We start from the raw sequence: 206,346 nt of genomic DNA, 5'->3' as shown, positions 1-206,346 counted from the left end.
CCGCTCGACTTGCATGTGTTAAGCACGCCGCCAGCGTTCGTCCTGAGCCAGGATCAAACTCTCCAACAAAAACTGTGTTGAACAGCAATCCCGACAACAAACAAATGTTGCCAAAGGAATCCCCACCAGACAGAAAAAAAGCCTGCCCAGTGCGGGGTATAAAACAATTGGCACTGGCTTTACAAGCACCCTGTTGAGTTCTCAAAGAACAACCACACACCAACCAGACAACCGCTTTCACGGCTACCCGACCGGGGCAACTTCCCTAAGTTACTTGGACCGAATTTCGCTGTCAAATTCGCTGTCGCGATCTGTCAGCCTCGTTCAGCCGCATCCACGTTGCGGCGATCACCGTTTCCGGTGGTCGTCGATATCGTGGGGATCGGCAGACCGGCCGGCATCCGCTTTCACGGTGCCCGCCCGGCTCCCTGCCGGCTTCAGAACTCTACCCGGTCGGCTTCGCGTTCGCAACCCCAACTTCCAGGGAGCGTCGCACCGCCCGATCCTCAGCATCGCTCGGCGTCTCTGCCACGATCCTGGTGCCCGTTCTCGGCCAGTTCGTCCGGCCTCCCGCGTGCAGAGAGAAAGTTACGCGGACGCCCCACGGAAGGCAAATCAACGATCGTCACTGCCTTGGTCGGTGGGGCGTCACCGGCCGACGCCGCGCCCTCCGGCGTCCCGCCCGGGTACCGAAACGACGCCGAGAGGGCCGATCCGTGCCAGAGTGGCTGCCATGGATGAGGCGTCCCGCTCCCCCACGGTCACCCTCGCCGACGACGCACTGCTGGGACTCCTGCTGCCCTTCTGGCAACTGGTGATCGCGGCGGTCGTGCTCGTCGTCGTCGTACTGTCGGTCGTCCGGCTGGCCCGGCGCGGACCGTCCAGGATGGGAACGGCCCTGCTGGTGACGGCGACGGCGATCATCGCGCTGGCGGTCGTGGGGGTGCTGCTGAGCTGACCGAGGCCCGGCCCCAGGGCAGGCCGCCCCCGGGGCCGTTCAGAGGCGGCGGTTTGCCAGGCTGGGCAGCTCGGCCCGGATCGTGTGCAGCCGGTCCAGGTCGAGGTCGACCACGGTGACACCAGGCCCGTCCGGCACCTGACCGAGCACCGTGCCCCACGGGTCGACCACCATGCTGCGGCCGAAGCACGTCCGGCCCGGGTCGTGGTCACCGGTCTGCCCGGCGGCGGCCACGAAACACTGGTTCTCGATCGCCCGGGCCCGCAGCAGGACCTCCCAGTGGTCCCGGCCGGTGTGCATCATGAACGCCGCCGGCACGACGAGCAGGTGGGCACCCCCGTCGGTGGCGAGCCGGCGATACAGCTCCGGGAAGCGCAGGTCGTAGCAGATGGTCAGGCCCACCCGCAGTCCCTCCACGTCGACCACCACGGGTTGCACCCCGGGGGCCACCGTGGCGGACTCGCGATAGGACACCCGGCCGGGGATCTCCACGTCGTACAGGTGGATCTTCCGGTAGCTGGCGGCGAGGGTTCCGGAACGGTCGAAGACCAGCGACGTGTTCCAGGTGTGCTCCGGATCCGGCCCGGCCTCGTGGAAGGAGCCGGCGACCAACCAGATTCCCAGCCGGCGGGCCACCTCGGCGAAGAAGGTCCCCACCGTCCCGTCCACTCCCTCGGCCGGCGGCATCCCCGCCGCCGGGCCGAGATAATCGACGTACTCCGGGAGGACCGCCAGGTCGGCACCGGCCGCCGCGGCCCGCACGAGCAGGGCCTCGGCGGCGGCCAGGTTGGCCGACCGGTCGTCGCGGGCGTTGAGCTGGCAGACGGCGACGCGCATGCCGCCAGGGTACGGGCGACCGGCCGCCCGGGGACAGCCCTCGGCGCGGCGGGGCCGGAACACGGTCGCCCGCTACCGGGGAACGGGCGCTCGGACACCCACGGTCGGCCACCAGGACACCCCGTGGACGCCCCGGAGCGCCACGAGGGCGACCGCGAGCCGGGGGTGTGGGGCGAGATGATCCCCGCGCGACGACCGGTCAGGCGACGGCAAATGGCGCTGCGCCCGTACGCGCAGAAGCACGGCCCCGGGCGGGAGCCGTGCTTCTGACGGTGGTCGGGGCGTCGGTCAGGCCGACTTCTCCTCGCGGTCGCGGCGGGCCCGGCGACCGGTGAACTCGCGCGGCACGATGGTCGGGTTGACGTTCTCCAGGACCGCCTCGCGGGTGATCAGCACCCGGGCGGCGTCCGGGTTGCTCGGCACCTCGTACATGACGGAGAGGAGGACCTCTTCCATGATGGCGCGCAGACCACGGGCACCGGTGCCCCGGAGCATCGCCTGGTCGGCGATGGCCTCCAGTGCCGGCGGCTCGAACTCCAGCTCGACGCCGTCCAGCTCGAAGAGCCGCTGGTACTGCCGGACCAGGGCGTTGCGGGGCTCGGTGAGGATGCGCACCAGGGCGGAACGGTCCAGGCTGCGCACGTTGGTGATCACCGGCAGTCGGCCGATGAACTCGGGGATCAGCCCGAACTTGAGCATGTCCTCCGGCATCACCTGGCTGAAGATGTCGTCGGTGGAACGCTCGGAGACCGACCGGAGCCGGGCACCGAAGCCGGTGCCGCCGGAGCCGGTGCGGGCCTCGATGATCTGGTCGAGACCGGCGAAGGCGCCACCGCAGATGAACAGCACGTTGGTGGTGTCGATCTGGATGAATTCCTGGTGGGGGTGTTTGCGCCCGCCCTGCGGCGGCACGTTCGACACCGTGCCCTCCAGCATCTTGAGCAGGGCCTGCTGCACCCCCTCGCCGGAGACGTCCCGGGTGATCGACGGGTTCTCCGACTTACGGGCGATCTTGTCGACCTCGTCGATGTAGATGATGCCCGTCTCGGCGCGCTTGATGTCGTAGTCGGCGGCCTGGATCAGCTTGAGGAGGATGTTCTCCACGTCCTCGCCGACGTAGCCCGCCTCGGTCAACGCGGTGGCGTCCGCGATCGCGAAGGGCACGTTGAGCATCCGGGCCAGGGTCTGCGCGAGGTGCGTCTTGCCGCACCCGGTCGGACCGAGCAGCAGGATGTTGGACTTGGCCAGCTCGACCGCGTCGCTGCCGGAGCCGGGGGCGTTGGCCGCCTCGGCCTGGATGCGCTTGTAGTGGTTGTAGACCGCCACCGCGAGCGCCTTCTTGGCCTGGTCCTGGCCGACGACGTAGTTGTCGAGGAACTGGCAGATCTCCATCGGCTTGGGAAGCTCTTCCCACTTCACCTCGCCGGACTCGGCCAGCTCCTCTTCGATGATCTCGTTGCAGAGGTCGATGCACTCGTCGCAGATGTAGACCCCTGGGCCCGCGATGAGTTTCTTGACCTGCTTCTGCGACTTGCCGCAGAACGAGCACTTCAGTAGGTCGCCGCCGTCACCGATCCGTGCCACCTACGTTCTCCCTGCACTCGTCGACCGGAGACCGGCCCTGAACCGCGGACGCCGCAGCGCCCGTCCGTGGTGAAATCCGTTCCGCCGGTCCGACCCGGCCACGCCGTACGGACCCGACGTTACCCGCTGGCGAGGGTTTCTCCGACCCCCAAAACGGGTGTGTCAGAGGCCGGCCGGGAACTGCTCACCCGACCGACCTCCGACCGGCGGTGCTCAGCGGGCCGCGTTGGCGGCCAGCAGGCCCTTCTTGCGACTGGTCAGGATCGTGTCGACCAGCCCGTACTCCTTGGACTCCTCGGCCGTCATGATCTTGTCACGGTCGATGTCCTTGCGGACCTGCTCGATCGGCCGGTTGCAGTGCCGGGAGAGCATGTCCTCCAGCTGGGTGCGCATCCGCAGGATCTCCCGGGCCTGGATCTCGATGTCCGAGCCCTGCCCGTAGCCGCCCTCGGTGGCCGGCTGGTGGATGATGATCCGCGAGTTCGGCAGCGCCATCCGCTTGCCCGGGGTGCCCGCCGCCAGCAGCACCGCCGCCGCGCTGGCCGCCTGGCCCAGGCAGACGGTGGAGATGTCCGGCCGGACGTACTGCATGGTGTCGTAGATCGCCGTCATGGCGGTGAACGAACCACCTGGCGAGTTGATGTACATGATGATGTCGCGGTCCGGGTCGGTGCCCTCGAGCGTCAGCAGCTGCGCCATCACGTCGTTGGCCGACGCGTCGTCGACCTGCACGCCGAGGAAGATGATCCGGTCCTCGAAGAGCTTGTTGTACGGGTTGGACTCCTTGACCCCGTACGAGGTGCGCTCGACGAACGACGGCAGGACGTAACGGTTGTGCACGGCCGCGAACTGGGGCGGCAGGCTCAGATCGGTCATCGTCAGCTCCTCAGCTCAGGGTCCCGGCGCCATCCGGAACCTGCGTGGCCCCGATGATCACCTTGTCGATGAAGCCGTAGTCCATGGCCTCCTGGGCGGTGAACCAGCGGTCGCGGTCCGAGTCGGCCTCGATCTGCGCCTGGCTCTGCCCGGTGTGGTGGGCCACCCGCTCCTGGAACATCCGCTTGGTGTAGAGCATCTGCTCGGCCTGGATCGCGATGTCCGACGCGGTGCCGCCGAGACCACCGGACGGCTGGTGCATCATGATCCGCGCGTGCGGCAGGGCGTACCGCTTGCCCTTGGTGCCCGCGCAGAGCAGCAGCTGGCCCATCGAGGCGGCCATGCCCATCGCCACGGTCGACACGTCGTTGTCGATGTACTGCATGGTGTCGTAGATCGCCATGCCGGAGTAGACCGAGCCACCCGGCGAGTTGATCCAGAGGAAGATGTCGCGGTCCGGGTCCTCCGCCGCGAGCAGCAGCAGCTGGGCGCAGATGCGGTTGGCGACCTGGTCGTTCACCTCGCTGCCGAGGAAGATGATGCGCTCCTTGAGCAACCGGTTGTAGACCGAGTCGTCGAGGTTGCCAATGGTGTCGCCACCTCGGGCTTCGATCGCCCGGAGCGGCTTCGCTGGGATGTGCATGTCGGTCATGGCAGCCCTTCGCTCTCCGTACCGTCGTACCCGACATTAACCGCTCCACCGGGTGATCGACTCCCGCTCGCGGCACTGTTCGCTCTCAGCGCAGCAGGCTCGGGACGTACCCGGAAAGGGGTTCGGCCGCCGTCTGCCGCAACGGGCGGACGGCGGCCTACCGGGTCGGATCAGTGCTCGTGGTCGTGCTCGTGGTCGTGCGCCTGCTCGCTCTCGGCCCGCAGCGCGTCGAGGGTGACCTCGTTGCCGGCCGAGTCCTTGATCTTGATCTTCTCCATCACGGAGGCGAGCGCCTTGCCGCGCCGCACGTCACCGAAGACGGCGCCGGCGGCACCGGAGCGGACCAACTGGTCGTAGTACTGCTGCGGGGCCATCCCGGCACGCTGCGCCCGGTGGACGATCTCGTGACCGAACTCGTCGTCGGAGACCTGGGTGTCCTCGGCGTCGGCCAGGGTGTCCAGCAGGAGCTGGATCTTGACGCCCTCGGTCGCCGCCTCGGTCAGCTCGGCGTCGATCTGCTCCTCGGTCTTCTCCTCGGCGGCGAGGTACTCCTCCATCGAGGCGCCGATCCGCTCCAGCTGGTCGACCATCGCCTGCTTACGGCTCTCGACCTCCTCGCGGACGATGCCCTCCGGGGCGGGCACCTCGGCGGCGGCGACCAGCTGCTCCAGGGCCTTGTCCCGGGCGGCGTAGATCTGCTCGACCCGCTTGCCCCGGCTGACCTTCTCCCGCAGGTCGGCGCGGAGCTCCTCGATGGTGTCGAACTCGCTGGCCATCTGGGCGAAGTCGTCGTCCAGCTCCGGCAGCTCCTTCTCCTTGACCGTGCGGACGGTCACCGCCACCTCGGCGTCCCGGCCGGCGAAGTCGCCGCCCACGAGCTGGGTGGTGAAGGTGGTGTCGTCGCCGGCGGCGAGCCCGACCAGGGCCTCGTCCAGCCCCGGCAGGAGCTGCTTGCTGCCGACCTCGTGCGAGATGTTGCTCGCCGAGCCGCCCGGCACGTCCTCGCCGTCGACGGTCGCGTTCAGGTCGATCTGCACGTAGTCACCCTCGGCGGCGGCCCGCTCGACGGTCTTGAGCGTGGCGAACCGCTCGCGCAGGTTCTTGACCTGCTCGTCGATCTCGCTCTCGTCGATCTGCAGCTCGTCGACGGTCACCTCGACGGTGGCCGGGTCCGGCAGGGTCAGCTCGGGTCGGACGTCGACCTCGGCGGTGAAGTTGAGCGAGTCACCGTCGTTGAACTCGGTGATCTCGACCTCCGGGCGGCCGAGCGTCTTGAGGTCGTGCTCACGCACCGCGGCGAGGATGTTCTGCGGGATGGCCTCCTGCACCGCCTCGTTGAGCACGGTGCCCCGGCCCACCCGCTGGTCGATCACGGCGGCCGGGATCTTGCCCCGACGGAAGCCGGGAACCTGGACCTGCTGGCCGATCTCCCGGTACGCCTTCTTGAGGCTCGGCTCGAGCTCGACGAACGGCACCTCGATGGCGAGCCGCACGCGCGTCGGGCTCAGAGTCTCGACGGTGCTCTTCACAGGCGTACTCCTTGACGGATCTCAGTGGTGGGTCTGGGTCTGGGCGTGATTGCGCGCATCGAGTGTAGGCGAGCCGGGACGCTGCTCCGGCAGCGCCCGGCATACCGCACAGAATCGGCGTCGCCCCCCGGGGGTGATCCCGGGATGCGCACGCAGTCGGGGTGGCGGGATTTGAACCCACGGCCCCTCGCTCCCAAAGCGAGTGCGCTACCAAGCTGCGCCACACCCCGTGGCCCAAGAAGTGTATGCCGTCGCGCCCCACCCGGAATGCCGGGGCATCCCCACCCCACCCACCCCGGCGCCGGCCTACCCCGGTGCCGGCCTACCCCGGTGCCCGGCCTGCCCCGGTGCCCGGCCTGCCCCCGGTGATCAAGGAGTTTGCGTCAAGTTGATCGCCGTGGATGACGCAAACCTCTTGATCACCGGGAGAAGGGAGGGGAGGGGACGCGGGAGGAGGGAAGGAGTGCCGGTGCGTCGGGGGATGGGGGGAGCGGGTAAGGTGTGGGCGCATCCCGGTGTGCCGGGGCGTACGCGGGCGTAGCTCAATGGCAGAGCTTCAGTCTTCCAAACTGACGGTGCGGGTTCGATTCCCGTCGCCCGCTCCACACTCCTCCGGCCCAGATCTCCGGTCGGTTCCGATCCCCATTGCATCCCCTGGCTTCGGCCGTACCGGGTCGCGTGCTCGTCACCGCTACCAGCCGGTGGCTTCCCCGCGCCCGGTGGCCCGGCGCCCGTGCCGGGGCGTGGAGGGCTACGCCGTGAGACGTGACGACGCACCGGGGGCCGGCGCACGGGCCGGCTGTCTGACCCTCGGACCTGCGGCACGTCCGGCCGCCCCTGCCTGAGGAGCGCCCGGGCCGGACCCCCTGAACCAGCCGGGTGGACCGTGGCCGTCGACCCTCGGCTTCCGGCTGGCGGCGCGCGGTGCGGGTCCCGTACCCGGAAATTTTGATCTTGGATGTGGCGGTCCCGGTGTAGAACTGGGCGGTGGACCCTGTGATGCTCGGCCGTGCCCTCGACGACGTGTTCGACCACGCGCTGCTGTACCACGCGTTCACCGACTACCTGCGGGACTACGAGGTCATCGTCCACCTGACCGCCGACCCCCGCACCGGGATCGCCCCGACGACGCTGCGCTACCTGTTCCGGTACTGCGTCGAGGCCCGCTGCCGGACGTCGGTCCCGCCGGTCACCTGGCGGGCCTCCCTGGACGACCGCCTGATCGACCACCGCACCGGCGTCGACCTGGACGGTTACCTCTGGGGTGTGAAGTGGCACGCGCTCTACCCGGGCGCCCGGGTCGTGGCGGACTCGGCCACCGCGCGGAGCTGGGCCGAGGCGACCGGGCTCGACTTCCACGAGGTGCTGATCGAAACCAACGCCCACGTGCTCACCCTGGTCTTCTCCGACCTCCAGGTCAGCGAACTGCCGCCGGGATACCGCCCGTTCACCGTGGACCGGGAGAGCTAGCCGGGTGCGACCTCGCGCTCGGCCGCCGCCAGCCAGCGCCGGTACCAGCGGGCGAAGCCGAGCGGCGTCCCGTCGTCGTCGTGCAGCGGCCGGAAACCACCGCCCTCGGCGATGTCGTCCGCCCACATCCGGCCCCGGGCGGGACCGCTGACCACCAGCGCCTCCCGCAGCGCGCAGCCGAGATGGCACAGGTACAGCAGGCCGACCGAGTTCTCCGGCGTGTAGACGACCTGCTCGTAGCGCTCCCAGTGGGCGTCCTGCGCGGTGGCGAACGCCTCCGGCGAGTCGTAGTCATCCTCGTCGGGTTCGGCCGGCAGGCCGTCGGCCGGGTTGAACGCTTCGACGTGGGGGAAGGGACGCCCGAGCGCCGCCAGCGTGGTGAGGTCCGCGCCGTCGCCCTCCCACCGCCACCGTCCGTCGTGCCGGCGCAGCGGGAACAGCCCGTAGGCCGGCCCCGCGCCACCCCGACCCGCCTCCCGCAGGAACGACAGGTACTCGTCGGGCAGTTCCACCCGCAGCTGCCCCTGCACCTCGGTCAGTTCGTCGGCGGTCAGCGGTGCTTCCAGCTCCCACCCGTGGTCGCCGGCACCGAACACGGTGCCGGCGGCGGGCGTCGCGGCCAGCCGCGCGAGCCGTCCAGGGATGTCTGACCAGTCCGGGCGTGTCACGCCCGGCACGATACAAGCTCAGCGGGACGCGTCGGAGGGATGGCTGAGCAGGCCCAGGTCGATCGCGTGCAGGACGAACTCCGCCGCGTTCACCGCCGCCTGGTGCCGGTGGGTGTCCGACTTCTTGGCGTTGCCCCAGTCGGCGATGCCCCGGACCGCGATCCACTCCACCTTCCGCGTGGCCGCGACGCCGTTGAGCAGGTGTGACTCCATGTCCCCGGCGACCGCGTCCGGGTGCCGACGGCGCAGTTCCACGATCGCCTCGTCCGAGCGGTACAGGGTGGTGGCGCCGAGGATCGGGCCGATGTGCACGGCCGGCCCGGACCAGCTGTCGGCCGCTGCGGTGAGGACGCCGAGCAGTTCCGCGGACGGGCTGGGTCGGGGTCCCCGGTCCAGCCGGTGCGCCCTGCCGTCGACGTCGGTGACGGCCTGGTGCGCCACGTCGCGGGTCTGACGCGAGACCGCGATGTCACCGAGCGCCTGCTCGCCGGGGTTCAGCCCGAAACAGGTGCCGACGAGCACCAGGTAGCGCGGACGCCACTGACTGATGATGCTCGTGGCCACCTGGGCCACCCCGGCCGAGGAACTCGGATCGCCTACCGCACTGGCGAGCATCAGTTCCGCGCCGGCCACCGTACCGAGCCGGTGGACGGTGTGCGGGGAACGCCGTTCCAGGTACGGCTTCGCCCCACGCCGGCGGAACACGTCGAGGGTGGCCCGCTGCTCACCCTGGGTGGCGACCAGCAGCAGGATCTTCGGGCGGGCCAGCACGGCGTCGGTCTCCTCGTCGAATCGCTTGTTCATCCGGTCGGCCGCCCGCCACACCTGTTGCAACGCCACCACCGCCACCGGAACGGTCATCAGCGCCATGATGCTCACCAGCCAGCCGAGCAGCGCCATGCCGGGGCTCTGGGGACGGAGGTCCGGCGGGTCGGACAGGAGCAGCCGCTGCCCGAGCCAGCGCAGTGCCTCGCCGTACCCCGTCGGGCGGCCGGCGCACCGGTCGCCGCAGGACCGCCGTTCCTGGTCGGCCACCAGGTGGGCGAGCATCAGCAGTACGCCGGCACTGCCGAAGACGTACCAGAGGAAGAAGCTGGCGGTGTTGAAGGTCCGCTTCGCGCCGCCCGGCACCTGGTCGCGGGGTTCGAGCACGACCACGTCGGTGCCGACGCCGAACGGCAGGCCCACCCGCTGCTGGCGGGGCACCGCGTCCCGCATGGCGGTGGTGGTGATGCCGTTGACCAGGCAGAGCAGCACCTCGGTGACGAACACGCCGTCCGGTTGGCCGCCCTGCGGTTCGCTGGCGGCGCGCACCCGCCTGACCACGAGTCGACTGAGCCGGTCGGAGACCTCACGCATCAGGTCACCCGCCCGGCCCGCGTCCGTCTCGTGGCACAGCGGCATCGACCACTGCCGGGCCGGTAGCGACTCGGCGGCGAGCTCGCCCTCACGGCGGCGGCGCAACGACCGGAGCAGGCCGCGGAACCCGGCGGCGACGACACCGGACACGCAGAACGTCACGTACAGCATGCCGAGCAGGGCGAGCACGATCGCCGTACGCCAGAGGTGCAGTGGCACGCAGCCGAGTGCCGCCACCACCGCCAGTGCCGGCGGGCCGGCGAAGCAGAGCGTCTCCCAGCGCCGGTCCACGATCCGCAGCAGCAGCAGCCGCAACCCACCCGCGGGGTACGGCTCATCCATCGTCATCGGCGGCTTCAGCAGGGCGAACGAGTCCGGGCCGCGCCAGACGAGCCGCCCCTCGTGGGCGGCGACGACGAGCATCACGCCCAGTGGGCCACGCCCCCGGAACCAGCCCATGGTGCCCTCGGGTCGCACCGTGCGGTACGCCTGCCGCCCGTGTTCGGCGCGGCGTACCGCACGGGCCGCCGCCCGGGCCACCGCGAACGGCAGGTGGCGGGAGTCGACGACCTCGGCGGTGGTCACAGCACCCGCTCCACGGCCGAGGTGGCGAAGTCCCGTACCAGCGAACGCAGCCGGTCGAACAGCGGCCCGGCGCTGCGGGAGACCAGGTAGTGCGGCAGGTCGCCCCGCTCCACCTGCTCCCCCGGCCCGGGCGGGGTCATCAGGTACGGCGAGGTCAGGATGAGGGCGCACGGGTCGTCGAGGTCGGTGGCGAGGCAGGCCATGCCGGGATAGCCGGGGGTCTGGTACACCTCCAGCCGGTCGGCCAGCGCAGCGTGGCGCTGCCTGAACTGGCGCAGGTGGCTCAGCGCCTCACGGGTCTTGTCGGCCAACTGCTCGCCGCGTTGCGCGGACAGCAGCCGGGTCGCCTCGGAAGCCGGGTCCATCAGCACGCAGCGGTAGGTGCCGCCGCGGCCGAGGAAGTCCAGGACCGCGTCCCGGAAGTGCGCCGGCCGTTCGGTGGTCACCAGGTAGCGCGACGCGGTACGCAGCGAGGTGCCCAGGTCGACGACCTCGGTGGCCGCCGCCCGGACCATCCGGGTCTTCTCGAACTGGCTGGGTCGCTCGACGTACCCGTGCACCGGGACGCCACCGGCGAGCCCCCGGGCGGCCAGCCAGCTCGCCGCCGCCCCACCGGCGTGGGTGTCGGCGGCGTACAGGTGGATCTGCCGACCCTCGAACTCGCCGACCGGGGTGAACAGGTCGGCGTACGGGCCGGCGACCCGTACGACGTCGGAGGAGACCGCCACGGTGTCCGGCGGGGCGGCCTTCTCCAGGTGCGCCACGAAGTTGATGTCGGGCGAGTAGATGGTGCCCTCGTTGCCCTCGCCCCGGTAGCGGATCGAACCCTTGTGCACGGCGACCCGCAGCCGCAGGGAACCGTCGATGCCGAGCCGGGCGAACTCGTCGCGCAGATGCGGCAGGTCCAGGGTCAGCAGGCGGTGGACGAATTCGAGGGTGACGTCGCGGGCCACGCTCTCCTCGTCGTCGTGGACGATGAGGAATCCGCCGTCGCCGGCCCACCGCCATGGCCGTGCGTAGCCGACCCGTCGCTGTTCGGCTATCGTGGCGAGCCGTTCGGTCACCTTACGATGCAACAGGTCGAATGCCTGACCGGCCTGGTCACGCGGATTGTGCGCCACCACGTTCGAATGACCGGCCGCGTCAACGAAGATCAGAAACACGTTGTCGTACGTTCGGTTGACCTGAAAGGTATCCATCGTCAGTTACGCACCCGCTCCACACTGGGCCAGAATTCCGGACGTCGGCGCATCCGGTAACTGTGCCGGAAAATGACGTTAACAACTACATGAGGAGACCGACTTGACGCATCGAGAGGCATCCTCGACCGGCCGGACGACGCCCACCCCACCGGGCGGACGGAATACCACGGACCATCCGTCGCCAGTGCCGGGTACGTTTCTCGCCCAACTCTCACCGGCCGACCGGGAACGGCTCGCCGCCATCGCGACGGTCCGGCCGCACGCCGCCCGGGTCGACCTGTTCCACCAGGGCGACCCGTCGCGGTACGTGCTGGTTCTGCTCAGCGGTTGGATCAAGGTCACCTCGGTGTCCCGGGACGGCCAGGAGGCGTTGCTCGCCCTGCGTGGCCCCGGCGACATCATCGGCGACCTGGCCGCGATCGACGGCGGCGTCCGCTCCGGCACGGTGACCACCCTGACCGCCCTGCAGGCGTACGTCATCGACGGTCCACAGTTCGTGGACCTGGTGGTCAACCAGCCGGGGCTCGCCCTCGGTCTGCTGCGGCACCTCGCCCGCGGACTGCGGCAGTCGGACATCAAGCGGCTGGAGTACGTCTCCGCGAGCAGCTTCGGTCGGCTGGCCGGCCTGCTGTCGGACCTCGCCGACGAGCACGGCCGACGCACCCCGGAGGGGATCGTCATCGACCTGCCGCTGTCCCAGCGGGAACTGGCCACCGCCGCCGCGACGTCGCGGGAGGCGGTCGCCCGGGCGATGCGCGCGCTGCGGGAGCGCGACATCGTCCGCACCGGTCGACGGGAGATCGTCATCGTCGCGCCCGAGGTGCTGCGTGCCCTGCACCGGTCCACCCCGGACACCCGTCGCGGCTGAGCGACGACGCCGGCACCTACGGGCCCGTTCACACCAGTGTCCCGATCAGACAGACACCACTCGCGGCGAGGCTGACGATCGCGCTGCGGACCAGCCGGTACTTGGTGGTGACCCGGGCGCTGGTCCACCGGAGTTCGGCGAGGGCCGCGCCCAACGGCTGGGTCGCGGTCTCGCGGAGCGCCCCGACGAGGTCGTCGTGGCGCAGCACGTCGCCGAAGTAGGAGACGTGGCTGTCAGCTGAGGTGCCGCCGAGCCGGGGCAGCAGCGCGAGCGCCGACATCAGCACCGCCCCGGCCCACAGCAGGCAGGCGACCCACCACCAGCCGCCCCGGGTCACGACGGCCAGCCCACTGCCGGGCCCGGCCGCCAGGGCCGCCGCGGCGATGGTTCCGGCGACGCCGAGCGTCTGGGTCGCCTTCGTGTCGGCCCGGCGCAGTTCGTGCCGGTTGTCGGTGAGCAATTGGCGTGCGTAGTGCAGGGTCCGCTCGTCGTCCGACCGACCGCCGCCCCGTCCATCCGTGTCTCCCATGTCACCCAGCGTGCCTCCCGCTATCGCGTGCGTCCGCGTCGAACTACACCGTCGGAATGTGTCAGTTGACGCACCGGCCGGCGCGGCCCGGCACGACCATGAATTCATGGACCAGCCATGCCCCCTGCCCTGCGCAGCGCCACCGGTCCGCACCTGCGCGCCGGTCCACAGACAGATTTCCGTCAGTTCGCCGCGGTAGTCGTCCGTCCGGACCGCCGATGCCGCCGAATCAGTTCCCCCGGATCCGCGCTCTTCCGCCAGCCACGCTCTCCAACCGGCCGGGTCAATTCCACCGAACATCGATTTACGGATCACCTTCGACCAGTATTCGGGACTGGTGATCCGAAAGCGGCGATCCGGTGTAGACAGTCGGGGCGGTTGTGCCCCTAAGGTCGTCCGAACCCTTTCCATTCACCCCACCGCGGAGCTCTGTCGCAATTCCGACTGACTTTCCGAGAGGCATTGCCAATGCGTTTCACGAGTACACGTGCTGTCGCCGACGGCCGGGCGGCCCCCGGCCGCGCCGTGCTCGACGACGTTCCGACGCCGGTCCGGCCGCCGTGGTGGCGTCGGTTGCTCCGCCCGCTGCTCACCGGCCTGCTGATCCTGGCGTTGCTGGCCGTCTGCGCGGTGCGGATCCACGACTGGCTCGGCCCCCCGGACAGCCTCGACCAGGCGGTCCTGGAGGGGGCCCGCAAGGTCGCCGGCCCGGTCTGTATCGATGAGATCCAGGACGTCTCCGGTTCGATGACGCAGTACACGGCCCTGCGTGAACAGGCGGTCGGCCAGCTCTTCGAGTTCGCCCAGCGGGAGTTGGAGGCCACCGACCAACTGGCCGAGGCCGTGTTCAGCGGCACCGCCGGGGTGACCATGCCGCCGACCTCGCTGCACGCGCTGCCGGCCCGCCGGCCCGCGCCCGCGCCCGGCGACGGCACGCTCATGGCGCCCGCGATCCGCGCCCTGACCGCGGCGGACCGTCAGGCCGACCGCACCTGCGCCGCCCGCGCCCTCGTCGCCGTCACCGACGGCGAGGTGCACGACGACGTCGCCGAGCTGCGTGACGCGCTCGTCGACGGCGCGTACACGCGGATGTACCTGGTGGTGCCCGGCCTGACCGGTGGTCGGCCGGACGTGTTCACCGGCGACGTGCTGGACGGGGTGGTGGTGCGCCGGTTCACCAACGCCCGCCGCCTGGGCGTCATCTTCGGCGAGGTCTTCGCCGAACTCCTGGGCGTCGAACTACGCCACCGCCAGATCGAGAACAGTCGGCCCTGAGGGGACGTCCGACGAGCCCACCACGTACCTGAAGGAGACGCCCCCCATGCCACGTCAGACAGCAGCCCTGTCCCACCCGCACTGGGACCGCCCGCCGGCGGGCCCCATCCGCTACCGCCTCACCGCACGCATCGCCGACTGGTGGAACGGCCGCCAGGACGCCCGCGCCGGGCTACCCGCCGTGGGGTCCGACCCCGCGCCGAGGGGGACGCCCCACAACCGGTCCGTCGCCTTCACCCCCCACCTGGAGAAGCTGCGGCGGATGGCGAACGACGCCATGCACCACGAACTGGTGCACCTCCAGCAGGAGGTCGCCAGTCCGGCGTTTCAACTCGCCCGGACCGAGGCCCAACTCGTCGAGGCCGAGCAGGCCCTGGTCCGGGCGCGGGAGGCACTGCAGAACCTGACCGCGCCGACCGAGGACGAGCTGACGGCACGCCGGGCCGGCGAGGCCGACACCGACGCGTCGGTCGTCCGCAAGCGGCGGCTGGCCCCGTACCTCGAACGGCGGGCCGGGTTGGAGGCCCGCCGCCAGGAGGCCGAGAGCGAGCTGGTCCGCCTCCGGCAGACGCGGGCGGAAACCCGCGAGCGGCTCGCCCGGAGCCGGACCGTCGCCGCCGCCCGCGCCGAGCGCATCCACGAGCACTCCTGGCGGCGCATCGGCAGCTACTGGCAGCGGCTCGTCCGCAAACACCCGGACGGCGAAGAGCTCAACCGCACGCTACAGCCGGGAGGCCCCGAGCTGCCGGGCTGGGTCCACCCCACCGACGGACGCGGGGCCACCGGCGACACCGCCGACGGCCGACCGGAAACGACGTGAGGAGCGACAGAGACATGAAGGCGTTGTGGAACCGTACCGGCCGCACGATCCGCGGGATGCTGTCGCGCCGCCGCCCCACGTCCGGGAGCAGGCCCGCCGACCCGACGACGGGGCCGCTGCGCATCGACGCCCCGAAACCCCTGGACCCCGACGCGCAGCACGAACGCGACGCCTCGGCGGCCCGGGAGCGGGTGGTGCGGCTGGTCGCGGAGTTGACTCCACGCGGCACCGACGAGGGCACCGCGGCGGCCCTCGACAACATGATCAATTACTGGGCCGACGGCTGGCTCGCCGACATCGAAACCGAGCGTCTCAACGCCCACACCGTGGTGGACGCCCTGGTCGGCGAGGTCATGCCGAGGCAGGAGCGGCTCCGGATGGCCTCCGAGGGCGCGCTCGACCGGCTTCGACAGGCCCGGGAGAACCACGAGCTGGCCCGGGCCCTGCTCGCCGGCGGTGCCGCCCCCACCGACCGACCGGCCAAGGAGGACTGACATGACCGTCACCGGTACGCACACCCCACCGCCCGGCAGCAGCATGCCCGGCGGCCGGTACGTCGACACGGCGTTGCTCACCGGCCGCCCGGGGACCCTGCTCGGCGCGCTGGTCGAGACGGTGGTCCTGGTGCTGGCCGCCGGCGCCGACATCGCGGCCTTCTACAACGCCCTGTCCAGCGGGATCGGCGACAATACCTACCTGCTGTACATGCTGGTCGCCGGGTTCACCGCCGTCGCGCTCCTGCTCGCCCACGGGTTCGGGCGGATCTACCGCGACCTCGACCAGCGGGCACCCGGTGCCCGCCGGCTGATGCTGTACGCCTGCCTGACCGGTTGGGCCCTGCTGGGTATCGCCGCCTTCCTCTCCCGGCTGCTGCTGGCCGACGTGGACGTCGGTCCCGGATTCGGTACCTCCGGTGCCGGCGGTTCCACCGCCGGTGGCTCCGGACAGGAAGAGGCGCAGAAGGCCCGGGTGCTGGCGATCCTCTTCCTCGCGCTGTACATCGGCACCGGGATGGCGGCCGCGGTGGTCGCCTACTGGAACCACAACTCGCTGGCGCACGCCTACCACCGGAGCAACCGCCGACTGGCCTGGGCCCGCTGGTGGGCCAAGCGGCGGGTGGGGGCGCACGAGAAGGTCCTCTCCCGGCACCGGCAGCGCTACAACGAGTGGGCGCGTGCCGAGGCGGCCCACGCGGCGGCCCGCGCCAAGCGGCTGGCGCTCGCCGAGGAACTCAAGCAGTTGGCCCGGCAGCGGATGGCAGCGGCCGGTCAGGACCCGGCCACCACCGACGGCCTGTTCACCCCGGACCGGTACGGCACGCCGACGCCGTCGCCGTACCGCGAGCACCGGCCGGACGGGTAGCGCACCGGCCGGCACGCCCAGAACCCGACACCCACAAACCCACACCACAACTGGAGCTGACACATGGCTGTTGTCCAACCGCCGCGAACCCGACCCCGGGCCGGCCGGCGGCAGCGGGCGGCCCTCCTGGCCGTTCTGCTGCTCGCCGCCGCGGTCCTCACCGGATGCGACGACGGCCCGCAGCACGAGGAACCCGTCGAGGCCGGCTGCCTGTCGTCGGGCGTGGCCATGTCCCTGGCCATCGGGGCCCGGGCGAACAGCCCGACGCCCGCCCTTCCCGCCCTGGTCGAGGACCTCGCCCGCAGCGCCGCCCTGAAACACAAGGGAGTGTCCATGGTCCAGATCGACGGACGCGTCGACGTGGACCTGGAACCGCAGGTCTTCAACAGCAAGGCGCAGAACCCGAACAAGTACGGGAAGGACCTGGACCGGTGGCTCGACGGCCTGCGCCAGTGGGTCGCCACGATGCGGGCCGACGAACCCGAGGCCGACGTGCTGAAAGCGTTGGACGTCGCCGGCGCGCAGGTCGGCCCCGGTGACACCGTCGTCCTGGTCGACTCCGGCCTGCAGACCACCGCGCCGCTGGACTTCCGCACCAGGGGCATGCTGGACGCCGACCCCACCGACGTGGTCGAGTTCCTCCGCCGGGCCGACGCCCTACCCGACCTCGCGGACCGGCGCGTCCTGCTGGTGGGATTGGGCAACACCGCGCCACCGCAGGCGGAACTGGGCGTGGCCCAGAAGCGGCACGTGGTCGAGATCTGGACCGCCATCGCCCGGGCCGGCGGCGCGAGCTGCGTGGAACTGCGGGAGGCGGCCAACGGCAAGCACAGCGACGTCGACTCGCCGACGGTCAGCGTGGTGCCGGTCACCGAATCCCCCACCTTCACCCCGTGCGGGGTGACCGTGCTGCCCGACGACGGCGAGGTCGGCTTCGTCCCCGACGCGGCGACGTTCCGGGACCCGGCCAGGGCCCGTGCCGCCCTGGCCAAGCTCGCCGCGCTGCTCGAACGGGGCAGATCCACCGTCGAGCTGATCGGCACCACCTCGTCCGCCGGGACGGAATCCGGTCGTCTCACGCTGTCCCGGGACCGGGCCCGGGCGGTCGAGACCGTACTACGGTCGCTCGGCGTGCCGCCGGAGCGGATGTCCAGCCGGGGGGTCGGCGCCAACTGGCCGGACCGGAGGCCGGACCGCGGACCGGACGGCGAACTCCTGCCCGGTCCGGCGGCGCAGAACCGCACGGTGGTCGTCCGGATCTCGTGCGGCTGAGCCCCCACCCGCCGTCGACCGGGCGCGCAGCGGGGCCGGGCTGAGCGGTGGTCGAGGGGGCGGCGCGGTGACCGGGCCGCCCCCTCGACCGGATCACAGCAGGCGGCCGGAGCGGTCGCGGGCGACGATGCCGTCGAGTCGTACGCCGGGGGTGAGGTCGACCGGGTCGAACCAGAAGACCACCAGTTCCGGGTCGGTGCTCCAACGGGCCAGCCGGGCGTCGACCTGCCGGCCGCCGGCGGTGCCGACGATCCGGGTCGCCGGCCCGACGAAGTACCCGAACGTCGGCACCGGCGGGCGGGTGTCGTCCGGGGGGGTCGCCTCGGCGTACCCGATCTCGTGGAAGCCCGGTCGCCGGTCGCTGCCCTGCACGTCGTTGACGAGCATGTCGTTGGTCAACTCGCCGGCGGGGCTGCGGCGGCCGGCCATCAACCCGACCCGCACCCTGGGCCCCTCCGGCACGTCGACCGCCACCAGGTAGAACACCCGCTGGTCGACGCCGTACCGGATGCCGGTGTCGATCACCTCGCCGATCGGCTGCTGGGGGGGCCTCCACCGGGTGGGTCCGGGGGTCGGCGGCGACGTCGCCGGGGGCGTCGCGCCGGGCACGGTGGCGGCGGGGGCGGGTGGGCGGTCCGGTGCCGGCGGCCGGGTCCACCGCACGCCGAGCCCCACACCGCCGGCCACCAGCACGGTGACCAGCGCCGTCGCGCCCGCTCCGACGAGGCGGCGGCGTCGGCGCAGCCGCCGGCCGTCGCGCATGATCGCGGTCAGGTCGAGGTCCTCCGGGTACGGCTGTTCGGTCGCCCGCATCGCCAGGCGGAACTGCTCCAGCTCGGTCATCGGCAGGTCCCCTGGGTCGCCGGGGTCCCGGTGGCGCGCAGCTTCTGCAATGCCCGGGAACCGGTGCTCTTCACCGTGCCCAGCGAGACCCCCAGTTCGCGCGCCACCTGTGCCTCCGGTAGGTCGAAGTAGTAGCGGAGCACGACGATGGCCCGCTCGCGGGGGCTGAGCGCGCCGAGGATGTCGAGCAGCCAACGGCGGGTGGCCACGTCGTCGGCGACGTCGCCGCGCCGCTGCTCGGGCAGGTCGTCGGTGGGGTACTCCCGGATCGGCCGCCGCCACCCGTCGACCAGGTGGTTGACCAGCACCGTACGGGCGTACCCGTAGGCGTCCTCGTCGCGGATCCGGGACCAGGACGCGTACGTGCGGACCAGGGCGGTCTGCGCGGCGTCCTCGGCCTGGTGGTGGTTGCCGGTCATCAGGAACGCGGCGTGCCTGAGCCGGCCGGAGGCGGACCTGGCGAACTCGACGAACTCGGCGTCACCCCGGGCCATGCCGGCCCCTCCCGTTTGCCACGCCGGACAGGACGGGCGAAGGCACCGAAAGGTTGAGTCCCGACGGGATCAACTGTTCCGGCGGACCGCCCGTCCTTCCCGCTGCCCGCCGCCGCCCGGCGGTGGGCGGAGGAGGCACCATGGCGACGAAGGGTAGCCCCCGCCGCGGCGGCGGCCCACGGGGACGGCCGGTGACGGCGCTGCTGACGGTGGTCTGGCTGACCGGCTGCGGGCTGCCGGCGGCGGGCCGACCGGCGGCGACGCCCGCCCCGGCCCGGTCGGCGGGGCCGCCCTCCGTGGCCGGGACGGCGGCGGTAGCCGATCCGCCGGGCCGACCGGTCGGGTCGGATGGCGGGGCCGGGCCCGCCCCGGTCAGTTACCCGGCGGACGGGGCCAACCGCTGGCAGGTCGCGGCCGGTGAGCCGGCGACGCCCCGGGGCCCCGGCCGGTTGCTGCGGTACCGGGTGGCGGTGGAGCGCGACATCCGGGGGCTGCCGGTGGCGCAGTTCGCCGCCGAGGTCAGCGCGACGTTGACCGCCCCGCAGGGGTGGACCACGGGCGGGACGCTGCGGCTGTGGCGGGTCGGCCCCGGCGGCCCGGCCGACTTCACCGTCCACCTGGCCACCCCGGGCACCCGCGACGAGTTGTGCGGGGGCACGGCGGACGGCTACACCTCGTGCCGCAACGGCGACCGGGTGGTGATCAACGTGGCGCGCTGGGTGAAGGGGGTGCCCGGATACGGCGCGGACCTGGCCACCTACCGACGGTACGTGGTCAACCACGAGGTCGGGCACCGGCTCGGCCACGGCCACGAGCGGTGCCCGGGGCGGGGCCGGCCGGCTCCGGTGATGCAGCAGCAGACGCTGGGCCTGCACGGGTGCACCGCCAACGCCTCGCCGTACCGGGCGGGCAGGCGGTACTCGGGACCGTCAGGCGCGTACGCCGACCGGATTCCTCCGCCCGAGCCGGGCCGCGCGGGCTGACCGCCGCCGGGCCGGGTCGGCCGGACCGGCCGGGGGCGGCGGGGGCTGCGTACCATGCGGGACCGGGCATCCCCTCGTCCGGTGGAGGTAGCGACGGATGGCAGGCCAGCAGGACGGATACGCCCTCGGCGTCGACCTGGGCACGTCCAACACGGTGGCCGTGCTGCGCTGGCCGGACGGCCGGACCCGACCGTTGCTCGTCGACGGGCAGCCGATCCTCCCCTCCGGGGTCTACGCCGACACCGAGGGCCGGTTGCACGTCGGCCGGGACGCCCAGCGGCTGGCTCAGGCGGACCCGACCCGGTACGAGCCCAACCCGAAACGTCGGGTGGACGAGCCGGCCGTCCTGCTCGGTGACCGGTCGTACGCCCCGGCGGAACTGCTCGCCGCGACCCTGTGGGCGGTCGCCGAACAGGCGGTGGCGACCGTGGGGTTCCTGCCCCCGGCGGTGCTCACCTACCCCGCCGCCTGGGAGGCTCCCCGGCGGCAGGTGCTGCACGACGCGTTGGCGCTGGCCGGTTGGCCGTCGGCCGCCGAACACACCATGTCCGGTCCGGTGCCGGTGGGCACCCGGCTGCTGCGGGAACCGGTGGCGGCGGCCCGTTACTACACGGAGGTGCTGCGGCGGCCGGTGCCGGTGGGTGAGTCGGTCGCGGTGTTCGACTTCGGCGGCGGCACCCTGGACGTGGCGGTCGTCCGTAACGAGGGCGCCGACCCGTGGGGCGACTCGGGTTTCACGGTGATCGCCACCGGCGGGATGGCCGACCTCGGCGGGCTGGACCTCGACGCGGCCCTGCTCGCCCGGGTCGGTGAGCTGGTCGGCGACGGGCAGGCGGAACTCTGGGCCCGGCTGACCCGACCGGAGACGACCGGGCAGTGGCGGGACCGGCAGCAACTCTGGGACAACGTGCGCGGGGCGAAGGAGATGCTGTCCCGGGTCGCCGTGGCACCGGTCGCGGTGCCCGGCCTGGAGACCGCCGTCCCGCTCAGCCGGGCCGAACTGGAGCAACTCGCCACTCCCCTGCTCACCCGGGCGGTCGCCCGCACCCGGGAGGTGGTCGCCGAGGCGGGCCTCACCCCGGACCGGCTCGCCGGATTGTTCCTCGTCGGCGGTTCGTCCCGGGTGCCGCTGGTGGCCCGGCTGCTGCATGCCGAGCTGGGGGTCGCGCCGACCGTGCTGGAGCAGCCCGAACTGCCGGTGGCCGAGGGGGCGCTCACCGACCTGCCGCTGCCCCGGCCGGACCGGCGTCCCGGGCCGGCCGGCGCGGCCGGGGCCGCCCCGGCGCAGCCGCCGGACCCTGCGGCACAGGCCCCGCCCGCCCCGGCACAGGCGTCGGCCGCTGCCGTGCACGGCGTTACGCCGGGGGCACCCGACGCCGCGTCCACCCCGGTCGGGTCCGGTGCAGGCACGGCCGCCACCCTGCCGGTGGGCGCAGCGCCCGCCGGCACGGGCCACACCCTCCTGCCGGGACCGGGTGCCGCCCGGCCGGCCGGACCCGGCGCGACGCTGGTGGCCGGGGCGGGCACTCCGCTCGGTGGGACGCCGGTGGCCGGGGCGGGTGGGACACCGGTGCCGATCCCGGGCGGGATGCCGCCGGGCGGGACCGTGCCGGGTGGCGTACCGGCCCAGGGGTATCCGGCGGGCTGGCCCGGCGTACCACCGGGGGCGGTGCCGCCGGGGACCGGTGCCGGTCCCGCGACGCCGGTGCGGCGCGGGCGTCGCCGGCTGTGGATCGGGCTCGGTGCGGGCCTGGCGCTGCTCGGCGTGCTCGGCGCGGCGGCCCTCTGGTTCACCCGGGACCGCTACCCGGCGTTGGAGTTCCACACCCTCACCGAGGTGGCCCGGCCCGCCGCCGCCGACGACCGGCCGACGGCGATGTTCACCGCCGTGCTCGGTGACCGCGCCTACCTGGCCCACCAGCTTCCCGACGACCGGCTGACCGTGGTGGCGGTCGACGCCGGCACCGGGAAGGCGGCGTGGCGGACCACCGTCGCGGCCGGCAGCGGACGGTGGGCCGGGGTCCGGGCGGTGCCGGGGGCGGTGCTGGCCGTCGCGGAGGCGGCCGGCGACAGCACCCCCCGCGACGTGGTGGTGCTCGACGCCGGTGACGGCGCGGAACGGTGGCGGTTGCCGGTGCACGGCGACGACGCGGTGCACGTCACCGGGGAGAAGCTGGTCTGGGTGGACCGCGCCGGCGCCCGCCTGGTCGGGCTGCGGCTGCGCGACGGCCGGCAGGACTGGACCCTGGACAACCCCCGCAGCGAGTACGGCGACACCCGCACCACGGTGCTGCGGGTGGGCACCGCGCAGAGCGTGGCCGGTCCCGCCGGGTTCGACGGCTCGTCCGACGCCCCCTGGCTCGGCGACGCCGACCGGCTGGTGCAGGTGGGAGCGGACCGTTCGGTCCGGGTGCTCGACATGGACAGCGGCAAGGTGGTGAGTCGCCGCGACGGGGTCGCCGACGTCAGCGACCGGATGGTCGCGTACGGCGACCGGTTGTACCTGGTGGCCGAGGACCGGGGATACAAACTGCTCGGTTACGACCTGGGCAGCTTCGCCGAGCCGACGGTGCTCTACAGCGCGGGTGAACAGCGGCGGGTCACCGCGTTGGTGGCCTGCGGCGAGCACCGGGCCTGCCTGCTGGAGGTGCCGGAGGCCGACACCGAGCGGACCGAGGTGGTCGCGGCCACCGAGGGCAAGGGCAGTCGCCGCTGGCCGGCGCCCGGCGGCCAGGGCCTGGTGCCGGTGGGTGAACACCTGCTCGTCCGGCGGGAGTCGCCGAAGACCACGGTGACCCTGTTCGACCCGGCCGGGAAGGCGGTGTTGACCGACCGCAAGGGCACGGCGGTCCGGGTCGACGCGGGTAACGTGCTGGTCTTCGCCGAGACGCCGAGCAGCGTCGAGGACGACCGGAGCCTGGCCGGGGTGTCGAAGTCCGGTGCGCTGACCGAGACGGGGCAGCTCCAGGGCGTCCGCAGCGAGTCGTGCGGGTGGAACACGTCGGTGATCGTCTGCGGGGCGGAGCGGGACTTCGTGCTGTACCGGTTCGCCGGGGACGGCTGACGGGCGACCGCCGGGGCCACCGGACACCACTGCGCCACCGGCTGCCACGGGGGCGGTCGGTGGCGCAGCGGCCCGGGGGGCGGTCGGTGGGTCAGCCGCCGAGGCTGGCCGCGGCCGAGGCGATCGACGCGGCGAACGTGCTGACCTGGGTGTAGACGCCGGGGGCGTTGGGCCTGGCGCAGCCGTCGCCCCAGCTCACGATGCCCACCTGGATCCACGCGTTGGCGGCGTCGCGGCGGAACATCGGGCCGCCGGAGTCACCCTGGCAGGTGTCGGTGCCACCGCTGGCGTAGCCGGCGCAGATCTCCTCGGCCGGGATCAGCTCGCCCGGGTAGGAGGACGAGCAGCTGGCGTCGCTGACGAACGGCACGGTGGCCTTGAGCAGGTACCGCTGCTGGGCACCACCCTCCCGGGCGGCACCCCAGCCGGCGACGGTGAAGGTGCCGCTGTCGTACGCGGTGGTGGTGGCGATGGGCAGGGTGGCCTGCGAGGTGACCGGGGTGGCAAGCCGGATGAGCGCCCAGTCCTTGCCGCTGCCGTTGTAGCCGGGGGCCCGGTAGACGTAGTTGGACTTGACCTGGATGCGGCTGCTCGACTGGAGGTCGACCGCGCCGAGGGTCGCGGTGATGGTGGTGTTCGAGCCGGTGCGGTTCACGCAGTGGGCGGCGGTGAGCACCAGCCGGGGGCTGTAGAGCGCCCCGCCGCAGCCCATGGAGAGCCGGACCATGAACGGGAACTCGCCCTGTGCGGCCCGGGTGCCGCCGACGACCGACGGGGCCGCGTCGGGGGTGGGCGCCGCGGTGGCCGGGGCGGTCAGGACGAGCGACCCGGCGGTGATCGCCACCATCGTGGCGGCCATCCGGCCGATGAGACTGCGCCAACGGTTCACAGGGCCTCCAACCCTCGGCGGCGCGCCTGCTTGGGGGCGCCGGTTCGATGGCGGGAGCCTAGATCGATCGATTGACGTGCATCAACATCCTGTTGGGGTCATACGATCGCGGCCGCGGCCCGACCCGGCACGCGGGATCACCCGGCCGGGCGGGGATGAAGCCGGAGCGGCGGGGTATGCCAGCGCCCGGCCTGGAGGAGTGTCGACCGGTGTCGCGGGCAATCCGCGACCGGACGCGGGCGGGCCGGGTCACCACCCGGCCCGCCCGCCGTACCGATGGCCGCTCAGTTGCCGGTGAGGAAGTTCCAGGCGTCCATCACCCACTGGGTCTGCTGGAGGTAGGCGATGCCCACCCCGGCCAGGAACACCCCGGTCACCAGGTGCGCGCCCCGGGCGCTGCGGCGTACCCGGCCGAGCTGACGTTCCAGGATCACCCGGCCGAGCAGCCGGGACAGCGCGAACAGGCCGACCGCCACCAGCAGGCTGAGCAGGAAGGTCAGCAGCGGGGTGCCCAGGTCGCCCCGGCCGGAGATGGCCCAGATGCCCCAGCAGACGAAGGCGAAGAGGGCACCGGCGGCGCTCCACTCGCCACCCCGGCGCAACTGCTCCACGTGCCAGCTCATCGGCCGGCGCGGCGCGGCGGGCTCGGCCCAGCCGGACTGGTCGTGGTCGACCACCGGGAACGGCTCGGTGCGCGGAGCCCGGGGCTGCCCCACCGAGGCGACACCCCGGCGGAACGGTTCCCGCTGCGGCGGCACCCCGACACCGGGCTGGGGCGGCACCTCGACGGTCCGCTCGGCCCACGGCTGTGTCTGGTCTGCCATCTCGTTTCCTCCCCATGACCGGTGCCGGCCGTCGACCGGTCCACCGTCTTCGAGGGTAGCGAGCGGACAAACTGCCGCGCCCGGCCCGGCCCGACAGGAGCCGTTGGGCGGTACGGTCGGGAGATGGTGGATGCGGAGCGGCGGCGACGTCGGCTACGGCACCAGCCGGAGCCGGCGGACGGGGGTGGTGAGCCGCCGACGGTGGCCACGGCCGAGGTGCACGACGGGCCCCCACCGCCACGGGCCCGGCGGGCCCCGGGCGGCGAGGACGGCGAGCGGGGCCTGCGCGGACTTGTCGGTTCCGGCTCGTCGCAGGTCAGCGTGCGCGCCGCGCTACGGGCCCGGGACGCGGCCCGCCCCACCGAGCAGGACCTGGCCGAGGCCGAGGAACGTCTGGTGATCATCCGACGGAACTGGGTGCCCCGGGAGGACCTGCCCCGTTCGGGCCGGTGACCGGGCCGGCCGGTGACCGGCCCGGTCGACGGATCGGGGCGGGCGGCGGTCAGGACAGGTCGGCGGGGGCGGGCAGCGGGGGCAGCTCGCGGGTGCGCTCGTACTCGGCCACCTGGGCGATCCGGCGGGCGTGCCGCTCGTTGCCGGAGAACGGGGTGGTGAGGAACGCCTCGACGATGGCGGCGGCCTCGTCGAGGGTGTGCTGGCGGGCGCCGACGGCCACCACGTTGGCGTCGTTGTGCTGCCGGCCGAGCTGGGCGGTCTCGATGCTCCAGGCCAGCGCCGCCCGGACGCCGACGACCTTGTTGGCGGCGATCTGCTCGCCGTTGCCGGAGCCGCCGATGACCACGCCCAGGCTGCCCGGGTCGGCCACCACCCGGTCACCGGTGTGCAGGCAGAAGGTCGGGTAGTCGTCGTCGGGGTCGAAGGCGTGCGGGCCCACGTCGACCAGCTCGTAGCCCTGCTTGGCCAGGTGATTGGCCAGGTGCACCTTCAACTCGAAACCGGCGTGATCGGATCCCAGGTAGACGCGCATACCGGGCAGTCTGTCAGGGCCGCGCCCCGGCCCGCCGTGGGGGCGGCGTGCCGGGGCGGATTCGTCACAGGATTCAGCGGGGCAGCTCGGCGACGACCAGGCCGCCGCGTGCCTTCGGGGTGAACCAGGTGCTCTTGCGGGGCATCTTCTCCCGGGCCAGGTTCACCGCGACGAAGTCGTCCACGGTCACCGGGGCGATCAGGACGGCGAGCTCCGCCCGGCCGGCGTCGACCTCGCCGGTGAGCCAGCTCGCCGGGTAGTCGCCGCCGACGTAGGTGATCCGCTTGTCCCCCGGGTCGAGGCCGAGGGCGTCGCGCAGCAGCAGCCGTTCCACCAGGGCGTGGTCGAGGTTCTCCAGCCGGGCGGCGGTCGCGTCGTGCGGCAGGGTCACCGCGTACCCCTGGCCGGCGAGGCGGAGGTGCACGGTGCCGCCGGCCGCCGGGACCTCGACCGGGCCGTCGAGGGGGCTGATCCGCGCGCCGGCGGTGCGCAGCCGGTCGAGCAGCTCGTCGGGGGTGCAGGGCAGCTCGCTGACCAGCCGGTTGTAGGGCTGGATGGCGACCGACGCCGGAGTGGTGACCACCGCGAGGAAGCGCGGGAAGCCACCGGTCTGCGCGGCCAGGCTGCGGTGGTTGCCGTCGGCGACCACCAGTTCGCCGCCGCCGGCCAGCGCGGTCAGCGCGTCCTGTTCGGGGCCGGGGCCGAGCAGCCAGATGGCGTGCGTGCGACCGGCCTGGTCGGTGTCGGTGGCCGCCGGCGCGCCCGCCGCGTCGGTCGCCGCCGCGAGCGCGGCGTGCAGCTCGTCGCCGCGCCCGGTCTGCAGCAGGAGTACGGGCGAGAGCAGGTGACCCAGCGCCTCGGCCAGGGCGACCCGCTCCCGCACCTTGGCGATGAACACGTCCTCGTTGCGGATCACCAGGCCGGGCTCGTCGGCGCTGGTGGAGATCTGGTCGGTGTCGACCATGGCGAACAGCCCGTACGCCGGCTCCTCCCCCGCCGCGCTGATCCGGTAGAGGACCACGACCTGCTCGGCGGGGGTGTAGCTGCCGTCGTCCTTGGCCTCGGTGAGCCGGGCCACCGCGTCGCCGAGCGCGTCGGAGAAGGACTTCCCCAGGCTCTCCGGCGCCCGGTGGGGCATCTCGATGCCGAGGGCACTGTGCGGGTTCGCCTCGATGATCGCGGTGATCTCCGCGTCGTCGGCGAACTCGTCGTAGTTCTGCGCGCCGGTGCCGCCAGTGGTGATCCAGGCCCGGGTGATCGGATGCACGACCGTCATGGGGGTTGACGCTACCGGCGACGACGGCCCCCGCGACGCCGACCCCGCGCCGGGTCCACCAGATGAACCGTCGCGCCGGTGGGGCCCGCCCGGTCGGCGCGGGCCCCACCGGGGTGACGGTCAGTCGAAGATCGGGCCCAGCTCGCGGGACCGCTTCAGCTCGTAGAAGCCGGGGGTGCCGGCGACCAGCAGGACGCCGTCCCAGAGCCGGCCGGCGGCCTCACCCTTGGGCGACGGGGTGATGACCGGGCCGAAGAAGGCGACCTTCTCGCCGTCCGGGCCGGGGGCGTGTACCACGGGGGTACCGACGTCGGTGCCGACCGGGCGCATCCCGGCCTCGTGGCTGGCCCGCAGCGCCTCGTCGTACTCGGTGGAGTCGGCGGCGTCGGCGAACGACGGGTCCAGCCCGACGTCGGCCAGCGCCGCGGTGATCATCTCCCGGCCCAGCTGCTCCTTGCCGAGGTGGATGCGGGTGCCCATGGCGGTGTAGAGCTTCGCCAGCGTCGCGCCGCCGTGCGCCTGCTCCACCGCGATGCAGACCCGGACCGGCCCCCAGCCCAGCTTCATCATCTCCTGGTACTGCTCGGGCAGCTCCCGGCCCTCGTTGAGGACCGAGAGACTCATCACGTGGTAACTGATGTCCACATCCCGGACCTGCTCGACCTCCAGCAGCCAACGGGAGGTGATCCAGGCCCACGGGCACAGCGGGTCGAACCACATGTCGACGGCGACACGTTCGGTCACGGTGGAGTCCCTTCGTGACGTCAGGCACGCCGGCGGACCCGGCGCGGTTACCCGTCGATCCTCACCCCGAACGGCATCGATCGGTAGCGGAATGAGAGCGTGACGTCGACCACCGCAGGGTCGGTGCATGGAAGACTCGGCTCGGGTCGCCGCCACGAGCGGCCGGCAGGGGCTGGCGCAGCCGGAGGGCGGCGAGAGTGGGATGGAGACGAAAGTGCCAGGAGTGCGCAACCTGACCCAGGTCGAGGCCACCGAGCGGGCCCGCCTGCTGGAGGTCACCGGGTACGACATCAACCTCGACCTGTCAACCGCGGTGCAGGCCGAGGGCCGCACGTTCCGGTCGGTGACCGAGGTCAGGTTCCGCTGTGCCGAACCCGGCGCCGGCACCTTCATCGAGACGGCCGCCGAGTCGGTGCGCGCGGCGACGCTCAACGGCGAGCCGGTGGACCTCGCCGGCTGGTCGGCCGACAAGGGGCTGACGCTGACCGGGCTGGCCGCCGAGAACGTGCTCGTGGTGGACGCCGACTTCGGCTACTCCAACAGCGGGCAGGGCCTGCACCGCACCGTCGACCCGGTCGACGGGGAGACGTACCTCTACAGCCAGTTCGAGACGGCCGACGCGCAGAAGGTCTTCGCCTGCTTCGACCAGCCCGACCTGAAGAGCGTCTACACCTGGCACGCCACCGTCCCGGCGCACTGGCGGGTGGTGTCCAACATGCCCGTCGAGCAGGAGGAACCGGCCGGCGCGGGGCTCAAGACCGTCCACTTCACCACCTCGGCGCGGATGAGCACCTACATCACCGCGCTGTGCGCCGGGCCGTACCACGAGGTGCGGGACAGTCACGACGGCATCGACCTGGGCGTCTTCTGCCGGGCCTCGATGGCCCCCCACCTGGACGCCGACAACCTGTTCCTGATCACCAAGCAGGGCTTCGACTTCTTCCACGAGCAGTTCGGGGTGCGGTACCCGCTGCCCAAGTACGACCAGCTGTGGGTGCCCGACTTCAACGCCGGCGCGATGGAGAACTTCGGCTGCGTCACCCACGCCGAGTCGCACTACCTGTTCCGCTCGCAGGTCACCGACTTCGAGTACGAGCAGCGGGCCAACACGATCCTGCACGAGCTGGCCCACATGTGGTTCGGTGACCTGGTCACCATGCGCTGGTGGAACGACCTGTGGCTCAACGAGTCGTTCGCCGAGTGGGCCAGCCACTGGTGCAACACCCACGCCACCCGGTTCTCCGAGGCGTGGACGACCTTCCTGTCGATCCGCAAGAACTGGGGTTACCGGCAGGACCAGCTCTCCTCCACCCACCCGGTCTACTGCGAGATGCCGGACCTGGAGGCGGTCGAGGTCAACTTCGACGGCATCACGTACGCCAAGGGCGCCAGCGTGCTCAAGCAGCTCGTGGCGTACGTCGGTGAGGAACCGTTCCTGGCCGGGCTGCGGGCGTACTTCGGCAAGCACGCGTGGGGCAACGCCACCTTCGACGACCTGCTGTCGGAGCTGGAGACGGCCTCCGGCCGGGAGCTGCGCAAGTTCGCCGCCCAGTGGCTGGAGACCGCCCAGGTCAACACGCTGCGTCCCGAGGTGACCATCGGTGCCGACGGCGGCTACGAGCGGGTGTTGGTCCGGCAGGAGGCCCCGGCCGGCCACCCGACGCTGCGCACCCACCGCATCGGCGTCGGCCTGTACGACCTGACCGACGGCCGGCTGGTCCGCCGGGAGCGGGTCGAGGTGGACGTCACCGGTGAGGTGACCGAACTGACGGTGCTGCACGGCCGGCCGGCCGCCGACGTGCTGCTGCTCAACGACGACGACCTGACCTACGCCAAGCTGCGGCTCGACGAACGGTCGATGGCGACCGTGGTGCAGCACATCGCCGGCTTCGACTCGTCGCTGGCCCGGGCACTGTGCTGGACGGCGGCCTGGGACATGGTCCGCGACGCCGAGCTGTCCACCCGCGACTACGTGGCGCTGGTGCTGGCCGGGCTGCCCGCCGAGACCGACATCAACCTGGTCACCGCCACCCTGCGGCAGGCCAGCACCGCGCTGATCTTCTACGCCGACCCGGCCTGGGCCCCGACCGGCTGGGCCGGGCTGTCCCGGGCCGCGAAGGACGCGCTGGCGGCGGCCGAGCCGGGCAGCGGCTTCCAGCTCGCCTGGGCCCGGGCGTACGCCTCGGCGGCCCGCGCCGACGAGGACCTGGCGACGCTGCGCGGCTGGCTGGCCGACACCGACGTGCCGGCGGGCCTGACCATCGACACCCAGCTGCGCTGGACGGTGCTGCAGTCGCTGGTGGCCAAGGGGGCGGCCGGCACCGCCGAGATCGAGGCGGAGCTGGCCGGCGACCGGACGGCCTCCGGTGAGCGGGAGGCCGCGTACGCGCACGCGCTGGTGCCGACCGAGGCGAACAAGGCGTCGGTGTGGTCCCTGCTGACCGGCCCGGACGCGCTGCCGAACTGGCGTAACCGGGCGCTGTTGCAGGGCCTGACCCACCCGACGCAGGTCGCCCTGACCGCGCCGTACCGGGAGCGGTACTTCGCCACGGTGGCGCAGGTGTGGGCGCAGCGCGACAGCGAGCCGGCGCAGGAGTTCGTGCAGCTGGCGTACCCGGCGTACCTGGTCGAGGAGGAGACGGTGGCGGCGACCGACGCGTGGCTGGCCGGCGACGGGCACCCGGCCTCGCTGCGCCGTCTGGTGGCCGAGGGGCGCGACGGGGTGGTCCGGGCGCTGAAGGCCCGCGCGCGGGACGCCCGCAGCAGCTGACGTCGAGGTGGACCGGCCCGGGGCCGGCGCGGGTGCGAGCCCACGCCGGCCCCGGGCCGTGCTGCGGTGCCGGCCCGGCGCGGGGGTGCCGGTGCACGCCGGGAACCCGTGGACGCGACGGAGCCCGGTCCGCGTGGTGCGGGCCGGGCTCCGGACGGTCGGGACGGGCGGCGGGGCTCAGGCCCGGCCGGCGTGGCTGGCGAGCTGGTCGAGGCCCTGGATGATGCCGCCGGCCAGGTCCCCGCCGCCGAAGGACGCCACCATGGACAGCGCGGCCAGCTTGACGTACGTGTCGGGGATGCGCTTGCGGGCGTACCGGCCGGTGACGACCTCCAGCTGACGCTGGTTGGGCGACACGGCGATCAGCACCGACCGGTCCGGCTCGGCGAGTTGGCGGTGCAGCCGCTCGGCGTGCTCCCGGACCGGCTCGTCGAGGCCGCCGACGTAGACCGAGAAGACCAGGCCGCTGCCCTGGTCGGCCAGGCGCAGCGCCTCGTCGATGCGCAGCAGTTGCCGGGTCGAGAACGGCCCGTCCAGCACCTCGGGCGGGGTGCCCGTACCGGTCTCGGCCACCTGCTCACCAACGGTCACTTGCGCCTCCGGTTCCACCGGCCGGCGCCTCGATGCCGGCCTGCTGCTGCTTGTGGCTGGTCAGCGCCGGCGCCTGGGCACCGGCGGCCAGGGCGGTGCCGGCCGAGTCGGCCAGCTGCTCCGGGCGGCCCAGGAACCAGACCGGCGTGAAGTCGAAGCGTCGGCCCGGCCGGTAGCGCTTGGCGCCGCCGCCGCTGCCGTGGTTGGCGGCGTAGACCAGCCCGACGATCACCAGCACCACCGCCGCCGGGATGCCGACGAAGATCAGCAACGTGTCAGTGACAGACAATCCCAACGCCCCCAGGCGGTAAGAGAGACCAGAGCTTCCGGGTCGGGTGGACGATCGTGACACCGTGCTCCCGACTCCGCTGCCATTCACGTTAGCGGAGCCGACGCCCCGCGAGCCTGCGGGGTGCCGATCCCACCTGTCACTCCAGTGTTCCAGCGGCCCCACGGCGGGGACGAGTCGGGTCACCCGGTCCCATCCTGCCGGTTCGGCACCCGATCCCGCCGGGGCGACACGACAGGCACGGGTGTGGCGTCCGCCCCATATTCCGCTGACATGACCCGGCCGGGATTGCCGGTCTCGGTGCCGGGACCCGGAGGATGGCCCGTACCGATCGGACGTTTTCGATCGATTCCGGTCCACCCACCCGCAGGGAGCCCCCGTGCAACCCGTGCCCGCCCTCCACCCCCACCCCACCCGGCCCCACCCCACCCGGCCCCGGCCCCGCCGGCCCTGGCCCCGACTGGTCACCCGCCCGCTGCTCGCGCTCGCCCTGGTCGGCGGCAGCGCGGTCGCCGCGCCCGCCGCGCCCGTCGACGCCCGGCCGGTCGCGGCGTCCGCCGCCAACCCGTACGAACGGGGTCCCGCCCCGACGACGGCCAGCATCGAGGCCACCCGGGGCCCGTTCGCCATCGCCCAGAGCACCGTCGCGGCGTCCGCCGTGAGCGGGTTCCGGGGTGGCACGATCTACTACCCGACCAGCACCGCCGAGGGCACCTTCGGCGCGGTCGCGATCTCCCCCGGCTACACCGCCAGCCAGTCCAGCGTCGCCTGGCTCGGCCCCCGGCTGGCCTCCCAGGGTTTCGTGGTCATCACCATCGACACCCTCTCCGTGTACGACCAGCCGGCCTCCCGGGGCACCCAACTGCTGGCCGCGTTGGACTACCTGGCCGGCAGCAGCGCCGTGCGGACCCGGATCGACCGCAACCGGCTCGCGGTGATGGGGCACTCGATGGGCGGCGGCGGCAGCCTGTCGGCGGCGAACACCAGGCCCGCGTTGCAGGCCGCCATCCCGCTCACCGGCTGGCACACCGTCAAGAACTGGTCGTCGCTACGGGTGCCGACGCTGGTGATCGGCGCGGAGAACGACTCGACCGCTCCGGTGGCGTCGCACTCGGAGCCGTTCTACACCAGCATGCCGGCGAGCCTGGACAAGGCCTACCTGGAGTTGAACGCGGCCGGCCACTCCGCGCCGACCTCACCGAACGTCACCGTGGCGAAGTACAGCATCTCCTGGCTGAAGCGGTTCGTCGACGACGACACCCGCTACGAGCAGTTCCTCTGCCCGGCACCCCGGGGCAGCGCGATCGAGGAGTACCGGGACACCTGCCCGCACTCCTGACTGCGTACCGGCCGGTCCCCTCGCCGTGCGGCGGGGGGACCGGCCCGTGGACCGGACCCGGTGCCGTGGCCCGCCGCGGGCAGGTCGCCGGGGTCACATCGCGGTACGGGCCGACCACAGTTCGGGGAAGACCACCCGCGACATGCTGCGCTGCAACCAGGCCAGCCCGGCCGACCCGCCGCTGCCCACCTTGGCACCCATGGTGCGCTGCACGGCCTTGACGTGGTTCCAGCGCCAGTCGCCGAACTGCTCGGCCACGTCGGCCAGCGCGTCGCCGAGCTGCCGCAGGTGGTTGTCCGGCCCGTCGTCGTCGTAGACCGCCACCCAGGCCGCCTCGATGCGGGGGTGCGGCAGGTGCTCGACGGCGACGTCCCGGTCGCGCAGCTCGGCGGGCAGTTCGTGTCCGTGCCGGTCGAGCAGGGCGATCACGTCGTCCCAGAGGCTCGGCGCGGCCAGCGCCGCGCGCAGGTCGTCGTAGATCTGGGCCTGGCGGCGGAAGGGACGGATCAGCGCCGGGTCGCGCAGCCCGAGCAGGAACTCCAGTTGGCGGTACATCGCGGACTGGAAGCCGGAGCCCTCGCCGAGCAGGTTGCGGAACCGGTTGAAGTCGGCGGGGGTCATCCAGCGCAGCCCACGCCAGGCGGCGTTGAGCCCCTCCAGGTGCAGGGCGGCCCGGCGCAGCGGGGCGAGCGCCGCCCACACCCGGTCGGCCCGCAGGTCACGCTGGGCCTGGCGCAGCTCGTGGCAGGTCAGCCCGAAGTACAGCTCCATGATCTGGCTGACCATCAGGAAGGACATCTCGCCCGGGTCGCTGCTCAGCGGCTGTTGGAGGGTGTGCAGGGTGCTGGCGTGCACGTACGCGTCGTAGGGCGTCCGGTCGGCGAACTCCAGGGTGGGCTCGCCGCCGTTGCGGGCGGCGCGGGCCCGGCGCTGCTGCGGGGTGGCCGGGCGTACCACCGGGTCCGGGGTGTGCGCCCGCAGGTCCGTCTGTTCCACCGTCTCGCCCCTCCGGTTCGGCTGTCCGAACATGATCTCCCGTCACGTACCCGTGGTGGAATGCCGCTTCGATGGAGCTGAGCGGCTGTCACTTCACGAACGGAAGGCGCTTCGCCGGGTTGACCTGCCGAAGATAAGGTAGGCGCGTGGACGAGATGGACTGGGCCCTGCTGCGCGAGTTGCAGGCCGACGCGCGGCTGTCGTACAGCGAGTTGTCCCGGCGGGTGCACCTGTCCCCACCGGCGGTCGCCGAACGGGTCCGCCGGCTGGAGGAGTCAGGCGTGGTCACCGGGTACCACGCGCACGTCGACCTCGCCCGCGCCGGCCGTCCCGTGGTGGCGCTGATCCGGATGTCCTGTTACGGCCCCCGGTGCATCCTGCACGACCCGAACGTCGCCGACTGGCCGGAGATCCAGGAGATCCACCGGATCACCGGCGACGCGTGCAGTGTGCTCAAGGTCGCCGCCGGTTCGATCGGGCAGTTCGAGGCGGTGATCGACAGGCTCGCCCCGTACGGACAGCCGTCCAGCACGATGGTGCTCTCCAGTCCGCTGCGGTGGCATCCGGTCACCCCGTTGCCGCCCGCCACCGACCCCGGGCGGGCCTGACTCCGGGTTTGCCCCCGGGCCAGCGGGAATGCAGCCCCGCACACCCGTCGCAGGATTCCGGCGAACCGTCGCCGGGAGGGGGGAATCATGCGGGGGCTCACTCTGCACCGTCGTGCCGTCCACGCCGTACTGGCGGTGCTCACCCTGGTCGGGGTGTTCGTCCTGACGGCGGCCGCCCCGGCGCGCGCCGGGGAGAACACCTTCGTCGAGGTCACGCCGAACACCGCGCAGGCCGGCACCCGGGTCAACGTCCGGGCGAGTTGCGACAACGCCAACAACCAGCAGGCCACCGTGCACTCGGACGCCTTCGGGCGGGTGGTGCTGCGACCCGACAACGGTTTCCTCACCGGCGCGGTCACCGTCCCGGGCAACAAGCAGCCCGGTGACTATCCGGTGGACCTGCGGTGCGCCAACGGCAACACCGCCTCGACCATGCTGACCGTGCTGAACATGGCCCAGCCGAGCAAGGGCCCGGCAACCGGCGGCGGCGGGACGGCGGGTGACCGGGGCAGCGGTTCGCTGCTGCTGGTCGGTGGCCTGGCGGTGATGGCCGTGGCGGCCGGGCTGGGCGTCTTCGGCGGCAACCGCCGGCGGACCCGGCCCGGCGCCTGACCACCTGTCGTCATGGCCCGCACCCGTTCCCGGCCGGCCGGCCACCGGTTGCGGGCGGCGGCCCGGCGTACCGTCCGGGTCGCCGCCGGCAGCCGGCGTGCCGCCCACCTGATCGCCGCCCGCACCCGCCGCGCCGCCCGGCGTTTCCGCCGGGTCGCCGGCCAGGCGTTCTCCGCCAGCGTGACCACCACCGACCCGGTCACCCAGGCGCGTCCGGTACGCCCGGTGCCGCGCGGCCCCGCGTTCGGCGGCCGGCTCGCCGGGTCCGGGCCGGGCCTGCCGGTGCTCGCCGTCGCCACGGTGATGCTGCTGATCGTGGCGATGCTCGGGGTGGAGCGGGTCACCGGGATCAGCGTCCTGCCGGACCGGTTCGTCGCCGGGCTGCGTCCCCCGCCGAAGCGGTTCCCGGTGCTCTCGGGCAGCCCGCCGACCCAGATCGCCATCTCCCGGATCGACGTGCGGGCCCCGGTGCACCAGGTCGGCATCGCCCCGGACGGCAGCATCGACGTCCCGGCCGCCGCCCGCGCCCAGGAGGCCGGCTGGTACGACCAGGGCCCCACCCCCGGCCAGTACGGTCCGGCGGTGATCGTCGGGCACGTGGACACCACCACCGGGCCGGCGGTCTTCCACGGGCTGCGGGAACTGCGCGACGGCGACCGGATCGAGGTGACCCGCGCCGATCGCCGGGTGGCCGTCTTCGAGGTCGACCAGGTGCAGCGGTACGGCAAGGAACGGTTGCCGGTCGACGAGATCTTCGGCGACTTCAGCCGCCCCGGCCTGCGGCTGATCACCTGCGGCGGGCGCTGGGTCGGCGGCGGGACCGGCTACGCCGACAACGTCGTGGTGTACGCCACCCTGGTCCGGGCCCGCTGACCCGCGCCGGCCCCGGGCGCCCCCGTCGGCCATGCCCGGTCAGGCGGCCCCGGCCCCGAGCAGCGGTCAGCGGCCCCGCGCAGCGGTCAGGCGGCCTCGGCTTCGCGCAGCGGCTCCCGCAGGTCGAGCCAGTCCGCCCAACGCGGGTCGGGCGCGCGGTGGCCGAGCACCCGCCAGGCGTTGCCCTTCGGGGCGGCCGGCAGGCTGTGCAGCCGCCACCCCAGCTCGGCGGGGGTCTTGTCGCCCTTGGTGTGGTTGCACCGGGCGCACGCCGCGACCACGTTCTCCCAGGCGTGCCGGCCCCCCCGGCTGCGCGGGAAGACGTGGTCGATGGTCTCGGCCGGGCCCCGGCAGTAGGCGCAGCGGTTGCCGTCGCGGGCGAAGATCGCCCGGCGGGAGAGCCCGACGTGGGTGCGGTAGGGCACCCGGACGAACCGGGTCAGCCGCACCACCGAGGGGACGGGGAGCGCATCGTGGGCGCTGTGCAGGATGCCGTCGCCGTCGGCGACACAGACGGCCTTGGCGGAGAGCACCAGGATCGCGGCGCGACGCACGGACACGACACACAGCGGCTCGTAGGTGGCGTTGAGGACCAGCGCGCCGGAGCCCACCGTGGGTCGTATGTCAGGCATCGTGCTCACCCTCCCGGTCCAGCCGCTCCCACCGCTGGCAGCGCCGGCCGGGCCCCGGGCAGCGGCGGGCCACGACCGACTCCGGCGGGATCACCGTCGTCCGTTGTGCCAATCGTCCCTGATCGGACCCACGATTGCACGCACTAATCCGGGGTACCCGCGGAACCCTCCGCGCGGTGTAGGAAGATGTCCGGTTCGGCACCGTACGATCACGGGCGTGGTGGGTCGGCCGCCGGCCGTCCGGACCCCTGCGGTACGAAGACAGGGTGAGCGTCGTCAGCCTGTCGTCAGTCGTCCTGTCCGCCGCCCCGAGCCCGGCCCCGAGCGGCAGCCCGGGTTCCGGGGGCGGCTCGGGTGCCGACTGTCTGGGCAGCACCTCCTGCGAGTACCTGTACCGGGTGACCGGGTCGGCGTGGTTCGCCGAGGGCAGCTACTGGATCCTGCTCAAGCCGCTGCGGGTGGTGCTGATCCTGCTGCTGGCGTTCGTGGCCCGGTGGGCGCTGCACCGGACGATCAACCGGCTGGTCCGCACCACCGCGCACGGGGCGGTGCCCACGCTGCTGCGTCCGCTGCGCGAGCGGGTGCCCAGCAGCACGCTGGATCCGAGCGAGTTCGTCCCCGAACGGCGTCGCCAACGGGCCGAGGCGATCGGCTCGGTGCTGCGCAGCATGGTCACCGCGTTCGTCTTCGGCATCGCGCTGCTGATGATCCTGCGCGAGTTCAGCTTCGACCTGGCCCCGTTGCTGGCCAGCGCCGGCATCGCCGGGGTGGCGCTGGGCTTCGGCGCGCAGAGTCTGGTGAAGGACCTGATCGCCGGGCTGTTCATGCTGATCGAGGACCAGTACGGCGTCGGCGACACGGTCGACCTGGGCGAGGCGACCGGGGTGGTCGAGTCGGTGGGGCTGCGGGTCACCACGGTCCGCGACGGTCGCGGGGTGCTCTGGTACATCCGCAACGGCGAGATCATCCGGGTGGGCAACAAGAGCCAGGGCTGGGCGCTGGTCGTGGTCGACCTGCCGATCGGGTTCGCCGGCACCGAGGAGGCCAACGCGGTGCTGCGGACGGCCGCCGCCTCGGTGGCGGTGGACCCGGAGCTGTCCGCCGAGATCGTCGAGCCGCCCGAGGTGCTCGGGGTGGAGCAGGTGACCGTCGACGGTGCGGTGATCCGTACGGTGGTCAAGACCACGGCGGACGGCCAGTTCGCGGTCGGCCGGGAGCTGCGCCGCCGGCTCGCCGAGGCGTTGGAGAACTCGGGCATCACCGCGCGGATCGCGGCGGCCCGGCTCTATCCGGGGCTGCCGCCGGTCGGCATGAGCACCGGCACCGGCCCGACCACCACCGGCACCAGCCCTGCGGTCGCCGGCACCCCCGCCGGCTCCACCGGCGTCGGCCCGGCGGACCCGACCGCCCCGACGACCGCCGGCACCGTCACCGCGGCCGGCCCGGTCGGGCCGGCCGCGGTGACGGATTCGACGGCTCCGGGCACCCCGACGGGCCCCGGCGGTACCGGCGTCGGACGGGCCGGGGGGAGCTGAAACCGCAGCTCACGCCCGCGTGAACCGGCCCGATGGTCGGGGCTCGCGCGCCGGGCGGCCCCTCGGGTATCGTCCGTTCGTTCAGTCGGGCATGCGACGATCAATCCGTTCGCCCTAGTCAGTTGTCAGACGATCGGGCAGAATCCGGTGCACGCGTTCCCGGGAGCGTGATCACGTCATCGCTGATCCGCGAATCTGACGACGGGGCCCCGCCGGGCCATCACAAGTGGCCGGTGCCGGGGCACGATGGAGGCGACGGTGTCCGACGAGCGACCCGCCCCGGACCGGCCGGCCACCTTCCGTGAGGTGTTCGGGCAGGGGGAGTTCCGGGCGGTCTTCGCCGCCAGTGTCCTGTCCTGGGTCGGCGACTACGTCGCCAAGGCCGCCGTCACCGTGCTGGTCTACCAGGAGAGCCGCTCCGTCGCCCTGTCCGCCGCCGCGTTCGCGGTCAGCTACCTGCCGTGGCTGGTCGGCGGTCCGCTGCTCGCCGCGCTCGCCGAGCGGTACCGGCACCGGCGGGTGATGGTGACCTGCGACGTGATCCGGATGCTGCTGACCGTCCTGATCGTGCTGCCCGGCCTGCCGGTCTGGGCGATCCTCGCGTTACTGTTCGCCGCCACCCTGGCCAACCCGCCGAGCCAGGCGGCCCGCTCGGCGCTGCTGCCGGCGATCCTCACCGGCGACCGGCTGGTGCTCGGGCTGTCGCTCAACGCCAGCGCCAGCCAGGCCGCGCAGGTGGTCGGCTACCTGGCCGGCGCGGCGGTCGCGGCGGTCAGCCCGACGGCGGCGCTGCTGCTCAACGCGGCCACCTTCGGGCTGTCCGCCCTGTTCGTCCAGCTCGGCGTGCACGACCGGGAGCCGACGCTGAGCGCGGCGCACCGGACCCACCTGCTGCGGGAGACCGGTGAGGGGTTCCGGATCGTCTTCGGCACCCCCGTGCTGCGGGCGATCAGCCTGCTCGTGTTCAGCGCCATGCTCTTCTCGATCGTCCCGGAGGGACTGGCCGCCGCGTGGGCCGGCGAACGCTCCGGCAACGGCCTGGACTCGGGTGCCGCCCAGGCCGTCATCATGGCGGCCAACCCGGTCGGATACATCGTCGGCGGCCTGCTGGTCGGCCGGCTGGTCTCGCCCGCCGGCCGGCTCACCCTGATGCGACCGTTGGCGGTGCTCGCCCCGCTGGCCCTGGTGCCGGCGTTGCTGAACCCGCCCCCGGTGGTGGTCGCCCTGCTCGCGGCGGCCTGCGGCTTCGCAGTCGCCGGCCTGATCCCGACGGCGAACGGGCTGTTCGTCCGGGCCCTGCCCAACGGCTACCGGGCCCGCGCCTTCGGTGTGATGGCCACCGGCATCCAGGTGATCCAGGGTGGTGCGGTGCTGGTCACCGGCATGCTCGCCGACCGGTTCTCGGTGCCGGTGGTGGTCGGGGTGTGGAGCGCCGCCGGGGTGCTGCTGATGCTGTTCACCGCGCTGCGCTGGCCGGACCGGGCGACCGTCGACGCCGCCGTGAAGGCCGCCGACCTGGCTAACGCCGGCACCGGGTCACCGGCGGGCGGGCGGCCCGGGTCGGCGACGCGCCGGCCCGGGGAGCGGGCCCCCCGGCGGCACGCTGTGATGTGATCGGCCGGTGGGCGGCAGTCGTGGCGTCGCCGTACCTGGCAGGATGGAACGGTGGATTCCGCAGGCGACCTCCGGCCCGTTCCGTCGACGACCTTCTTCGACGCGGTCGGTGGTGAGCCCACCTTCCGGCGGCTGGTCGACCGGTTCTACGCCGGCATCGCCGCCGATCCGCTGCTGCGCCCGATGTACCCGGAGGGCGACCTCGGGCCGGCCACCGAGCGGATGACGCTGTTCCTGATGCAGTACTGGGGCGGCCCCAACACCTACTCGGCCCAGCGGGGGCATCCCCGGCTGCGGATGCGGCACGCCCCGTTCCGGATCGGCCCCGCCGAGCGGGACGCCTGGCTGCGCCACATGCGCCTAGCGGTGGACGAGTTGGACCTGCCGCCGGAGCACGCCGCCACCCTCTGGGACTACCTGGAGCGGTCGGCCTACTTCATGGTCAACGTGATGGAGGACCCGTCCCTCGGCTGACCCGGCCGCCCGCGTCGGCGCGGCCGGGGCCTCGGGCGGCTCAGAGCAGGGCACCCTCGTCGTGCAGCCAGTCGACGAACGTGGTCGCCACGGCCGCGCCGCAGTCGAGCATCTCCACCAGCAGCGCGTCGTGTGCCCCGGCGCCGAGCGGCACCTGCAACTCGGCGTAGATGGGCAACTGGCCGCGCTCGGTGGGGTCGCCGATGTACGCCTTGCAGAACCGGCGGGTGTGGTTCCACTCGTTGACCACCCGGTAGGCCCGGTCGGCCCAGTCCGGCGGGACGGTGGCGTGCGGGCGGGCCCGCATCACCAGGATCTCGTCCTCGGGGCCTTCGAGGGTCACCAGCACCGCGTGCCGTTCCCACATGGCCAGCAGGTTGCCGTCACCGTCGGCCAGGTAACGCACGTCGAGCAGGTCGAGCGCGTCGCACACCCGGGCCAGGGTGACCGGCGCCACGGAGGCCGGCCGGTCGGTCACGACGGGCCGATCGGTTGCGGGGCAGTCCTCCGCCGGTTGCCGGGGCGGCGGTGGCCCCACCCGGATGCTGTCCACCGAGACTCCGCTTCGAGTTTCCGGGTCGCCGCCAGCGGCGGGACCAGGGCGCCATGACCACCACGGCATCGCTCGCGCACCTCACTCCCCAGCGGATCCAATCGCCTACGGTGCGTTGGATCCGAGGATGGACGGTACCCGGACAGCCGGGTTGAGACACCCCCCCAACGGCAGCCCCAAGCCGGAAGAATGATCCGGGGTCATACTTTCGGCTGATCCCGTGCCGGACGAATTGCGAGATCCGAAACTTTCCGCGACCAGGCGGCTCCGTATGGTCCCACCAGTCCCACCCACCGGCCGGCCACCCGGACCTGGACCTCCCCCGCCGCGGTGATCTCGGCCGGGCCGAGGAACCCCATCCGGACCAGCCCCTGCACCAGCCGTTGGGTGATCTCCACCGGGTCGGCCGGGTCGGCGTCGGGAGTGACGGTCACCGCCACGTGGTCGAGCAGCGCCTCCCGCAGTATCCGCTGCCCCACCGCGCGCCCGCGTACCCCCTCGGTGGCGGCGGTGCGCAGGGTGCCCGCCGCGGCCTCGGCGATGCGCCGTAGCTCGGCGGCGGGCAGCACCTCGACCGGGCGGCTCACCACCGGGGGCAGCGGCCACCGCCACCGCTCGTCACGGCCGGGCGGCAACATGGTGTCGGCGTCGGCCAACCGGGCCAGCAACTCGGCCGCGTCCACGGTGACGTCGGCCGGGGCGCTCCCGGCCACCGTCCGGACCACCAGCACGTCCCACGGCAGCCGGCCCCAGAGGGCGGTACGGCCGACGCCGGGCAGCGGGCGTAGCCGGACCACCGTGGCCGGGTCGAGGCGGACCAGCCGGGCCAGGAAGGCCCCCGCGTCGTCCGCCCCGACCAACCCGTGCTCCGGCCGGACGGTGGCGCCGCCGTTCACGCCGCCCCGTCGGTCAGGGCCCACGACTCCAGGAAGGCCCGTTCGTCGTCGCTGATCCGCCGGGGCCGCTTCTCCACCAGGTCGAACGGGACCAGCACCGAGCGGGCGGTGCTGGCCAGCACGTCACCGTCGTACAGCTCGTAGGCGACGGTGAACGAGGCGGCCCGGATGCGCTCCACCCACAGTTCGATCCGGACGGTCGGCGCGGCCTGGGCGGTGGCCCGACCGAGCGCGTAGTCGACCGGACGCAGGTAGTCGACCTCGTGCCGACGGATGACGACCCCGTCGGCGAACGAGCCGACCCCCCACGCCTTGCCCCCGGCGAACATCAACGCCACCCGCGCCTCCTCGTACAGGGTGAGGAAGCGCGAGTTGTTGACATGGCCGTACGCGTCCAGGTCGGACCAGCGCAGGGTGCAGTGGTAGACGAAACGGTCCGCCATGCTCAGTCGCGGGTCAGCTTGCGGTAGGTCACCCGGTGCGGCCGGGCCGCCTCCGCCCCGAGCCGGTCGATCTTGTTCTTCTCGTACGCGTCGAAGTTGCCCTCGAACCAGAACCACCTCGACGGGTTCTCGTCGTCGCCCTCCCAGGCCAGGATGTGGGTGGCGACCCGGTCGAGGAACATCCGGTCGTGGGAGATGACCACGGCGCAGCCGGGGAACTCCAGCAGCGCGTTCTCCAGGCTGGACAGCGTCTCGACGTCCAGGTCGTTGGTCGGCTCGTCGAGCAGGATGACGTTGCCGCCGATCTTGAGGGTGAGCGCCAGGTTGAGCCGGTTGCGCTCGCCGCCGGAGAGCACCTTGGTCGGCTTCTGCTGGTCCGGCCCCTTGAAGCCGAACGCCGCGATGTACGCCCGGGACGGCATCTCGACCTTGCCCACCATCAGGTAGTCGAGCCCGTCGGAGACGACCTCCCAGACCGTCTTGTCGCCGTTGAGGCCCTCCCGGTTCTGGTCGACGTACGACAGCGAGACGGTGGGGCCGACCCGGACCTCGCCGCCGGTCGGCTGCTCCAACCCGACGATGGTCTTGAACAGGGTGGTCTTGCCGACGCCGTTCGGGCCGATGATGCCGACGATGCCGTTGCGCGGCAGCGAGAACGACAGGTCGTCGATGAGCAGCCGGTCGCCGAAGCCCTTGCTGAGGTGGTTGGCCTCGATGACCGTGCTGCCCAGGCGCGGGCCCGGCGGGATCTGGATCTCCTCGAAGTCCAGCTTGCGGGTCTTCTCCGCCTCGGCGGCCATCTCGTCGTAGCGGTCCAGCCGGGCCTTGGACTTGGTCTGCCGGGCCTTGGCGTTGGAGCGGACCCACTCCAGTTCCTCGGTGAGCCGCTTCTTCATCTTGGCGTCGCGGCGACCCTCGACGGCCAGCCGGGCGGCCTTCTTCTCCAGGTAGGTGGAGTAGTTGCCCTCGTACGGGTAGGTCCGGCCGCGGTCCAGCTCCAGGATCCAGTTGGCCACGTTGTCGAGGAAGTACCGGTCGTGGGTGATCGCCATGACGGTGCCCGCGTACTTGGCCAGGTGCTGCTCCAGCCAGGAGACGCTCTCCGCGTCCAGGTGGTTGGTGGGCTCGTCGAGCAGCAGCAGGTCGGGGGCCTCCAGCAGCAGCTTGCACAGCGCGACCCGGCGGCGCTCACCACCGGAGAGCTGGGTGACGTCGGCGTCCGGCGGCGGGCAGCGCAGCGCGTCCATGGCCAGTTCGAGCTTGGAGTCGACGTCCCAGGCGTCGAGGTGGTCCAGCTCCTCCTGGAGCCGGCCCATCTCCTCCATCAGCTCGTCGGAGTAGTCGGTGGCCATCTGCTCGGCGATGGCGTTGAACCGGTCCAGCTTGGCCTTGGTCTCGGCGACCGCCTCCTCGACGTTGCCGAGCACGGTCTTGCTGTCGTTGAGCGGAGGCTCCTGGGCGAGCATGCCGACGGTGTAGCCGGGCATCAGCCGGGCCTCGCCGTTGCTCGGCTTGTCCAGCCCTGCCATGATCTTGAGGAGGCTGGACTTACCGGCGCCGTTCGGGCCGACCACACCGATCTTGGCCCCCGGCAGGAAGTTCAGCGTCACGTTGTCGAGCACGACCTTGTCGCCGTGCGCCTTGCGCGCCTTTTCCAGGACGTAGATGAACTGGGCCACGGTGCGGGCTACCTCCGTCGATTGCTGTCGTCTTGGGCTGCGGCTCGGCGCGGGCTGCGACCTGCGCCCGCCGCCGCCGGCCGGGAGCCGGCCACGCGCACGCCACCGTCAATCCTGACAGGTACGGCCCGCCGCGCCCACATCACCCCGCCCGGCATCGTCCGCGTCACTACCGCTACCGCTGAGCTGGCGATGTTGACAAGATCACGGTACGGGTTCAGCAGGCGTGGGACGGGTAGGTAACTGCGGCACGGGGTCCCAGACGCCGCAGCTACGCTCAGTACGCTCATCGCGGTGGACCCGTCAGCACCCGGAGGTGGCCGATCGTGACCGTCCGTAGCTCCTTTGTCGTTGTGGCCAACCGACTGCCGGTCGACGAGGTGAGCACACCCGAGGGACGACAATGGCGGCGCAGCCCCGGCGGGCTGGTCACCGCGCTGCACCCCGTCCTCGCCGAGCACCGGGGCACCTGGGTCGGCTGGGCCGGTGGCACCGGCGCCGCCCCGGAGCCGTTCGACCTGGAGGGCATCCGCCTGCACCCGGTGCCGTTGAGCGCCGAGGAGTTGGAACGTTACTACGAGGGTCAGTCCAACGCGACAATCTGGCCGCTCTATCACGACGCGGTCGAGACACCCGCCTACAAGCGCCGTTGGCGGGAGGCGTACCGGCTGGTCAACGCCCGGTTCGCGGAGGCGGCGGCGGACGTCGCGGCCGAGGGCGCGACGGTCTGGGTGCAGGACTACCAGCTCCAGCTCGTCCCGGCGATGCTGCGCGAGCTGCGGCCGGACCTCAAGATCGGCTTCTTCCTGCACATCCCGTTCCCGCCGATCGAGCTGTTCATGCAGATGCCGTTCCGCACCGAGATCCTGCGCGGCCTGCTCGGCAGCGACCTGGTCGGCTTCCAGCAGCGGCTGGCCGCGCAGAACTTCGTCCGGCTGGCCCGGCACCTGCTCGGCCTGCGCTACGAGGGTCAGATGATCCAGGTCGACGGGCGGCAGGTGAAGGCCGGCGCGTTCCCGATCTCGATCGAGACCAGGGAGATGGAGCGGCTGGCCGAGGACCCGGCGATCCAGGCCCGGGCCAAGCAGATCCGCGAGGAGCTGGGCAACCCGAAGACGATCATCCTGGGCGTCGACCGGCTCGACTACACGAAGGGCATCGAACTCCGACTCAAGGCCTTCCGCGAACTTCTTGCTGACGGAAAGTTGACAGTTCCGGACGCGGTTATGGTGCAGGTGGCCACCCCCAGCCGGGAGCGCGTGGAGCACTACCAGGCACTACGGGTCAAGGTGGAACGCGAGGTTGGTCGGATTAACGGCGAATTCGGCAGGGTCGGCGTGCCGGCGGTGCATTATCTGCATCAGTCGTACAGTCGCAGCGAACTGGCCGCGATGTACGTCGCGGCCGACGTGATGATGGTGACCCCGCTGCGAGACGGAATGAACCTGGTGGCCAAGGAGTACGTCGCATCGCGCGCCGACCAGGGCGGTGCGCTCGTGCTCAGTGAGTTCGCCGGCGCGGCCACCGAGCTGCGCCAGGCGTTCCTGTGCAATCCGCACGACCCCGACGCCGTCAAGGACGCCCTCCTGCGGGCTGTACACGTAGAGAAGCCGGAGGCCCGTCGACGCATGCGGATCATGCAACGTCACCTGCGCACCCACGATGTGGGGCACTGGGCGAAGTCCTTTCTGACCGAGTTGGGCGCACCGGGGACGGAGGCCGAGTGAACGCCCCCACCGCCGAGATCATCACCCCCGCCGCCGGGACGATGGACCCGGAACTGCTGGCCGCGATCGGACGCATCGCCCGCGTACCACAGCTCCTGGTCGCCTGCGACTACGACGGCACGCTCGCGCCGATCGTGGAGGACCCGAGCAAGGCGGTGCCGCTGCCCGAGTCGGTCGCCGCCGTCCGGGCGCTGGCCTCGCTGCCGCAGACCACCGTCGCGGTGGTCTCCGGGCGGGCGCTGCGCGACCTGGCCGCGCTGTCCCGGCTGCCCAACGAGATCCACCTCGTCGGCAGCCACGGCTCCGAGTTCGACATCGGCTTCGTCGAGCGGCTCTCCCCCGAGCTGGTCGCCGTGCGCACCCGGCTGCGCGACGCGCTGCGCGAGATCGCCCAGGCCCACCCGGGGGTACGGCTGGAACGCAAGCCGGCCAGCGTCGCGGTGCACACCCGCGGGGTCGAACCGCAGGTCGCCGCCGCCGCCGTCGAGGCCGTCCGTAACGGCCCCGCGACCTGGGACGACGTCACCGTCACCCAGGGCAAGGAGGTCATCGAGCTGTCGGTGGTCGCTACCCACAAGGGCACCGCGGTCGACCAGCTCCGCACCCAGCTCTCGGCCAGCGCGGTGCTGTTCATCGGCGACGACGTCACCGACGAGAACGCCTTCGGCACCCTGCGCGGCCCCGACCTGGGCATCAAGATCGGCCCCGGGGACACCCAGGCGCACTACCGGGTGGCCGAGCCGGTCGAGGCGGCCCGCGCGCTCGGCCTGCTGCTGGAGACCCGCCGGCACTGGCTGTTCGGCGAGCGGGCGGTGCCGATCGAACGGCACTCGATGCTGGCCAACGGCCGTACCGTCGCGCTGCTCACGCCCGAGGCCAAGGTGAGCTGGCTCTGCCACCCCAAGCCCGACTCGGCGGCGATCTTCGCCGACCTGGTCGGCGGCAGCCCGGCCGGGCACTTCACGGTCGGGCCGGAGCGCGGCGGCATTCCACTGGGCCAGCGCTACCGCAGCGGCACGATGACCGTGGAGACCCGCTGGTCGGGGCTCACCGTCACCGACTGGCTGGACCTACCCGCCCGGGAGACCACGCCGGACGGCCCGGCCGTCATCACCGGCGACTCCACCCTGGTCCGGGTGCTCACCGGCTCCGGGCGGGCCCGGATCGAGTTCGCCCCGCGTCCCGAATTCGGGCAGGTGGCCACCCAGCTCCAGCCGATGGACGACGGCCTGCTGGTGCTCGGCTCCAACGAGCCGGTCGCGCTCTACTCCCCCGGGGTGACCTGGCAGGTCCGCACCGACGGCGGCTACGAGACCGCGCACGCCGTGGTCGACCTCTCCGCCACCGGCGGCCAGGTGGTGCTGGAGCTGCGCTTCGGCACGCACAGCCTGGAGGACCACGCGGTCGGCATCCACGAACGGCAGGCCAAGGCCGAGCAGCCCTGGAAGGAGTGGGTGGCCTCGCTGCGGCTGCCCGCCACCGCCCGGGACCTGGTCGCCCGTAGCGCGCTCACCCTGCGCGGCCTCTGCCACGAGGCGACCGGCTCGATCCTGGCGGCGGCGACCACCTCGCTGCCGGAGGAGCTGGGCGGCGTCCGCAACTGGGATTACCGGTACTGCTGGCTGCGGGACGCGGCGATGACCGCGCGGGCCCTGGTCGACCTCGGCTCGATCGAGGAGGCCGAGGCGCTGCTGCGCTGGGTGGACGGCTGCATCGAGCGCACCGGCGGGCACCCCGAGCGGCTGCACCCGCTCTACACGGTGGACGGCTACGAACTGGGCGCCGAGGCGGTCATCGACACCCTGCCCGGGTACGCCGGCTCCCGGCCGGTCCGGGTCGGCAACCTCGCCAACCACCAGCTCCAACTCGACGTCTTCGGCCCGATCGCCGACCTGATCGCGGCCGTCGCCGACGCCCGGGGTTCGGTGCGCGACGACGAGTGGCGGGTGCTGGACAACATGGTCGAGGCGGTCCGCCGCCGCTGGCACGAGCCCGACCACGGCATCTGGGAGGCCCGCCTGCCACCCCGGCACCACATCTTCTCCAAGGTGATGTGCTGGATGACCGTCGACCGGGCCCTGCACGTGGTGCGTCAGCACGGCGGCGAGGACAAGCCGGAGTGGGTCGAACTGCGCGACCGGATCGGCGCCAACGTGCTGGAGAACGGCTGGCACGAGGAGGTCGAGGCGTACAGCGTCGCGTACGGCGACGAGGACATGGACGCCTCCTCGCTGTGGATCGGGCTGTCCGGCCTGCTCCCGGGGGACGACCCGCGTTTCCTCTCCACCGTGCTCAAGATCGAGGCGGATCTGCGCAGCGGCCCGGTCGTCTACCGCTACCACTGGGACGACGGTCTGCCGGGCCGGGAGGGCGGCTTCCACATCTGCACGGCGTGGCTGATCGAGGCGTACCTGCGCACCGGTCGGCGTACCGACGCCGAGGAGCTGTTCGCCCAGATGGTCGACACCGCCGGCCCGACCGGGCTGCTCCCCGAGCAGTACGACCCGCTGGCCGAGCGCGGGCTGGGCAACCATCCGCAGGCGTACAGCCACCTCGGGCTGATCCGCTGCGCCCTGCTGCTGGACAACATGCTCAAGCAGTAGCGACAGCCCCACCCGCCGCCACCTCGACCCACCCGGGCCGAGGTGGCGGCATCCCTCGCAAGATCGACTCAGTTGGGCCGAGGTAGCGCCATCCCGTGTCCCGGATGCCGCTACCTCGGCCCACAAGGGGTGGATCAAGCCGGACGGCCCGGCAGGGTCAGGGCGTCAGGGCGTCGACCACGTCGCCGATCACCACGATCGCCGGGGGACGCAGGCCCGCCGCACCCACGTCGGCCGCCACCGCGCCGAGCGTCGACCGCAGACTGCGCTGGCCGCCCGTGGTGCCCTCCTGGATCACCGCGACCGGGGTGGCCGCGTCCCGGCCGTGCCGGGTCAGGGTGTCGGCGATGGCGGCCAGGTTCTTGAGCCCCATCAGCACCACCAGGGTGCCCCGCAGGCCGGCGAGGGCCTCCCAGCGCACCAGGGAGACCGGCGAGTCCGGGGCGACATGCCCGGACACCACGGTGAACTCGTGTGCCACCGCCCGGTGGGTCACCGGGACACCGGCCGCCGCCGGCACGGCCACCGCGCTGGTCACCCCGGGCACCACGGTCACCGGCACGCCGGCCGCCGCGCAGGCCAGCAACTCCTCCCCGCCCCGCCCGAAGACGTACGGGTCGCCGCCCTTGAGGCGTACCACGACCTTGCCGGCGAGCGCCCGGTCGACCAGGATCCGGTTGATCTCCTCCTGGGCGCGCGACGGACCGTAGGGGATCTTCGCGGCGTCGACCAGTTCGACGTCGGGACGCAACTCGTCCAGGAGCAGTCCGGGCACCAACCGGTCGGCGACCACCACGTCCGCCTCGGTGAGCAGCCGCCACCCCTTGACCGTGATCAGCTCCGGGTCACCCGGCCCGGCACCGACCAGCGACACCCGACCGACCGGGCCACCCGGCCGGATCGTGGCGTCACCGGACCCGGCCGGCGTCGGTGCCGGCGGGCCCGCGAGGGGCGCGTCCGCCACCGGTTCACCCGGGTCGACTTCCCCGGGGTCGACGAGGGGGCCCGTCCGGGCGGCGAGCAGCTCCCGGACGGCGTCCCGGACACCCATCGCCCGTTTCGGGTCTCCCCCGCCCAGCACGGCCACGGTCACCGGCCCGTGCCGGGTCACCGCCGGGGTCCACGCGGTGGCCGCCGTCCGGTCGTCGGCCCGGACGCAGAAGATCCGCCGTTCGGCGGCGACGGCGCTGACCGAAGCGGCGGCGAGCGGATCGTCCACCGCGACCTGGACCAGCCACGCCCCGTCGAGGTCGTCGGGGGCGAACCGGCGCGGCCGCCAGTGCAACCGTCCGGCGTCGACGTGCGCTTGCAGGGCCGGGGTCACCTCGGGGGCGACCAGCAGCACGTCCGCGCCGGCATCCAGCAGGGCGGGTACCCGCCGGCTGGCCACGGCACCGCCGCCCACCACGACCACCCGGCGTCCGGCGAGCCGCAGGCCGAGGGGGTACGGGTTGGTGCTCACTTCTCGGAGACCCCCGCCGCGTCGAAGGTGGCGACCTCGTGCAGCACCCGGACCGCGCCGGTGACCACCGGCAGGGCCAGCAGCGCGCCGGTGCCCTCGCCGAGGCGCAGGCCGAGGTCGACGAGCGGGTCGAGGCCGAGGTGCCGCAACGCCACGGTGGCCCCCGGCTCGGCGGAACGGTGCCCGGCGACCATCGCGCCGACCGCGTCCGGGGCGAGGGCGGCGGCGGCGAGCGCGGCACTGACCGCGATCACCCCGTCGAGCAGCACCGGCACCCGGCGGGCTGCCGCGCCGAGGATCAGCCCGGTCAGCGCCGCGTGCTCCAGGCCACCGACGGCGGCCAGCACCCCCAGCGGATCGGCCGGGTCGGGCCGGTGCCGCTGAAGCGCCGTACGCACCACGTCGACCTTGCGCCGGTACGTCTCGTCGTCCACCCCGGTGCCCCGGCCGGTGGCCGCCTCCGGGTCGGCCCCGGTGAACGCGGCGACCAGCGCGGCGGCCGGCGTGGTGTTGGCGATCCCCATGTCGCCGGTGAGCAGCACCCCCGCCCCGGCGTCGAGCAGCTCACCGGCGATCCGGATGCCGGTCTCGACCGCCGCCCGCGCCTCGTCCCGGGTGAGCGCGGCGGTGACAGTCATGTCCCGGGTGCCGCGCCGCACGTTCGCGTCGACCAGGCGCGGCGGTGCCAGGGTGCCGTCGGCCGGGGCGGGCGCGGCACAGGCAGGCGCGGCGCTGTCGGGCACGGTGGCGGCTGGCACGGCGGCGCTGTCGGGCACGGCGTGGGTGGGTGGGAACGGCAGCGGCGCGGCCACGCCGACGTCGACCACGGTGACCGAGGCGCCGGCCTGCCGGGCGAACGCGTTGACGACCGCCCCGCCGGCCAGGAAGTTCCCGATCATCTGGGCGGTGACCTCCTGCGGCCACGGGCTGACCCGCTGGGCGTGCACGCCGTGGTCACCGGCGAAGATCGCCACCGCCGCCGGTTCGGGCAGCGGCGGCGGGCAGACCCCGGCCAGGCCGGCCAGGCGTACGGACAGCTCCTCCAGCGCACCCAGCGAGCCCGCCGGCTTGGTCAGTCGGGCCTGGAGGTCCCGGGCGGCCGTCATCGCCACCGGATCGGGCGGACGAATCTCCGCGATCGTCGTCTCCAGCATCATGCCTCCAGGATCTCCGCCAGTACCTCGATGAACGCATCCGTGGTGGCCGGGTCACGGACGGCGATCCGCAGCCAGTCCGGCCCCAGCCCGGGGAAGGTGTCGCCGCGTCGTACGGCCCAGCCCCGGTCACGCAGCGCCTGGCGTACCCGGTCGGCGTCGGGCCGGTGGACCAGGACGAAGGCGCTGGCCGGGCGGCCTGCGACGCGTACCCCGGGCAGGGCCGACAGGCGGCGCACCAGGTGGTCGCGGTCGGCGGCGAGCCGGGCGGCGATGGCGCGCTCGGCGGCGACGCCGGTCGGTGACGCGACGGCGGTCGCGGCGGCCAGCGCCGGGGTGGACACGGCCCACAGCGGCTGGACGGCGGCCAGCCGGGCCACCAGGGCGGACTCGCCGAGCAGGTAGCCGATCCGCAGCCCGGCCAGTCCCCAGGTCTTGGTGAGGCTGCGCACCACCACCAGGCCGGGCAGGTCCCGGCGGGCGGCGAGGGACTCGGGTTCGCCGTCGACGCCGGGGGCGGCGGTGGTGTCGGCGAACGCCTCGTCGACGACGAGCACCCGGCCGGGCCGGGCCAGGGCGGCCAGGTCGGCGGCGGGGTGCAGCACCGAGGTCGGGTTGGTCGGGTTGCCGATCATGACCAGGTCGGCGTCGGCCGGCACCCGGGCCGGGTCGAGCCGGAAGTCGTCGCCCGGGTCGAGCAGGAGCCGTTCGACCCGGTGGCCGGCGGCCCGCAGTGCGGCCTCCGGTTCGGTGAACTGCGGGTGCACCACCACCGGGCGGCGTACCCCGGCCAGGGCGCGGGCGAGCAGCACGAAGCCCTCGGCGGCACCTGCGGTGAGCAGCACCTCCGCCTCCGGGCGGCCGTGCCGGGCGGCGACGGCGGCGCGGGCCGGCCGGGGGTCGGGGTAGCCGGCCAGGTCGGCGAGGGCGGCGGTGAGCGGATCGGCCAGCCAGTCCGGCATCGGGTCCCGGCGGACGTTGACGGCCAGGTCGACCAGGCCGGGGGTGGCCTCGGCGTCCCCGTGATGGGCGAGATCCGGTTCGGTGCCGGCCGTCGTCGGGCGCACCGCCTGCGGCACGGCGTCGTCGACGCCCGGACCGGTCGACGGCGTGACGCCGGTCAGTTGCCCATGCATGTCCGCGATCCTGCCGGGAAGCCGGCGCAGGGGACAGCCGATCCCGGGGTGGTCCACATCACGGCACACCGGACGCATCACCCATGGCCACCGTCCCGGCCGGCGAACACCCGAGCATTCATGAATTTTTCTCATGTACGTATCGGAAATGTCATAACTTGACCAGGTGAGCAATCGACCCCTTGCTGCCGCTGGTCGTTCCGTTCCTCTCCTGCGTGCCGGGCTGATCGCCGGCATCGTGCTCGCCGCCGTCGCGTACCCGCTGGCCGCCGTGACCGGTCTGGGCGCCAAGGCCACCGCGCACGCCGTGGAGCACAAGACGAACATCCTGCGCACCGCCCTGCCCGCCGAGACGTCCTACCTCTACGCGCCAGACGGCAAGACGATCCTGACGATGTTCTACGAGGAGTACCGGCAGTACACCAAGTTGTCGGACATGTCGCCGAACATCCAGCAGGCCATCGTCGCCGCCGAAGACAACCGCTTCTACCAGCACCGGGGCGTCGACCCGAAGGGCGTCGCCCGCGCCTTCGTGGCCAACACCCGCTCCAGCGGCGTCTCCCAGGGCGCCTCCACCCTGACCATGCAGTACGTCCGGATGGCGCTGCGGGACAGTGCGCAGACGCCGCAGGAGGTCCAGGAGGCCACCCAACAGACCAGCCTGCGCAAGGTCAAGGAGATGCGGATGGCGCTGGACATCGAGAAGGAGCTGACCAAGGAGCAGATCCTGGAGCGCTACCTCAACTCGGCGTACTTCGGCCACCGGGCGTACGGCATCTACGCGGCGGCGCAGATCTTCTTCTCCAAGACCCCGGCCACCCTCACCCCCGTCGAGGCGGCCACCCTCGCCGGGCTGGTCAAGTCCCCCTCCGAGTACGACCCGCTCAGCTCGGACCAGAAGGAGGCCACCGGCCGGCGCAACTACGTCCTCGACAAGATGTCCCAGCTCGGCTACCTGTCCCCGGACGCCGCCGCGGTGGCCAAGAGCGAACCCATCCGGACCCGGCCCACCACCCCGGCCAACGACTGCGCCTCGATCCCCGGCACGTACAACGCCTGGGGCTTCGCCTGCGACTACGTCAAGAACTGGTGGAGCGCGCAGCCCGCGTTCGGGGAGAACCGGCTGGAACGGATGGACAAGCTGCGCCGGGGCGGCTACCGGATCGTGCTCAGCCTCGACCCGAAGGTCCAGGCCGCCGCCGAGCGGAACGTCCGCGCCAAGGAAGGCGTCGACAGCCCCTTCGCCAACGGGATCGTGGTCGCCGAACCGGGCACCGGACGGATCAAGGCGATGGCGGTGAACCGCACCTACTCCCTGGACGTCAGCGAGAACGGACCCAGCTCGAACCCCGAGGCCGACCCGAAGATGAAGGCGAACTACCCGAACACGGTCGCCCCGCTGCTCGGCGGCGGCACCCTCCCGGGCTACCAGGCCGGCTCGACGTTCAAGATGTTCCCGATGCTGGCCGCCCTGGACGCCGGGATGCCGCTGTCCACCGCCTTCGACTCGCCGTACCGCTACAAGTCCGCCGTGTACGACGGGTGGGCCCCGTCCAACGCCAGCGGGGCGATGACCGGCCGGCAGACCATGTGGTCCGGGTTCGGCAAGTCGGTGAACACCTACTTCGTCCAGCTGGAGGAGAAGATCGGCGCGGACCGGGGGGTGCACCTCGCCGAGCAGCTCGGCCTGCGCTGGCGTACCGACGTCGACAAGGAGCAGGCGTCACCCGCCAAGGCCAAGAAGTGGGGCGCGTTCACCCTGGGCGTCTCCGACGCCACCCCGCTGGAGATGGCCAACGCCTACGCCGCGATCGCCGCCGACGGGCGGTACTGCGAGGCGATGCCGGTCAACTCGATCACCAACCGGGACGGCACCCCGGCAACGTACAAGACCGCAGGTGGCATCGAACGGGAGGTCGCCAAGCCCCGCTGCCGGCAGGTGGTCAACGCCGACGCGGCCCGTGCCGCCACCGACGCGGCGCGCTGCCCCACCGGTGACACCCCGGCCAAGGGCAGCTGCGGCGGCTGGTCGACGGCGGACAGCGTGCGCCGTACGGTGGGCCGCCCGGTGGCCGGCAAGACCGGTACCACGGACAGCACCCGGTCGGCCTGGTTCGTCGGGTACACCCCGGAGCTGGCGGCGGCGAGTTTCATCGCCGACCCGGACAACCCGTTCAACGCCGTCGGCGACGGGCAGTCCCAGGTGCCGGTCAACGCGGTCGCCCAGACCCTGCGTGACGGTCTCAAGGGCACCCCGACCCGCCAGTTCACCCCGCCGTCGGACGCCATCGTCGGCTGAGGCGGGGCCGGTGGGCGCCGGGCCGATCACCCGGGGCCGGTCAGGCCGGCGCGGCGACGCCCTCGACCGGCGAGGGCAGCGCCGCCGCCGTCACCAGCCGGGTCGCGATCTCGGGGTACGCCGCCCAGTGCAGGCCGAGCTGGGAGGCGTGCACACCCCGCCAGACGAAGCCCTCGGGCGTGCCGCCCTCCCAACCCCAGGCGGCCCGCTGCCCGGACCGGGGGGTGAGCACCGCGCCGTGCTGCTTGTAACCCACCACCGTCGCACCGGTACGGGCGACCGCGCTGTCGGACAGTGCGGTCGCCTCCCGGTAGCCGACCACCAGGCCGTCCCGGCTCGCGCCGATCGCGTCCAGCACCCCGCACATCGGCAGCCCGTCCAGCTCCCGGGCCAGCCACAGCAGGCCGGTGCCCTCGGCGATCACCGGACGGCCGGTGCGGGCCAGCTCGGCCACCGCGATGCACAGCCGCCGGTTGGCCGACAGGTCCCGCGCGTACGACTCGGGCAGCGCGCCCCCGACGACCAGCGCGCGGGTGCCGGGGGGCAGCGCCTCGTCGCGCAGCGGGTCGACGGTGACCACCTGGGCCCCGGCGGCCCGCAGCAGCTCGGCGGTCTCCGGGTGGCTGTAGCTGCCGCCGGGTCCGCCGGCGAGCGCCACCACCGGCGCGTCCCCCACCGACACGTCTCCTACCGGCACGTCTCCCACCGCAGCGGCGGACGCCGGCGACCAGGGCGGGACGGACAGTGTCGGGGCGGAGCGGGCCAACCCGAGCAGGCGTTCCAGGTCGACCGTCCCGGCGACCGCCTCGCCGAGCCGGCGCACCGCGCGCAACGCCTCGGCGTCGCGGCCGAGGACCGGCACCACGCCGTGCCGACGGGCGGGCAGCACCGGGGGCAGTTCGTGCCGGCGCAGCGCGCCGTAGACCGGCATCCCGACGTCGTCGAGTGCCTCCCGGAGCATCGCCTCGTGCCGGCCGGAGGCGACCTGGGTGAGGATCACCCCGCCCAACCAGAGCTGCTCGTCGTACGAGCGGAAGCCGTGCACCAGGGCCGCCACCGACTGGCCCATCGCCGCCACGTCGATGACCAGCACGACGGGGCTACGCAGCGCGGTCGCCACGGCGGCCGTGGACTCCGCCTCGGGCCGGCCCGCGACCGAGTCGTACAACCCCATGGTGCCCTGGACCAGGGCCAACGCGGCGCCCTGCGCGCCGTAGGCGAAGAGCGGCCCGAGCCGGTCGCCGCCGATCAGCCGGGGGTCGAGGGTACGGCCGGGACGGCCGGCGGCCAGGCCGAGGTAGGCGGCGTCGACGTGGTCCGGGCCGACCTTGAAACCGGCGACGTCGAGCCCCCGGTCGGCGAGAGCGGCGAGCAGACCGACGGACAACGCGTTGGTGCCGTGACCGGAGGACGGCGCGCTGAACACGAGGCGCGGCACGGCGGTCATCATCGACTCCTCGGTGGCGACGGGCGGTGGCTCGCGGACGGCCGGGAGGAACACCGGCGGCGACCCGCAGGCGTGACCATACCCGCCCCCGGCGACAGGTGGAGACCGCCGATCCGACGCCGTACGGGCCGGTGCCGGGCCGTCGCGCAGGGTGGCGTCGGTCATACGGGTAGCCTCGTGCTGTGTACCGGTTCCTGCTGACCCCACGCTGGCTGGGCATCCTCGCGCTGACCCTGGTCGCCGCCGCCGTCATGGTGCTGCTCGGCAACTGGCAGCTGGACCGTTACCGGGAACGCACCGCCGTCAACGAGCGGATCGACGCCGGCACCGCCGGCACCCCCGCGCCGCTGCGGTCGACGCTGCCGGCCCCCACCGGCGGCGCGGGCACCGTCGGCGCGGCCCCCGCCGCGCAGGCCGAGTGGAGCAGGGTCACCGCCACCGGCCGGTACGACGCCACGAACGTCATCCTGGTCCGGGGCCGGACGGTGGAGAGCCGGGTCGGCTTCGAGGTGCTCGTCCCACTGGTGCTCGACGACGGCACGGCCGTGCTGGTCGACCGGGGCTGGGTCCCCCCGGCGCCCGGCGGCGCGCTGGCCATGCCCGAGGTGCCGGCGCTGCCGACCGGTCAGGTGACCGTCGTCGGCCGGGTGCACCCCACCGAGACCGGTGGCAACGGCGTGGACCGGCGCGACGGCCGGTTGGAGACCCGTCGGGTGACCGTGGACAAGCTGGCCCGGGAACTGCCGTACCCGCTGCACGGGGCGTACCTGCTGCTCGACGAGCAGACCCCGGCGAACGACCCGGCGTTCCGGGCGGTACCGATCGGGCACACGAACAACTGGCAGAACTTCGGCTACGTCGTCCAGTGGTGGTTGTTCGCCGCGATGACGCTCTTCGGCTACGGCTGGGTGGCCCGGCGGGAGGCCCGACGCGCCGCCGGCCTGGACGCCCCGAAGCCCCCCGTCGACCGCGCCGCCGAACCGGCCACCTCCGCCTGACCCGCCGGGCCTGCGGACCCGGGCGGTTCCTGCCGGACAGTCGGTGCGGGTGCCGGCCGACCCGCGCCACGGCCCACCACCGCCGGCCCGCGCCGCCCCCCACGGCCCACCGCCGGCCGGCCCGGTGCCAGCCAGGCGGCGTCCCACCATGGGTGCGCGTCCTTTCGAGCTGATGACGTCACGACATCAACCGGTCGAGTGCCGGGGCCGCGCGACTCGGTCCACCACTCCCGGTAGCCTGCGACTCGTTCTCGTCATCACCTCGAAAGGACGCACGACAGGCACCCACCCGGCCGGGGCGACCGGCAGGCGATTGGTTGCACCGGGCCCTCGGCGGGCCGTCGGGCCCAGGTCCGAACCACGCGGGGACGCGGGACGAAACCGGACGCTGTATGGTCCGCAGGATGTCCAACGCGCGTGAGGTGTCGCGGTGACCTCCGACCCCGCCCCGTCGTATCCGTCCGATCCGCCCACGCAGACGAGCCCCGCCTCCGACCCGTGGGCGTTGTCGCCGCACGCGCCCCCGCCCCCGGCGGCCTTCCCCGCGCCCCCGGCACAACAGACACCGTCCACGGCCCCGTTCCCGACTGCGCCTCCCCTGGCGGCACCGGTGAACCCCGCCACCTCGTCGACGGCCGATCCCTACTCCGCACCACCCGCCCAGTTCTCCGCACCACCCGCGCAGTTCTCCGCACCGCCGGCCCAGTTCTCCGCACCGCCCGCCCAGTTCCCGGCACCGGCCGGGGTCGACCCGTACGCCGCGCCGGTGGGCCAGCCGGGGCCGTACCCGCCGCAGTTCACCCCGCAGCTGCCGGGGGCGGCGGCTTTTCAGCAGCCGGCGGCGGTGCAGATCGGCGAGATCATGGTGAGTCCGCCGATGATCCGTACCCCGTCCGGGATGATGCCCCTGGCCGGTGCCACCTGGTACGTGACCGACCACTGGCAGCGGGAGGAGAAGATCGCCAGTTGGGCGATGGTCTGCGCCATCCTCGGCTTCTTCTGCCTCACCATCTTCAGCCTGCTCTTTCTGCTGATCAAGGAGACCCGTTACCACGGCACGGTGCAGGTGACGGTGACCAGCGGCGGCCACCAGTACGTGGCCCGTATCCCGGTCCTCGACCAGGGACAGGTGCAGCAGATCAACAACCAGGTCAACTACGCCCGTTCGCTGTCCGTGCTCTGACCGACCGTCCCACCGGCGCGGCTCAGCCGGTGGGACGCCCGGCGTGCAGCGCCCGGACCGTGTCGATGGTGTCCGCCTCGGCGGCCGACTTGTCGTCGCGGTAGCGCAGCACCCGGGCGAACCGGAGGGCCACCCCGCCCGGGTAGCGGGTGCTGGCGAGCACCCCGTCGAAGGCGATCTCGACCACCTGCTCGGGGCGGACCCGCACCACCCAGTCGCCACGCTCCACGGCCAGCCCGAGGAAGCGTTCCGTCTGCCAGCGCAGCAGGTCGTCGGTGAGGCCCTTGAAGGTCTTGCCGAGCATGACGAACTCGCCGGTGCGCGGGTCCCGGGCGCCGAGGTGGAGGTTGGACAGCCAGCCCTGCCGCCGGCCGCTGCCCCACTCGACGGCCAGCACGACCAGGTCGAGGGTGTGCCGCGGCTTGACCTTGACCCAGGCGGTGCCCCGTCGACCGGCGTCGTAGGGCGCGTCCGGCGACTTGACCACCACCCCCTCCTGACCGGCGTCGAGCGCGGCGGCGAACACCGCACCGGCCTGCTCGGGGTCGTCCACCTCGGACCGGCCGACCAGCAACGACCCGTCGACGACGTCGGCGAGCCGGGCCCACCGCTGCCGGCCCGGCAGGTCGATCAGGTCGTCGCCGTCGAGGTGCAGCAGGTCGAAGAAGTACGGGGTGAGCGCGGTCGCCTCGGCCAGCGGGGCCACGTCGGCCGCACCGCTGGCGGAGGTGACCCCGGTCGCGGCGGCGGTGGCCCGGCGGGCCGCCCGGCTGGAGGTCTGCGGGAACGGCAGTGGACGCCCGGCGGTGTCCAACCCGATCGCCTCGCCGTCGAGCACGACGTCCCGGACCGGCAGGGCGCGTACGGCGTCGACCACCCCGGGCAGCCGGGTGGTGATCTCGTCGAGGCTGCGGGTGAAGACCGCGACGTCGTCGCCGGAGCGGTGCACCTGGATGCGGATGCCGTCGATTTTGACGTCGACCACGGCCGGGACCCCGGTGGCCTGGAGCGCGGCGTCGACCGAGGGTGCGCTCTGGGCCAGCATCGGCGCGAGCGGGCGGCCCACCCGGAGCCCGAACCCGGCCAGCGCGGCGGCCCCGCCGGTGCGGGCGGCCAGCGCGACGGCCCGCAGGTCACCGGCGAGCAGCAGGGCGCGGCGGACCGCCGTCACCGGGACCTCGGCGGCCTTGGCGACGGCGTCGGCGAGCAGGCCCGCCTGGGCGCCCTGGCGCAGTTCGCCCCGGAACAGGTCGACCAGCAGCCGCTGCTCGTCAGCGGTGGCGGCCCCGAAGAGGGTGCCGAGCAGGTGCCGGCGGCGGGCCTGGGAACCCGGACCGTGCACGGCGGCGATCTCGTCGATCGCCGCGTCGACGGCGGTCACGGTCAGGGTCGGCTCGGCGGCCGGCGGCGGCAGGTCACGCAGGCTGGCCCAGCCCACGCCGGTTTGCCGTTGGCGCAGCTCACCGGCGAGGTAGCCGGAGCCGACCGACACCTCGGACGGGTCGAGCGCCCGCAACGCGTCGGCCAGCAACTCCACCTTGGCCCGCCGGCCGGAGGTGGCCGCGACGGCCGCGGAGGTGGCTGCCAGGTCGAGGAACCGCACGCACCTCATCCTGCCAGCCACCCCCGACATCGCCCGGGTATTGCCGTACCCGGGCCGTCCCGATCCGGCCGTCCTCCCCAGTGGCGTCGGGTGTGGGCACCCGGACCACGGCTCAGACCGAGACGGGTTCCTCGATGCGCAGACCCCGGGCGCGGACGCCGTCGGCGACCCGGGACAGCACGCCGTCCAGGGCGACCAACACCGCCGAGAGCTCGCCGAGCTGTTCCTTGAGCGTGTCCTCGGGCCACGCGGAGACGTCGACGTCCCCCAGAGCGCTCACGGCGGCTTCCAGCCGCGTCATCACGTCGTTCGTACGCATGTTCGAAAGGCTATACCAGACTGCCGTCCGACACGCCGCGAACTGCGACATCGACCCCGAAGTTATGGTTCCGCGACCTAACCGGCCCGCCGACCCTGCTCGGCCACCTTCGCCAGCAGCAACGCCTCCGCCAGGCAGACCCGGGCGAACTCGCCGAGGTGCAGGCTCTCGTTGGGGCCGTGCGCCCGCGCGTGCGGATCCTCCACCCCGGTCACCAGGATCGCCGCCTGCGGGAACATCTCCTGGAAGGTGGCGATGAACGGGATCGAACCGCCGACGCCGATGTCCACCGGCTCGGTGCCGTCCCAGGCGGCCCGGAAGGCGGCGCGGGCCGCGTCGAACATCGGCCCCGACGCGTCGATGACACACGGGTCGCCGTCGTGTTCCAGGGTCACCGCCACCCGGGCCCCCCACGGCGCGTGCTTCTCCAGGTGGGTACGCACCGCGTCGTACGCCCGCTTGGGGTCGTCGCCCGGCGCCAGCCGTACGCTCAGCTTGGCCTTCGCCGCCGGGACCAGCGCGTTGGGTGCCTCGCCGGTGGCCGGGGCGTCGATGCCGAGCACCGCCACCGCCGGTCGGGTCCAGAGCCGGTCGGTGATCCGGCCGGTGCCGATCAGCGCGACCCCCTCGGCCAGCCCGGCCTCGGCCCGGAACCGGTCCTCCGGATAGTCGACGGCAGCCCCCGCCCCGGCGGTCAGGCCGTCGACGGCCACGTCCCCGGCGTCGTCGTGCAGGGTCGCCAGCAGGCGGACCAGCGCGGTCAACGCGTCCGGCACGGCCCCGCCGAACATGCCGCTGTGCACCGCGTGGTCCAGGGTGCGCAGCTCGACGAACAGGTTGACCACGCCGCGCAGCGAGGTGGTCAGGGCCGGCACGCCCACGTCCCAGTTGGTGGAGTCGGCGATCACGATGACGTCCGAGGCGATCTCCTCGCGGTGCTCGGTGAGCAGCCGCTCCAGCGAGTCGGAGCCGTACTCCTCCTCGCCCTCGATGAACAGCACCACACCGACCGGGAGCTGGTCGCCGAAGGCGCGCAGGGCGGCGACGTGCGCCATGATGCCGGCCTTGTCGTCGGCCGCGCCGCGCCCGTAGAGACGGCCGTCCCGCTCGACCGGCTCGAACGGCTCGGACTCCCACAGCGACAGGTCGCCGACGGGCTGCACGTCGTGGTGGGCGTACATGAGCACGGTGGGTGCGCCGGGCGGGGCGGGCTTCGTCCCGATCACGGCGGGCTGGCCGCCCGACCGCACGATCCGCACGTCGAGACCGCAGCCGCGCAGCAACTCGGCGACCGCCTCGGCGGAACGCTCGACGTGCGAGTGGTCGAACCCCTCGAACGCGATGCCGGGGATGCGGACGAGACGTTCCAGGTCGGCACGGACCCCGGGCAGTTCCCGCGCGACGGCGGCCCGTACCTCGGACTCGGACATGATCGGTGAGGTCATGACCGGCATCGTATGCCGGCCTTACCGCGAGCCACCCGGCGAGCCGGAACCCGCGGTCGGGCCGGACCGGCGACCGGCCGCAGCCGCCGGCCCGGGAGCACCGGCCGACACCGGGCGGCGGACGTAGTAGCGCTCCGCATCGTGCGGCAGGGTCGGTGCGCCGTCGACCACCAGGTCGACCGCGTCGGTGGTCCGGTCGGCCGCGAAGTGGGCCGCCTCCCCCGCGTGCCAGCGGCGCAGTTCCGCCAGCAGGTGCGCACCGTCGCGGTCCAGCGCGCGCCGCAACCGCACCGCATCCGGCGCGGTGACCTGCACCGACAGGGTCAGCTCCGGGCGGATCGCCGCCCGCGCCGCGCTCACCCCCTCCAGCAGCAGCACCGGCGCGACAGGCACCGGCACCGCGCGGGGCAGGAACGCCCGACGCACCCAGCTGTACCGCCGGTAGGACCCCGGTCGCCCGGCCCGCAGCGGGGTGAGCACCCGGTCCTCCAGCCGGGTCCAGAAGGTGAACTGGTCGTCCCAGCCGTCGAGCAGGTCGTCGGTGTGCACCACCGGTGGCCGCCCGCCGTCGGGCAGGCCGGCCAGGGCGTCCGCGAGGCGCGCGGTGAAGACGCTCTTGCCCGCGCCGCTGGGTCCGTCGACGGCCACCAGTCGGGTACGCCCCAGCCGCGCCGGCCCGGCGAGCACCCGCCGGGCCAGCGTCGCGTACGCCTCGACCAGGGCCACCGTCACACCGGTGACGCTAGTGGGTGTCCCCCGTGAGCCTGGTTCCACCGTGGGGAGCGCGGTTCGTCGGGCGGGGCCCGTGGGTGCCGGGGCATGATCTGGACGTGCTCAATGACGTGATGAGTCCCGGCGTGGACGCCCTGCTGGAACAGGCCCGGGCCGGGCTGCGCCGGCTGAGTCCTCACCAGACGGTCGAGGCGGTACGGGCGGGTGCGCTGCTGGTCGACACGCGTACCGAGGGACAGCGCCGGGAGCAGGGGGAACTACCCGGCGCGATAGTCATCGACCGGACGGTGCTGGAGTGGCGGCTGGACCCGGCCAGCCGGTGGCGCATTCCCGAGGCGACCGGCTACGACCGGGAGATCGTGGTGGCCTGCCGGCACGGCTTCAGCTCCAGCCTGGCGGCGGCGGGCCTGCAGGCGTTGGGCCTGCGCAACGCCACCGACATGATCGGCGGTGTGCAGGGGTGGCTGGAGGCCGGCCTGCCGTTGTCGGACCAGCCCGCCGACGTGCGCGGCTGACGACCGGGCCCGGCACGACGACGGCCCGACCGATCTGCCTGGCCCGGACCGGCTGCCCAGCCGGTGCGGGCACGGGGCCGGTGCGGGCACGGGGCCGGTGCGGGCTCGGGGCCGGTGCGGGCACGGGGCCGGGCTTCCGGCCGGTGCGGGCGGGGTGGTCAGCTCGTCGGTGGTGCGCCGGGTGGGATGAAGGGCAGGTCGGCGGGGGCGCCGGTCTCGATGAGCCGGCACAGCGCGGCGGTGTCGAGGTGTTCCTCGACCAGGTCGCCGAGCAGGTCGAGGGAGCGTTCGCGGGCGGCGTCGAAACTGGTGCCCGGTGCGACGGTGAAGCCGTGCCGACCGGCCGACCGGGCCACCTCGGTCAGGAACCGGCGGCGGAACCCGTCGGACTCGAACGCGCCGTGCCAGTGGGTGCCGTGCACCGCGCCGAGCCGCGCGCCCTCGGGCCGCCCGTCGGCGTGGTGCAGCAGTGGGGGCAGGTCCGCGTCGGCGGTGGAGACGTACCCGTGGTGGATCTCGTAGCCGCGTACCGCGACGTCGGGGGCGGCGGTGCCGACGGCGGGGCGGACGGTCTTGACCGGGTCGAAGGTGATCTCGATGGGGAGCAGGCCGAGGCCGGGGACACTGCCCCGGCGGCTCTCCACCTGATCGTGGATGGCGGTGGCCAGCATCTGGAAGCCACCGCAGATGCCGAGCAGCGGCCGGCCGGCGGCGGCGTGCGCGGTGACCGCCTCGGCGAGCCCGGTCTCCCGCAGCCAGGCCAGGTCGGCGACGGTGGACTTCGAGCCGGGCAGGACGACCAGGTCGGCGGCGGCCAGCTCGGCGGGCTCGACGGTGAGCCGGACCCGGACGCCCGGTTCGGTGGCGAGGGCCTCCACGTCGGTGGCGTTGCTGATCCGGGGCAGCCGGACCACGGCGACGTCGAGCCAGTCGGTGCCGTGCGGGGCGGCGGGCCGGCCGAGCACCCGGCCGTAGGCGAGCGAGTCCTCGGCGTCGAGCCACAGGTCGAGGTGCCAGGGCAGCACCCCGTAGGTGGGCCGGCCGGTGACCCGGTGCAGCATGTCGAGCCCGGGGCGGAGCAGCCCGAGGTCGCCCCGGAACTTGTTGATCACGAAGCCGGCGATCAGCGCCTGGTCGGCGGGGTCGAGCAGGGCCACCGTGCCGAACATCGAAGCGAACACGCCACCCCGGTCGATGTCGCCGACCACGATCGTGGGGAGCCCGGCGTGCCGGGCGAGCCCCATGTTGACGTAGTCGCCGGCCCGTAGGTTGATCTCGGCGGGGCTGCCCGCCCCCTCGCAGATCACCACGTCGTACGTCGCCCGCAGTTCGGCCAGGGCCGCGTACGCCGTCTCGGCGAGCTTCGGACGCAGGGCCCGGAAGTTGCCGGCGGTGACCGTGTCGACGGCCTCGCCGAGCAGCACCACCTGACTGGCCAGGTCGCTGCCGGGCTTGAGCAGCACCGGGTTGAACCGCAGGTCGGGGGCGAGCCCGCAGGCGGCGGCCTGCATCGCCTGGGCCCGCCCGATCTCGCCGCCCCGCCCGTCCGGGCCGACCACCACGGCGGAGTTGTTGGACATGTTCTGCGCCTTGAACGGGGCCACGGCGACGCCCTGCCGGTGCAGCCAGCGGCAGATGCCGGCGGTGAGCACGCTCTTGCCCGCGTCGGAGGTGGTGCCCGCGACGAGCAGCCCGCCGCTCACCGGCGACGCCCCCCACCCCACAGCGTGCCACCGGTGGCGGCGACCAGCCGACCCCCGGTCGTCGGCCAGGCCGCGGCCAGCGCGAGCGCGGCCAGGCCGACCGTGCCGGAGAGCCGGGCGGCCCGCTTGAGGTGCCGCGCCTCGGGGCGTGGGCCGTCGCCGAGGAAGGGCCGCACCTCGGACCGCCCGAAGTAGACGTTCCGGCCGCCGAGCCGGACGCCCAGCGCACCGGCCATGGCCGCCTCGCACTGACCGGCGTTGGGGCTGGGGTGGTCGTTGCGGTCCCGACGCCAGACCTGCCAGGCCCGTCCCCGGTCGCCGTGCACGGTGGGTGCGGCGGCCACGGTGAGCAGCCCGGTCAGTCGGGCCGGCACCAGGTTGAGCAGGTCGTCGAGCCGGGCGGCCGGGGTGCCGAACCGGGCGTAGGGCGGTGAGCGGTGCCCGACCATAGCGTCGAGGGTGTTGGCCGCCCGGTAGCCGAGCAGGCCGGGCAGCCCGGCGAGGGCACCCCAGAGCAGCGGCGCGACGACGGCGTCGGAGGTGTTCTCGGCCACCGACTCGACGGTGGCGCGGGCCAACTCGCTCTCGTCGAGCCGGGACGGGTCCCGACCGCAGAGGTGCCCGAGCCGGTGCCGGGCCGCCGGCAGGTCACCGGCGCGCAGCGCCGCGCCCATCACGGTCGCCTCGTGGCGCAGGGTCCGCCCGCCGAGCACCGTCCAGGTGCCGGCGGCCACGGCCAGGGCCCGGACCACCGGGTGCCGCCGGGTGGCCCGGCTGACCGCCGCCCCGAGCAGCACCGGCCCGCCCACCGCGACGGCGGTGAAGAGCGCCCCCGCCCGGCGGTCGGCGCGGTAGACCCGTCGTTCCAGGGCACCGGCGGCCCGGCCGAAGCCGGCCACCGGATGCCAGCGCCGAGGATCGCCGAGCAGGCTGTCCAGCGCGTACCCGGCCAGCAGCCCGACCGTGTCCGCCGTCGCTGTGCGTCGCCCCACCCGTCACCACCTCCGGCCGGCCAGCCTAGTCGTACGGCGGGGTGGCCACGTCGCCGTCGCCACCCCGCCCCCGTCCGTACGAACCGGGACCGTGTCCCTTCCCCGGCACGGGTCCCGGAGCGCGCCCACACCCGGTGCGGGCGGCTGTGGAGCGATCTCAGGCCGGCACCGGGACCCGACCCCGGCCCCGCCTGCCCCGGCCCGCCGGACCGAGCGCCACCTCGCCCGGGGTCGGGACGACCGCACCTTCCGCACCGGCCGCCCCCTCGCCGCCCGGTCCGTCGTCCTCCGTACGGCTCCCGCCGCCCGGACCGCCCGCGTCGCCCGGCCGGTCCCCGCCGTCCGACCGTGCCGCCGGCCCGTCGTCGGGCAGCGGGGACAGGTCGTCGTCGGGTTCGTCGTCGAACGGGTCGGCCGCCGGCACGTACCCGCCGGCCGACAGGTCGTTCGGCAGGTACCCGCCGGCCGACAGGTCGTCGCCGGCCTGCGGGAGCCCGAAGCCGGGCAGGTCGAAGTCGTCGTCGAGGGGACGGTCGTCCGGCCCGACGGGGACCTGGTCGGCCGGCACCGGCTCGGTCGGCTCGCCGTGCACCCGCTGGGCCGCCGCCGCGTCCTCCACCGTGCTGGTGGCCATGCTCGGCCGGTTGCGCAGGAACCGGGACCGGCCCCGGGACAGGTCGTGCCCGACCGCGACCGCCTCCAACTCGTAGAGCACCCGGTGGTTGCCGGCGTCGTCGGTCCAGTCGCGGGTGTAGAGCCGTCCCGCGACCACCACCGGGTCACCGACCATGACCGAGGCGGCGACCCCCTCGGCCAGCTTGCGCCAGCAGTTGACCCGGACGCGCAGACTGTTGCCGTCCACCCACCGGCCGCTGTCCCGGTTGAGGCGGCGGGCGGTCGAGGCCACCTTGAAGTTGGCGACCAGGGTGTTGCTCTGCGCCGTACGACGCCACTGCGGCGCGGTCAGCACGTTGCCGACGATCGTGACGTAGGTATCGAACATCGTCCCCTCCCAGGGGCCTGTGGATGCGGTGGCGAGTCGACTCGGGACCGAGCCTGGCCGGTACGGCACGGTGGGGCGAGCCCCCGACCCCGTCCTGTGGACAACCGGAGTGCCTGTGGACGATCACCTGATCAAGGTCCCGGTGTGCTAGGCCATCAGGCCCTGGGGTGGCCCGACCTGCCGGGGCGAGGATCACAGGGCGGAGCCGATCCCACCCCTCGGGTCACGACGACACGGGGAAGGTGGCGTCACCCGGAGTGAGGTCGACCCCGGCTGGGTAAAGAGTTGATCACCCAGGCACCACCAGGCACGACGTCCGACGAGAAAGGCAACGCTGATGATTCGGACCCCGTTGCGTACGACCGGCTCCGTCCGCACCGAGCGGGAGGTGCGGCGATGAGCGCGGTGGCGAACCCGGCGACCGTGGCCGAGTGCCTGCGGATGGGCGCGGGCTTCTCCCAGGGCGACCGGAACTGGATCGTCGAGCAGTTCGGCACCCTGGACGCCCGGCTGGCCGCCTTCCACGCCGACGCCACCGAGCTGGAGGTGTCGGTCAAGGACCGGGAGGCGCGCGGGCAGAAGGTCACCCTGGAGTGCTGGATCGCCGGCCGGCAGAAGATCGTCACCACGTCGAGCGAGGAGGACCTGCGGGCCGCCCTCAACGACGCCCGCGACGACCTGCGCCGCAAGCTCAACGACGCCAAGACCAAGCAGGAGCCCCGGCACAACAAGCACATCCGGGAGATGGCCCAGCCCGTCCCCGCGCCGGATCTCGACGCCGACGACACCGCCGGCCGGCTCGACGCCGAAGCCGTCTGACCGACCATCGGGCCGTTCCCCTCCCACATCCGAGGGGAACGGCCCGATGCGGCACCGCGGGGGGCTACCGCCCGGTAGCCTGCGGGCGTAGCGTCGCGGTCGTGGAACAGGACGTGCTGGGGCCGCCGTACGAGCGGCAGACGATCGACCTGGGCACCGACGACGAGGGTCCGGTGGTCGCGACGCTGGTCCGACGGCGTGCCGACCGCCCGACCGGCCGGGCGGTGCTCTATGTGCACGGCTTCGTCGACTACTTCTTCCAGACCCACCTGGCCGACTTCTACGCCGAGCGCGGCTGGGACTTCTACGCCCTCGACCTGCGCAAGTACGGTCGCAGCCTGCTACCCCACCAGACCCCGAACTTCTGCCGCGACCTGAGCGACTACTTCCCCGAGCTGGACGCCGCCACGACGGTCATCCGGGACGAGGACGGCCACGACACCCTGCTCGCCATGGGCCACTCGACCGGCGGCCTGCTCATCTCGCTGTGGGCACACGCCCGTCGCGACGCCGCAGCGGTCGACGGACTCGTCCTGAACAGCCCCTTCTTCGACCTCAACGCCCCCTGGCTGGTCCGTCGACCCCTCGCGGCCGCCGTCTCCCGGCTGGGCCGTCGCGCGCCGCACCGCGTCCTCCCCTTCGGCCTGGGCACCGTGTACGGCGAGAGCCTGCACGCCGACCATCGGGGTGAGTGGACGTACGACCTGGCCTGGAAGCCGCTCGCCGGGTTCCCCGTCCGGGCCGGCTGGCTGGCTGCGATCCGCACCGCCCAACGGCAGCTCCGCGCCGGGCTGGACATTCCCGTCCCCGTGCTGGTGGCCTGCTCGACCCGGAGTTTCCGGGGCACCCGCTGGCACGACTCGGCCGCCCTGGCCGACGCGGTGCTGGACGTGGAGCACATGGTCCGCTGGGCACCCCGGCTCGGCCGGCACGTGACCGTGGCCCGCTTCGACGGCGGCAAGCACGACCTGGTGCTGTCCGGTCCCGCCGTCCGTGAGCAGGTCTTCACCGAGGTCGGCCGCTGGGCCGAAGCCTTCCTCGGTGCCGGCCCGACCCCGACCACCCCCACCGCCACCCCCACGTCAGGCTCGACGTTCGCCACCTCCGGGTAGGGCGGCGAGGACCCGGTCGAGGGTCGCCACCGGGTGTCCGTCCACGGACTGAACCTCCACGGCCGGTGCTGCCTCGGCGGGCAGGAGCACGCCGAGGCAGCGCAGGCCGATCTCCCCGGCGGCGTCGGGACGTACCCCGAAGACGGGAGCGCCGACGTAGCCGGCGGGCAGCGCGGCGGTGATCCGCAGCCGGTCGCCGTCGCGGACGGCCCGCTCGACGGCGACCTCCAGCGGTCGGCTGCCGTCGCCGCCGACGCCGAGGGCCAGCACGATCGCGGTGACCGGCCCGGCGGCGAACGCGGCGAGATCGTCCGCCGTGACGGCCACCGCGGCGGGCACCGGCTGCACCCGCCACCGCCAACCATGCCCGGCGGCGTACCCGTGCAGTTCCCTGGTGGGCAGGGCTGCCACGCCGACCTGCGGGTCCCGGGTCCAGCCGGTCGGAAGGTCCGCCAGCGGCAGCGACCCGCCCGCGACGCCGGCCGGCTCGGTGACGCTGGGCCGCAGGCCGAGCCGCTGCGCCTGCCCGGCGACCACGTCCGCGGTGAGCAGAAACTCGCCGGCCGGATGGCTGAGGAAGAAGGCGGTGCCCGGGTCGCCGGCCGTGTCGACCGGCAGGATGGCCCGACCCAGGAGCTGGCACAGCTCGTAGGCGACCTCGTCTTCGGCGTCGGGTTCCAGCAGCACGGACCCGAGGGTACGGCCCGCCGCGCCGGGCGGAAGAGGGGTGCCCGGATCGGGGGTGCCGTGGGACGCTGATCACGCGTGTCCGGATGCGACCCGTTCCGCCGTGCGGCGGGGGGTCGGCGGTACCCTCTTGGCGCGACACGTACGCCGCGCGCCCGTAGCTCAGCGGATAGAGCAGGGGACTTCTAATCCCAAGGCCGCAGGTTCGAATCCTGCCGGGCGCACAGGTACTTTCCCCTTCTGACCAGCTCGCGTGACGCCGTCCGTGCGGCTGCCCCGTAGCGATCCGTACCCGTCGTGCGCTGTGGCAGAATCGCCCGGGTGCCGCCCAACGGGGATGTGGACGCCGTCCGGAAAGGGGGGCCGTGGCAAAGCTGGTGGAAAGGAACAGCCCCGACGGGCGGGTGGGAAACGCGGGAGAGACGGCAGCGGGCTCCACTGCCGGGCCTGGTCTGCGGAAGTCACTTGCGTGCCGCGCGGCAGCGGTTGTCGGCCTTGCGGGCGTCCTCTACCGGGCGATTCTGATAGCTGTGGACGTTCCACCGGCCAACAGCGACGAGGGTACCGCCGGCCTGGCCGCTCTGCACATCGGAGAGGGCCGGGAGTGGCCGACCTTCTTCTACGGCCAGGACTACATGGGCACCTTCTATTCCTATCTTGCGGCCCCGTTGGTGCAGGTGTTCGGCACCCACTGGTGGGCCCTCCGGCTGCCGGCACTCGTCTTGTACGCCGTCTTCCTCGTCCTCGTCTTCCGGTTGACGCGCACCCTTTATTCTTCCTGGTTCGCCGTATTCGTCACGGGAGTCATGGCGTTCGGGTCCGACCGGGTGGTCAAGGATCAGATCATCGGGGCGGGCGGCTATTCCGACGTGGCCACCGCCGTTGCCGGTCTCATGCTGGCATCCGCACTGCTGGTCCTGCGGCCGGCGAAGCAGCGGACGACGCTCGTCGTATGGGGGTTGCTGGCCGGCTACATCGTCTGGACCCACTGGCTCGCCCTGCCGTACGTTGCCGCCGCCGTCCTGCTCGTGGCATGGGTGGGGCGAGCAGGGATGACGATCCGTGGGGTGGCCCTGGCGGTCTGCGGGTTTCTCCTCGGCGCAGCGCCGCTGATCGTGTTCAATCTTCGTCTCGACCGTCCCAACTCGTTTTCGGTGTTGCTGTCCCTGAGCGGCGCCACCGAGCCGGCCGCCTGGTCGGACAGGTTGCACGGCGCGGTCATCGTCGGCCTACCGCTCAGTTCCGGGTTGTGTGCGCCGAGCCGCTGTGCCACCTGGCAACTGTGGTGGGGACCGACCTATCTTGTCCTGCTGGTCGCGGCAACGGCCATCGCGGTCGCCGCATTACGTCGCGCCGACGACGGTGAATGTCGCGTGCACGCCAGCCGGCTGGCGCTCATCGCCGGTGCCGCGATGACCCTCGCCGCGTATGTCGCCAGTTCCTCGTCGGCGATGACGCCCGTGGAGAGCGCCCGCTATCTCCATTACGGGATGGTGTCGCTGCCAGCTGTTCTCTGGCCGCTGTGGGTGGGTGCGACCGCCCTGGTCGGCAGGGTCGGGTCCAGCGTCTCCGCCGATGATGGCGGAATCCGGCGACGGGTGACCGGTCGGAGCCGCAGCCGCGCATTCCTGGCCGCCGGTTGTGTCACGTTGGCCGGTGTGCTTTTCGCGGGCCTGTCGATCGCCACCGGGCAGCTGATCGTCCACCGGTCCCGGTACGCCGGGCAGGCCGACAATGAGCAGCAGCTTGTGGACAGTCTGCGGACGACCGGAGTCGGCCACGTCTATTCCGGGTACTGGACGTGCAACCGGCTCGCCTACCGTAGTCGGGAGCAGGTGCGGTGCGCCGTCCTCGACGATGACCTGTCGCCTGGTCTCGATCGCTATCGGCCGTACCGGGACCAGGTCCGCGCTTCCGCCCGGGTGGCCTACGTCCTTCCCGCTTCGAGCGCGATGTCGGACACCTTCGCCCGGTCCGCCCCCACGCTCGGCGTCGATGTGGTTTCCCGCTACGAGGTCGGCGGCTACCAGGTGTATGTCTGCCACACCCGGCGACCCCCTGCACCAGTGGTGACCGATCGGTGACTGCACGTCACCGATCGACAGGCAAGCGCATACCCAGGACCTGGGAATGACCTTGTTCACCATCCATCCACATTGATGTATGTCACGCAGCTCGTTTGGATGGACACGCACCGTCAACCGGCGGTGCCCGCCACCAATCGAGGAGCATCCTTGCCCCGGTCCCCGTTCCGGACCCGACGGCCGCGTACCCTCGCCGCCGTCACCGCCGCCACCCTGGCCACCGCCCTCGCGGTGCTCTCCGCCCCGACACCCGCCCTGGCCTGGGGGCCCGGCACCGAGCCGGCCCAACCGTACGCGCAGCCGAGCATGCCCACCGTGCCCAAGCGCGGCTGCCAGTCCACCGTCGCCAATCCGGCGGCACCGACCGGCGCGACCCCCGCCGTCCAGGTGATCTACGCGTGGCACGACGGCGTCGGCAACAACTACGAGGCCAACGTCGAGTACATCGCCAAGGTGGTGGACCGGATCGACTGGGCGCTCGACGAGTCGACCAACTACGACCAGCACTACAACTTCAGCTGCCGTACGGGCTACGACACCAGCACGTACGCCGGCTACGCCCGCGCCCTGGTCGTGCCCGAGAAGATCGACGCCGGGGCGAACCCGAACACCCCCGCCAGCACGGTCCGCAGCGACCTGATCTCCGCCGGATACCAGGACAGCAACCGGATCTACCTGGTCTTCACCGACTTCGCGTCGAACTCCGACGCCTACCAGTGCCCGACCGGCGGCAACTCCAGCGGCGTGCACTGTTCGGCGGTGACCGAGTCGTGGACCACCGGGGTCGCCGGGCACGAGCTGCTGCACGTGCTCGGTGCCGGGCACGCCTGGATGGCCGAGACGGGGGCCTCCTACGTCCCCGACATCATGTACGGCTGGTGGGACAACTGGAACACCGATCCGGGGTTCCGCAGCTACTACGACCCGAGTGAGCTGTCGGCCAGCTTCTACATCGACCCGAGCCCGTCGACGGCGAAGGTGAACGTGGCGAACCACCCGATGCTGACCGCCCCGGTCTGCTGCGACGTGGGCGCGAACAACGACCTGCTCACCGCCGAGCAGCGGACGGTCGAGGCGGCCACCCCGGGCAGCAGCACGTCGACGTTCACCACGTCGGGCGGCTGGCACCAGGTGACGCCCGCCTGCGGCATCTCGACGAACTCCTGCACCTACTTCGACGGTCGCCGGTCGGTCCAGCTCAACACCTACACCGGGCCGTCCAACACGTCGTCGATCTCGCTGACGAACCGGGCGACGGTCACCGCCGGCCGGACGTACAAGCTGTTCACCAGGTTGCGCAGTGGCACGGCGGTGAACACGCAGCTCCAGCTCGCCTGGTACAACTCGGCCGGCACCCTGCTGTCGACCAGCACCGGAGCGACCGACACGCTCGCCAGCAACTGGTTGGAGTACCGGACGACCGCGACCGCCCCGGCGAACGCGGCCAGCGTGCGGATCACCGTGAACGTGCCGCCGCAGTCCACCACCGGCAACCAGGCCATCAACCTGGACAGCCTCCAGCTCAACGACTGTACGGCGAACACCGGCGGCACCTGCCGCTACGACACCTGAGCCACCGGCCGGGTACGGGCGGCCACGAGCCACCCGTACCCCGCCCCGGCCTCCTGCGCGGCCCGCGTTCCCCCGCCACCGGCGGTGGGGGCGCGGGCCGCGCTCATCGTGCCGGTCGGCGCAGGCCGTCGAGGACGAGGGTGATCACCCCGTCCGCGTCGGGCCGGTAGGCCGGGTGGCCGTACGCCGCGCAGATGCCCTGGATCGCCATCATGACCGCGCCGGCCCCCACGTCGTCGCGGATCTTCCCGGCCCGGACGGCGGCGGCCAGCAGGTCGGTGACGGCCCGGCCGAGGGCCTCGGCGCCCTCGGCGAGCGTGCCCGAGTGGGCAGCCATCAGCGTGGACAGGGTGCGGGCGAGGCCCTCGTGGGCGTGCAGGTGCGCCACCATACCCCGCAGGAAGGACTCCAGCGCTTCGTCGGCGGGCAGGGTGGCCTGCGCCTCGCGGGCCCGTTCGCACATCGCGTCGAGTTCTTCCCGGTAGACCGCCTCGGCCAGGGCTTCCCGGGTGGGGAAGTGCCGGTAGAGCGTGCCGGTGCCGACGCCGGCCAGCGTGGCGAAGTCGTCGAAGCGCAGGTCGTAACGGCCCTCGGCGAACAGTTCGCGGGCCTTGGCGATCAGGGCGTCGCGGTTGCGGCGGGCGTCGGCGCGCAGCGGCTTGGCGTCGGTCATGTGGGGGCCTCGCGTTGACAAGTGGAGACTGTCTCCATATTTTGGAAGTGGAGATGGTCTCCGATTATAGCTCCCGAGGTGCTTGTGAAGATCCTGATGTTCGGTCGTGGCGTGATCAGCGCGACGTACGGGTGGGCCCTGGAACGGGCCGGGCACCACGTGGAGTTCTACGTCCGCCCGGGGCGGGCGGCGGCGTACGGGGAGGCGATCGACCTCGACCTGCTCGACGCGCGGCGGCGACCCTGGGGCCGGCGGGTCGCCGAGAAGTGGCCGGTGCGCTACCGCGAGACGCTGGAGCCCGACCACGACTTCGACCTGATCGTGCTGAGCGTGCAGCACTACAACTTCGCCGAGGCGGCGGCCTTCCTCGGGCCCCGGGTGGGCGCGGCCACGGTCCTCGTCTTCAACAACCTGTGGGTGGAGCCGCTGACCGCGACCGCGCACCTGCCCGCCGACCAGGTGACCTGGGGCTTCCCCGGGGCCGGCGGCGGTTTCGGCGACGACGGCGTGCTGCGCGCGTCCCTGCTGCCCGTGGTCTTCCTCGGCACGCTCGACCGGCCGCCGACCGACCGCGAGCGGGCCGTGCGCCAGGTGTTCCGGGCGGCCGGGTTCCGGGTCCGGGAGAACGCCGACTTCCGTGGCTGGCTGTCGGTCCACTTCGCCCAGAACGCCGGCCTGCACACCCAGAGCCTGCGGCGGGGCACCCTGTCCGCCCTGACCACCGGTGACCTCCGCGAGGCGATCCGCGCCACCCGCGAGCTGCTGCCGCTGATCGAGGCGCGCGGCGTCGACCTGCGGCGGCACCGCGCCGAGCTGCTGCCCTTCACCGCACCCGTCTGGGTGGCGGCACCGGCGATGTCCCTGCTGCTCAACCGCTTCCCGCCGATGCGCCGGGTGACGGCAGCGCACGCCAACCCCGAGGAGCTGCGCGCGGTCTGCCGCGACACCCTGGCCGAGGCACGCCGGCTGGGCATCCGGGTCCCCCGGCTGGAGGCGGCCGAACCCTACTTCGCCGCCACCACGACCCCCTGACTCCCGTCACCCGCCACCGGCCGCACCCCGTCCACCCGGCGGCCGACGCCCGGCCGACGCACCGGCCGCATTCCGTCCACCACCCGTCGACCGGCGCTCGGGCGACGCCCCGGCCGCAGCCCGCCCACCGTCCGCCGGCGGCACCCCCGCCGGCCGGGGCCCCCGCCGCATGTTCGGCGTCACCCCCGCCCGGCCCGGTGCGCGCGGCACCGGCGCGGGCCGCACCATCACCAACCCCGCCGGCCGTACGAAGATCGAGCGCCGGGCCACCGCGTCTCCCCTCGCGTCGAGCTGGTAGACGTCGAGCCAGCACCACCCGTCGTAGGTGATCCAGTCGAGCACCCGGATCACCCGGCACCTGATCGGTCTGACGAACTGCACACTGGCCGCCCGGCCCACGTCCACCAGGTCACCCGCCTTCGGCAGCGGCGCCTTCACCGCCACCCCCAGACGTGCCGGAACCTGCGCCACTGCCTGATCCGGTGCCGGGCGGCCTCCGCCACCGGGCAGAACCCGGCCTCGGCGCACCTCACGCACCGCCGGTGTCGGTGCTGGTCCAGGCAGTCCCAGGCCAGCCGGACCAGCAGCGGCACCTCGCGGCGGGCGGTCACGACGCCACCCCGGGCCGGGCGTCGCGCTCGTCGCTGACCCACATCGGATGTCCTTTCCGGAAATAGCGCCGCCCCGCCCGCGCGCTATTCGCTACGAGCGGGACAGCGGGCTATTGTCGACGCCATTTCTGACGCCCCGGATCACCGTCCGGCGATTCACACCCTGCGACACGACCGACACCTTGCGCAACAACTCCCCTCCCCCCTAATCTCGGGTCGAATTGACGCACGAGGGACGGAGGACAGAAATGGCACAGGGGAAACAATTGTCGTTGCACCAGGGGTGCGGTGATGTTGCATGACGGAGGAAACAAGCGGCTCCACCGTCCCCCGGCGACAGCTCGGCCGGCTGCTCACCCAGCTCCGCGAGGACGCCTCCGTCTCGCTGGACCGCGCGGCCGAGGGGCTGGACTGCTCCCGGCAGAAGGTGTGGCGCATCGAGAAGGGCCTGGTGCCGGTGCGGGTGGTGGACGCCCGCGCCATGTGCGCGATGTACCGGGTGCCCGAGGAGATGACGTCCATCGTCACCGGGCTCGCCCGGGAGACCCGCGCCAAGGGCTGGTGGCATTCCTACGGCGACGTGGTCCCGTCCTGGTTCTCGCTCTACGTCGGCCTGGAATCGTCGGCCACTCTCATGCGCCGATACGATTCGGAACTGATCCCGGGCCTGCTCCAGACCCGCGAGTACGCGGCGGAATTGTTTCTTCGCAAGAATCCCACCATGAGCCCGGCGGAGCGCGAGAAGCTCGTCGAGGTCCGCATGCAGCGCCAGCACGTCCTGACCCGCCGGCTGCCCAGCGCGCCCACCCTCAGGGTGGTGCTGAGCGAGGCGGTGCTGCGGCGCACCCTGCCCGACCGGCGGGCGATGGCCGGGCAGCTGCGGCACCTGCTCGACCTGGCCACCCTGCCCAACGTGAGCCTGCGCGTCCTGCCGTTCACCGCCGGCCCGCCGCTGGCCAGCGAGACGGGCACCTTCGTCCTGTTGGACTTCCCCCAGGCGTTCGGGCGGGCATCGACGGAGCCGACTACCGTCTACCTGGAGAACATCACCGGCGCGCTCTATCTGGACAAGCCGGCGGAGGTCGCCGCCTACGACCGCGTCTGGGCCGACCTGGAGACGCTCGCGGCGGACGAGGCGGCAACCGAGAAGCTGATCACTGCGATCATCGAGGAGTGGGCATGACTGACCTGGCCGGGGCCGTCTGGCGCAAGAGCACCCGCAGCGGCGGGAGCGGCGGCGACTGCGTCGAGGTGGCCGACAACCTGCCCGGCCTGATCGGCGTACGGGACAGCAAGGACCAGTCCGGCCCGGCGTTACGGTTCGCCCCGGCCGCCTGGTCCACCTTCGTCCGCGCGGTACCCCGCCGGCCGCGTTGAACCCCGTCGGGGTCGCCCGCCCGGGTGGGCGGCCCCGACGTCCCACGTCGGCGGCACGGCGTCGCCCGGAGAACGTCGGGGCGGCCCGCTACCGTGCTGCCATGAGCGACACGGAGACCGCGAACCGCCTGCCCACGGCCGAGGAGGAAGCCCGGTTCTGGGCCCTGGTGGAGGCCGCCTGGGAGCGGCTCGGCCCTAAGCCGGCCGCGCTGCGCCGGGCGCTGCTCACCCGCGACCGGGCCGCCTCCGACGACGACGCGTACGCGTTCGACGGCTGGCGGGACGCCTTCCTCGACCAGTTGGGCCAGCTCTGCGCCGACCTGTCCAGCCCCGAGCTGACCGCCCTCGACCGGGTCGTCGAACGCAAGCTGTACGACATCGACCGCGCCGACGTGCACGCGGTGGTCGACGGCTCCGACGACGGTTTCCTCTACGCCCGGGGTCACGTGGTGGCGCTGGGTCGGGAGTTCTACGCCGCGGTCCGGGCCGACCCGACCCGGGCGGTGCCCGACGCCCACCTCCAGGGCATCTGCTACTTCTTCGCCCACCTGCACGACAAGCGGTTCGGCGACTGGCCCCGCACCGGCTCCGGCATCTCCCGCGAGTCGTTCAGCAACCCGGCGGGCTGGGTCGGCCAGTGAGCCGCCCGGCCGTACCGAGCGAGCGCGACGTGCCGCTGCCGGACGGCGGCACCCTGCACGTCTACGACACCGGCGACGACGGCACCGGCCGGTTGCCGGTGGTCTGGCACCACGGCACCCCCAACATCGGTGCCCCGCCGGCCCCGCTGTTCGCCACGGCCGACCGGCTCGGCCTGCGCTGGGTGTCCTACGACCGCCCCGGCTACGGCGGTTCCACCCGACGCCCCGGCCGGGACGTGGCCTCGGCCGCCGCCGACGTCGCCCGGCTCGCCGACGCGCTGGGCCTGGACCGGTACGCCACCGTGGGCCACTCCGGCGGTGCGCCGCACGCGCTGGCCAGCGGCGCGGTGCACCCCGACCGGGTGGTCGCCGTCGTCGCCGTCGCCGGGCTCGCCCCCTACGGTGCGGCCGGCCTTGACTGGTTCGCCGGGATGACGCCGTCCGGGCAGGCGTCGCTGCGGGCCGCCACGCAGGGCCGGGCGACCAAGGAGCGGCACGCCGTGTCCGACACCGACTACGACCCGGAGTTCACCCCGGCCGACCTGGCCACCCTGGCCGGGTCGTGGGCCTGGCTCGAGGAGGTGGTGGGTCCGGCGGTGCGGGGCGGCCCGGACGGCCTGGTCGACGACGACCTCGCCTACGTCAACCCGTGGGGCTTCGACCCGGCCCGGGTGACCGTGCCGGTGCTGCTGCTGCACGGCGGGCGGGACCGGGTGGTGCCGGCCAGCCACAGCCGTTGGTTGGCCGGGGTCTGCCCGGCGGCCGAGCTGCGGATCACCGACGACGACGGGCACCTGTCGGTGCTCGGCGGCGCACCGGCCGCCCTGGAGTGGCTCCGCCGCTGACCGACGCCGGGCCATGCCCGATTCGTTCACCGAACGCAACGCGACACGCCGCGCACCAAAGGTGAACAGTTAGGGCAGGTCATGTTATTCTCCGGCTTCGATGCACCGCCGAGCAGACCCGGACGGGTCACCGCCCGAAGGACGCACTCCCCCGATGTCGGCCCTACCCGCTCCGACCTCGTCACCGTCGTTACTGGAGCGGCCGGCCGGTGGCGCGCTCCAGCTCATCTTCACCACCCTGCCGGCACTGCTGCGGCTGACCTGCGGGCTGTTCGGTGCGGTGACCGCGCTCGCGGTGCGTACCCCACCGGTGCGGGTGCCGCTGCTGCTGGCCGCCGTGGCCGCGCTCACCTGCTGGTCACTGTGGTACGCGACGCGGGCCCTGCGGGTCGGCATCGGCCCGGGGCTCGTCGCCGGGGACGTCACGGTCACCGTCGCCGCGAGCCTGCTGGCCCCGCTGCTGGTCGCCCCGGAGGTGCTGCCCGGCGAGGGTAGCTGGCTCGCCGTGCTGGCCAGCACCACCGTGATCAACGCGCAGGCCACCGCACCGGCCCGCTGGTCGGTGCCGGCGGGCCTGCTGGTCACCGCCGGCTACGCGGTCGGCACCTCGGCCGCCGGCAACACCGTCGAGGCCGGCGCGCACGCGGCGACCCTGCTCATGCAGACGGCCTGCGCGGCGATGATGGCGGCGGTGATGCGCCGCTGGATCGGCCGGGCCGACACCTCCTTCGCCGACTTCCAACGCCTGCGCCGGGACGTGGTGCTGGCCCGCACGGCCCGCGAGGTCGAGCGGCGGCAGAACCGGGACCTGCACGACACGGTCCTGTCCACGCTCACCATGGTCGGTCTGGGCGCCCTGCCGGCCGGCTCGGCGGCGTTGCGCGACCGGGCCGCCGCCGACCTGCGTACCCTGGTCGGCCTCGCGCACGCCCGGTCCACCCCGGCGGGCGAACCGGGCGACGCCGGCCCGGTCGACGTCGACGCCGGCCTGCGCACGCTGCTCGTCACCCACCCGCAGTTGCGGGTGACGGCCACGCTGCCGCCCTGCGCGGCACCGGCGGGGGTGACCGCCGCCCTGGTCGACGCCACCGCCGCCGCGCTGGCCAACGTGGCCCGGCACGCGCCGGACGCCGCCGTGACCCTGCGGCTGAGCCGCGACCACAGCGGCATCGTGGTCGAGGTGGTCGACGACGGTCCCGGTTTCGACCCGGCCACCATCCCCCTGCACCGGTACGGGGTACGCGAGTCGATCCGGGGCCGGATGGCCGAGGTCGGTGGCCGGGCGGTGGTGACTTCCGCCCCTGGCGTGGGCACCCGGATCAGGCTGGAGTGGCCGAATGTCGACTGACCTCGGCGCGACCGACCTCGGACCGACTGGCCCCGGCCCGACTGACCTCGGCGCGACCGGTGCCGGCGCGACCGCGTCGGCCCGCGTACCCCGGCCGGCGCAGCGGGCTGCGGACCCGGTGGGGGCCGACGGCCCGGCGGTGGACGTGGGCCGGGCCTCGGACCGGGGGGCCCGGATCGCGGCGGTGGCCATCGCCCTGGTGTGGCACCTGGCGATCGGGTTGCCGGCGGTGCTCGGCGCCTGGTCGACGCTGGCGACCCCCACGGTGGTCGCCGCGGGCTGGCTGGCCGCCTGCGCCCTCGGCGGGTACGCCGCACACCGGCTGCTGCACGGCCTGCTGCCTCCGGCGCTGCCGCTGGCGGCGGCCCTGCTGACGGTCGACGCGGCGGTCTTCGCGGCGGCCGGCCGGGAGCAGCTCTTCGCCGCCGCGAACTGGGCGTGGACGGGGCTGGCCTGGTTCTTCGTGGTGGTGCTCTGGGGTCGCCCGATCCGCTGGATGATCGTCCTATTGGCCGGGCACGCGGTGATCGCGCTCGCCGCGCTGGTCGGTGACGGGGCGACCGCCCCCGCCGACCTGACCCGCTTCACGATGTACGTCTACGGCACCTCGTCGCTGCCGGTGGCGGTCTTCACCGGTGCGGCGGTGATCGCCACCCTCGCCCGGGAACGCGCCGACACCGCCACGGCGACCCTCGCCGTCCGCGCCGAACGGGACGCCGCCGAACGGGCCTGGGCGGACCGGCGGGCCCGGCTGGCGCTGGTCGGCGGGGCCGCCGAACAGGTGTTGGCGGAACTGGCCGACGGCCGCGCCGACCCGGGCGACCCGTTCGTGCAACGGCGGTGCGTACTCGCCGCGACCCGGCTGCGGCGGCTGATCGCCGAGTCCGACGACGTGCCGGACCCGCTGCTGCACGAGTTGCGGGCCGCCGCCGACCTGGCCGAACGCAACGGGTTGCCGATCGAGCTGATCGCCATCGGCACCCCGCCGCCGCTGCCGGTGGAGATCCGTCGACGGCTCGCCGATCCGCTGGCCACCGCCCTGGCCGATGCCACCGGTTGGGCACGACTGACCGTGGTGGCCGGCCCCGACGAGGTGGCGGTCAGTCTGGTCACCCCGGACGGCCAGGGCCCGGGGGCGGCGGATCCGCCGACCTCCCGGGCCGGCGACGACGACCAGGTGGAACACGTACATGAGCGGGACGGGGAGATCAGGTGGACGCAGACCCGATGGCGCAGGCCATGAGCGGGGAGCGCCCGGTCGGTGTGTCGATCGTCGACGACCATCCGGTGGTGATCGACGGTGTGCGGGCCTGGCTGTCCACCGAGCCCCGGCTGCGGGTGCTCGCCACCGGCGACGACCCGGACCTGGTGCTGCGGGCCGCCCCGGAGGCCGACGTGATCCTGCTGGATCTGCGGCTACGCGGGAAGATGGTGCTGGACAAGCTGGCCGAGCTGAGCGCCGACGGCCGGCGGGTGGTGGTCTACTCCGAGCACACCGACCCGGCGACCATGCTGGCCGCGCTCGACGCCGGGGCGACCGCGTTCCTGGCCAAGCACGAGGGGCGGGAACACTGCGTGGCCACGGTGCTGGCCGCCGCCAACGACCGCCCCTACGTGCCGCCGGCCCTGGCCGGGGCGATGGTGGGCGATCCGCGCCCGGACCGTCCGGCCCTGTCGGACAAGGAACGGGAAGCGCTGCTGCTGTGGTTCCAGTCGATGTCGAAGGCGTCGGTGGCCCGCCGGATGCAGATCAGCGAGCACACCGTCAAACAATATGTGGACCGGGCCCGGATCAAGTACACCCGGGCGGGTAGGCCGGCCGCCACGAAGGCGGCGTTACTGGCCCGGGCGATCGAGGACGGTCTCATCCGGCCGGAGGAGATCGGCATCTACCGGTCACAGGCGTCGTACGACCGGCCGACCCCCTAACGGGTGTCATGACAGCCCGTCACGCCTCGGCGAGGCTGGGACGCCAGGAGACCACTGCGCGGGGGAGGTCGTGACGATGCGCGAGAACATGTCCCCGTTCTTCATCGCACCGCACCGGTTCGATGCGCCGGAGGACGATTCCGCTCCCGTGCTCGACAGGCGTTACGAACTCGTCCCGGAACCCGGCGAGCGGGTGCTCGGCCGGTACCCGACGTCGGTGGCCGGCTGCCTGATCAGCCCGACCGGGGCGCGACGGCACTGGGTGCTGCCCGGCCCCGCCTCGATCACCGTCACCGACCGCCGACTCGCCTACGTCTGCCTCACCGGAGACCTGGCCCTGGTCGCCGGGAAGATCGACGCGACGGGGGTCCGGCACCGGCGCAACGTCCGGCTGCCGCGCCTGGTCAGCGGGCAGGTCCGCTGGCAGTGGCCGTCCCGGTTGGAGCTGCGCACCACCGGCCGGTCCACCGCGCAGGGCACCGCCGAGGCGGAACTGCTGGTCGTCTGCGACGCGCTGCGGACGATCCAGCAGCCGGCCCTGGCGCTGGGCGGCGCGGTCGGGCCGGTGACCGAGCTGGCCCGGCTGATCCGCCGCACGGTGGCCTGCTTCCGGGTCACCCATCCCGAGCTGGTGGAGCTGGCACCGCCGGAGCGGGACGTGCTCATCCGTCGGGCGACCGCCCCGCCGCTGACCGGTGAGGCGCGGGTGACCCTGCCGGGTTCGCTGCCGGTGGAGTTCCTCTCCCGCGACGACTACTACCGCGCTCCCGCGCCCGCCGGTCGGGACGCGGTCGGCAGCTGACCCTGGCCCCGCCTCACCTGACCCCGCCCCGCCCCACCTGGCCTGGCCCGACCCGACCTGGCCCCACCCGACCTGGCCTGGCCCGACCTGGCCTGGCCCGACCTGGCCTGGCCCGACCTGGCCTGGCCCGACCTGGCCTGGCCCGACCTGGCCTGGCCCGACCTGGCCTGGCCCGACCTGGCCTGGCCCGACCTGGGCCGGGGCTGTTCTGGCGGGGGCTGGGGCTGGGGCTGGGGCGGGGCGGGGGCTCCCGCTGACCGTCGACCGGGACGCCGCCCGCGCCGACGCCGCCCGGCGTCGCTTCCCGCCTGAGGCGGCACCCGAGGCAGGATAGGGGTCTCGGGGCGCGAGGCAGGGTCGGGGCGCGAGGCAGGGCAGGGGCGCGGCGTCGTGGTCAGCCCGCCGGCGGCGCGGACGAGATGTCCGGCAGGTATACCTCTCAGCGTCCTTTCGACCTGATGACGTTGACGAATCGCCGAAGGTTGCCCTTCAGGTCACGGACGGTGGATGGCGGTTGCATCACGAACTTGTCAGTGGTGGGCGTATATCGGCATCCCCCACAGATGTCGAGCCGCCGCGCCGACCAACCCGACCAGGTCAGACCGTCAGCCGCGTCGACCAACCCGGCCACGGACCTGCAAGCTGGGTCGACCAGCTCGGCCAAATCGGACCAGCCAGCCAGGTCGACCAGCCCGGCCGGTCGGATCAGCCAGCCGCGATCGACCAGCCCGGCCAGGTCGGACCAGCGGGCCGGATCAGCCAACCGGGCCAGGACAGTCAGACCAGCGAGCCGTCGACCAGCCCGACCAGATCGGACCAGCGGGCCGGCCTGACCAGCCCAGCAGGATCGGCGGGCCGGCTTGACCAACCGGGGCGGGTCAGACCGGTCAGCCGGCTTGACCAATCCGGCGGGTCGAGATCAGCCGGTCACGCCGATCGGGTCGGTCGGACCGGAAAAGCCTGAGTCGCTGACGTCATCAGCTCGAAAGGACGCGAACCCACTATCCTCTCCGCCGATCCCTCCGACCCCATACGCCCGAAATATCCGCAACATCTCCGTCCCCGCCGCCTCTCCGCCCGCGCCGCCGCGCAACGGCAACGGCAACGGCAACGGCAACGATGGGCAACGGGCCTGTCGAGCGGCGGCCGGAAGGACGGTCAGGACCGTAGCCAGGAAAAAGCCAAGCGACAGCGAAGGACAGAGGGGCAAGGAAGAGCAGTGGGGCGGGGAAGGGCCGAACGGCAGGACGACCGCCCGAAATACGCCGGGCGGCGGGAGGCCGGGCGGGGAAGGGGACGTGACGGTCAGGAGGCGGTCGAGCGGCGGGGGCGGCGGTCCAGTTCGGCAGCCTCCTGGGGGGTGGGCGCGGTGCCGCCCAGGTGCGCCGGCTGCCACCAGGAGTCGTCCGGGCCGGCCGGCTTGTCGGGGTACTCCTGCTGGGCCCGCTCGACGAGCGCGGTCAGCCGGGTCTTCAGCTCCGCCGTCATCGTGTTGGCATCCGGGTACGCGCCCGGGTCCATCGGCTCGCCCAGCAGGATGGTGATCGGGGTGTGCCGTCGGGTCAGCGTCTTCGGCCGGCCCTTGGTCCAGAGCCGCTGCGTCCCCCACAGCGCCACCGGCACCAGCGGCACCCCGGCCGTCTGCGCCATCCGGGCCGCCCCGCTCTTCAGCTCCTTGACGGTGAAGGAACGGCTGATCGTCGCCTCGGGGAAGACCCCCACCACCTCGCCGCGCCGCAGCGCGTCCACCGCCGTGTTGTACGAGCCGACCCCCGCCGCCCGGTTCACCGGGATGTGCTTCATGCCGCGCATCAGCGGGCCGGACACCTTGTGCGCGAACACGTCGTGCTTAGCCATGAACCGCACCAGCCGCCGGGACGCGTGTGCCCCGTACCCGCAGAAGATGAAGTCGAGGTAGCTGACGTGGTTGCTGGCCAGCACGGCCCCACCGGTACGCGGGACGTGGTGGTTCCCGTCGACGGTCAGGCGCAGGTCGAGGACCCGGAACAGCGTCTTGGCAGCGGCGATCACGGGCGGGTACACGAGTTCCGGCATCCGCGTACTTTACCCCGCACCGTCAGTCGGCCAGTTTGTGCAGATCGAGGCGGCCCCGGGCGAAGGCGTCCACCCACCCCCAGCGACCCGGGATGTCCAACACCTCGATCCGTCCCATCCCGACCGGCAGCACCGGCTCCACCGCCAGGTGCCCCTCGTGCGGCTCCAACCCGAGCATGGTGCGCAGCAGCAGCAGCGGCGCCCCCGTCGACCAGGCCTGCGGGCTGCACGCCGTCGGGTACTCGACCGGGAACTTGGTCTGCTCCCGAGGGTAGCCGCCGAACGCCTCGGGCAGCCGCCCGTCGAAGTACGTCGCCGCATCGAGGATGCCGCTGGCGATGGTGGCGGCCTCCTCGGCGAAGCCGTACCGCCGCAGCCCCCAGGCGATGAACGAGTTGTCGAACGGCCAGATCGTGCCGTTGTGGTAGCCGATCGGGTTGTACCGCACCTCCCCCTCGGCAAGGGTGCGCACGCCCCAACCGGTGAACAACCGGGGCCCGACCATGTGCTGGGCGATCTTCTCGGCCCGGTCGTGGTCGACGATCCCGCTCCACAGCAGGTGCCCGATGTTGGAACTGAGCACGTCGCACTGCCGGCCGTCCGGGTCCAGGGCCAGCGCGTAGAACTCCCCGTCAGCCACCCACCAGTCCCGGTTGAAGCGTTCCTTCAACGCCGCGGCCTCCTGCTCCAGCCGGTCCGCGAACGCCGGGTCACCCCAGAACTCCCGGGCCATCCGGGCCGCCCGCAGCTTCGCGTCGTACGCGTAGCCCTGCACCTCGCAGGTGGCCCGGGGGAACGGCGGCAGGCTGCCGTCGGCGTACGAGATGGAATCCCAGGAGTCCTTCCAGCACTGGTTCTCCAGCCCGGTCTCCGTGTTGCGCCGCTCGTACCAGATGTAGCCGTTACCAGCCAGGTCGGCGTAGTCGTCGATCCACTTCAACGCCGCCCGGCACTCCCGTTCCAGCTCCTTGACCAGGGCGACGTCACCGCTCCACCGTTCGTACTCGTCGAGCAGCACCACGAACAGCGGGGTGGCGTCCACCGAGCCGTAGTACGGCGAGTGCGGCTGCTCCTCGAACGCGGCCGTCTCGCCGTAGCGCATCTCGTGCAGGATGCGGCCCGGGTCCTCGTCACGGAAGTCGTCGAACCGGCTGCCCTGAAGCGAGGCTAGGATGCGCAGCGTGGTCTTGGACAACTCCGGCGCGAACGGCAACACCTGCAGGCAGGTCAGGATGCTGTCCCGGCCGAACATCGTCATGAACCAGGGCAGGCCGGCGGCGGGCAGGGTCTGGCCGCCCAGCGACAGCGGCGCGAACCGCAGCGCCGCCAGGTCGATCAGGCTACGCCGGTAGGTGGCGGCCACCCGGTCGTGCTCGCTGTTGACCTTCGGGGCCTTGGCGATCCACTCTTCCAGGTCGTGCTGGAGGGCGAGCCGTTCGTGGCCGTGCGCCGTCACCCCGAGCCGCAGGTCACGCCCGCCGGGACCGACCGCGAAGGTCTGCACGTCGATCTCGGCGTTCCACTGCTCGTTGGGCTCCAGGTGCACCGAGTACGCGAACCCGTTGCGGTCGTACCGCGCCGGCCGGGACGACGAGATGGCCGTCTCCCGCACGAAGTTGCCCCGCCGGTAGCCCAGCCGCAGCCGGTCGGACTCGACCTCGGCGTACAGTTCGCCCTTCTTGTTCAGGATCTCGTCCTTGACCTGGAAGAGGTCGGCGAAGTCGGCCCCGGCGTCCATCCGGATCTCCAGGTCGACCGCCTTCTCGTCGTGGTTCAGGATGGTCAGCTTCTCGCGGAAGCTGCCGCCGACCGCGCGCTCCCGGATGATCGACAGCTTGGCGTCGACGTAGTGGGTGGCCATCCCCGGCACCAGGAAGAACCGCGCCTCGTAGTACTGGAGGTCGTCGTAGGACAGCGCGTTGAGCCGTTCCCCGTTGATGGTCAGCACCCAACGGGACAGGAACCGCATGTCCAGGGAGAACAGCCCCGTCGGTTCGGTCGGCGTGGCCTCGATGTCACCGGTCTCCTCGGAGACGACGAACGTGTTGCCGTCCAGGATCCGGATCGTGTTGCCCTGTGCCATCACCGCACCTCCCGATGGTGGAGCCGGCGCGGCCCCTGTGCGTCCGGGGACCCGGGGAAGATCCGTTCGATCTGCACCACCAGCCGGGCGTCACCGGTGACCGTCATGTCGCCGCGCAGCACCGCCGCCAGGCCGTTCTCCCGCCCGGCGGCCATCTCCTCGAACAGCGCCGGCGTGGTGCCGATGACCGTGTCGGCCTCCCGGTCCTCCTGGCTGACCGTGAGCCTGCCCCGGTCCACCCGCAGCAGCCAGTGGGTGGTCTGCGCCCCCTCGTGCAGGTCGAAACGTACTGTCCCGGCCGCCTTGTTCAGCAGCGGCTCGTGATCCCGCCGGTTCAGGCTCTCGAAGAACCTCGTGGTCGCGTCCACCATCGGGCCCTCTCCCCCGTCGTCGCCTCGACCTGCCGGTGCCCGGCATCGACCTGCCGGTACCCGCACGGGGGTCCCCGCCCCGCCCGGGGTCAACCTCGCCCGGATCGGGTGAACCCGGCAGGCACGCACGACGACGCCGGCCCCCGGGAGGTCCCGGAGGCCGGCGTCGGACAGGGCGGACGTCAGTTGTTGGGGTCGTCGGCGCTGACGTCGGCGAGCACCGACTGGGGTTCCCGTTCCACCGCGAGGTCCCCCATCGACACCAGACCCACCAGCCGACCGTCGTCGATCACCGGCAGCCGGCGTACGGCGTAGGTGCGCATCAGGTCCGCGGCGGCGACCGCGTCGTCGTACTGGCTGACCGTGATCACGTCCCGGCTGGTGATCTCGTTGAGCCGGGCGCGGTTCGGGTCGAGATCCTCGGCCACGCCCCGGACGGTGATGTCCCGGTCCGTCACGATCCCCACCACGTCGTCACCGTTGGTCACCACCACGTCGCCGATGGCGCTGTCCCGCATCTCCTGCGCGGCGGCGGCGAGGGTGTCGTTGCCGTCCATCGTCACCAACCGGGTCGTCATAAACTCTCCGACCGTTGTCATGGTGCTCCCCTCTCGGTGTCGGCACCGCGGTCTACCCGCCGCCCCCGAGCAGGTAACACTGCTCAGCGCCGCTCGGCGGCGACCAGCTCGGCGAGTTGCACGGCGTTCAGCGCGGCGCCCTTGCGCAGGTTGTCGTTGGAGCAGAACAACGCCAGGCCGTGCTCGACGGTCTCGTCGGCGCGCAGCCGGCCGACGTAGGTCGGGTCCTGACCGGCCGCCTGCAACGGCGTCGGCACGTCCGACAGCGCCACCCCGGGAGCGCCGTCGAGCAGTTCCCGGGCCCGCTGCGGGGTGATCGGCCTGGCGAACCGGGCGTTGATCTGCAACGAGTGGCCGGTGAACACGGGCACCCGGACGCAGGTGCCGGAGACCTTCAGCTCGGGGATCTCCAGGATCTTGCGGCTCTCGTGGCGCAGCTTCTGCTCCTCGTCGGTCTCGAACGAGCCGTCGTCGACGATCGAACCGGCCAGCGGGAGCACGTTGAAGGCGATCGGCCTGGCGAACGAGCGCGGCGCGGGGAACTCGACGGCCGACCCGTCGTGGGTCAGCGCGGTGGCCCCCTCGACGACCTTGCGGACCTGCTCGTCCAGCTCGGCGACACCGGCCAGGCCGGCCCCGGAGACCGCCTGGTAGGTGGCGACGACCAGGCTGACCAGGCCGGCCTCGTCGTGCAGCGGGCGCAGCACCGGCATCGCGGCCATCGTGGTGCAGTTCGGGTTGGCGACGATGCCCTTCGGCCGGTCGGCGAGCGCGTGCGGGTTGACCTCGGCGACGACCAGCGGCACCTGCGGGTCGGTGCGGAACGCCGACGAGTTGTCGATCACCACCGCGCCGGTCGCGGCGACCCGGGGGGCCAACTCCTTCGCGGTGCCCTTGCCGGCGGAGAACAGCACGATGTCCAGCCCGGAGTAGTCGGCCGTGGCCGCGTCCTCCACGGTGACCTCGCCGTCCCGCCAGGCCACGGTGCGCCCGGCCGACCGGGCCGAGGCGAACAACCGCACCTGCTCCGCCGGGAACTCGCGTTCCGCCAACACCTGCCGCATGACCCCACCGACCTGGCCGGTGGCTCCCACAATGCCGATCCTCATGCCCGCGAGGCTACCCAGCCGCAGGCCCGGACCGGGAAGCCTTTCCCACCGCCCGGGTCGCCGCCGGCCCGGCCGGTCACCGCCCGGGCCGGTCGCCGTGCCGCAAAACCACCCGACGGTACGCCCCGCAGCCCTGGAAGATCGGCCGTGGCGGGGCCGTCCGGCCGCAGCATCCGCACCGCAGGCCCGGCCCGGCGCTCCCGGGGCGGCGCGACCGGAATCACACCGCCCCGGTCGCGCCGACGCCGGTCAGCCGACGTGGTCGGTCACCTCGCCGAGCCCGGAGGCAACCAGTTCGTCCCGGATCGCCGCCGCGTCGCCCTCGATGACCAAGGTCAGCGCCTCCGGGTGCAGGTGGGTGGCGGCGGCTGCGGAGACCTGCGCGACGTCGGCGGCGAGCAGCGCCTCCCGCAGCCGGGCGTGGTAGTCGTCGGGCAGGTCGTGCACGACCAGGGTGGTCAACGCCGAGGCGATCGCCCGGGGGCTCTGCAACTCGACCGACAGCTGCCCGGCCCGCCAGGACCGGGCCACCGCCAACTCGTCCTCGGTCACCCCGCCCGCCCGGGTACGGCTGATCTCACCGACCGCCTCGACCAGGGCCGGCGCGGTCACCGCCGTCTGCACCCCGGAGCTGACCGCGAACCGGCCGAACCGGCGGGACGAGGCGAAGTCGCCCCGGATGCCGTACGTGTAGCCGCGTACCTCGCGGATCAGGTGGTTGAGCCGGGAGGTGAACGCCCCGCCCAGCACGGTGCCGGCGAGTGTCATCGGCACGTGGTCGGGGTGGGCGCGGTGCGGCGCGGGATGGCCCAGCCGCAGCGTGGACTGCACCGACCCGGGCCGGTCCACCAGGATGATCCGCCGGCCGGCGGGCAGCGGCACCTCGATCGGGCCGCCCCGCTCGGCGGGGCCGCCGCCGGTGCCGGCGAACGCCGCCGCGCCCAGCGCGTCCAGGTCGAGGCGGTCCAGGTCCCCGGCGACGATCAGGGTGCCGGGGCGCAGGAACCACTCGGAGTGGAAGACGGTGACGTCCTCCACGTCCAGCCCGGCCACCGAGCCGGGGTCGCCGTAGAGCGGGCGGCCCCACCGGTTGTCCGCGCCGAACAGGTCGGCGCGCAGCACCGCGTCGGCGCGCGGGCCGGGGTTGGCCCAGTCCATCCGCAGCGCGGTCGCCTCGTCGTCGCGCACCCGACGGACGTCGTCGGGGTCAAGCCGGGGTGTGCGTACCGCCTCGGCGAGCAGTTCCACCGCCGCGTGGAGCCGGTCCACCGGCACCTGGACGCTGACCTGGAAGCTGTCCCAGTCCAGACCGGTGGCCAGTTCGGTGCCGAGGCCCTCGACGGCGAGTGCGAACCCGGTGGCGTCCCGCTGCGCGGTGCCCTCCTCCAGCGCCTTGGCCAGCACCGCGCCGAGGCCCTCCTTGCCTACCGGTTCCCGGCCGGCGCCCGCGTCGAGCAGCAGCAGCGCGACGGCGAGGGTCTGGCCGGGCAGGTGCGCGGCGACGACCCGGCCACCGGCGACGTCCCGCCGGACCACGGTCGGGAACCGGTACGGGCGGGCGGTGCCCGGACCCGGCCGGGTGGTGATCAGCGTCATCGGGTCTCCTCCGGCAGGTAGGTCAGGGTCACCCGGTCGGCCGGGGTGAGCAGGTCGGCGGCCAGTTCGGCGATCTGTCCGGCGGTCACCGACAGCCAGCCGGGCAGCCGGTCGGCGGTCCTCGCCGGGTCGCCGAACTGGGTGGCGTACCGGCCGAGCGCGTCGGCCCGGCCGTCCACGGTGGACATCTGCCGCCACCAGGCGGTGCTGAGCAGCGCCTTGGCCCGGTCGAGTTCGGCGGCGGTGACCGGCACGGTGGCGAGTTCGTCGACCACCTCGGCGACCCCGGCGGCGAGTTGGTCGGCGCTCACCCCGGGGCGGGCGGTGGCGGTGGCGATCACCGGTGCCGGGGCGTGTGCCAGGTCCACCCCGTACGCTCCGACCAGGTCGGGTTGGGCGAGCCGTTCACCGTCGGCGAGCCGCTGGTAGAGCCGGCTGCCCCGGCCGCTGCCGAGCACGGTGGCGGCCACCGTGGCCACGTCGTAGCCGGTGCTGCCGAACGGGTGGGTGCGGTGCGCGACGTAGACCCGGGCGGCCGGCACGTCGGCGGTGACCGTCTCGACGGCGGGTCGGCCGGTGCCGGCGACGGTGTGCCCGTCCGGCGCGGCGGGGATGTCGCCGCGGGCCGGGATCGCCCCGAAGTACCGCTGCGCCAGCGTGAACACCTCGGCGGCGGTGGCGTCGCCGACCACGGTCAGCACGGCGTTGTCGGGCGCGTAGTACGTCTGGTGGAACGCCTGGAAGGTGGCCAGGTCGGCGGCGTTCAGGTCGGCCATCGACCCGATCGTCGCGTGGTGGTACGGGTGCCCCGGCGGGTAGAGCAGCGGGAGCAGCCGCAGCCAGGCGTCGCCGTACGGGACGTTCTCGTAGCGTTGCCGCCGCTCGTTCTTGACCACGTCCCGCTGGTTGTCCAGGGTCTCCTGGGTGAGCGCGGGGACCAGCCCGCCCATCCGGTCGGCCTCCAGCCACAGGGCCAGTTCGAGGTGTTCGGCCGGGACGGTCTCGAAGTAGTTCGTCCGGTCCGGGTTGGTGGTGGCGTTGAGCGAGCCACCGGCGCCCTGGATCAGTTTCATGTGTTCGGTCTTGGCGACGTTGACCGAGCCCTCGAACATCAGGTGCTCGAAGAGGTGGGCGAAGCCGGTCTGTCCCGTCGGCTCGTGCCGGGAGCCCACGTCGTACCAGAGGTTGACCGCGACCGCCGGGGCGGTGCGGTCCTCGCTCACCACCACGCGCAGGCCGTTGTCCAGTCGGGTCGTCTCGATGGGCCAGGGGTAACCGCTGTCGGGCATGACCCGACGCTATCCGATCTCCACGCCCCGGTGGCGACGTGTCGCCACCGGGGCCTGCGGGTCAGCGGTCGGGACGGGTCAGTCGGGGGGTTCGATCGGGGGGACGGTCTCTTCGGAGGTGCGGTGTTCCAGCACCGTGTCGGGGGCGGCCCCCTGGTCGGCCGCACGGAGGTCCGACTCGGCGAGGATCGCCTCGGCCTGGGCCTGCGGGTCGTCGCTGCCCACCGCTGCCTCCTCGGGCAGCAGGTGGGCCCGGGACTCCACCCGGTCCTGATCGCTCTGCTCGTGGGTCATGCGCATCCTGTTACCCCGTCGGCCCGCCCGCCACGCCGCCGGGCGACACCATGCCGGTCCCCCGCCGGTCAGCGGAACGGGCCGCGCACCTCGTAGGTGATGCCCCCGGCGGAGATCCCGGCCGTGCCGCGCTGGGAGGAGAAGTAGAGCCGGCTGCCGTCCGGGGAGAACGCCGGGCCGGTGATCTCCGACGAGGACTGCCCGGTGATCCGCAGGAACGGCGTCACCACCCCGGTCGGGGTGATCATGTTGATCTCCATGTTGCCGCCGTCCTCGGCGACGTAGAGGTCACCGGAGCGGGTGCCGGTGATGTTGTCCACCCCGGTCAGCGGCGCGGCGCCGCCGGTCACCAGCGAGTCGTCGTACGCCAGGTCGATGCGCTGGCCGACCGCGTCGTACGCCCAGACCCGGTTGTCGCCCTTGGTGGTGAACCAGCAGGTGCCGTCGGCGTACCAGCAGCCCTCGCCGCCGGTGAACCGCTTCGCCCCGGCGACCTGGTTGCGGGTCGTCGTCGGCGAGCCGTCCGGGTCGGGCACCCGGGCCCAGCTCACCGGGCCGCTGGTGGCGGTGCCGGCGACCAGCACCTCCAGGGTGCCGGTGGAGAGGTCGCCCCAGACGGTGGGCCGGAACCGGTAGAAGCAGCCGTCGGTCTCGTCCTCGGTCAGGTAGATCACCTGGCGGACCGGGTCGGCCGCCGCCGCCTCGTGCTTGAACCGGCCCAGCGCCGGCCGCTGCACCGCGGCGGTGCCGCCCTGCGGGTAGGTCTCGTGGACGAAACCCCGGCTGATCTCCTCGCAGGACAGCCAGGTCCCCCACGGCATCGCGCCACCGGCGCAGTTCTGGTTGGTCCCGGACAGGATGCGGTACGCCGAGGTGACCGTGCCGTCGGCGGCGAACCGCAGTGCCGACGCGCCGCCGTTGGGGGTGATCTCCGAGTTGGAGACGTAGATCCAGCCGGTGCCGGCGGCGAAGCAGGCCCCGCCGTCGGGCGCGGGGTGCCAGGTGTACGAGGTGCCCGGCACCGTCTGCCGGGAACGGGCGACCACCCGGCTGGTGAAGCCGGCGGGGAGCTGGATGCCGTTGCCGTCGGCGGTGCCGAGCGGCCCGTAGGGGCCGGTGCCCGGTTGGGCCGGTGCGGCCGACGCCGCGCCGGACCAGAGGCTGCCGGCGAAGGCGGCGGCCCCACCGGCGACGGTGGCGCGCAGGACGGTACGACGGTCCATCGGATACCTCCGGGGGATGCGAGCGGTGCCGCCGAAGTTACCGACGGTGGCAGTGACGGAGGTGAACGTCAGGCGAGGAGCGGCCGACGACGGGATGAGTCCTTCCCTCCGGTCGGGTACGCTTGCTGGCGTGACGCGTACGTATCCATGGTTTAGGCAGCCGGCTGCGGAGCCGGTGACCTCACCATGAGCTGACGTCACCGCGTTTCGAGCCGGCCGGGCAGGAGCCTTCGAGCTTCCTGCCCTTCTGTTTACGAGCAGCCGGCTCGACCCGGGCACCGGCCCCGGGCACGGTCGGCGGAAGGATTCCCACCGTGACGACCCCGGACAACGGGCCCACCCCGGACAACGGCGCGGTCATCGACCAACGGATCGACCGTGTCGTGCCGCTGACCACCCCCGCCCTGCTCCTGCACGAGCTGCCCCTGGACCCGCCGCTGGCCTCGGCCGTGCTGGCCGGTCGACGCGACGTCGGCCGGGTGCTCGACCGCGCCGACGACCGCCTGCTGGTCGTGGTCGGCCCGTGCTCGGTGCACGACCCGGCGGCGGCGCTGGAGTACGCCCACCTGCTGCGTGCGGCCGCCGACCGGCACGCCGACGACCTGCTGGTGGTGATGCGGGTCTACTTCGAGAAGCCGCGTTCCACGGTCGGCTGGAAGGGCCTGATCAACGACCCGGCGCTGGACGGCTCCGGCGACGTGAACACCGGCCTGCGCACCGCTCGGGCGCTGCTGCGCGACGTGGTCCGGCTGGGGCTCCCGGTGGGCTGCGAGTTCCTCGACCCGATCACCCCGCAGTACATCGCCGACACGGTGGCCTGGGGCGCGATCGGGGCCCGGACGGTGGAGAGCCAGGTGCACCGGCAGCTCGCCTCCGGCCTGTCCATGCCGATCGGGATGAAGAACCGCCCGGACGGCAGCATCGGCACCGCCGTGGACGCGATCCGGGCCGCCGAGGTGCCGCACGTCTTCCCCGGCATCGACGTCTCGGGCACCCCGGCGATCATGCACACCCGGGGCAACGCCGACGGGCACCTGGTGCTGCGCGGCGGCGGGGGCCGGCCCAACTACGACGCCGCCTCGGTGGCCGGGGCGCTGGAGCTGCTGCGGGCGGCCGGGCTGCCGGAGCGGCTGGTGGTCGACGCCAGCCACGCCAACAGCGGCAAGGACCACCGCAACCAACCGAAGGTGGCCGCCGACGTGGCCGCCCAGCTCGCCGCCGGGCAGCGCGGCATCGTCGGCATCATGCTGGAGAGTTTCCTGCTTGAGGGCCGTCAGGACCTGGACCCGACCCGGGAGCTGACCTACGGCCGGTCGGTCACCGACGCCTGCCTCGGCTGGGACACCACGGCCGAGGTGCTGGAGCAGCTCGCCGTCGCGGTGCGGGCCCGTCGGGCCACCCTGCCCACCCCGGCCTGACGGGTTTGACCGTTTCGGCCCCGGGTAGCAGGGCGGGGTGACCGACGACGCCGCCACGCCCGACGACCTGCCCGGGACCGCCCGGCCGGACCTCCCCCAGCTCGACGAGCTGCTGGACGAGATCTACCACGGCCAGGAACGGCTCAGCCAGGCCGACATCTACCGTTCGGCGGTCGGCGCGGACCTGCCGGCGGAGCTGCTCACCCGGGTCGCCGCCCTCCCCGAGGGGGAGTACGCGGTCGACGAGGTGGCCGACCTGCTGGGCGGGTCGGCGGGCTGACCGGCGACGCCGGCGAGAGGAGATCGAGATGTCCGACCAGAACGAACGCCACGAGCGGGTGCCCGCCCTCGGCCAACCCCCCGAGGGGCTGGACACCCTGCCCGAACCGGACTTCGCCAACGAGCACGACCGGACGGCGGTCGACCGCGACGTGATCACGGGCGCGGACGCCGACGAGCGGGAGCCGGAGGCGTCGCGCGGCTGGGCGGGCGAGGACCACGGCACCACCCCCACCTGAGCGGGCGGCGACGGATGACGGACAAGGGGCCGGCGGACACGATCCGCCGGCCCCTTCCGCGTACGGGTCACCGCTCGTCGTGCCGCCCACCCTCGGCGGCCTGCTGCGCCACCGCGTACCCCATCTGGAGGAAGTCGGACGCGGCGACGGCGGTCAGCGCGGTCGCCACCAGCCGGGTCAGCCGGGGGGCCAGCACCAGGCCGCCGGTGAGCCCGGTGGCCACCCAGACGGCCAGGCAGAACGGGCAGCTGAGCAGCTCACCGATCGCGTGTCGGGTGGAGCTGCCCTGGTCCCGGACCTGTTCCATCACCTCGCCGCTGCCGATCGGGCGGTCGTAGCGGGTGAACGGGGCCCGCAGCGGGCTGGTCACCGCGTCCTTGGACAGCAGCCGGCTCAGCTTGTGGGTGGCGACGGCGAGCAGCACCACGTCACCCGGGGAGGGCCGCTCGGGCACCGGCCGGCCGGTCGCCTTGACCAGCGCCGCGATGGTGGCGGTCACCCCGGCGTAGGTGCCCATCGCCGCGAGGTAGCCGTCCAGCGGCCGGTGCTCGTGCGGCGCGTACGCCTGGCGCAGCCGCGCCACCTTCTGCTTCACACCACCGTCGGTCACCGGGTCTCCTCGTTCGTGGGCCGCACCGTCGGGTACGGCGCGTCGGGGTGGGCGGGTGGGGTCAACCCGCGGTCAGGTTCTCGGCGACCTCACGTTCGAGGTTGACGAGCGATTCGTCGGCGAGGCCGGCGTCCGAGCCGGCGGGCAGGTCCAGCCGGACCCGGGCCCCGCCGGAGTCGGCCGGGGCGACCCGCAGCTCGGCCGTGCCGTCCGGGCCGTCCCAGCGGGCGTGCAGTTCGTCGTCGGAGCGGCTGCTCGGGGTCGGGCCGTCGGTCCGCAGCTCCCCGGGCAGCCAGGCGTCGATCCGCTCGGGGTCGGTGGCGGTGCTGAACACCACCTCCGGCGGCGCGGACATGCCACGTTCGGCGCGGGTGCCCATCAGGCGTCCCGCAGCCGGTGCGGGTCCACCTCGCGGCCGGGGTGCCGGGCCAGGTACTCGGTCTCCAGCTCGGCGGTGCGGCGCAGGTGGTTGGCGAGCGCCGAGTCGGCGGCGTGCCGCAGCGTGTCGAGCCGGGTGCGGTGCAGGCTCTGCAACTCGCGGATCAGGTCGTCGTCGGGGAGGTCGGCCGGGTCCACCCCGAGCAGTTCGCCGTCGGTTTCGGTGACCACGGTGGCGGCCCGGTGGACGTGGTCACCGTCCCACTCCGGCATCCGCTGCTCGGCGCTGGTGTCGGAGCGGTGTACTGAGTCGGTCATGTCGCCCCCTCGGGTTCGACTGGTCTGGCTGTCTAGACGGTTGCCCAGCCGTGCTGGCACCAAACCAGCCTGCGCCGCCCGGCGCGGCGACTACGACGTCGCGTCGGAGAGCGCGGGTCCTCCCGGTACCCTCGACGGCATGAAGCGGCTCTGGACCCCGGCGTGGATCGCCCGCCACGTGGCCCTGGTCGTCCTGGTCACGGGATTCCTGGCGCTGGGTTGGTGGCAGATCAGCCGGGCCGCTTCCGGTAACACGCTGAGCTGGGCGTACGCGGTGGAGTGGCCGATCTTCGCCGGTTTCGTGGTCTTCGTCTGGTGGCGGGAGGTCCGGCACGCGCTGCGCGCCCCCGCCGCGACGCCGTCGCCGGACGGGGTGACCCCGGCCGGGCCGGCCACCCCCGGGCCGGGCACCCCTGCGGTACGGCGTCCGGTGCGGGCCGCCCGGGTGCCGACGCCCCCGGTCGACGGCGCCGACGACGCCGACCTGGCCGCGTACAACCGCTATCTGACCTGGTTGAACGCCAATCCGGGCGCGAGGCCCGGCGACTATCCCGGCTGAGGCCGGTCGGAAGGACGGACGACGGTGGGCGGAGCCCTTACCCGGTACCGCGTGATCGCCTGGATCGTGGGCGTGGCGCTGGCCGTGCTGGTGCTGATCGGCATGCCACTGAAGTACGCGTTCGACGAGCCGATCGTGGTGGCCGTCGTCGGCACCGCGCACGGCTGGCTCTACCTGCTCTACCTGGCCGCCACCTTCGACCTGGGGCGACGGGTGGACTGGCCGCTCAAGCGGATGCTGCTGGTGATGCTCGCCGGCACGGTGCCGTTCGTGTCGTTCGTCGCGGAGCGCAGGGTGACCCGCGAACTGGGTGCCGCCGCGCCGGCCCGTACGCCGGAGCCGGTCGGCCGCTGACGGCCGGCACGCGGACGGGCCTCAGCGCACCGGTCGGAAGTAACCGGCGGAGGTCGACGGGTCGTCGGCGTCGGGGTAGCGGTGCTGCTCGCGGGCCTGGTGCAGGGCGTCGACCACCTGCTCGAACTGCTCCAGGTCGTCGCTGCTGAACAGCAGCAGCTCGGTGCCGTGGCAGTGGCCGTACAGCTCGTGGGCCGGTGGCCGCCAGCGGTCGCCGAGCAGCACCAGCAGCACCGGCAGTAGGCACACCACGCCCAGCGCCAGGTACGCCCCGGCGGTGAGCCGTTCCAACCCGCCGGTGAAGCCGAGCAGGACGCCGACGGTTCCCGCCCCGACGGTGGCGCAGGTGACGACCCGGGCGGCGAGCCGGTCGTGCGGCCCCCGGCCGGTGCGCAGGTGGGTGAGGTCGGCGACGGCGTAGCTGCTGTGGCCGGCGGTGAACCGTTCGGTGGTCACCACGATGCCGGGTCGGGCGTAGAGCAGGGTGGTCGGTCGGGACCAGTGTGGCGGTCGGGTGCTGGCGCGGTCTGCCTGCACGGCGTCCTCCCGGGGGGCCGACGGAGCCGGTCGTCCACGCCAGGCCACCTGCGTTCGGCGGGATTCCCGGCGGGTGCTCCATTCTGGTGCCCGCCCCGCCCGGCCCGCTCTCCGATTTCCGACAGTTCCGGCGAGCGCCACCTACCCGACGCCGACATCTGACCACCAATTCGGTTTTATCCGGCTTTACCCGCGCGATCCCCACCGGTATCCGCCTGGAACGACGAATCGGATCTTCCTCGCCTACCGCGCAGAACGCGATCGCCTGCCGTCCGCCCCGCATCAACGGCGTCACCTGCCACAACGACCCGCCGACGCGCTCGGCCAACATTCGCCGCTGCTTTGTCTGCGCGTCACTCCCGCCACAGGTTAGGTTGATCGGGCCGGCTCGGTACACGGCCGTCCATCCGGACGGGCCCGGGCCGGTGTCGCCGGGGGCTCAGCATCCTCCGACGACCGGTGGGAGAGGAGTCTTCCGCTCTTGTCGTCCTTACGGATGCTGCTGCGCACCCTGGCGGTCGCCGGCCTGTCGGCCGCGTTGATCGCCCCGTCGGCACCGGTCCGGGCCGAGCCCTCGGTCGCCGACCTCACCGCCCGGATCGAGCGGTCCTCCGCCGAGTTGGAACGGATCGTCGAGTCGTACAACAAGCTCAACGAGGAGATCAAGACGAACCAGGCCAGCGCGGCCGGCCTGCACGCCAGGATCGGCCCGCTGGAGGTCCAGGCCGCCCAGAGCCGGGCGGCGGTGGGCCAGATCGCGGCCACCGCGTACAAGACCGGCGGGCTACGCACGGCCGAGGCGGTCCTCGACCCGGCCGGCGGCTCGCTGGTCGACCGGTTGGGCACCCTCGACCAGCTCACCCGGCACCGGCAGCAGCAGATCGACGGGTACACCGCCGACCAACGCGCGCTGCTGGACCAGAAGACCAAGCTCGACGCCACGCTCGCCAAGCAGGCCGCCCAGTCCCGGGCGCTCACCAAGACGAAGAAGCGGATCGAGCAGGACCTGGCGGAGCTCTACGAGATGCGGCGGGCGGCGTACGGCCGGGCCACCGAGGCGCCGGTGAAGAAGCCGAAGAGCGCCGCGCCACCCGACACCTCCGACACGCCTGCCGTCTCCGGTGGTGCCGGGGCCGCCGTCCGGTACGCCTACGGCGCGATCGGCAAGCCGTACGTCTGGGGGGCCGAGGGGCCCGGCGGGTACGACTGCTCAGGTCTGACGCTCGCCGCCTGGCGGTCCGCCGGCAAGCGGCTGCCACACAACGCGGCGATGCAGTGGAACGCCACCTCCCGGGTCAGCCGTAGCGAGCTGCGCCCCGGCGACCTGGTCTTCTATTCGGGGTTGGGGCACGTCGCGCTCTACGTCGGCAGCGGTCAGGTGATCGACGCGCCGAGCGCCGGACGCAATGTGCTCAAGCGGAAGATGAACATGATGAGCATCGCCGGCTACGGCCGGGTCCGCTGACCGGAACCACAACGGCGAACGGCCGGCGTCCCCCTATCGGACGCCGGCCGTTCGCCGTCATTACTACCAGCTCAGGCCGCCTGGAGGCCCTCCGCACGGGCCAGCTCACGCAGCCGGCCGAGCGCCTGGATCTCCAGCTGGCGGATCCGCTCCCGCGACAGCGAGAACCGGGACGCCACCTCGGTCAACGAGTGCTCCCGCCCGTCCTCCAGGCCGTACCGGGCCCGCATGATGCCGGCGGACCGGTCGTCGAGGTGGTTGAGCAGGCCCTCGATGCGCTGCCGCTCCAACCCGGTGAGGACGATGTCCTCCGGGGACGGGGCGTCGCTGTCGGCCACCAGGTCACCGAGGTTGGTGTCGCCGTCGTCGCCGACCGGGGTGTCCAGCGACACCGTGTCCTGCGACCAGCGGACCAGCTCGTTGACCCGCTCGACGGTGACGCCGAGGGCGGCCGCGATCTGCTCCGGCTCCGGGTCGCCACCCAGCTCACGGGTGAGCTGCCGGGCCACGTTGCGCATCCGGTTGACGTCCTCGACCAGGTGCACGGGCAGCCGGACGGTGCGTTCCTGCTGCGCGATGGCCCGGCTGATCGCCTGCCGGATCCACCAGGTGGCGTAGGTGGAGAACTTGTAGCCCCGCTCGTAGTCGAACTTCTCGACCGCGCGCACCAGACCGGTGTTGCCCTCCTGGATCAGGTCCAGCATGGGCATCCCGGAGCGCACGTACCGGCGGGCGATCGACACGACCAGCCGCAGGTTGGCCCGGATGAAGAGGTCCTTCGCCCGCTCCCCCTCGACGACCAGCCGCTCCAGGTCGTCCCGGTCGACCCCGGCGGGGACGCGGTCCTCGCCGAGCAGGTGCTCGGCGTAGAGGCCGGCCTCGATCGCCTTGGAGAGATCGACCTCCCTGGCGGCGTCCAGCAGTGGCGTCCGGGAGATCTCGTGAAGGTAGACGCCGACCAGGTCACGCTCCTCGGCGACCTCGTCGGTTCGCATGCCGATGTTCTTGTCCACGGTGTCCACGGTCCCCTCGCTCGCGCCGGTTGCCCGGTTCCTTGCCATCCCCACGTCCATCAGCCCTCCCCCGTGCAACGCCCCTGCTGCCCGCCGGTGCTGACACCTGCACAACAGTCGAGACGGGTCGGGGATTCCATGTCGTGAGTCGAAAGTGTCACGAATGCCTGAGTACCAGCTGAAAGCCCGGTCCACGTTTGCTGTCAGCGGCCCTGCGGGGCCACCCGGCGACCGCACGATCGCCGCTGGTCGGCACGCTTGTCGGCGGCCGTACGCCGGACCCCGCGTCACTGCGGCGTCCCGGTAAACCGCGACCCTCGTCACCGCCCGGCTGCGACCGGAGTCACTGCCAGATACGGGCCGGTGGACCGGTCGGTTCACCGGGCGGTCCTGGATTACCCCACGCCCCTGACAACAATCCGTGGCGTGGCCGACGTCCCCCCGGCACGGTGTTCTGCGTCACCCCGCGGGCCGGCCCCCGGTGTCGCGCCCGCCGGTCAGGAGGCGAGCAGGGCGATGGCGCCCCTGACCTGGTGCGCGGTCCGGGCCAACGCGGCGCGGGCCGCGTCGACCTCGGCCCCGGACAGCAGCGAGACGAGTGCCGTCTTCAGGTCGCCGTCGGCCTCGTGCAGGGCCCGCCGGGAGACCTCCTCGGAGCAGCCGGTCGCCTCGATCAGGATGGAGATCATGCGGCCCCGCAGCTTGGCGTTGGTGGCCACCATGTCGATCATGAGGTTGGAGTAGACCCGGCCCAGTCGCACCATCACCGCCGTGGAGAAGGTGTTCAGCACCAGCTTCTGCGCGGTGCCCGCCTTCATCCGGGTCGAGCCGGTCACCACCTCGGGGCCGGTGTCGACCCCGATGACCACGTCGACCTCGGCCGCCGCCCGGACCTCCGGATTGGCGCAGAGCAGCACGGTCGAGGCCCCCCGCTGCCGGGCCGCGTCGAGTGCGCCCAGGACGTACGGGGTGCGTCCGCTGGCCGCCAACCCCACCACCAGGTCACCGGCGGTGACGCACCCGGCAGCCTCGCGGGCCCCGCCGGCCCGGTCGTCCTCGGCGTCCTCCACGGCCTGCCACATCGCGTCCGGCCCACCGGCCAGGTGGGCGCAGAACCAGCCGCGCGGGGAGTTGAAGGTGGGGGCCAGCTCGGCGGCGTCGATCACCCCGAGCCGGCCGGAGGTGCCGGCCCCGAAGTAGTGCACCCGGCGCCCACCGCGCAGCGCGGTCACCGCGAGGTCGACGGTCACTGCGATCTCGTCCAGGACGGCCGCCACCGCCGCCGGCACCCGCCGGTCGGCATCGTTGATCACGCGGAGCACGTCCCGGGTCGACATCAGGTCGAGGTCGGCGCTGTGCGGGTTGCGCCGTTCGGTCGGGGCACCGACCCGGACCACCGGCCGCAGGTCGACCACGTCCTCCTCGTCCCGCTGCCCCACCACGTCGTCCGGCCCGACCCGGCCGGCGGTCACGAGCGCCTCCGACTGCCGCCGACCCGGTGTGTTCGCACCGCCTCGGCAGTGACCTCCAGCGCCCGCCGGGCCCGGGCCCGGTTGCGGGCGGCCACCCCGACGAAGAGGCAGTCCACCACGGTGAGCTGGGCGATCCGGCTGGCCATCGCCCCGGACCGGTACGTCGTCTCGCGGGCGGCGGTGGTGAGGACGAAGTCGGCCCGTTCGGTGATCGGCGACCGGGGGAAGTTGGTCAGCGCGACGGTGACCGCCCCCCGGGAGCGGGCCTGTTCGAGTACCTCGATCACGTCGGAGGTGGTGCCGCTGTGCGAGATGCCGATCGCCACGTCACCCTTGCCGAGCAGGGCGGCGGAGGTCAACGCGGTGTGCACGTCGGGGAAGGAGAACGCGATCCGGCCGATGCGGTGCAGCTTCTGCTGGAAGTCCGAGGCGACGAAGCCGCTCGCGCCGGCACCGTAGACCTCGATCCGGCCGGCGCTGACGATCGCCTCCACGACCTGCTCGCAGACGGTCGGGTCGAGCTGCTCGGCGGTGTCCTCGACGGCCCGCGCGTCGTTGAAGGAGATGGTGGCGATGATCTGGGCCAGGTCGGCGCCGGGTGGAATGTCCCCGCCGACCACCCGGGCGTCCGGCGGTTCGATCCGGCGGGCCGCCTCGGCCGCGAGCCGGATCCGCAACTGCGGATAGCCGTCCATGCCGACGGACCGGCAGAACCGGATGACGGTGGCCTCGGAGGTCTCGGCGGCGGTGGCGAGGTCGGTGATGGTCCGTCGGGCGGCATCGGCCGGATCGGCGACGACCAGTCGGGCGACCCGCTGCTCGGCGGGGGACAGCGACGGGAGCAGGCCACTGATGTGGACGATCAGTCCACCCGGCTCGTAACTCGCGGAAATCTTCGGACTTTTCGCCACGGATGAAACTTACTTTCATGAGCCCCGAGCGTCAACCACGACCGCGCGGATCCGACAGGAAGTATCCCCCGGTCCGGGGGCGTACCGGCCCAGACTGCCATTTGCGCAGCCTGACGTGCCTCCACCGGTCCGGTGGAATCGCCTACGTCTACGGGCGGGACTGGGCGGCGACCGGCTCCCGGGGCCCACCGGTCGCCTCCGGCGCGGACGGCCCGGTGCCGTCCGGCGGATCATCGACGACCGGCCCGGCCTCCTCCGGCGGCAGCCAGCGCGCCAGGTGCGCCCGGATCCGCCGGGAGACCTCGTCGGGCCCGCCGCCGGCGTCCACCACCACGAAACCCGGGTACTCGGGCAGCGACCGGTAGGCCGCGTCGGCAGCGGTCAGCCAACCCATCGTCTCGTGGTCCTCCCCCCGCCGCTCGATCCGCCGGTACGCCTCGACCGGGTCGACGGCGAGCAGGAAGGTGACCTGCGGTGCGGGGAAGATCCGGTAGCCGGCCCGGGCCAGCCGCTCCCAGCGCTGCCCACCGTGCGCCCGGATGCTGGCGTACTGGCAGGCGGAGTAGCGGTCCATCACCGCGGTGCGGCCGGTCACCAGGCAACTGAGCAGCGCGGCGGCGATCGCCAGCCAGCGCAGCACGGACTCCACCGCGAGCATCCCGTCCCGGCCCACCAGCAACTGCGCGTCGGCCCGGCCGAACCGGGCGGCGAGCCGGCCCAGCCAGCGCCGGCCACCCGCGTTGCGGTGGTAGGTGGCGGGCCGCCCGGCCGAGGTGAGCGCGGCGGCGAGCCGGTACGCCTGGGTGGTCTTGCCCGAGCCGTCGATGCCGATCAGCGCGACGCGCCGCAGTCGGGTCCCACCGTCGGTCGCGCGCCGTGATCTGGCCACCCTGCACAGGATATCCGACCGGCGCATCCCCCCTTGTCCGGTCGATGCCCGGATGGGGCGTGACGACCGGGACCGGCGCACCGGGCAGGTGTGGACGGACGGACGGCCGGGTACGCAACGTCATTTCCCACCGACCATCCACGACGGGAGAGACCAGATGGCCGAGCGCGGGGACGTCAGCCTCCTGCACACCCTCAAGCGGGTCGCCGCCGTGCTCAAGCAGAACGAGATCCCCTTCGCCCTCGGCGGCAGCTTCGCCGTGTACGCCCACGGCGGCCACTCCAGCGAACACGACGTGGACTTCCTGCTCCCCGAGGAGCATGTCGAGCGGGCGTTGGAGGCGCTGACCGACGAGGGCTTCACCGCCGAGCGCCCGCCGGAGGACTGGCTGGTCAAGGTCTACGACGACGGACGGATGGTGGACCTGATCCACCGGCCGGTGGAGACCCCGGTGACCCACGAGACCCTCGCCGACACCGTGGTCCGCCCGGTGGACGCCATCCACATGCCGGTGCTGTCGGCGACCCGGCTGATGGTGCACAAGCTGCTCAGCTTCTCCCAGCACTACTGCGACTTCGCCCGGGGCCTGCCGCTGGCCCGGTCGCTGCGCGAACAGATCGACTGGGAGCGGGTACGCAGGGAGACCCAGCACTCGCCGTACGCCGAAGCGTTCCTGATGCTGCTGGACCGGCTCGACGTCGTCCCGTACGGGGGCACGCCGGTGCCGTACGCCCGCATCCCCGAGGGAAGGGAGACCCCGTGACCGAGCACAGCGCCGGCCCGCCGGACGCCTACGTCGAGGCGGAGATCCAACGGCTGCTGACCGAGGACCCGGACGTCGCCGAGCAGGGCATCACCGTGGTCCACCGGGAAACCGGCCTGGTCCTCACCGGTGAGGTGGAGAGCCCGCAGCGCCGGGCGGAGATCCTGCGCCGGGTGGCCGAACGGTTCCCGGACGAGGCGATCACCAGCGACATCGGGGTGATCCGCGCCCAGGCGCCGGTGCAGGTCGAGGAGCTGCCGTGAGGAGGACCCGATGATCCGGATCGCCGCCGTCGGCGACGTACACCTGGACGCCGACGTGCTGGGCCGGTTCCGCCCGGCCCTGGAGGAGCTGCCCGACTGCGCCGACGTGCTGCTGCTCGCCGGCGACCTGACCCGGCACGGCACCGAGGCCGAGGCGCGCTGCGTCGCCGAGGAGTTCGGCCGGCTCGGGGTGCCGGTGGTCACCGTGCTGGGCAACCACGACCACCAGTGCGACCAGGTGCCGCAGGTGGTCAAGGTGCTGGAGGATGCCGGGATCACCGTGCTGGAGGGGACCGGCACGGTGCTGGAGTGCCCCGGCGGCCGGCTCGGGGTGGCCGGGGTCAAGGGCTTCGGTGGCGGGTTCGCCGGGCGGTGCGCCAGCGACTTCGGCGAGCCGGAGATGAAGTCGTTCGTCCGGACCAGCAACGAGAGCGCGGCGGCGTTGGGCGCGGCGCTGCGCGGGTTGGACTGCGACCTGCTCGTGGCCCTGACCCACTACGCCCCGGTGCCGGACACGCTGGCCGGTGAGCCGCTGGAGATCTATCCGTTCCTCGGGTCGTACCAGCTCGGTCAGGCGATCGACTCGGCACCCACCGCGCTCGCCCTGCACGGGCACGCGCACGCCGGCAGCGAACGCGGCGTCACCCCCGGCGGGGTACGCGTGCGCAACGTCGCCCATCCGGTGATCAAACAGGCGTACAGCGTCTTCCACCTGGGTGGTGATCAGATCGACTGAGAACCAGGTTTTCGCGATCGGAACGCCGGGTATTCAGCAGCCATGGAGCTGATTCTCTGGATTCTCGCAGTCGTACTCGTGGTCGCCGGCATCCTCGCGCTGTTCCGCCGGCAGATCCTGTGGGGCATCGTCCTCATCGTGGTCGGCCTCCTGGTCGGCCCGGGTGGTGTCAGCATCTTCAATTGACGCCGGTACCCGCACCTGACCCGCCGGGGTCGTCGCCCCCGGACGCTCCGTCCTCCCAGACAGGAGCATCCGGCACCGACGACCCCGGCGTTCTGCTGTGCGGCCAGGGCGGTTTTGGGACGGCGTACCCGGGAAATATCTCGACCATGGAGATAACCCGGAGCGACCGGCGGACCGGCTCGGCGCGGACCTGGTGGGCGCTGCTCGGCTTCGGCGCGGCCGTCGCCGTCGCCGCCGCGATCGGCGGGTTGGGGGTGTCCGGCACCCGCGACGAGTACGCCTCGCTCCAGCAGCCGGACTGGGCCCCGCCGGGATGGCTGTTCGGCCCGGTCTGGACCGTGCTGTACGCGCTGATCGCGGTCGCCGGCTGGCTGGTCTGGCGGCGGGTCGGCTTCGGCCCGGCGCTGTGGGCGTGGACGGTCCAGCTGGTGCTCAACGCGGTCTGGACGCCGCTGTTCTTCGGCGCGGGGCGCTACGGGCTGGCCTTCGCCGAGGTCGTGCTGATGTGGCTGGCGATCGCGGTGACGGTGGCCGCCTTCTGGCGGATCTCCCGGCCGGCGGCGGCCCTGCTGCTGCCCTACTGGGCCTGGGTCACCTTCGCCGCCGCGCTGAACTTCGCGATCTGGCAGCTCAACGGCTGACCGGGCACCGGGCCCGGCGGCCCGGTGCCCGCGGGCTCAGCAGCGGGGCACGCCGGGGATGTAGCCGTCGTGGCCGGTGTAGACGTAGGCGTCGGCGATGAACCGGCCGGAGCCGATCCGGTCCCAGATCGCGCTGGTGCCGTAGGTGCCGGTGACCGTGGTGCCGCTGGTCTGGCAGCCGATGGTGACCTTGGTGCCGTCGGCGACCGTGCCGACCGACGCGTAGCCGGTGCCCGGCCCGGAGCGCACGGTCAGCGGGGTGCCTGCGGTGTCGACCGTGCCCGACCCGGTGCCACTGGAGCAGCCGTTGCCGCTGGTGTACGTCTTGGTGCCCCAGTACAACGCGAGCGTGCCGTTGAACTTGACCTTGATGTCGTCGCCGTTGAGGCGCTGCTCGTAGTGCAGGTGCGGGCCGGTGGAGCCGCCGGTGCTGCCGACCCAGCCGATCACCTTGCCGTAGCCGACCTGCTGCCCGACCGAGACGTTGAAGCCGTTGAGGTGGGCGTAGTAGGTCGTGTAGCCGCCGCCGTGGTCGATCCGGACGTACTTGCCGTAGCTCGTGCCGCCGAGGTCGGTGACCCGGTCGACGGTGCCCGGGGCGCTGGCGACCACCGGGTCGCCGAGATCGTCGGTGCGGTTGAAGTCGATCGCGTTGGCCGGGCTGTGGTCCGACCGGGTCTGGCCGGACCAGGACTGGTTGCAGGGGAAGGGCACCTTGAACGTGGGCGCGGCCCAGGCCGGGCCGGCCGGGACCAGGCTCCCGGTGACCAGCAGGGCTGCCGCCAGCAGGCTCCACCGTCTGCGCACCGCACACCTCCGATGTCGAGATCCTTCAATACCTTGCCCCGAGAGTGGCAGATATCGCCATCGATGGGAAGCCGTACCGACCCCTGTCCACCCCTACTCGGTGACCACAGGTGGGAGCGCACCCACCCGCGGTGAGCGGGTTTCGGGATTGTTACCGGGCCGTGTCCGCCAGGGGGTGGACCGATCGGGATGCAAGCGCTTACATGTGGGGACGACTCATCGGACCGGCGTCGGGTTCCCCCACCTGTGGGCGCGCCGGCAAGGAAGGAGAACGGCATGGCGTTTGCCAGATCACGCCAGGCTCTCGCGATCGCCGGCGTGCTGGGGCTGGCGCTCGGCGCCGCCGCCTGTGGCACCGGCGACGACAAGAAGAGCAGCAACGCGGGTTCGGCCGAATGCGCCGCATACGAGAAGTACGGCGACCTCGACGGCAAGAAGGTCACCGCCTACTCGTCGATCCGGGACCTCGAGGCCGACCGGCTGGCCCAGTCCTGGAAGCAGTTCGAGGACTGCACCGGCATCGAGATCGACCACGAGGGCTCCGGCGAGTTCGAGGCCCAGCTCCCCGTCCGGGTGCAGGGCGGCAACGCGCCCGACCTGGCCTTCATCCCGCAGCCGGGCCTGGTCAAGCGGTTCGTCGACGGCGGCAACCTCAAGCCCGTCTCCGCCGCCACCAAGACCGAGGCCGAGGCGAACTTCTCCCCCGACTGGCTGAAGTACACCACCATCAACGGCCAGTTCTACGGCGCCCCGCTGGGCTCGAACGTCAAGTCGTTCGTCTGGTACTCGCCGAAGACCTTCAAGGAGAAGGGCTGGGCCGTCCCCACCAGCTGGGACGAGCTGATCAAGCTCTCCGACACGATCGCGGCCAGCGGCACCAAGCCGTGGTGCGCCGGCATCGAGTCCGGTGACGCCACCGGCTGGCCGGCCACCGACTGGATCGAGGACGTGCTGCTGCGTACGGCCGGCCCCGAGGTCTACGACCAGTGGACCACCCACGGCATCCCGTTCAACAGCCCGCAGGTCGCCGACGCCCTCAACCGGGCCGGCACCATCCTCAAGAACGACAAGTACGTCAACGGCGGCTTCGGCGGCGTGAAGAGCATCGCCACCACCTCCTTCCAGGAGGCCGGCGTGCCGATCACCACCGGCAAGTGCGCCCTGCACCGGCAGGCGTCCTTCTACGCCAACCAGTGGCCCGAGGGCACCAAGGTGGCCGAGGACGGCGACGTGTTCGCGTTCTACTTCCCGTCGATCGACCCGGCCAAGGGCAAGCCGGTGCTGGGTGGCGGCGAGTTCGTCGCGGCCTTCACCGACCGTCCCGAGGTCCAGGCGGTGCAGACCTACCTCGCCTCCGGCGAGTACGCCAACAGCCGCGCCAAGATCGGCGACTGGGTGTCGGCGAACAAGAAGCTCGACCTGGCCAACGTCCCGAACCCGGTGGACAAGCTCTCCGTGGGCATCCTCCAGGACCCGAAGACCGTCTTCCGCTTCGACGGCTCCGACCTGATGCCGGCCGCGGTCGGCAACGGCACCTTCTGGAAGGGCATGGTCGAGTGGATCAACGGCAAGGACACCACCACGGTGCTGAACGGCATCGAGAACAGCTGGAAGTGATCTGAGACGGGTGGCCCGGTCCGCAGGGTGCGGACCGGGCCACCCGTCGGATACGAACCCTTGAGAGGGAGGGTCGATGGAGTTCGACTTCGCTGAGGAACAGCCGAAGTTCCTCATGCTGATGTACGGGCTGATCGCTTTCGTCGCGGTGGTGGGCGGTCTGCTCCTGCTCCTCGACGTGGTGCCGGCCTGGTTCGCCCGCCGTCGGGAGGCGCAACTGGTCGCCGCCGCGACCGGTGGCGGTCCCCTGCCCCGCCGACGCAAGCCGAGGGAGGGCCTGTTCGCGCTCTTCTTCCTGCTGCCGACGGTGCTGCTGCTCTCCGTCGGGCTGGTGGTGCCGGCGCTGCGCACCGTGCTGCTCTCCTTCATGGACGCCGGCAGCGACAACTGGGTGGGGCTGCGCAACTACGGCTGGATGTTCTCCGACGACTCGATCGTCCGGGTGCTGCTCAACACCCTGATCTGGGTGCTCCTGGTGCCGCTGGTGGCCACCACGTTCGGCCTGCTCTACGCCGTGATGGTGGACAAGGCCCGGTTCGAGTCCATCGCCAAGTCACTGATCTTCCTGCCGATGGCGATCTCGTTCGTCGGGGCCAGCATCATCTGGAAGTTCGTCTACGCCTACCGCAGCGAGGAGCAGGACCAGATCGGCCTGCTCAACCAGATCGTGGTCAGCCTCGGCGGCGAACCCCGGCAGTGGCTGCTCGACTCACCGCTGAACACCTTCCTGCTCATCGTGATCATGGTGTGGATCCAGGCCGGTTTCGCCATGGTCGTGCTCTCCGCCGCGATCAAGGCGATCCCGGCGGACATCGTCGAGGCGGCCCGCCTCGACGGGGTCAGCCCGTGGCAGATGTTCTGGCAGATCACCATGCCGAGCATCCGACCCGCGCTGATCGTGGTCGTGGTGACCCTGTCGATCGCCACGCTGAAGGTCTTCGACATCGTCCGGACCGCCACCAACGGCAACTACGACACCAGCGTGATCGCCAACGAGATGTACAACCAGGCGTTCCGGTACGGCGAGAACGGGCAGGGCTCCGCCCTGGCGGTCTTCCTCTTCATCCTGGTGATCCCGATCGTGATCTACCAGATCCGCAACCTGCGTCAACAGCGGGAGGGCTGAGATGACCACCGCCACGCCCACCGTCGGAGCCGGGGCCCAGGCCACCGGGAAGCCGACGAGCACCGCCGGCCGGGTCCGTAGCCGGCTCAACACCCGTACGGCCACCCTGGTCTCGATCGTCATCGCGCTGCTCTGGACGATCCCGACGTTCGGCCTGTTCGTCTCCTCGTTCCGGCCCGAGGCCGAGATCAAGTCCACCGGGTGGTGGACCTTCTTCACCGACCCGCAGTTCACCCTGGAGAACTACCAGGACGTCCTGTTCGGCTCCTCCTCGTCGTCGGGGCAGCTGGCCAGCTACTTCATCAACTCGCTGGCCATCACCATCCCGTCGGTGCTCTTCCCGATGGCGTTCGCCTCGCTCGCCGCGTACGCGTTGGCCTGGATCAACTTCCGGGGACGGGACTGGCTCTACATCGCGATCTTCGCGATGCAGATCGTGCCGTTGCAGATGGCCCTGGTGCCGCTGCTGAAGTTCTTCTCCACCGGGGTCACCGTGGCCGGCATCCAGCTGCTGCCGGCCTGGGACCTGGTGGATGAGCAGAAGTTCGCCCAGGTGTGGTTCGCGCACACCTGCTTCGCCCTGCCCTTCGCGGTGTTCCTGCTGCACAACTTCATCTCGCAGCTCCCCCGGGACCTGATGGAGGCGGCGCGGGTCGACGGGGCCACCCACCCCAAGATCTTCCGCACCATCGTGCTGCCACTGATCACCCCGGCGCTGGCGGCGTTCGGCATCTTCCAGTTCCTCTGGGTCTGGAACGACCTGCTGGTCGCGCTGATCTTCGCCGGTGGCGGCAACGAGACCGCCCCGCTCACCGTGCGCCTGGCCGAGATGGCCGGCACCCGGGGCAACGAGTGGCAGCGGCTCACCGCCGGCGCGTTCGTCTCGATCGTCGTACCGCTGGTCGTGTTCCTGTCCCTGCAGCGCTTCTTCGTGCGCGGCCTGCTCGCCGGGAGCGTCAAGGGTTGACGGCCGTCCGTCGCCGCCCGGTGCTGCCGGGCGGCGACGGGGGCCGGCGCGGAGCGGGGGAACGACAGCGTGACGAGGATCGACGACGTGGCCCGGCTGGCCGGGGTCTCCACGGCCACGGTCTCCCGGGCGTTGCGCGGCCTGCCGACGGTGTCGGCCGCGACCCGCCGCCGGGTGCTCGCCGCCGCCGAACAGCTCCAGTACGCGGTCTCGCCGAGCGCCTCCCGGCTGGCCGGTGGCCGCACCGGCACGGTCGCCGTGGTGGTGCCCCGGATCACCAGATGGTTTTTCGGCACCGTCGTCGAGGCGGTCGAGGAGTTCCTCCACCACGCCGGCTACGATCTGCTGCTCTACAACCTCGGCGGGCGCGAGCAGGTGCGGCAACGGGTGCTGCGCACCGCCAACCTGCACAAGCGGGTGGACGCGATCATGCTGGTCGCCACCCCGCTGCGCCCGGCCGACCTGACCGCCCTGGCCGAGCTGGACCTGCCCGGCATCACGATCAGCTCCGGCAGCACCGTCCCCGGCTGGCCCTGCGTGCGGATCGACGACGTGGCCGCGGCCCGGACCGCCACCCGGCACCTGCTCGACCTGGGCCACCGGCGGATCGCCCACATCTCCGGCGACCCCGACGACGAGTTGGCCTTCACCACCCACACCGACCGTCGCCGGGGCTACCAGGAGGCGCTGCGCCGCGCCGGGCTGCGCCCCGACCCCCGGCTGGACATGGAGTCGCAGTTCACCATCGACGGCGGCAACCAGGCCACCGTCGAGCTGCTGGCCCGGGGCGAACCACCGACGGCGATCTTCGCCGCCTGCGACGAGATCGCGATGGGCGCGATGACCGCGCTGCGCGACGCCGGGCTGCGGGTCCCGCAGGACGTCAGCGTGATCGGCGTGGACGACCACGACCTGTCCGCCGTGCTCGGGTTGACCACCATCGCCCAGCCCGCCGCCGAGCAGGGCCGGCTCGCCGCCCGGATGCTGCTCGACCCGCTGGGCGCCGCCGCCGCCGAATTGGGCGGTGTCGTCGCCGAGCCGGACGCCGACCGGGTGCCCGCACCGCGCGCGACCCGTGTGCACGGGCCCACGCCACGCCCGCCGGTGATCCTGCCCACTCGCCTGGTGGTACGGGAATCGACCGGCCCGCCCCGGGCAAACTGAACGGATTCGACCGCACGGCTCGACCGGCTCGACACAGGGAGAAGGCTCTGAACACCGACGCGAGGCAGCAGGAACAGTCCGTGGGCGTGGCACCCGGATGGTGGACCGAGGCCGTCATCTACCAGATCTATCCGCGTTCCTTCGCCGACTCCGACGGTGACGGCATCGGCGACCTGCCCGGCATCACCGCCCGGCTCGGGCACCTGGCCGAGTTGGGTGTCGACGCCGTCTGGCTGTCGCCGTTCTACCCGTCGCCGCAGGCCGACGCGGGCTACGACGTCGCCGACTACCGCGACGTCGACCCCCTGTTCGGCAGCCTGGCCGACGCCGACAGGTTGATCGCCGAGGCCCGCGCGAAGGGACTGAAGGTCATCGTCGACCTGGTCCCCAACCACACCTCGTCGGCGCACCGGTGGTTCCGGGCCGCCGTCGCCGCCGCCCCCGGCAGCCCCGAGCGGGCCCGGTACATCTTCCGCGACGGTCTCGGCCCGGACGGTGCAGAGCCGCCCAACGACTGGCAGAGCGTCTTCGGCGGCCCCGCCTGGACCCGGCTCGTCGAGCCCGACGGCCGGCCCGGCCAGTGGTATCTGCACCTGTTCGACACCGCCCAGCCGGACCTCAACTGGGACAACCCGGAGATCCGCGCCGAGTTCGTCGACGTGCTCCGGTTCTGGCTGGACCGGGGCGTCGACGGCTTCCGGGTGGACGTGGCGCACGGCCTGATCAAGCAGGCCGACCTGGCCAACTGGGAGGAGCCGCAGGAGATCCTCTCCGGCAACGAGGCCGACAAGCCGCGCCCGCCGATGTGGGACCAGGACGGCGTGCACGAGGTCTACCGGCAGTGGCGGCAGGTGCTCGACTCCTACGACGGCGACCGAATCCTCGTCGCCGAGGCGTGGGTCGAGCCGGCCGAACGGATCGCCCGCTACGTCCGCCCCGACGAGATGCACCAGGCGTTCAACTTCGAGTACCTGCTCGCGGCCTGGACGGCCCCCGCCCAGTACGCGGTGATCACCCGCTCGTTGGAGGCCACCGACGCCGTCGGCGCCCCCACCACCTGGGTGTTGTCCAACCACGACGTGATCCGGCACGCCTCCCGGATGGGGCTGTCCGCCAAGGGCGGCCGGCCCAACGGCATCGGCATCGGCGACCCCCAGCCGGACGCCGCGCTGGGCCTGCGCCGGGCCAGGGCGGCCACCCTGCTGATGCTGGCCCTGCCCGGCTCCGCCTACCTCTACCAGGGCGAGGAACTGGGGCTGCCGGAGCACACCACGCTGCCCGACGAGTCCCGCCAGGACCCGACCTGGGAGCGCAGCGGCCACACCCAGCGTGGTCGGGACGGCTGCCGGGTGCCGATCCCGTGGGAGGCCGACGCCCCCTCCTACGGCTTCGGCCCGACCGACGCCAGCTGGCTACCGCAGCCACCGCTGTGGGCCGAGTACGCCCTGGACCGGCAGCAGGGGGTGTCCGGCTCGACGTACGAGACGTACCGGACCGCGTTGCGGCTGCGTCGCGAGTACGCCCTGGGCCGGGGGACGCTGGAGTGGCTCTCCTCCGGCGACGAGGTGCTCAGTTTCCGCAACGGCGGGCTGACCGTGCTGACCAACTTCGGTACGGCGGCCGTGCCGCCGCCGGCCGGGGAGTTGCTGCACAGCAGCGCGCCGCTGGACGCCGACGGTCGGGTCCCCACCGACGTGACCGTCTGGGTCCGTCACTCCTGACCCCACCCCACCGCCCCCCGGCCCCGGCCCCGGTGCCCAGCCGGTCCGGGCCCGGGGCGCGGACCGGGCCCGGAGTGCGGACCGGGCCCGGAGTGCGGACCGGGCCGGTTGGGGTGGCCCGGGCCGGTGGGGGTGGCCCAGCGCGCAGTGCCACGGCGCGGATGCCGGGGAAGGGTGCCGGGGAAGGGTGCCGGGGCTGGCGGCCGGTCCCGGAGGCGGACGGCACCTTGGTAGTGCTGTTCGCATCCTTTAGAGCTGATGCCGTCAACGATTCAGAGGTGGAAGTCGCCGAAGCTGGCGGGGCCCGCCCCCACGAGTGGCGCGCCTCACGAATAGCCCGCCCCCACGAATGGCGCGCGCCCACGAATGGCGCCCGACCCGGCGCGGCCGGCGACCCGTATCCCCCGGGGCCGTTCAGCCGTGCGGGATCCTGCCCCGGCGGTGATTCGTTGTTGTCATCAGCTCGAAAGGACCCGACTGAGGTATCCCCATCCCGACAGGCGATGGGCGATCTCGTAGCGCCGGGCGATCCCGTGGCACCAGGCGATCCCGTCACGCCGGGCGATCCCGTCACGCCGGACGGGGCGGCGCACGGGGTTGTGCACCGAACCAGCCCGATGCGGTGCCTGGGCCAACAGCTCACTGGCGGTCGGCGCGGTCGTGCAGCAGGTCACCCACGGCGGCGATGTCGCCGGGCGACGTGCGGGAGGCCAGCCAGTACATCAGCCCGGTGGGGATGAAGAAGAGCTGGAACGCGGCCAGTCCGACGGCGTAGTTCAGCGGCGGCGGGAACGCCGCCCGCAGCGCGTGGAAGGCCGCGCCGACCAGCCCGTTGCCGGCGGCCCGGCCGACCCCGTTGACCAGGTTGCCCAGGCTGTAGACAGTGCCCCGGTGCTCCGGCGGGTTGACGTCGGCGATCAGGGCGAACCAGTTCGGCGAGTTCGCCGAGGTCAACGCCAACGCGACGACGGCGGTGAGCAGGCTCAGCCCGACCGTCGGCTCGGTCACCACGCTGGCCAGCACCGCACCCACCACCGCGCCGGTGCCGCCGCCGTCGGGCACGTCGATCCGGATCGGCACGAAGAACAACACCAGGTAGAACGGCAGCGCCGCGAGGATGCCGACCGCCGCCACCAGCGCCCGTCCCCGGGGGGTACGCCGTTGCAGCGCGTCCCCGGCCAGCCCGCCGACGATGGAGAACACCCCGCCGAGTTGGAACAGGGTGGCGAAGACGCTGCCCACCACGACCGCCGTCGCCGTCGAGTAGCCCTGCCCCTGCGCCCGCTCGGCGAACAGCACCGGCAGCCACACCAGCGAACCGAACGCCGCCTGCGCGGTGAGGCCCTGCAGGATCAGCCACCTGTTGGTCCGCCGCCCCAGGATGCGCGGCAGGTCGGAGCGGGTGATCCGGTAGTCGTACCCGACGCCGGCCTCGATCGCCCCGGCCAGTTCCGGTTCGCTCTGCCCGCGCCGGATGTCGTAGGTCAGCAGGTAGGCCACCGTGGCCGCCAGGCCGACCACGGTGAGCAGCAGGAACGGGCGTCGCCAGTCGGCCGCGCCGAGCAGCCCGCCGGTGAGCGTGCCGGCCAGGGTGCCGACCCCCTGGGACAGCCCCCAGAAGCTCATCACCAGGCCCCGCCGGCGCGGCGAGATCAGGTCGGTCACCACGGAATACCCGACCGAACCGACCGCGCCCAGCCCGACCGCGGCGACCAGTTGCGCGGCGAGGAACGTCGGGAAGCCGGTGGCGAACGCGCTGCCACCGGTGCCGGCGGCCCAGACCAGCGTGCCGACCATCAGCAGCGGCTTGCGGTTGGTCCGGTCGCCGACGTACGCCCAGGCCACCGCCGCGACCGCGCTGATCAGGAAGCTCACCGCCGTGACCAGGCCGAGCATCCGCTGTGGCACGCCCAGCGCCCCGGAGATCGGCCCGTACAGCGGGGGCACCAGGCCGATCGCCACGTTGTCCAGCGAGGCGAGCACCACGAACACCACGACGCTGTAGAGGCGGTGCGCCGCGTTCCCGCGCCGGGGCATCCTGCTGCCGGTCATGTCCGGCAGCCAACCAGGTACGCCTCCCGGCCCGACGGGCACCCCCGCCGGACCGTCCCGCCGGGGCGAACCGGGCGTCGGCCGGTGACCGGCCCCCGTGCGCCGGTCACCGGCCGACGTCGCCGGTCAGGTGGGTCACTCCCCGGGCACGGCCACCCGGTCCAGGGTGTGGTCGCGGGCCTGCGCGTACCGCTCACGGATGGCGGGGACGGGCTCCGCCGCGTACTCCTCGGTGTCCTTCGGTGCCCAGCTGGGCGGCGTCGCGCCGCCCAGGGCGACCCAGGCGGCCTGGCGGGCCGCGCCGTCGGCGACGTACTCCCCCGGCGGGGGCACCACCACGGGACGACCGAAGACCTGCGGCGCGATCCGGCGGACCGCCGCCGAGCGGGCCCCGCCGCCGACCAGGATCACCCGCTCGACCGTCGCGCCCTGGGCGACCAGCGCGTCGAGGCCGTCGGCCAGCGCGCAGAGCATCCCCTCCACCGCCGCCCGGGCCAGGTGCGCCGGGGTGGCGGTACGCAGGGTGAGGCCGTGCACCGAACCGGTGGCGGTGGGGCGGTCCGGGGTCCGCTCCCCCTCCAGGTAGGGCACCATGACCAGGCCGTCGGCCCCGGGCGGGGCGCTCAACGCCAGCTCGGACAGCGTGTCGAGGTCGACGCCGAGCAGCGTCGCCGCCGAGTCGAGCACCCGGGCCGCGTTGAGCGTGCAGACCAGCGGCAGGAACCGGCCGGTCGCGTCGGCGAACCCGGCCACCGCGCCACCGGCGTCGGCGGCCGGCGTGTCCGCCACCGCGAAGACCGTGCCCGAGGTGCCGATCGACACGACCACGTCACCCGGACCGGCACCGACGCCCAACGCGGCGGCGGCATTGTCCCCGGTGCCGGGGCCGAGCAGGATCTCCCCGGTGCCGGGCACGACGTCCCCGCCCGGAACCGCCTGCCCGCCCGCCAGCACGGCCGGGTCGAGTACGCCGGCCCGCTCGGCCGGACCGAGCACCGTGGGCACCTCGACGACCCGACCGAACGCCTTCTCCAGCAGGTCGGGACGGTACTGCCCGGTCACCGGCGACCAGTAGCCGGTGCCGCTGGCGTCACCCCGGTCGGTACGCAGCGCCGTCAGGTCGGGAGCACCCGCCAACCGCCAGGTCAGCCAGTCGTGCGGCAGGCAGACGGCGGCGACCCGGGCGGCGTGCTCCGGCTCGTGCCGGGCCAGCCAGCGCAGCTTGGTGGCGGTGAAGCTGGCCACCGGGACCAGCCCCACCGCGTCGGCCCAGAACCGGCGGCCGGTTTCCCCGCCGCCGGCCTCGGCGATCAGCTCCCGGGCCGCGTCGGCGGACCGGGTGTCGTTCCACAGCAGCGCCGGCCGGACGACCTCGCCCGCCTCGTCGAGGCAGACCATGCCGTGCTGCTGACCGGCGACCGACACGGCCGCCACGTCGGCCAGCCCGCCGGCCGCCTCGACGGCGGCCAGCAGGGCATCCCACCAGGCCCGTGGGTCGACCTCGGTGCCGTCCGGGTGCGGCGCGCGGCCCTCCCGGACCAGCGCGCCGGTCTCCGCGTCCCGGATCACCACCTTGCAGGACTGGGTGGACGAGTCCACCCCGGCGACGAGCGGCATGCCGGGCCGCCTCAGCGCGCGCCGAGCAGGTGCTCGACGGCGAGCTGGTTGAGCCGGACGAAGCCGAAGCCCTTCGCGGCCGTCGCGTCCACGTCGAACTCCTCGAACGCGGACCGGTCGGCGAGCAACCCGGCGTAGCCCTCACCGTCGCCCAGCGTCGGGCTGCCCAGCTCGCCGACCTTGCTGGCGGCGAGCGCCTCGACCACCTCCGGGTCGGCCCGGAACGCCGCCGCCCGCTCCTTGAGCAGCAGGTAGGTCGCCATGTTGGCCTCGGCCGACGCCCACACCCCGGCGATGTCCTCGGTGCGGGAGGGCTTGTAGTCGAAGTGCCGCGGGCCGTCGTACGCCGGGCCGCCGTTGGGGCCGCCGTTCTCCAGCAGGTCGACCAGGGCGAACGCGTTCATCAGGTCGCCGTGGCCGAAGACCAGGTCCTGGTCGTACTTGATGCCGCGCTGGCCGTTGAGGTCGAGGTGGAACAGCTTGCCCTGCCAGAGCGCCTGGGCGATGCCGTGGGCGTAGTTGAGGCCGGCCATCTGCTCGTGCCCGACCTCCGGGTTCAGGCCGACCATCTCGGGCCGCTCCAGCTCGGAGATGAACGCCAGCGCGTGCCCGACGGTGGGGAGCAGGATGTCGCCGCGCGGCTCGTTCGGCTTGGGCTCGATGGCGAACCGCAGGTCGTAGCCCTGGTCCACGACGTACTGGCAGAGCACGTCGACGGCCTCGCGGTAGCGGTCCAGCGCGGCCCGGATGTCCTTGGCCACGTCGTACTCGGAGCCCTCCCGGCCGCCCCACATGACGAAGGTCTTGGCACCCAGGTCGGCGGCGAGGTCGACGTTGCGCAGCACCTTGCGCAGCGCGTAGCGGCGCACGTCGCGGTCGTTGCTGGTGAAGCCGCCGTCCTTGAACACCGGGTGGGTGAACAGGTTGGTGGTGACCATCGGCACGACCAGGCCGGTCTCGTCGAGGGCCTTGCGGAACCGGGCGAGCTGGGCCTCCCGGGCGGCGTTGTCGGCACCGAACGGGATCAGGTCGTCGTCGTGGAACGTGATGCCGTACGCGCCCAGCTCGGCGAGCCGGTGCACCGCCTCGACGGCGTCCAGCTCGGGGCGGGTGGCGTCGCCGAACGGGTCACGGGCCTGCCAGCCCACCGTCCAGAGCCCGAAGGAGAACTTGTCGGCGGGAGTGGGACGGGGTGCCATGGCAGACCTCCGGTGAGGATGATGATGGTGGCGGTGGGTGGATGACCCGCAATTTGTTCAGTGGTTGAATTAAATGGCCGTGCTGTGGCACTGTCAAGGGGTGACCGAGACCCGGACCGCGGGCGCGGTCCGCCAGGGAAGCCTGCGCGAACTCAACCTCGCCGTGGTGCTGCGGCGGATCGCCGACACCGCCCGGCCGCCGTCGCGGGCCGAGATCGCCGCCGACACCGGCCTGACCCGCGCCACCGTGTCGGCGGTCGTCGACGACCTGATCGCCGGCCGGCTGGTCACCGAGGCCGACCCCGCGCCCCGTACCGGCGCCGGCCGGCCCGCCCGGGGGCTGCTGCTCGGCGACACCGGCCCGGCCGGGCTCGGCCTGGAGGTCAACGTCGACTACCTCGCCGCCTGCGTGGTCGACCTCACCGGCGCGGTCCGGCACCACGAGGTGCGCCGGATCGACCTGCGCCCGCTCTCCCCCGCCGACGCGCTCACCGACCTGGTCGCCCTGGCCCGGCGGGCCCGCGCCGCCGCCGACGCCGCCGGACTCGGCCTGGCCGGGGCGGCCCTGGCCGTGCCGGGGCTGGTCGACGCGCGTGGCCTGGTCCGGCTCGCCCCCAACCTGGGCTGGCGGGACGTCGACGTGCCGGCCCTGCTCGCCGGCCACCCCGACCTCACCGACCCGGTCGACGGGGTGCCGCCACTGGTGGTGGAGAACGAGGCGAACCTCGCCGCGCTCGGCGAACTGCACGCCCGCCCCGGCGGCCCGCAGAGCTTCCTGCACGTCTCCGGCGAGATCGGCATCGGTGCCGGGATCGTGCTCGACGGGGCGCTGTTCCGGGGTTCCCGGGGCTGGAGCGGCGAGCTGGGTCACGTACCCGTCGATCCGGGTGGCCCCACCTGCCGCTGCGGGGCGCGCGGCTGCCTGGAGACGTACGCCGGGCAGGAGGCCGTGCTGGTCGCGGCCGGGCTGGCCGGGGTGGACCTGCCGGCCGACACCGCCGCCCGCCGGCTGGCCGACCTGGCCGGCTCCGGCAACCCGGCCGCGCTCGACGCGCTGCACGCCGCCGGCACCGCACTCGGGGTGGCCGTCTCCGGGGTGGTGAACCTGCTCGACCTGGACACCGTGGTGCTCGGCGGCGGATACGCGACCCTCGCGCCGTGGCTGTGCCCGCCGGTGCTGGCCGAACTCGACGCCCGGGTGCTCACCAGCGGATGGTCCCCGGTGACGGTCCGCCCGGCGGCGCTCGGGGCCGAGTCCGCCGCCGTCGGCGGGGCCGGCGCGGTGGTCCGGCGGATCATCGCGCGACCGTCCGGCTGGCTCTCCCGCCCGGGCTGACCCGGCTTCCTCGCTGGCCGATCGTCGGCCCACCTCGGTACGCTTTCCCTCAGGCAACGATCCCCTACCGAGGAGAGCACTACCAGCATGCGCAGAGGTCGACAGACCGACGCGCCCGGCGACCGGCGGTGACGAAGACCCACCGGGACGGGCACGCCGGCCCGGTGAGCGGAGGCGGACAGGTGTCCCGCGCGCCGGCCCACCCGTCGCCGGACGGCCCGCTGCCGGCCGACCCGCAGCTCGCCCGGGAACTGCTCGACGGGCTCGCCGAGGCGGTGGTCACCACCGACCGGGCCGGGCGGGTCACCCTGGTCAACGCGATGGCCGGGCAGCTCCTGCCCGAGCTGACCCCCGGCACCGACCTGGCCGGGGGCACCGTGCCGGCGCTGGCCCGCGCGGTCACCGGCGACGCCGCGACGTTCGACGCCGAGCACCGGGGACGCCGGCTGCGCGGGGTCTGCCGCCCCCTGGCCGGCGGGGGCTGCGCCTGGTACGTGCGCGACGTCACCGACGAACACGCCCGCACCGACGCGTTGCTCGCCGAGCGGTCCCGCACCGCGTTCCTGGCCCGGGCCGGCAGCCGGCTCGGGCTCTCGTTGCACCGCGAGCAGACCCTGCGCAGCACCGTCACCCTGCCCGTGCCCTACCTGGCCGACGCGGCGCTGGTCGTGCACCGGCCCCCGCAGCCCGGCGAGGACGTCCCGCACTGGCTGCGCTACGCCGACGGCGACCCCGGCCCGGTCGGTGGGGTCGCCGACCCGGAGCTGACCGGCGCGGTCCCCGGGCTCGTCGAGGCGCTCAGCGGCGCGACCACCGACCCCAGCCCCTGGCTCGACGCCGAACTGGCCGACCTGGACGCCGTGCTGCCGCCGGAGTTCGGCCGCCCCGGCACCGTGCTGATCAGCCCGATGCCCAGCGCCGGCGGGCCAGCCGGCGCGCTGGTCCTGGTCCGCCGGGTCGGCCGGCCCGGCTTCGACCAGCGCGACATCGAGCTGGCCCGGGAGTTCGCCGCCCGGGCCGGGTCCGCGGTCGCCGCCGCCGAACTCTACGGCGAGCAGGCCCACCTGGCGCGGGTGCTCCAGCACAGCCTCCTCCCGCCGGAACTGCCCCCGGTGCCCGGCGTCACCCTCGCCGGCGGTTACCGCTCCGCCGGGGACAGCCTGCGCATCGGCGGCGACTTCTACGAGGTCTTCCCCACCGCCACCGGGGCCCTGTTCGCCCTCGGCGACGTCTGCGGCAAGGGGGTCGGCGCGGCCGTGCTCACCGGCCGGGTACGCCAGTCGTTGCAGACCCTGCGGCTCGTCGAGCAGCGTCCCCGGGAACTCGTCGCCCTGCTCAACCGGGCGTTGTTCGACTCCCCCGACGCCGCCCGGCGCAGCCAGTTCACCACCCTGCTGCTGGGCAGCACCGAACCGGGGGCCGACGGCGGGCTGCGGGTCCGCATCGCCGGCGGCGGGCACCCGTCCCCGCTGGTGGTACGCGCCGACGGCAGCATCGTCGAGGCCCGGGTGGGCGGGATGCCGATCGGCGCGTTCGCCTCGGCCACGTTCGTCGAGGTGGAGGTACGCCTCGCCCCGGGTGAGCTGCTGCTGGCGTACACCGACGGGGTGACCGAGGCGCGCGGCGGCGCGGCGGCCGTCGAGATGTTCGGCGAGCAACGGCTGCGGCAGGCGCTCGCCACGGTGGCCGGCCTGCCGCCCGCCGCCGTGGTCGACTGGCTGCTCCAACTCGTCGACGAATGGCTGGACGGGGAGAGCCACGACGACATAGCGATGCTGGCCGTCCGCGCGGCGGACCCGGCGTGAGCCGACCGGACGGGCCGGCCGCCACGGACCCGGGCCCGCCGGCCGGGCCGGCAGTGGTGGGGCCGGAGGTCGTCGCGGCGTACCTCGACTGTCTGGACCGGGCCGACCTGCCCGCCGCCACCGCGATCGCGACCGGCCTGCTGGACGCCGGCTCGTCGGTGGCCGACGTGCTGGTGGACCTGGTCGCCGCGACCCAGCGCGAGGTGGGGCTGCGCTGGCTGACCGGCCGGTGGAGCGTCGCCCAGGAGCACGCGGCCACCCACGTCAGCGAGCGGGTGGTCGAGGCGGTCGCCGCCCGCAGCGGCCCGACGGGGGCCCGCGGACACGTGGTGATGGCCTGCGTCGAGGGCGAGTGGCACGCGCTGGCCGCCCGGATCGTCGTCGAGGTGGTCCGGGCCGCCGGTTGGCGGGTCACCTTCCTCGGCGCGAGCGTGCCGGTCCGGCACCTGGTCTCCTACCTGCACCAGACCGGCCCGGACGCGGTGCTGCTCAGCTGCGTGCAGCCGAGCCGGTTGATCCGGGCGGGGCGCATGATCGAGGCGTGCCGGGCGGCCGGGGTGCCGGTGGTGGCCGGTGGCCCGGGTTTCGGCCCGGACGGCCGCTGGGCCGCCGCCGTCGGTGCCGCCGCCTGGGGGGCGACCGCCCGGGACGCGGCCCGGCTGCTGGCCGGCCCGCTGAGCCCGACGCCGACCACCGGTCCCGTCCCGGCGGCCGGCACCGACGAGTACGTCGCGGTGCTGCGTCGCCGCCGTGACCTGGTGCAGCTCGTGCTCCGCGAGGTCGCCCCGGAGCCCGACCGGGTCGAGGAGGTCGCCGGCGCGGTCGCCCAGCTGGTCGACGCGCTGGCCGCGGCGATCCGGATCGGCGACCCGGGGCTGCTTGTCGAGTTCGTCCGCTGGCAGACGGAGGTGCCCGACGCCCGGGACGGCGTCCCGCTGCTGGACACCATGCTCCGGGTGTGCGCCGCCGCGCTGACCGAGCACCCGCACGCCGGGGACTACCTGCGTCAGGCCCGGACCCTGCTGACCACGCCCCGGTGACCGCCTGCGGATCAGGCCGAACGGGCCGCCGGGGCACCGTTGCCCGGCCGGGCCCGGATCGGTGGGGGCGGTGCGGACGGTAACTCGACCACCGGTCCGCCCTCCCCTTCCCGGGCCCGCGCCACCCGGTCGAACTCCACCAGGCCGCGCAGCAGCGCCCCCCGGCCCTCGCCGCTCATCCCGGCCAACACGGCGTCGAGCCGCTGCCGGCGGTCCCGGCGCAGCTCGGCCAGGAGCCGGCTCGCCTCCGGGGTCAGGTGCAGGGCGATCTCCCGCCGGTCCGACCGGCCCGGCTCCCGCTCCAGCATGCCGGCGGCGACCAGCCGGTCACAGAGCCGGCTCGCCGAGGAGAGCAGCATGTTGAGCAGGGTGGCGAGCCGGCGCAGGTTGATCCCGTCGTGCCGTTCGACCACCATGACGGCACGTAACTGCGCGCTGGACAGCCGGCTGGTGGTGCTTTCCCGGGCCGCCTCCCACACGGAGAGCAGGGCCCCTGTCGCGGCGTCCAGCTCGGCGGCCATACTCACGTCTGGTCCGTCAGGACCACTTTCTTCGGCCATGGTGGGCCCGAGACTACCCCCCGTACCAGGGGATCTGCGCTGTCAGGAGGCGTGCATGAGCAGCGGACCCGAATGCCGGGCCCGACGGGTGCTGACCGAGTCACCCGCGGACCTGCTGCTGGAACGGCTCGCCGACGAGTTGGGGCGGTCCTACCGGATCACCGACGTGGCGCTGTTCCAGGTCGACTACCGGCTGTCGGTGCTGCTGCCGCTGGGTGGCGGCGACCCGCTGACCGGGCCCGGTCACCCCGCCTGGCGCTGTTACGACCATCAGCAGCCGGTGCTCTCCGACGGGGCCGGCTGGTTCCCCGTCGGCATGCGGGGTGAGCGGCGCGGGGTGCTGCGGTTGACCCCGGTGCCCGACGACCGGACGGCGGTCGAGGAGCTGACCCGCATCGCCACCGCCCTGGGGCACGAGTTGGCCGCGGTCACCGCCGGCACCGACGTCTACCGGGCCTCGCGCCGGGCCCGGCGGCTCACCCTCGCCGCCGAGATGCAGTGGGAACTGCTGCCGGGGCGCAGCCGGGACCGGCCCTCGTTCCGCCTCGCCGGCCAGCTCGAACCGGCGTACGCGGTGCGCGGGGACAGTTTCGACTGGTCCGACGACGGCACCCGGCTGTGGCTGTCGGCCATCAACGGCACCGGTGAGGGGGTGGCCGCCTCGATGCTCACCGCGCTGGCCACCCACGCGTTGCGCAACGCGCGCCGGGGCGGGCTGGCCCTCGCCGACCAGGTCGCCCTCGCCGACCAGGCGGTCTACGCCCTGCACCGGGGCGAGCAGCACCTGTCCGCCCTGGTGATGGAGCTGGACCTGGCCACCGGGGTGCTGACGGCGGTGGACGCCGGGTCGCCCCGGCTGGTGCTGCTGCGCGACGGCGAGGTCAGCGAACAGGCGCTCGACAAGCAGTTCCCGCTGGGCATGTTCGAGGGCACCGACTACCAGCACCAGAGCTTCGAGCTGCGCCGGGGCGACCGGCTGTTCGTGCTCAGCGACGGCGTGATCGACGCGACCGGGCAGCACGTCCGGTACGGCGAGACGGCGCTGGACCGGTTCCTGCGGCGTACCGGCCCGATGACGCCGCTGGACGCGGTCCGCTCGCTCATCGGTGACCTGCGCGCCTTCGTCGCCGGTGACCTGGTCGACGACGCGGTGGTGGTCTGCCTGGACTGGACCGGTCCGCAGGAGTGAGACCGGCGGGCCCGGCGCGTGCGACGCCGGGCCCGGCGGTCAGTACGCGCCGCGCCCGCGCAGCACCGCGCCGAAGGTCTTCCACAGAATGGTCAGATCGGCGGCGAGCGACCAGTTCTCCACGTAGTAGAGGTCCAGCCGGATGCCGTCCTCCCAGCTGAGGTCGGACCGGCCGCTGACCTGCCAGAGTCCGGTCATGCCCGGCTTGACCAGCAGGCGGCGGGCCACGTCACCGTCGTAGCGGGCCACCTCGGACGGCAACGGCGGGCGGGGGCCGACCAGGCTCATCTGGCCGAGCAGCACGTTGACCAGCTGGGGCAGTTCGTCGAGGGACCACTTGCGCAGCAGCCGCCCGATCCGGGTGACCCGCGGGTCGTCGCGCATCTTGAACATCAGCCCGTTGGTCTCGTTGCGGGCGACCAGCTCGGCCAGCAGCGCGTCGGCGTTGACCACCATGGTGCGGAACTTCAGCACCCCGAACTCCCGGCCGCCCTGCCCGACCCGGGTCTGCCGGAACAGCACCGGACCCCGGCTGTCCAGCTTGACGGCCAGTGCGATCAGCGCCACCAGGGGCAGCAGCAGCGCCAGCGCCACCGCGGCGGCGGACCGGTCGACGAACTCCTTGACCAGCTTGCGGGCCCCCCGGAACTCCGGTGCCTCGACGTGGATCAGTGGCAGGCCGGCCACCGGCCGGGTGTGGATGCGGGGGCCGGCGACGTCGGTGAGGGCGGGGGCGACGACCAGGTCGATCCCGGTGCCCTCCAGCTGCCAGCCCAGCCGACGCAGCCGGGTCGCGGTCAGCTCGCCGGACGCGGTGACCGCGACGGTGTCCGCGCCGATCGCGGCGGCGGCCTCCGGGATGCCGCGCAGGGAACCCACCACCGGTACGTCGCTGAGCCGCTGCGGCACCGGGGCGAGCAGCGCGTCGGGGATGCACGCGCCGACCACGTGGTAGCCGGCGTACGGCTCCCGGCGCAGGGTGTGCACCAGTTCCAGCACGTGCGCGGTGTCCCCGACGACGAGGACCCGCCGGGACCAGCCGTCGCCCCGGCAGCGGGCCCGGTGCAGTGCCTTACGGGCGGCGAACCGGGTGGCCACCAGCCCGATCGTGCCGACGGCGAAGGAGATGCCGAGGAAGCCCCGGGAGACCCCGACGTCGAAGATGTAACCGGCGATCGCGACCCCACCGGCCAGGCGCAGGCTCGCCCCGCTGACCCGCCGGTACTCGTCCGCGCCGTAGCCGAGCACCCGGTCGTCGTAGCAGCGCAGCGCCTTGAGTGAAACCAACCAGACCAGCACCAGGGCCGGTGCCACCACCACGTACGGGATCTCCGAGCCGCGCGGCACGGCATCGCCGAAGCGGGTGGCGTAGCCGGCGAGGACCGCCAGCGACAGCACGGCGGTGTCCAGCACCACCAGGGTGCGGACGTAGCTTCGCTGGTTGGCCTGGGAACGAGTACCCGCCGATCGGCGACCGGGCGCCGACGGCGGGGTACGGACGGGCGTGGACAGTGTCGCCGAGGTCACCCAACCTCCCCCACATCACACTTGTCGGCTCCGAGCCTGAATGCTCACCTCTGGAGGGGTCCGCCGGCCGGAGCGCTCCCGACATCCTGCCCCACAATGATGCTCACCTATTGCTTCGGACGCATTACTGTCAGTTTTCTTTCGCCGCCGGAGTGGGGAAATCCCACCATGGCACCAATTCTCACCGGATGCAGTGACCCATGTGCACTGTGCGAGGGATCAGCGCGGTGCGTTCGGGCGCAGCGCGATGGCCTTCAGGAAGATGTCACCGATCTTGGACGGGTCCTCGGTGACGAAGGCGCCGCCACCGGTGACGTTGGTGATCGACTGGAGTTCGGTCTTGGAGACCTCGCTGCCGATGCCGATGATGACCACCTGCACCGGACGCTCCGGGTCGTTGAGCTGCTTGAGCCGGCTGATCAGCGCGCTCTGCGAGATGCCGTTCTTGTCCTCGTTCTTACCGTCGGTGAACAGCACCACCGAATTGACCCGGCCGGGTTCCCAACCGTCCTGGACCGTCTTGTACGCCGCCAGCATGGTGTCGTACAGACCGGTGTCGCCGCTGGACGGGCGGATACCGGCGAGCCCCTGCTCCAGCTTTCCCCGGTTGCCGGACAGCGGGCTGATCGGCTCGATCTCCCGCCAGTCCCGCGAGCCGACCAGTTCGGTGGAGAACGTCCACAGCCCGATCGACCAGGAGTCGTCGAAGAGGTTCAGGCCCCGGCTGGCCGCCGCCACGGTCACCTGCTCCCGGCTGGCGTTGTTGGCCGACGGGACGGCGGCCTTCATCGAGCCGGAGACGTCGATGACGCAGAGCATCCGCCCGGACTGGGTGGCGATCGACCAACCGGAGACCGCACGGTCTATGGCCACCGGATCCAGGCCACCGGCGGCGGTCCCCCCGGACGGGGGTACGGCCGTACCGCCGCCGGCCGGGCTCGGCGCACCCTGCGGCGCCTTGAAACCGTCGCCCCAGTTGCCGTCCGGGGCCCGCAGCGACTGCACGGCCAGCCGGTTCTTGAAGCTCTGCGTGGTGAGCAGTTCGAAGAGCACCTTCGCGGCCGACGCCTTGGCCTGGTCGATGCCGGGGAGCACCGCGTACGGGTAATCCAGCGGCATCGGCGACGGCTCCAGGTAGAGCGCGGCCAGCGGGATCGGCGGCTTGGTGTTGTTGTAGGCGATGACGTCCTCCTCCGACAGCGCGGCGGCACCGAGCGCGCTGGCGATGGAGGTCGGGTCGTTGGAACGCGGGAACCGGGCCAGCAGGTCCTGCCGCAGCGCCGAGCGGCCGGTGGCCAGCGCCCGCAGCGCGGCCGTGGTCGCCTGCTGGGCGTCGCCGCCCCCGCCGCTGGCCGCGGCGGTCAGGGAGAGCAGGCCGGAGAGCCCGGCGGCGTCCTGGGTCGGCTCGACGATGCCGGCCCGTAGCGGCTTGTCCCCGCGTACGGCGCGCAGCATGTCGTTCCAGGTGAGCTTCTTCTCCGGCCAGCCGAACTTGGTGCTGGCCACCGGCTGCGGCATGGCCACCACGACGGGGCTGCGGGCGATCGACGCGCCGTTGCCGGGGGCGAACGCGGTGGCGCCGCCGCTCTTGAGGCGCAGCAGCCAGGTCGACGAGTCCGGAATCCACACGTCGGGCGTGACCGCGGTGCCGCTGGCCTGCCCCACCCCGGCGAGGCTGGCCCCGTGCTTGCTGGCCACCGCGGCGGCCACCTCCACCGGTTCGGAGGCGGTGACGTTCACCTTGATGCAGGTGCCACCGACCGCCGCCCCGTCCGTCGTCCACTGGGCCGCCGCCGCCTCGACGGCCGGCGCGACCTCGGGCGCGGCGGCCACGGCGAGCTGGATCTCCCCTGAGCAGGACGGTCCGGCCAACTGCTGGTAACCGACCCAGGAGCCGCCGACCACGACGACGAGCGCGGTCGCCGCCAGGGCGGCGCCCGCTCCACGGATACTTGAACGCATGCGATGGCGGCCAGACACGCTGACCATCTTGCGTATCTCGTTCGCTTTCTGCCATGACCGTTCGGACGAAAGTTACGCAGGAGAAACAGTTGATCACTATTTCGGTACCCTGAGTAACTAAATCGTCTCGTGACGTGGCACCGATCCACCCCGGACGGACGTGTGTCAGGGCAGTACGCAGGTCGGACTCCCGGTGGCCACCGGCTCACCCACCGGCGACGGCACGCCCGACTCGGGGTCGACCCAAAACACCCGGATCATGTCGGCCCGCTCGTCGGCGACGTACAGGTGCCGACCGGCGAACGCGAAGTGCCGGGGCCACTCCCCGCCGGTGTCGACCTCGTCGACCAGCCGGGGCAGTTCCCCGTCGAGGGCGAAGACCGCCACCGTGCCGACCCCCCGGTTGCCCAGGTAGAGGAACCGGCCGTCCGGGCCGACCGTGATCTCCGACGGCTGGACGTGACCGGCCCGCCCACTGGCGTCCACCCGGCCGAGCTGGTGCAGCGCCCCGTCGGCGGTCAGCTGGTAGGCGGTCACCGTCGCGTCCAGCTCACCGGCGAGCCAGCAGCGCCGCCCGTCGGGGTGCCGGGCCAGGTGCCGGGGACCGGTGCCCGCCACCGTGTGCACCCGGGGGGCGCGCGGGGTCAGCCGGCCGGTGGCGGCGTCCAGGTCGTACCGGTAGACCGAGTCGGTGCCCAGGTCGACGGCGAGCAGCGGGCCGACGCCGGGATCGGGCGACACCATGTGGCAGTGCGCCCGCTCCTGCCGCTGCGGGTCCGGGCCGTGCCCCTGGTGGACCACCAGGTCGGTACGGTCCCCGGGCACCCCCTGCCCGTCCAGCGGCAGCACGGCGACGCTGCCCCCGCCGTAGTTGGCCACGAAGAGGTGCCCGCCGTCCGGGGCGACCGCCAGGTGGGCCGGCTCGGCACCGCCCGTCGACCGGACCCCCAGCGGGGTCAGCCCGCCGTCGGGATCGACCGCGAACGCGCTCACCTGCCCCTCGGGCAGCTCGTTGACCGCGTAGAGCACCGGCCGGGACGGATGCCGCACGAGGAAGGACGGCGCCGGGGTCACCGCGACCGTGCCGAGCGGGGTCAACTCCCCCGACTCGGGGTCCCGCCGGGCGGCGACGATGCCCTCGCCCCGCCCACCCGTGTCCGCCGTGTAACCGCCGATGTGGACGATCGTCCCCGTCACCGGACCACCCCTCCGCCGAATCCCGTCGTCGCTTCCCAGGCTTCCCGCAATCACCCGCCGGCATCCCTGGTTTCCCGGGTTTTCCTCACCCGGCAGCGGCGCGGGGCCGGTCAGCCCACCGGGACCGGTTCGCCGCGCTGCCGGGCCACGTGCTCGACCAGCGAGATCAGCACCAGTTTGCCGGACTGCCGGTCCCGGGCGTCGCAGAGCATCACCGGCACCTCCGGCTCGATGTCCAACGCCTGCCGCACCGCGTCCACGCCGAACCGGCGGGTGTCCTCGAAACAGTTGACCCCCACCACGAACGGGATGCCGCGCTGCTCGAAGTAGTCGATCGACGGGAAGCAGTCGGCCAGCCGGCGGGTGTCGGCCAGCACCACCGCGCCGAGCGCGCCGAAGGCCAACTCGTCCCAGAGGAACCAGAACCGGTCCTGCCCGGGGGTGCCGAACAGGTAGACCTGGAGATCGTCGGTGATGGTGATCCGGCCGAAGTCCATCGCCACCGTGGTGGTCGACTTGCCCTCCACCCCGGACAGGTCGTCGGTGCCGATCCCGGCGTCGGTCAGCACCTCCTCGGTCTGCAACGGCCGGACCTCACTGAGCGCGCTCACCAGCGTCGTCTTGCCGGCGCCGAAGCCACCGGCAATGAGGATCTTGAGAGCCAGCGGCAGCCGGTCCGCTGATGAGTCGCGATCAGAGCGCACGTAGTCCACTGACCACCGCCTTGAGAATGTCGTCGTCGGGAAGGCCGGCGGCGGCCGGCGGTTCGTGCACGGTGACCAGCCCACGGGCGAGCAGGTCACCGAGGAGGACCTGGACCACCCCGAGGGCGAGATCCAGGTCGGCGGCGAGATCCACCACCGCCACCGGCTGCCTGGCGCACTCCACCAGCCGACGGTGCTCGGGTTGCAGCCCCGGCTGGCCGTACGGGTCTACGCCCGCCGCGGCCAGCACGAACGCCACCAGGTCGAAGCCGCCGACGGCGGGCCGCACCCGGCCACCGGTGAGGGTGTACGGGCGTACCACCGGGCCGGCCGCGCCGTCCAGCCACTCGTGCTGGTGACCCGGCTGCTCAGCCCGCATCGGCGAGCCCCGCCGCCCGCGCCGGGGCGGTCAGGTTCTCGCCGACCCGGACGACCAGCATCGCCATCTCGTAGGCCACCAGGCCGATGTCGGCGTCCGCCGCGCAGGCCACCGCCAGGCAGGCGCCCTGCCCGGCAGCGGTCACGAAGAGGTACGCCTCCTCCATCTCCACCACCGTCTGCCGGACGCCACCGGCGGCCAACTGCCGGCTGGCCCCCTTGGCCAGGCTGGAGAAGCCCGAGGCCAGCGCGCAGAGGTGTTCGGCGTCGGCCCGGTCCAGCCCGGCGGAGGCACCGAGCAGCAGACCGTCGGCGGAGAGGACCACGGCCTGCTGGGCCGCCGGCACCCGCTCCACCAGTTCGTCGAGCAACCAGCCGAGATCGGCGTTCTGCCGTGTCGTGTGCACCACTAGGCGTCCCTCTCAGTCGCGGTCGGATCGGGCGTCGGCACCGGGCCGGCCGACGACGGGGATGCCCCGGCGTCGGACCGCCCCGGGTCGCCGCCCGCGGTCGGGGTGGGCCGGGCCGGCGGGACCGGGTGGACGCCGCTGCTGTCCAGCCGTCCCCGGGTGGTGCCGGCCTGTAGGGCCGACATCTGCCGCCGTACCTCCTCGGGGGAGCGGGTGGTGGTCGGGTCGGGGCCGGCCGGCGGGCGCGGCGGACGGGCCACCGGGCCCCGGCGGCGGACCCGGCGGGGCAGGCCGTCGCCATCGACGGCGGCCTCCACCGACGAGGTACGGGCCGGGGCGAACGGCAGCACCGTCTGGTCCGGTCGCTCCCGGGTGGTCCGGGTGGTCCGCGGTCGGGGCAGGGTGGTCAGCCGGGTCACCGACGCGGCCGGACGGTCCCGGGTCGGCGGGGCGATCGGCGGCTCCTCGGTGATCAGGTCGGCCGGCAGGCGCACCAGTGCGGTGAGCCCGACCGGCGTCCCGGTCCGCAGGGTGACCTGGACGCCGTGCCGGGCGGCCAGCCGCGAGACCACGAACAGGCCGAGCCGGGCGCTGTCGGCCGGGTCGAACTCGGGCGGGGTGGCCAGTCGGCGGTTGGCGTCCTCCACCGCCTGCGGCGTCATCCCGAGCCCGTGGTCGGTGATCTCGACGAGGTAGCCGTCGACGACCGGCGCCCCGGTCACCTCGACCCGACGCTCGGGCGGGGAGAAGGCGGTCGCGTTCTCGATCAGCTCGGCGAGCAGGTGGATGACGTCGGCGACGGCCCGGCCGAGCAGCCCGGCCGGCTCGACCCGGCCGATGTCCACCCGGTCGTACGCCTCGACCTCGGAGATCGCGCCGCGCAGCACGTCCAGCAGGGCGACCGGCTGCCGCCAGCCCCGGCCCGGTGCCGCCCCCGCCAGGATGACCAGGTCCTCGGCGTGCCGGCGCAGCCGGGTCGCCAGGTGGTCGACGCGGAACAGCTCGGCCAGCTCGTCCGGGTCTTCGGCGCGACGTTCCATCCGGTCGAGCACGGCGAGCTGCCGGTGCACCAGACCCTGACTGCGCCGGGCGAGGTTGAGGAAGACCTCGTTCAGCCCCCGCCGCAGCGTCACCTCGTCGATCGCCGACCGCACCGCCACCCGGCTCACCTCGGTGAACGCCCGGCCGACGTCACCGATCTCGTCCGCGCCATAGGACAGCGGCGGGGCCTCCCGGGCGACGTCGACCTGTTCGCCCCGGCGCAGCCGGGCCACCACGTCGGGCAGCCGGTGCCCGGCCAGCTCCAGCGCGGCGTTGCGCACGGCGGACAACCGGCGGGCCAGCGTCCGACCGACCCGGATGGCGACCAGCAGCGACACCCCGATCGCGACGAGGCCCAGCACCCCGGCGACGCCGAGGCGCAGCAGGATCGTGACGGCGACCGGCACGGACCGTTCGGCCAGCCCGTCGGCCTGGCTGAGTTCGAAGTCACGCAGCTCCTGCTGGACGGCCGCCTGGCTGGCCTGCCAGGCCGCCGGGTCGATCGGCGGGAGGCCGGACGGCCCGGCGCTGAGCAGCTGCTCCTGCATGGTGCGGAGCCGGACGAACGCCTCCCCCTCCACCAGCCGCTGGTAGGCGGCCCGGTCGGCGGCCGGCAGGTCGGCCACCGCCGACTCGGCGAGGAACCGTTCGTTGGCGATGGTCTGCACCAACCGCAGGTGCTCGCCCTCGGTGAACCGGCCGGCGACGAACGCCCCGGCGAGCATCGCGTCGGTCTGGCCGAGCAGTTCGCGGGAGCGGCCGACCGCGGTCAGGGCGAGCGCCTGCCGGTTCAACTCGGCGTCGGGCAGCGCCGCCGTCGCGGCGAACGCCTGGAAGGCCGAGGAGATCATGCCGCTGTACAGGCCGATGGCACCGGCCCGGTCGACCTGCCGGCGGTCGATGAACCCCCGACCGGCCGGCAACGCCTCCAGGGCGGCGCCGAGCGCGTCGAGCCGGGCGTTGAGCAGGTCACCGGCGGCGTCCCGCAGTGCGTCGCCGGCCATCATCCGACGCAGCTCGACGATCGCCTCGTCGGTGCGTCGCCGCTGGTCGGCGAGGGCGGGCAGGGTGCCGGTGCCGGCCAGTTGGATCACCGAGGCCCGCCGCTCCCGTTGCAGCTCGGCCACCACCCGCTCGCCGGGGCGGCCGAAGTCCGACAGCAGGGTCCGGGCGGCGAGCAGGTCGAGTGCCGGCCCGAAGGTCAACGTGGTGGCGAAGATCCACAGCGCCAGGAGGGCGGCCACCGGGGTGACGACCAGGGCGGTCAGCTTGGCGCGGATCGGCCAGTCGCGGGTGTCCATGAGTCCTCGCCCGGGCGGGAGTGTCGGCGGTGTCGCCGGCACCGACCGGGCGGTTCCGGCATCGATGCCGGGCACCGGCACGGCACCTCGGGCAGGATACGTAATCCTGACGCTCAGCACTACCGTGCGTCTCCCGGCGTCACCGCTGCGTCGCTGCCCCGCCCCGCCCCGGCCGGCCGGCACCTGACCTGGCCGCACCCGGGTTGATCAGGCATTGGCGGGGGCCCGCACCGACCCCGGGCCGGCCTGCGGACCGATGGAAAAATGTGACCGGATTTCCACCTGATCGGCCCCGGACGCACGTCGTGGCCCCTTCGTCCCGGTCGGGATCGGCGTGGGCGGAGGAAATTCGCCGGATCGGGATTGGTGATCAGTGCGGGGAGGGAATACCGCAGGGCGAAGGAGGAGCCATGTCGCCCACGCAGATAGTCCTACTGGTTCTCGCCGTACTGGTGGTGGCGGCGCTGGTCGCCGTGGCCGTGGTGGCCAACCGCCGACGCGCCCTGCGGTCCCGGTTCGGCCCGGAGTACGACCGGGTGGTCGCGGAGCAGGACAGCCGCAGCGCCGCCGAGCGGGAACTGCGCGAGCGGGAGCGCCGCCACGCGGAGCTGACGCTCACCCCGCTCGGCCCGACCGAGCGGGCCCGGTACGCCGCCGCCTGGGAGGAACTCCAGGTCCGCTTCGTCGACGCGCCGGCCGAGGCCGTCGGGGACGCCGACGAACTGGTCAGCCGCCTGATCGCCGACCGGGGCTACCCGACCGGGGAGTTCGCCGAGCAGGCCGCGCACCTGTCCGTGGAGCACGCCCGCACCCTGACCCACTACCGGGAGGCGCACGAGATCCGGCTGCGCAACGAGCGTGGCGAGGCCGGCACCGAGGATCTCCGGCAGGCCGTCGTCCACTACCGCGCCCTCGTCGCCGACCTGCTCGGCGAGGAGCCGGTCGGGCAGCGCCTCCCGCAGCAGCAGCACCCGGACAGCCCGCAGGACGCCACCACCCGCTGAGGAGACACCGCCATGCGCCAGGACGAGCAGCAGTTGCCCACCGAACACCCCGAGGTCGTCCGGTCCACCCCGGTGGCGGTGCCGCCACCGGACGCGGCCGACACCGTCCCCGTCGGCCGGCACGCCACGGCCCGCGACGACCGGGACCGCGACGGCGTCGACGACCGGGACGCCATCGACCACGACGACGACGGCATCGACGGCGACGGTTTCGACGACCGGGACGGCTTCGACAACCACGACGGCTACTACGGCCCGCGGGACGACGACGGCTTGCCCCTCGGCCGCCCGCGCTCCCGTGACGACGCCGACCTGGCGACCGACCGGGAGACGCCGGCCGGCACCGACCCGGACGGGGACCGGCGGCCGGAGTTCCACGAGCCCGCGCCGCCGCCCACCACCTTCGGGGCGACCAGCGTGGGCGACGCGGTGGCCGCGTCGGCGCTGGCCGGTGGCCGGCCGCAGGACGAGCGGGACGCCCGGGACGAGGACCTCGCCGTGCCCGGTGACGGTGCGCCTGGGCGGACCGAACCGTTCGACGACGAGCGGGCCGACCCGACCGCGGCGGACCGGATCCACGACCGGGACCACCACTCGACCGGGACCGCCGGGGCGGACGCCGACAGGTCGACGGGCGCGAACGTGCCCAGCGACGCGGCGACGCTGTTCGAGGCGGACGCCGCGCAGGGCTTCCGGGACCGTTGGCGTGACGTGCAGCTCCGGTTCGTCGACGACCCCCGGGGCGCGGCCGGCGAGGCGCAGTCGCTCGTCGAGGAGGCGATCACGGCCCTCGCCGAGGCGCTCGCCGCGCAGAAGGAGAAGCTGGGCGGCTGGCAGGGTGCCGACGAGGCCGACACCGAGCAGCTCCGGGTGGCCGTCCGGCGGTACCGCGACTTCCTGGACCGCGTGCTGGGCCGCTGAACCGCCGCGCGGACGGCCCGCCGGCTCCGGACCGGACCACCCACCACCCACCTGCGTCGACGCCCCGGCCGGGCCACTCCCGGTCGGGGCGTCGACGGTTCGCCCACCGATCCGACCCGGACCTCTGGCATGAAAACCCGCACGAGGGGTAATAGCGCGCCCGGCGAGCGTCGACGGCGCATCGGAAGGGTGGCGGACGATGGACGGTGCCGGGCTCAGACTGAACATGAACGTGCTGGATTACGGGATCCTCGCGCTCTACTTCGTCACCGTGCTCGGGGTCGGCTTCGCCGCCCGCCGGGCGATCCGTACCAGCGTCGACTTCTTCCTCTCCGGGCGTTCGCTGCCCGCCTGGGTGACCGGCCTGGCCTTCGTCTCGGCCAACCTGGGCGCCCTGGAGATCATCGGGATGGCCGCCAACGGCGCGCAGTACGGCATCATGACCGTCCACTACTACTGGATCGGCGCCGTACCGGCGATGATCTTCCTGGGCATCGTGATGATGCCGTTCTACTACGGCTCCCGGGTGCGCAGCGTCCCGGAGTACCTGCGGCTGCGGTTCAACCGCCCGACCCACCTGTTGAACGCGATCAGCTTCGCGGTCGCCCAGGTGCTGATCGCCGGGGTCAACCTGTACGCGCTGGCGCTGATCATGCAGGCGCTGCTCGGCTGGCCGCTCTGGCTGGCGATCGTCGTCGGGGCGGCGATCGTGCTGGCCTACATCACCGTCGGCGGGCTCTCCGGCGCGATCTACAACGAGGTGCTCCAGTTCTTCGTCATCATCGCCGGGCTGGTGCCGATCACCGTCATCGGCCTGGTGAAGGTCGGCGGCTGGTCCGGCCTGATGGACTCGGTGCGCGACTCCAAGCTCGGCGAGGCCGGGCTGCACGCCTGGGAGGGCACCGGCAGCACCGCCAACCCGCTCGGCGCGCACTGGCTGGGCATCGTGTTCGGGCTCGGGTTCGTGCTCTCCTTCGGCTACTGGACCACCAACTTCGCCGAGGTGCAGCGGGCGCTGTCGGCCAAGAACATGAGCGCCGCCCGGCGTACGCCGATCATCGCCGCGTACCCGAAGCTGGTCATCCCGGCGGTGACCGTGATCCCGGGCCTGATCGCGCTGGTCACCGTCAAGGGGCTGGGGGCCGAGTCCGGTGACCTGGTCTACAACAACGCGATTCCGCTGCTGATGCGCGACCTGCTGCCCAACGGTGTGCTCGGGATCGCGGTCACCGGCCTGGTCGCCTCGTTCATGGCCGGCATGGCGGCCAACGTCAGCGGCTTCAACACCGTCTTCACCTATGACATCTGGCAGGCGTACGTCCGCAGGGAACGCTCCGACGAGTACTACATCCGGATCGGCCGGATCGCCACCGTGGGCGGGGTGGTGGTGGGCATCGGCACCGCGTTCATCGCCGCCGGGTTCAGCAACATCATGAACTACATCCAGGCGCTGTTCTCCCTGTTCAACGCCCCACTGTTCGCCACCTTCATCATCGGCATGTTCTGGAAGCGGATGAGCGCGCTGGCCGGTTTCTGGTCGCTGCTGGCGGGCACCCTGGCCGCGCTGGCGACCTACCTGCTCTACAAGGCCGGCGTGGTGGACTTCAACTCCGACCTGGAGGAGAGCTTCTGGGGCGCGGGCATCGCCTTCGTCACGGTCGCCGTGGTCGCCGCGGTGGTCACCCCGCTGACCCGTCCCAAGCGGGCCGAGGAGTTGCAGGGTCTGGTCTACGGGATGGGTGGGATCGACCTGAAGGGCGACGTGCTCGCCGGGGACCAGGTCTGGTGGCGGTCGCCGGTGCTGCTCGGCGCGATCGCGCTGGTGCTGGCCGTGCTCTTCTACATCCCGGTCTTCTGAGCCCGGTCCGTCACGAGAGGGAGGCGCAGACGTGGACCAGCACAGCGAACGCGCGAACGACCCGCAGGTCGTCGAGACCGAGAACGAACGCAAGCGGTCCGCCGCCGCCCGGCTGTTCGACATCCGCCGGGTCATCGGTGGTCTCTTCGTGGTGTACGGGGTGATCGTCGGCCTGGTCGGTCTCTTCGACTCGGCTGCCGAGATCGACAAGGCGCAGGGCGTCCGGATCAACCTGTGGGCCGGGCTGGCGATGCTGGCCTTCGGGCTGTTCATGCTGGCCTGGCAGTGGCTGCGCCCGGTGGTGCCGCCCAGCGCCGAGGAGGCCCGGGAGGTCTGATCCGCCCGGCATGGGGTCGCCCGGACGGGGTACCCGGGCGCGGGAAGCGTCTGGGACAGGAGGGCGGCACCATGACCGACCGTGACCCGAACCGACCGTTGGAGGAGCGCCCCGAGGTGGCCGCCGCGGTGGACGACGACTCCACCGTGCCGCGGTTCTCCCGGGGCGGCGCCGGTCCGGCCGATCCGGCTTTCGTCGCGCCGGGTGACCAGTCCGGTGGTGCGACCGAGGAGCTGATCGGTGACCCGTACGCCGCCGGCACCGGGGCCACCGGAACCGGCACCGGGGCCGGTGGGGACAACATCCGCACCGGGGCGGAGCAGCCCTGGGAACCGGAGGACCTGGTCATGGCGCGCGGGCAGGACCTGACCCGGGAGAACCTGGAGCGGGCCCGGCGTGACCTGGCCGAGATGGGTCGGGCCGCGGTGGAACGTACCGTCCCCTGAGGCCGGCGAGACAGCGGCCCGGCACACGGGTGGGCCCCCGGCCCGACCTCTCGGTCGGACCGGGGGCCCGGGTGCGCCCGCCGCGTCAGTGCCTCACTCCAGCCGCGGCGGGCTGGTTCGTCAGAGCGCCGGGTAGGCGTTCTTCATGAGCTCCTGGAACTGCGCGGAGAACCAGGCGCCGGAGATCGGAGCGTTGGGCAGCGCGCCGCTCATGCTGTTGCCGTTGCGGGCGTTACCGGTGTAGGTCGGGTCGCACATCCGGTCGAAGCCCTTGCCCTCGTTGTTCGGGATGAGGGAGCTGGAGCCGTCGGACTCACCCGGGGGCTTCACCCAGACGTAGGCGTCGATGCCCGGCTCGGGGTTGGCCTTCGGCCGCTCGCCGAGACCCGCACCGGCCTGGTTGCACCAGTTGCCGGCGTGGAACCGACGGTCGACACGGCCGCCGTTGACGTAGGTGTCGACGCTGGTCGTCGCGCCCGGGCCGGTGGGCCGGGCGGTGCCGCCCCAGCCGTTACGGGAGGTGTCGATCAGCATGCCGATGTTGCTGTTGAAGCCGACCGAGATCAGCTTGGTGCGGAACGCCTGGGCGAACGACAGCTCGTCGACGTAGTAGTTCCAGTCGATCCACTTGGACTGGCGGACGGTCTGGCCGTTCACCGAGTCGGTGATCTTGATGTACGGCTCCTTCAGGGCGGAGTAGTTCGCCGTGTTGGTGATGAAGCCGTGCACGTTGTTCACGGTGCTGCCGGAGGCGACGGCGGCGGTCTTCAGGATGTCGGCGGTCGGGCCGAAGTTGGTGTCCCAGCCCAGCCAGCCGTGGTGACCGGCGTCGATGTAGTTGTAGACGTTGCCGATCGGGCCCAGCTTCGCCAGGGCGTAGCCGACGCCGTTGACGTACGCGCCGTTGGCCTTCACCACGTCACACTGCACCGTGCCACCGGCGTTGCCGGAGGTGTTGGTGACCAGGTTCGGCAGCGAGTCGATCTCGATGATGTTGATGATCCGCAGGCTGGCGTACTTGGCCTGGCTCTGGATCGCGGCGATCGGGTCGATGTACTCCGCCTTGTAGCGCGGCAGTTCGTCGGCGGCCAGCTCACCGTTGGAGGCGAGCGCCGAGCAGTCCCGGCCGGGCAGGTTGTAGATCACGAACTGGATGTAGCCGGCACCCTGGGCGAGGGCGGCGTCCAGGTGGTCCTTGACGCCCATCGCGCCGTTGGAGCTGCTGTCCGGCGTGCCGTTGATCGCGGCGATCCGGTCCAGCCAGACGGCGGTCGGGTTGTTGGAGACCCGGCTGCCACCGGCCTCGGCGTCCGCCTTGGCCTTCCACTCCGGGTTCACGTAGCCCTTGACCCCGGCGTAGGGGTTGTCCACCTTCTGCCCCGGCGGGGGCGTGGTGGGCGGAGGCGTCGTGGGCGGCGGGGTGGTGGGCGGAGGCGTGGTCGGCGGAGGCGTGGTGGGCGGCGGGGTGGTGGGCGGAGGCGTCGTGGGCGGAGGCGTCGTCGGCGTGACACCGCCGCAGACCACCCCGTTCAGGGTGAACGAGGTCGGCTTGGGGTTGCTGCCGCTCCACGAGCCGTTGAACCCGAGGGTGGTGCTGCCGCCGCGACCCAGCGAGCCGTTGTAGGACTCGTTGGTGGCGGTCACGTTCTGGCCGCTCTGCGACCACTTGGCCGACCAGCCCTGGGTCACCCGCTGGCTGCTGTTGGGGAAGGTGAAACCGAGGGTCCAGTTGCTGATCGGGTCACCCACGTTGCGGATGGTGACGTTGGCGGTGAAGCCACCGGACCAGTCGTTGGTGGTGTAGTCGATGCTGCACTGGGTGGCGGCCTGCGCCGCGGTGACCGGGAGGGTCACCAGCCCGCCCGCGACCAGCACGCTCGCCCCGGTGAGGGCGAACGCCCGGCGTCGGGCGGACAGACTTCTCCACAGATTCATGCCTTTTGCACTCCTTGGGCGAGACCGGCACCACGAGGGGACCGGCAAGTGGCGCGTGAGCGTCCTGGGGTACGGACGACCCCGGCGCCAACGGGACATCTCGGGGGGTGCCCGACCCGGGGGACGGGCGTGGTGGTGGTGAGCTTCACCGGCCCGCACGGACCGGTCGGCGGCGACGTCGTCCGGTGCACCGGTTGCCCTCGACCTCTGCCGTGCGCGGTGTGGCTCCCCGAACCGCGTGCAGCGATTCTTGCATGGGAGCGCTTCCATGGCAATGGCTCGATACTTCGCGGCAACCTGGCCGCAACGCCCGGATCGGCATCCGGGCCGCTACGAGCCTATCTCCGCCCAGCTCGGCCGCGAGCGCCCCGACCGCGCAGCCGGGCGGTAATCCCGACACAAGCGGCCCAGGGGCCTTATGGGTCGCATCATCGGTAAAGCCGAAAACACGAATCTTTCCCCGAATAAGTCGTGAAACCGTCTAACGTCGGTCATAGCTCGACTGTCGTCGGGCTCAGGACAACAGGGGATGGAGTGACGCAGGTCATGGCTAACAAGATGCTCGGGAAGGTTGTCGCGGGTGCCGCTCTCGGTGGCGCGTCCCTTCTGGTGTTCACGCCGGGGATCGCGTTCGCGGACGGTCACCACGACGGCGAGAGCCGGGACGGCAAGGTCTTCGCCAAGCCGCACGTCGTCAAGCCCGGCGAAGAGGTCAAGCTCATCGAGATCTGCCCGGAGGCGCAGGAACACGCCTTCGTCTGGTCCAAGGTCACCGGCAAGGTCAAACTCAGGCCCGCCGACGGCCGCGGCGAGGAACACGGCGGCTGGAAGGACGACGAGGGCCGGGACGAGGACCACGGCAAGGGCGAGGACCACGGCAAGGGCGAAGAGGGCAAGGGCGAAGGCCACGGCAAGCCCGACGAGGGCAAGGGCCCCGACGACAACGGCCCCAAGCCGCAGCCTCCGGCCGAGGGCGGCCAGCCTCCGGCCGAGGGCGGCCAGCCTCCGGCGGACGGCGGTCAGCCCCCGGCGGGCGGCCAGGGCGGTGGCTTCATGGCCGCCGACCAGGGCCCGGACCACGGCGGCAAGCCCGACGAGGGCAAGGGCGACGAGCACGGCAAACCCGACGAGGGCAAGGGCGAGGAACACGGCAAGCCCGACGAGGGCAAGGGCGAGGAACACGGCAAGCCCGGCGAAGGCAAGCCCGACGAAGGCAAGCCCGACGAAGGCAAGGGCGAGGAACACGGCAAGCCCGGCGAGGAGTCCGGCGAGCACGGCTGGGACGAGGAGTCCGACGAGGGCGACTGGCAGGGCCACGAGGGCTACGGCCAGGAGGACGAGTACGGCTACGGCAAGGACGAGGGCGGCTGGGAGCACAAGCGGGACTTCGTCTACTACGGCGAGGCCAAGGTCTCCTGGGACGCCCGTCCGGGCCGGTACGAGCTGAACGGCTCGTGCGGCGAGGGCGAACTGGTCGTCCTGCCGAAGGGTCACGTCGACGGCGGTGACGGTGGGATGACCACCACCGACGCCGACCGGGGCATGGTCGCCGGCGGGGCCGGCATGATCGGCGCGGCCGCTCTCGGCGGCATCGTGCTGATGCGTCGGCGTCGGGCCGATGAGCTCGGCTGACCCGACGGCGACACGGGCCGGCGGCCGTCACGGGAGACCGTGGCGCGCCGCCGGCGCGGCCGTCGTCGTCCTCCTCGCCATGGCCGGCTCCGGCCTGATCGGCGCGTCGATCCGGACCACGCCCCCGCCCCGTCCGCCGCAGCCGGCGGCCCAGGCCGCGCCGCACACCACCCCGACGGACGCCCCGGCCGGGGACACCGGGCCGGTAGACGACCCGGACGCGCAGGTCCCCGCCGACGCGAGCGTGCCGCCGGGCCCCGCCCCGCTGCCCCGCTCCGCCCCCACCACGATCCTGATTCCCAGGATCGGGGTCGACGCGGCGATCATGCCGCTGGGCACCAACCCGGACGGCACGGTCCAGGTGCCCCCGCTGGACCAGGCCCAGCAGGCCGGCTGGTACGAGCCGGGGGCCAGCCCCGGCGAGACCGGCAACGCGGTGATCGTCGGGCACGTCGACTCGGCGCAACTCGGGCCGGCGGTCTTCTTCCAGCTCGGCTCGCTCCTGCCCGGCGACACCGTCGCGGTGGCGCGGGCCGACGGCAGCACCGCCACGTTCACCGTCGACGAGGTGCGGTCGTACCCGAAGACGCAGTTCCCCACCGACCTGGTGTACGGCCCGAACGACCGTCCCGGGCTGCGGGTGGTGACCTGCGGCGGCCAGTTCGACCAGGCCGCCGGCAGCTACCAGGACAACGTGATCGTCTTCGCCACGCTGACGTCCTGAGCCGGCCCGCGACCGGCCACCACACGATCGCGCCCGTGCCGGGGGTCCCGGCACGGGCGCGATCGGCGTACGGTCAGGCGGCGGCGGACGTCCGCACCAGGGTACGGATCTGCCGTAGCAGCACCGACAGCGAGGCCAGGTCCGCCCGCGACTCGTCGAACTCCCCCATCGCCCGGTGCGCCCGGTGGATCGAGGTGGCGTTCGACTGCTCCCACTGGAGCACCCGCTCCTGCGGCGGCAGGTCACCCGGGGTGGAGTCGAGCACCTCCCCGGTGAGCGCGGCCAGCGCGGCGTACAGGTCGTAGCGCAGCGCCATCCGGGCCAGCGTCTGCCAGCGGTCCTCGCGCGGCAGCAGGGAGATCTTCGACAGCAGCGAGTCCACCCGGAACCGGTCGGAGAGCACGAAGTAGACCGAGGCCACCTCGCCGACGTCGCGGCCACTGGTCCGCGCCGTCTCCACCACGTCCAGCAGACCGAAGCTGTACATCAGCCGGGTCGCCCGCCCGGCCAGCTCGGCCGGCAGCCCCCGGGCGGTCATCGCGTCGACGTGCGCCTGCAACGACTCCCGCTCGCTGCCGTGGAACCGGTCCTGGAGGTCGGGCAGCAACCGGGCCACCCCGTCGCGGAGCCGCTCGATCTCGGCGGGCACGTCGATCGGCGAGCGCCGGTTGGTCACCAGCCACCGGACGGCCCGGTCGAGCAGCCGGCGGGTGTCCAGGTAGACGCTGGTCTGCAACTCCGGCGGGACCTGGTTGTCCAGCGCCTCGACCGCGTCCCACAGCTCGCGCAGCCCGAAGACCTCCCGGACCACCACGTACGCCCGGATCACGTCGGCCGCCGACGCGGCCGTCTCCTCGACGACCCGGAACACGAACGAGATGCCGCCCCGGTTGATCGCCTCGTTGACCAGGACCGTGGTGACGATGTCCCGGCGTAGCCGGTGCTGGGCCATCCGGTCGGCGAACCGTTCGCGCATCGGCGTCGGGAAGTAGTTGACCAGGACGTCGGTCGTCCACTCCTCGTCCGCGAGCCCCTCGGCCAGGATCTCCCGCTCCAGCACGATCTTGACGTACGCGAGCAGCACCGCGAACTCCGGCGCGGTGAGCCCGGACTCGGTGCGTACCGCCAGCTCCTCGTCCGGAGGCAACGCCTCCAGCGCCCGGTCGAGCTGGCCGGCCCGCTCCAGTTCGCTGATCATCCGGCGGTGCACCGGCAACAGCGAGGCGGCCTGGGCCTGCGAGTTGTTGATCGCCCGTGCCTGGTCGTAGTTGTCCCGCAGCACCAGTTCGGCGACCTCGTCGGTCATCTGGGCGAGCAGTTCGTCGCGGGCGGGCACGTCCAGCGCGCCGTCGGCGACCGCCGTGTTCAGCAGGATCTTGATGTTCACCTCGTGGTCGGAGCAGTCCACCCCGGCCGCGTTGTCGATGAAGTCGGTGTAGATCCGGCCGCCGGTGGACGCGTACTCGATCCGGCCGAGCTGGGTGCAGCCCAGGTTGCCGCCCTCGCCGACGACCCGGCAGCGCAGGCTCCTGCCGTCCACCCGGATCGCGTCGTTGGACTTGTCGCCCACCTCGGCGTTGGTCTGGCTGGACGCCTTCACGTAGGTGCCGATGCCGCCGTTCCAGAACAGGTCCACCGGTGCGGTGAGGATCGCCTTCATCAGCTCCGCCGGGCTGAGCTGGGTGACGTCGTCGTCCAGGCCGATGGCCGCCCGCACCTGCGGGGTGATCGGGATCGACTTGGCTCCGCGCGGGAAGATCCCGCCACCTTCGGAGATCAGCTTCGGGTCGTAGTCCTCCCACGACGACCGGGGGAGGTCGAACAGACGCTTGCGCTCCTGGAACGACGTCGCGGCGTCCGGGTCCGGGTCGAGGAAGATGTGCCGGTGGTCGAACGCGGCCACCAGCCGGATGTGCTCGGAGAGCAGCATCCCGTTGCCGAACACGTCGCCCGACATGTCGCCGACGCCGACCACGGTGAAGTCGGCCGTCTGGGTGTCGTGGCCCAGCTCGCGGAAGTGCCGCTTGACCGACTCCCAGGCGCCCCGGGCGGTGATGCCCATCTTCTTGTGGTCGTAGCCGGCGGAACCGCCGGAGGCGAACGCGTCGCCCAGCCAGAAGCCGTGCGCCGCCGAGATCTGGTTGGCGATGTCGGAGAACGTGGCGGTGCCCTTGTCCGCCGCCACCACCAGGTACGGGTCGTCGGGGTCGTGCCGCACCACGTCGGTCGGCGGCACGATGTCACCGGAGACGATGTTGTCGGTGACGTCGAGCATCGCGCCGACGAACTCCTGGTAGCAGGCGACCGCCTCGTCCCGGTCCCCCGGCTTCTGCTTGAGCACGAAGCCGCCCTTGGCACCGACCGGCACGATCACCGCGTTCTTCACCATCTGCGCCTTGACCAGGCCGAGCACCTCGGTCCGGAAGTCCTCCCGCCGGTCGGACCAGCGCAGCCCGCCCCGGGCCACCGGCCCGTAGCGCAGGTGCACGCCCTCGAACCGGGGCGAGTACACGAAGATCTCGAACTTGGGCCGGGGCGCCGGCAGGTCCGGGATGGCCTGCGGGTCCAGCTTGAACGCCACGTACGGCTTGGGCCGCCCGTCGGCGCGCTTCTGGTAGAAGCTGGTCCGCAGGGTGGCCTGGATCAGCGTCAGGTAGGCGCGCAGGATGCGGTCCTGGTCGAGGCTGGCCACGTCGTCCAGGGCGACGCCGATCGCGTCGACCAGCTCGGCGCTGCGTTCCCGGCGCTGCTCCGCCTCGCGCCCGTCCGGCGCGAACCGCACCTCGAACAGTTCCACCAGCAGCGCCGCGATCCGCGGGTAGGCGATGAAGGTCTGTTCCATGTACTCCTGGGAGAAGACCGCCCCGGTCTGCCGCAGGTACTTCGCGTACGCCCGCAGCACCACCACCTGCCGCCAGGTCAGGCCACCGCGCAGGACCAGCTCGTTGAAACCGTCCACCTCGGCCTCACCCCGCCAGGCGGCGGCGAACGCGTTCTCCACGTGCGGGCGCACCTCGGCCAGCTCCTGGTGCCCCTCGGGCAGGCGCAGCCCGAAGTCGTACAGGAAGACCCGGCCGTCGATCCGGTCCACCTCGTACGGGTGCTCGTCGACCACCCGGACGCCCAGCGAGTGCAGCACCGGCAGCACGGCGGAGAGCATCATCGGCTCGCCGTACCGGTAGACCTTGAACCGGACGTCCATCGCCTCGTCGGCCGGCTGCCCGGCCCGGGACGCCCACTGCTTGCGGAACAGGTGCATCTCCAGCTGGCCGGGCTCCTCCAGCAGCTCCAGCTTGGCCAGGTCCTTCATCGCCTCGTACGGCGTGTGGGTGTCCTTGTAGCCCTCCGGGAACGCGTCGGCGTACCTGGTGAACAGGCGCTTGGACTGCTCGTCGCCGAGCTTGCGTTCCAGCACCAGCCGGTAGTCGTCGTCCCAGAGCCGGGTGGCGTCGGCCAGCTCCTCGGCGAGCAGGTCGGCGTCGATGTCACCGGGCGGGTTGTTCGGGTCGGTCCGGACGATGAAGTGCACCCGGGCCAGCATCGACTCGGTGACCCGGGTGGTGTAGTCCACCCCGACCCCGTTCAGCTCCCGCAGCAGGATGTCCTGCATGCGCAGCCGGTTCTGGGTGGTGAACCGGTCCCGGGGCAGGTAGATCAGGCAGGAGATGAACCGCCCGTACGCGTCGCGGCGCAGGAACACCCGCAGCTGCCGGCGGCCGGCCATCCGCAGCACGCCGACCACCGCGTGGTACAGGTCGTCGGTCTTGATCTGGAACAGCTCGTCGCGCGGGTAGGTCTCCAGGATCTGGAGCAGGTCCTTGCCGGAGTGGCTGCGCTGGCTCAACCCGGAGCGGTCCAGCACCTCGGCCACCTTGCGGCGGACCACCGGCAGCTCCCGCACGCTGGTCCGGTACGCCGCGGTGGAGAACAGGCCGAGGAACCGCCGTTCGCCGACCACCGCACCGGAGGAGTCGAAAATCTTGAAGCCGATGTAGTCCAGGTAGGCCGAACGGTGCACGGTGGCCCGCGAGTTCGCCTTGGTGATGATCAGCAGCCGCTTCTCCATCACCTTCTCGTGCGCCTCCGGCGTCATCGACGACAGCGCCCGCGCCTCGGGCGAGTCCGACCGCAGGATGCCCAGCCCGGTGCCGAGCACCGCCTCCAACGCCGGGCCGCCCTGCCCACCGGAGTCGACCAGCCGGTACTCCCGGTAACCGAGGAAGGTGAAGTGGTCGTGGGCCAGCCAGCGCAGCAGCTCCACCGAGTCGGTGATGTCCTTCTCCGGCACCGGCGGGCGGTCGTCCGCCGTCCGGGCCGAGGCCAGTTCGTCGGCGAGCGCCAGCGCCCGCTGGCGCATCTTCGGCCAGTCCTCGACGGCCTCCCGCACGTCGGTGAGCACCCGCTGCAACTCGCGGCGCAACTGGTCGCGCTGGTCGGCGTCGCGGACCGGATCGATCTCGATCCGCATCCAGCTCTCCACCAGGTCACCGGCGATCGCGTCGTCCGGCTCCACGTCGGCGGAGACCTCGGTCAGCCGGCCCAGCGGCTCCCGCCGGACCACCACCAGCGGGTGCACCAGCAGGTGTACGTCGAGGTGGTGGGCGTTGAGCAGGGCGGTCACCGAGTCGACCAGGAACGGCATGTCGTCGGTGACGATCTCGACGACGGTGTGGTGCTGGTCGGCGTCGGGGGGCAGGATACGCAGCTTCAGCTCGCCCGGCACCCGCTGCTGGGCGAGGTCCCGGTGGGCCCGCGCGGCGTCGAGCATCTCCTCGGCGGTGAACCCGATCAGCTCCTCGTCCGGCGCGAACCGCCAGAACCGGCCCACCAGGGTCGCCGCGTCGTGGTCGTCACCGGCCAGCGCCACCGCCTGGGCCACCAGGCGTTCCGCGTTGGGCACCGGCTCGTCGAGTTCGGCGTCCTCCACGTCCTCGCCGAGCGCCTCCACCGGAAGGCCCAGGTCGTAGAGGGTGTCGATGCTCGAACCGGTCATCCCGGTCACGCCGGTGTCGAGTCGGCCGTAGCCGTCCCCGTCGATCGGCGGGCTGTCCCCGTCGGTCGCCGAATCGAAGCTGTCGTCCCGGCCGGTGTCGCTCTGCCGGAGGTCGGGTACCGGTTTGATCGCCGGACGCCGGTCCATCGGTGCCACTCCCCTCGACGACCCACCGCGTTGTGGGTCACTCTGCCGCCCCACCATAGGCCCTGCCGCTTCGTGCCTCGGTCGGTGGACCAGGGGTGGGACGTCCCGGTTCGAGACTCTGGCCTGGCATCCGTGGCAGATGCCCGATCGGCCGGGTGCCGAGTACCCCGCCTCGGGATGTTCATCACACCTGTGGGTCCACCACTTCGGGCCGCCCGCCGGGGCCGACCCGCTGTGGTCACGGCGGTCGGTCCACGCCCGCGTACGGCCTGGCCGGGCGGCCCCGACGACCGCGCGGGGCGGTACGGGCGGCGACGGCGTACTAGCGTGCAGGGCAGCCCGCCGTCCGGAAGGTGCCGCTCCATGCCCCTGTCGTACCCCTACCGCCACCCCGGCACGCCCCTGCGACGGGGACTCGCGGCCCTGGCCGCCACCGTGCTGGCGGCCGGCGCCCTCGTCGGCTGCTCCACCGACGACGGGCTGGCGGGCAGCGTGGACGCGTTCCTCACCGGCTGGCGCTCCGGCAATCTGGACAAGGTGGGCTTCGTCGACCCGACCGGGACGAGAGTGCCCGCCGGCACCGTCGTCGAGGAACTCAAGGCCCTCTCCGGCGACCTCGCCGCCACCCCACCCGCCCTGCGGCGCGTCGGGGAGGCAGAGGTCACCAAGAACCTCGCCACCACCACGGTCGACATCCGGTGGACGCTGCCGGGCGGGGCGGACTGGGCCTACCAGCGGCCGGTCCGGTTGCGGCAGAACGCCGGCGACGACCGGTGGCAGGTGATCTGGGAACCGCAGGTGCTGCACGAGCAACTGACCAGGGGCGACCGGTTGACGCTGCGGCGGACCGCCGCGCCCCGGGCCGGGCTGCTCGACGGCGCGGGACAGCCGATCGTGACGCCCCGGCCGGTGGTCCGGATCGGACTGCAACCCGGCGAGATCCCGGACGTCGCGGCGCTGGTGGGGCGGCTCGACGCGGCATTCCGGGCGGTCCGGCCGCCGATCAGCCCCCCGGTCGACCTGGCCGACCTGCCGCAGCGGCTCCGCGACGCCGATCCGGACGCGTTCGTCGAGGTGGTGACGTTGCGGGACGAGGCCTACCGGCAGATCCGTTCCCGGATCTACGACCTGCCGGGGACGAAGTTCCGGGCCGAGAAGCTCGACCTGGCGCCGACCAGGGAGTTCGCCCGCGCCCTGCTCGGCACGGTCGACCCGGCACAGGCCGACGACCTCGCCGCCCACCCCGACCGGTACACCAAGGGCGACCTGGTCGGCCACGGCGGCCTCCAGGGCCGCTACGACGAGCGGCTGCGCGGCACCCCCGGCACCACCGTGGAGATCCGCCGGCCCACCCCCGAGGGTGGCAGCACCGTCGTCACCGAGGCGTTCCGGCACGAGCCGGGCCCCGGCCAGCCGGTCCGCACCAGCCTCGACGTGGCCACCCAGAACGCCGCCGACGGTGCGTTGCGGGGCGAGAAGCGACGCTCGGCCCTGGTGGCGGTGCGGGTCAGCGACGGCGCGGTGCTCGCCGCCGCCAACGGCCCCGGGGCGGCCGGGGAGAACCTGGCCTTCACCGCCCAGGTGCCGCCGGGCTCCACGTTCAAGACGGTCAGCGCCCTGGCCCTGCTGGACAAGGGGGCGGTCACCCCGCAGACCATCGTCGACTGTCCCAGGACCAGCGTGGTGGACGGCCGCGCGTTCAAGAACTCCGACGACTTCGTACTGGGCAAGGTGCCGTTCCGCACCGACTTCGCGAAGTCCTGCAACACCGCGTTCGTCGCGCTGGCCCCGCAACTCGGCCCGGACGGGCTGGCCGCCACCGGTCGTACCCTCGGGTTGGAGGGCTCGTGGGACCTCGGCGCGGACGTCTTCACCGGCAAGGTCTCCACCGGCGGCGGGCCGACCGAGCAGGCCGCCGCCGCGATCGGCCAGGGCACCACCGTGGTCAGCCCGCTGGCCATGGCGGGAGTGACCGCCGCCGTCGCCCGGGGCCGCTTCGAGCAGCCGAAACTGGTGCTCGACCCGGCCCCTGCCGCGCCCGCCGCGGCCGGTCCGCCGCTGCGGGCCGAGTCGGTGGCGGCACTGAAGACGATGATGCGCGAGGTGGTCACCGCCGGGACCGCCAAGGCGTTGGCCGACGTGCCGGGTGGCCAGGTGTACGGCAAGACCGGCACCGCCGAGTACGACGACGACCCGGCGCACACCCATGCCTGGTTCGTCGGATGGCGTGGCGACGTCGCGTTCGCCGTCTTCGTCGAGCAGGGCGGATCGAGTACGGCCAGCGCCGTCCCGATCGCCGAACGCTTCCTCCGCGCCCTCCGCTGACGCCCCTCCCCCACCCGCCCTCCGGCCTCGGCGTCCGGTCTCCGGTCTCGGCGTTCGGCCCTTGCGCCCGGTCTCGCGCTCGACGGGGGGCGACGTTGCGGTATCCCGGTCGCGGGACCACGCCACATCGGCCCCGTTGCGGGGTCAGGCGGGCCGGGGCACGGTCAGGCGACCGGTTCCTCGGCACGGCCCGGTGCGTCGACCGGGTCGGGCCCGGCATGGTGCGGCTGGGGTGGCAGCAGCCGGGGCGCGACGGCGTCCGGGGCGACGACCGGGGCCAGCCCGGCGACGACCGTGTTGACGATCTCGGCGGCGTACGCGCCATCCGGGTCGTAGTCGGGGTCGAAGACGGTCAGCTCGACGCCCAGGCAGTGCGGGGTGTCCACCAGCCCGGCGAGCAGGATCTCCAGCTCGGCGAAGGCGATCCCGCCCGGGTCGGGGGCGTCCACGGCCGGCATCACCGCCGGGTCGAGCACGTCCACGTCGATGTGCACCCAGTAGCCGGCGCAGTCGGCCAGCTGCTCGTGCGCCCACTGGGCGCTGCGGGCGGCCCCCTCGGCGCGCAGGGCCGGCACCGGCCGGGTGATGATCCCGGCGGCCTGGAGGTCGAGCCGGTACTCGTCCTGCGCCCGGATGCCGAGCACCACCACGTCGATGTCCCGGAAGTACGGTCGACGCCCCTCGATCGCGGCCAGGTCGGCCTGCCCGCGCCCGGTCACCAGAGCGAGATCCTCGCCGGCCGCCGCGCCGACGTAGGAGGCGTTGCCGGGGTGCCGGAAGTCGGAGTGGCCGTCGACGAAGACCAGCCCGATCCGCCCGCCGACCGCCTCGCCGAGCCGGTGCATGGCCAGCGCCGAGCCGAGCAGCACCGAACAGTCCCCGCCGAGGACCAGGGGGAACTCACCCCGGTCGATGATCGCGCCGATCCGGTCGGCCAGCGCCGTCGAGTAGCCGGAGATCTCCCGGGCGTGGCAGACCCCGTCGCCGGGCCGCCAGTCGCCCGGGTCGTACCGGGGGGCGGTGAGGCAGCCGGCGTCGCGGGCCCCGAGCCGGGCGAGCAGGCCGTGGTCCCGTAGCGCCCCGGGGGCCTTGCCGCAGCCGGGGACGGAGGTGGAGGTGGGTGGGCGCAGACCCAGGTTGGTCGGCGCGTCGAGGACGGCGATTCGGCGCATCACAGGCTCCCGTCCTCGATGGTCGGCGGGCCGGCCGGGTGGCCGGCCCGCGCGGGATGTCAGGGGATCAGAACAGGGCGCTGGCCAGGGCGCGACGGGCGGAGGCCACGGCGGGGTCGTCCGGGCCGGCGATGCTGAACAGCGAGACCAGGTGTTGCCGGGCCCGGTCCCGGTCGTCACCGGCGGTCCGCCGGACCAGCCCGACCAGCCGTTCGTACGCCTGCTCGGCCATGCCGCTGAGCACCTCGATGTCGGCGGCGAGGAGCTGGGCCTCGACGTCGTCGGGGTTGGCCTGCGCGGCGGCGAGGGCGGTCTGCGGGTCGGCACCGGCGACCCGCCGGGCCACCCCGACCTGGGCCAGGCCGGCCTCGGCGGCGGCGTCCGCCGGGGACTCGGCGAGGATCTTGCGGTACGCCTGCTCGGCGGCGTCGAGGTCGCCGCTCATCAACGCGTCGTCGGCCTCGTCGAGGCGCGGGTCCTCCGGTTCGGCGACGGTGACGCCACCGGCCTTGAGCACGGCGGCGAGCCACTGACGCAGCTGTGGCTCGGGGATCACGCCGGGGAAGGCGTCGATCGGCCGCCCGCCGACCACCGCGTAGACGGTGGGGATCGCCTGGATCTGGAACATCTGCGCGATCCGGGGATTCTCCTGGACGTCGACCCGGGCCAGGACCCACTGGCCGGCGCCCTCGGCGGCCAACCGCTCCAGCACCGGGGCGAACTGGTCGCTGTCCGGGTAGCCGGCCGCGCCGAAGAAGACCACCACGGGTGTGGTCATGGACCGTTCGAGCACCCCGGACTGGATGTTCGCCTCGGTCACGTCGAGCACGGCGGCACCGCCACCTGTGGCGGGACCGCCCGGTGCGCCGGTGGGTGCACCGGTCTGGCTCGGTGTGGCGGGACGGGAACTGGCCGGGGCGGTGCCGCGCAGCGCGCTGAGGTCGACCGCGCCGCGGGTGAAGATCGACGAGGTGATCCGTGGGTCGCTCATGGTTACCTAGTCTCGCACGATCCCCACCGTCCCCGGCTCAGCCACAACGCCCACAGTTGCCACTCTCACCTCCCGTTCCTCCCCCCGCCACCCCCGCGCCCCCGCGCCCGCCCTCCACCCGGTCGATCATGGAGTTGTGGTGGGCGTGGCGCCCCATTTGTGGGGATCTGCCATCACCACAACTCCATGATCGACCGGGGTGGGGGTGGGGGTGGGTGGGGCGGGGGGGGTTAGAAGCGGGGGGGTTCGCGGTAGGTGCCCCATTCGGCGCGTAGGGCGTCGCAGATTTCGCCCAGGGTGGCTTCGGCGCGGACGGCGTCGAGCATGGGCGGGATCATGTTGCCGCCGGTGCGGCTGACCTCGACCATGCGGGTCACCGCCGCCGTCACCGCGGCGTCGTCCCGGGCGGCCTTGCGTTCGGCGAGCACCCGGCGCTGCTCCAGCTCCACCTCGTGCGAGATGCGCAGGATCTCCAGCTCCTTGGCGACCGTGCCGGTGTGACAGTTGACCCCGACGATCTTCTTGTTGCCCTTCTCCAGGGCCTGCTGGTAGGTGAAGGCCGACTCGGCGATGTGGCCGGTGAACCAGCCGTCCTCGATGCCGCGCAGGATGCCGGAGGTCATCGGGCCGATCCGGTGCGGGCCGTCGCCGCCGAGCTGCCGGATCCGGGCGAAGATCTCCTCCGCCTCGGCCTCGATGGCGTCGGTGAGCGCCTCGACGTACCAGGAGCCGCCGAGCGGGTCGGCCACGTTGGTCACCCCGATCTCCTCCATCAGCACCTGCTGGGTGCGCAGGGCGATCTCGGCGGATTCGTCGGTGGGCAGGGCGAGGGTCTCGTCCAGGGCGTTGGTGTGCAGCGAGTTGGTGCCGCCGAGCACGGCCGCGAGGGCCTCCACGGCGGTGCGTACCACGTTGTTGACCGGCTGTTGCGCGGTCAGCGACACCCCGGCGGTCTGGGTGTGGAACCGCAGCCAGAGGGCCTTCTCGCTGGTCGCGCCGTAGACGTCGCGCAGCCAGCGGGCCCAGATCCGGCGGGCGGCCCGGAACTTGGCGATCTCCTCGAAGAAGTCCAGGTGCGCGTCGAAGAAGAAGCTGAGCCCGGGGGCGAAGACGTTGATGTCCAGCCCACGCGAGAGCCCCAGCTCGACGTAACCGAACCCGTCGGCCAGGGTGTACGCCAGCTCCTGCGCGGCGGTCGAGCCGGCCTCGCGGATGTGGTAGCCGGAGACCGACAGCGGCTTGTAGCGGGGGATCTCGGCGGCGCAGTACTCCATCAGGTCGCCGATCAGGCGCAGGTGCGGCTCGGGGTCGAACAGCCACTCCTTCTGCGCGATGTATTCCTTGAAGATGTCGGTCTGCAACGTGCCGTCCAGCTTGGACAGGTCGACGCCCTGCCGCTCGGCGGCGACCAGGTACATGCAGAACACCGGCACCGCCGGGCCGGAGATGGTCATCGAGGTGGTGACGCCGGCCAGGTCGATGCCGTCGAAGAGCACCTCCATGTCGGCGGCGGAGTCCACCGCCACCCCGCAGTGGCCGACCTCGCCCAGCGCCTGCGGGTCGTCGGAGTCGCGCCCCATCAGGGTCGGCATGTCGAACGCGACGGAGAGCCCACCGCCGCCCGCGCCGAGGATCATCTTGTACCGCTCGTTGGTCTGCCGGGCGTTGCCGAACCCGGCGAACTGCCGGATCGTCCAGGCCCGACCCCGGTAGCCGGTCGGATGCAACCCCCTGGTGTACGGGAACTCGCCCGGCCAGCCGATCCGCTCGAACCCGGGGTACGCGGTGCCCTCGGGGGGCCCGTACACCGGTTGCACGGTGACGCCGGACAGGGTGGTGAAGTCCGCGTCCCGCTTGCGCGCGGCGTCGTACCGGGCCTGCCAGCGTGCCCGTCCGGCGGCGATCTCGTCAGCGTCCATCCGCGGGGCTCCTCCTCGAGTCCTCGACCGAACCCCGAGTGTAGAACGAAAACCTGAACGATCACTAAGGGAACCCACCCGCCCCCACCCCACCCCACGCTGCACCTCGCCCCGACACACGCTGCGTCTCGGTGATCAAGAGGTTTGCGTCATGATCCGACCAAAATCTGACGTAAACCTCTTGATCAACTGACGCAAACCTCTTGATCACCGGGGCAGGCGAGGGGCAGGACGGGTGGCGAACGCCAACGGGTGGGCATCGCCGGCGCCCTGGTCACCAACCCCCGGCTGCTGGTCGACGAGCCCACCGCCGCGCTGGACCGGGTACGCAGCCACGAGGTCGTCGAACTGCTCGCCCGGGAGGCCCGGGAGCGCCGTGTCGCGACCGTCATGGTCACCCACGACCAGGACGTCCGCAGGACTGCGACACGGTTACGAGATGATTGACGGGAAGCTCACGCCAGCCTGACCGAAGGATCCGCCGGTGCCGAAGATCCAGGCAGCCACCGTCGCCGAGCACCGTGCCCGGCAACGCGCGGCGATCCTGGACGCCGCCCGGTCGATCCTCGCCGAGGGTGGGTCGCAAGCGCCGAGCCTGGCCGCGGTCGCCGCGCGGACAGGCCTGGCGCGGCCGAGCGTCTACCAGTACTTCAAATCCCGTACCGATCTGCTCGACGCGGTCATCGTGGACCTGCTCCCCCGCTGGTCGACGTACGTGACGCAGCGGATGCGCCGGGCCGCCACCCCCGGCGACCGGGTCCTCGCCTACGTGGCGGCCAACCTCCGCCTGGTCGCCAAGGGCGAGCACCCGGTCTTTCGCGGACTGTCGGCGAGCGCCTCCCCGGAAGCGCTCGCCGAACCCAGCCGTCGGCTCCACGAACAGCTACGCGCTCCGCTCGTCGAGGCCCTCGCCGAACACGGCGCACCCGACCCGGCCGGCACCGCCGAACTCATCCAGGCGATCGTCTACACCGCCTCCCACATGATCGAAAGCGGTGTCGGGGAGGCCAAGGCCCGTTCGCTCGCGCGCGGGCTGCTGGAGCCGTACCTGCGGCAACCGACCGGCTGACCACACACCACCGGCGGCCAGCAGAATGGCCGTCCCCATTGCGCGCGGGCGCGGTGCCGATCAGGTGTAGAGAACCAGGTGCCAGTGCGGGTTGTGGCTGGCGGAATAGTTGCAGGCGTAGTCGTGGTACCGCGAATTCGGCAGCTCGACCGCATTGCTGCCGGCCTGGTAACAGGAGGTGCTGTTGGTGAACCAACCGCCGCTCACCGAGCCTGCGCTCGCGGCGGCCGTCGTCGTCGCCAACGTCAGCGACACCGCGCCGACGACGAGCGCGCCGGAGACGCCGAGCCGGGTGGCTATTGTTCCGATCCTGGTCACGGTATTCCTTCCCTTCCTCGGTTCGGAGACCGCGCCCCGGCCGGCAGAATGCGCCCGGGCCCGAGATCAGTTTCGCAGTTCCTGTATACACGCGTACATCACGGCATTCAAGAGCAGCAATACGCCGCCCGAAAGGGGCAGGTGGTGTCCGGCCCGCAGGCCCGGTCAGGAGCTGATCTGGGCCAACAGCTCGTCCGCCGCCGCGTACGGGTCCAGCGCCCCCTCGGCCACCTTCGCGGCGAGCGTCGGCAGCTCCGTACCGTCGCGCAGGGAACCGATCCGGGCGCGCAGGGTGCCCAGCGCGATCGCCTCGATCTCGGCGGCGGCCCGCTTCTCCCGGCGGCGGCGCAGCTCGTCGTGCTGCTCCAGCCAGGCCCGGTGCTTGTCGATCGCGGCGGCGATGTCGTCGATCCCCTCGCCGCGTGCGGCGACCGACCGGACCACCTGCGGACGCCACTGCCCCGGCCCGCGCTCGCCCAGCGCGATCATGCCCTGGATGTCGCGGACGGTGTTGTCCGCGCCGTCCCGGTCCGCCTTGTTGACCACGAAGACGTCGGCGATCTCCAGGATGCCGGCCTTGACCGCCTGGATCGCGTCACCCATGCCGGGGGCGAGCAGCACCAGCGTGGTGTCGGCGAGCGACGCCACCTCCACCTCGGCCTGGCCGACCCCGACGGTCTCCACCAGCACCACGTCGCAACCGGCGCCCTCCAGCACCCGGACCGCCTGCGGGGTCGCCGCCGACAGCCCGCCGAGATGGCCCCGGCTGGACATCGACCTGATGTAGACGCCCGGGTCGGTGGCGTGATCCTGCATCCGGACCCGGTCGCCGAGGATCGCCCCGCCGGTGAACGGGCTGGACGGGTCGATGGCCAGCACCCCGACCCGGTGCCCGCCCGCCCGCAACGCCCGTACCAGCTCGTTGGTGGTGGTCGACTTGCCCACCCCCGGAGAGCCGGTCAACCCGACCACCTGGGCCTGCCCGGCGTACGGCGCGAGCGCCGCCGCCACCTGCGGCAGCACCTCGTCGCCGGACTCGACCAGGGTGATCAGCCGGGCCACCGCCCGGGCGTCACCCTCGCGCGCCCGGCTCACCAGCATCGGTACGTCCCGACTGCGACGAACCGGGACAGCGGTCGGGGCGGGGGCGTTCTCGACAGTCACTGGGCCACCTTCGCTCACGACTGCGGGGCTCGCAAACCCCGCTCACTCCTCGCGCTCGTCACCGCGCCACCTTCGCTCACGACCGCGGGGCTCGCCAACCCGGCCGGCGGTCAGTCCTGGACGTCGGTCGGCACGTGGATGATCAGGGCGTCGCCCTGACCTCCGCCGCCGCAGAGCGCCGCCGCGCCGGTTCCGCCGCCGCGCCGCTTCAGCTCCAACGCGAGGGTGAGCACCAGCCGGGCACCGGACATGCCGATCGGGTGGCCGAGCGCGATGGCGCCGCCGTTGACGTTGATCTTGTCGGCACCGACCCCGAGGTCCCGCGCGGACTGGATGCCGACCTGGGCGAACGCCTCGTTGATCTCGATGAGGTCGAGGTCGTCGATGCTCAGGCCGCCCTTCTTCAGGGCGTGCTGGATGGCGTTGGACGGCTGCGAGTGCAGGGAGTTGTCCGGGCCCGCCACGTTGCCGTGCGCGCCGACCTCGGCCAGCCAGGCCAGGCCCAGCTCGTTCGCCTTGGCCTTGCTCATCACCACCACGGCCGCCGCGCCGTCCGAGATCGGCGACGAGGTGCCGGCGGTGATCGTGCCGTCCTTGGTGAACGCGGGACGCAGCTTGGCCAGCGACTCGGCGGTGGTGTCCGGCCGGATGCCCTCGTCCTCGCTGATCACCAGCGGGTCGCCCTTGCGCTGCGGGATGACCACCGGGGTGATCTCGTCGGCGAAGTGGCCGTTCTTCTGGGCGGCGGCGGCCCGCTGGTGGCTGGTCGCCGCGAACGCGTCCTGCTCCTCGCGGGTGATGCCGTGCCGTACGCCGAGCCGCTCGGTGGACTCGCCCATCGAGCAGCAGTCCCAGGCGTCGCTGAGCCCGTCGTGGGCCATGTGGTCCTTGACCGTCACGTCGCCGTACTTGTAGCCGGCGCGCTGGCCGAGCAGCAGGTGCGGGGCGTTGGTCATCGACTCCATGCCACCGGCCACCACGATGTCGAACTCGCCGGCCCGGATGAGCTGGTCGGCCAGGGCGATCGCGTCCAGGCCGGAGAGGCACACCTTGTTGATGCTCAGCGCCGGCACCGACATCGGGATGCCGGCCTCCACCGCCGCCTGCCGGGCCGGGATCTGCCCGGTGCCGGCCTGGAGCACCTGCCCCATGATCACGTACTGCACCTGGTCCGGGGCGACCCCGGCGCGCTCCAGCGCCGCCTTGATCGCGATGCCGCCGAGCTTCGTCGCGGGGAGGTCCTTCAGGTTGCCCAGCAGCCGGCCCATCGGGGTCCGCGCGCCGCTGACGATGACCGATGCCACTGTCTGCCTCCGAGGGGGGGTACCGAGCTGTACGCCTTAACGGCTGTTCGGCCAGACTAGCGGCATGGCTGAGAACTCCCCCGTCGAGCCCGCTGCCGACTGCGTCACAGACATCGGGCTGCGCCGTATCGATCACGTCGGGGTCGCGGTGGCCGACCTGGACGCCGCGATCGACTTCTATCAGCGCACCTTCGGGATGCGCTGCATTCACGAGGAGACCAACACCGAGCAGGGCGTACGCGAGGCGATGATGGCGGTCGGCCCGACCGCCGAGGGCGGCTGCGTGCAGCTGCTCGCCCCGTTGTCGCCGGAGTCGACCATCGCCAAGTTCCTCGACCGTAACGGCCCCGGACTGCAACAGCTCGCCTACACCGTCGCCGACATCGACGCCGCCTGCGCGACGCTGCGCGACCGTGGCGTACGGCTGCTCTACGACACCCCGAAGCGCGGCACCGCCAACTCCCGGGTCAACTTCGTCCACCCCAAGGCCGCCGGCGGCGTCCTCATCGAACTCGTCCAACCCGCCGACACCCCCCACTGAGGTTCCCCCCTCCCCCGCCCCGCCCCTCCGTGTTGATCAAGAGGTTTGCGTCATCTTGATCTCCAGACCTGACGCAAACCTCTTGATCACCGGGGCAGAGCGGTCCGGGGTGGGGCGGTCCGGGGTAGGGCGGTTCGGGGTGGGGGTGGCTTTTCGTGGGGTGGGGGCATTGTGCGGGGGTGCCATTGCGGGGTTGGCGGGGAAAAGGTCGGGCGCTGCCGGGATAGCGGGCGGTAGCGGCGGCGGGGCCGCCCGGACCAGCCAAGATCGCCGTTTGGTGTCGGCCGCCGGTACGACCCGGTGGACCATGTAAAGAGGACACGAAAGCTCGGCACCGCTCTTGCGAACGACCCCGGGGGGTCTGCAAGTATGTCCCAATGCCCCAGCAGCAGTCCTCCCCTCTCGCGTTCTTCGATAACGCGAACTCGCAGCCCGACTTCACGGTGGGCCTGCGCGGCTACAACACCCACCAGGTCGATGACTTCCTCGGCCGGATGACAGCCGCGCTGACCCAGTCGGAGCAGGCCCGCGCCGAGGCCGAGCAGCGGATGAACGACGCCCAGCGTCGGCTCCGCCAGGCCGAGCAGCGGCAGGCCGCGCTTGAGCAGAAGCTCACCGACACCAACAAGCAGCTCGAGGAGAACAGCCGGCCGACCCTGTCGGGTCTCGGCACCCGGGTCGAGCAGATCCTCCGGCTGGCCGAGGAACAGGCCAACGACCACCGCAACGAGGCCAAGCGCGAGTCGGAAGGGATCCTCTCCGCTGCCCGGCTGGAGGCGCGGGAGATCACCGACAAGGCGCGCGCCGAGGCCGCCGCGATGAAGGCCACCGCCGAGCGGGAGGCCGGCACCGTCCGCACCGCCGCCGAGCGGGAGGCCGCCGAGGCCCGGGTGCAGGCCCGTCGGGAGGCCGACACGCTGCGCGCCGACGCCGACCGGGAGACCAAGCAGCTGCGTACGGTCACCGCGCACGAGGTGGCCGAGCTGAAGTCCACCGTCGAGCGGGAGGTCGCAACCCTGCGCGCCACCGCCGAGCGGGAGATCACCCAGCAGCGGGCGAAGGCCGCGCGGGAGGCCGAGGAGAAGCGCGCCGAGGCGACCAAGCTGCTCACCGACGCCCGCGACAAGCGGGACAAGGACCTCCAGGCGCTGGAGCTGCAGCTCGCCGAGCGGCGGGAGAAGGCCGAGCGCGAGGAGTCGGAGCGGCACGCCGCCCAGGTGGCGCAGACCCAGAAGCTGGTCGGCGAGGCCGAGCAGCGGGCGCGGGCCGCCCAGGAGCGGGCCAAGGAGATCGAGCAGCGCGCCGAGGCCCGCCGGGTCGAGTCCGAGCGCACCGCCAACGACACCGTCGACAAGGCCAAGGCGTTGGCCGAGAAGACCCTCAACGAGGCCAAGGCCGAGGCGAAGCGGCTGCTCACCGAGGCGCGCACCGAGGCCGACCTGACCACCCAGGCGGCCCGCCGCGAGGTGGAGGACCTCACCCGCCAGAAGGACGCGGTCACCTCGCAGCTCGGCCAGATGCTCTCCGGCCTGGCCGGGATCGTGCCTGGTGTGCCGGCCCAGCAGCAGGCCGCCGCGCCGGCCAAGGCGGAGCCGGCGAAGGCCGACGCCGAGTCCCGGGCGACCGCGGAGACCGCCAGCTGACCGAACGCATCGACGGGGCATGAGTCGCGGCGCGGAGGGACACCGGATGACCGGTGCACCCCCGCGCCGCGCCCGTTCCCGCCCTGTGACACCCTGTCGCGGGACAGCACTGAAACAGCTCCCCACAGCGGCGTCCGTATCGCCCCCGGAGGGCCGGATGCGTGTGAGGATGGGGGCATGTCGCACGGCGAGGAACTGTTCGCTCTCGGCGGGGATGTGACCACGGAGCCCAGCTTCGAGTCCGCTCTGCGGGGATACGACAAACGACAGGTCGACCGGTACGTCGCTCGTGCGGAGCACGAGATCGCCACGCTGACGGGTGAGCGGGAACAGGCGTACACCCAGATCCACAAGTTGGCCGGTCAGGTCGAGCACCTGCAGCGGGATCTCGCCCAGGTGCGCAAGCAGGTCGGGGTGGTGGACCGGGCGTCCTTCAAGCACCTCGGCCCCCGGGTCGAGCAGATCCTCGCTCTCGCCGAGGAGCAGGCTGACGCGATCCTGGTCGCCGCCAACGAGGAGATCGAGGCCCGTCGGGCCGCCGCCGAGCACATCATCGACGAGGCCCGTGAGCAGGCTGCCCGGGCGCTCAAGGACTTCGAGATCGCACTCGCCGCCCGGCGTGCCGAGGAGGAACGGCACACCACGGCCCGCAAGGCCGAGGCGGACGCCGCCGTGCGTACCGCCAAGCAGGAGGCCGCCCGGCTGCGCAGCACCGCCAAGGACGAGGCGACCCTGCTGCGCGCCACCGCCGAGGACGAGTCCAACCGGTTGCGGACCGCCGCCCAGGAGGCCCTGAACCGGGCCCAGCAGGAGGCCACCCAGCTCCGTGACACCGCCAAGGAGATCCACGCCCGGGCCCAGCAGGAGGCCACCAAGCTCCGCGAGATGGCGAAGGCGGCGCTGGCCAAGGCCCAGAAGGAGGCCACCGACCTGCGCGAGGCCGCCAAGGAGGTGCATCTCAAGGCGCAGCAGGAGGCCCGGCGGCTCGTCGATTCGGCGACGGAGACCAGCCGTGCCACCCACGCCAAGGCGCTCCAGCAGGCCAAGCAGGTCACCGACGACGCCGACGGCGCGGCCAAGGCAACCCGGGAACGCGCCCGGCAGGAGGCGCAGCGGCTGACCACCGAGGCGACCGAGGCGGCCCAGCGCAGCCGGGCCGAGGCCGAGGCGTACGTGCAGCGGATGCGCACCGAAACCGAGGCGTACGTGCAGCAGTCCCGCGCCCAGACGCAGCAGGAGCTGGGGGCCTGGCGCGCGGGGGTGGAGCAGGAGGTCAACGGCCGGCGGGAGGCCGCCGACCGGGAGCTGGCCCAGCGCCGGGCCGCCGCCGAGCAGGAGTTCGCCAAGCGCCGCGACGAGCTGGACCGCAAGCACCAGGCCCGGCACGACGAGCTGGAACAGCAGCACGGCACCCGGCAGGCCGAGCTGGAGCGGGAGTGGGCCGCCCGGCGGGACGAGATCGAGCAGGGGGCGGCCGAGATCCGCCGGGCCGCCGAGGCGGACGCGGCGACGCTACGCCGCACCGCCGAGCAGGAGACCGCCGAGTTGCGGCGGCGGGTGGAGCAGGAGACCACCGAGCTGATCGACCGGGTCGAGCGGGAGACCGCCGAGAAGCGTCGCCAGGCCGACGAGCACGTCGCCGCCTCCCGTCGGCAGTTCGACGAGTACGCGGCCACCACCCAGCAGCACCTCGCCACCACCCAGCAGCACCTCGCCGCCACCCAGCAGGAGGCGGCGGCCGGCCGGCAGCAGCTCGCCCGGGTGATGTTGGAGATCGCCCAGGCCCAGCAGCAGCTCGCCGACCTGCGTCAGGAGACCTGGCAGGCGCGGCAGGAGCACGACGAGTTGCAGCGGGACGTCACCGCCCTGCGGGCGGGCGCCGCGACGCCGGTGGGCGTCGACGCGGTGCTGCCGTCCCCGGACGGCGACCGGCCGGGGACGGGTCCGCTCGGCAACGGCGGGAAGCCGAAGCCGACGCGCACCGCCGACACCCCGGCACCGCAGCCGGTGGGCTCCGCACCGGCCGGCGGCGGTAAGGCCCCCGCCGGCAGCGACGCCGGGAAGGAACCGGCCGTCGCCGGTACGGGCTCGGTCGTGGCCGTCACCAGGCCGGCCGGCGGTCCCGCCACCAACGGTACGAAGCCGACCGGCGGTACGGACGGTGCCGCGAAGCCGAAGGCCGAGCCGGTGACCACGGTGGACGGCGGAACGGCCAGCGCCGGGGTGGACGGCGAGCCGACGGTCGCCGCGGTTCCCGGCACCGCCGGCCGGGACGCCACTCCGACGAAGATCACCAGTACCGGCGAGAACGGCAAGCGGCCCAGCAAGCCGACCACCGATGAGCGCAGCGCCAAGCCGAGCACGGTGACCGTCGAGTCCGAGTGACCACCGGCTCCGATTGACCCCGGCGGGGTGCCCCGGGTGGCCGGCGGGGCACCCACCCCACTACCCTGCGGGCAGGAGCCCGTACGGTAGGTGGTCGCCGGGTGGGTCGGCTGATCCGCTCCGGTCTGCCATGCCGAGGGCGGAACTGGGGAGGTTCGGTGGCACAGCACGGCCCGGCCCGCGACGACGCGACCCGGGACAGCGCCCCTGCGGGCGTACCGACGGCCCGGACCGGGGCGGAACCGGTGACGGCCCGCTCCGAGCCGCCGCCCGGCACGACCGGAGTGCGCACCACCGGGGCAGAGCCCGCCACGCGCGGAGAGCCCGCCGCATCGATCGGCCGGGCCACCGACGCCCCCACCACGGTGCCGGACGTACCTGCCCACGACGTGCCGGGGGACGGCTCCGCCGGGTCGGTCGCCACCGGCTCGGGGCGGTTCGGTCGACCCGGGCGGCCACTGCGCCGCAGCAGTTTCCTGGTCGGTTTCACCGGGGCCCTCGGCGTGCTGCTGGCGTACACCGTGTTCCTGGGGATCCGCAATGCCGGCGGCATCCTGGTCCTGGTGGTAATCGCGCTCTTCCTGGCGGTGGGGCTCAACCCGGCGGTGGTGCGGCTGCGCCGCTGGGGGTTGCCGCACGGGCTGGCGGTGACGGTGGTGGCGCTGACCCTGGTGCTGCTGATCGTCGCCGGGCTGGTGGCGCTGGTGCCGCCGGTGGTGACCCAGACCGGGCAGTTCATCGACCAGCTCCCCAGCTACGTCGAGGAGCTGCGCCGCAACCGCACCGTCAACGACCTGGTGGTCCGCTACGACGTGATGCAGCGCGTGCAGGCGCTGGCGAACGCGGACACCGTGGGCCGGGCGCTCGGCGGGGTCCTCGGCGGCGCACAGTTGATCTTCGGAACCATCTTCCGGGTGCTCACCGTGCTGGTGTTGACGATCTACTTCCTCGCCTACTTCGACCGGCTGCGCGACCTCGGGTACGCGTTGGTGCCGAGGTCACGTCGGCAGCGGGTCAGCCTGATCGGCGACGAGATCCTCACCAAGGTCGGCGCGTACATGGTGGGGGCGCTGAGCATCGCGGTGCTGGCCGGCGCGACCAGCTTCGTCTTCGCCCTGGTCGTCGGGCTGCCCTACCCGTTCGCGCTGGCCGTGGTGGTGGCGGTGACCGACCTGATCCCGCAGATCGGGGCCACCCTCGGCGCGGTGGTCGTCAGCCTGGTCGGCTTCGCCACCGCGCTGCCGATCGGCATCGCCTGCGCGGTCTTCTTCGTGCTCTACCAGCAGGTGGAGAACTACCTCATCTATCCGAAGATCATGCGGCGGTCAGTGGAGGTCAACGAGGTGGCCGCGCTGCTCGCCGCCCTGCTCGGGGTGGCGCTGATGGGGGTGGTCGGCGCGCTGATCGCCATCCCGGTCGTCGCCGCCCTCCAGCTCATCCTGCGCGAGGTGGTGCTCCCCCGCCAGGACCGCCGCTGAGCCGACCGGAAGGCGCTCAGTCGGCGGCGGGCCCCGGCACGGGGGTGTCGGCGAAGGCGGCCACCGTCCGGTCGGCGTACGCGCTGACGTCGCCGGTCTCCATCGGGCCGTCCCAGCTGGTCGGCAGCGGCAGTGGTACTGCCGGGTTCACCAGCCTGACGATCTCGTCGAGCACCCGTTCGGCGTCGCCCACCCACAAGTGCTTGGCCCCGGGCACGCCGACGACCTCGGCCTGCGGCACCGCCGCGAAGCGTTGCCGGGCCTCGTCGGGGCGCAGGTAGTCGTCGAACTCGGGCACCAGCGCGGTCAGCGGCCGGCCCGACTCCGCCCAGACGGCCAGGTCCCCAGGATTCGAGAAACGCAACGGCGGGGAGAGCAGGATCGCCCCGGCCACCGCCGGGTCGCAGCCGTACTTGAGGGTCAGGTCGGTGCCGAACGACCAGCCCACCAGCCAGATGTTCGGCAGCTCGTGGAACTCGGCGTACTCGATCGCGGCGGCGACGTCGAAGCGCTCGCCCACCGCGTTGTCGAAGGCCCCCTCGCTGGTGCCCCGGACGCTGCTGGTGCCCCGGGTATTGAACCGGAGCACCGCCAGGTCGGCCAGGGCGGGCAGCCGCCAGGCCGCCTTGCGGAAGACGTGGCTGTCCATCATCCCGCCGTGGGTGGGCAGCGGGTGCAGACAGACCAGGGTGCCCGCCGGGTCCCGGTCGGCCGGGCGGGCCAGCTCGCCGACGAGCCGCAGCCCGTCGGCGGTGTGCAGCTCGATGTCCTCCCGGTGGCCGGGCAGGATCGACGACGCGCGGATCGGTGTGCTCACCGCCCCAGTCTGCCGCGACGTCGGCGCGGACGCGCGCCCGGGGCGCAACCGGGGTGACCCGGATCGCCCGACCAGCCGACCGCCAGGGACCCCGACCACCAGGGACCCGGATCGCCAGGGACCCGGATCACCAGGAACTCCGCGCGCGGACCGGTCAGCCGTAACGGGGAGCGCCCCGGCCGCGCAGCAGGTTCGGTCCCCGCCGGTCCCGGGCCCGCCAGCAGCCGTTGTGCCAGTGCCGCCGGTCGGTGAGGTCGCCCGCGCCGTCGGCCGGCCAGGCCACCAGGTGCGCCACCCCGGGTCGGATCTCCTGGTCACACCCGGGGCAGCGGTACGTCTTGACGGACGCCCCGCCGCTGATTCCGCGTACCTGCCACTCGCCGTCGCGCCACTGCTGCACGGACTCCACGCCGTGCCGGGCCCGTTCGGCGTCCAACGGACCGGTGTCCTCACGGCGGGGACGGTTGCGACGGGGGCTCACCGTGCCAAGGTTACGGTCAGCCCGGCGTCCCGGCGGGGTGAGGTCGATCGCCCCGGATTCAGCGTCCGGTGTGCTCGCGGAACCCCCGGCCGGCGGTGACCAGGTGCTCCAGCAGCGGCGCGGGAGCCAGGCCCGGTTCGCGCGATTCCCGGTACAGCGCCCGCTGCACGGCCAGCGTCACGTCGAGGCCGATCGCGTCGAGCAGCGCGAAGGGGCCCGTCGGGTAGCCGCAGCCGAGGGTCATCGCGTGGTCGATGCCGTCGGCGGTGGCGTACCCGGCCTCCAGCATCCGCACCGCGTCGTTGAGGTACGGGAAGAGCAGCGCGTCGACCACGAAGCCGGCCCGGTCGCCGCAGACCAGCGTGGTCCGGCCGAGGGCGGCGCAGACCGCGCGGGCGGTGGCAGTGGCCTCCGGCGAGGTCCGCACGGTGGTCACCACCTCGACCAGCGTGCGGGCCCGCACCGGGGCGCAGAAGTGCAGGCCGAGCACGTCGGCGGGACGGCGGGTGGCCATCGCCAGCTCGATCACCGGCAGCGTGGAGGTGGTGGTGGCGAGCAGCACGCCCGGCTTGCAGACCTCGTCGAGGCGGGCGAAAAGCGTCCGGGTGGTGTCCAGATCTCCCGCCGTCGCCTCGACCACCAGGTCGACGTCGGTGAGTTGCTCCAGCGCGTCCGCCCAGGTGATCCGGGCCAGCGCGGCGTCCCGGCCGGCCGGGTCGGGATCGTCCCGGGTGACGCCCTCGTCGAGCCCGGCCCGGACCGCTTCGGCGGTCCCGGCGGGCCCATCCGCGCCCACGGCGACCACCTGGTGGCCGGCGGCGGCGAACACCGCGGCGAGATCGGCCGCCGTGGTCCCCGAGCCGACGACACCGACCCTGGTCACGGCCGTGCTGGCCGGCGCGGCGGCGGCGGTCGGGGTCGACGCGTCGGGTACGACCTTCGCCGAGCCCGGCTTGTCGTACGTGTAGAAGCCGTGTCCGGTCTTGCGGCCGAGCAGCCCCGCGGTGACCATCTGCCGGATCAGCGGCGTCGGGGCGTGCCGGCGGTTGCGCCCGCCGTGCCGGTACATGGTGTTCAGGATCTCGTACGCGGTGTCGAGGCCGATCAGGTCCAGCAGGGCGAGCGGGCCCATCGGCAGGCCGCAGCCGAGGGTCATCGCCGCGTCGAGGTCCTCACGGGTGACGTAGCGGGCCTCGAACAGGCCCACCGCCTGGTTGAGGTAGCCGAACAGCAGGGCGTTGGCGATGAACCCGGCCCGGTCGCCGATCGTCACGCCGACCTTGCCGAGCCGGGCACAGAGCGCCTCGGCGTCGTCGACCACGTCGGCGGCGGTGACCACGGTACGGACGACCTCGACCAGCTTCATCACCGGTGCCGGGTTGAAGAAGTGCAGGCCGACGACCTGGTGGGGACGGCCGGTGGCGACGGCGATGTCGGTGACGCTCAGCGAGGAGGTGTTGGTGGCGAGGATGGCGTCGGGCCGGCAGATCCGGTCCAGCTCGGTGAAGATCCGCCGCTTGAGGTCGAGTCGCTCGGGGACCGCCTCGACAACCAGGTCCACCGCGTGCAGCGCGTCCAGCCCGACCTGGAAGTCGACCCGGGCGTGCAGGGCGTCCCGGTCGGCAGCGGCCAGCTTGCCCCGCGCCACCGCCCGGTCGGTCGACCGGGCGAGGGTGGCCCGGCCCCGGGCCAGGGCGTCCGGGGAGATCTCCACCGCGACGACGTCGACGCCGTTGCGGGCGAACACCTCGACGATGCCGGCACCCATGGTGCCCAGACCCACCACGCCCACCCTGGTGAACTCCCGCGCCACGACCGGCCTCCCCTGGTTGATTCCGCCGCTGCCGGCATGAACGAACGCTAAGGTTATCCGCCGGGACCGGCGCGGGGGAGGTCGGTCCCGGATCCGCCTCAGGCGTCGACGCCGCTGGGTGCGGGGACCGGGGCGGCCGGCAGGGCGTCGGCGGGGCCCGGGGCGCGCGACGGCAGGGGCAGGGTGGGCCGGTGGTCCCGACGACCGACGGACCCCCCGGCGAAGCGCAGGCCGACCGGGTCGGTGGTGGCCAGTCCGGGGTCGAAGTAGCGCAGTTCGGTACGGCCGAGCCGGATCACGTCGCCGTCGGTGAGCGGCTCGGCGTCGGCGATCCGCCGGTCGTTGAGCCAGGTGCCGTTCGTCGATCCCAGGTCGACCAGGATCACCCCGTCGTCGGTCAGCCGCACCTCGGCGTGTCGCCGGCTCAGGTGCGCGTCGGCGACCGCGATGTCGGCGGTCGGCGCCCGGCCGATCACCTGCGGCTGGGGCCGGACGCGGAAGCTAGCCCCGCGCATCGGGCCAGCGGCCACCGTCAGCAGTGGCATCAGTTCCGGATGATCCTGCATGGACAGTCAGCTCCCCACCCACCGTCGCCCCGCGGTCAGCCTGCCAGCTCCGCGTAACCAGCTCACCACCCGCCCGGCCATCTCCGCGACCCCTGCCGGCCATCCGGTGTCCACCGAACAGGCGGCGACGGAGCGATAGCTGAGCGGTGTTCACAACTACCAGCGGGTAGCCTCCGGGGCTAGACTGCCGCCATGACGGCTGTGCAGGTCCCGGGGGTCCCGGTCATCTCCGCCGGTCGGCTGGTCTCGACGAGCCCGGCCACCGGCGACGAGGCCGGCAGCGTGCCGGTCGCCACCGCCGAGGAGGTCGGCCACGCGGTCGCCCGCGCCCGCACGGCCGGGCAGTGGTGGGCCGGGCTCGGCTTCACCGGTCGCCGGGCCCGGTTGCTGCACTGGCGGGCCCTGCTCGCCCGGCGGGTCGAGGAGTTGGCCGAGCTGATCCACGTCGAGGGCGGCAAGCCCGTCGGGGACGCCGTCGTCGAGGTACTCACCGCCATCGAGCACATCGACTGGGCGGCCCGCAACGCCCGCCGGGTGCTGGGGCCCCGCCGGGTCCGCTCCCGGCTGATCCTCGCCGAGTTCTCCGGCCACCTCGAATACCAGCCGCACGGCGTGGTCGGGGTGATCGGCCCGTGGAACTACCCGGTCTTCACCCCGGTCGGATCCGCCGCCTACGCGCTGGCCGCCGGCAACGCGGTGGTCCTCAAGCCCAGCGAGTACACCCCGGTCGTCGGCCAGTGGCTGGTCGACGCGTTCGCCGAGGTGGTGCCGGAGCAACCGGTCTTCACCGCGGTGCACGGCCTCGGCGACGTCGGCGCGGCGCTGTGCCGCTCGGGCGTCGACAAGGTGGCGTTCACCGGCTCCACGGCCACCGCCCGCCGGGTCATGGCCGCCTGCGCCGAGTCGCTGACCCCGGTGCTGCTGGAGGCCGGCGGCAAGGACGCGATGATCGTGGACGCCGACGCCGACCTGGACGCCGCCGCCGAGGCGTGCGTCTGGGGCGCGCTCACCAACGCCGGCCAGACCTGCATCGGCATCGAACGGGTCTACGCGGTGGCACCGGTCTACGACGAGTTCGTCGGCAAGGTGGTCGCCCGCGCCGAACGGCTGACCGTCGGCGCGGACTCCGCCGACCTCGGCCCGATCACCATGCCGGGCCAGCTCGACGTGATCCGCCGGCACATCGACGAGGCCATCGCCGCCGGGGGGCGGGCCGTGGTGGGTGGTCCCGCCGCCGTCCAGCCGCCGTACGTGCACCCGACCGTGCTGGTCGACGTCCCCGACTCCGCGTCGGCGATCCGCGAGGAGACCTTCGGCCCGACCGTGACCATCACCCGGGTCGCCGACGCCGACGAGGCCGTACGCCGCGCCAACGCCCTGCCGTACGGCCTGGGGGGTTCGGTGTTCGGTAGGCGCGACGCGGTGGCGATCGCCCGGCGGCTGCGCTCGGGCATGGCGTCGGTCAACTCGGCGCTCACCTTCGCCGGCATGTCCACGCTGCCGTTCGGCGGGGTGGGTGACTCGGGCTTCGGCCGGATCCACGGTGAGGACGGGCTGCGCGAGTTCGGCCGGGCCAAGTCGGTCACCAGGCGACGGGCCCGTTCGCTGCTGCCCGCGATGACCTTCGAGCGGACCCCGGCCGACGTGGCTCGGATCGTCAAGGTCACCAAGGCCCTGTACGGCCGCCGCTGACCCCGCCCGTAGGCGCGGCCCGCCGGGCGGGTGGTCAGAACAGGGTCAGTTCGTCGCGCACGATGCCGCGCAGCCGGTCGTAGTCGACCACCACGCAGCGGATGCCCCGGTCGGTGGCGAGGACCCGGGCCTGCGGCTTGATCTCCTGGGCGGCGAAGACACCGCTCACCGGGGCGAGCAGCGGATCGCGGTTCATCAGCTCGAGGTAGCGGGTGAGCTGCTCGACGCCGTCGATCTCACCGCGTCGCTTCACCTCGACGGCGACCGCGCCGGCGTTGGCGTCCCGGCAGAGCAGGTCGACCGGGCCGATCGCGGTCATGTACTCCCGCCGGACCAGGGTGAAGCCCTCCCCCAGCGTCTCCGGGTTGGCGGCCAGCAACTCCTGCAGGTGCGCCTCGACGCCGTCCTTGCGCAGCCCCGGGTCGACGCCCAGCTCGTATGAGGTGTCCTGGAAGACCTCCTCCAGGGTGATCCGCAGTTCCTCGCCGGCCTTGTTGACCACCCGCCACACGCCGGGGGCCTCCTCCAGCCGGCAGGGCGGGCTCATCCAGTTCAACGGCTTGTACGCGCGGTCGTCGGCGTGGATCGACACCGACCCGTCCGCCTTGACCATGAGCAGGCGGGTGGCCAGCGGCAGGTGCGCCGAGAGCCGTCCGACGTAGTCCACCGAGCACTTCGCAATCACCAGACGCACCCGACGAGGGTAGCCGAGGACCGGCCGGTCACCGTCGCGCGGCACTGGCGTGCCGGTGCGATGCTGAGATGGTGTTCGAAGTCCTCACCGGTACCGGGCTCGCCGCCTCGGCGGGTCTCAACGCCTACATCCCCCTGCTCACCATGGGTCTACTCGCCCGCTACACGAGCCTGATCGACCTGCCGAGCGGCTGGCAGTGGCTCAGCAACGGCTGGGTGTTGGCGATCCTCGCAGCGCTGCTCGCGGTCGAGGTCGTCGCCGACAAGGTGCCCGTGGTCGACCACGTCAACGACGTCGTGCAGACGGTGGTCCGCCCCACCGCCGGCGGGCTCGCGTTCGGCGCGGGGTCGGGCTCGGAGACGGTGACGGTCAGCGACCCGGGCGGGTTCTTCTCGTCCCACCAGTGGGTGCCGGTGGCCGCCGGGGTCGCCATCGCGCTCGGGGTGCACCTGTTCAAGGCGGCGGCCCGGCCGGTGGTCAACGCGACCACCGCAGGCTTCGGCGCACCGGTCGCCAGCACCGCCGAGGACGCCACGAGCGTGCTGATGTCCCTGGTGGCGATCATCCTGCCGGTGCTGGTGCTGGCGTTCCTACTGGGCATGGTGGCGTTCGTGGTCTGGTTCCTGCGCCGACGCCGGGGCCGTCGCCAGGAACGCGAGGCGGCCCGCGCCGCCGGTTACCGGGTCTGACCCCCCGCCGCACACGCCGATGGCCGGCACCCCGTGCGGGGTGCCGGCCATCGTGTCGTACGCAGGGTCAGCTGTTCCAGTGCTGGGCGACGAGGTCGGCGGCCTGCTGTTCCCACTGGGCGTAGTGGTCCGGGTACGCCGACACCTGCACCGTCTGGGCGGCCTTGGTCAGGGGCATGTCCTGCCAGCCGTCGACCTGCTTGAGGCCCTTGAGGAAGGCCAGGGTGGCGTATTCGGGGTCGGTGATCTGCTCCACCGTGCCCCAACCACTCGACGGGCGCTGCTGGAACAGGCCCTGCGAGTCGTGGTCGTTGCGGTCGCCGAGGTGGCCGAGGTTCTCCAGCTTCGACTCCTGCAGGGCGGTGGCGATCGACACCACCCCGGCACGCTCGTCCATGCCGGCCTTCTTCGTCGCCGCGATGATCGCCTTGACGTTGCCGGTCTGCTCGTCGTTGAGGTCGATGCGGGACTGGTCGCCCTGCACACCGTGCGGGATCAGCGTGGCCTTGTCCACGGCGGGCTTGTCTGCCTGGACCACGGCCACGGTGTGGTCGGTGGCGGTCGACCCGGCGGTGCCGTGGTTGAGCGGGCCGGCGGCCAGGCCACCGGCGACGGCGAGACCGGCGATACCGAGAACACTCTTACGCAGCATGGTGGTGTTCATGGGGGATGCTCCTTCGAGGGTCGACGCCACCCGACCGGTCGGGGGACCGGGGCCACCGGCGGAGCCGGCGTAAGCACCACGACGAGGCGCTCATAAGGGAAAGTCGGTAGGTCTCCGGCGGGCCCTGCCGCTCACGCCGGAACCCGATGCAACGACCGGGGGCCCCGCATCATTCCGGGGCACTGCCCACCTGCGGACCTGCCGGCCGGGGCGCTCCTACGGTCGTACGGAGGGTGTAACGACCACGGGCCGGCCGGGATTCCGCCGTCGGGGTGCCGCCGGTCACGGGACGCCCCACCCCGGCGACCCCGTACCGGACACCGGTGACGATTCACCCACACCAAACGGGATATGTCCGGCAGAAGAGACGCCTACGCGCCCACTCGACCCATCAGCCATGTCGGGCCCAGCCAGCGTCCAGCCGACCCGTCCGGCCGACCTGATGCGTACCGGCCCACCCGGCCCGCGCCGGTGATCAAGAGCTTCGCGGCGCGATCAAGAGCTTCGCGGCGCGATCAAGAGGTTTGCGTCACTGAGAGCGCTCTCCCTGCCCGCAATTCTCTTGATCACCGAGTCGAAGCGGGTGGGGGCGGGCAGGGAAGGAGGGGCGGGGCGGGGGTGGGGGCGGTTTCGGTGGGTGGATCGGTGGAGGAACGGCCCGCGCCCACCGGAGCAATGCCTATCATTTGTGGCATATCTACCGAAAGCGAGGTTGTCATGACCGCAGCGCTGGAAATGCCCCGGGTTCAGGAGTGCGCGGCCTCGTCCTGCGCCTACAACCACACCAACGACTGCCACGCGTTCGCCATCACCATCGGCAGCACCGACCACGCGCACTGCCACACCTTCGTGGAGCTGCCGGTACGGGGCGGTCTCGACCGGCTCATCGCCCAGGTGGGCGCGTGCAGCCGGGCCGACTGCCGGCACAACGCCGAGCTGGAGTGCCGCGCCCCGGCGATCACCGTCGGCCCCGACAACGACCTGGCCGACTGCATGACCTATCAGAGCCGCTGACCGACCGACCACCACGGGGGCCGGGGCCACACGCCCCGGCCTCGCCGCCCGACCCCAGCCCGGCCCAGGCCCAGCCCGGACCGGCCCAGCCCCAGCCCCGACCAGGCCCAGCCCGGCTCAGCCCCAGCCCCGACCAGGCCCAGCCCGGCTCAGCCCCAGCCCTGGCCCAGCGGACCTGGCCCGGTCCTGGCCCCCGTGCCCGGCACCGCCGAACAACCCCTGGCAGCGAACATCCCAGGCACCTCGGACATCCCCGGCACCGCCGGACGTCCCCGGTTGTGCAACACCTCACAGGCCCTGGTCGGGGACGACCGGGCCGCCGCGACGCGACCCGGCCGAGACCGGCACACCCCGGGCCGCCGCGCCGCAGGGCCTGGTCGCACACTGGACGGCATGGAAGACGAGCTCGCGATCTCCGTACGGGGACTGCGCAAGGCGTACGGCGACAACGTCGCGGTGGCGGGGGTGGACCTTGACGTCCGCCGGGGCGAGGTGTTCGCCCTGCTCGGCCCGAACGGCGCGGGCAAGACGACCACGGTGGAGATCCTGGAGGGCTACCGGCAGCGCGACGCCGGTGAGGTGAGTGTGCTCGGCACCGACCCCGGTCTCGTCCTCGGCTCCCGCCCGCGTGGCCAACGGGCCGGCGCACCGCGTGCCGCCCGGGGGCAGGCGGCCCACTGGCGGTCCCGGGTCGGCATCGTGCTTCAGGGCACCGGTGAGTTCGACGAGCTGACCGTCGCCGAGGTGGTGCGGCACTTCTCCGGGTTCTATCCCGAGGCGGACGACCCGGACAGGGTCGTCGAACGGGTCGGGTTGGGCGCCAAGGCCAACGCCCGTACGCACACCCTCTCCGGCGGGCAGAAGCGCCGCCTCGACGTGGCGCTGGGCATCATCGGCCGCCCCGAGCTGCTCTTCCTCGACGAGCCCACCACCGGCTTCGACCCGGAGGCGCGGCGCGAGTTCTGGGAGCTGATCCGCGACCTGGCCGCCGCCGGCACCACCATCGTGCTCACCACCCACTACCTGGACGAGGCGGAGTCGCTCGCCGACCGGGTCGGGGTGATCGCCGCCGGTCGGGTGATCGAGGTGGCCCCACCGGACCTGCTGGGCAACCGTCAGGACGCGCTGGCGACGGTCTCCTGGCGTACGCCTGACGGGACGTTGGAGACGGCGCAGAGTGCGACGCCGACGGCGCTGGTGGCGGAGCTGGCCGCGCGCTTCGGCGGCGAGGTGCCCGGTCTGACGGTGACCCGGCCGACCCTGGAAGACGTCTACCTGAGCATGATCGGACACTGATGACCACCACTACGAAGCCGGCGCCCCCGTCCACCACCGGCCGCCGGCGGGTCGGGCCGGGGGCGCTCGCCCTGCGCCAGGGCCGGCTGGAGATCACCCAGTTCCTGCGCAGCCGGGAGTCCGTCGTGTTCACGATGGGCTTCCCGATCATCATGATCCTGATCTTCGCGTCGATCTTCGACGGGACGATCGGCGGCGGGGTCAAGTTCACCCAGTACTTCATCACCGGCATGATCGCGACCGGGCTGATGACGGTGAGCTTCCAGAATCTCGGCATCTGGATCCCGATCGAGCGGGACCGGGGCGTGCTCAAGCGCTACCGGGGCACCCCGATGCCGAAGTGGGTCTGGTTCGCCGGCAAAGTGATCATGGTGGTGGCGATCGGCATCGCCGAGACCGCGCTGCTGCTGGCGGTCGCCGTGGCGCTGTTCGACCTCGACCTGCCGGCCACCGCCGCCAAGTGGTTCACCTTCGGCTGGGTCGCCGTGCTCGGGGTGACCGCCTGCACCCTGTGCGGGATCGCCATCTCGTCGCTGGCCCGCACCGCACGCAGCGGCTCCGCCGTGGTCACCCCGGTCTCCCTGGTGCTCCAGTTCATCTCCGGGGTGTTCTTCGTCTTCACCGACCTGCCCACCTGGATGCAGCAGGTGGCGGCGTTCTTCCCGCTCAAGTGGATGTGCCAGGGCCTGCGCGCGGTCTTCCTGCCGGAGAGCTTCGGCGCGCAGGAACCCGGCGGCTCCTTCGAGCTGGGCCGGGTCGCCCTGGTCCTCGCCCTGTGGTGCGTGATCGGCCTGGTGCTCTGCCTGACCACCTTCCGCTGGACCACCAAGCGGGACGGCTGACCCGCCGGGCGCGAGCGACACGTTGCGCCGGTGCTGCGGTGTCCGCCGGTGGGGACACCGCAGCACCGGCGACGTCGGCCGGGCTCAGTACGGGTAGAAGCCCTGGCCGGTCTTGCGGCCCAGGTCGCCGGCGGTGGCCATCCGCTGGAGCAGCTCCGGCGGGAAGAACTTCTCGTCGGCGGTGTCGGTGTAGATGTTCCTCGTGGCGTTCAGCAGGACGTCCACGCCGGTCAGGTCGACCGTGGCCAGCGGGCCCATGGCGTGACCGAAGCCCAGCTTGCAGGCGGTGTCCAGGTCCTCGGCCGACATCACCCCGGACTCGACCAGCTTGACCGCCTCCATGGCCAGCGCGCAGATCAGCCGGGTGGTGACGAAACCGGCGATGTCCCGGTTGACCACCACCACCGTCTTGCCGATCTCCTCGGCGAACGACCGGGCGGTGGCCAGGGTCGCGTCGCTGGTCTTGTAGCCGCGCACCAGTTCGCACAGCTTCATCATCGGCACCGGGGAGAAGAAGTGGGTGCCGACGACCGACTCCGGGCGCTGCGTGGCGGTGGCGATCTGGGTCACCGGGATGGCCGACGTGTTGGTCGCCAGCACCGCGTCCGCCTTGCAGATCTTGTCCAGCGCGCGGAACACCTCGTGCTTGATCTCGATCTTCTCGAAGACCGCCTCGACCACGATGTCCGCGTCGGCCGCCGCCTCCAGCTCGGTGGTCGGGGTGATCCGGCCCAGCGTGGCCTCGACCTCGGACGGGTCGATCTTCCCCTTCTCGGCGAACTTCGTCAGCGACTTCCGGATGCCGTCCACACCGCGCTTCGTGGCCGCGTCGTCGATGTCCCGCAGGGTCACCTGCCAGCCCGCCTGCGCCGCCACCTGGGCGATGCCGGAACCCATCAGCCCGGCCCCGACGACCGCGAGTCGACCCGCCATCTGCTTCTCCCTCGCCTGCGATTGAGTGTCTGCCAGCACCCTAGTCGGCGAGCCTGAACGACCGCTAAGCCCCGGACGGTCGGACCGGCGACGGGAGCGGCGGGCGGGTCAGATGGTCAGCTCGGGGGCCTCCGGAACGGTACCCCGCTCCACCTCCACCCCGAGCGCACGCAGGTCGGCCACGAAGTCCGGGTAGCCCCGGTCCACGTGGTGCACGTGGGACACCTCGGTGACCCCGTCCGCGCAGAGCCCCGCGATGATCAGCCCGGCACCGGCCCGGATGTCGGTGGCCCGGACCGGCGCACCGGAGAGCCGGTCGCGGCCCCGGACCACGGCGTGGTGCCCGTCGGTCTTGATGTCGGCACCGAGCCGCACCATCTCGTTGGCGAACATGAACCGACCGTCGAAGATGTTCTCGGTGATCAGGGACGCCCCCTCGCTCACCGCCGCCAGGCCGATCGCCATCGGCAACAGGTCGGTGGCGAACCCCGGGTAGGGCAGGGTCACCACGTCGACGGCGGCGGGGCGGTCGTCGGCGCGGACCCGGAAGGCATCGCCCCGGGTCTCCACCAGCGCGCCGGCCGACACCAGCTTGTCCAGCGCGACCTCCAGGTAGGCCGGGTCGATCCCGGTGACCGTCACGTCCCCCCGGGTCATCGCCGCGCCGAACGCCCACGTCCCGGCGACGATCCGGTCCCCCACCGTGGCGTGCCGCACCGGGCGCAGCGCGGGCACCCCGGCGATGCGCAGCGTCGAGCTGCCGCAGCCGGAGATCCGGGCACCCATCCGGTTGAGCATCGTGCAGAGGTCGACGATCTCCGGTTCCCGGGCCGCGTTGTCGATCGTCGTCACACCCCGGGCCAGCACCGCCGCCATCACCAGGTTCTCGGTGGCGCCCACGCTGGGGAAGTCCAGCACGATCTCGGCCCCTCGCAGCCCGTCCGGGGCGGCGGCGATGACGAAGCCGTGCTCACCGGAGACCTCCGCGCCCATCCGGGCCAGCCCGGCGATGTGCATGTCCAGGCCCCGGGAGCCGATCGCGTCCCCGCCCGGATGGGCCACCCGCACGTACCCCCGGCGGGCCAGCAGCGGGCCGAGCACGCAGATCGACGCCCGCAGCCGACGCACCAGGTCGTAGTCGGCGTCCGCGCCGGGCTGCTCGGGCACGTCGATGACGACCGAGCGGGACCGGGCCTGCCCGCCGTACCCGACCATCGGGTCCACCGGGTCGTCCGCCGCGAAGTGCACCGCGCAGCCGAGCCGGCGCAGCACCTCGCCCATGATGGCGATGTCGGTGATCCGGGGCACGTTCGTGATCACCGTACGCCCCGGTGCCAGCAGCGCCGCCGCCATCAGCTTCAACGCCGAGTTCTTGGCCCCGACGACGTGCACCGTGCCGGCCAGCCGGGCGTCACCGCCGACCCGGATGACGTCGACGTCGTCGACCGCCGGGTCACCGGCGTCACCCGGTCCCACCTCCACCGGCCAACCGGCCGGGGCGGGCCGTGCCGGGATCGTCAGGTCCGGTATCCGTAGGCTGTGCGTCATGGCCGTCCACCTCACGCGCATCTACACCAAGGCCGGCGATGCCGGCATGACCAGGCTGAGCAACAACGAGCAGGTGCCGAAGACCGATCCGCGGATCGCCGCGTACGCGGACGTCGACGAGTGCAACGCCGCGCTCGGCGTGGCGCTCGCCCTGGGGCAGCTCGACGACGAGCTGCGGGCCGTGCTGGAGTCGATCCAGAACGACATGTTCGACGTGGGCGCCGACCTGGCCACCCCCGTCGAGCCGAACCCGGCGTACCCGCCGCTGCGGGTCACCGAGGAGTACGTCGAACGCCTCGAAGGCTGGTGCGACGAGTACAACGGGCGACTGGGCAAGCTCGACTCCTTCATCCTCCCCGGCGGCACCGCTGGCGCGGCGCTGCTGCACGTGGCACGGACGATCGCCCGGCGCGCCGAACGGGCGGCCTGGGCCCTGGTCGCCCACGATCCGGATCGCACCAGCTCCCTTCCGGCAAAGTATCTCAACCGCCTCTCCGACCTGCTGTTCATCCTGTCAAGAACGGCCAATCCGGGCGGCGATGTGCTATGGGTGCCGGGCGGCAGGCGCTGAGCACGGGCGGGCTGCACCACGTCGAGGTCTGGGTACCCGACCTGGCCGCCGCGAAGCGGAGCTGGGGTTGGCTGCTCGGTGAGCTGGGCTGGACGCCGTACCAGGACTGGCCGGCCGGCTGTTCCTGGCGGCACGGCCCGACGTACCTGGTCGTCGAGGAGTCCCCGGCGCTGACCGGGCGGACCCACGACCGGCACGCCCCGGGCCTCAACCACCTCGCCTTCCACGCCGGTCCGCCGCACGCGGTGGACCGGCTGGTGGCCGACGCCGCGACCCACGGCTGGACGCTGCTGTTCGCCGACCGGCACCCGCACGCCGGCGGCCCGGACAGCTACGCCGCCTACCTCACCGACCGGCAGGGCTACGAGGTCGAACTGGTGGCCGCCGTCGCCGCACCGTGACCGCCAGCGGCCGGGTGGGTAGGCGGGCCAGGCCGGGTCAGGCGGCGGGCCAGTCCTGGGAGGCCATACGCGGCGAGGCCGCCCCGGGCGGGGCGGCCTCTAGCCAGGAGGAGAAACCGGTCACCGTGGATCGGGCCATGGCGATCTCGACCGGCGCGTGTTGACTGGTACAGCGGAGGATCACCCAGTCGGATGGCATGGAGAGCCGTTCCTGGCCCTCGGGCAGCCGCCGTCGCTCCACCACCAGCTCCTTGCGGGAGAGCACCCGCTTGGGCCGCAGGGCGAAGCTGAACATCCGGTACCAGCGAAGCTGGTCGCCGACGAACCGCGCGAAGCCCGGTGACCAGCCCCGGCCGTCCAGGACGGTGGTGACCCGCACGCTCAGCCGGATGATGCCGCCGCTACGGGTGACCAGGGCCCGCCGGACGAAGAGGATCAGGAGCGCGGCGAGGATCACCGCGATGCCGATTCCGATCCCTTCGACGATCTCCATCGGCGGGTGGGCTCAGCGGGCCGGAGTGGCCGGGGTGGCGCTCTCGGCGAGCACTGTGACGCTCTCCGCGCCGACCGACAGGAACCCGCCGGTGATGTCGTAGGCGACCTGCTGGCCGCCGGCCTGCTTGATCCGGACCTGGCTGGGCTCGGCGAGCTGGCCGAGCAGCGGCGCGTGCCCCGGCAGCACACCCAGCTCGCCTTCGGTCGTGCGGGCGACGACCATCTCGGCCTCGCCGGACCAGACCTTCTCCTCGACGGCTACGAGGTCGACGTGAAGCTGCTGTGCCACGCTGTCTCCTTGCTGCGGCGACGGATTGCCGAAAGTCTAGTCGGATCGCCGTCGCCGACCCAACGCGGGTGCCGAGACCTGCACCACCCTCCGGCGTGTCGGCTGGCCGGAGGGGGGTGTCGACATCCTGCAGGGATCACTTGACCTTGTTGCGGAACTCCGGATGCTCCAGCAGGAAGGCGTCCAACTGCTCGTTCTTGAGGGCGGCGAAGAAGTCGTCGGCGGCGGGCAGCAGCCGCTCCCCCCGGTAGGCGTTGCCGGTGCCGATGCCCTCCCCGGGCAGCTTGATCAGCTCGACGTTCTCCGAGCGGAGGCCCTTGAGTGCGATGGCGAAGTCGACCACACTGTTGCCCCGGCCGTTGAAGGTCAGCGACTGGCCGGCGGCCCGGATCACCCGGTCCAGCTTGATCGGGTTGGTCACCACGTCGGCGCTGAACGCCTGGCTGATCATCGCCTTGATGAACTGCTGCTGGTGCCGCTGCCGGCCGTAGTCGGCGTCCGGGACGCCGTTGCGGGGGTAGCGCTGCCGGACGTAGTCCAGCGCCTGCCAGCCGCTGAGGTGCTGGTTGCCCTTCTTGTAGACCGCCTGCGGCCCGATGTACCCCTCGCCGTACGGGTTGCCCTTGCGGTGCTTGCCGTTCGGCTCGCGGTGCTCGGACTTGACGTCCCGCTCGATGTACATGTCGACGCCGCCCATCGCGTCGACGATCTTCTGGAAACCGGTGAAGTTGATGATCGCCCCGGCGTCGAACCGGGTGATCCCGGTCGCCTTCTGCACGGTCTTGGCGAGCAGTTCGAAGCCCTGTGCCGCGCTGGGGTTCTTGCCCTCGACGATGCTGCCGTGTGACATCGCTCCGTTGATCTTGCCGGAGCCGCCCCGGTAGCCGGCCTTGTCGAACTTGGGGATGTCGACGTAGAGATCACGCGGAATCGAGAAAATGTACGCCCGATCCAACGACTCCGGCACGTGCAGCACCATGATCGAGTCGGCCAGCGGCGGGGTCTTGGCGTCCCGCGGATCGATGCCCACCAGCAGGATGTTCAGCGGACCCTTGACGTTGCTCTTGCGTTCCTGCGCCCCGGCTGCCTTGTCGCCGAAGAGGTCGGCCTTGCCCACCGAACCCTCGTAGCGCGACAGCAGCGTCTCGTAGCCCACCAGGACCGCGCCGCTGAGCATCAGCAGCACGACCCCGAAGACGGTGCATACGCGCGCCCAGCGGGGCACCCCGGACCAGATCGACCGTCTGCCGCTCCCGCCGGCCTTACCGGCCTTACCGTCCCCGCCGCTCTTGCCGGCCTTACCCACCAGCAGCTCCATTCGTCGCGCACAGGGACTCGTCACGAGGATTCGTCACGCCCATGAAGAGGAGACGGGCGGACCGGGCCCAAAAGTTGCACACATCGACACCCGAACCCGAGAGTCGTTCTCGAAACGGTACCGCGCCCGGCGAACGGACGCTCGCCCGGCAACCAGACACCGGCCCCCACCAGCAGGAACGGCCGAAGGCCACCCCGGTCGACCGGGGTGGCCTTCGGCGAACAACTGTCGGGAGACTCAGCCCTCCGACATCAGCTCCTTCGCCTTGCGCTCCAGGTCCTCCAGACCGCCGCACATGAAGAAGGCCTGCTCGGGGAAGTGGTCGTACTCGCCCTCGCTGATCTTCCGGAACGCGTCGATGGTCTCCTCGATCGGGACCGTCGAACCCGGCACGCCGGTGAACTGCTCGGCGGCGTAGGTGTTCTGGGAGAGGAAGCGCTCGATCCGGCGGGCCCGGCCGACGGTGAGCTTGTCCTCTTCCGAGAGCTCCTCGATACCGAGGATGGCGATGATGTCCTGGAGGTCCTTGTAGCGCTGGAGGATGCGCTTGACCTCGGTGGCCACCGCGAAGTGCGCCTCGCCGACGAACTCCGGGGCGAGGATCCGGGACGAGGACGCCAGCGGGTCCACGGCCGGGTAGATGCCCTTGTCGGAGATCGACCGCTCCAGGTTGGTGGTCGCGTCCAGGTGGGCGAAGGTGGTCGCCGGCGCCGGGTCGGTGTAGTCGTCGGCGGGCACGTAGATCGCCTGGAGCGAGGTGATGGCCTGGCCCCGGACGGAGGTGATCCGCTCCTGGAGTTCGCCCATCTCGTCGGCCAGGGTCGGCTGGTAACCCACCGCGCTCGGCATCCGGCCGAGCAGGGTGGAGACCTCGGAACCGGCCTGGGTGAAGCGGAAGATGTTGTCGATGAAGAGCAGCACCTCCTGCTTCTTGACGTCCCGGAAGTACTCGGCCATGGTCAGCGCCGACAGCGCCACCCGCAGCCGGGTGCCCGGCGGCTCGTCCATCTGGCCGTAGACCAGCGCGGTCTTGTCGATGACGCCGGACTCGGTCATCTCGGCGATGAGGTCGTTGCCCTCACGGGTGCGCTCACCCACGCCGGCGAAGACCGAGGTACCACCGAAGTTCCGGGCCACGCGGGTGATCATCTCCTGGATGAGCACCGTCTTGCCCACGCCCGCGCCGCCGAACAGGCCGATCTTGCCGCCCTTGACGTACGGGGCGAGCAGGTCGATGACCTTGATGCCGGTCTCCAGCATCTCGGTCTTCGGCTCCAGGTCCGCGAAGGCCGGGGCCTTGCGGTGGATGCCCCACCTGTCGTCCGCGTCGAGCGTCTCGCCCTCGGTGAGGTTGAGGCACTCGCCGATGGCGTTGAAGACGTGGCCCTTGACCGCGTCGCCCACCGGGACGGTGATCGGCGAGCCGGTGTCGACCACCTCGGCGCCGCGGACCAGACCGTCGGTCGGCTGCATCGAGATGGCGCGGATCAGGTTGTCACCCAGGTGCTGGGCGACCTCCAGGGTCAGCGTCTTCGCACCGCCGGAGAGGTTCACCTCGACGTTGAGCGCGTTGAACAGGGTCGGCATGGCGTCGCGCGGGAACTCGGCGTCGACGACCGGGCCGATGACCCGAACCACGCGACCGGTGGCCGTACTGGTCTCTGCCGGTCCCCCGGCAACTGCGGATACAGTCATCACACTTCACTTCCCGACGCGGCCAGCGCGTTCGCGCCGCCGACGATCTCACTGATCTCCTGGGTGATCCCGGCCTGGCGGGCCGAGTTCATCTCACGCGTGTACTTCTCGATCATCTCTTCGGCGTTGTCGGTGGCGCTCTTCATCGCCCGCCGCCGGGCCGCCGACTCGCTCGCCGCCGACTCCAGCAACGCCGCGTAGATCCGCGTGTTGATGTACTTCGGCAACAGCGCGTCGAGCAGCGACTCCGCCTCCGGCTCGAACTCGTACGCCGGCAGCAGCCCCTCGGAGCGCGGCCGGTCCTCGACCTGCATCGGCCCGATGATCTTGGTGACCGGGTTCTGCGTCATCAGGCTGTGGAACTCGGTGTAGACGATGTGCAACTCGTCGATGCCGAGCACGCCGTCCGGCCCGGCGTCGCCGTCGGTGTCGTCGGCACCGGCGGTGAACGCCGCGATCAGCGTCTCGCCGACCTCACGGGCGTCGGCGAAGGTGGGCTGCTCCGAGAAGCCGGTCCAGTTCGCCGCGATCTGCCGGTTGCGGAACCGGTAGAACGTCAGGCCCTTGCGCCCGATGACGTAGAGCACCGGCTCCTTGCCGTCGGCGGTGAGCCGGGCGATCAGCGACTCGGCGGTCCTGATCGCGTTGGAGCTGTACCCGCCGGCCAGGCCCCGGTCGGAGGTGACCAGCAGGACGCCCGCCCGCCGCACCTGCTCGCGCGGGGTGAGCAGCGGGTGGTCGATCCGGGCGTTCGAGGCCAGCGCGGTGAGCACGCCGGTGATCGCCTGGGCGTACGGCAGCGACGCCGTCACCCGGGCCTGGGCCTTGGCGATGCGGCTCGTCGCGACGAGCTCCATCGCCTTGGTGATCTTCTTCATCCCCTTCGCCGAACGGATTCGCTGGCGAAGAACGCGTACCTGGGCCGCCATGAGTCAGCCCTACTCCTTCTCGGCGTCGCCGCCGGCGTAGCGGGTGACCGTCTCCCGGTCCGACTCGCCCTCCAGCGGCTTGGCCGGCGCGTCGTTGACCCGGCGCTCGTCGGCCTTGCCGAGGAAGACCTGCTTGAACTCGCCGATGGCCGAGTCGAGCGAGGCGGAGATGTCGTCGCCCCACGTGCCGTCCGCGATCGAGGCCAGCACACCCTCGTGCTTGTGCCGCAGGTACTGGAGGAACTCGGACTCGAAGCGACGGATCTCGCCGACCGGGACGTCGTCCAGCTTGCCCTCGACGCCGGCCCAGACCGAGACGACCTGCTCCTGCACCGGGTACGGCGAGTAGTTCGGCTGCTTGAGCAGCTCGACCAGCCGGGAACCCCGGTTCAGCTGGGCCTGCGAGGCCTTGTCCAGGTCGGAGGCGAAGGCGGCGAACGCCTCCAGCTCACGGAACTGGGCCAGGTTGAGCCGCAGCGAGCCGGAGACCTTCTTCATCGGCTTCATCTGCGCGGCGCCACCGACCCGGGAGACCGAGGTGCCGACGTTGATGGCCGGCCGGACGCCCTGGTTGAACAGGTCGGACTCCAGGAAGATCTGACCGTCGGTGATGGAGATGACGTTGGTCGGGATGAAGGCCGAGATGTCGTTGGCCTTCGTCTCGATGATCGGCAGGCCGGTCATCGAGCCGCCGCCCAGCTCGTCGGAGAGCTTCGCGCAGCGCTCCAGCAGGCGGGAGTGCAGGTAGAAGACGTCACCCGGGTACGCCTCACGGCCCGGCGGGCGACGCAGCAGCAGCGACACGGCCCGGTACGCCTCGGCCTGCTTGCTCAGGTCGTCGAAGACGATCAGGACGTGCTTGCCGCCGTACATCCAGTGCTGCCCGATGGACGAGCCGGTGTAGGGGGCGAGGTACTTGAAGCCGGCCGGGTCGGACGCCGGGGAGGCCACGATGGTGGTGTACTCCAGCGCGCCCGCGTCCTCCAGGATGCCCTTGATCGAGGCGATCGTGGAGGCCTTCTGGCCGATGGCGACGTAGATGCAGCGGACCTGCTTCTTCGGGTCGCCGGAGCGCCAGTTGTCCCGCTGGTTGAGGATGGTGTCCAGCGCGACGGTGGTCTTGCCGGTCTTCCGGTCGCCGATGATCAGCTGCCGCTGGCCCCGACCGATCGGGGTCATCGCGTCGATCGCCTTGATGCCGGTCTGCAGCGGCTCGTCGACCGACTGCCGGGACATCACGTTGGGGGCCTGGAGCTCCAGCTCGCGGAAGCCCTCGTCGGCGATGTCGCCGAGGCCGTCGATCGGCTGGCCGAGCGCGTTGACCACGCGGCCGAGGAAGGCGTCGCCGACCGGTACGGAGAGCACCCGGCCGGTGCGCTTGACGCGCTGCCCCTCCTCCAGCTTGGCGGAGTCACCGAGAACGACGACACCGATCTCCCGCACGTCGAGGTTCAGCGCCACGCCGAGCGTGCCGTCCTCGAACTCCAGGAGTTCGTTGGTCATGGTCGAGGGCAGGCCCTCGACGTGGGCGATGCCGTCACCGGTGTCGGCGACGGTGCCGACCTCCTCGCGGGAGACGTCGGTCGAGTAGGAGGAGACGTAGCGCTCCAGGGCGCCGCGGATCTCCTCCGTCGAGATGGTCAGCTCGGCCATCCTCTGCTTCCTTAAGTATCAGGGGCCCGGGATACCTAGTACCGACCGGTCCGAATGGCGTCGATCAAAGGGGCGGCGAGGCCGCTGGTCAGCGCTGCACGAGCGCGTTGCGGGTCTCGTTGAGGCGGCGCAGGACGGTGCCGTCGTACAGGTCGGAACCGACCCGCACGCTCACCCCACCGAGCACCTCCGGGTCGACCGTCTGCTTGACGGAAACCTCTCGACCGTACATCGCGGAGAGGCGGGCACCGAGCCGTCGCTCGTCGGACTCACTCAACGGAGCCGCCACGGTCACGTACGCGACCTGACGGTCCCGCCGGTCGGCGGCCAGCTCGACCAGCCGGGTGAGCGCCCCGGTGAAGGAGCGTCCCCCGAACCCGCCGAGGGCCACCTCGACGAGGCGGACGGTGACCGGCCGGGCCTTGCCGGCGAGCAGTTCCCGGGCCAGTGCGGCCCGCTGCCCGGCCGGGGCGATCGGGTCGGCCAGCGCCGCGGAGAGCGCGGACTGGCCGGCGACCACCTGGCCGAAGCGGAACAGCTCGTCCTCGACCTCACCGAGGTCGCCCGCGGCGTCGGCACTGGCCAGCAGCGCCTCCACCCCGAGCCGCTCGGTGCCGTCGAGCAGCTCCGACGGCGTCGACCAGCGACCGGCGACCAGCCCGGACAGCAGGTCGAGCGCGTCCGCGCCGATCTTGCCGGTCAGGATGCCGGTGAGCAGCGCCGCACGGTCCTCGCCGCTGCGGGCCGGGTCGGACAGCGCCCGGCGCAGCCGCGGCTCGCCCCGCAACAGGGCGGCGACGGAGAGGACGTCGTCGGCGGTGGTCGCCACCGCCGACGGCTCCGCCCCGCGGACGTACGCGTCGAGGCGCTCGGCCGCGACCGCGTACGACTCCCGGCTGGCGGCCTGCATCAGCGGGCCCCCGTGCTCTCGAGGTTGCTCAGGAACCGGTCGACGGTGCCCTTGCGACGTGCCTCGTCGGCCAGCGACTCACCGACGATCTTGCTGGCCAGGTCCACCGCGATGGTGCCGACCTCGGCCCGCAGCTCACGCACGATGGTGGCCCGCTCGGCGGCGAGCTGCTCCTTGCCGGCCGCGATGATCCGGTCGGACTCCTCCCGCGCCTTGCCGAGGATGTCCTGCCGGATGCCCTCCGCGTCGGCCCGGGCGTCGTCCCGGATCTTGGCGGCGTCGGTACGCGCCTCGGCGAGCTGCGCGCGGTACTGCTCGAGGAGCTGGTTGGCCTCGGCCTGGGCGGCCTCGGCGCGCTTGATCCCGCCCTCGATCGCGTCGACCCGGGCCTGGAACGTCTGCTCCATGCGGGGGAAGACGAACTTCATCAGCACGAAGCAGAGCACGGCGAAGGCGACGCTGCCGACCACGATCTCCTGCCAGAGCGGAATGATCGGGTTGTGCGTCGACTCACCACCCTCAGCGGCGAGGAAGTACATGGATGACCTCCCGGTCTGCAGGGGCCGGGTCAGCCGGCCCAGATGAAGCCGAAGGCGATGCCCAGCAGCGCGAGCGCCTCGATGACGGCGAAGCCGATCCAGACGTACGGCAGGGTCATCCGGGACGACTCCGGCTGGCGGGCCGTCGACTGGATGTAGGCGGCGAAGACCAGGCCGACGCCGATGCCCGGGCCGATGGCGGCGAGGCCGTAGCCGATGGCGGCGGTGCTGCCGGTGACCTCGGCGAGAACGCTAGCGTCCATGGGTGTGGTTCCTCCTGGGTATCTCGCGTGACTCTCACGCGGGACGACAACGGGTTGATGCGGTGGACCGGTGCTCGCGAGCGAGCCCCGCCCGTGGACCAGTGCTCGCTTTCGAGCCCCCGCCCGGTTGGATCAGTGCTCGTCGGCGAGCGCGCCCTGCACGTAGCTTGCGGTGAGGACGGTGAAGACGTAGGCCTGCAGGCAGATGACCAGGAATTCGAGGAAGGTGAGCGCGATGGTCATCACCCAGGACAGCACCGAGACCGGCGCGAGCCAGGCGTTGGCGCTGAGCATCGCGAAGCCGCCGAGGGTGAAGACCAGCAGCAGCATGTGCCCGGCGAACATGTTGGCGAAGAGACGTACGGCCAGCGAGAACGGCCGCACGAGGAAGGTCGAGAAGAACTCGATCGGGATCAGCAGCGGCAGGATGTACCAGGGCGCCGGCGGGATCAGGGAGTTCTTGAAGTACTTCACGAAGCCGTGGTGCCGGATGCCGACGTAGTTGAACATCAGGTAGCTGATCACGGCGAGGATCGCCGGGAAGGCGATGTGCGAGTTCGGCGAGATCTGGAACAGCGGCACGATCGCGAAGAAGTTGGTCAGCAGCACGAAGCAGAACAGCGTGGTGAAGTACGGCGCGAACCGCACCCCCCGGTGCCCGATCATGTCGACCGCGATGTTGTTCCGCACGAAGCCGTAGATCGACTCGGCGAGCCACTGCTTCTTGGTCGGGACCAGCTGCGGCTTCCGGTAGGTCGCCAGGAAGAAGATGATCAGGATGCCGACGGCGACCCAGACCATCGCGGTGATCTTGGTGAACCAGTACGAGTCGTGCGCACCCCAGGGCAGGATGCTGGGCAGGTAGAAGTCCTCCACGCTGGGTGGGAATGCCGCCTGGCCCGCTGCCAGGACGTTCGCCTGTCCGAACACCGCGTCCCTTCCTATGTAGGCGTGCCGAGCCGGCGGACGACCAGGATGATCCCCCCGGCCATGCCGAGCACGACACCGATCCCGGTGGCGATGCCGCCGGAGTCGAGCCACTGGTCGACCAGCCAGCCGATGAAACCCCAGACGAGCATGCCCCCGATGAGGTACGAGAGCGCGGTCCAACCCTGACCGGCGCCGGTCGGAACGTCGCCCGGACCGCCGGTGGGTTGGGGGGTTTGGTCATCAGCCATGACGGGGCGAACGATATCAGCCGGAGAGACGAGGCTGTGCCTCACCCCCCGCACAACCGTCGTTGTGTGGGCGTCTGGCGGGCTCCATCGTCTGGGGGCACGCTACTCCCCTTCCGCCAGTGAGAGAACGACCGCACGCGGACAGTCGCCCGCCCGCCCACCATGTGGGACAGTCAGGAACCGGGTCGACGGGAATAGACCCTGGTCAGCCACCAGATGTGCACTCCGGTCCAGACCACCACGCCGGCGGCGATGCCGACACAGAGTGGAACCAGCCCACCCCAGCCGGTCGACGCCACCGCCACCATCACCACCCCCAGCAGGGTGAACTTGGCGATGTAGAGACCCAGCCCGAGGGGCAGCACCAGCTGCGGGTTGACCGCGTCGGCCCGGGCCAGCACCACCGTGGTCAGGCTGTAGCTGACCACCGTCACCGCCACCCCGGCCACCGCGCCGAGGGCCGCCACACCACCGCCGGTCACCGCACCGACCAGCGCGGCGACCACCCCCAGCACCGCCGAGGCGGCCAGCAGCACCGGCAGGTGGCGCAGCCGCCACCCCTGGTCGTCGGCCACCGCCGACCCACGCGCCCCGGGCTCAGCCACGCGGGTCCGCCGGGCCGTCGCCGAGCGGCACGGCCCCGACGGGCCGCCCCGGGTCCGGCCCCCACCAGGTGCGCTTCACGTTCTCCACAGCGAAAGAGTGTACGGAGCCGCACACTGGTGTCCGTGAGATGCCTCGTCACCGGCGCGACCGGATACATCGGCGGACGGCTCGCGCCCCGCCTGCTGGCCGAGGGCCACCAGGTGCGCTGCCTGGCCCGCAAGGCGGGTCGGCTGCGCGACGTGCCCTGGGCGGCGCAGGCCGAGATCGTCGAGGGGGACCTGCGCCGGCCGGAGACGCTCCCGGCCGCCTTCGCCGACGTCGACGTCGCGTACTACCTGGTGCACTCCCTCGGGCAGGCCGGCTTCGAGGCGGCCGACCGGGAGGCCGCCACGAACTTCGCCCGGGCCGCCGCCGCAGCCGGCGTACGCCGGATCGTCTACCTCGGTGGGCCGGAGCCGGCGGCCGGCGGCACGGCCTCGCCGCACCTGCGGTCCCGGGCCGAGGTGGCCCGGATCCTGCTCGCCGGCGAGGTGCCCACGGTGGTGCTGCGGGCCGCCGTGATCATCGGTTCCGGGTCGGCCTCGTTCGAGATGCTGCGCTACCTCACCGAGCGGCTGCCGGCCATGATCACCCCCCGCTGGGTCCGCAACCGGATCCAGCCGATCGCCGTCCGGGACGTGCTGCGCTACCTGGTCGGTTGCGCCGACCTGCCGCCGGAGGTGGACCGGGCCTTCGACATCGCCGGCCCGGACGTGCTCACCTTCCGGGAGATGATGCAGCGCTACGCGCAGGTCGCCGGGCTGCGCCGCCGGATCATCGTGCCGGTCCGCCCGCTGACCCCGGCGCTGTCCTCGCACTGGGTGGGGCTGATCACCCCGGTGCCGAACGCCATCGCCCGCCCGCTGGTGGAGAGCCTGATCCACGAGGCGGTCGCGCACGAGCACGACATCGCCAGGTGGCTACCCGACCCGCCGGGCGGGCTGACCGGCTTCGACGACGCCGTGGCGCTGGCCCTGAGCAAGGTGCGCGACGCCCAGGTGGAGACCCGCTGGTCGAACGCGAGCGGCCCGGACGCCCCGGCCGAGCCGCTGCCGTCGGACCCGGACTGGTCCGGTGGGACCGCGTACACCGACGTCCGGGAGCAGGAGGTGGCCGCCCCGCCGGCCGCGCTCTGGCGGGTCATCGAGGGCGTCGGCGGCGAGCACGGCTGGTACTCGTTCCCGCTCGCCTGGTCGGTGCGCGGCTGGCTGGACCGGCTGGTCGGCGGGGTGGGGCTGCGCCGGGGCCGGCGCGATCCGCACCACCTCCAGGTCGGCGAGGCGCTGGACTTCTGGCGGGTGGAGGAGATCGTCCCCGGCGAGCTGCTGCGGCTACGCGCCGAGATGCGGCTGCCCGGCCGGGCCTGGCTGGAGCTGCGCGCCGAGCCGGCCGGCGACGGCCACAGCCGGTACGTGCAACGCGCCGTCTTCCTCCCCCGGGGCCTGCCCGGCCACCTCTACTGGCTCTCGGTGGCCCCCTTCCACACGATCATCTTCGGCGGCATGGCCCGCAACATCGCCCGACACACCCCCACCCCCTAACCCCCACCCCGCCCTCGCCCCACCCCCACCCCCGCCCCAGGCTCCTGTCGATCATGGAGTTGTGGTGGACGGATCAGAGCATTTTGACCCGTTCTGCGACCACCACAACTCCATGATCGACGGGGCGGGAGGGGTGGGGGGCAGGGGGGCAGGGGGCGGGAGGGTGGGGGGTGGGGGGTGGGGGGTTAGTTGCCGGTGCGGGGGGTGGGGGTTAGGCGGTAGGTGATGGACTCGTTGGGCGGGACGAAGTCCCGGACGGGGGTGTCGGCCAGGGCGGCGGCGAGGATGCGGCCCACCGCGTCGACCATCCGGGACTGGACGGCGGCCCCGACGGCGTCGCGCGGATCGTCGGGGTTGGCGGCGATCTGGGCCACCGCGAGCTGCGGGGTGAACGCCACCACCGACTCGGTCTCGTTCCGTTCCGAACTGCCGGTCTTACCGGCCACCGGACGACCCAGCCCCGGGCGGAGCTGCTCGGCCGTGCCGCCGTCGCACCGGCGGTACATCGACTGGTCACCGACCGGGCAGCGGGCTGCGTCGGCGGCGGCCCGGGCCACCTCGGTGTCGATCACCTGCCGGCAGTCGGGCTGACCGGTGGCCACCTCCTTACCGGCGCTGTCGGTGATCGACACGACAGGCGACGGCGCGCACCAGGTCCCCTCGGCGGCCACCGTGGCGTACGCGTTGGCCAGGTCGAGCGGGGTGGTGGAGGAGACGCCGAGGGTGAACGCCCCCCAGTCGCGCGCCCCGGAGCGGGCCAGCTCGGCGTCGTCGGGGGCGCGGAACCTGATGCCCAGCCGCTCGGCCATCTCGACCACCCGGTCCGCGCCGATCCGCTCGGTGAGCCAGGCGAAGTAGGTGTTCACCGAACGGCCGAACGCGGTCCACATGGTGCGGTAGCCGTCCATCCACTCGGGGGTGGCGTTGACCGGGCACCACCGGCCGCCGCAACTCGACCGGGGGTCGTCGGTCGGGAACCGGGTCACGATCCGGCTCGGCGCGACGAAGGCGGTCTCCAGCGGCAGCCCGGACTCCAGGGCGGCCAGCAGGGCGAACAGCTTGAACGTCGAGCCGGCCTGGTAGCCCTCGATACCGTTGCCACCGGCGACGAGCTGGTTGACCGTGTTCGGGTAGTTCCGCTGCCCGGCCGGGTTGGGGTCGACGCTGTAGTTCCGGTTCACCGCCAGGGCCAGCACCCGCCCGGTGCCGGGTTGGACCACCGCCACCGGCGCCGCCCGCCTGTCGTCCACGTCGTAGATGCCTGTCGCCTGGCGTACGGCTGCCCGCTGCACCGCCGGGTCGAGCGAGGCGACGATCCGGAAGCCGCCCCGGCGCAGGGTGTCCTGCCGTTCGGCGGCGGTCGCGCCGAAGGCGGGCTGGTCGCTCCACCACTGGGTGAACCAGTCGCAGAAGAAGCCCCAGTCGTTGCGCTGCTCGGGCACGGCGGTGCAGTCGTTCGGCGTCCGGCTGGGCCGTAGCGTCAGCGGCTCCTCGCGGGCCTGCGCCGCGTCGACCGGCCCGGTCTGGCCCAGCGCCACCATCCGGTCCAGCACGTACGAGCGCCGGGTCAGCGCCGCGTCGGCGTCGCCGTTGATCGGGTCGTCGGTGTCCGGGGAGCGGACCAGCCCGGCCAGCAGCGCCGCCTGGGCCAGGGTCAGCCGGGCCGGGGTGGTGGAGAAGTAGCGCTTGGTGGCGGCGGCGATCCCGTACGCCCCGGCGCCGAAGTAGGCGATGTTCAGGTAGCGGGTGAGGATCTCGTCCTTGGTCAGCTCGCGTTCCAGGGCCAGGGCGTACCGCATCTCCTGGAGCTTGCGGGCGGTGCTGATCTCGGTGGCCTTCTGGCGCTGTTCCTTGGTCAGCCGGGGGTCGTTGCTGAGCACGTTGCGGACGTACTGCATGGTCAGTGTGGAGGCGCCCTGCCGGGCCTGGCCGTCGCGCTGGTTGACGGTGAACGCCCGGACCACGCCCCGCACGTCGACACCCCGGTGCTGGTAGAACCGGGCGTCCTCGGCGGCCACGATGGCCTGGCGCATCACCGGGGCGACCTTGGCCAGCGGCACGTCCACCCGGTCCTCGGTGTAGAAGGACGTGATCAGGGTGACGCCGTCGGCGGCGTAGAGGGTGGACCGCTGGGCGGTGGGTGGGGTGCGCAGGGTGTTGGGCAGTTCGGCGTAGGACGAGGCGATACCGCCGAAGCCGAGGCCGAACACCAGGGCGAGCGGGAGCGCCGCCGCGGCCAGCACCAGGCCGGCGAGGACGCCGGCGAGCAGCACGGTGAACGCCTTGTGGAGGGCCCGGATCATCAGTACTCCCCGCAGGAGCCGTCAGGACCCGTTCAGCATGACCCGCAAAACCACCCGAACTCTCATCTTTCCCCGAAACCGGAGTAAGTTCGCGGGACGGACACGGCGCGCGGAACGGGACACGCCGCGCCGGTCACCCGGACGGGGTCGCCGGCCAGCCTGGCGGGGTCGCCGGCCGGCCGGCGGCGGTCACGGCAGCAGGGCCGAGGTGAGCGGGTGCACCGTCTCCTCGATCTCGTCGGCCACCCGGCTGAAGCACTGGTCGCCCCGGCCCCACGGATCGTCCAGGTCGTCGGAGTGCAGCGCCGCCGCCCCCTGCCGGGCCGCGTCGACCGCCGCCACCAGGGCCACCCCCCGGGCGTGCACGGCGTCCGGGGTGGTGCCGGTGGGCGGCAGGGCGGCGGTGTCCAGCGCGCCGAGCAGCCGGCCGAACTCGCCCAGCACGAAGGTACGCGACGCCGCGTCCGGGCGCAGCGCCACCACGTACTCCTGCTGGTCGGCGGTGGCGGTGAGGACCAGGTCGGCGGCGTCGATCAGGTCGGAGCGCAGCTTGCGGGCGGCGAACCCCTCGACGTCACCGCCGCGACCCAGCACCTGCCGGGCGGCCGGCGGGTTCATCTCCTCCCCCGCGTGCCATCCGCCGGTGCCGGCGCTGTGGCTGTGCAGCAGCGCGTCCGCCCCGGCCGGGTCGACGCCGAGCCGCTCCAGCCGCTCACGGACGGCGAGCACCAGCAGCCGTTCGGCCATCGGGGACCGGCAGATGTTGCCCATGCAGACGTGCAGGACGGTGAACGGCGGCACTCAGGCTCCCCGCTCGTCGAGGAGGTCCGGCGCGACGTCGCGGAGCTGGTCGAGGGTGATCGCGCCGGCCCGCAGCAGCCGGGGCGTCTCCCCGGTCAGGTCGACGATGGTGCTCGGCACCGGGTCGGGGCACGCCCCGGCCTCCAGGTAGACCCGCACCGAGTAGCTGAGCTGGTCGCGGGCCGCCTCGGCGGTCAACGACGGCGGCTGGCCCACCTTGTTGGCCGCGGCCACTGCCATCGGGCCGGTCTCCCGCAGCACCTCCAGCGCCACCGGGTGCAGCGGCATCCGGACCGCCACCGTTCCGTCGGCGTCGCCGCCCAGGTCCCAGGCGAGGCTCGGCGAGTGCTCCACCACGATGGTCAGCGCACCCGGCCAGAACGCCTCGACCAGGTCACGGGCCGCCCGGGGCAGCGAGAAGACCAGGCCGTCGAGGGTGTGCCGGGAGCCGATCAGCACCGGCGGCGCCGCCTGGCTGCCGCCCCGGGCGTCGGAGAGGGCCTTGACCGCGTACGGGGTGAACGCGTCCGCGCCGATCCCGTAGACCGTGTCGGTGGGGAGAACGACCAGCTCGCCGTTCTTGACCGCCTCGATCGCCGCGGCGATGCCGCGGTCCCGGTCGGCAGGTGACCGACAGTCGTAGAGCATCACGAGGAGCCAGTCTGCCACGCCGACGCCCCGACGGCGTGCGGGCCGTCCGACCGGCGGGACGCGGTGGCGAACCGGGGCCGCCCGGCCAGGTCACGGTGCGCCCGCACCGCCGTGTACCGGCCGTCGGCGGTCAGCAGCGCCGGCACCGCCCCGCCGTGCGTGTCGTCGTGCTCGACGCCCAGCTCGCCGTCGGGTCGCAGCAGCTCGGCCACCCGGCGCAGCACCGGCCGCAGCACCACCAGTCCGTCCGCCCCGCCGAACACCGCCTCGTCGGGGTCGTGCCCGGCCACCTCCGGCGGGACCGGCACCGACCGTGGCACGTACGGCGGGTTGCACAGCAGCACGTCCACCGCGCCGACCAGATCGGCCAGCAGCTCCGGGTCGGTGACGTCGGCGGCCACCACCTCGACCGGCCGGTCCCCGGCGGCGGCCCGCTCGGCGGCGTTGCGGCGCAGCCAGGCCAACGCGGCCGGGGACCGTTCCACCGCCACCACCCGGGCCGCCGGCACCTCCTGGGCCACCGCCAGCGCGATCGCCCCGGAACCGCTGCACAGGTCGACCACCACCGGGGCGTCCCGGGTCGACGCCCGGTCGATGCCCCAGCCGGCCAGCAGCTCCGTCTCCGGGCGGGGCACGAACACCCCCGGCCCGACCGCCAGCTCCAGGTGCCGGAAGCCGGCCCGGCCGGTCAGGTGCTGCAACGGCTCGCGGTCGGCCCGCCGGGCCACCAGCGTGTCGTAGCGGGCCCGCTGGGCGGCCGTGAAGCCGTCGGCCAGGGCCAACCGGCCCCGGGGCACCTCCAGCACGTACGCGGCGAGCTGCTCCGCCTCGGACCGGGCCGACGCCACCCCGGCGTCGGCGAGGGTACGGGCGGCGCGGGCCACCACGGCCGAGGTGCGCTCGCGTTCTGTCCCTTCGGACGGGTGGCGTGGGAGTGAGGTCACGCCATAATCATGAGGCGTCGTCGGCCCCGCCACGAGTGGGTGCGGCCGGGCGCACACCGACGGGAGGTTCGCCAGGTGGGGTGGCTCGACCGGGTCGATGACCAGGTTGACGCCCTCACGCATGCCCGCGACCTCCAGGAGGTGAGCCGCTCGGCCGAGGCGGTCGGCGTCCTCGACCGGGTGCTGCGCACCACCGCCGACCCGTACACCCGGGCGGACGCGCTGGTGCAGCGGCTCTGCGCGTTGATCAACCTGGGCCGGACGGCCGAGTTCACCCGGGCCATCGAGGAGGCCTCCGGGGCGGTGCGCGACCTGCCCGAGCCCTACCTGCACGGGCACCTCAACGCGCTGGCCGCGCTCGCCGCGCACCACCAGGGTGCGCTGGACCGCTGCGTCACCCACCTGGTCCGGGCGGCGCGGGCGCTGGGCGCGGCGGAGGACCGGGACCGGGACACCGCCTGGGGCTGGCACGACCTGGCGATGGCCTACTCCTACCTCAGCTTCCACGGCTACGCGCTGGGCGCGATCGAGCGGGCCCGCCAGCACGGCGCCGCCGCCGGCATCCCCGAGGAGACCTTCGCCGCCCCCGGCATCCGGCTGCGCAACGCCGTCGCGCTCGACCACAACGGCGACAGCGACGGCTGCCTGCGGGTGCTCCGCGACATCGCGGCCGACCTGGCCCGGTTCGTCGACGACGGGCGGGCCGACCGGCTGCGGCCGAGCAGCCTCGCCGCGTACGGCTACGCGGCGGTCCGCCGGGCGGCGCTCGGCGACGCGACCCCGGTCGGACCGGAGCCGGCCCGGCTGCTCGACCACGGCGGGGACAGCGCCCGCGCCCGGGACATGCGCCAGCTCGGCCACGTCTGCCTGGCGGTCGCCGACGGCCGCCCGATCGAGGCGATCACCCGGCTGGACTCGGCCCGGGTGTCGGCCGAGACGCTCGGCGCGGCGGAGTTGTCCCGGTTGCGCAGCATCGCCTTCTCCCGGGCCGGTGACCACGCCGCCGCGCACCGCGCCGACCGGATGGCGTTCCGGCTGGCCGCCCAGCGCAACGACCGGCTGCGCGACGTCTACATCGACGGCATCGCCGCCCGCATCGACCACGAGGAGATGCGCCGGGAGGCCGCCCGCTACGAGGGTGAGGCGCTCACCGACCCGTTGACCGGGCTGCCCAACCGGCGGCGGCTGGAGCGCTACATCGGTTCGGTGGTGTCCCGGGGTGAGCGGGTGGTGATCGGCGTCTGCGACCTCGACGGCTTCAAGGCGGTCAACACCCACCACGGCCACCACTCCGGCGACCTGGTGCTGCAACGCATCGCCGGGGTGATCAACCGGGTGATGCGGCGCGGCGACTTCGTGGCCCGCTACGGCGGCGACGAGTTCGTGGTGGTGCTCTCCGGTGCCGGCATGACCGAGGCGGCCGAGGTGGCCCGCCGGATCGACGCGGCGGTGCGCACCGAGGACTGGGAGTCGCTGGTGCCCGGCACCCCGGTCGGGGTGAGCATCGGGTTCGCCGAGGTCGCCGGCACCGGCACCGGCACCGCGCTGCGCGACGCCCTCGGGCTCGCGTTCGAGATCGCCGACCGGGAGATGCTGCGCGCCAAGGCCCGCTCCCGCACCTCCTGACCCGTACCCCAGGGGTTTTCCCCGCCGGCGCCACGACGCCGTCAGGCCCGCTGTGGCGGGCCGCGTCGGGCCGGCGCGGAGCGGGTCAGCGGCGGGTCAGCTCGGTGTCGCCGGCGAGCCGGGCGGCCCGGTCCGCCTCGGCGAGGGCGTCCAGGACGCCGTCCAGTTCCCCGGCCAACGCCAGGTCGAGGTTGTACGCCGTGTAGCCGATCCGGTGGTCGGTGATCCGGTTCTGCGGGAAGTTGTAGGTGCGGATCCGCTCCGAGCGGTCCACGGTGCGCACCTGGGCCTTGCGGGCGTCCGAGGCGGCGGCGTCGGCCTGCTCCTGGGCCACCGCCAGCAGCCGGGCCCGCAGGATGCGCATCGCCTGTTCCCGGTTCTGCAACTGGGACTTCTCGTTCTGGCAGGAGACCACCACGCCGGTGGGCAGGTGGGTGATGCGCACCGCCGAGTCGGTGGTGTTCACCGACTGGCCGCCCGGCCCCGACGAACGGAACACGTCGATCCGCAGCTCGTTCGGGTCGATGGTGACGTCGACGTCCTCGGCTTCGGGCAGCACCAGGACACCGGCCGCGCTGGTGTGGATGCGGCCCTGTGACTCGGTGACCGGGACCCGCTGCACCCGGTGTACCCCGCCTTCCCACTTCAACCGGGACCAGACGCCGTTGCCGCCGTCCGGGACCCCCTTGGTCTTGATCGCCAGCGAGACGTCCTTGACCCCGCCGAGGTCGGAGTCCTGTGCGTCGATCACCTCGGTCAGCCAGCCGTGCCGCTCGGCGTAGCGGGTGTACATCCGCAGCAGGTCACCGGCGAACAGCGCGGATTCCTCGCCGCCCTCGCCGGCCTTGATCTCGATGATCACGTCCTTGGCATCGTGCGGGTCCCGGGGGATCAGCAGCTCGGCCAGCCGTTCCTCCAGCGCCGGCAGGGTCGCCGCGAGCGAGTCGGCCTCCTCGCCGAACGCCGGGTCCTCGGCGGCCAGTTCGCGGGCCGCGACCAGGTCGGCGCGGGCCTGTTCCAGCTCACCGGCGGCCTTGTGCAGCCCGACCAGTTCGGCGTAGCGGCGACCGACCCGGCGGGCGGTGTTCTGGTCGGCGTGGATGGCCGGGTCGGCCAGCCGCTTCTCCAGCTCGGCGTACTCGTCGAGGAGGGCGGCCAGGCGCTCGCTGCTCATGCGGGGGGTGCTCCTTCGACGGGTCCGGCGACGGTGGAACGGGACACGGCGGTCACAGGGGGGCGCAACGGACGACGCCCGCGTCCGGCACGGGGCCGGACACGGGCGTCGTCGGTGGAGCTACTTGGCCTTCTTCGCCTGGACCTTGGCGTACTTCTGCTGGAACTTGGCGACCCGGCCCGCGGTGTCGAGGACGCGCTGCTTGCCGGTGTAGAACGGGTGGCAGGCGCTGCAGGTCTCGACGCTGATCGAGCCGCCCTTGGCGGTGCTGCGGGTCGTGAAGGAGTTGCCGCAGGAGCACTTGACCTCGGTCGTCGTGTACTCCGGGTGGATGTTGGGCTTCATGTCGCCTCGGTCCTTTCGTCAGGTGGTCGCCGGGTCGCCGCTGATCCCCCGCCGCCTGGTGCGCGACGGACTCGGGCGTGAACCGGAACCGGTGGCCGATTGACCAGTGTGCCATGGGCGTGAGCCGACCCGACGGGCGGGCCGCACGATCGGTCCGGCAGTGGTAACGCCCGTCCCGCCACCCGCATTCCCGCCGCTGCGGCCCCGCATTCCTCGCCCGGTGGGCGGACCGGACCGGGTGGGCTCCTCCCCCAGGTTCAGAAGCCCACCCGGCCGGGCCACCGGGCGACGGACGCCTCCCCAGGTTCCCCTCCGCCGCCCGTCGGTGGCCGGGCCCGGCCCGCTCGGCCGGGAACCCCCGCCCCCCAGTCAACCCGGCCGCGCACAGAATTTTCAAGAGCTGCCCGGCCCAGCGAAAGAAAAGTCCACCGACGCAATTCCCGGGTACGACGAAGGGCACGGCCGCTGCGGCCGTGCCCTTCGTGGCGGTCTCACCCGGAGCGGGTCACTCCCCCGGTGTCGACTTGGCGATCTGCATCAGGAACTCGATGTTGGTGCGGGACTGCTTGAGCCGGTCGAGCAGCAGGTCCAGCGCCGCCTGCGAGTCCAGCGAGTGCAGCACCTTGCGGAGCTTGTGGATGATGGCCAGCTCCTCCGGCGCGAGCAGGATCTCCTCCTTGCGCGTGCCCGAGGCGCTGACGTCCACGGCCGGGAAGGTCCGCTTGTCGGCGATCTTCCGGTCGAGCTTCAACTCGGCGTTGCCGGTGCCCTTGAACTCCTCGAAGATGACCGTGTCCGCCATCGACCCGGTCTCCACCAGCGCGGTGGCCAGGATGGTCAGCGAGCCACCGTTCTCGATGTTGCGGGCCGCACCCAGGAACCGCTTCGGCGGGTAGAGCGCCGTCGAGTCGATACCACCGGACATGATCCGGCCGGAGGCCGGCGCCGCCAGGTTGTACGACCGGCCGAGCCGGGTCACCGAGTCGAGCAGCACGACCACGTCGTGCCCCAGCTCGACCAGGCGCTTGGCCCGCTCGATCGCCAGCTCGGCGACCGTGGTGTGGTCCTGCGGCGGACGGTCGAACGTGGCCGCGATGACCTCGCCCTTCACCGAGCGCTGCATGTCGGTGACCTCTTCGGGCCGCTCGTCGACCAGCACCACCATCAGGTGGCACTCCGGATTGTTGTGGGTGATCGCGTTCGCGATCGCCTGGAGCACCATGGTCTTGCCGGCCTTGGGCGGCGACACGATCAGCGCCCGCTGCCCCTTGCCCAACGGCATCACCAGGTCGATCACCCGGGTGGTCAGGATGTGCGGCTCGGTCTCCAGCCGCAACCGCTCCTGCGGGTACAGCGGGGTGAGCTTGTAGAACTCGGGACGACGGCGGGCCTCGTCCGGCTCCATGCCGTTGATGGTGTCCAGCCGGACCAGCGGGTTGTACTTGTCCCGCCGCTGGTCGCCGCTGCCGCTGTCCCGGGCCGCCCGGACCGCGCCGGTGATCGCGTCGCCCCGGCGCAGGCCGTACTTCTTGATCTGCGACATGGAGACGTAGACGTCGTTCGGACCGGCCAGGTAGCCGGTGGTCCGCACGAAGGCGTAGTTGTCGAGTACGTCGATGATGCCCGCCACCGGGACCAGCACCTCGTCCTCGCCGACCTGCGGCTCGCGACCGCCGCCGGTGTCGTTGCCGCCCTCGGCCCGGTCACCCCGGCCCCGACGACGGTCCCGGAACCGGCTGCGCCGGCCCCGCCGGCCGCCGTTCTCGTCGTCGTCGGAGTCGTCCCGGTTGTCACGGTTGTCGCGCTGACCACGGTCGTTGCGGTCGGCCCGCTCACCCCGGTCGCTGCGATCGTTGCGGTCGCCCCGGTCGCTGCGCTCGGCCCGGTCGTTACGCTCGGCCCGGTCGTTACCGGCCCGCTCGCCCCGGTCGTTACCGGCCCGGTCGGCCCGCTCGCCCCGGTCGTTGCCCGCGCGCTCGGTCCGGTCGTTGCGGCCGGTACGGTCGTTGTCCGTCCGCTCGGCCCGGTCGTTACCGGCCCGCTCGGCCCGGTCACCGCCGGTCCGCTCGTTACCCGTGCGCTCGGCTCCGGTGCGCTCGCCACGGTCCCGGCCGGTACGGCCCTCGGCCCGCTCGGGACGCTCACCGGCCTCGACCGGCGGCTCCTCGGTACGGGTCTCGACGACCCGTGCCTCGGCAGCCGGCCGCGCCTCGGCGGTGCTGGCCCGGCTGCGCCGGGTCCGGGTCCGGCCCTCGGGCTCGGTGGTGACGGCAGGGGTGGCCGACGCCGGCTCGGTGGCACGCTCCGGGGTCACCTCGGCGTGCACCTCCTCCCGGACGGGGGCAGCCGCAGCCGCCACCTCGGCCCGCGGTCGAGGGGTGCCGGTCGCGGCGCCGCCCTGCTGCCGCTCGGAGATCGCGCTGATCAGCTCGCCCTTGCGCATGCGAGCAGTCCCGGAGATGCCGAGCGACGCGGCCAGGCTCTGCAGCTCCGGCAGCAGCATCGCCGACAGACCGGTACCGCTGCGCCGACGGCGGGTGGGGGCGGCGGTGGTGGCATCGCCAGCGACGTTGGAAACATCCGACGTCACGTCGGTGGTGTCGCTCAATGGATTCCTTCCCTCGATAGGCCGGGACTGCCCGGGATCGACAAGCAAGGTGGCCGGGCGGCCTCGGTGCACCCGCCTCGCATGACGCGTCGCGGGAGTCTGTGGCACAGCAGCCGGGCGGTTTCCCAACTCACCAACGTCGGTGAGCAGGTCTCGCCGTCTGCGGCGACCTGCGGAAACTGCGGTGCGGCGTGGGCCTTGGCAGGGGTGACGGGCTGACCGCCGAGAGCTTCGGGGTGCGCCGACCCGCAGAGAGATCGCGTGCTTCGCGGCTGTGCTGAGTCTAGAGCGTAATCAACTCTTCCGACCTGCGGCAACAGGGTCCCGCTCGGCGTGTCCCAGTCTACCCCGTGCGAGCGTCGCTCCGCGCACCTCTACCGGCAACCGCCAGACTTCCCATTCTGTTCCCGGGTCGAACCCGTCGGGCGGCGCGGTGAACGCCAGCACCGTCGGGCCCGCCCCACTGACCACGGCGGCCACATCCGCCGCACGCAACTCGCTGACCAGGGCGGCGGTCTGTGGCATCCCGGCCGCGCGGTAGTCCTGGTGCAGCCGGTCGACGGTGGCCGGCAGCAGTAACTCGGGCGCGGCGGTCAACGCGTGCACCAGCAGGGCCGACCGGCCCGCGTTCAGCGCCGCGTCCCCGTGCGGCACCGTCGCCGGCAACGCCGCCCGCGCGGTGGCCGTCAACCCCCGCTCGGCCGGCACGAAGACGGTGGGCGAGATCCCGGCCGCGACCGGCAGCGACACCGCCCGCCCGCCGGTCGGCTCCGTCCAGGCGACGGTGAACCCGCCGAGCAGGCACGGCGCGACGTTGTCCGGATGGCCCTCGATCTCGGCTGCCAGCCGCAGCACCGCCTCGTCGTCGAGCCGCTGCGCGCCGTCGCTGACCAGACCCCGGGCCAGCAGCACCCCGGCCACGATCGCCGCCGAGGAGGAACCCAGACCCCGGGCCTGCGGAATCCGGTTCACGCACTCCAGGGCCAGCCCCGGCGGCTGCGCGCCGAGCAGGTCGAAGGCGGCCCGCATCGCGACGACCACCAGGTGCCGGTCATCCGGCGGCAGGTCGCCGGCGCCCTCGCCGGTCACCGCCACCCGGACGCCGGCCGGGGTCACCTCGGCGGCCACGTCGTCGTGCAGGGCGAGGGCGAGCCCGAGGGCGTCGAACCCGGGGCCCAGGTTGGCGCTGGTCGCGGGCACCCGCACCCGCACCGGCCCGGAGGCGAAAATCGTCGGCACGGGATCATGCTAGGGCCCGGGACCGACGTCGCACCGCCTCGCCCGGAGGGTGGAACTGGATCAACTCGGTTAACCTGACGCCGATCCATCGACCGGTCGGGAGGCGACGTGGCAATGCTCGGTTACCGGCTCACCCAGGTGCTGGGGCACCTGCCCATCCTGCTGACCCTGCTCACCGTTCTGGTGCTCGGCGTCACCGCCGGCCGCCGGTTGCCCGGCCGGTCCCGGTCGTTCCTGCTCGCCGGGGCCGCCGTCCTGCTGCTGCTGGAGCTGTTCACCACCGCCTGGGTCGCGGCCCTGCCGGAGCTGATCCGCTCCGGCGGGATACGCCAATACCAGACGTGGAGCCTCGCCGTCAGCGTCGTCGGCTGGATCGGCTACCCGGTCGGCCTGGGTCTCGTCGTCGCCGCCGTCTTCGTCGGCCGCCGGGCCGCGTCCCCGTCCCCCGTGCCCGGTCAGCCGAGGGGCACCTGGACGCCCCCGGGCGGTGGCACCCCGACCGGATACCCGGGTGGCCCGCCGGCCGGGTACGCCGCCGGTCAGGCCACGGACCACCCGGGTCACGCCACGGAGCACCCGGGTCGGGATGCCTGGGGCGGGAGCGACCAACCGCCGGACGCGCCACCCCCGGTCGACCGCGCCGACTGAGCCCCCCACCACGGGTCGGCTACGCCGACTGAGCCCCCCAGCACGGGTCGACCGCGCCGACTGAGCCGCACCGCCCGCCGTGGTCAGCGGGCGGTCAGCGGGTCACCGCCGGTGGCCGGGTCGGTGAGCGAGAGCCGGCGGGTGGCGATCCGCCAGCCCACCGCGTACACGACGGTGACCAGGCCGCAGCCGGCCAGCACCACCCGCTCGTCGACCAGGTCGACCACGCCGGCCACCACGAGCTGACTGACCGAGATCGCCAGGGTCGCCAGCATCATGTCGGTGGCGAACACCCGGCCGCGCAGCCGGTCGGGCACCTCGCCCTGGAGGGCGAAGTTCGACAGCACCCAGTTGCTGCCGCCGCCGAAGTGCGCCACGAAGACCAGCAGCAGCACCAGCGGGAACCAGCTCGCCACCGCCGCGCCCAGGTAGGCCAGGCCGTACAGCGACATCGACAGGGCCAGGCCGGGCAGCAGCCAGGCCCGGTTGGTCAGCACCCGGCTCATCAGGATCGGTCCCACCAGCGCCCCCGCCCCACGCGCCGCGAAGAGCAGGCCGGTGCCGACCGGCCCGGCCCCGTACACGGCGGCCAGCAGGGGGAAGACGGTCAGCACGCCGTTGCCCAGCCCCACCGCCGACTTCACCGTGACCAGCGCCAGCACCCGGGGCCGGTGCCGGATGTGGCCCAGCGCCTCGCGGATGGCCGTCCAGGTGCGCGGGGTCGTCCGGTCGGCCTCCCGGGGTGCCTGCAACGGCCGGCGGATCAGCGCCGCCAGGCCCGCCGCCGCCACCAGGCCGACCACCCCCACCCAGAAGCAGGCGTACGGCCCGACGGCCGCGGTCAGCACGCCACCCAGGGACGCCCCGACCACCGTCATCGTCCCCCAGGCGGAGCCGGCGACGGCGTTGCCGACGGCCAGGTCGGCCGGATCGAGCACGTTGGGCAGGGCGGCCTGCGCGGCCGGCGAGTAGAACGCCTTGCCGACCGCCACCGCGGTGATCGCCACCATGGCCAGCCAGGCCGTACCGGCGTCACGGACGCCGAGCAGCAGCAGCACGCCGAGCAGCGTCACGCCGTTCGCGGCCATCATGACCTTCCGGCGGTCGAACCGGTCGGCGATGGTCCCGGTGTACGGCAGCAGCAGCGCCAGCACCCCGGTGTCCAGCGCCAGCACCAGGGCGCCCCACACCCCGCTGCCGGTCAGTTCCGGCAGCAGCACCAGCAGCGGCACCATGACGAACCAGTCGGCCCCGAAGACCACCAGCTCGGCGAGGAAGAGATTGCGGAAGTCCCGGTTGCGGGCGAGGACGGAGAGCGGAGAGGACACGTGCCCGGACCCTACCCCCCGGTGCGGGAGCCGGTCGGGTGGGCCAGCAGCTCGGAGACCGTGACGAAGGTGTAGCCCCGGGCCCGTAGGCCGGTGATCATCGCGGCCAGTCCGCGCAGCGCCACCTGACGGTTCTCCGGGCCCGCGTCGTGGGCGAGCAGGATCGTGCCCGGCACGACGTCGGACACGATCCGCCGGGCGTGCCCCGCCGGGTCGTCCGGGTACTCCCCCTCCACCATCTGCAACGACCAGAGCACGACCCGGTAGTCGAGGCGTACGGCGGCGTGCAGCACCCCGCCGCCCAGGTGCCCGTACGGGGGCCGGACCAGCCGGGGCGGCATGCCGGTGACCTCGGCGATGGTCTCGTGCGAGCGGCGCAGGTCGTCGTGCACGGCGGCAGCGGCCAGCCTCGCCAGGTCCCGGTGCCGCCAACTGTGGTTGCCCACCTCGTGCCGGGCCAGCCGCCCGCGGATCAACCCGGCGTGCCGGCGCACCCGTTCCCCGACCAGGAAGAAGGTCGCCGGCACCGCGTGCGTGTCCAGAGTGTCCAGCACGGTCGGCGTCCACTGCGGCAGCGGGCCGTCGTCGAAGGTCAGCGCGACCAGCCGTCGCGTGGTCGGGACGTGCCACACCACCTGGAGCCCGCCCGAGCCGACGTCCTGCCGCCGGTTGCCGACGGTGGCGCTGGCCGGGCCGCCGGACAACGGCAGGTGCCGGTCGGCCAGCCAGGTCCCCCGGGACATGCCGGTGGCCCCCAGCGCGACGCCTCCGGCCAGCAGCGCCCCGCCGCCGAGCAACCGTCGCCGGCCCCACCGCCCGCCGCCCGGGCCGGTCGGCTCCGCCCCGTCGACGACCATCACCCAGGGTGGATCGGAGATGGCCGACAGTAGCGGAGCATGGGGTGACCGTACCCGGTGGCAGGTCTGCTGTCCCGGGTGCGACGCGACGCGCCCCCGGCCCGGTGACCCCGGACCGGGGGCGCGTCGTGGCGCGACGGCGGCTCCGCCCCCGACCCGGTCGCGGCGGGTCGGGGGTGGCCGGTGCGACGCGGCCGGGACGGACTACTCGGTAGGTGGCAGCGGCGACCGGCGGCTCTTCGGCAGCCGCAGCACCTCGAACTGGTCGGTGCCGTCCACCAGCGCCGCCGACGGGGTCGGTCGGGCCGACGGTTCACCCGACGCCTCGGCCGCCGGGGCACCCACCGGCGTCGGCACCTCCGCGGCCGGCTCGGCGGGCGTCCCGGTGGGGCCGCCCTCGTCGGAGGCCCGCCCCCGCCGGCCGGCCCGCCGCTCGCGCAGCGACTCCTTGGTGCGTTCCACCATCGTGTAGAGGGTCGGCACCAGGACCAGGGTGAGCAGGGTCGAACTGAGCAGCCCACCGATCACCACCACCGCGAGCGGCTGGGAGATGAAGCCGCCCTCGCCGGTCAGCCCGAGGGCCATCGGCAGCAGCGCGAAGATCGTCGCCACCGCCGTCATCAGGATCGGCCGCAGCCGACGCCGGCCGCCCTCGACCACCGCCTCGGTGATGCCCATCCCCTGCGCCCGGTACTGGTTGATCAGATCCAGCAGCACGATCGCGTTGGTCACCACGATGCCGACCAGCATGAGCACGCCGATCAGCGCCGGCACACCCAGCGGGGTCCCGGTGACCAGCAGCAGGGCGATCGCGCCGGTCGCCGCGAACGGGACGGAGATCAGCAGGATCAGCGCCTGGGTGATGCTCCGGAACGTCGCCACCATGATCAGGAAGACGATCGCGATCGCCGCCAGCACCGCCAGGCCCAGATCGCCGAAGGCGTCCTCCTGCTGGGCGCTCGCGCCACCCACGGCGATCGTCGCCCCCGGCACGTCCAGATCGTCCAGCCGCTTCTTCAGCTCGGCCGTCGTCGCACCGAGGTTGGAGCCGGTGGCCGTGCCGGTCACCGAGACGCTGCGCTCACCGTCGATCCGGGTGATCTGCTGCGGCCCCTCGCCCCGGGTGACGTCGGCGATGTCGTCGAGCTTCACCGGGCCCACCGGCAGCGCCCGCAACTGCTCCTCGGTCAGCGGCGGGGCCGCCGTCGTCCGCAGCACCACGTCCTGCTGGCCGCCGTCGAGGGTCACCCGGCCCAGCGCGCTGCCCCGGTACGCCTGCGACACCAACTGCCCGACCGCGGCCTCACTGAGCCCCACCCGGGCCGCGGCGAGCCGGTCGACCGTCACGTTGACCCGGGGCACCCGGTCGGCCAGGCTGGTGGCGACGTCCTCGACGCCGGGGGTGCCCGCCATCGCCGCCCGGACCTGGTCGGCGGCCCGGTTCAGGGTGTCGGTGTCGGCGGCCTGGACGACCACCTCCAACTGGCTGCCGGACGTGGCACCCTGCCCGTTGCCGAAGCTCAACTCGCCGGCCCCGGACCCGAGCCGGTCGAACTCCCGGCGCAGGACCTCCTTCATCTCCTTGGCGTCGGTGTCCCCACCGAGCGCCACCGACCACTGGGCGGTGTTGTTGCCCCCGCCGCCCAGCCACGGCTGGTCGTTGCCGCCCGCGCTCACCTGGTAGGTCTCGACCCCGTCGGTACGTGCCAGCACCCCCTCGACCAGGCGGGCCGCCGCGTCGGTCGCGGCCAGCCCGGAGCCGGCCGGTAGCTTCTGGCTGATGTTCAGGGTGTCCTGGCCCGAGTCGTCGAGGAAGTTGGTCTCCAGCTTCTGGGCCAACCCGAACGTGCCGAACAGCAGCAGGATGCCCACCGCCACGGTGATCCACCGGGTCCGGCGGGTCCGGGTGGCGAACCCGATCGCCGGCAGGTACGCCCGCTGCAACGGGCTGCGCAGTTCCTTGGCCTCGGCGGCCCGGCGCACCGCCTCGTCCGCCCCGTCCCGCGGCGGCTTGAGGAACCAGTACGCCAGCACCGGGATCACCGTCAGCGACACCAGCAGCGAAGCGAGCAGGGCCACCGTGACGGTGATCGCGAACGGCGCGAAGAGCTGCCCGACGAAGCCACCCACCAGGGCGATCGGCGCGAACACCGCGACCGTGGTGAGCGTCGACGCGGTCACCGCCCCGGCCACCTCGCGGACGGCGGCGACGATCGCGTCCCGCTTGGGTTCGCCGTACTCCAGGTGGCGTTTGATGTTCTCCAACACCACGATCGAGTCGTCCACCACCCGCCCGACCGCGATGGTGAGCGCACCCAGGGTGAGCAGGTTGAGCGAGTAGTCGCCGATCCACAGGGCGAGCAGCGCCACCACCACCGACAGCGGGATGGAGACCGCGGTGACCAGGGTGGACCGGACCGACAGCAGGAAGACCAGGATCACCACGACCGCCATCAGCAGGCCGAGCAGTCCCTCGGTGGTCAGGCTCTCGATCGACTTCTCGACGAACGGGGCCTGGTCGAACACGATGGTCAGCTCGGCGCCGGAGGCGGACCGCAGGTCGTCCAGCCGGTCCCGGATGTCGTGCGAGATCCGTACGGCGTTGCCGTCCTGCGCGGCCGTCACCTGGACGCCGATGCTCTCCTTGCCGTTGGTACGGGTGATCGCGGTGGCCGGGGCGAGCTGCTGCTCGACGGTCGCCACGTCACCGAGCCGGACCGGAGCGGCCTTCGGCGCGGTCGGGGTGAGCGCGATGCCCCGCAACTGGTCGAGTGTGGTGACCGGGGCGCCCACCTGCACCGGCAGCGCGGTGGTGCCGTCGACGACCGCGCCGGCCGGGACGGCGATGCCGTTGGACTTCAGCGCGGTGGCGATCGCGGTCGGGGTCAGCTTGGCGGCGGCGAACTTCGCCGGGTCCGGCACGATCGTCACGACCTGCTCGCGGGTGCCGGTGACGGCGACCGTGCGGACCCCGTCGATCCCCTCCAGCTCCGGCACCACCGTGTCGCGCAGCTTGGCGGCGAGGGCCTGCTCGTCGCCACCGCCGGTGGCCGCCAGCACCACGGCCGGCAGGTCGTCGGTGCTGCCGGTGACGACCTGCGGGTCGACCTCCTCGGGCAGTTGCGCGTCGAGCCGGCTCAGCGCGGTCTGCATCTTGTTGGCCACGTCGTCGATGTCGGTGCCGAAGACGAACTCCACCGCGATCGTCGCCGACCCCTCCCGCGAGGTGGAGGTGACCTTCTCCAGGCCGGGAATGCTCCGGAGACTGTTCTCGATCGGCTCGGCGACCTGCGCCTCGACGATCTCCGGCGAGGCGCCCGGGTAGACCGCGACGACGAACGCGCCGGGGAACTCCAGCGAGGGCAGCAACTGCTGCTTGAGCGAGGGGACGGCGAACGCCCCGAACGCCGCGGTCACCACCGCGATCAGGGCGACGAGCCCCCGGTTGGCGAGGCTGGATCTGGCGAGCAGCGACATCGGCGTGGCTCACTCCTGGGAGAGGGGACAGCGTGAGGAAAGTCTGCCCGACCCGGTCTCCCCCACCTGTCACGGGGTGGTCACCCGACGGCCCGGCCGACGGGGGACGGCACCGTCGCCCGGCGCGGGGCGGGAATCAGGCCAGGTCGAGGGAGCGGGCCGCGGTCAGGGCGTCGTTGGCGATGGTGATCGGGGCGGGGGCGGTGGAGATCGCCCACTCCGGGTCCTTCAGGCCGTGGCCGGTGACCGTGCACACCACCGTCGACCCGGCCGGCACCCGACCCTCGGCCCCCTGCTGGAGCAGCCCCGCCACGCTGGCCGCGCTGCCCAACTCGACGAAGACCCCCACCTCCCGGGCGAGCAGCCGGTAGGCGGCCAGGATCTCGCGGTCGGTCACCGCGGCGATCAGCCCCTGCGAGGTGTCCCGGGCGTCGAGCGCCTTGGTCCAGCTCGCCGGGTTGCCGATCCGGATGGCGGTGGCGATGGTCGACGGCTCCGGCACCACC

The 206,346-nt window shown here is 72.8% G+C and carries 188 protein-coding genes, 3 tRNA genes, 1 rRNA gene and 3 pseudogenes (1 of these 195 only partly in view); 84 read left to right on the top strand and 111 right to left on the bottom strand.

Annotated elements, in window-relative coordinates:
* Window positions 1-69 (bottom strand): 16S ribosomal RNA (locus JQN84_RS10625); the annotation flags it as partial.
* Between the two features lie 664 nt (window positions 70-733).
* Here JQN84_RS10625 and JQN84_RS10620 point away from each other — a divergent pair.
* A complete protein-coding gene (locus JQN84_RS10620) occupies window positions 734-958 on the top strand; it encodes a hypothetical protein (protein WP_204958136.1) in 225 nt (74 codons plus the stop codon).
* A 39-nt stretch (window positions 959-997) separates the two neighbouring features.
* Here JQN84_RS10620 and JQN84_RS10615 read toward each other — a convergent pair whose 3' ends face one another.
* From JQN84_RS10615 to JQN84_RS10590, 6 genes are all read right to left on the bottom strand, one after another.
* Window positions 998-1,795, bottom strand: coding sequence for a carbon-nitrogen hydrolase family protein (locus tag JQN84_RS10615; protein ID WP_204958135.1), 798 nt, complete (start codon window positions 1,793-1,795; stop codon window positions 998-1,000).
* A gap of 288 nt (window positions 1,796-2,083) precedes the next feature.
* A complete protein-coding gene (clpX, locus tag JQN84_RS10610) occupies window positions 2,084-3,379 on the bottom strand; it encodes an ATP-dependent Clp protease ATP-binding subunit ClpX (RefSeq protein ID WP_145921323.1) in 1,296 nt (431 codons plus the stop codon).
* A gap of 213 nt (window positions 3,380-3,592) precedes the next feature.
* Window positions 3,593-4,255 carry an ATP-dependent Clp protease proteolytic subunit gene (locus JQN84_RS10605; RefSeq protein ID WP_204958134.1) on the bottom strand — a complete coding sequence of 221 codons (663 nt, stop codon included), beginning with the start codon at window positions 4,253-4,255 and terminating at the stop codon, window positions 3,593-3,595.
* Between the two features lie 10 nt (window positions 4,256-4,265).
* Window positions 4,266-4,907 (bottom strand): ATP-dependent Clp protease proteolytic subunit, encoded by a 642-nt coding sequence (locus JQN84_RS10600; RefSeq protein ID WP_067310650.1) that lies wholly within the window; start codon window positions 4,905-4,907, stop codon window positions 4,266-4,268.
* A gap of 170 nt (window positions 4,908-5,077) precedes the next feature.
* Window positions 5,078-6,436 carry a trigger factor gene (gene tig / locus JQN84_RS10595; RefSeq protein ID WP_204958133.1) on the bottom strand — a complete coding sequence of 453 codons (1,359 nt, stop codon included), beginning with the start codon at window positions 6,434-6,436 and terminating at the stop codon, window positions 5,078-5,080.
* 156 nt (window positions 6,437-6,592) lie between these two features.
* Window positions 6,593-6,666, bottom strand: a tRNA-Pro gene (locus JQN84_RS10590).
* Window positions 6,667-6,967: 301 nt separating this feature from the next.
* On the opposite strand from JQN84_RS10590, the gene JQN84_RS10585 reads away from it, so the two are divergent.
* Window positions 6,968-7,041: transfer RNA gene (locus JQN84_RS10585), tRNA-Gly, on the top strand.
* Between the two features lie 382 nt (window positions 7,042-7,423).
* Window positions 7,424-7,906 carry a YxiG-like protein gene (locus JQN84_RS10580; protein ID WP_307821137.1) on the top strand — a complete coding sequence of 161 codons (483 nt, stop codon included), beginning with the start codon at window positions 7,424-7,426 and terminating at the stop codon, window positions 7,904-7,906.
* Here JQN84_RS10580 and JQN84_RS10575 read toward each other — a convergent pair.
* Genes JQN84_RS10575 through JQN84_RS10565 form a run of 3 tightly spaced genes read right to left on the bottom strand, consistent with a single transcriptional unit; the run spans window position 7,903 to window position 11,717 of the window.
* Entirely contained in the window at window positions 7,903-8,574 is a 672-nt protein-coding gene (locus JQN84_RS10575; RefSeq protein WP_204958132.1) for an SMI1/KNR4 family protein, read from the bottom strand. The genes JQN84_RS10580 and JQN84_RS10575 overlap by 4 nt on opposite strands.
* Before the next feature lie 18 nt (window positions 8,575-8,592).
* Window positions 8,593-10,518 carry a 5'-methylthioadenosine/S-adenosylhomocysteine nucleosidase family protein gene (locus tag JQN84_RS32235; RefSeq protein ID WP_204958131.1) on the bottom strand — a complete coding sequence of 642 codons (1,926 nt, stop codon included), beginning with the start codon at window positions 10,516-10,518 and terminating at the stop codon, window positions 8,593-8,595.
* On the bottom strand, window positions 10,515-11,717 hold the full coding sequence (locus tag JQN84_RS10565) for a hypothetical protein (RefSeq protein ID WP_204958130.1): 1,203 nt from the start codon (window positions 11,715-11,717) through the stop codon (window positions 10,515-10,517). The genes JQN84_RS32235 and JQN84_RS10565 overlap by 4 nt, the downstream gene beginning before the upstream one ends.
* A 187-nt stretch (window positions 11,718-11,904) precedes the next feature.
* Here JQN84_RS10565 and JQN84_RS10560 point away from each other — a divergent pair, with 187 nt between their 5' ends.
* The gene (locus tag JQN84_RS10560; RefSeq protein ID WP_281894908.1) at window positions 11,905-12,588 is read left to right on the top strand and encodes a Crp/Fnr family transcriptional regulator; all 684 of its coding nucleotides are present in this window, start codon (window positions 11,905-11,907) and stop codon (window positions 12,586-12,588) included.
* 28 nt (window positions 12,589-12,616) lie between these two features.
* Here JQN84_RS10560 and JQN84_RS10555 read toward each other — a convergent pair whose 3' ends face one another.
* Entirely contained in the window at window positions 12,617-13,117 is a 501-nt protein-coding gene (locus tag JQN84_RS10555) for a Pycsar system effector family protein (protein ID WP_204958129.1), read from the bottom strand.
* A gap of 468 nt (window positions 13,118-13,585) precedes the next feature.
* Here JQN84_RS10555 and JQN84_RS10550 point away from each other — a divergent pair, with 468 nt between their 5' ends.
* From JQN84_RS10550 to JQN84_RS10530, 5 genes are all read left to right on the top strand, one after another.
* Window positions 13,586-14,392, top strand: a complete 807-nt coding sequence (locus JQN84_RS10550; protein WP_204958128.1) for a vWA domain-containing protein — start codon at window positions 13,586-13,588, stop codon at window positions 14,390-14,392.
* Window positions 14,393-14,438: 46 nt separating this feature from the next.
* Complete coding sequence (locus JQN84_RS10545) at window positions 14,439-15,212, top strand: hypothetical protein (RefSeq protein ID WP_204958127.1); 774 nt, start codon at window positions 14,439-14,441, stop codon at window positions 15,210-15,212.
* Complete coding sequence (locus JQN84_RS10540) at window positions 15,209-15,706, top strand: hypothetical protein (RefSeq protein WP_204958126.1); 498 nt, start codon at window positions 15,209-15,211, stop codon at window positions 15,704-15,706. The genes JQN84_RS10545 and JQN84_RS10540 overlap by 4 nt, the downstream gene beginning before the upstream one ends.
* A gap of 1 nt (window position 15,707) precedes the next feature.
* On the top strand, window positions 15,708-16,574 hold the full coding sequence (locus JQN84_RS10535; RefSeq protein ID WP_204958125.1) for a hypothetical protein: 867 nt from the start codon (window positions 15,708-15,710) through the stop codon (window positions 16,572-16,574).
* A gap of 63 nt (window positions 16,575-16,637) precedes the next feature.
* Window positions 16,638-17,846: an OmpA family protein gene (locus JQN84_RS10530; RefSeq protein ID WP_204958124.1), complete on the top strand. Its 1,209-nt coding sequence runs from the start codon at window positions 16,638-16,640 to the stop codon at window positions 17,844-17,846.
* Between the two features lie 93 nt (window positions 17,847-17,939).
* Here JQN84_RS10530 and JQN84_RS10525 read toward each other — a convergent pair whose 3' ends face one another.
* Window positions 17,940-18,689, bottom strand: a complete 750-nt coding sequence (locus JQN84_RS10525; protein ID WP_204958123.1) for a hypothetical protein — start codon at window positions 18,687-18,689, stop codon at window positions 17,940-17,942.
* Window positions 18,686-19,183: a SigE family RNA polymerase sigma factor gene (locus JQN84_RS10520; RefSeq protein ID WP_204958122.1), complete on the bottom strand. Its 498-nt coding sequence runs from the start codon at window positions 19,181-19,183 to the stop codon at window positions 18,686-18,688. Before JQN84_RS10520 ends, JQN84_RS10525 begins: the two co-directional genes overlap by 4 nt.
* A gap of 140 nt (window positions 19,184-19,323) precedes the next feature.
* Here JQN84_RS10520 and JQN84_RS10515 point away from each other — a divergent pair, with 140 nt between their 5' ends.
* Both JQN84_RS10515 and JQN84_RS10510 read left to right on the top strand, forming a co-directional pair.
* Window positions 19,324-20,166 (top strand): DUF3152 domain-containing protein, encoded by an 843-nt coding sequence (locus tag JQN84_RS10515; protein WP_204958121.1) that lies wholly within the window; start codon window positions 19,324-19,326, stop codon window positions 20,164-20,166.
* 97 nt (window positions 20,167-20,263) lie between these two features.
* Entirely contained in the window at window positions 20,264-23,230 is a 2,967-nt protein-coding gene (locus JQN84_RS10510) for an Hsp70 family protein (RefSeq protein WP_204958120.1), read from the top strand.
* Between the two features lie 91 nt (window positions 23,231-23,321).
* On the opposite strand, the gene JQN84_RS10505 is transcribed toward JQN84_RS10510, so the two are convergent.
* Together JQN84_RS10505 and JQN84_RS10500 are read right to left on the bottom strand one after the other, a co-directional pair.
* Entirely contained in the window at window positions 23,322-24,119 is a 798-nt protein-coding gene (locus JQN84_RS10505; protein WP_204958119.1) for a S1 family peptidase, read from the bottom strand.
* A gap of 284 nt (window positions 24,120-24,403) precedes the next feature.
* Window positions 24,404-24,943, bottom strand: coding sequence for a hypothetical protein (locus JQN84_RS10500; RefSeq protein WP_204958118.1), 540 nt, complete (start codon window positions 24,941-24,943; stop codon window positions 24,404-24,406).
* 123 nt (window positions 24,944-25,066) lie between these two features.
* On the opposite strand from JQN84_RS10500, the gene JQN84_RS10495 reads away from it, so the two are divergent.
* Window positions 25,067-25,396: a hypothetical protein gene (locus JQN84_RS10495; RefSeq protein ID WP_204958117.1), complete on the top strand. Its 330-nt coding sequence runs from the start codon at window positions 25,067-25,069 to the stop codon at window positions 25,394-25,396.
* A gap of 49 nt (window positions 25,397-25,445) precedes the next feature.
* Here the strand turns inward: JQN84_RS10495 and JQN84_RS10490 are convergent, their stop codons facing one another.
* From JQN84_RS10490 to JQN84_RS10480, 3 genes are all read right to left on the bottom strand, one after another.
* Window positions 25,446-25,931 (bottom strand): ribose-5-phosphate isomerase, encoded by a 486-nt coding sequence (locus JQN84_RS10490; RefSeq protein WP_204958116.1) that lies wholly within the window; start codon window positions 25,929-25,931, stop codon window positions 25,446-25,448.
* Between the two features lie 73 nt (window positions 25,932-26,004).
* Window positions 26,005-27,207, bottom strand: a complete 1,203-nt coding sequence (locus tag JQN84_RS10485; RefSeq protein WP_204958115.1) for a DUF1015 family protein — start codon at window positions 27,205-27,207, stop codon at window positions 26,005-26,007.
* A gap of 120 nt (window positions 27,208-27,327) precedes the next feature.
* On the bottom strand, window positions 27,328-27,951 hold the full coding sequence (locus JQN84_RS10480) for a mycothiol-dependent nitroreductase Rv2466c family protein (RefSeq protein WP_204958114.1): 624 nt from the start codon (window positions 27,949-27,951) through the stop codon (window positions 27,328-27,330).
* A gap of 223 nt (window positions 27,952-28,174) precedes the next feature.
* Here JQN84_RS10480 and pepN point away from each other — a divergent pair, with 223 nt between their 5' ends.
* Window positions 28,175-30,721: an aminopeptidase N gene (pepN, locus tag JQN84_RS10475; protein ID WP_204958234.1), complete on the top strand. Its 2,547-nt coding sequence runs from the start codon at window positions 28,175-28,177 to the stop codon at window positions 30,719-30,721.
* 177 nt (window positions 30,722-30,898) lie between these two features.
* Here pepN and JQN84_RS10470 read toward each other — a convergent pair whose 3' ends face one another.
* Window positions 30,899-31,312 (bottom strand): DUF5130 family protein, encoded by a 414-nt coding sequence (locus tag JQN84_RS10470; RefSeq protein ID WP_204958113.1) that lies wholly within the window; start codon window positions 31,310-31,312, stop codon window positions 30,899-30,901.
* Complete coding sequence (gene ctaJ / locus JQN84_RS10465; RefSeq protein ID WP_435872827.1) at window positions 31,299-31,601, bottom strand: aa3-type cytochrome oxidase subunit CtaJ; 303 nt, start codon at window positions 31,599-31,601, stop codon at window positions 31,299-31,301. Before ctaJ ends, JQN84_RS10470 begins: the two co-directional genes overlap by 14 nt.
* A 460-nt stretch (window positions 31,602-32,061) precedes the next feature.
* Here ctaJ and JQN84_RS10460 point away from each other — a divergent pair, with 460 nt between their 5' ends.
* Entirely contained in the window at window positions 32,062-32,940 is an 879-nt protein-coding gene (locus tag JQN84_RS10460) for a poly(ethylene terephthalate) hydrolase family protein (RefSeq protein WP_204958233.1), read from the top strand.
* Between the two features lie 93 nt (window positions 32,941-33,033).
* On the opposite strand, the gene JQN84_RS10455 is transcribed toward JQN84_RS10460, so the two are convergent.
* Window positions 33,034-33,936 (bottom strand): tryptophan 2,3-dioxygenase, encoded by a 903-nt coding sequence (locus JQN84_RS10455; RefSeq protein ID WP_204958112.1) that lies wholly within the window; start codon window positions 33,934-33,936, stop codon window positions 33,034-33,036.
* A 146-nt stretch (window positions 33,937-34,082) separates the two neighbouring features.
* On the opposite strand from JQN84_RS10455, the gene JQN84_RS10450 reads away from it, so the two are divergent.
* The 3 genes from JQN84_RS10450 to JQN84_RS10440 all read left to right on the top strand — a co-directional run bounded on the left by JQN84_RS10450 (window position 34,083) and on the right by JQN84_RS10440 (window position 36,029).
* On the top strand, window positions 34,083-34,544 hold the full coding sequence (locus JQN84_RS10450; RefSeq protein ID WP_204958111.1) for an Lrp/AsnC family transcriptional regulator: 462 nt from the start codon (window positions 34,083-34,085) through the stop codon (window positions 34,542-34,544).
* 87 nt (window positions 34,545-34,631) lie between these two features.
* Entirely contained in the window at window positions 34,632-35,156 is a 525-nt protein-coding gene (locus tag JQN84_RS10445; RefSeq protein ID WP_204958110.1) for a hypothetical protein, read from the top strand.
* A gap of 48 nt (window positions 35,157-35,204) precedes the next feature.
* Window positions 35,205-36,029 (top strand): class F sortase, encoded by an 825-nt coding sequence (locus JQN84_RS10440; protein WP_239485245.1) that lies wholly within the window; start codon window positions 35,205-35,207, stop codon window positions 36,027-36,029.
* Between the two features lie 86 nt (window positions 36,030-36,115).
* On the opposite strand, the gene JQN84_RS10435 is transcribed toward JQN84_RS10440, so the two are convergent.
* Window positions 36,116-36,661, bottom strand: a complete 546-nt coding sequence (locus JQN84_RS10435; protein ID WP_204958108.1) for an HNH endonuclease — start codon at window positions 36,659-36,661, stop codon at window positions 36,116-36,118.
* Window positions 36,662-36,909: 248 nt separating this feature from the next.
* Here JQN84_RS10435 and JQN84_RS10430 point away from each other — a divergent pair.
* The 3 genes and pseudogenes from JQN84_RS10430 to JQN84_RS10420 all read left to right on the top strand — a co-directional run.
* Window positions 36,910-37,962, top strand: a pseudogene (locus tag JQN84_RS10430) (mechanosensitive ion channel family protein); the annotation flags it as partial.
* Between the two features lie 480 nt (window positions 37,963-38,442).
* Entirely contained in the window at window positions 38,443-39,810 is a 1,368-nt protein-coding gene (locus JQN84_RS10425; RefSeq protein WP_204958107.1) for an MFS transporter, read from the top strand.
* A gap of 51 nt (window positions 39,811-39,861) precedes the next feature.
* On the top strand, window positions 39,862-40,284 hold the full coding sequence (locus tag JQN84_RS10420) for a globin (RefSeq protein WP_204958106.1): 423 nt from the start codon (window positions 39,862-39,864) through the stop codon (window positions 40,282-40,284).
* 40 nt (window positions 40,285-40,324) lie between these two features.
* On the opposite strand, the gene JQN84_RS10415 is transcribed toward JQN84_RS10420, so the two are convergent.
* From JQN84_RS10415 to ettA, 4 genes are all read right to left on the bottom strand, one after another.
* Window positions 40,325-40,906, bottom strand: a complete 582-nt coding sequence (locus JQN84_RS10415; RefSeq protein ID WP_204958105.1) for a type III secretion system chaperone family protein — start codon at window positions 40,904-40,906, stop codon at window positions 40,325-40,327.
* A gap of 131 nt (window positions 40,907-41,037) precedes the next feature.
* Entirely contained in the window at window positions 41,038-41,733 is a 696-nt protein-coding gene (locus JQN84_RS10410) for a DUF8185 domain-containing protein (RefSeq protein WP_204958104.1), read from the bottom strand.
* Entirely contained in the window at window positions 41,730-42,176 is a 447-nt protein-coding gene (locus JQN84_RS10405) for an acyl-CoA thioesterase (RefSeq protein WP_088646587.1), read from the bottom strand. The genes JQN84_RS10410 and JQN84_RS10405 overlap by 4 nt, the downstream gene beginning before the upstream one ends.
* Window positions 42,177-42,178: 2 nt before the next feature.
* Window positions 42,179-43,855, bottom strand: coding sequence for an energy-dependent translational throttle protein EttA (gene ettA, locus JQN84_RS10400; protein WP_204958103.1), 1,677 nt, complete (start codon window positions 43,853-43,855; stop codon window positions 42,179-42,181).
* A 326-nt stretch (window positions 43,856-44,181) separates the two neighbouring features.
* On the opposite strand from ettA, the gene JQN84_RS10395 reads away from it, so the two are divergent.
* Together JQN84_RS10395 and otsB are read left to right on the top strand one after the other, a co-directional pair.
* Window positions 44,182-45,582, top strand: a complete 1,401-nt coding sequence (locus tag JQN84_RS10395; RefSeq protein WP_204958102.1) for an alpha,alpha-trehalose-phosphate synthase (UDP-forming) — start codon at window positions 44,182-44,184, stop codon at window positions 45,580-45,582.
* Between the two features lie 41 nt (window positions 45,583-45,623).
* Window positions 45,624-48,185, top strand: coding sequence for a trehalose-phosphatase (gene otsB / locus JQN84_RS10390; protein WP_204958232.1), 2,562 nt, complete (start codon window positions 45,624-45,626; stop codon window positions 48,183-48,185).
* A 157-nt stretch (window positions 48,186-48,342) separates the two neighbouring features.
* Here otsB and cobA read toward each other — a convergent pair whose 3' ends face one another.
* Genes cobA through cobC form a run of 3 tightly spaced genes read right to left on the bottom strand, consistent with a single transcriptional unit; the run spans window position 48,343 to window position 51,937 of the window.
* Window positions 48,343-49,647: a uroporphyrinogen-III C-methyltransferase gene (gene cobA, locus JQN84_RS10385; RefSeq protein WP_204958101.1), complete on the bottom strand. Its 1,305-nt coding sequence runs from the start codon at window positions 49,645-49,647 to the stop codon at window positions 48,343-48,345.
* Entirely contained in the window at window positions 49,644-50,801 is a 1,158-nt protein-coding gene (locus tag JQN84_RS10380; RefSeq protein WP_204958231.1) for a nicotinate-nucleotide--dimethylbenzimidazole phosphoribosyltransferase, read from the bottom strand. The genes cobA and JQN84_RS10380 overlap by 4 nt, the downstream gene beginning before the upstream one ends.
* Complete coding sequence (gene cobC / locus JQN84_RS10375) at window positions 50,801-51,937, bottom strand: Rv2231c family histidinol phosphate aminotransferase CobC (RefSeq protein ID WP_204958100.1); 1,137 nt, start codon at window positions 51,935-51,937, stop codon at window positions 50,801-50,803. Before cobC ends, JQN84_RS10380 begins: the two co-directional genes overlap by 1 nt.
* Window positions 51,938-52,103: 166 nt before the next feature.
* Between cobC and JQN84_RS10370 the strand changes: the two genes are divergently transcribed.
* Window positions 52,104-54,236, top strand: a complete 2,133-nt coding sequence (locus JQN84_RS10370; protein WP_204958099.1) for a transglycosylase domain-containing protein — start codon at window positions 52,104-52,106, stop codon at window positions 54,234-54,236.
* A 40-nt stretch (window positions 54,237-54,276) separates the two neighbouring features.
* Here JQN84_RS10370 and JQN84_RS10365 read toward each other — a convergent pair whose 3' ends face one another.
* Window positions 54,277-55,848, bottom strand: coding sequence for a cobyrinic acid a,c-diamide synthase CobB (locus JQN84_RS10365; RefSeq protein WP_372445958.1), 1,572 nt, complete (start codon window positions 55,846-55,848; stop codon window positions 54,277-54,279).
* 17 nt (window positions 55,849-55,865) lie between these two features.
* Between JQN84_RS10365 and JQN84_RS10360 the strand changes: the two genes are divergently transcribed.
* Both JQN84_RS10360 and JQN84_RS10355 read left to right on the top strand, forming a co-directional pair.
* The gene (locus JQN84_RS10360; RefSeq protein WP_281894876.1) at window positions 55,866-56,681 is read left to right on the top strand and encodes an SURF1 family cytochrome oxidase biogenesis protein; all 816 of its coding nucleotides are present in this window, start codon (window positions 55,866-55,868) and stop codon (window positions 56,679-56,681) included.
* Window positions 56,682-57,111: 430 nt separating this feature from the next.
* The gene (locus tag JQN84_RS10355; RefSeq protein WP_204958098.1) at window positions 57,112-57,864 is read left to right on the top strand and encodes a hypothetical protein; all 753 of its coding nucleotides are present in this window, start codon (window positions 57,112-57,114) and stop codon (window positions 57,862-57,864) included.
* Between the two features lie 22 nt (window positions 57,865-57,886).
* Here the strand turns inward: JQN84_RS10355 and JQN84_RS10350 are convergent, their stop codons facing one another.
* The 4 genes from JQN84_RS10350 to JQN84_RS10335 all read right to left on the bottom strand — a co-directional run bounded on the left by JQN84_RS10350 (window position 57,887) and on the right by JQN84_RS10335 (window position 61,963).
* Window positions 57,887-59,476 carry an ATP-dependent DNA ligase gene (locus tag JQN84_RS10350; RefSeq protein WP_239484991.1) on the bottom strand — a complete coding sequence of 530 codons (1,590 nt, stop codon included), beginning with the start codon at window positions 59,474-59,476 and terminating at the stop codon, window positions 57,887-57,889.
* A 103-nt stretch (window positions 59,477-59,579) separates the two neighbouring features.
* Window positions 59,580-59,786: a hypothetical protein gene (locus JQN84_RS10345; protein ID WP_088646578.1), complete on the bottom strand. Its 207-nt coding sequence runs from the start codon at window positions 59,784-59,786 to the stop codon at window positions 59,580-59,582.
* A 77-nt stretch (window positions 59,787-59,863) separates the two neighbouring features.
* Window positions 59,864-61,216, bottom strand: a complete 1,353-nt coding sequence (locus tag JQN84_RS10340) for a dipeptidase (protein ID WP_204958227.1) — start codon at window positions 61,214-61,216, stop codon at window positions 59,864-59,866.
* A gap of 36 nt (window positions 61,217-61,252) precedes the next feature.
* Complete coding sequence (locus JQN84_RS10335; RefSeq protein ID WP_307821135.1) at window positions 61,253-61,963, bottom strand: uridine kinase family protein; 711 nt, start codon at window positions 61,961-61,963, stop codon at window positions 61,253-61,255.
* 113 nt (window positions 61,964-62,076) lie between these two features.
* Here JQN84_RS10335 and JQN84_RS10330 point away from each other — a divergent pair, with 113 nt between their 5' ends.
* Complete coding sequence (locus tag JQN84_RS10330) at window positions 62,077-62,478, top strand: rhodanese-like domain-containing protein (protein WP_204958228.1); 402 nt, start codon at window positions 62,077-62,079, stop codon at window positions 62,476-62,478.
* A 158-nt stretch (window positions 62,479-62,636) separates the two neighbouring features.
* Here JQN84_RS10330 and JQN84_RS10325 read toward each other — a convergent pair whose 3' ends face one another.
* From JQN84_RS10325 to JQN84_RS10315, 3 genes are all read right to left on the bottom strand, one after another.
* Window positions 62,637-64,181, bottom strand: a complete 1,545-nt coding sequence (locus JQN84_RS10325; protein WP_204958096.1) for a cobyric acid synthase — start codon at window positions 64,179-64,181, stop codon at window positions 62,637-62,639.
* Window positions 64,178-65,173: a cobalamin biosynthesis protein gene (locus JQN84_RS10320; protein ID WP_204958095.1), complete on the bottom strand. Its 996-nt coding sequence runs from the start codon at window positions 65,171-65,173 to the stop codon at window positions 64,178-64,180. The genes JQN84_RS10325 and JQN84_RS10320 overlap by 4 nt, the downstream gene beginning before the upstream one ends.
* Window positions 65,174-65,330: 157 nt before the next feature.
* Window positions 65,331-66,176, bottom strand: a complete 846-nt coding sequence (locus JQN84_RS10315) for a single-stranded DNA-binding protein (RefSeq protein WP_204958094.1) — start codon at window positions 66,174-66,176, stop codon at window positions 65,331-65,333.
* Between the two features lie 396 nt (window positions 66,177-66,572).
* Between JQN84_RS10315 and JQN84_RS10310 the strand changes: the two genes are divergently transcribed.
* Window positions 66,573-66,995 carry an HPF/RaiA family ribosome-associated protein gene (locus JQN84_RS10310; protein WP_204958093.1) on the top strand — a complete coding sequence of 141 codons (423 nt, stop codon included), beginning with the start codon at window positions 66,573-66,575 and terminating at the stop codon, window positions 66,993-66,995.
* Between the two features lie 101 nt (window positions 66,996-67,096).
* Complete coding sequence (locus tag JQN84_RS10305; RefSeq protein ID WP_204958092.1) at window positions 67,097-68,107, top strand: alpha/beta hydrolase; 1,011 nt, start codon at window positions 67,097-67,099, stop codon at window positions 68,105-68,107.
* Here JQN84_RS10305 and JQN84_RS10300 read toward each other — a convergent pair.
* A complete protein-coding gene (locus JQN84_RS10300) occupies window positions 68,078-68,794 on the bottom strand; it encodes a hypothetical protein (protein WP_204958091.1) in 717 nt (238 codons plus the stop codon). The two genes, JQN84_RS10305 and JQN84_RS10300, sit on opposite strands and share 30 nt — an antisense overlap.
* A 151-nt stretch (window positions 68,795-68,945) precedes the next feature.
* Between JQN84_RS10300 and JQN84_RS10295 the strand changes: the two genes are divergently transcribed.
* The 3 genes from JQN84_RS10295 (at window position 68,946) to JQN84_RS10285 (ending at window position 72,450) form a co-directional block, all read left to right on the top strand.
* Window positions 68,946-69,018, top strand: a tRNA-Arg gene (locus JQN84_RS10295).
* A gap of 141 nt (window positions 69,019-69,159) precedes the next feature.
* A complete protein-coding gene (locus tag JQN84_RS10290) occupies window positions 69,160-70,878 on the top strand; it encodes an ArnT family glycosyltransferase (RefSeq protein ID WP_204958090.1) in 1,719 nt (572 codons plus the stop codon).
* A gap of 150 nt (window positions 70,879-71,028) precedes the next feature.
* Entirely contained in the window at window positions 71,029-72,450 is a 1,422-nt protein-coding gene (locus tag JQN84_RS10285; protein WP_204958089.1) for a hypothetical protein, read from the top strand.
* Between the two features lie 103 nt (window positions 72,451-72,553).
* Here JQN84_RS10285 and JQN84_RS10280 read toward each other — a convergent pair whose 3' ends face one another.
* Window positions 72,554-73,123 carry a TetR/AcrR family transcriptional regulator gene (locus tag JQN84_RS10280; protein ID WP_204958088.1) on the bottom strand — a complete coding sequence of 190 codons (570 nt, stop codon included), beginning with the start codon at window positions 73,121-73,123 and terminating at the stop codon, window positions 72,554-72,556.
* Window positions 73,124-73,201: 78 nt separating this feature from the next.
* On the opposite strand from JQN84_RS10280, the gene JQN84_RS10275 reads away from it, so the two are divergent.
* Window positions 73,202-74,155: a ketopantoate reductase family protein gene (locus JQN84_RS10275; protein ID WP_307821132.1), complete on the top strand. Its 954-nt coding sequence runs from the start codon at window positions 73,202-73,204 to the stop codon at window positions 74,153-74,155.
* Window positions 74,156-74,296: 141 nt separating this feature from the next.
* Here the strand turns inward: JQN84_RS10275 and JQN84_RS10270 are convergent.
* Window positions 74,297-74,581, bottom strand: a pseudogene (locus JQN84_RS10270) (hypothetical protein); the annotation flags it as partial.
* An 8-nt stretch (window positions 74,582-74,589) separates the two neighbouring features.
* A complete protein-coding gene (locus tag JQN84_RS10265) occupies window positions 74,590-74,766 on the bottom strand; it encodes a hypothetical protein (protein ID WP_204958087.1) in 177 nt (58 codons plus the stop codon).
* 298 nt (window positions 74,767-75,064) lie between these two features.
* Here JQN84_RS10265 and JQN84_RS10260 point away from each other — a divergent pair, with 298 nt between their 5' ends.
* The 8 genes from JQN84_RS10260 to JQN84_RS10225 all read left to right on the top strand — a co-directional run bounded on the left by JQN84_RS10260 (window position 75,065) and on the right by JQN84_RS10225 (window position 81,708).
* Entirely contained in the window at window positions 75,065-75,949 is an 885-nt protein-coding gene (locus tag JQN84_RS10260) for a helix-turn-helix domain-containing protein (RefSeq protein WP_204958086.1), read from the top strand.
* On the top strand, window positions 75,946-76,143 hold the full coding sequence (locus tag JQN84_RS10255) for a DUF397 domain-containing protein (RefSeq protein ID WP_204958085.1): 198 nt from the start codon (window positions 75,946-75,948) through the stop codon (window positions 76,141-76,143). Before JQN84_RS10260 ends, JQN84_RS10255 begins: the two co-directional genes overlap by 4 nt.
* Before the next feature lie 101 nt (window positions 76,144-76,244).
* Window positions 76,245-76,784 carry a DUF4240 domain-containing protein gene (locus JQN84_RS10250; RefSeq protein WP_204958084.1) on the top strand — a complete coding sequence of 180 codons (540 nt, stop codon included), beginning with the start codon at window positions 76,245-76,247 and terminating at the stop codon, window positions 76,782-76,784.
* Window positions 76,781-77,629, top strand: coding sequence for an alpha/beta fold hydrolase (locus JQN84_RS10245; protein WP_204958083.1), 849 nt, complete (start codon window positions 76,781-76,783; stop codon window positions 77,627-77,629). The genes JQN84_RS10250 and JQN84_RS10245 overlap by 4 nt, the downstream gene beginning before the upstream one ends.
* A 154-nt stretch (window positions 77,630-77,783) precedes the next feature.
* The gene (locus tag JQN84_RS10240) at window positions 77,784-78,977 is read left to right on the top strand and encodes a sensor histidine kinase (protein ID WP_204958082.1); all 1,194 of its coding nucleotides are present in this window, start codon (window positions 77,784-77,786) and stop codon (window positions 78,975-78,977) included.
* Window positions 78,967-80,220 (top strand): hypothetical protein, encoded by a 1,254-nt coding sequence (locus tag JQN84_RS10235; protein WP_239484990.1) that lies wholly within the window; start codon window positions 78,967-78,969, stop codon window positions 80,218-80,220. The genes JQN84_RS10240 and JQN84_RS10235 overlap by 11 nt, the downstream gene beginning before the upstream one ends.
* On the top strand, window positions 80,190-80,906 hold the full coding sequence (locus JQN84_RS10230) for a response regulator (protein ID WP_204958081.1): 717 nt from the start codon (window positions 80,190-80,192) through the stop codon (window positions 80,904-80,906). The genes JQN84_RS10235 and JQN84_RS10230 overlap by 31 nt, the downstream gene beginning before the upstream one ends.
* Window positions 80,907-80,982: 76 nt before the next feature.
* Window positions 80,983-81,708 (top strand): hypothetical protein, encoded by a 726-nt coding sequence (locus JQN84_RS10225; RefSeq protein WP_204958080.1) that lies wholly within the window; start codon window positions 80,983-80,985, stop codon window positions 81,706-81,708.
* A 439-nt stretch (window positions 81,709-82,147) separates the two neighbouring features.
* Here JQN84_RS10225 and JQN84_RS10220 read toward each other — a convergent pair whose 3' ends face one another.
* From JQN84_RS10220 to JQN84_RS10175, 10 genes are all read right to left on the bottom strand, one after another.
* On the bottom strand, window positions 82,148-82,471 hold the full coding sequence (locus tag JQN84_RS10220; protein ID WP_204958079.1) for a hypothetical protein: 324 nt from the start codon (window positions 82,469-82,471) through the stop codon (window positions 82,148-82,150).
* Window positions 82,472-83,013: 542 nt separating this feature from the next.
* Window positions 83,014-83,763 (bottom strand): lysophospholipid acyltransferase family protein, encoded by a 750-nt coding sequence (locus JQN84_RS10215; RefSeq protein ID WP_204958078.1) that lies wholly within the window; start codon window positions 83,761-83,763, stop codon window positions 83,014-83,016.
* Between the two features lie 22 nt (window positions 83,764-83,785).
* A complete protein-coding gene (locus JQN84_RS10210) occupies window positions 83,786-85,846 on the bottom strand; it encodes an amylo-alpha-1,6-glucosidase (protein ID WP_204958077.1) in 2,061 nt (686 codons plus the stop codon).
* On the bottom strand, window positions 85,846-86,217 hold the full coding sequence (locus JQN84_RS10205; protein ID WP_204958076.1) for an SCP2 sterol-binding domain-containing protein: 372 nt from the start codon (window positions 86,215-86,217) through the stop codon (window positions 85,846-85,848). The genes JQN84_RS10210 and JQN84_RS10205 overlap by 1 nt, the downstream gene beginning before the upstream one ends.
* 182 nt (window positions 86,218-86,399) lie before the next feature.
* Window positions 86,400-86,816 (bottom strand): CBS domain-containing protein, encoded by a 417-nt coding sequence (locus JQN84_RS10200; RefSeq protein WP_204958075.1) that lies wholly within the window; start codon window positions 86,814-86,816, stop codon window positions 86,400-86,402.
* Window positions 86,817-86,878: 62 nt separating this feature from the next.
* The gene (locus JQN84_RS10195; protein WP_204958074.1) at window positions 86,879-87,904 is read right to left on the bottom strand and encodes an aspartate-semialdehyde dehydrogenase; all 1,026 of its coding nucleotides are present in this window, start codon (window positions 87,902-87,904) and stop codon (window positions 86,879-86,881) included.
* A 249-nt stretch (window positions 87,905-88,153) separates the two neighbouring features.
* Window positions 88,154-89,500 (bottom strand): M16 family metallopeptidase, encoded by a 1,347-nt coding sequence (locus JQN84_RS10190; RefSeq protein ID WP_204958073.1) that lies wholly within the window; start codon window positions 89,498-89,500, stop codon window positions 88,154-88,156.
* Window positions 89,497-90,789, bottom strand: coding sequence for a M16 family metallopeptidase (locus tag JQN84_RS10185; RefSeq protein ID WP_204958072.1), 1,293 nt, complete (start codon window positions 90,787-90,789; stop codon window positions 89,497-89,499). The genes JQN84_RS10190 and JQN84_RS10185 overlap by 4 nt, the downstream gene beginning before the upstream one ends.
* Before the next feature lie 78 nt (window positions 90,790-90,867).
* A complete protein-coding gene (locus tag JQN84_RS10180; protein WP_204958071.1) occupies window positions 90,868-91,083 on the bottom strand; it encodes a hypothetical protein in 216 nt (71 codons plus the stop codon).
* A 68-nt stretch (window positions 91,084-91,151) separates the two neighbouring features.
* Window positions 91,152-92,306, bottom strand: a complete 1,155-nt coding sequence (locus tag JQN84_RS10175; RefSeq protein WP_204958070.1) for an alkaline phosphatase PhoX — start codon at window positions 92,304-92,306, stop codon at window positions 91,152-91,154.
* A 314-nt stretch (window positions 92,307-92,620) separates the two neighbouring features.
* Here JQN84_RS10175 and JQN84_RS10170 point away from each other — a divergent pair, with 314 nt between their 5' ends.
* The 3 genes from JQN84_RS10170 to JQN84_RS10160 are packed head-to-tail and all read left to right on the top strand — an operon-like array spanning window position 92,621 to window position 94,242.
* Window positions 92,621-93,724: a 3-deoxy-7-phosphoheptulonate synthase gene (locus tag JQN84_RS10170; protein ID WP_204958069.1), complete on the top strand. Its 1,104-nt coding sequence runs from the start codon at window positions 92,621-92,623 to the stop codon at window positions 93,722-93,724.
* A 37-nt stretch (window positions 93,725-93,761) separates the two neighbouring features.
* Complete coding sequence (locus JQN84_RS10165; RefSeq protein WP_307821129.1) at window positions 93,762-94,004, top strand: hypothetical protein; 243 nt, start codon at window positions 93,762-93,764, stop codon at window positions 94,002-94,004.
* A gap of 28 nt (window positions 94,005-94,032) precedes the next feature.
* The gene (locus JQN84_RS10160) at window positions 94,033-94,242 is read left to right on the top strand and encodes a hypothetical protein (protein ID WP_204958068.1); all 210 of its coding nucleotides are present in this window, start codon (window positions 94,033-94,035) and stop codon (window positions 94,240-94,242) included.
* Window positions 94,243-94,309: 67 nt separating this feature from the next.
* Here JQN84_RS10160 and JQN84_RS10155 read toward each other — a convergent pair whose 3' ends face one another.
* The 3 genes from JQN84_RS10155 to JQN84_RS10145 all read right to left on the bottom strand — a co-directional run bounded on the left by JQN84_RS10155 (window position 94,310) and on the right by JQN84_RS10145 (window position 95,548).
* The gene (locus JQN84_RS10155; RefSeq protein ID WP_204958067.1) at window positions 94,310-94,852 is read right to left on the bottom strand and encodes a DUF1360 domain-containing protein; all 543 of its coding nucleotides are present in this window, start codon (window positions 94,850-94,852) and stop codon (window positions 94,310-94,312) included.
* Window positions 94,853-94,913: 61 nt separating this feature from the next.
* On the bottom strand, window positions 94,914-95,231 hold the full coding sequence (locus JQN84_RS10150; RefSeq protein WP_204958066.1) for an SRPBCC family protein: 318 nt from the start codon (window positions 95,229-95,231) through the stop codon (window positions 94,914-94,916).
* Entirely contained in the window at window positions 95,231-95,548 is a 318-nt protein-coding gene (locus tag JQN84_RS10145) for a DUF6158 family protein (RefSeq protein ID WP_204958065.1), read from the bottom strand. The genes JQN84_RS10150 and JQN84_RS10145 overlap by 1 nt, the downstream gene beginning before the upstream one ends.
* A 139-nt stretch (window positions 95,549-95,687) precedes the next feature.
* Here JQN84_RS10145 and JQN84_RS10140 point away from each other — a divergent pair, with 139 nt between their 5' ends.
* Window positions 95,688-96,107, top strand: a complete 420-nt coding sequence (locus JQN84_RS10140; protein WP_204958064.1) for a hypothetical protein — start codon at window positions 95,688-95,690, stop codon at window positions 96,105-96,107.
* Window positions 96,108-96,131: 24 nt separating this feature from the next.
* Window positions 96,132-96,461, top strand: coding sequence for a DUF3817 domain-containing protein (locus tag JQN84_RS10135; RefSeq protein ID WP_204958063.1), 330 nt, complete (start codon window positions 96,132-96,134; stop codon window positions 96,459-96,461).
* Between the two features lie 21 nt (window positions 96,462-96,482).
* Here the strand turns inward: JQN84_RS10135 and JQN84_RS10130 are convergent, their stop codons facing one another.
* Window positions 96,483-96,998 (bottom strand): DUF6232 family protein, encoded by a 516-nt coding sequence (locus tag JQN84_RS10130; RefSeq protein ID WP_204958062.1) that lies wholly within the window; start codon window positions 96,996-96,998, stop codon window positions 96,483-96,485.
* 481 nt (window positions 96,999-97,479) lie between these two features.
* Between JQN84_RS10130 and JQN84_RS10125 the strand changes: the two genes are divergently transcribed.
* Window positions 97,480-98,463, top strand: a complete 984-nt coding sequence (locus JQN84_RS10125; protein WP_204958061.1) for a C40 family peptidase — start codon at window positions 97,480-97,482, stop codon at window positions 98,461-98,463.
* Between the two features lie 71 nt (window positions 98,464-98,534).
* Here the strand turns inward: JQN84_RS10125 and JQN84_RS10120 are convergent, their stop codons facing one another.
* The 4 genes from JQN84_RS10120 to JQN84_RS10105 all read right to left on the bottom strand — a co-directional run bounded on the left by JQN84_RS10120 (window position 98,535) and on the right by JQN84_RS10105 (window position 102,748).
* Window positions 98,535-99,524 carry a sigma-70 family RNA polymerase sigma factor gene (locus JQN84_RS10120; protein WP_204958060.1) on the bottom strand — a complete coding sequence of 330 codons (990 nt, stop codon included), beginning with the start codon at window positions 99,522-99,524 and terminating at the stop codon, window positions 98,535-98,537.
* A 449-nt stretch (window positions 99,525-99,973) separates the two neighbouring features.
* Complete coding sequence (gene murQ, locus JQN84_RS10115) at window positions 99,974-100,948, bottom strand: N-acetylmuramic acid 6-phosphate etherase (protein ID WP_372445957.1); 975 nt, start codon at window positions 100,946-100,948, stop codon at window positions 99,974-99,976.
* Window positions 100,945-101,859: a MurR/RpiR family transcriptional regulator gene (locus JQN84_RS10110; protein WP_204958059.1), complete on the bottom strand. Its 915-nt coding sequence runs from the start codon at window positions 101,857-101,859 to the stop codon at window positions 100,945-100,947. The genes murQ and JQN84_RS10110 overlap by 4 nt, the downstream gene beginning before the upstream one ends.
* Before the next feature lie 148 nt (window positions 101,860-102,007).
* Entirely contained in the window at window positions 102,008-102,748 is a 741-nt protein-coding gene (locus JQN84_RS10105; protein ID WP_204958058.1) for a dTMP kinase, read from the bottom strand.
* Window positions 102,749-102,905: 157 nt separating this feature from the next.
* On the opposite strand from JQN84_RS10105, the gene JQN84_RS10100 reads away from it, so the two are divergent.
* The 5 genes from JQN84_RS10100 to JQN84_RS10080 all read left to right on the top strand — a co-directional run bounded on the left by JQN84_RS10100 (window position 102,906) and on the right by JQN84_RS10080 (window position 105,337).
* Entirely contained in the window at window positions 102,906-103,511 is a 606-nt protein-coding gene (locus JQN84_RS10100) for a nucleotidyltransferase (RefSeq protein ID WP_204958057.1), read from the top strand.
* On the top strand, window positions 103,508-103,774 hold the full coding sequence (locus JQN84_RS10095; protein ID WP_204958056.1) for a hypothetical protein: 267 nt from the start codon (window positions 103,508-103,510) through the stop codon (window positions 103,772-103,774). Before JQN84_RS10100 ends, JQN84_RS10095 begins: the two co-directional genes overlap by 4 nt.
* Before the next feature lie 10 nt (window positions 103,775-103,784).
* Window positions 103,785-104,510 (top strand): metallophosphoesterase family protein, encoded by a 726-nt coding sequence (locus JQN84_RS10090; RefSeq protein ID WP_204958055.1) that lies wholly within the window; start codon window positions 103,785-103,787, stop codon window positions 104,508-104,510.
* 42 nt (window positions 104,511-104,552) lie between these two features.
* Window positions 104,553-104,696 (top strand): GPGG-motif small membrane protein, encoded by a 144-nt coding sequence (locus tag JQN84_RS10085; protein WP_007464364.1) that lies wholly within the window; start codon window positions 104,553-104,555, stop codon window positions 104,694-104,696.
* Window positions 104,697-104,842: 146 nt separating this feature from the next.
* On the top strand, window positions 104,843-105,337 hold the full coding sequence (locus JQN84_RS10080; RefSeq protein ID WP_204958054.1) for a TspO/MBR family protein: 495 nt from the start codon (window positions 104,843-104,845) through the stop codon (window positions 105,335-105,337).
* A gap of 36 nt (window positions 105,338-105,373) precedes the next feature.
* Here the strand turns inward: JQN84_RS10080 and JQN84_RS10075 are convergent, their stop codons facing one another.
* Window positions 105,374-106,144, bottom strand: a complete 771-nt coding sequence (locus JQN84_RS10075; RefSeq protein WP_204958053.1) for a M23 family metallopeptidase — start codon at window positions 106,142-106,144, stop codon at window positions 105,374-105,376.
* Window positions 106,145-106,420: 276 nt separating this feature from the next.
* Here JQN84_RS10075 and JQN84_RS10070 point away from each other — a divergent pair, with 276 nt between their 5' ends.
* The 5 genes from JQN84_RS10070 to JQN84_RS10050 all read left to right on the top strand — a co-directional run bounded on the left by JQN84_RS10070 (window position 106,421) and on the right by JQN84_RS10050 (window position 112,739).
* Complete coding sequence (locus JQN84_RS10070; protein WP_204958052.1) at window positions 106,421-107,761, top strand: ABC transporter substrate-binding protein; 1,341 nt, start codon at window positions 106,421-106,423, stop codon at window positions 107,759-107,761.
* A 76-nt stretch (window positions 107,762-107,837) separates the two neighbouring features.
* Window positions 107,838-108,887 (top strand): carbohydrate ABC transporter permease, encoded by a 1,050-nt coding sequence (locus JQN84_RS10065; RefSeq protein WP_204958051.1) that lies wholly within the window; start codon window positions 107,838-107,840, stop codon window positions 108,885-108,887.
* A gap of 1 nt (window position 108,888) precedes the next feature.
* Entirely contained in the window at window positions 108,889-109,854 is a 966-nt protein-coding gene (locus JQN84_RS10060) for a carbohydrate ABC transporter permease (protein ID WP_204958050.1), read from the top strand.
* Window positions 109,855-109,923: 69 nt separating this feature from the next.
* Window positions 109,924-111,018, top strand: coding sequence for a LacI family DNA-binding transcriptional regulator (locus JQN84_RS10055; protein WP_204958049.1), 1,095 nt, complete (start codon window positions 109,924-109,926; stop codon window positions 111,016-111,018).
* A 47-nt stretch (window positions 111,019-111,065) separates the two neighbouring features.
* A complete protein-coding gene (locus tag JQN84_RS10050) occupies window positions 111,066-112,739 on the top strand; it encodes a glycoside hydrolase family 13 protein (RefSeq protein WP_239485219.1) in 1,674 nt (557 codons plus the stop codon).
* 639 nt (window positions 112,740-113,378) lie between these two features.
* Here the strand turns inward: JQN84_RS10050 and JQN84_RS10045 are convergent.
* The 3 genes from JQN84_RS10045 to xylA form a co-directional block, all read right to left on the bottom strand.
* Complete coding sequence (locus JQN84_RS10045) at window positions 113,379-114,791, bottom strand: MFS transporter (RefSeq protein WP_204958047.1); 1,413 nt, start codon at window positions 114,789-114,791, stop codon at window positions 113,379-113,381.
* 135 nt (window positions 114,792-114,926) lie between these two features.
* Window positions 114,927-116,408, bottom strand: coding sequence for a xylulokinase (xylB, locus tag JQN84_RS10040; protein WP_204958046.1), 1,482 nt, complete (start codon window positions 116,406-116,408; stop codon window positions 114,927-114,929).
* A gap of 11 nt (window positions 116,409-116,419) precedes the next feature.
* Window positions 116,420-117,607 (bottom strand): xylose isomerase, encoded by a 1,188-nt coding sequence (gene xylA, locus JQN84_RS10035; protein ID WP_204958045.1) that lies wholly within the window; start codon window positions 117,605-117,607, stop codon window positions 116,420-116,422.
* A gap of 73 nt (window positions 117,608-117,680) precedes the next feature.
* On the opposite strand from xylA, the gene JQN84_RS10030 reads away from it, so the two are divergent.
* The 3 genes from JQN84_RS10030 to JQN84_RS10020 all read left to right on the top strand — a co-directional run bounded on the left by JQN84_RS10030 (window position 117,681) and on the right by JQN84_RS10020 (window position 121,788).
* Window positions 117,681-118,943 carry an ROK family protein gene (locus JQN84_RS10030; protein ID WP_204958044.1) on the top strand — a complete coding sequence of 421 codons (1,263 nt, stop codon included), beginning with the start codon at window positions 117,681-117,683 and terminating at the stop codon, window positions 118,941-118,943.
* Window positions 118,944-119,125: 182 nt separating this feature from the next.
* A complete protein-coding gene (locus JQN84_RS10025; RefSeq protein ID WP_204958240.1) occupies window positions 119,126-120,748 on the top strand; it encodes a PP2C family protein-serine/threonine phosphatase in 1,623 nt (540 codons plus the stop codon).
* Complete coding sequence (locus JQN84_RS10020) at window positions 120,745-121,788, top strand: cobalamin B12-binding domain-containing protein (protein WP_307821126.1); 1,044 nt, start codon at window positions 120,745-120,747, stop codon at window positions 121,786-121,788. Before JQN84_RS10025 ends, JQN84_RS10020 begins: the two co-directional genes overlap by 4 nt.
* 11 nt (window positions 121,789-121,799) lie before the next feature.
* Here the strand turns inward: JQN84_RS10020 and JQN84_RS10015 are convergent, their stop codons facing one another.
* Window positions 121,800-122,309, bottom strand: a complete 510-nt coding sequence (locus JQN84_RS10015; protein WP_204958223.1) for a MarR family winged helix-turn-helix transcriptional regulator — start codon at window positions 122,307-122,309, stop codon at window positions 121,800-121,802.
* Window positions 122,310-122,403: 94 nt separating this feature from the next.
* Here JQN84_RS10015 and JQN84_RS10010 point away from each other — a divergent pair, with 94 nt between their 5' ends.
* Window positions 122,404-123,537, top strand: a complete 1,134-nt coding sequence (locus tag JQN84_RS10010; RefSeq protein WP_204958042.1) for a PP2C family protein-serine/threonine phosphatase — start codon at window positions 122,404-122,406, stop codon at window positions 123,535-123,537.
* A 39-nt stretch (window positions 123,538-123,576) separates the two neighbouring features.
* On the opposite strand, the gene JQN84_RS10005 is transcribed toward JQN84_RS10010, so the two are convergent.
* The 7 genes from JQN84_RS10005 to JQN84_RS09975 form a co-directional block, all read right to left on the bottom strand.
* Complete coding sequence (locus tag JQN84_RS10005; RefSeq protein WP_204958041.1) at window positions 123,577-125,064, bottom strand: sugar transferase; 1,488 nt, start codon at window positions 125,062-125,064, stop codon at window positions 123,577-123,579.
* 219 nt (window positions 125,065-125,283) lie between these two features.
* Window positions 125,284-127,026, bottom strand: a complete 1,743-nt coding sequence (locus JQN84_RS10000) for a VWA domain-containing protein (RefSeq protein ID WP_204958040.1) — start codon at window positions 127,024-127,026, stop codon at window positions 125,284-125,286.
* Window positions 127,027-127,191: 165 nt separating this feature from the next.
* On the bottom strand, window positions 127,192-128,223 hold the full coding sequence (locus JQN84_RS09995; RefSeq protein WP_204958039.1) for a lactonase family protein: 1,032 nt from the start codon (window positions 128,221-128,223) through the stop codon (window positions 127,192-127,194).
* Between the two features lie 110 nt (window positions 128,224-128,333).
* Complete coding sequence (locus tag JQN84_RS09990; RefSeq protein ID WP_204958038.1) at window positions 128,334-128,936, bottom strand: GTP-binding protein; 603 nt, start codon at window positions 128,934-128,936, stop codon at window positions 128,334-128,336.
* The gene (locus JQN84_RS09985) at window positions 128,917-129,306 is read right to left on the bottom strand and encodes a DUF742 domain-containing protein (protein ID WP_145921423.1); all 390 of its coding nucleotides are present in this window, start codon (window positions 129,304-129,306) and stop codon (window positions 128,917-128,919) included. The genes JQN84_RS09990 and JQN84_RS09985 overlap by 20 nt, the downstream gene beginning before the upstream one ends.
* Window positions 129,296-129,715, bottom strand: a complete 420-nt coding sequence (locus JQN84_RS09980) for a roadblock/LC7 domain-containing protein (protein ID WP_145921424.1) — start codon at window positions 129,713-129,715, stop codon at window positions 129,296-129,298. Before JQN84_RS09980 ends, JQN84_RS09985 begins: the two co-directional genes overlap by 11 nt.
* Complete coding sequence (locus JQN84_RS09975; RefSeq protein ID WP_204958037.1) at window positions 129,715-132,057, bottom strand: sensor histidine kinase; 2,343 nt, start codon at window positions 132,055-132,057, stop codon at window positions 129,715-129,717. The genes JQN84_RS09980 and JQN84_RS09975 overlap by 1 nt, the downstream gene beginning before the upstream one ends.
* A 410-nt stretch (window positions 132,058-132,467) precedes the next feature.
* Between JQN84_RS09975 and JQN84_RS09970 the strand changes: the two genes are divergently transcribed.
* The 5 genes from JQN84_RS09970 (at window position 132,468) to JQN84_RS09950 (ending at window position 136,623) form a co-directional block, all read left to right on the top strand.
* A complete protein-coding gene (locus JQN84_RS09970; protein ID WP_204958036.1) occupies window positions 132,468-133,061 on the top strand; it encodes a hypothetical protein in 594 nt (197 codons plus the stop codon).
* Window positions 133,062-133,073: 12 nt separating this feature from the next.
* Entirely contained in the window at window positions 133,074-133,982 is a 909-nt protein-coding gene (locus JQN84_RS32550) for a hypothetical protein (RefSeq protein WP_204958035.1), read from the top strand.
* Window positions 133,983-134,181: 199 nt separating this feature from the next.
* Window positions 134,182-135,840: a sodium:solute symporter family protein gene (locus JQN84_RS09960; RefSeq protein ID WP_204958034.1), complete on the top strand. Its 1,659-nt coding sequence runs from the start codon at window positions 134,182-134,184 to the stop codon at window positions 135,838-135,840.
* 31 nt (window positions 135,841-135,871) lie between these two features.
* Window positions 135,872-136,177 carry a hypothetical protein gene (locus JQN84_RS09955; RefSeq protein WP_204958033.1) on the top strand — a complete coding sequence of 102 codons (306 nt, stop codon included), beginning with the start codon at window positions 135,872-135,874 and terminating at the stop codon, window positions 136,175-136,177.
* 71 nt (window positions 136,178-136,248) lie between these two features.
* Window positions 136,249-136,623: a hypothetical protein gene (locus JQN84_RS09950; protein WP_204958032.1), complete on the top strand. Its 375-nt coding sequence runs from the start codon at window positions 136,249-136,251 to the stop codon at window positions 136,621-136,623.
* A 120-nt stretch (window positions 136,624-136,743) separates the two neighbouring features.
* Here JQN84_RS09950 and JQN84_RS09945 read toward each other — a convergent pair whose 3' ends face one another.
* The gene (locus tag JQN84_RS09945) at window positions 136,744-138,558 is read right to left on the bottom strand and encodes a glycoside hydrolase family 6 protein (protein WP_204958031.1); all 1,815 of its coding nucleotides are present in this window, start codon (window positions 138,556-138,558) and stop codon (window positions 136,744-136,746) included.
* Window positions 138,559-139,104: 546 nt separating this feature from the next.
* Here JQN84_RS09945 and JQN84_RS09940 point away from each other — a divergent pair.
* Both JQN84_RS09940 and JQN84_RS09935 read left to right on the top strand, forming a co-directional pair.
* Entirely contained in the window at window positions 139,105-140,190 is a 1,086-nt protein-coding gene (locus tag JQN84_RS09940) for a hypothetical protein (protein ID WP_204958030.1), read from the top strand.
* Entirely contained in the window at window positions 140,177-140,914 is a 738-nt protein-coding gene (locus tag JQN84_RS09935; RefSeq protein WP_204958029.1) for a class F sortase, read from the top strand. The genes JQN84_RS09940 and JQN84_RS09935 overlap by 14 nt, the downstream gene beginning before the upstream one ends.
* A gap of 73 nt (window positions 140,915-140,987) precedes the next feature.
* Here the strand turns inward: JQN84_RS09935 and JQN84_RS09930 are convergent, their stop codons facing one another.
* Window positions 140,988-146,054: an NAD-glutamate dehydrogenase gene (locus JQN84_RS09930; RefSeq protein ID WP_204958028.1), complete on the bottom strand. Its 5,067-nt coding sequence runs from the start codon at window positions 146,052-146,054 to the stop codon at window positions 140,988-140,990.
* 363 nt (window positions 146,055-146,417) lie between these two features.
* Here JQN84_RS09930 and JQN84_RS09925 point away from each other — a divergent pair, with 363 nt between their 5' ends.
* Entirely contained in the window at window positions 146,418-148,379 is a 1,962-nt protein-coding gene (locus tag JQN84_RS09925) for a penicillin-binding transpeptidase domain-containing protein (protein WP_204958027.1), read from the top strand.
* A gap of 239 nt (window positions 148,380-148,618) precedes the next feature.
* On the opposite strand, the pseudogene JQN84_RS09920 reads toward JQN84_RS09925, so the two are convergent.
* The 3 genes and pseudogenes from JQN84_RS09920 to icmA form a co-directional block, all read right to left on the bottom strand.
* Window positions 148,619-149,554: pseudogene (locus tag JQN84_RS09920) on the bottom strand (arginase family protein); the annotation flags it as partial.
* A 64-nt stretch (window positions 149,555-149,618) separates the two neighbouring features.
* A complete protein-coding gene (locus tag JQN84_RS09915) occupies window positions 149,619-150,542 on the bottom strand; it encodes a tetratricopeptide repeat protein (protein ID WP_204958026.1) in 924 nt (307 codons plus the stop codon).
* Between the two features lie 230 nt (window positions 150,543-150,772).
* On the bottom strand, window positions 150,773-152,461 hold the full coding sequence (icmA, locus tag JQN84_RS09910; protein WP_204958025.1) for a coenzyme B12-dependent isobutyryl-CoA mutase large subunit: 1,689 nt from the start codon (window positions 152,459-152,461) through the stop codon (window positions 150,773-150,775).
* A gap of 252 nt (window positions 152,462-152,713) precedes the next feature.
* Between icmA and JQN84_RS09905 the strand changes: the two genes are divergently transcribed.
* Entirely contained in the window at window positions 152,714-152,908 is a 195-nt protein-coding gene (locus JQN84_RS09905) for an ATP-binding cassette domain-containing protein (RefSeq protein WP_239484988.1), read from the top strand.
* 37 nt (window positions 152,909-152,945) lie between these two features.
* On the top strand, window positions 152,946-153,530 hold the full coding sequence (locus JQN84_RS09900; RefSeq protein ID WP_204958024.1) for a TetR/AcrR family transcriptional regulator: 585 nt from the start codon (window positions 152,946-152,948) through the stop codon (window positions 153,528-153,530).
* Window positions 153,531-153,590: 60 nt separating this feature from the next.
* Here the strand turns inward: JQN84_RS09900 and JQN84_RS09895 are convergent, their stop codons facing one another.
* The 3 genes from JQN84_RS09895 to JQN84_RS09885 form a co-directional block, all read right to left on the bottom strand.
* Window positions 153,591-153,848 carry a hypothetical protein gene (locus JQN84_RS09895; RefSeq protein WP_204958023.1) on the bottom strand — a complete coding sequence of 86 codons (258 nt, stop codon included), beginning with the start codon at window positions 153,846-153,848 and terminating at the stop codon, window positions 153,591-153,593.
* Window positions 153,849-154,013: 165 nt separating this feature from the next.
* Window positions 154,014-154,949, bottom strand: a complete 936-nt coding sequence (gene meaB, locus JQN84_RS09890) for a methylmalonyl Co-A mutase-associated GTPase MeaB (protein WP_239485213.1) — start codon at window positions 154,947-154,949, stop codon at window positions 154,014-154,016.
* 173 nt (window positions 154,950-155,122) lie between these two features.
* A complete protein-coding gene (locus JQN84_RS09885; RefSeq protein WP_204958021.1) occupies window positions 155,123-156,316 on the bottom strand; it encodes an acetyl-CoA C-acetyltransferase in 1,194 nt (397 codons plus the stop codon).
* Between the two features lie 64 nt (window positions 156,317-156,380).
* Between JQN84_RS09885 and mce the strand changes: the two genes are divergently transcribed.
* From mce to JQN84_RS09865, 4 genes are all read left to right on the top strand, one after another.
* Window positions 156,381-156,857: a methylmalonyl-CoA epimerase gene (gene mce, locus JQN84_RS09880; protein ID WP_204958020.1), complete on the top strand. Its 477-nt coding sequence runs from the start codon at window positions 156,381-156,383 to the stop codon at window positions 156,855-156,857.
* 377 nt (window positions 156,858-157,234) lie between these two features.
* A complete protein-coding gene (locus tag JQN84_RS09875) occupies window positions 157,235-158,500 on the top strand; it encodes a DivIVA domain-containing protein (protein WP_088642764.1) in 1,266 nt (421 codons plus the stop codon).
* 177 nt (window positions 158,501-158,677) lie between these two features.
* Window positions 158,678-160,885: a coiled-coil domain-containing protein gene (locus JQN84_RS09870; RefSeq protein WP_204958019.1), complete on the top strand. Its 2,208-nt coding sequence runs from the start codon at window positions 158,678-158,680 to the stop codon at window positions 160,883-160,885.
* Between the two features lie 389 nt (window positions 160,886-161,274).
* A complete protein-coding gene (locus JQN84_RS09865; RefSeq protein WP_204958222.1) occupies window positions 161,275-162,363 on the top strand; it encodes an AI-2E family transporter in 1,089 nt (362 codons plus the stop codon).
* 16 nt (window positions 162,364-162,379) lie between these two features.
* On the opposite strand, the gene JQN84_RS09860 is transcribed toward JQN84_RS09865, so the two are convergent.
* The 4 genes from JQN84_RS09860 to JQN84_RS09845 form a co-directional block, all read right to left on the bottom strand.
* Entirely contained in the window at window positions 162,380-163,180 is an 801-nt protein-coding gene (locus JQN84_RS09860; protein ID WP_204958018.1) for an alpha/beta hydrolase, read from the bottom strand.
* Between the two features lie 154 nt (window positions 163,181-163,334).
* Complete coding sequence (locus JQN84_RS09855) at window positions 163,335-163,661, bottom strand: Rv1322 family protein (RefSeq protein WP_281894711.1); 327 nt, start codon at window positions 163,659-163,661, stop codon at window positions 163,335-163,337.
* A gap of 58 nt (window positions 163,662-163,719) precedes the next feature.
* Entirely contained in the window at window positions 163,720-165,474 is a 1,755-nt protein-coding gene (locus JQN84_RS09850; protein WP_204958017.1) for a 3-hydroxyacyl-CoA dehydrogenase family protein, read from the bottom strand.
* A gap of 98 nt (window positions 165,475-165,572) precedes the next feature.
* Complete coding sequence (locus JQN84_RS09845; protein WP_204958016.1) at window positions 165,573-166,040, bottom strand: FHA domain-containing protein; 468 nt, start codon at window positions 166,038-166,040, stop codon at window positions 165,573-165,575.
* Window positions 166,041-166,232: 192 nt separating this feature from the next.
* On the opposite strand from JQN84_RS09845, the gene JQN84_RS09840 reads away from it, so the two are divergent.
* On the top strand, window positions 166,233-167,732 hold the full coding sequence (locus tag JQN84_RS09840) for an aldehyde dehydrogenase family protein (protein WP_204958015.1): 1,500 nt from the start codon (window positions 166,233-166,235) through the stop codon (window positions 167,730-167,732).
* 34 nt (window positions 167,733-167,766) lie between these two features.
* Here the strand turns inward: JQN84_RS09840 and nucS are convergent, their stop codons facing one another.
* Window positions 167,767-168,426 carry an endonuclease NucS gene (gene nucS / locus JQN84_RS09835; protein ID WP_204958014.1) on the bottom strand — a complete coding sequence of 220 codons (660 nt, stop codon included), beginning with the start codon at window positions 168,424-168,426 and terminating at the stop codon, window positions 167,767-167,769.
* A gap of 71 nt (window positions 168,427-168,497) precedes the next feature.
* On the opposite strand from nucS, the gene JQN84_RS09830 reads away from it, so the two are divergent.
* Window positions 168,498-169,115: a DUF4126 domain-containing protein gene (locus JQN84_RS09830; RefSeq protein ID WP_204958220.1), complete on the top strand. Its 618-nt coding sequence runs from the start codon at window positions 168,498-168,500 to the stop codon at window positions 169,113-169,115.
* Between the two features lie 67 nt (window positions 169,116-169,182).
* On the opposite strand, the gene JQN84_RS09825 is transcribed toward JQN84_RS09830, so the two are convergent.
* Entirely contained in the window at window positions 169,183-169,779 is a 597-nt protein-coding gene (locus JQN84_RS09825) for a hypothetical protein (protein ID WP_204958013.1), read from the bottom strand.
* Between the two features lie 717 nt (window positions 169,780-170,496).
* On the opposite strand from JQN84_RS09825, the gene JQN84_RS09820 reads away from it, so the two are divergent.
* From JQN84_RS09820 to JQN84_RS09810, 3 genes are all read left to right on the top strand, one after another.
* Window positions 170,497-170,793, top strand: a complete 297-nt coding sequence (locus tag JQN84_RS09820; RefSeq protein ID WP_204958012.1) for a DUF1540 domain-containing protein — start codon at window positions 170,497-170,499, stop codon at window positions 170,791-170,793.
* Window positions 170,794-171,186: 393 nt separating this feature from the next.
* On the top strand, window positions 171,187-172,089 hold the full coding sequence (locus JQN84_RS09815) for an ABC transporter ATP-binding protein (protein ID WP_204958011.1): 903 nt from the start codon (window positions 171,187-171,189) through the stop codon (window positions 172,087-172,089).
* Window positions 172,089-172,931: an ABC transporter permease gene (locus JQN84_RS09810; RefSeq protein WP_204958010.1), complete on the top strand. Its 843-nt coding sequence runs from the start codon at window positions 172,089-172,091 to the stop codon at window positions 172,929-172,931. Before JQN84_RS09815 ends, JQN84_RS09810 begins: the two co-directional genes overlap by 1 nt.
* A gap of 84 nt (window positions 172,932-173,015) precedes the next feature.
* On the opposite strand, the gene JQN84_RS09805 is transcribed toward JQN84_RS09810, so the two are convergent.
* Window positions 173,016-173,864, bottom strand: coding sequence for a 3-hydroxyacyl-CoA dehydrogenase family protein (locus JQN84_RS09805; RefSeq protein WP_204958009.1), 849 nt, complete (start codon window positions 173,862-173,864; stop codon window positions 173,016-173,018).
* A gap of 108 nt (window positions 173,865-173,972) precedes the next feature.
* Complete coding sequence (murA, locus tag JQN84_RS09800; RefSeq protein ID WP_204958008.1) at window positions 173,973-175,412, bottom strand: UDP-N-acetylglucosamine 1-carboxyvinyltransferase; 1,440 nt, start codon at window positions 175,410-175,412, stop codon at window positions 173,973-173,975.
* Here murA and JQN84_RS09795 point away from each other — a divergent pair.
* Together JQN84_RS09795 and JQN84_RS09790 are read left to right on the top strand one after the other, a co-directional pair.
* Window positions 175,411-175,983: a cob(I)yrinic acid a,c-diamide adenosyltransferase gene (locus JQN84_RS09795; RefSeq protein ID WP_204958007.1), complete on the top strand. Its 573-nt coding sequence runs from the start codon at window positions 175,411-175,413 to the stop codon at window positions 175,981-175,983. The two genes, murA and JQN84_RS09795, sit on opposite strands and share 2 nt — an antisense overlap.
* Window positions 175,959-176,384, top strand: a complete 426-nt coding sequence (locus JQN84_RS09790) for a VOC family protein (protein ID WP_204958006.1) — start codon at window positions 175,959-175,961, stop codon at window positions 176,382-176,384. The genes JQN84_RS09795 and JQN84_RS09790 overlap by 25 nt, the downstream gene beginning before the upstream one ends.
* Window positions 176,385-176,421: 37 nt before the next feature.
* Here the strand turns inward: JQN84_RS09790 and JQN84_RS09785 are convergent, their stop codons facing one another.
* The 12 genes from JQN84_RS09785 to JQN84_RS09730 all read right to left on the bottom strand — a co-directional run bounded on the left by JQN84_RS09785 (window position 176,422) and on the right by JQN84_RS09730 (window position 186,258).
* Window positions 176,422-176,877, bottom strand: coding sequence for a DUF2550 domain-containing protein (locus JQN84_RS09785; RefSeq protein WP_088642779.1), 456 nt, complete (start codon window positions 176,875-176,877; stop codon window positions 176,422-176,424).
* A 12-nt stretch (window positions 176,878-176,889) separates the two neighbouring features.
* Complete coding sequence (locus tag JQN84_RS09780) at window positions 176,890-177,168, bottom strand: F0F1 ATP synthase subunit epsilon (protein WP_067312863.1); 279 nt, start codon at window positions 177,166-177,168, stop codon at window positions 176,890-176,892.
* 136 nt (window positions 177,169-177,304) lie between these two features.
* Window positions 177,305-178,486, bottom strand: a complete 1,182-nt coding sequence (locus JQN84_RS09775) for an LCP family protein (protein ID WP_204958219.1) — start codon at window positions 178,484-178,486, stop codon at window positions 177,305-177,307.
* Window positions 178,487-178,723: 237 nt separating this feature from the next.
* Window positions 178,724-180,181 carry a F0F1 ATP synthase subunit beta gene (atpD, locus tag JQN84_RS09770; protein WP_204958005.1) on the bottom strand — a complete coding sequence of 486 codons (1,458 nt, stop codon included), beginning with the start codon at window positions 180,179-180,181 and terminating at the stop codon, window positions 178,724-178,726.
* The gene (locus JQN84_RS09765) at window positions 180,181-181,110 is read right to left on the bottom strand and encodes a F0F1 ATP synthase subunit gamma (RefSeq protein ID WP_204958004.1); all 930 of its coding nucleotides are present in this window, start codon (window positions 181,108-181,110) and stop codon (window positions 180,181-180,183) included. The genes atpD and JQN84_RS09765 overlap by 1 nt, the downstream gene beginning before the upstream one ends.
* A 9-nt stretch (window positions 181,111-181,119) precedes the next feature.
* Complete coding sequence (gene atpA, locus JQN84_RS09760; protein WP_204958003.1) at window positions 181,120-182,763, bottom strand: F0F1 ATP synthase subunit alpha; 1,644 nt, start codon at window positions 182,761-182,763, stop codon at window positions 181,120-181,122.
* An 88-nt stretch (window positions 182,764-182,851) separates the two neighbouring features.
* On the bottom strand, window positions 182,852-183,673 hold the full coding sequence (locus JQN84_RS09755) for a F0F1 ATP synthase subunit delta (protein ID WP_204958002.1): 822 nt from the start codon (window positions 183,671-183,673) through the stop codon (window positions 182,852-182,854).
* Window positions 183,673-184,212, bottom strand: a complete 540-nt coding sequence (locus JQN84_RS09750; protein WP_088642785.1) for a F0F1 ATP synthase subunit B — start codon at window positions 184,210-184,212, stop codon at window positions 183,673-183,675. The genes JQN84_RS09755 and JQN84_RS09750 overlap by 1 nt, the downstream gene beginning before the upstream one ends.
* 29 nt (window positions 184,213-184,241) lie before the next feature.
* Complete coding sequence (locus JQN84_RS09745; protein ID WP_067312849.1) at window positions 184,242-184,475, bottom strand: ATP synthase subunit C-like protein; 234 nt, start codon at window positions 184,473-184,475, stop codon at window positions 184,242-184,244.
* 132 nt (window positions 184,476-184,607) lie between these two features.
* Entirely contained in the window at window positions 184,608-185,405 is a 798-nt protein-coding gene (gene atpB / locus JQN84_RS09740) for a F0F1 ATP synthase subunit A (protein ID WP_204958001.1), read from the bottom strand.
* Window positions 185,406-185,416: 11 nt separating this feature from the next.
* Window positions 185,417-185,653 carry an AtpZ/AtpI family protein gene (locus tag JQN84_RS09735; protein WP_204926928.1) on the bottom strand — a complete coding sequence of 79 codons (237 nt, stop codon included), beginning with the start codon at window positions 185,651-185,653 and terminating at the stop codon, window positions 185,417-185,419.
* 173 nt (window positions 185,654-185,826) lie between these two features.
* Window positions 185,827-186,258: a hypothetical protein gene (locus tag JQN84_RS09730; protein ID WP_204958000.1), complete on the bottom strand. Its 432-nt coding sequence runs from the start codon at window positions 186,256-186,258 to the stop codon at window positions 185,827-185,829.
* A gap of 123 nt (window positions 186,259-186,381) precedes the next feature.
* Between JQN84_RS09730 and JQN84_RS09725 the strand changes: the two genes are divergently transcribed.
* A complete protein-coding gene (locus tag JQN84_RS09725) occupies window positions 186,382-187,839 on the top strand; it encodes an SDR family oxidoreductase (RefSeq protein ID WP_204957999.1) in 1,458 nt (485 codons plus the stop codon).
* A 185-nt stretch (window positions 187,840-188,024) separates the two neighbouring features.
* Here JQN84_RS09725 and JQN84_RS09720 read toward each other — a convergent pair whose 3' ends face one another.
* The 4 genes from JQN84_RS09720 to prmC all read right to left on the bottom strand — a co-directional run bounded on the left by JQN84_RS09720 (window position 188,025) and on the right by prmC (window position 192,538).
* On the bottom strand, window positions 188,025-190,142 hold the full coding sequence (locus JQN84_RS09720; protein ID WP_204957998.1) for a transglycosylase domain-containing protein: 2,118 nt from the start codon (window positions 190,140-190,142) through the stop codon (window positions 188,025-188,027).
* Window positions 190,143-190,331: 189 nt separating this feature from the next.
* A complete protein-coding gene (locus tag JQN84_RS09715; protein ID WP_204957997.1) occupies window positions 190,332-190,943 on the bottom strand; it encodes an arsenate reductase/protein-tyrosine-phosphatase family protein in 612 nt (203 codons plus the stop codon).
* Window positions 190,944-191,591, bottom strand: a complete 648-nt coding sequence (locus JQN84_RS09710; RefSeq protein WP_204958218.1) for an L-threonylcarbamoyladenylate synthase — start codon at window positions 191,589-191,591, stop codon at window positions 190,944-190,946.
* Window positions 191,591-192,538: a peptide chain release factor N(5)-glutamine methyltransferase gene (prmC, locus tag JQN84_RS09705; RefSeq protein WP_204957996.1), complete on the bottom strand. Its 948-nt coding sequence runs from the start codon at window positions 192,536-192,538 to the stop codon at window positions 191,591-191,593. The genes JQN84_RS09710 and prmC overlap by 1 nt, the downstream gene beginning before the upstream one ends.
* 75 nt (window positions 192,539-192,613) lie before the next feature.
* On the opposite strand from prmC, the gene JQN84_RS09700 reads away from it, so the two are divergent.
* Window positions 192,614-194,164 (top strand): GGDEF domain-containing protein, encoded by a 1,551-nt coding sequence (locus JQN84_RS09700; protein ID WP_204957995.1) that lies wholly within the window; start codon window positions 192,614-192,616, stop codon window positions 194,162-194,164.
* An 85-nt stretch (window positions 194,165-194,249) separates the two neighbouring features.
* Here the strand turns inward: JQN84_RS09700 and prfA are convergent, their stop codons facing one another.
* From prfA to thrB, 4 genes are all read right to left on the bottom strand, one after another.
* Window positions 194,250-195,338 carry a peptide chain release factor 1 gene (prfA, locus tag JQN84_RS09695; protein ID WP_204957994.1) on the bottom strand — a complete coding sequence of 363 codons (1,089 nt, stop codon included), beginning with the start codon at window positions 195,336-195,338 and terminating at the stop codon, window positions 194,250-194,252.
* A gap of 120 nt (window positions 195,339-195,458) precedes the next feature.
* The gene (gene rpmE, locus JQN84_RS09690) at window positions 195,459-195,683 is read right to left on the bottom strand and encodes a 50S ribosomal protein L31 (RefSeq protein ID WP_088642795.1); all 225 of its coding nucleotides are present in this window, start codon (window positions 195,681-195,683) and stop codon (window positions 195,459-195,461) included.
* A 505-nt stretch (window positions 195,684-196,188) separates the two neighbouring features.
* Complete coding sequence (rho, locus tag JQN84_RS09685) at window positions 196,189-198,291, bottom strand: transcription termination factor Rho (protein WP_204957993.1); 2,103 nt, start codon at window positions 198,289-198,291, stop codon at window positions 196,189-196,191.
* Between the two features lie 294 nt (window positions 198,292-198,585).
* On the bottom strand, window positions 198,586-199,530 hold the full coding sequence (gene thrB, locus JQN84_RS09680; RefSeq protein ID WP_204957992.1) for a homoserine kinase: 945 nt from the start codon (window positions 199,528-199,530) through the stop codon (window positions 198,586-198,588).
* A 108-nt stretch (window positions 199,531-199,638) separates the two neighbouring features.
* Between thrB and JQN84_RS09675 the strand changes: the two genes are divergently transcribed.
* On the top strand, window positions 199,639-200,178 hold the full coding sequence (locus JQN84_RS09675) for a hypothetical protein (protein ID WP_204957991.1): 540 nt from the start codon (window positions 199,639-199,641) through the stop codon (window positions 200,176-200,178).
* 83 nt (window positions 200,179-200,261) lie between these two features.
* Here the strand turns inward: JQN84_RS09675 and JQN84_RS09670 are convergent, their stop codons facing one another.
* The 4 genes from JQN84_RS09670 to thrC form a co-directional block, all read right to left on the bottom strand.
* A complete protein-coding gene (locus JQN84_RS09670) occupies window positions 200,262-201,506 on the bottom strand; it encodes an MFS transporter (protein WP_204957990.1) in 1,245 nt (414 codons plus the stop codon).
* Window positions 201,507-201,517: 11 nt separating this feature from the next.
* Window positions 201,518-202,363, bottom strand: coding sequence for a polysaccharide deacetylase family protein (locus tag JQN84_RS09665; protein WP_204958217.1), 846 nt, complete (start codon window positions 202,361-202,363; stop codon window positions 201,518-201,520).
* A gap of 204 nt (window positions 202,364-202,567) precedes the next feature.
* Window positions 202,568-205,840 carry an efflux RND transporter permease subunit gene (locus tag JQN84_RS09660; RefSeq protein WP_204957989.1) on the bottom strand — a complete coding sequence of 1,091 codons (3,273 nt, stop codon included), beginning with the start codon at window positions 205,838-205,840 and terminating at the stop codon, window positions 202,568-202,570.
* Between the two features lie 136 nt (window positions 205,841-205,976).
* Window positions 205,977-206,346, bottom strand: partial view of a threonine synthase gene (gene thrC / locus JQN84_RS09655; protein WP_204957988.1) — the final stretch only. It continues 680 nt past the right edge of the window; 370 of the gene's 1,050 nt are visible here — the last part of the coding sequence; its start codon lies beyond the right edge, outside the window; its stop codon occupies window positions 205,977-205,979.

Source organism: Micromonospora humidisoli (genome assembly GCF_016900955.1).
GTDB lineage: Bacteria > Actinomycetota > Actinomycetes > Mycobacteriales > Micromonosporaceae > Micromonospora > Micromonospora wenchangensis.
This window is presented reverse-complemented; position numbering and strand designations above follow the sequence as displayed.

Excerpts from the sequence above, each read along its gene's own strand:
- JQN84_RS10045 (WP_204958047.1), bottom strand. The coding sequence starts at position 114,791 with ATGACCGGCAGCAGGATGCCCCGGCGCGGGAACGCGGCGCACCGCCTC.
- JQN84_RS10565 (WP_204958130.1), bottom strand. The coding sequence starts at position 11,717 with ATGGATACCTTTCAGGTCAACCGAACGTACGACAACGTGTTTCTGATC.
- JQN84_RS09870 (WP_204958019.1), top strand. The coding sequence starts at position 158,678 with ATGTCGCACGGCGAGGAACTGTTCGCTCTCGGCGGGGATGTGACCACG.
- JQN84_RS10145 (WP_204958065.1), bottom strand. The coding sequence starts at position 95,548 with ATGACCGACTCAGTACACCGCTCCGACACCAGCGCCGAGCAGCGGATG.
- xylB (WP_204958046.1), bottom strand. The coding sequence starts at position 116,408 with ATGCCGCTCGTCGCCGGGGTGGACTCGTCCACCCAGTCCTGCAAGGTG.
- JQN84_RS10535 (WP_204958125.1), top strand. The coding sequence starts at position 15,708 with ATGACCGTCACCGGTACGCACACCCCACCGCCCGGCAGCAGCATGCCC.
- JQN84_RS10180 (WP_204958071.1), bottom strand. The coding sequence starts at position 91,083 with ATGACCCACGAGCAGAGCGATCAGGACCGGGTGGAGTCCCGGGCCCAC.
- JQN84_RS10140 (WP_204958064.1), top strand. The coding sequence starts at position 95,688 with ATGAAGCGGCTCTGGACCCCGGCGTGGATCGCCCGCCACGTGGCCCTG.
- otsB (WP_204958232.1), top strand. The coding sequence starts at position 45,624 with ATGGACCCGGAACTGCTGGCCGCGATCGGACGCATCGCCCGCGTACCA.
- icmA (WP_204958025.1), bottom strand. The coding sequence starts at position 152,461 with ATGGACGCTGACGAGATCGCCGCCGGACGGGCACGCTGGCAGGCCCGG.
- JQN84_RS10545 (WP_204958127.1), top strand. The coding sequence starts at position 14,439 with ATGCCACGTCAGACAGCAGCCCTGTCCCACCCGCACTGGGACCGCCCG.
- JQN84_RS09975 (WP_204958037.1), bottom strand. The coding sequence starts at position 132,057 with ATGGACACCCGCGACTGGCCGATCCGCGCCAAGCTGACCGCCCTGGTC.
- cobC (WP_204958100.1), bottom strand. The coding sequence starts at position 51,937 with ATGCATGGGCAACTGACCGGCGTCACGCCGTCGACCGGTCCGGGCGTC.
- prfA (WP_204957994.1), bottom strand. The coding sequence starts at position 195,338 with ATGAGCAGCGAGCGCCTGGCCGCCCTCCTCGACGAGTACGCCGAGCTG.
- JQN84_RS10500 (WP_204958118.1), bottom strand. The coding sequence starts at position 24,943 with ATGGCAGACCAGACACAGCCGTGGGCCGAGCGGACCGTCGAGGTGCCG.
- JQN84_RS10195 (WP_204958074.1), bottom strand. The coding sequence starts at position 87,904 with ATGAGGATCGGCATTGTGGGAGCCACCGGCCAGGTCGGTGGGGTCATG.
- atpD (WP_204958005.1), bottom strand. The coding sequence starts at position 180,181 with ATGACTGTATCCGCAGTTGCCGGGGGACCGGCAGAGACCAGTACGGCC.
- JQN84_RS10080 (WP_204958054.1), top strand. The coding sequence starts at position 104,843 with ATGGAGATAACCCGGAGCGACCGGCGGACCGGCTCGGCGCGGACCTGG.
- JQN84_RS09750 (WP_088642785.1), bottom strand. The coding sequence starts at position 184,212 with ATGTACTTCCTCGCCGCTGAGGGTGGTGAGTCGACGCACAACCCGATC.
- JQN84_RS10345 (WP_088646578.1), bottom strand. The coding sequence starts at position 59,786 with ATGCGTACGAACGACGTGATGACGCGGCTGGAAGCCGCCGTGAGCGCT.
- JQN84_RS10380 (WP_204958231.1), bottom strand. The coding sequence starts at position 50,801 with ATGCTGGAGACGACGATCGCGGAGATTCGTCCGCCCGATCCGGTGGCG.
- JQN84_RS10605 (WP_204958134.1), bottom strand. The coding sequence starts at position 4,255 with ATGACCGATCTGAGCCTGCCGCCCCAGTTCGCGGCCGTGCACAACCGT.
- JQN84_RS10240 (WP_204958082.1), top strand. The coding sequence starts at position 77,784 with ATGTCGGCCCTACCCGCTCCGACCTCGTCACCGTCGTTACTGGAGCGG.
- JQN84_RS10210 (WP_204958077.1), bottom strand. The coding sequence starts at position 85,846 with ATGGCACAGGGCAACACGATCCGGATCCTGGACGGCAACACGTTCGTC.
- JQN84_RS09825 (WP_204958013.1), bottom strand. The coding sequence starts at position 169,779 with ATGAACACCACCATGCTGCGTAAGAGTGTTCTCGGTATCGCCGGTCTC.
- JQN84_RS09950 (WP_204958032.1), top strand. The coding sequence starts at position 136,249 with ATGACCGACCGTGACCCGAACCGACCGTTGGAGGAGCGCCCCGAGGTG.
- JQN84_RS09970 (WP_204958036.1), top strand. The coding sequence starts at position 132,468 with ATGTCGCCCACGCAGATAGTCCTACTGGTTCTCGCCGTACTGGTGGTG.
- JQN84_RS09710 (WP_204958218.1), bottom strand. The coding sequence starts at position 191,591 with ATGCTCTACGACTGTCGGTCACCTGCCGACCGGGACCGCGGCATCGCC.
- JQN84_RS10065 (WP_204958051.1), top strand. The coding sequence starts at position 107,838 with ATGGAGTTCGACTTCGCTGAGGAACAGCCGAAGTTCCTCATGCTGATG.
- JQN84_RS10205 (WP_204958076.1), bottom strand. The coding sequence starts at position 86,217 with ATGGTGGACGCGACCACGAGGTTCTTCGAGAGCCTGAACCGGCGGGAT.
- JQN84_RS09795 (WP_204958007.1), top strand. The coding sequence starts at position 175,411 with ATGGCCGTCCACCTCACGCGCATCTACACCAAGGCCGGCGATGCCGGC.
- xylA (WP_204958045.1), bottom strand. The coding sequence starts at position 117,607 with ATGGCACCCCGTCCCACTCCCGCCGACAAGTTCTCCTTCGGGCTCTGG.
- JQN84_RS10515 (WP_204958121.1), top strand. The coding sequence starts at position 19,324 with ATGGCGACGAAGGGTAGCCCCCGCCGCGGCGGCGGCCCACGGGGACGG.
- JQN84_RS09935 (WP_204958029.1), top strand. The coding sequence starts at position 140,177 with ATGAGCTCGGCTGACCCGACGGCGACACGGGCCGGCGGCCGTCACGGG.
- JQN84_RS10365 (WP_372445958.1), bottom strand. The coding sequence starts at position 55,848 with ATGACCGACGCCACCCTGCGCGACGGCCCGGCACCGGCCCGTACGGCG.
- JQN84_RS10485 (WP_204958115.1), bottom strand. The coding sequence starts at position 27,207 with ATGACGGTCGTGCATCCGATCACCCGGGCCTGGATCACCACTGGCGGC.
- JQN84_RS09805 (WP_204958009.1), bottom strand. The coding sequence starts at position 173,864 with ATGGCGGGTCGACTCGCGGTCGTCGGGGCCGGGCTGATGGGTTCCGGC.
- JQN84_RS09735 (WP_204926928.1), bottom strand. The coding sequence starts at position 185,653 with ATGGCTGATGACCAAACCCCCCAACCCACCGGCGGTCCGGGCGACGTT.
- JQN84_RS10615 (WP_204958135.1), bottom strand. The coding sequence starts at position 1,795 with ATGCGCGTCGCCGTCTGCCAGCTCAACGCCCGCGACGACCGGTCGGCC.
- JQN84_RS10000 (WP_204958040.1), bottom strand. The coding sequence starts at position 127,026 with ATGCGTTCAAGTATCCGTGGAGCGGGCGCCGCCCTGGCGGCGACCGCG.
- JQN84_RS10010 (WP_204958042.1), top strand. The coding sequence starts at position 122,404 with ATGAGCAGCGGACCCGAATGCCGGGCCCGACGGGTGCTGACCGAGTCA.
- JQN84_RS10070 (WP_204958052.1), top strand. The coding sequence starts at position 106,421 with ATGGCGTTTGCCAGATCACGCCAGGCTCTCGCGATCGCCGGCGTGCTG.
- JQN84_RS10015 (WP_204958223.1), bottom strand. The coding sequence starts at position 122,309 with ATGGCCGCCGAGCTGGACGCCGCGACAGGGGCCCTGCTCTCCGTGTGG.
- JQN84_RS10030 (WP_204958044.1), top strand. The coding sequence starts at position 117,681 with ATGGCCGTGCTGTGGCACTGTCAAGGGGTGACCGAGACCCGGACCGCG.
- JQN84_RS10235 (WP_239484990.1), top strand. The coding sequence starts at position 78,967 with ATGTCGACTGACCTCGGCGCGACCGACCTCGGACCGACTGGCCCCGGC.
- JQN84_RS10555 (WP_204958129.1), bottom strand. The coding sequence starts at position 13,117 with ATGGGAGACACGGATGGACGGGGCGGCGGTCGGTCGGACGACGAGCGG.
- rpmE (WP_088642795.1), bottom strand. The coding sequence starts at position 195,683 with ATGAAGCCCAACATCCACCCGGAGTACACGACGACCGAGGTCAAGTGC.
- meaB (WP_239485213.1), bottom strand. The coding sequence starts at position 154,949 with ATGCTGGTGAGCCGGGCGCGCGAGGGTGACGCCCGGGCGGTGGCCCGG.
- JQN84_RS10250 (WP_204958084.1), top strand. The coding sequence starts at position 76,245 with ATGAGCGACACGGAGACCGCGAACCGCCTGCCCACGGCCGAGGAGGAA.
- JQN84_RS09985 (WP_145921423.1), bottom strand. The coding sequence starts at position 129,306 with ATGCGGGCTGAGCAGCCGGGTCACCAGCACGAGTGGCTGGACGGCGCG.
- JQN84_RS09660 (WP_204957989.1), bottom strand. The coding sequence starts at position 205,840 with ATGTCGCTGCTCGCCAGATCCAGCCTCGCCAACCGGGGGCTCGTCGCC.
- JQN84_RS10530 (WP_204958124.1), top strand. The coding sequence starts at position 16,638 with ATGGCTGTTGTCCAACCGCCGCGAACCCGACCCCGGGCCGGCCGGCGG.
- JQN84_RS09915 (WP_204958026.1), bottom strand. The coding sequence starts at position 150,542 with ATGAGCGACCCACGGATCACCTCGTCGATCTTCACCCGCGGCGCGGTC.
- JQN84_RS10620 (WP_204958136.1), top strand. The coding sequence starts at position 734 with ATGGATGAGGCGTCCCGCTCCCCCACGGTCACCCTCGCCGACGACGCA.
- JQN84_RS10405 (WP_088646587.1), bottom strand. The coding sequence starts at position 42,176 with ATGGCGGACCGTTTCGTCTACCACTGCACCCTGCGCTGGTCCGACCTG.
- JQN84_RS10120 (WP_204958060.1), bottom strand. The coding sequence starts at position 99,524 with ATGGCAAGGAACCGGGCAACCGGCGCGAGCGAGGGGACCGTGGACACC.
- JQN84_RS10550 (WP_204958128.1), top strand. The coding sequence starts at position 13,586 with ATGCGTTTCACGAGTACACGTGCTGTCGCCGACGGCCGGGCGGCCCCC.
- JQN84_RS09820 (WP_204958012.1), top strand. The coding sequence starts at position 170,497 with ATGACCGCAGCGCTGGAAATGCCCCGGGTTCAGGAGTGCGCGGCCTCG.
- JQN84_RS10060 (WP_204958050.1), top strand. The coding sequence starts at position 108,889 with ATGACCACCGCCACGCCCACCGTCGGAGCCGGGGCCCAGGCCACCGGG.
- JQN84_RS09785 (WP_088642779.1), bottom strand. The coding sequence starts at position 176,877 with ATGGAGATCGTCGAAGGGATCGGAATCGGCATCGCGGTGATCCTCGCC.
- JQN84_RS09790 (WP_204958006.1), top strand. The coding sequence starts at position 175,959 with ATGGGTGCCGGGCGGCAGGCGCTGAGCACGGGCGGGCTGCACCACGTC.
- JQN84_RS09925 (WP_204958027.1), top strand. The coding sequence starts at position 146,418 with ATGCCCCTGTCGTACCCCTACCGCCACCCCGGCACGCCCCTGCGACGG.
- JQN84_RS10495 (WP_204958117.1), top strand. The coding sequence starts at position 25,067 with ATGGTGGATGCGGAGCGGCGGCGACGTCGGCTACGGCACCAGCCGGAG.
- JQN84_RS09665 (WP_204958217.1), bottom strand. The coding sequence starts at position 202,363 with ATGGTCGTCGACGGGGCGGAGCCGACCGGCCCGGGCGGCGGGCGGTGG.
- JQN84_RS10445 (WP_204958110.1), top strand. The coding sequence starts at position 34,632 with ATGCGGGGGCTCACTCTGCACCGTCGTGCCGTCCACGCCGTACTGGCG.
- JQN84_RS10175 (WP_204958070.1), bottom strand. The coding sequence starts at position 92,306 with ATGGACCGTCGTACCGTCCTGCGCGCCACCGTCGCCGGTGGGGCCGCC.
- JQN84_RS09875 (WP_088642764.1), top strand. The coding sequence starts at position 157,235 with ATGCCCCAGCAGCAGTCCTCCCCTCTCGCGTTCTTCGATAACGCGAAC.
- JQN84_RS10340 (WP_204958227.1), bottom strand. The coding sequence starts at position 61,216 with ATGTCCGAGTCCGAGGTACGGGCCGCCGTCGCGCGGGAACTGCCCGGG.
- JQN84_RS10150 (WP_204958066.1), bottom strand. The coding sequence starts at position 95,231 with ATGGGCACCCGCGCCGAACGTGGCATGTCCGCGCCGCCGGAGGTGGTG.
- JQN84_RS10310 (WP_204958093.1), top strand. The coding sequence starts at position 66,573 with ATGAGCGCGGTGGCGAACCCGGCGACCGTGGCCGAGTGCCTGCGGATG.
- JQN84_RS10425 (WP_204958107.1), top strand. The coding sequence starts at position 38,443 with ATGGAGGCGACGGTGTCCGACGAGCGACCCGCCCCGGACCGGCCGGCC.
- JQN84_RS09945 (WP_204958031.1), bottom strand. The coding sequence starts at position 138,558 with ATGAATCTGTGGAGAAGTCTGTCCGCCCGACGCCGGGCGTTCGCCCTC.
- atpA (WP_204958003.1), bottom strand. The coding sequence starts at position 182,763 with ATGGCCGAGCTGACCATCTCGACGGAGGAGATCCGCGGCGCCCTGGAG.
- JQN84_RS10600 (WP_067310650.1), bottom strand. The coding sequence starts at position 4,907 with ATGACCGACATGCACATCCCAGCGAAGCCGCTCCGGGCGATCGAAGCC.
- JQN84_RS10200 (WP_204958075.1), bottom strand. The coding sequence starts at position 86,816 with ATGACAACGGTCGGAGAGTTTATGACGACCCGGTTGGTGACGATGGAC.
- JQN84_RS09940 (WP_204958030.1), top strand. The coding sequence starts at position 139,105 with ATGGCTAACAAGATGCTCGGGAAGGTTGTCGCGGGTGCCGCTCTCGGT.
- JQN84_RS09755 (WP_204958002.1), bottom strand. The coding sequence starts at position 183,673 with ATGCAGGCCGCCAGCCGGGAGTCGTACGCGGTCGCGGCCGAGCGCCTC.
- JQN84_RS10185 (WP_204958072.1), bottom strand. The coding sequence starts at position 90,789 with ATGCCCGACAGCGGTTACCCCTGGCCCATCGAGACGACCCGACTGGAC.
- JQN84_RS10280 (WP_204958088.1), bottom strand. The coding sequence starts at position 73,123 with ATGACCGACGCCAAGCCGCTGCGCGCCGACGCCCGCCGCAACCGCGAC.
- JQN84_RS09810 (WP_204958010.1), top strand. The coding sequence starts at position 172,089 with ATGACCACCACTACGAAGCCGGCGCCCCCGTCCACCACCGGCCGCCGG.
- JQN84_RS09745 (WP_067312849.1), bottom strand. The coding sequence starts at position 184,475 with ATGGACGCTAGCGTTCTCGCCGAGGTCACCGGCAGCACCGCCGCCATC.
- JQN84_RS09775 (WP_204958219.1), bottom strand. The coding sequence starts at position 178,486 with ATGGAGCTGCTGGTGGGTAAGGCCGGCAAGAGCGGCGGGGACGGTAAG.
- JQN84_RS10490 (WP_204958116.1), bottom strand. The coding sequence starts at position 25,931 with ATGCGCGTCTACCTGGGATCCGATCACGCCGGTTTCGAGTTGAAGGTG.
- JQN84_RS10330 (WP_204958228.1), top strand. The coding sequence starts at position 62,077 with ATGAGTCCCGGCGTGGACGCCCTGCTGGAACAGGCCCGGGCCGGGCTG.
- JQN84_RS10160 (WP_204958068.1), top strand. The coding sequence starts at position 94,033 with ATGTCCGACCAGAACGAACGCCACGAGCGGGTGCCCGCCCTCGGCCAA.
- JQN84_RS10100 (WP_204958057.1), top strand. The coding sequence starts at position 102,906 with ATGGCCGAGCGCGGGGACGTCAGCCTCCTGCACACCCTCAAGCGGGTC.
- JQN84_RS09720 (WP_204957998.1), bottom strand. The coding sequence starts at position 190,142 with ATGATCCGGGCCCTCCACAAGGCGTTCACCGTGCTGCTCGCCGGCGTC.
- JQN84_RS10255 (WP_204958085.1), top strand. The coding sequence starts at position 75,946 with ATGACTGACCTGGCCGGGGCCGTCTGGCGCAAGAGCACCCGCAGCGGC.
- JQN84_RS09845 (WP_204958016.1), bottom strand. The coding sequence starts at position 166,040 with ATGCAGGATCATCCGGAACTGATGCCACTGCTGACGGTGGCCGCTGGC.
- JQN84_RS10510 (WP_204958120.1), top strand. The coding sequence starts at position 20,264 with ATGGCAGGCCAGCAGGACGGATACGCCCTCGGCGTCGACCTGGGCACG.
- JQN84_RS10215 (WP_204958078.1), bottom strand. The coding sequence starts at position 83,763 with ATGCCGGAACTCGTGTACCCGCCCGTGATCGCCGCTGCCAAGACGCTG.
- JQN84_RS10525 (WP_204958123.1), bottom strand. The coding sequence starts at position 18,689 with ATGACCGAGCTGGAGCAGTTCCGCCTGGCGATGCGGGCGACCGAACAG.
- JQN84_RS32550 (WP_204958035.1), top strand. The coding sequence starts at position 133,074 with ATGCGCCAGGACGAGCAGCAGTTGCCCACCGAACACCCCGAGGTCGTC.
- JQN84_RS10520 (WP_204958122.1), bottom strand. The coding sequence starts at position 19,183 with ATGGCCCGGGGTGACGCCGAGTTCGTCGAGTTCGCCAGGTCCGCCTCC.
- mce (WP_204958020.1), top strand. The coding sequence starts at position 156,381 with ATGGCTGAGAACTCCCCCGTCGAGCCCGCTGCCGACTGCGTCACAGAC.
- JQN84_RS09815 (WP_204958011.1), top strand. The coding sequence starts at position 171,187 with ATGGAAGACGAGCTCGCGATCTCCGTACGGGGACTGCGCAAGGCGTAC.
- JQN84_RS10415 (WP_204958105.1), bottom strand. The coding sequence starts at position 40,906 with ATGCCGTGGTGGTCATGGCGCCCTGGTCCCGCCGCTGGCGGCGACCCG.
- JQN84_RS10350 (WP_239484991.1), bottom strand. The coding sequence starts at position 59,476 with ATGAGGTGCGTGCGGTTCCTCGACCTGGCAGCCACCTCCGCGGCCGTC.
- murA (WP_204958008.1), bottom strand. The coding sequence starts at position 175,412 with ATGACGCACAGCCTACGGATACCGGACCTGACGATCCCGGCACGGCCC.
- JQN84_RS09765 (WP_204958004.1), bottom strand. The coding sequence starts at position 181,110 with ATGGCGGCCCAGGTACGCGTTCTTCGCCAGCGAATCCGTTCGGCGAAG.
- JQN84_RS09930 (WP_204958028.1), bottom strand. The coding sequence starts at position 146,054 with ATGGACCGGCGTCCGGCGATCAAACCGGTACCCGACCTCCGGCAGAGC.
- JQN84_RS10315 (WP_204958094.1), bottom strand. The coding sequence starts at position 66,176 with ATGTTCGATACCTACGTCACGATCGTCGGCAACGTGCTGACCGCGCCG.
- JQN84_RS10190 (WP_204958073.1), bottom strand. The coding sequence starts at position 89,500 with ATGACGCTGATCACCACCCGGCCGGGTCCGGGCACCGCCCGCCCGTAC.
- JQN84_RS10085 (WP_007464364.1), top strand. The coding sequence starts at position 104,553 with ATGGAGCTGATTCTCTGGATTCTCGCAGTCGTACTCGTGGTCGCCGGC.
- JQN84_RS10090 (WP_204958055.1), top strand. The coding sequence starts at position 103,785 with ATGATCCGGATCGCCGCCGTCGGCGACGTACACCTGGACGCCGACGTG.
- JQN84_RS10435 (WP_204958108.1), bottom strand. The coding sequence starts at position 36,661 with ATGCCTGACATACGACCCACGGTGGGCTCCGGCGCGCTGGTCCTCAAC.
- JQN84_RS10260 (WP_204958086.1), top strand. The coding sequence starts at position 75,065 with ATGACGGAGGAAACAAGCGGCTCCACCGTCCCCCGGCGACAGCTCGGC.
- JQN84_RS09960 (WP_204958034.1), top strand. The coding sequence starts at position 134,182 with ATGGACGGTGCCGGGCTCAGACTGAACATGAACGTGCTGGATTACGGG.
- JQN84_RS10225 (WP_204958080.1), top strand. The coding sequence starts at position 80,983 with ATGCGCGAGAACATGTCCCCGTTCTTCATCGCACCGCACCGGTTCGAT.
- JQN84_RS09840 (WP_204958015.1), top strand. The coding sequence starts at position 166,233 with ATGACGGCTGTGCAGGTCCCGGGGGTCCCGGTCATCTCCGCCGGTCGG.